The organism is Staphylococcus sp. GDY8P126P (assembly GCF_017891965.1).
Taxonomy (GTDB): domain Bacteria; phylum Bacillota; class Bacilli; order Staphylococcales; family Staphylococcaceae; genus Staphylococcus; species Staphylococcus saprophyticus.
In genome coordinates this window covers 57,672-238,793 of the sequence record NZ_JAESKG010000005.1, presented here as the reverse complement: position 1 = coordinate 238,793, position 181,122 = coordinate 57,672, and the positions used below count along the sequence as shown (strand labels likewise).

The following is a 181,122-nucleotide window of genomic DNA, read 5'->3' as shown; positions in this document are numbered from 1 at the left end:
CAATTATACGGACTTTATCCATTTTCTTTTAGTTTTACGCCAATTAATATATTATTTTTCATTAATCATCTTTATTTATTCATTTTATAATCGTATAATATAATTACACATATAATACACGACTTAAAATAGGAGCATTTCATTGAAAAAGACAATAGTCATTATATTAATTCTTCTAATCGGTTTAGCTGGTTACAGTTATACCAAAAGTTCAAAAAAGCAAATGACAGATCCACTGATATTTGCTAAAGCTGAGATAGGTAGCACATTTTATTCTAAAAATAATGATACTACTTATAAATCAGTTCAAAAATATACAAATAACCATTCATCTAAAACAGGTATAACATCAACAAATAACAAAACTTTTAGAACAGCATTTTCCTATTTACTAATTGAAAATACAAAGACACATGACCTTTATTTAGGATATTTTGGTGACGTTATAAATGAAACACCAGTACCTATAAAATATACTGGTGATGTAAAAATCATATTAGATAAAAAAACAAAATTAAATATGCCAAAATCAACCACTCTAGTAGATGAGTTAGACTCAGGTACTAAGAAACGTGGCTATGCATTCACTAAATTAGATTCACAAAAACAACCAAAACAAATAGAAATTGTACTAAATAAACCTATAAATACATATGACCAACAATATTATGGCAAAAACATTCATATCAATCTTCACGCCAGCGCTAACTAATAAATAATTAAATTGTTATATCCTATGACGCCTATCATTTATAGATATGATTCACAAATACAAAAAACAAACCAGATGGCAAATATAGCATCTGGTTTGTTTTTATTATACATTCAATTATCAATCCACTTTATATATGACTTTCTGTTTAACTACTATCTTGTTAAGATTTATGGTTTTCCATAAAGTGGTAGACATGTAGCGTTAAATAGATAACCTCTGCCTCATACACTTTTATTTTCAATTCTTGTTGTAAAAGTCGCATGATTTTCAATGCAATATTAAAACATAATGGATATTGTTCTTTGAGTAGTGCTTCAAAAGCATTGGTTTTCTTTAATGATTCACCATTTCGTAATCGTTTAATTAAGAATTGAATATGTCTTATAAAACGTTGATATTGAATAGTATCCTTATCTATCGTTTGTTTCAAATCATTTTCTAAAATAAAAACACTCTTATTAATCAGTTCGTTGATTAAATCCATCTCACGCATGGACAATGATTCAGTATTCGAAGCAATATGTAATGCAATAAAACCAATTTCATCTTCAGGAAAGTGAACCTCCAATACGTGATTTAAACGTTCAATTACTTTTTCAGCTATTTTGTATTCTTTGCTATACAACTGTTTAGTTTCTACAATAAAAGGGTTATTAATCAACTGATTTTGCTTCAACCGCTTATAAGCAAAAATAATATGATCGGTTAATGAAATGACTAATTTTTGGTTATCTACCTTCATTTCCGAATTCGTAATAATATCAACTGCTTCTATCACTGCTTGAATTAAAGTATCATTTGCTAGCTCCATTAATGTTTTATAATGGTCTTGCTGTGATTTTTGATCCAATATGTATATTTTTTCTATCGTTTGATTCTCTTGTAAAATCATGCCACTTTTTTTATTAAACCCAATGCCTTTTGCAATTAATACATATTCCGCTTGTGCTTTTGTACAAATAATCACATTATTATTGAGAACCTTAGTTATTAAGAAATCATTCACATCAATCATCCTTATCTTTATCTTACTCAATATTATATAGTGACTAATTATAAAATGAAAGAATTATTCTATTCTAATTAATAAATATGCCTTACGAGTTGATTAAAAAAACAAAAAACGCCTCTAAGATGTCACTTTATCGTGACAATCTTAAAAGACGCTTTAAGCTTTGATATTTATGAACTAATTATCAATTTGATTATTTTTTCATGCCCCAACTTTCAATACCAAATAAATTGATTTCTAATTCTTCTGGTTTGAAAACTGGTTTTTTGCCAGCTTTACGTTGATGTTGGTAATCGTTCATAACAGCAAATGCAATGTTTGAAAGACCTATGATTGCTACTAAGTTGACAATCGCCATCAATCCCATAAATACATCTGCAGTACTCCAAACAGTTTCTGTCTTAATTACTGCACCAACAAACACTAATACGACAACTAAACATCTAAAGATAAATAATATTGTTCTATTTTTTGATAAGAACTCGATATTAGATTGGCCGTAGTAATAATTACCAACTACTGAAGAAAATGCAAAGAGTGTAATGGCAATCGTTAAGAATATACCACCAGCACTACCAAGATGCTCATTTAAAGCTGATTGCGTTACGGCAACACCTTGTGATGCATTTTCACCAAACTCTAAACCGCTATAAAGCAATATCATAATAGCCGTTGCTGTACAAACTAGCATCGTGTCAAAGAATACACCGAGTGCTTGAATTAAACCTTGTTTAACAGGGTGTGGTGGTGCTGCTGTCGCTGCTGCGTTAGGCGCAGAACCCATACCAGCTTCATTAGAAAATAGACCACGTTTTACACCTTGTAGTATGGCAGCACCAACTGCACCACCTGTTACTTGTTCAAATCCAAATGCACTTTTAATAATTGTAGAAATCATTGGAATAATTTGATCATAGTTCATGATAAGAATCACTAGAACTAAACCGATATAAATAATAGCCATAACAGGTACAATAACTGAAGATAAATTGGCGATACTACGTACACCACCAAATATAATGATAGCAGTAAGTACCGCTAAAATAATGCCTGTTATTATAGGATCTACATTATATTGTGTTTTCAATGATTCAGCAATTGTATTAGATTGAACTGTATTAAATACAAAAGCAAAAGTAACCGTAATTAATACAGCAAACACGATACCTAACCATTTTTGATTTAAACCTTTAGTTATGTAATAAGCTGGTCCACCACGGTAACCGCCTTCTTCATCAGGCACTTTGTATACTTGTGCTAAAGTTGCTTCAATAAAGGCACTCGCTGCACCTATAAATGCAATAACCCACATCCAAAAGACTGCACCAGGACCACCAAGTACTATAGCTGTAGCAACACCCGCTATATTACCAGTACCAACCCTAGAACCAGCACTTATCGCAAATGCTTGGAATGGAGAAATACCTTTTTTACCGTTATCTAATGTTTCAGGTTTTTCACCAATAGCACGAAACATTTCTGGAATCCATCTTAATTGCACAAATTTAGAGCCGATAGTAAAGAATATACCCGCTGTTATTAAAAGTCCAATTAGATATTGTGACCAGATTAAATCATTCCCGACTTGAACAAAAGCTTTGAACCAATCTGGAATTAAACTATCAAAATCTTTCAATTTAATCCCTCTCATCTATGTAATATTTAATTTCAAATTAGAGCAAGAGATTTATAGACAGTCTTATAAGGAATTGTAACATTTCATTACATGCCACTTATAAAATGATGAAAAAGTACGCCCTAGTCATACGCCTAATACGATACTTTTCACACTGCTATAAACCTCTTTTTTAATAATTTATTGCACCTAACTGGTATTTTATCACCATATAGCTGTATTTACTAATAATTTTTAAAAAATTACCCCTAATTAACTTCTAAGTCAATAATTTCACCAAATTCACTTGTATCTACAATAAAGCTGCCATTTGTATATTGTTCAGACAAATGAATATCTTTAATGGCGCCAGATTCTTGTTGTTTATCAGAATAAATCGTGTAAGTCGTGTGCTCAGGTTGAATTACGTCAGCCGCTACAATACGATGCGGTGATTTTTTCAATTCTTTCAGTAATGTAATTCCACGTTGTGCACGTTTGGCTGTTTGTAGTACTTTGAAACCAATACGTTTTAGTGATCCTCGTTGTGTTGCCATTAAAATTGAGTTGTTTGCACTAATGACCTGTGTTAACACGGCAAAGTCTTCATCTTTTAGATTAATTGATTTAACGCCAGCTGCTCTCAATCCTGTATCAGAGAGTTCATCACTACTATAGGTTAATGACATACCTTTGTTTGTAATAACAGTAATTAATTGAGTAGAGTCTATGCGCATGACATTAATAATTTCGTCATCATCTTTCACTTTCATTGCAACGAGAGGTTTATTGAATCGTGATGTTTTAAACATAGAAACATTACTGCGTTTAATCATTCCATGACGCGTAGCTAAAATATAAAATGCGTCTGGTTTAAAATCACTTTCACAATACGCATCGATGATAAATTCACCTTCATCAAGTGGCACAATTTGAGAAACATGTTGACCTAATTCTTTCCATTTAATTTCAGCTAATTTATGTACTGGAATAAATAGATAACGCCCTTTATTAGTAAAGACCAATGCAGTATCAAGTGTATTGACTTCTTGATGTTTCATAAGTACATCACCGTCTTTTACACCAATTTCATTTACGCCACTGGCATTATAACTACGTAATGAAGTGCGTTTTATATAACCGTGTTTTGTAACACTCATAATAACCGTTTCACTAGGAATCATAACTTCTTTATCAATTTTAATTTCAGAAATCTCTGCTTCTATTGAAGACAAACGCCCTTGTTTAAAACGATTGCGAATTTCTGTTAATTCTTCTTTTATTACATTTAAAAGTGCACTATGATCATCTAAAATATTTTTTAAACGTCCAATTAGTGATTTTAATTCATCGTGCTCTTCTTGTAGTTGCACAATATCTGTGTTCGTTAAACGATATAATTGTAGTGTTACGATCGCTTCGGCCTGTGCCTCTGTAAAATCAAATTCAGCGACTAAGTTGTCTTTAGCATCTTTTTTATTCTTAGAAGCTCTAATTAACTTGATAACTTCATCTAAAATAGATAATGCTTTCATAAGACCTTCAACAATATGCATTCTGCTTTCAGCATGATCTAATTCATAACGTGTACGTTTAGTCACAACATCAATTTGATGATTTAAATAACTATCAATAAATTGACGAATCCCCATTAATACTGGTCTACCTTCACTAATAGCAACCATATTAAAGTTATAAGCAACTTGTAAATCTGTATTTTTGTATAAGTAATTTAATACAGCTTCACTATTTACGTCCTTTTTCAATTCAATGGCAATACGTAATCCAGTACGGTCTGTCTCATCTCTTACCTCAACAATACCATCCACTTTTTTATCAGCACGTAATTCATCCATCTTTTTAACAAGTGAACTCTTATTCACTTCATATGGGACTTCAGTAACAATTAATTGCTTTCTGCCATTTCTTAATTCTTCATCTTCGACTTTTGAACGAACAATAATTTTACCTTTACCAGTTTCATAAGCTTTTTTTATACCATCTATACCTTGTATAATGCCACCTGTTGGGAAATCTGGTCCTTTAACATACTTCATCAACTGAGCTACTGTGATATCAGGATTATCGATAAATTTAAGTGTAGCCTGAATCACCTCACCCAAATTATGTGGTGGAATATCTGTTGCATAACCAGCAGAAATACCCGTACTTCCGTTAATTAATAAATTAGGTAACCTTGCTGGTAATACCATCGGTTCCAAAGTAGTATCATCATAGTTTGGCATGAATGGTACTGTTTCTTTATTAATATCTCTTAAAAGTTCTTCAGAAATACGACTTAACTTAGCTTCTGTATAACGCATTGCTGCAGCCGGGTCATTGTCGATACTACCGTTATTCCCTTGCATTTCTATGAGCACATGACGCAGCTTCCATCCCTGACTGAGTCTTACCATAGCACCATACACAGATGAGTCGCCATGAGGGTGATACTGTCCAATTACGTCACCGACTGTTTTAGCACTTTTACGGAAATTTTTATCATATGTGTTACCACTAGAATACATAGCATACAAAATACGTCTTTGAACAGGTTTGAGCCCATCACGAACGTCTGGCAATGCACGCTCTTGAATGATGTATTTACTATATCTACCAAAACGATCGCCAATAACATCTTCTAGCGATAAATCTTGAATTATTTCACTCAATTGATTTCCTCCTCATTAGGATGTTCCTGTTCTAAAATTTGGATTTCATTATTGTCTAATATACTTTGTTCTTCTTGTAATCCAAATTCAACATGGTTTTCTATCCATTCACGTCTAGGCGCAACTTTGTCACCCATTAATGTTGTTACACGTTTAGAAGAACGTAATTCATCTTCAACTTGAACTCTGATGAGTGTTCTTGTATCTGGGTTCATTGTCGTTTCCCATAATTGATCAGCGTTCATTTCACCTAAACCTTTATAACGTTGTAATGAGAAACCTTTGCCTAATTTTTTTTGTAATTTTTCTAATTCTTCATCAGTCCATGCGTATTCGATTTTTCTTGAGGGGCCTTTCCCTTTTTCTAATTTATAGAGGGGGGGTAAGGCAATAAATACCCTTCCAGCTTCTACAAGTGGTTTCATATATTTAAAGAAAAATGTTAATAACAGTACTTGTATATGTGCACCATCCGTATCCGCATCAGTCATAATAATTATTCTGTTATAATTACTATCTTCAATTTTAAATTCATTTCCAACACCAGCACCAATAGTATGAATAATCGTATTAATTTCTTCATTTTTAAATATGTCATCTAGACGTGCTTTTTCTGTGTTAATGACTTTACCTCTTAAAGGCAGAATAGCCTGGTATTTACGATCTCTACCTAATTTTGCTGAACCACCTGCTGAGTCACCCTCAACAAGATAAAGTTCTTTCTTCTCAGTATTTTTACTTTGAGCTGGCGTTAATTTACCTGAAAGTAAAGTATCTTTACGTTTATTTTTCTTACCGGAACGTGCATCTTCACGAGCTTTACGCGCAGCTTCTCTAGCTTGTTGTGCTTTCAGCGCTTTTTTAACAAGTGATTTTGATAACTGACCTTTTTCTTCTAAATAATATGGAAGTTTGTCTGCTACTACAGAATCCACTGCACTTCTAGCTTCTGGTGTACCCAATTTAGACTTTGTTTGTCCTTCAAATTGAAGTAACTCTTCCGGAATACGGATGGAAATAATAGCTGTTAACCCTTCTCTAATATCATTTCCATCTAAATTTTTATCTTTTTCTTTTAGTTCATTAATACGGCGTGCATAATCATTAAATACACGTGTCATTGCAGATTTGAAGCCAACTTCATGTGTACCCCCGTCTTTTGTACGCACATTATTAACGAAGCTCAAAATACCTTCTGAATATTGATCATTGTATTGGAATGCAACTTCAACTTCGATATTATTAGCTTCCCCAGAAAAGTCGGCTACATCATGTAAAACTTCTTTTCCTTCATTAACATAAGCAACGAATTCTTTAATACCATCTTCATAGTGAAAAACATCTTCACGTTCTTTTCCAGCTCTTAAGTCTTTCAATGTTATTTTAAGACGCTTAAGTAAAAAAGCTGACTCCTGAAGTCGCTCACTTAAAACATCATAATTAAAAGATGTTGCTGATTTAAATATCTCTGGATCTGGTTTAAATGTCACCTTAGTTCCAGTCTTTTTAGTCTTCCCGTGTTTAACCAAACCAGTTGTTGGTTTACCACCTTGTGCAAAACTTTGAGTATAGATATTGCTATCTCTGTATATTTCTACTTCTAACCATTCACTTAATGCATTAACAACGGATGCACCAACACCATGTAATCCACCTGATGTTTTATATCCGCCTTGTCCAAATTTTCCACCAGCATGAAGTATTGTGAAAATGACTTGTACTGTAGGTTTTCCAGATGTATGTATACCTGTTGGCATCCCACGACCATTATCTTCAATTGTAATGCTTTCATCTTTATTAATTGTAACTTGGATTTCGCTACCAAAACCATTTAATACTTCATCGACGGAATTATCGACAACTTCATATACTAGATGATGTAATCCACGTTTATCGGTAGAACCAATATACATCCCAGGTCTTTTTCTTACGGCCTCTAATCCCTCAAGTACCTGAATGGAATCATCCGAATAATTATTTTTCTTATTCATTGCCAATCGTTTCGCCCTCCTACAAACGTACGTTCGTTTTTAAAACTATACATTAGTTATTCTTATATAAATCTTGATAAAATGCAAGTATCAAATGAATTTTCAATTGAGAAATAATACCCATTTTAAATTTTCATTCGTATTATCCTATGCTTATATGGTAAAATAATTTTAATGTCATTAAAGGATGTGGATTATATATGATGATTGTAATCATGTTAATACTAAGTTACCTTATCGGTGCTTTCCCAAGTGGCTATGTAATAGGTAAACTATTTTTCAAAAAAGATATCCGTCAATTCGGAAGTGGTAACACTGGGGCAACAAACAGCTTTAGAGTATTAGGAAAACCTGCTGGATTTCTTGTAACTTTCCTAGACATATTTAAAGGGTTCATTGTAGTGTTCTTTCCACTATGGTTACCTGTCCAAGCTGAAGGCCCAATAACTACATTTTTCACAAATGGACTTATTGTTGGTGCTTTTGCAATTTTAGGCCATGTATATCCAGTTTATCTTGGATTCAAAGGCGGAAAAGCCGTTGCAACAAGTGCTGGTGTCATACTAGGTGTCAATCCTGTCTTATTATTAATATTAGCAGCAATTTTCTTTGGAATATTATATTTAACAAAATATGTATCGTTATCAAGTATCATTGCATCTATTTGTTGCGTCATTGGTGCATTATTAATTCGAGACTATATCCTATTTATTGTTAGTATTGGTGTCGGTGTATTGCTCATTATTAGACATCGAACTAATATTGTAAGGATATTTAAGGGTGAAGAACCTAAAATTAAATGGATGTAACTATTACAATAGTCTTTCTACAAAATAATATGTTGTAAACAAAATTTGAGCTGGGGCGTTAATGCCTCCAGCTTTTTTATATCACATATTGAATCGTAAGATTTAAACACAGCTTTATGATCATTAATTCTATTATACTACTTATATGTATCATTATCATGCGTTATATATATTTCTCCGCATTGTAGAATGATTTGACATAACTAATTGAAAAATTATGTTATACTACTTTTAATATTACTGAAAGTGGGTAGTATATAAAAATACTAATTCAATTTGGTTGCCAATAGTCATAAGTTAAGTACTTGTGAACCGAAAGGAGACTTTTATTATGGAAATAGAACTTTCAAATAATGCCGTGTCTTGGTTTAAAGAAGAACTTGAATTACCTGAAGGTGACAAAGTCTTACAATTCTTTGTACGTTATGGTGGCGAATTCCAATTAAAACAAGGATTCAGTCCTGCATTTAGCGTTGACAAAAAAGAGGATGTTGAAATTGGTTATGAAAATCATTACGACGGTTTAGATGTCGTAATTGCTGAAAAAGATTTATGGTATTTTGAAGACCATAATTTATTTATTGACGTAAATGATGGCATTGATGAAATTTCATATGCTACAAAATAACCTATATAATAAAAAGCGCCTGGCTCAAGTGTCAGACGCTTTTTATTATATATAGATATAGATATTAACCACTTCGTTTTATAAGCCGTTTATGACCTCTAAGCACTCTCCAGCCTTGTTTCTTTTATCAACTTCACTATAAGTTGCATGCCACTCAGGGAAATATTTATCTAATCTAATTGGTTTGAAATCTTCTTTTTTTATACAAGTCAATGCCGTTGAACCTGTTGTTGCAAGTTCCCCTGCTTCATTATAGATTTCATATTTATATATGGATCGCAAACGTGAATATCTTTCAACCCATGTTTTTATTGTTACTTTTTCCGGATAAAAGATCGATTTAATATACTTGATATCTAAATCGATTACTGGCGAAATAATACCACTATCTTCCATATCCTTATAACTAAAACCTAGTTTAGAAATATAATCTGTTCTTGCTACTTCAAACCACGTAGGATAATTACCATGATAGATTACACCCATTTGATCAGTTTCTGAATAACGTGCTTCAATTTGTGTCATACTGTAAATCATTTTTGCATCCTCTTTTCAATATTTCTACTGATACATATCATACCTTAAATATTAACATAAAAAAGATGGACTAGCATATGGCCAGTCCATCAGTAAACTTATTATACAGGTTTGTTTTTTTATTGTTGTCCAGCTAGTTTATTTCTTAATACAAGTTGTAAGATACCACCATGACGATAGTAATCCATTTCTACATTTGAGTCGAAACGAGCAATAGCTTTAAATTCAATTACCTCACCATTGTCTTTTTTAGCTTGGACTTTAACTAAGTCGTGTGGCTTAACATTTTCATCAATGTCTACAGAGATAACTTCAGTACCATCGATACCTAAACTATCAGCTGATTCGCCCTCTTGGAATTGTAGCGGCAATACGCCCATCATTACTAAGTTTGAACGGTGAATACGTTCGTAACTCTGCGCAATAACTGTTTTAACGCCTAATAAGTTTGTACCTTTGGCTGCCCAGTCACGTGAAGAACCCATACCGTAGTCGTTACCTGCTAATACAACTAATCCAGTACCGTTTTCCTTATATTTCATAGCTGCATCAAATATAGACATTTGTTCACCTGTAGGCCAGTAAGTAGTATAGCCACCTTCAGTACCAGGTGCAAGTTGGTTTTTAATACGAATATTCGCAAATGTACCCCGCACCATAACTTCATGGTTACCACGACGAGAACCATATGAGTTAAATTGACGAATTGGCACGCCATGTTCAATTAAATATTTACCTGCTGGTGTATCTTTACCAATCGCACCTGCTGGAGAAATATGGTCTGTCGTTACAGAATCACCAAATTTACCCATTACTCGTAAATTATTTAATGAATCAATTGTTCCTGGTTCTTTAGATAAACCTTGGAAAAATGAAGGATTTTGGATATAAGTTGATTCTGGATCAAAATCATATAAAGGTTGATCTGTTACATCAATTTCATTCCACATTTCGTTATTGTTATATACAGTTTCGTACTCTTCTTTAAATAAATCTGGTGTAACAACAGTATCAACTGTGTCTGAAACTTCTTTGATTGATGGCCAAATATCTTTTAGATATACATCTTCGCCATCTTTACCTTTACCAAGTGGTTCATTTTGTAAGTCAATATCTACTGTACCAGCTAAAGCATAAGCAACCACTAATTGTGGTGATGCTAAATAGTTAGCTTTAACTAATGGATGAATACGACCTTCAAAGTTACGGTTACCTGATAAAACAGAAGTAACAAGTAAATCTTCTTCAGCAATCGCTTTTTCAATTTCTTCTAATAATGGACCAGAGTTACCGATACATGTTGTACAACCATAACCAACAAGGTTGAATCCTAAGTCATCAAGATATTCATTTAAACCAGAATCTCTTAAATAACCAGTAACAACTTTTGAACCTGGAGCTAATGATGTTTTAACATATTCAGGTACTTTAAGACCTTTTTCAACTGCTTTTTTAGCAACAAGCCCAGCACCTAACATAACATATGGGTTAGATGTATTCGTACATGAAGTAATCGCAGCGATCGCTAAATCACCCGTCTTCATAGTTGTTGAAGTGCCATCTTTAAATTCAATTGTTGCAGTTTTATCAAATTCACTCTTATCAAAACCATGACCTTGGTTACCCGCTGGTGCAGTTACTGATTTTTCGAATTCTTTTTTCATGTCACTCAAGAAGATTAAATCTTGTGGACGTTTAGGACCTGATAATGAAGCTTCAACAGTAGCTAAATCAAGTTCTACAACATCTGTGTACTCAGGATCTTCTTTTTCTACAGTAAAGAACATGCTATTTTCTTCTAAATATGTTTTAACTAAGTCAATTTGTTCTTCAGAACGACCTGTTAAACGCATATATTTTAATGCTTCTTCATCTACTGGGAAGAAACCACAAGTAGCACCGTATTCAGGAGCCATATTAGCAATTGTTGCACGGTCAGCTAATGGTAAATGTTGTACACCTGGACCGAAGAACTCAACAAATTTGCCTACAACGCCTTTTTTACGTAACTCTTGTGTTACACGTAATGCTAAGTCCGTTGCAGTAGCACCTTGTGGTAAAGCATTTGATAGTCTAACACCAATAACTTCAGGAATTGGGAAGTATGAAGGTTGACCTAACATACCAGCTTCGGCTTCAATACCACCGACACCCCAACCTAATACGCCAAGACCGTTAATCATTGTCGTATGTGAATCGGTACCAACTAATGTGTCTGGGAATGCAACAGTTTCACCATCAACTTCACGTGCATGCACAACGTTAGCTAGGTATTCTAAGTTAACTTGGTGTACGATACCCGTTGCTGGTGGAACAGCACTATAATTATTAAATGCTTTAGTTGCCCAATTTAAGAACTGGTAACGTTCATAGTTTCTTTCAAACTCTAATTTCATATTTCGTTCTAGTGCTTCTGGATTAGCATAGCTATCTACTTGTACTGAGTGGTCGATAACTAAATCAACAGGCACTTCTGGATTGATCTTATTTAAGTCGCCACCTACATCATTCATGGCTTTACGTAATGAAGCTAAGTCTACGACAGCAGGTACACCTGTGAAATCTTGTAGAATTACACGTGAAGGTTTGAAAGGCACTTCTCCTTTTGCACCTTCAGTAAAATCAGATAACGCTTTGATGTGTTCATCTGTAATTACAAAACCATCTTCTTGTCTTAAAACAGATTCTAGTAATACTCTAATTGAATATGGCAGTTTCGCTACTTTAGTTAAACCTTGTTCTTCTAAAGTGTTTAAATCATAATACGTGTATGATTTCCCATTTAAGTCAAACGATTTTTTCGCTTGCTGTTTAATATTAGAAGCCATATAAATCCCCCTTGAATTTTTTTAATATATGCCGTTAGTTAAATTGTATAATTATATGTAGTTTAAAACAACTAGATAGAGCCAGAAACATGGCTAAATTAGATTTGATTTTTCAATCAGTATACATAAGCAAAACTTATTGCTAAATGCAGGTGTAATAAGTTATTATTATCAATTGAGAATCATTATCAGCTAATTTCATTATCCTACAAAAAAACTGAGAACCCAATTGGATTCTCAGTTTTTGACTATTAATCAATATTATTTTTCTGCTTTTTCTGCATCTCTTAATGGTGTACGTTTTTCAATAATATCATCTTCATAATCTTCTTGTTGATGTTGTACATAATCTTGCAATCTATGTTTATTTGGTGTCAAAGTAAGTCCTAAGAACTTACGCTCTTGGTTCGCATCTTTGTAGAATGAAATCATCATCATGATCACTACAAAGGAGAACGGTAAGGCACTTATAATGGCGGCACTTTGAATCGCATTCAATGCTTCAGCACCATTACCTCCACCAGCAAATAATAATACGAATGCAATTAATGATTGTGCGATACCCCATGTAACTTTAATCATAATAGAAGGCTCTAATGAACCATTTGTCGTTTGCATACCTAATACAAATGTTGCTGAGTCAGCAGAGGTAATAAAGAATGATGCGATTAATACTAATGCAATAATAGATAGTATAATACCTAGTGGAATTTCATTGAACACACCAAAGAGTTGTGTTTCAGCAGTCATATCGAATAATTCTGGATTTTTCTTACCAGTTTCAATTCCAAGTACACCGAATACACTGAACCAAACGAAACTTACTAACGCTGGTACTAAAAGTACCCCAGCAATAAATTCACGAATAGAACGTCCTTTAGATACACGTGCAATGAAAATACCTACGAATGGGCTCCAACTTAACCACCAACCCCAATAGTAAAGTGTCCAACTAGACATCCATTCACGTTTTTGAGGGTTTAAAGCTGCAGTGTCAAACGTATTTAATAAGAATGAGTTCAACAAACTACCTGTAGAACTTGTCATCATATTTAAAATCAATACTGTCGGTCCAATGATTAAAACAGCAATCATTAAAATTGCACCTAAACTAATATTTAAATTACTTAAATATTGGATGCCTTTACTTAAACCAGACCAAGCACTCATAATAAATAGAATAGTTACAACTACAATAATAATTGCTTGTACCCAAACATTATTTGGTATGCCAAATAAATAGTGAAGCCCACCATTGATTTGCAATGCGCCCATACCTAGTGATACGGCAACACCTACTACTGTAGCGAATACAGCAAGCACATCAATGATTGTCCCAATTGGGCCTTCAACTTTATTTCCTAAGATAGGACGTAATGTTCTAGAAATTAATCCAGGTTCGCCTTTTCTAAATTGGGCATAAGCGAGCGCTAATGCAACTACGCCATAAATTGCCCATGCATGGAATCCCCAATGGAAAAATGTTGAACGTAAGGCCTCGGTATAAGCTGCTGCAGTTTTCGGATCCGCATTTGGCGGCGCTGCAAAGTCAGCCATTGGTTCTGCTGCACCATAGAATACAAGCCCAATACCCATACCAGCACTGAACAACATAGCAAACCATGAAATTGTATTAAATTCAGGTTTGTCGTTCGGTTTACCTAACTTCAATTTACCAATCGGGCTAAAGATTAGGAAAATACAGAAGAATACAATAAACGTTGTAAGAATTAAGTAATACCATCCTAGTTTATCTGTAATCCATAGTTTAATTGTATTCGTAACATGATCAAATTGTTCCGGTAACACTGCGCCGATAATAACAACAATCGCTACGATAATCGCACTATAGATAAAAACTGGAGATATCTTCTTACCATTAGGTTGGTTACTAGAAGAATTCATAATTAATTACTCCCTTTCTTATCATATTAAATTTTCGAATCTAAAATAGAATGATTAGAATTTCTAAACACTACTATTTTATGTAATAGCCACGTATTACAATAACAAAACAATGAGTTAATATCAAATTTCATTAAATAAACTATTTTCTAAACTTTACATATAATGTATAATAAACTTTAAATTTAATTAAGAGGAGTTAATTATATGTTAAAGGAATTCAAAGAGTTTGCACTTAAAGGTAATGTTTTAGATTTAGCAGTTGCTGTAGTTATGGGCGCAGCATTTAATAAAATTGTTACTGCTTTAGTTTCATACATTATCATGCCATTAATTGGTTTAATTTTCGGTACTGTTGACTTTGCTGAAAGCTGGTCATTTATGGGTATTAAATATGGTATGTTCGTTCAATCAATTATTGATTTCATCATCATTGCATTCGCTTTATTCCTTTTCGTTAAAATTGCTAATACGTTAATGAAGAAAGAAGAGGAAGAAGAAATCGAAGAAAACACTGTATTATTAACGGAAATCCGCGACTTATTACGTGAAAAAAATTAATTCGATTTAATTAGTATAAAGCGAAAAAAATTAAGCTTTTTTAAAATTTTCATAGTTCGCTCTAGTTTAAATCAAAAAAGCCAAGACATTTCAAAATGTCTTGGCTTTTTTCTTATTTAAATATATTTTTTTATACTCTATTGTTTTTTAAAATGCGTTGTACTTTGATATTGTTCTGTGGTTACTTCCAATATAAGCGGTATTCTTTGCTTGAGTTCACTTACGTGAGAAATAATCCCAACCATGCGACCCGTTGATTTTAAACTTAGCAATGTATCTAGTGCAGTTTCTAGTGTTTCCTGATCTAAAGTACCAAATCCTTCATCTACAAACATTGAATCAAGTGAAATCCCACCTGATTCTTGTTGCACAATTTCACTTAATCCCAATGCTAATGCTAATGATGCCTGAAATGTTTCTCCACCAGATAACGATGTAATGTGGCGTGATTGATTTGAATGTGCATCGAACACATCTATTTCTAGTCCACTATAGCCTTGAGATATTTGAGCTCGTCTCGTTAATTGGTATCTCTGTCCCGTCATAATTGCTAAGCGCTGATTAGCTTGAGTAAGAATACGCTCCAAGTAATATATTAATACATAATTTTCCAACGTTAATTTTTGTTCATTTTTCCCTGCTAAAATTTCTGCTAATTGAAATACTTCTTGTTGAGATTGCAATTCACTATTTAACTCATCTATAATTTTATTTATTTCAGTTGTTTTTTTAGAATTAAACTCCATTTTATAGTCATGTTGACTTAATTCAGTTGAAGCTGTTTCATATGTTTGTTGCATTTCTTCAAATCGTTCTTTTAGTTGTTGTGTATCATCTAGCTTCTTATTATTTGTTTCAGCTTTTAGTTGCGCTATATATAATTCGTAAGATTGTTTCTCTTTTTTGAAAGTTTCAATTTCTTTTTCTAAATTTTGCTTTTCTGATGCTTGTGCTGTTACTTTTTCAACTTGTTCTAATGATGTAAAACCAATACGTTGCATTTCCTCATTGATTTTCATATCAGTCTCATTGATTTCAGTTTCTATTTCAGCAAGGTTATTTTTTAAATAAGTTACACTATTTTTTTCTATTGCTAAAGTACTCTTATAATTTTGTATTTTTTGTTCAATTTCATTTAGCGTTTGATCAAATTGGCGTATTTGATTATAAGCATCTTCAAATTTTGTTAAAAATTCATCAACCCGTTTATAACCTGTTGTATTTTCAAAATCGTTTATCGCAGTTTCATTTTCTTTTAATATGTGTTCTTTTTTTTGAATATTCATCTGTAAATCGTGTGAACTTTTTTCATATTGTTGTAATTGGTCTTTTAATTTTTCTATTTCATTATTTTCTTCATCTATTTTTTTCTTTTCTTGATATTTCTTCTCAACTTCATCTTCTATAGCTTCATAATTTATATTTTCCAATGAAGCTATAGTATATTTTGATAATTGCTCCTCAATGTGTGACAATTCACTTTCACATTTAATAATATCTCCTTTTACAGTAGCTATTTTTTCTTCTAATAGCGTGAGCTGTTGATGTCTTTCCATTATTTCATCAAAATCCACGTGACTCGATAATGTATGAATTTCATTACCACAGATTGGGCAAGTTTCACCAGTATGTAGAGCTGCTTGTACTGTTGCAATTACATCTTGTTTGTTGTTTAAATCTAATTTAGATTTATCAATATTATTATATTCCTCATTGAGTTGCACACGCTTTTGACTTAAATCTTTAAGATTACGTTGCTTTTGCATTTTTCTTTTCTGTAATGCATCATACTCAATTTTATCTTTTTCATTTTGCTTCAATTGTTTAATATCATTATTAAGGTTGTATATTGCTTCCGTAATTTGTTCTATCTTTCGATAATCAGGCTGACGTTGATTTAATTTAGCTGTAGTATCTTTGATTTCCTCATTTTTTTGAGTTAAATACGCTTCTAAATCTGTAAATGCTGTTTTCGTGAACTGATAATTGTTGTAGGCATCTTTATATTTATTTGCTTTTTCAAAAAACAATTGCGTCTGTTCAATAAAACGCCTTAGTTCCTCAATATCATCTTGCTTCTCTTTAAGGTTATCCGCTTCAAGGTTACTTTGTTTTATCTTATCCTCCAAATCAAAGATACTTTTAGATTTTTCTTCAATACTTTGCGCTACTTTACCTTTTTTGGAAATTGTATTTTCTTTTACTTCTAATAAATTCGTAATGGGTCTTACTTCGTTGATTTCTGTTACACGCTTAACTTTTTCTTGGATTTCGTGTTCATTAACTAATAATGCTTCATATTTTTGTTGATTTTCATTGAGCTTATTTAAAGCATCCTCTAATTTAATATTATTATTTAAAGCATTTTCTGTACTGTTGACTTTATTTTTTAATATTTCTTTTTTCTGTTCAAAGTCATCTCGTATTATTTGTGCTTTCATTTTAAAATCTGGTAATACCTTAATGATATTGTTCGTTTGTCTAGCACTTATTACTTTATGCTCGCATAATGTTTCATCATCAAAAGTTTCCAATTCTTTCCAATGATTTTCTAAATCGTTGTACCTTTTTTCTATTTGCTCTCTTACTTCTTTTACATCATCAGATAATTTTTTTTGAATTTCTTCAAATCTCTGACTGTTAAACAGTGTTCTTAATATATCTTGTTTTTCCACACTTTTCGAGAGTAAAAATCGTTTAAATTCACCCTGTGGTAATATAAACAGTTGTCGAAATTGTTCAGCATTCACACCTAGTAGCGCTTTGATAAATTGATTACCACTATTAATTTTACTTTCTCTAAGTGCATAATCATCTTGTTCATATTGATAAACTGCTAGTTGCCCTAGTGTTTTATTTTTATTACCTTCCTTTATAAATGCACCTTGTCTTTGAATTTTAAAATATTGATTTCTTAATTTAAATTCAAATTCGACAACCATTGGTTTTTTACTTTCAGCAAAATGACTCCTTAAATCGCTTTCTTTTCTATCTTTTGTGGAAGCTTCACCAAATAATGCAAACACAATAGCATCAAATATCATCGTCTTGCCTGAACCAGTTTTTCCACTGATTAAAAAGAGTTGGTTATTTTCTACATTATTAAAATCAATTGTTTCATTTAAAAAGGGACCGAAATTAGTTAAATTCAGTTTAATGGGTCTCATTTATTTAGAACCCTCCTCAAGTAATGCTGTCATAATTTTTTCTATTTTTTTACTTTGATTCGTAGTTAAATGTTCATCCGTTATACTATTATAAAAATTATCAATTATTGTTTCATCATCTAATTTTTGAATTTCAATATTTTCATGGTGTATAGATGTATTAAAATCAAACGTCTGATTGGTTAACGCTAAAGTATTAGGATAAATTTGCTTCAAATGCATCATAGGATCACTCACATGTGACATATGCTTTAATTTAAAATGTAAATAATTTTCTTTATGTTTTACTTCTAACTTTTCTTGTATTGCATCTTCATAATTACCTTCAATCACTTCTAATTGTCTTAGAGGCTTTAATGGTATAAATTTGTCTGTTATTTTTTGATTTTTAATTTCTACTATTTTATAACCTTTTGGTTGTTTCGTTTCTGAAAATGAATATTGTAACAATGAACCACTGTAATTTATAAAATTAGATTCAATACTGAAAGGATGATGTAAATGTCCAAGCATAACTCTATCAAACTGATTAAATAGATTCTCATCAACTGACTCAACTGTACCTATAGTCAACGGCCTTTCAGATTCAGAGCGAATTCCACCTTGTACTGTTAAATGACCAACAAAAATATTCACTTTATTCTCATCTATGACTTCATGCATATATACCAACACTCTGTTTAAAGCCTGTTGGTGTGTTTCTATAGCTTTGTCATCAAAGAAATATTGCATTTCATTTATAGTGGCAAAAGGCATTGTGTAAAAATCAACGTTCCCAATCGTTACTGGTTTATTCATATCATTAAGGTCAGTACGTATGTACATATGTGATTTTTCAAACCATTTTGAGCCATAATTTAATCTTTCCTTACTATCATGGTTACCATTAATCATAATTAAAGGAATACTCATTTCTAAATTTAATATATCAATTGTCTGTTCAAGTAATTGAATCGCATCTTTATTTGGATAACTTGTGTCATATAGATCACCCGCAATGACAATAACGTCGGGTTGTTCTAATTTCATTGCCTCAATAAATTTATCTAGTATATACGCTTGGTCTTCTAGTAACGACTTCCCATTTAATATTCGCCCTAAATGCCAATCCGCAGTATGTATGATTTTCATTATATCGCCCTCTCTTAGAACGTTTGTTCGTATTAATAGTTTATTATATTTTTCATAACGCTTCAAGTATATTAAAAGAGCCGTTTACCTTTATAGATAAACGGCAATAATTTATTGAATTAAATTACTTTTAACTTTTTTGAATTTATATAACATTGCTATTCTCCAAGGTACAATCATGCAAAATGCTAATAAGAAAAACATACCTGCAATTTCCCCTGGATCAATTTGGTTACTTATAAATATTTTGATTACTGTACGAATTAACAACAATGATATAAGAATAATTGGAAACGCTTTTGAACGTTTCATGTAAATTTCACTACCCTGTGTTTCGAATCTAGATGTCCAAATTAATATGGTAGAAAATAATAACCCCATAATGATACATTCTAAAATCTCAGTTCCAGTTAATCTAAAATAAGGTACCACGTACATCAATGCACCTGTTGCCATAAAAAATGGAGGTAGTATAATTTTCTTTTCATTTACGGGAAATTGTTGTGCTTTCATTCTGACTATAATGACACCAATACCCATTAAAAATGCGAAAACTATTGAAAATACTAAATACAACATGCTTACACCTTCTTTGCGTTTCTACAAGATGATATTTACCTTGGATAGTATATCACTTAATAAATTAATAATCAGTATTTATAGCCTAATTTATTATTTAATCTTCAAAATTTAAGGCTTAATGTTCATATCATGTCTTTTAGTTATGTAGAAAACGACATAGTCAAATGCTTATTCACAATATACACAAAATAAAACCAGCTTATATTTAAGCTGATTTTACTACATGTTTATTTATATTGCATTTGTTTGTGTACATGCGGACAATGCATCGTTTAAAGTGTATCTAAGATAATTCATATCATGTAATTGCATCGCGTTATGATATTTCTTAAATGCTTCGTCGGTCTGAAAGTTAATATGCATATTTGCTAGTCGATCAAGTACTTCTTTATCTTCCATGGCATAAGCATCCTTCACTTATTACTACCTCCCTTATATTCATATTATAACAAATTACAATCTATAATCAATTATTTTTCTGAATATTCCAATTTTTATTGTTATACTCTCCTACACTAATTACGTATTCATTCTATAAATTACCTATAAGAATATATTGTAAATTGATTATTGTATTCTTATTTTTCAAAAAGAATGTTATATAACTTATTTTTAAAATTCTCAATATCCTCATTCATATATTAATCTTATAACTTTTGACTTACACTATCTGTTAGGTAGTGAATTTTATCTTTTTCATCAGTTACAGCTGTGAAGGTAACCTTTGCAACTTGAATCGAATTTGGGAATTGAGTGTTACCATCGATCAACCACTTCCTTTGATTTTTTGATGCACTTTCATACCCTTTATTATCTACATTTGTAGTATTAAGAAAAGGTATATTTTCATCATCTGAAATTATTATTTTCAAAAACATTCCAAATGCTTTTAATTCATAATTTTGTACCCGAATAATGAAAAAGAAGTTATGAAATACTAAACAATGTATTTATAAATGCGATTTAAAAATTCATAGTCATTTTGCCACTGTGTTGCCAGAGCAAAAAATAAAGGGCTGAAAGTTACTTTTTACAAGTAGCTCCCAGCCCTTTAATGATGTTCTATTTAGACTTCTTCAATTGTTCCTGTTGGTTCTTGTTCATCATTGTCATCATTTGATTTATTTTCTTTTGAGAAGGTTTTTGACCCATTTGCATCATCATCATTCGTAGCATTTCTTCATTGATTGGTGGGTTCTTTTTAAGATAATCCATCATATATTTTCTTGCAAGGAAAAATCCACCTACTAAACCTAAAATTAATGCTAACACGATTAATACGATTGCTAACCAAGTTGCCATTGTTTCACCCACTTTCCTATCCTAATGAATTTTACTAAAATTAGTGCTCATTTTCAAGAGCAACTCTATTTATATAAATTATCGACTCATGTATTATATCAATTTCAAAATCAATTTGTAAATATAAGCTTATTTTAATTATAAAATAAAAAATGGTATGAGAACTTAAGTTCTCATACCAACAAAATCAATTTTCACTACACTAATTAAAATGTTTGAATTTGATTTAATACATTTTCTTTAGTAAAGCCATATTTTTCAACAACTAAGTCTCCAGGAGCACTAGCACCAAATCCGTCGATACCAATTACTTTACCTTCTGTACCTACATATTTGTGCCAACCAAGTGGTGATGCCATTTCAATAGCAACACGTTTAGTAATTGATGATGGTAATACAGATTCTTTATATTCATCAGCTTGTTGGTCAAAAGCGTTCCAGTTTGGCATAGAAACAACACGTACACCTTTACCTTGAGCTTCTAAATCTTTAGCAGCTTCTATAGCTAAGTTAACTTCAGAACCAGTAGCTAATAGTAAGAATTCTGGTGCATTATCTGATTCAAATACTACATAAGCACCTTTACGAACACCTTCTTCTACAGTTTCTTTAGAAAGATCCATAGTTGTAAGATTTTGACGTGTTAATACTAATGAAGTTGGTGTGCCTTCTGATTCTAAAGCAACTTCCCAAGCAACACGTGTTTCGTTACCATCTGCTGGACGAATAACGTTCATATTTGGAATTGCACGTAAACCAGCTAATTGTTCGATTGGTTCATGAGTTGGACCATCTTCACCAACAGCGATTGAGTCATGTGTAAAGATAAATGTTGAATTTAGACCCATAATTGATGATAAGCGTAATGCTGGTTTTAAGTAGTCGCTAAATACAAAGAATGTTGCGCCATATGGATGTAATCCGCCGTGAGCAGCCATACCATTTACAGCGGCACCCATTGCAAATTCACGTACACCAAACCAAATATTTTTACCTTCTGGCGTTTCTTTATCGAAATCAGGTGCATCTTTAACATTTGATTTATTTGAACCAGCTAAATCTGCTGATCCACCAAAGAATGAAGGCACTGTTTTACTTAATGCTTGAATCACTTCACCTGAGTCTGCACGTGACGCGCCACTGTGTCCAGCTTCAAAATGAGGTAATGCTTCACTATAATTGACAGGCAATTTACCACTGATTGCTAATTTAAATTCTTCTGCAAGCTCAGGATAATCTTTACTGTAAGTTTCTACAAGTTTATTCCATGCTTCTTCTTTTTCATTTGCACGTTTTAACATGCTTTGTTGGAAGATTTCATAAACTTCTTCTGGTACATTAAAGCGTTTTTCTGGATCTAAACCATAGTTTTCTAACGCTAATTTTCTTTCATCTTCTCCAAGTGGCGCACCGTGCACACCGTGAGAACCTTCTTTATTAGGCGCACCGAAACCGATTACAGTTTTAATTTCTATAATTGTTGGAACATCTTGTGATTTAGCTTCTTCAATAGCTTTATCAATTGCATCTAAATCATTGCCATCTTTAACTAAAATGTGTTTCCAACCGTAAGCTTCGAAACGACCTTTTACATCTTCAGAGAATGCTTTATCTAAATCTCCATCTAACGAGATATCATTTGAATCATATAAAACGATTAATTTATCTAATTGATTATGACCTGCTAAAGAAGCTGCTTCATGAGAAATACCTTCCATTAAGTCACCGTCAGAAGCAAGAACATATGTGTAATGATCAACAACGTTAGCATTTTCTTTATTAAATTTACCAGCTAAATGTTTTTCAGCCATCGCCATACCTACAGACATAGCAAAACCTTGTCCAAGTGGACCAGTTGTTACTTCAATTCCATCTGTATGTTTAAATTCTGGGTGTCCTGGTGTTTTAGAATCCCATTGTCTAAATTGTTTTAACTCTTCTAATTCTAAACTACCTGAAACATGTAATAAACTATATAATAAAGCAGAACCATGTCCAGCAGATAATACAAAGCGATCTCTATCAAAGAAATCTTTTGATTGGGGGTTAAAATTTAAATGGCGTGTCCATAGTGTATATGCCATTGGAGCAGCACCCATTGGTAATCCAGGGTGTCCTGAATTGGCTTGTTCAACAGCATCGATACTCAATGCTCTAATCGTATCAACCGCTAATTGATCTTTTTCTTTATTCATCTAAATGACTTCCTTTCTTCTAACAAGATTCTATATCATTATACCTTATTTAATATCTATTTAACAAAATATTGATTTTCTATTTATCTTCTTTCTCTTTCTCATCTAAAATTTTCTTCACTTTATCTGGAGTGACATCATTACCTTCAGGATCAATGACTCTTGTACTTTCAATTTGTTGTTTAAAGTTTTTTCTAAAAGATTCTAAATAAGCTTTTCGCAATTTCGATTGCTCTTTAGCTTCATTTTCTGTAAGTCCTTGTTCCTTTTTCTTTTTTGCTAATTTATTAATTCTTTTTATATCTACACCATCTTTTTGAGACATTATAAACCTCCGTTATTATTAATATAAAAAATATAACAAAAAAGTGAACGAAACTAAATTGTTTCGCTCACCTTAACCCAACCTTATTATCATCATTAATCATTATCTTTTATATATATTTTAATACATTGATGCCATTACGGGTTGTGAATCTTGTTCGCTTTTCTGCTCCAATTTAGTATTGTTTTGTTCGCTATTGTTAGATTGTTGCGTCATTTGGTGATCTGTCATTTCGTACGTCTGTTCTGAATTAGCATTATTATAAGCACTTAATATAAAAATTGCGCAAAGAACCATAGTTGCAATTAACACCGTTGTATAAGCTTTTATTTGAGATTTATATATTTTTATCATTTATAGTCACTCCTAGAACGTTTGTTTGTATAGTTACTTTATCAGAACATTTGTTCTATGTCAACACCGGAACGAACAAACGTTTGTAAAACAGATATACACATGCTATAATTAGGTTAAATTAGATTAGGGAGTGCCTATTATGAGAGAGTTAACTAAACGACAAAATGAGATTTTTGAATATATAAAACAAACTGTTCACGCTAAAGGATACCCACCAAGTGTTAGAGAAATCGGTGAAGCTGTTGGTCTCGCATCTAGCTCAACAGTTCATGGTCATTTATCTAGATTAGAAGAAAAAGGTTATATTAGAAGAGATCCTACTAAACCACGTGCCATTGAAATAGTAACTGAACAATTAGGTGAACCTATTAATATGGAAGAAACAATTCATGTTCCTGTAATTGGTAAAGTAACAGCAGGTATACCAATAACTGCTGTTGAAAATGTTGAAGAGTACTTCCCATTACCAGAACATTTCACATCTACACACAATAGTGATATTTTTATTTTAAATGTAGTTGGAGATAGTATGATTGAAGCAGGTATTCTTGATGGAGACAAAGTCATTGTTAGAAGCCAAACAATTGCCGAAAATGGTGATATTATTGTCGCTATGACTGAAGAAAATGAAGCTACAGTCAAACGCTTCTTTAAGGAAAAAGCACATTACCGTCTACAACCAGAAAATAATTCAATGGACCCTATTTATTTAGATCAAGTTACTGTCTTAGGAAAAGTGGTCGGATTATTTAGAGAAATGTAATTGGTAATTTAGAGCAATTTAAGACACTCTCAAAAAAATAGGCGAATGCGCAATTGCGCATTCGCCTATTTTTTTCTATTCTTTTCTAAAACTTCTTTAACTTTTTCAAGTATATCTTCTGTTTTATCTTTTTTATTTGTTGTCATAACTTATCCATCCTCACAAATCATGGATACCCGTATACAACTATAATAAAACATTAGCCTGTATAATTTTCTGTCCAGTAAGGTTGCCTATTTTTATTAAAATCGACACCCACACCAAGAGTATTAAATTCTTTTTTAAGTATATTTTTTCTATGACCTAATGAATTCATTAAACCTTGGTGTGCATAAATACTATTTGCTTGACCATATGCTAAATTTTCTCCTGCTACATTGAAATCATGTCCATCTGCCTCCAATCTATCAAAAGGAGATTCTCCTGATAAATTGTTATGATCAAAATAGTTATTATCAGCCATATCTTTACTGTGTTTTCTGGCAGTATCTGAAATACTAGATGAATAGCTTAATGTATTTAAATTATGTTGAACCCTTTCAGCATTTACTAAATCAAAGTTTTGTAGTTCGAAACTTTGGGCTAAATTATCAGAAGGTGCACCATATTGTTGTTGTAAACGATTTTCCATTTTGTCACTAACCTGTAAAAGCGCAGTTAAGTTATTGTTCTCATGTTTATCATAAAATGCCGTTGTATAAATACTGTCTTTATGAAAATTATCATATTCATCGTCTTGAACATCAAATTTTACGTTACCTTTTTGTTTATCTTTAATTGGTTCGCCAAGTCTATCTCGCACAATTTGTTTAGGTGTACCGTATTTAATTTTCGATTTAGAAGAAATTAGATTTTGATTACTATAAAGTGCATTCACTCTATCATCAATATAACTTACCATTACAAATGCTCTATAATCATCAGAATAATACGTATGCCACTGTGTGCCATATTCATTTGATGTCACTCGTTTAGCTTTGCCAAGTTTGTTATCGACGTCCTGTTTTGACATATTCATTTGAATATTATTCACAGCAAAATCTTGTTTATTAGGTACTTTCAGTTCATCGTTCGTTGCTGTTTCGCTTGAAGTCCAACTATCAACACTCGATTTGAGTTGCTGCTGTAACAATGTCATAGGTGCCGTTTCTTTGATAGGGACGACTAATACAATGATCAAAAAAATGACTATATATAATAAAAGTCTTCTGATTTTAAACACCTACTATAATTTTTGGTCTCTATCACCATTAAAAATTGAGTTTCTTACGATAACGTAATCTACTTTTCTTAATGAATTTAAGTCTTTGCCACCTGCATATGAAATTGAACTTTGTAAATCTTGTTGCATTTCAGTTAAAGTATTAAAAAGTGAGCCTTTATGTTCAACAAACATTTTTTTACCTTCAACGTTTTTATGTTCACCTTTTTGGAATTCAGATGCGCTACCAAAATATTCTTTATACATTTTGCCATCTAATTCCACTGTTTCACCTGGTGATTCTTCATGTGCAGCAAATAATGATCCTACCATAACCATTGATGCACCAAAACGAATTGATTTTGCAATATCACCATGTGTTCTAATACCACCATCAGCTATTATTGGTTTACGCGCTGCTTTACTACAATGATTTAAAGCAGATAATTGCCAACCACCTGTACCAAATCCAGTTTTAATTTTAGTAATACATACTCTACCTGGTCCAATACCTACTTTTGTTGCATCAGCGCCTGCATTTTCTAATTCACGTACGCCTTCTGGTGTACCTACATTTCCAGCAATTACAAATACTTCTGGAATATGTTTTTTAATATGTTTAATCATATTGATAACTGAATCAGAATGTCCATGAGCGATATCAATCGTAATATACTCAGGAATCACGTTTTCAGCAGCTAATGATTCAACAAAACCAAATTCGCGTTCTTTAACACCAACTGAAATTGAAGCAAATAAACCTTTTTCTTGCATCTTTTTAATAAAAGGAATACGACCTTCTTCATCAAATCTATGCATAATATAGAAATAATCATTCTCAGCGAACCATTCCGCTAATGTTTCATTCATTACTGTTTGCATATTTGCCGGTACTACAGGTAGTTTAAAACTTCTAGGTCCAAATTGAATTGTTGTATCACATTCCGAACGACTGTTTACAATACATTTATTTGGTACAAGTTGTATATCTTCATAATCAAAAATTTTCATTTTAACAAACCCCTAACATTTTTAATAAAACTTTTATATAATGGTAAGATTTTCATGATGTTAATGAGCATTATTATTGAAATAATTGATAATTTTATCATTTTTCCGAACAATAACTTTTTTATTTATCTTTTCCAATAGATAATATACATTGTTTTATATCAAATGTAAACTGACTTTAGTCGTAAATTACCAACTAGATTTTTTCACTCCTGGAATTTGCCCTTTATGTGCATAATCTCTTAATGCAATGCGTGACATACCAAATTTACGATAAACACCTCTAGGTCTGCCAGTTACTTTACATCTTCTTGTTAATCTCGTAGGAGAACTATCTCTTGGCAATTTTCTTAAAGCTTCATAATCGCCCTTATCTTTTAGTTCTTTTCTCAATTCGTAAAACTGTGCAACCAACTTTTCTCTTTTCTGCTCTTTTGCTATTTTAGATTTTTTTGCCATCTATTTTCCTCTCCTTTTTACAAATCGCAATTATTACGTTTTATATCATAACATATTTTTCTATCTATTCAATCTTTAATCTTTAATTAATTTTTAGTGGATATGTATTTTAATGTAATCCTTCAAATTGCACATTATTAAAATGTTGAAAGATTAAATTTTATGTGGTAATATTATAAAACGTAATCATTACTATTAATAAAGAGGTGTTAACTTTGCGCGTAAATATTACATTAGCATGTACTGAATGTGGCGATCGTAATTATATTTCTACAAAAAACAAACGTAATCATCCTGAACGTATTGAACTTAAAAAGTTTTGTCCAAGATTAAATAAATATACGTTACATCGTGAAACTAAGTAGTACATTTCATTACTTATCTTTTAAATACGACATTTAAAAATTGGAATTTGTAATATATGTTGTTTTTTTAATTTAAAAAGCAGCATATTAGTCTAATGTTCTGAGTTTTGAACAATAGAGTCTGGGACAAAAATAGATGTCTCAGACTCTTTTTCGTTTAGGCAGTAGATGACTGAATAGAAAATGTAAAGTCCCACTGCTTTAAAGAATTACTACTTCTATTTATGAAAATTAGTAGTTCTTATGTATAAAAATGCTAGTAGACTTATACATGCGCTTCAGCTCTCAAAACTTTTCAATCCTAGTCATCCTACTTTTGTTAATAAAATTAAGCCTTACCTCAAAAAAGCCAGCGAAATAAATTTCGTTGGCTTTAAATATGATGTTTATTCAACTTGTGCTTATTTTATTCTTAAATTGTGTTAAATTAGTCTTTAACTTCAAGATCAACATCATTAATGTCAATGCCTAATGCTTTAGCTACACCTTTACCATATTCACTATCCGCTTTATAACAATGACGAATATGACGGTGTTGTACTTCTAATGTTGTACCTTGCATTTCATTCGCTGTATTTTCAAAAATACGCTCTTGTTGTTCTTTAGATTGTAATCTGAATAAACGTCCTGGCTGTTCGAAGTAGTTATCGTCATCTTCACGGAAATCATATTCGTAAGCTTCGCCTTCTACTTTTAATCCAGGTTTTTTAAATTCAGGTTGATCTTCAAATGCACCTTCACTGTTTGGATAATAGTGTGTACTACCACCTTGATTGTTATCCAGAATTCTCATTTGACCATCTCTACTAAATGGACAGATATTTTCAATCCCTACACCTTTAGGTTGGTTTACTGGAATTTGCCAATGGTTCACACCTAATCTATAACGTTGTGCATCACCATATGAGAATAAACGTCCTTGTAACATTCTATCTGGAGAGAAGTCAATACCAGGTACAATGTTAGTTGGTGCAAATGCTGCTTGTTCTACATCTTGGAAATAGTTATCTGGATTGCGATTAAGTTCCCATTCTCCAACTTCGATTAGTGGATAGTCGCCTTTATACCATACTTTAGTTAAGTCAAAAGGATTATCTTTATGATTTCTTGCTTGTTCTTCAGTCATTACTTGGATATACGTTTTCCATTTTGGATAATCTTTATTTTCAATTGCTTCGAATAAATCTCTTTGTGAAGATTCTCTATCTTCTGCAATTGTTCGTGCCGCTTCCTCCGGTTGTAAGTTTTCAATACCTTGTTGTGTTCTATGATGGAATTTAACCCAAACACGTTCACCTTTATCATTGTACATTGAGTACGTATGTGAACCAAAGCCATGCATATTTCTAAAGCCTTTTGGAATACCACGATCTGTCATCAAGATTGTTACTTGATGTAAAGCTTCTGGTAATGATGTCCAAAAGTCCCAATTGTTTTGAGCACTACGCATATTTGTTCTAGGATCACGTTTAACTGCGTGGTTTAAACTTGCGAATAATTTCGGATCTCTAAAGAAGAATACTGGTGTGTTATTACCAACTAAGTCCCAGTTACCTTCATCCGTATAGAATTTCAATGCAAAACCACGAATATCACGTTCTGCATCAGCTGCACCACGTTCACCAGCTACTGTTGAAAAACGTGCGAACATTTCTGTTTGTTTACCTACTTCAGAGAAAATACTTGCTGAAGTATATTGTGTAATATCATTTGTTACCGTAAAAGTACCAAAAGCACCTGAACCCTTAGCGTGCATACGGCGCTCCGGAATCACTTCTCTATCGAAGTGTGCCATTTGTTCTAAAAAGTACCAATCTTGCATTAATAACGGTCCTCTTGGACCCGCTGTCATACTGTTCTCTCTATCTGAGACTGGCGCACCGAAAAGGCTTGTCAATTTTTTATTATTGCTCATTTTACTTCCCCCTTACTTCATCTAGATAATAATAATTATTATCTAGTATTTATTTTAATGTATCCTCCACGTAAAAGCAAACATTGGCTCACTAATTTTATTGACAATTTTCGCAATATTTAAACATTTTGTAATTATTACTCACAAAAAGCATTGCTTGTATTCAGTAAAAGCATTAAAATGGATTGTATATATAAAATTTCAATCGAATATAGGAGACTTTTTATGGCACAAAACAATATGAATCGCGGTCTAAATTCTCGTCATATTTCAATGATTGCAATTGGTGGTGCCATTGGTACTGGACTTTTTGTTGCAACTGGGAATGTCATTTCTCAAGCAGGACCTGGTGGCGCTATATTAGCTTATTTAATTATTGGAATTATGTTGTATTTCTTAATGTCATCAATCGGGGAGCTAGCAACTTTCTATCCTGTTTCTGGATCGTTTAGTTCTTATTCTACAAGGTTTGTAGATAAATCATTAGGGTTTACCATGGGTTGGCTATATTGGGCAATATGGCTACTTGTAACGAGCGTTGATATTATTATTTCTTCAAGTGTACTTTATTACTGGGATGCTTTTCAATTTTTCAGTCCTGTCACATGGAGCATTATATTCTTATGCTTACTGTTCTTATTAAATATATTTTCTGTTAAAGCATTCGGTGAAACAGAATTTTGGTTATCTCTCATCAAAGTTGTAACCATCATCGTGTTTATTCTCATTGGTGTATTAACGATTGTAGGAATATTAGGTGGGAAAACTTATGGATTATCGAATTACACAACTGGTGAGGCACCATTTGTTGGTGGTATTTCAGGTTTTCTAGGCGTCCTCTTGGTAGCAGGCTTTTCAGTTGGAGGTACAGAAGTCGTTGCTGTTACTGCAGGCGAATCTTCTAACCCTGATCGCTCAATGCCAAAAGCTATCAGACAAGTTTTCTGGAGAATTTTACTCTTTTATGTATTATCAATCGCAGTTATATCAGCAATTATTCCTTATACAGACCCAATGTTATTGAATAAAAACGAATCGGTTTCTCAAAGCCCTTTTACTATTGTGTTTGATCGTGTTGGCATTGCATTTGCAGCTTCAGTAATAAATGCAGTTATTTTAACTTCTTTATTATCAGCAGCTAATTCTGGGATTTATACTACAAGTAGAATGTTATTCTCTATGGCAGAAGATAGACAAGCACCTAAGTTCTTATCTAAATTAAACAAGACTACAAAATTACCAATGACTGCATTAATTGCTACATTTGTAATTGTATTGTTCATCATAATACTAGCGCAATTCAAATCAGATATAGTGTTCTCGTTATTAAATATTATAGGATCACTCGTTATTGTGATTTGGGCGTCTAGTATCTTATCACAAATTAGGTTACGCTCTGCTATTAAGAAACAAAATAAAGATCCAAATGAAGTGTTGCCTTACAAAGCACCGTTTTATCCATTTGGACCAATTATTGTCATTATAGCGTTATTATTCTTATTTGTTGGTAACTCGTTAGATGCTGCTTTATCTGGAGATTTTGCCGCACTATTTAGAAATTTAGCACCTATGATTATTTTATTTGTAATTTATATCGTTCACAAATTTATTAAGAAAACTAAAATCGTCAAACTCAGTGAGATGGATTTGAAGAGACACGATTATAATTAAAATTAAAACATCGGAATAAACTGTTATGTGTTTATTCCGATGTTTTTTAATTTGCTAACAATTTAATTATAGAAGTAAGGATATTTTCACTGGTCAAGAAGTGTAGTATAATAACATATAATAATGACTTAACCTAGAGGTGGAAACTATGGTTGGACAAACGAATTTATTTGATGACATATTAGAGACTGAAGAACGTTTCGTTATAGTTGTGCAATCACTTGAGGAAAAGCATCAACGCTTAATTAAACGCACACTAAGAGAATACAGTAGTTTAGAGCATTCACAAATGGAAAGCCTCTTTGAACATTTAAAAGACCTATTTTTAGAAGAAACATTTGAGGAGGATCAGTCCGCATTTTCAATCACTGTTTATACAAACCTAGATTATGCTGCAGACCATGTCTATGCACATGTAAAACGACATCGAGGTAAAAATGAATGGACACATACTGCAAAATAAATACATCTATTAAAAAAGAGGTTAGGACTTTTATTTGAAGTTCTAACCTCTTTTTTATTAAATACTACAAATCGTAATTTCAGTGCGCATACAAACAAATAATTACAAAAACGATATTAATACATTAAACGCTTTAACTTTTATAAAATCTGTCTCAATGTATGTGGAATGCCATTGTCACTATTGCTCAATGTAATTTCATCAGCAACTGCTTTCACCTGGTCATTGGCATTGCCCATAGCAACAGCATGACCGACCACTTGCAGCATAGAAATATCGTTTGAACTATCTCCGAATGCAACTACTTCAGATAATGCAATATCTAATTTTTTAGATAAATCTGTTACTGCATTACCTTTAGAAACACCCTGTGCCATAAATTCTAAGAAATACGGCTTACTTGTTGTCACATCTATATCTTCATTAAAGTGACCAGCTAAGTCAGTGTTAAGTTTTGAGATAGTTGATACATAATCTACACCCATTACTTTAGGCACGTCATCCTGGATGAAATCCTTTAAATCATTTACATGTTCCATAGGTAACCCAGTTAATTCCGATTCTATATTCATATATTCATGTTCACCTTCGTAAACAATATGACCATCTTCATATGTTAAAATGAATAAATTATTTTTGCGACAATAATCCACAATTAAATCGAAATTTTCCTTAGTTACCGTTCGACTTTTTTCTACAGTTTCAGTATTCACATTGACAGTTTTACCACCATTATAGCTAATTACATAACTTTGATATGTATCAAGTTTTAATTTTTTAGCAGTTGGTAACATGCCTTCAGTAGGTCTACCAGATGCTAATACGACTTTATATCCTTGTTTTTGTATATCTAATAAATAAGATTCTGTTTCTGGACTCATTTGATTTTCATTATTCATCAATGTGTCATCCATGTCCATGACTACCATTTTATACTTACCCATGTTGCTAATCTCCCTTCAACGTCTATATTCTATATTACAACAGATTATTAACGTTGGTACAATACTTTAGTCGTTGCACCTGTTTCATTGATTGTAACAAGTTCTGATCTACAATCTTTAAATTCACGCTTTAGTGCACGTACTAATTCGCCGCTTCGTTCAGGTGCTATTAATGTGAGTACTGTTGGGCCGGCACCACTAATTACTGTTGCGTATGCTAGATGTTGTTTCGCAATACCTTTAATTGTTTGAAATTCTGGAATCAAATGTTGTCTATAAGGTTCATGGAAACCGTCTTGTTCCATCATTTTTCCAGCTAATTCATAATTATGTTGAATTAATGCACTAATCATCGTATTACTAATTGCACTATTTTGAACTGCCTTTTCATGAGAAAATGTATCAGGTAATGCGTTTCTTGCATCAATTGTTTTTAATTTATAACTTGGTATCGTTATAATAATATCAATTTTAGGTGTATCAATGTAGGAGACATCTGTAACTTTTGTATCACCGTTATAATAACCAAGCACAAGACCACCATAAATTGTTGGCGCTACATTATCTGGATGCCCTTCAAAATCCGTCGCAAGTTGTAATAGTTCATATTTAGATAGTTCAATATCTCCAAAGTAGTTAGCGATATACAATGCACCCACTAAAGCCGAAGCAGATGAACCTAATCCTCTTGCTAAAGGAATTTCACTTCTCATTTCTACATTTAAATTTGGCAATTCAACTTCATATGTTTCAGCAACTTTTTGTGCGATTTGGTAAATGTAGTGGCTCTCATCATTAGGCAGTTCATCTACATTAGGTCCAATATGATTAAAAGACCATTGATCTTCATCGTTCACAGTAACGTCTAAATATAAGAATTTATTTAAAGCCATTCCTATAGAATCAAATCCGACACCTAAGTTAGCTGTAGATGCCGGAATTTTTAAATGTAACGCTTCTTTCATGCTATAGTGCCCCTTTGATGTAATCTAAAATACTCTGTCTATCATTTGGTAATGGTTTAATTGGATTATCTAATAGTGAAATGGCTGTATCAGGGTCTTTCAGTCCATTACCTGTTAGAACTGCAACAACTTTTTTGCCTTGAGGCAATTTACCAGCGCGATGTAACTTTATCAATCCTGCAATTGATGCATTACTTGCTGGTTCACTAAATACACCTTCATTGCGAGCCATTAATTGGTATGCTTCTAAAATTTCTTCATCTGTCACACTATCAATATAACCATTTGATTCTTCTAGTGCATTCGTCGCTTTATCCCAACTTGCTGGATTACCAATTCTAATTGCTGTTGCCACTGTATCAGGATTTTTAACAACTTTATTTTGAACGATAGGAGAGGCACCTTCTGCTTGAAAACCATACATGTTAGGCAATTGAGTGCCATTTTTATCCCTATATTCTTTAAAACCTTTCCAATATGCAGAAATATTTCCTGCATTACCAACCGGTATAGAGAGTATATCAGGCGCCGAACCACCCAATTGTTGAATAACTTCAAATGCGCCAGTTTTTTGACCTTCAAGTCGATAAGGATTGACTGAATTAACTAATGCGATTTCTCCATTTTTTGCAACTTCTTGCACGATTTCTAATGCTTCATCAAAATTACCTTCGATTGAAACAATTTCTGCGCCATACATAACAGCTTGTGATAATTTACCTAGTGCAATCTTACCTTCAGGAATTACTACGATTGCTTTTAAGCCAGCTCGAGCAGCGTATGCAGCTGCAGATGCTGACGTATTACCTGTCGATGCACAGATTACGATTTTTTTCCCTTCTTCTTTGGCTTTGGCCATCGCCATAACCATACCTCTGTCTTTAAAAGAGCCTGTAGGATTCGAACCTTCATATTTCACATGGAGTTCAATGCCTAATTTTTCAGACATCCGTTCACAATATATGAGTGGCGTATGTCCTTCATTTAATGTTAGTGATGGTGTTGCTTCATTTACAGGTAAATATGTTTTAAATTCTTCAACTAAACCTTGCCAGTTTTTCATAGTTATTAAACTCCTTCTACTGGATAAATTTTCTTAACGATATATCCAGATTCTGTGATGGATGCTTCAGGATTTTCATCTATACCAACAATTACAACACCAGCCGTATGAGCATCTCGCTCAGTTACGGCCAATGATTTATGAAACGGTAATTGACCTTTAAGTAACGTTTCAACTTTATTTACTTCTTCACCATCAGTTTGAACTACAACATAATAACTTTCTTTCTCTTTAAGTGAAACAGTTTCTGATTCATCCATCAGTTCTTTGGTTTTTTCAGTTTTTAATTCAAAGTGAGGCGGTAATGTATGCAAGTTAGTTTCAAAATTCAATGTGACATTTAATAAATCACTGACTACAGCACTACCAGTTGCTAAACTGCCTGCACCTTTTCCGTAAAACATTGTTTCTCCAACAGCATCGCCAATAACATAAATTGCATTAAATTCATCTTCTACCGCTGCAAGTTGGTGCGCTTTATTAATGAACGTCGGTGCAACTGAAGCTTGTACCTGTCCATTTTCATATGTACCTTTACCGATTAATTTAATTTTGTAACCTAATTGATCTGCAACTTGAATGTCTTCAGATTCAACATCACTGATACCACGTCTATCGACATCATTTAAATTAATAACCTGGTTAAATGATAAATAAGAAGTAATGACCACTTTTCTTGCCGCATCAATACCTTCTACATCATCTGTAGGATCTGCTTCTGCAAAACCTAATGCTTTAGCCTCGTCTAAGGCAGCTTCAAAACTTGTTTGCTCTTTAGTCATTTTACTTAAAATAAAATTAGACGTACCATTCAGTATGCCCATAAATTTGCTAATGTTGTTTGCATTCAACCCATTATTTATAGCATTTACAATAGGAATACCACCTGCAACACTTGCTTCATATTTCAACGCAACATCATTTTCTTGCGCTAAATCTTCTAATACATTTAAATGGACTGCTAATAAGTCTTTATTTGCTGTTACGACGTGTTTCTTCTGACTTAATGCACGTTTTAGCCAATCCACAGTTGGTTCAATACCACCCATAACTTCTACAATGATATCAATTGAATCATCATTTAATATTTCATCAATATCTTCTGTTAAATGATAACTCGACACATTTATTGGTCTTTGTCTTGATTTATCTCTAACTAAAATGTGTCGAATATTGATATCTTTATTCATTGTTTCTTTAATTTGTTCTCTATTCTCTTCTATAATTTTAACTACACCAGAACCTACAGTTCCTAAACCAAGTAAGGCTACGTTTAATTCTCTCATAACTTCATTCCTCCGTTGTTCTTCTTAAAAATACAATTGTACAGTTGAAAAATACTTGAATATGGTATAGTATAAATTCATTCATTATTTTTGTAAAGGTTCAATATTTAATCGTATATCTATCCTATCACTCCCGTGATAAAAACTAAACAAAATTTTCTGATTTTTTAGAAAGGTTGGTATTTACAATGAAAGTAGCTAAATTTGGAGGAAGTTCTGTTTCTAATGCAGAACAGATAAAAAAAGTATTAAATATCGTAAATTCAGATGTTGATCGGAAAATTATCATCGTATCAGCACCGGGTAAACGTCACAGCGAAGATGTAAAAACAACGGACTTACTAATTCGTTTGTATGAAAAAGTGATTGATAGATTAGATTACACGTCTAAAAAGAAAGAAATCATTCAAAGATACGCAGATATCATAGATGAATTAAACATGGATTATCATTTACTAACTTCAATTGATGAAACATTAGAGTCATACATTGCTACATTAAAAGATAAACCTTCTCGTTTATTAGACGCATTACTATCCTGTGGAGAAGATTTTAATGCGCAACTCATTGCAGAATATAACAATAGCCAAGGTATTCCTACAAGATATGTATCTCCTGGTGAGGCAGGCATTCAAGTTACTGATTTACCACAAAATGCACAAATCTTAGAGCAATCTTATAATACGCTATATAAATTACGTGAATATAATGAAAAACTCATAATTCCTGGATTCTTTGGGGTTTCACGACAAAATTATATTGTTACATTTCCAAGAGGTGGCTCTGACATCACAGGTGCTATAGTAGCTAGAGGTGTACGGGCAGACTTATATGAAAATTTCACTGATGTCTCTGGTATTTTTAGAGCAAATCCTACGATTGTTAAAAATCCTGAAGTCATCGATGAAATTACCTATCGAGAAATGCGTGAACTTTCTTATGCTGGATTTGGAGTGTTTCACGATGAAGCTTTACAACCTTTACACAAAGATAGAATTCCAGTTGTCATAAAAAATACAAATAGACCTGATGATATTGGTACATATATTCGCCATGATAGAGAAATAAATTCTAATAACATTGTCAGTGGTATTAGTTGTGATAAAGGGTTTACAGTTTTAAACATTAAAAAATATTTAATGAATAGACAAGTTGGTTTTACAAGAAAAATATTAGCTGTCTTAGAGGATTATGATATTTCATTTGATCATATGCCATCAGGTATAGATAATATTAGTATTATTATGCGCTCCAAAGAAATCCAAAATAGAGAAGAACAAGTCTTAAATGACATTCGAAAAAATTGCGATGTTGATGAGTTAAGTGTGGAACATGATTTAGCTATCTTAATGATTGTTGGTGAAGGTATGCATAGAATTGTCGGTACTGCAAATACAATTACGCACGCGTTAGCTGAATCGAATATCAATTTAAAAATGATGAATCAAGGGGCATCAGAGATATCAATCATGTTTGGTATACATGTCTCTGATGCCGATAAAGCAGTCAAATCCACTTATGAATATTGTTATAATGGCATATGTTTAAAATCTTAAGTAGCTTTTATTATCGTTATATAAATCAAAAGATACTTAAAGTAGTTTTAATGATATGATTGAAGTCATACAAATTCAAACTCGCTTTAAATAATATTTCATAAATCAAGCCAAACAAAAATCCTTCAAATTCATTGTATCTGTTGGTTAAACTTTCCAATGATTTGAAGGATTTTATATGGCTTTTTTCTCTGATATAAGCACTTGATTAATTCTTTCATCGCCCACTACTAAACGTAGTATTACAAATTGATAATAACTCAATGAATCTATAACACTTCTATAATTTGGTAATTGATGATAATCAATAGGATCTAATAATTCATACATTAAAACGATTTCTGGCTTAATATAGTCTACATCCCATTTAATAGAGTGAAAATAAATATTTTTTTCTGGCAATCGAATATTATGATTCCATCTAAACATCCATTCTTCATCTTCAACATCATAGACAATGATAGTCATAATTAATTTTTCACCATCAAATATTTCTGCATGTGTAATATTTTCGAAATTTAATTCGTCATAATTAGATGATGCGTGATTGGTATCGTGGAGCACCTTACGATTGTCATTAGGAATATATTTTAAGACCTCACCTAAAAATTTTCTTTCAACGCTGATATCAACTTTACCATTGAGGTTAAATTCGTCACGTAAAAATAGTTGTTTGGCAACTTCACCATTAAATTTAAATAAGTTAGGTACATTTTCATTTAAAGATTTTACAATGTCTTTAACTTTTTCATTATTTTCATTATCCAAAAGTGCACCTCCTATAAAAGTAAGCGTTTTCAATAATACATATTATATAATTTGTATGCGCATTTTTCAATGCATTAAGCGCAAAAATGTGAAATAAAGCACAAATAATTTTAAAAATCACCAATTTCTATGTATTGACCATTTGAATCTCCAATAATAGGATCTGGTCTATTCATTAGGAGCACACTATGAGTACAGTTCTTTATCGTATTTTGTATTTCTGCTATTGCAGGTACGGTTTGATATAACTTATCTTCATTCATAAAAGGTGCTGAAACAAAATAAAAGCGAATTTGGTATTTTGAAAAGGTTTCTAATACACCTTTGCCTATTATCACATGACTAGCGCTATCAACTATACCATTTGGAATGATTATATTAAAATCTGTATATTTTGATACATACCTTATAATATCTGTAGAATAACTTATTACTGATATTTTTATATTTGCTTTATATAGTTCATCTATCATTTTATAAGCAAACGGATGATTATCAAATGCAATAATATCGTCCCACTGGATCGTTTCTATGATATGTTCAAAATATTGTTTTATATTGCTCAACTTGCTATTCACCTTCTTCATTGAAAGATATTGTGCGTAATTCATTATAACTGTTTAATGACTTGAATTATACAAATTCCACAACAGTTTTAAAGAACCAATAAAATTTATTTAGTAATATTACATCAAAATATTGCTTTTGTAAGTAATGGTCTTTCTATTGTCATAGCACTAATATACTAATTTAAAATTATAGAATTTGTGCTAAACTAAATAAAAGCGTAAAATAAGATATAATAAAAAATTAAATAAGATTAGGATGATACATATGTTTTTCCCGTTAATATTAATTGTAATTATAATACTATTAATTGTTATTGTAATAATTGACCATCGAGTAATGCAAAATAAACTTGAAACTGAAACGTATTCAAAAGATCAATTAGTTACAAAAATAAGTACAGTAACTCGAGAAAATACACAATTAAAAAATCAAATGCTGAATATAGATGGAAACAATGATACGCACCATCATGGTTTAAGAAAAGCGAAGCAAGATTTAAATAGTATCTTAAATCAATATAAAAACGAAGGTGTCATTCAACATTTTGATATTATAGCTACTGGTAACTTAGCTGTAAAACATCCCCTTTTTGAGTACGCTAGAACTTTCGATTATGTTGTAATTACAGAAAAAGGCATTTTTAATATCAATGTTAAAAATTGGAAGCAAAAAACATTTTATCATTTCACTGCAGATACAACAAACAGCAATGAATCTAAAGTGAATGATAATATAGACCAAACTGTAGGACGTTATATTGCTAATCAATTTCATAGTCAGTTTCAATCAACACGTTCGACAACGTATACATTCATTGAACGTATTAAAAATAATTCTGTAACCTATGATTTTTATAATTATGATCCTTTTGAACAATCATCTATCAATACACAGGCTTTAGAGGCTAAGATATATGAGAAACTCAATCAACAAATCAAGAATATTGGACTTGTTTATTTCACTGATGGTAGCGTAAATATTATTGACGGCCCGTCTACAAGAGGTGATTACGTTGAAACAGTCTCATCTAAATCTTCCTTACAACAAATTATTGGAGATACTGTTCAATCAACAGATCAGGCATTGACTAAAGAGCAATATGATAAATTAGTAGCACGTTTTTATTAAATTAATATACTATATAGGAAAGAAGAGTCTGGGACAAAAATAGATGTCTCAGACTCTTCAAACTTTAGCTAAAGCCTCCGTCTTTGTGGGCAGTTTTTTGTGCACGCTTTCCGTGGACACAACCTTAGCCTGTAGTCTTCGGCCAGTGCTTTTCCACAGGAGTCGGCCCAAATTACTGCCAATACGTTATGAAAAATATAATATTATAAAGCCGAGACATTAATATACGTCTCGGCTTTTTTTCACATTATAAATTCAAAGTTTAACTCCAAATATTTAATTTTTTCTCTTTAGCAATGTCTTCAGACTTTTCAAAGGCTTCTCTATATTTTCCATTTGGAGAATAATATTTTTCTCTAGCTAAGCCTTGTTTGACTAATTGCTCATTATACATTGTCTTATTATCAAGCCAAACATAAGCTAATGTTCTACCGTATCGGTCTTCTTTTTCTTTATCGTACTCTAAATACACGTCTTTATTTGTTAAATGCTTTTTAGTATAATCAGAAGCCTCTTTCCCATAAGGTTGTACCGGTGTATTGGGTTTAACTGTTTCGGGCGTATCAACGCCAATCAGTCTAACTTTCAATTGCTCATTATTGTCATTTTCAGCAACGAATGTATCTCCATCTACAACACGTGACACATGAACTTTTTCAGAATCTTGTGGTCCTGTTGACGTATCTGCACCATTATTTTGAAATGGTCCTGTTTGATTAATATATTGAAAAGCTAATACACCTAACACTACTACGATAACGACTAAACTAGTCATTTTTTTCTTAGATTTCATTGTTGCACCCACTTCTTTTAAATATTCCAAATTATCATATAGAAAAAGCAAACTATCGTCAAGACCACATTATACACTAACTCATAAATTAGCTGATGTTTTAAATAACATGATATTGTTTATCTATGTAAATAACTCGTGCTATAATAATCTTGAATAGGAGTGAACAAATTGAGCATTTTCAAAGAAAACATGATAACGATTATTGCAGTTGTCATTGCCGTCATCGTAGGTCTAATCTTACAAAACCAATTTCAACTACCGCTAATGGTTTCTGCCGTTGTAGCAGTTTTATTAGGCATATTAATCGGATTTATCATTTTCATTATCCAATCTATCGCATCCAAAAATAAACGTAAATAATAAAAACTGCCGTTATAGACTTATCGGCAGTTTTTATTATTTAATTTGAACCATACAACATATTTAGCAAGTGCTAAATCATTTAAATCCATCCTTTATTTCTAGCAATATTCCATGCTTCAAATCGATTTTCGGCATCAAGTTTATCAATAATCGTAGATGTATAATTTCTAATTGTTCCATAAGATAAAAAGAGATGCTTGGAAATCTCTTTACTCGTATGGCCCTCACCTATCTCTCTTAAAACCAATTGTTCTTTAGGCGTTAATGGATTTTTTTCTTTAAATAGCGACGTCATCAGTGCTTCACTATATTCTTTTTCGTTATTCAATACTTTATAAATCGTTGTGACTAATTCATCTATAGAGCGTTCTTTCAATACATAAGCATCTACATCGTTCGCTACCGCTGATTCAAAATAACCGGGTCTCTTGAATGTTGTAACTATAATTACTTTCACATCAAGTTGTTGTTCTTTAATATTTCTCAATATTTCTAAACCTGTCATGCCAGGCATTTCAATATCTAAGATAGCAACCTGTGGTTGTCTTACTTTAATTAATTCATACGCTTCTTTTCCGTTACCTGAACTTCCAACTACTTCTAACTGTTCATTTAAATTAATAAGCTGAACCATTGCTTCTCTTAACATCGTTTGATCTTCTGCTAGTATGATATTTATCATCATGCGTCACCTCGAGATATTTTAATGGATATACATAAGCCATGATTCGATTGTATTTCAATCGATCCATTCATAAGGGCTACACGTTCTTTAATACTCTTCAAATCATGCTCTTTTAAATCATCCATGCCAATCCCATTGTCAATAATAGTCAATGTAATATCATTTTGTGTCTCTGTTAATGAACCAGTTACCGATGTTGCATGAGCATGTTTCAACACATTATTAATTGCCTCTCTCAAAATCATCGCCAAAATAGCTTGTTTAGCTGGACTAATACCTTTTGCTAGTTCGGCATTAAAAAATTCAAAATTTAAATTTGCATTTTTTAACAACGTTTCCATCGAAGCTACTTCTTCTTCAAATGACTGTATTTTCAAATCATTCACGATACTGCGAACTTTATTTAATGATTCCTTAGATATATTGTTAACTTCAATCATTTGTAATTTTGCTTTTTCTGAATCGCTATCAATCAGTTTGATTGCTAGTTCTGATTTTATGCTTAAACTTGCAAAAACATGACCTAACGTATCATGTAAGTCTTGTCCAATGCGATTTCGTTCTTGTTCGGCAATGAGTACATTGATATGCTTATTCTTTTCTTCCAGTGCATTTTTCATTTTTATTGTTTCACTCTGTTTGAAATTTCCAACAGTTATAAGTAATATAGCGATATGCATGACTGCTATAAAGCCTAAACTTAGCGGATCTGTGACATAAATTAAAATAAAATTAATAAGCATGACAACAATGAAAATTAAAAAGGCTATAGATTTCATTTTCACTTTCAATACATATGGTAAAATAAATGAACTAAAGAAAAAGAATAAACTCGTCGCTGGCCCGACACTATAAACAAAATAAGTGATACCAATATAATGTAAAATTAGAAAAGTATATATCATTTTTGTTGATAACACTTCCGTAAATATGGCCAAAGCAGTATATGAAATTGTAAAAATAATAAATATAATAACATACATCCAATATGACCCTTTTAAGTCAAATGTAAACAATGGTATCACTGCAAATATGAGATATACTAAACTCGATAAATCAATTACATTGACTTTCAATCTTTTAATCATATATCCACGTCTCTTCTCTTTTGAATAATAAGTGCAACTACTAAAAAGAGCATACTATAACCAACTAAAACAAAAAGTGATAAATAGTCTAGCGTCCCTCCTTTACCAATTTCATAAGCGACTTGCTTCAAATGGTAAGTCGGTGTGACATAAGCAATCTTGCGCATCCATTCAGGAAATTGACTTACAGGAAACCATAGACCGCCAAGAATAGCTAAACTTAAATACAAAATATTACCAATACTACTTGCTTTTTGAATTTCATTGATTTGTGATATCAATACCCCAACAGATAAAAAAGTACTCGCCCCAATCCATAATATTAAACCGGAAAGTAACCAATCTGAAGTTGACATTTCAACACCTTTCATAAAGTGTGCGACAATAAAAATAAGTAAGATGGCTAAAATAAACTGGAACATCATTTTAAAGACTTTAGCCATATAATATTGATGTGACTGTAGTGGTGTACGCATTAAATTTTTATACCAGCCTGTCGTCTTTTCATTAATTAAATCTATCGGGAATTGCATTAAACAAAAACTCGATAAACTAAATGCCATCATACTATACATATATTCTTTATAAAATGGTTTTTTCGCTTCTTCAGGCAAATCCAGTATAGATGTAAATAATAAATATAAAGCAAGTGGTACCAGTATAGATAGCACCAAATACACTTTCTTTCTAAATAATAATTGAATTTCTGTCTTTAAGTAATAAGTTAACATACTACTTCACCTCTTCTTTATTAAATACGGTTTCTAACAGACTTGCTTTATTGATCTCTATTTCATTCAAATCGACATGTATCGAAATGAGATATTCAATGATCATTTGTACATCTGTCGTAGTTATCCGTATTTTATGATTCTCTAATGTATATTCGAAGTGCTTACTAGATAAATTCGTTTCAACTTTGTCTTGGTATTTGCTTGGTAAACTAATGATTGATGTATGTTGACGTGTTCTTATCGTTTCCGGATTGTCATTTAAAATCACACGTCCTTTTTCCAAAACAATTACTCGGTCAGCCATACGCTCTACTTCTTCTATATAATGGGAGGTGTAAAATATCGTTACCCCGTCGTCCTTCAGCTTCGTTACAACTTCCCAAAAATGGCCACGCATTTGTACATCCATGGCACTCGTCGGTTCATCTAAAAATATACATTGGGGTTTACCTATAAGTGCGAGTGCAAAATCAAGAATCCGCTTTTGCCCACCCGATAATTTATTAGCATATTGATTTAATTGACTTTCATTAAAAAGTGTAATTTCACTAAACTCTTTTAAAGTAATGGCATCCGTATATAAATGAGCAAACAGTTGGTAAAGTTCCTTTACTTTTATTAAATCTGGAAAATTTGTTTTTTGAAACATAATCCCTAAATTTTTAGAATCCAATAATTGTGCCGTATCTAGTATTTCGCCTTTATTTGCATGTCGATCACCTATAATCATGTCTATAAGCGTAGATTTACCAGCGCCATTCGGTCCTATTAATGCAGTACAATGACCTTCATTTATATCAAACGTCACATCATCAACGACTTTTACTCGTTTATAAGTTTTAGTTAAATGTTTTATTTTAATCATTTTATACACTCCTTTCATTTCCTACTTTAAGTATGACGAATCTAATAGAAAGGCAGTAGTGAATATTGTCATAAATTACATATGACAAATGTCATTAAGTAAAATGAATATCATGAAATTATAAAGTTTACATAATATTATTATAGTTGTTTATATATTAGCTTTGGCACAAAAAAATACTGCGCAGAAAGAAATTAATCTTTCTACGCAGTATTTTCAATTAATGATATGCCATTTAAATATCTTTTGTAAATGTTAAAAATGCATGAAATTCTTGCTCGTTAGCTGAAAATGTACGTTCTTCAACTTCACGTACAGTAGAATTTAATAATTTATAACCAGATATTTCGTCTGTTTTTAAATAGTTATTAATTTCTTTTTCTAAATCATCTAGTGAAAGTGCTTTTAATGTTACTAATTTTACTTCTTGCATGATTCCATCCCCTTATGATAAGTAAATTTTATTAAGTATATTATACTATGGGGTTATATTGCACACAAATTTTAAAGGTAATTAGTCAATCTTCTTCCCATTAATAAGTCAAAGTTGACTGATAAATTCGCTTCTTCTACAATTAAAGTTCACTAAACATGAGTGAGGTGATTATCTTCTTTAAGTCAAAAGAAGTGCGTGCGTTTATTATATACTTTTTAGTAAGTCTTACATTAATCGTCTTATATTTAATACCATTTTCGCACGCAATATTTGGTTAAGCATTAGTTTCATCACTAATGTTTAAAGATAGAATGGCTCGTTAACTTTTACGAGTGCATTCTATCTTTTTTATTAAATCTGATAAATCTAATATAGCTTGAATAACTCAAATATTTGATCATTTTTTATTATTCTTATTGATACATACAAATTGGTAACACACTGTGTGTATCGGTTAATTACATGCTTTAAAAAGCGATACAGTTTTATGATTATTTTATTTTATGACCATCTATAACTCGCTAAAGGTATAGTTGGTTATTTTTAATGAGTGGGCGCAAAAAAGCAACCCAATCTATTCATAAAGAATAAATGGATTGCTTATATTCCTAGTGTTTAACCCCTTTGTTTAGCACCTAGTAAAGCTTGATGTATTGTTCTCTTTCCCATTCAGAAACTTGAGTTCTGTAGTAATCCCACTCAATTGATTTAGAGTTAATAAATTGGTGATAGATGTGATTACCAAGTGCTTGTTTGATTGGTTCGTTGTCTCTCATTGCTTTAATTGCAGTATATAAAGTTGAAGGTAAATCTTGTATACCAACCGCTTCACGTTCTTCACGGTTCATTTCATAGATATTTTGATTCACTGGTTCTGGTACTTCAAGTTTATTTTTAATACCATCTAAGCCAGCTTGTAATATTGCTGCTAATGCTAAGTAAGGATTGGCAGCCGGGTCTACTGAACGCACCTCAACACGTGTTGATAGTCCACGAGATGATGGCACACGAATTAATGGTGAACGGTTCTTACCACTCCATGCAATATAACACGGTGCTTCATAGCCAGGAACAAGACGTTTATATGAGTTAACTAATGGATTACATACGCCTGTAAATCCACGTGCATTTTTTAAGATACCTGCTACGAAATGGAAAGCATCTTTAGTCATTTGCATATCACCATTTGGATCAAAGAACGCATTCTCTTTACCTTTGAATAATGACATATTAAAATGCATACCGCTTCCGTTAACGCCAAATAATGGTTTTGGCATAAATGTTGCATGTAAGTTATGTTGACGCGCAATTGTTTTAACTACAAGCTTAAATGTTTGAATATTATCACATGCTGTAATTGCATCTGCATATTTGAAATCAATTTCATGTTGTCCAGGTGCAACTTCATGGTGACTCGCTTCAATATCAAAGCCCATATCTTCTAATTCTAATACAATATCACGACGACAATTTTCACCTAAATCCGTTGGTGCAAGGTCAAAGTAACCACCATCATCATTTAATTCTAATGTTGGCTCTCCTTTTTCATCTAATTTGAATAAGAAGAATTCTGGTTCAGGTCCTAAGTTCAATTCAGAAAAACCTAATTCTCTCATATCATTTAAGACACGTTTTAAGTTTGCACGTGGATCCCCTTCAAATGGTGTACCATCTGTTTTGTAAATATCACAAATAAGTCGTGCAACTTTTCCTTGACCAGCAGTCCATGGGAAAATAACCCAAGTATCTAAATCTGGATATAAGTACATATCAGATTCTTCAATACGTACGAACCCTTCAATTGAAGATCCGTCAAACATCATTTCGTTATCTAATACTTTCTCTAATTGACTTACTGGTACTTCAACGTTTTTAATAACGCCTAATATATCTGTAAATTGTAGTCGTAAGTATCTTACATTTTCCTCTTTAGCAAACTTATGAATATCTTCTTTTGTAAATGAACGTTTTGGCATAATATATGTCCCCCGTATTTTTATTTAATAAAACGTGATAAGTCACCACGATTTATTGGAATTGCTTCTCGCTGTGGTTTCTGTGTAGCTTCAACTATCATTTGTTTTCTTGTCTCTTGTTCATCATCAGTAAGGTGATCTTGTTCATCATTAATAATTTGTTTAATACCTTTAATATTGAACCCTTTTTCAATTAACTTCTTAATTTCAAGTAAGCGTTCTAAATCATTTAATGAAAAAAGTCTTTTGTTTCCTTCTGATCGTTGTGGCTTAACGAGTTCATGTGTTTCATAATAACGAATTTGCCTAGCAGACAATTCACTTAACTTTGTTACAACACTCATAGGGAAAACGGGCATACTTCGTCGTAATGTATCATTTGACTTCAATCCGATCACCTCTACTTTTGAACTTGTAATAAATTTAGCATAATAATCAGATTAATTCAAAGATATGTAAGGTTTTCTAACATGAAGTTCTCATCCCTTGATATGACTACTTTCATCTGTTAATTCGTCGTCTTAAATCTATAATTTTTAGAAAATTCCTTAAATTTATTCAAAAAAAATCCATATATATGGGATTATAAATTAAAATAGCATGTATATACTATCTCTTTTTACAAAACATATATGGAAGTTCATTCAAAAATCAAATCAATTGTTGTGATTTTAGATTTCTCGCTGCTCTTGAGACAGCTAATTTTACGTGTTCATATGTTAATCCGCCTTGAACATAGGCTTCAAATGGCGGTCTAATTGGCCCATCAGCAGAAAGTTCAATAGAAGATCCTTGTACAAATGTCCCTGCCGCCATGATTACATCGTCTTCATATCCTGGCATATAAGCTGGCTCAGGACTGAAATGTGCATTAATGGGAGAGGCTTGTTGTATACTTTGACAAAACTGAATCATTTGTTCTTTATTCTCAAAAGAAACCGTTTGAATTAAATCTGTTCGCGCTTCATCGTATCTTGGACTTGTTCGCATATCCATCTTCTCTAGAAGAAGACTTGTAAATAAAGCCCCTTTCAAACTTTGACTAACAACATGTGGTGCCAAAAAGAACCCTTGATACATTTCTTGTAACGAATTGAGTGATGCACCTGCTTCTTTACCTATACCAGGCGCAGTTAGACGATAACCACAACGTGCAATTAAATCTTTTTTTCCTGCAATATAACCGCCGATTTTTGCTAAACCGCCACCTGGATTTTTAATTAATGAGCCTGCAATTAAATCCGCTCCACATTCAATAGGTTCACGTTCTTCTACAAATTCACCATAGCAATTATCGACAAAAATAATGATTTCTGGATATTGCACCTTAATTTGTTGTATGGCCTTTTCGATTAAATTTAAATTGATAGAAGGACGTTGGTCATAGCCTTTGGAACGTTGGATAGCGATGACTTTTGTTCGACTATGAATTTGTTGCATTACCGTTTCTATATCTATATCACCATGTTTCAAATCCACTTTATTATATTGGACGCCATGTTCTTTAAGACTTTCAATACCATTGCCATTGATACCAATGACCTCTAATAAAGTATCATAAGGATTGCCAGTGATATATAATAACTCATCACCATGTTTCAAAGTACTTTGCAGCGCAATCGTGATTGCATGTGTACCAGAGATGATTTGAGGTCTAACTAAAGCATCTTCTGCTTTAAACGTGTGTGCATAAATTTCTTCAAGATGATCTCTACCAAAATCATCATACCCGTAACCTGTCGTCCCTTGTAAATCACTTTCAGTAGCTTTCACTTCATGAAACGCATTAAGTACTTTTTCCTGATTAACAAAGGCGGTTTCTTCTATTGCTTTAAAATATGGCGCTAATGTAGCCTCTGTGTCCGCAATCAGTTGTTTCATCTCTTCCATTTTCATAACTTCCTTCTATTCTTTTTTGTATCCTTTAACTTGATAATTAGCATTTATCTCGTCAAATACTAATTCTGATATCAGCGTATGTTGTTTTAAAAAGTATAAGCGATCTGCATTTGCACTCGGTACACTTTCTTCATAATAAGTAAGCACTTGTTTAATTTGATTAAATAACAATGATTTTACTTTCTCTATATCTTTTTCATCTTTACTAGAAACAAATACATGAGGTTTGTTTGTAGCTGGTAATGAGCCATCATGCAAATCTTTCTTGTTAAAAATGATGGCCTGAGGTATTTGTCCCATATCTAAATCATTTACAATTTGATTAACGGTATCATATTGCGCGCGATATTCAGGATGACTACTATCGACAACATGTAATAATAAATCTGCATTTTTTGCTTCTTCTAAAGTTGATTTAAAAGCCGCTATAAGCGTTGTTGGTAGTTTTTGAATAAATCCTACTGTATCTGAAATGATGAGATTAAAGCCGTCGTTTATCTGTATCTGTCTCGTTTTGGGATCAAGTGTGGCGAAAAGCAGTTTTTTTTCATAAGTAGATTCCTTTGCTAATGCATTAAACCAAGACGATTTCCCAGCATTAGTATAACCTACCAATGCTACTTGAAATACATGATTTTGTTCTCTTTTATTACGATAGCGTTCACGGTGTTCTACTACCGTTTCTAATTGGTGTTTAATCTCATTCATTCTCGTTCTGATGTGTCTACGGTCCATTTCTAATTTCGTTTCACCAGGACCTCTTGTTCCGATGCCGCCACCTAGTCGAGACAAACTTCGGCCATGACCCTGCAATCTGGGCATAAGATAATCTAATTGCGCTAATTCTACTTGTAGTTTACCTTCTTTACTACGTGCGCGTAGAGCAAATATTTCTAATATAAGCTGCGTTCTATCAATTATTTTGACGTTTAAATTACCATTTAAAGTTTTGGATTGTGCAGTTGTAAGCTCATCATTGGCTACAACAACGTCTATGTCATGAAATTCAACATATGCTTTAATTTCATCCAATTTACCTTTACCAACATAAAATTTATTGTCTACGTTAGTTCTATTTTGGCTAAACTGTGCTTTTACGTTTAATTGGCATGTCTGAGATAAAGACGCTAATTCTTCCATTGTTGACTCAAAGTTAAAGTCTTCATCCGTTTGAGCATGTACTCCAACTAATATTGCTGTTTCTAAACTCTGTTCCGTTGTATATGTTTGTTGTTGGGTCATAACATGCACCTCTTTTCAAAGTATTCTTTGCCATTCTATCATAGTGCCAAAATAAAGACTATAAACTTAAATTATGTTAAATTAATAAAAAGAGGTGAAGTATTATGACTATTTACGACATAGAAGTGCAAAAACCAAATGGAGATGCTTATAAATTAGATGCTTATAAAAACAAAGTGATGTTAATTGTAAACACGGCTAGTGAATGTGGATTTACACCACAATTTGAAGGGCTACAAGCATTATATGATAAGTATAAAGAGCAAGATTTCATCATTTTAGGATTCCCTTGTAATCAATTTGGTGGCCAAGAACCTGGTACAGGTGAGGAAGCTACTCAAAACTGTAAAATCAATTACGGTGTTTCTTTCCCAATGCATGAAAAAATTGATGTTAAAGGTGAACAACAACATCCTCTATTTAAATTTTTAACTGAAGCTCAAAATGGATTTTTCAATGAAAAAATAAAATGGAATTTCACTAAATTTTTAGTGGATAAAAATGGCGATGTGGTTCAACGTTTTTCACCACAGAAAAAACCAAGTCAATTGGAATCAGAAATTGAAGCATTACTATAACTGAAAATACAATTTTATATATGATATTAAAAAGCATTGTCGTATCCTTACTTAAACACGGCAATGCTTTTTTATACAAAAAACCGAGGTTGAAACATTTATTTGTTCCAACCTCGGTTTTACTTAAGTATTTTTTAAATGTAAATTAACTTTCTTCAGTTGTGGCTGCTTCGTCAATAGTGAAGGTACTTATGGCGTGCTTATAAATAAGGTGTTGTTTTCCTTGAGATAATAAACATACGATGTATTTATCGTAATCTTCAATCGTACCTTTCATTTGAAAACCATTCACTAAAAATACAATTATTTTTGTTTGATCAGCCTTAAATTGTCCTAGGAATTTGTCTTGGATGTTTTCTGTTGTATTCATTTTATGTTCTCCTTTTCTGTATTTGGACTGAAACTTCATCTAACATTAGTGAAAGTGACATTTTCTCTCTATCTAACCACAAAACGTCTAATTTGTTCTTAAACCAAGTCATTTGTCGTTTAGCATAATTTCTAGAATGTTGCTTTAATTTATTAGTTGCCTCATCTAGACTAATTTGTCCGTTAATAACGGGTACAATCTCTTTATAGCCAATTGCTTGCATACTTTGACTTGTTTCATAACCATTTTCAACGAGTTGTTTCACTTCACTTAATAATCCACGTTCCAACATTATATCAACACGTGTATTAATTCTTTGATATAATATGTCACGCGACATTTCTATCCCTAATAATAATGTATCATAATTTTCTGTAAATTGTTGTACTTTCTTACGTGAACTCAAAAGTTTTTTTGTTTTTAAATAATATTGTATAGCACGTCTAACTCTTTTTCGATTATTGGGATGAATATCTTGCGCAGAAATTTCATCAAACGATGCCAAATACTGATGTAATTCATCATTTGATAGTTGATCAAGTTCCGCTAGCTGCGTTTCTACACTTTCGCTATGCGCTTCTGAAATAGTTTCATCTTCGAAGGCATAATCATAAATAAGTGATTGTATGTATAAACCTGTGCCACCTGCAATGATTGGCACACGGCCTCTATGAGTAATTTCTTTGATTAATTTTTGTGCTCTGTTTTTGAATTCATAAGCCGAAAAAGGTTCATCGGGTTCTAATATGTCTATCATATGATGTGGTATGCCAGACATCTCATCAAGTGTTATTTTTGCTGTGCCGATGTCCATATTTTTATAAACTTGCATTGAATCTCCACTGATAATTTCACCGTTATATTTTTTGGCTAATTCAATACTAAATTCAGTCTTACCTACTGCAGTTGGTCCAACAAGAACAACTATAAAGGGCTTGTCGTTTTCCACGTGTATCATCTCTCTTTATTTATTTGCTATTTACTTTTTCTTTTTTAAAATTTGTTTTTCTATCCATTCATACATATGATGCCATGTTTCAACATAGCCTTTTTCAAAAAGTACTTCATGTCTTTTATTTTTATACAGTTGTACTGTGATATGTTTAATACCTGCTTTTTTATATAATCTACCCAGTTTCCTAATCCCTTTACCATAGTCTCCTAGAGGATCATCTTTACCTGAAATTAACAATACAGGAAGATTGGCGTTCATTTGTTTTATATTTTTCATTCGACTTGTTGATACCATTTGTTTCATAACTTGATAAATCAACTGATTTGAGACTAAAAATCCTGTATATGGATCTTTTATAAATTGTTCTACTTCATTCGCATCACTAGAGAGCCAGTCACTTGCCGTTTTTTGGTTATTAATATTTTTATTAAACGATTTATACATTATTTTGTTTAACCAATCTAATCTACGATGTTTTCCTAACACCAATGTAATTATTTTTAGTAATGTACAAATGGAAATGCTCAAAAAGGTTGGATATTGCGTTGTTCCGGTTAATATCATACCTTGAGCTGCATCTGGATATCTTTGAGCGAATATACGTCCCACAATTGATCCCATTGAATGTCCTATAATAATATATGGGATATGTTGATAATGTGAACACACCGTTTCAGCAATTTCATATGCATCTTCCGCAACTTGAGACAGGTCATCAATTTGTCCACGTTCATCTTCATTTATATCTTTGCCATGGCCCCGATGATTATGTCGTAACACATCATAACCTTGTTGGTTTAATGATTTCACAAGCTGATCATATCGATCCATATGCTCTGCCATTCCATGAAGTATATGCACGACACCGATAGTTGTTTTTTTAGCTTTATTCAATTTAACTTCTATCATTGTGCCATCTGCAACTGTAATTTTAAATTCATTTTTACTCATGTTATAGGCCTCCCATACTTTACGACTTATATTTTTGTATATTATACAATATACCTTCAAATGAGCATGTTATCAAATAGTACGCAATCAGCTCAGTATGTACAAACATTGTTTTAATAAAAGTATTTTCAAATTTTAATCATGCTTTAAATTACCATTTTGGGTTAAAAAAACAGCTGCCAACCTCGCAAAGTTAGCAGCTATTTCTATTTAAATTATATTATTGAAAAAGTACTTTAAATTATTCTTTTACTGCTGGTTGATGATTACCAGTTTGTGCTTCATCAATTGCAATTTGTAATTCTTTTGTATAAGCTTCTTTTTCAATATTTGTGTATCCTAATAAGCCAGCCATGACATCAATAACTTGTTCTTTATAATTTAAGACGTCATCAATTTTGAAGTATAGTTTACCTGTACGACGAATAAAGAAGTCTGTTGGACGATATACCATTTCGTTTTGGATTGAATAAACTAATTCAGTATAAATGTCTAAAGGTAAACCAGTTTCTTGATATTGTGCTGTTTGTGCAATCTTGAATAGTTCTTCAGCATTTGAACCGTATTTTGAAGCAAAGTGACGTGCAGTTGACTCATCAATTTGATAAGATTTTGCTTCTTCAACTTTTTGTTCAATAAACTTATCGAAGTTCGCACTACCACCAACATCTCCTCCTGAGATAGTTAAGTGTTTCGTCGCACATTTATCAAATTTAAGACCGAATTCTGATTTCAAGCGTTTAGATAGTAAATCCACAATTTCAAGTGCCATATGACGATAACCAGTTAATTTACCACCAGCAATTGTTAATAAACCAGATTTACCTTCCCATACTTCATCTTTACGTGAAATTTCAGATGGATCTTTACCTTCTTCTAAGATTAACGGTCTGACACCTGCCCATGAAGATTCAATATCTTCATCAGCTACATTTACATCTGGGAACATGTAATTAATAGCATCGATGAGATAGTCTCTATCTTCTTGGTTAGCTAATGGTGAAGTTTTATTGTTGTCATAGAACGTATCAGTCGTACCAACATATGCTTTACCTTCACGAGGAATAGCGAAAATCATACGTCCATCTTTTTCAGTATCGAAATAAACTGCTTGACCTAATGGGAATTTAGATTGATCAATAACAATGTGAACACCTTTTGTTAAACGTAATTGTTTATTGTTACGTGCATAGTCTCCACTGCGAACTTCATCTACCCATGGGCCACTTGCATTAATGACTTTTTTAGCTTTGATTGGATACGTTTCATTATTGATTTGATCTTCAACTTGAATACCGTTGACTTTTTCATTTGAATCATAAGTGAAATGTACTGATTTTGTATGATTAATAACTTTCGCACCTTTTTCTTCTGCACGTTTCATAACTTCAATAGTTAGACGCGCATCATCTGTACGATATTCAACATAAGAACCGCCACCTTTTAGACCAGCTTTTTTAACTAATGGTTCTTTTTCTAATGTTTCTTTAGCATTTAACATTGTTTTACGTTCAGCTTTCTTAACACCTGCTAATCTATCATACATTGCTAATCCAATAGAAGTAGTGAATTTGCCCATTGAACCGCCTTTATGCATTGGTAAAAGCATACGTTCTGGTGTAGTAACATGCGGTCCATTTTCATAAACAATCGCACGTTCACGACCAGTTTCAGCTACCACTCCAACTTGAAGTTGTTTTAAGTAACGTAACCCACCATGTACCAATTTCGTAGAACGTGAGCTTGTTCCTTGTGCAAAGTCTTGCATTTCAACAAGTGCAACTTTCATACCTCTTTCACTTGCATCTAAAGCAATACCAGCACCAGTGATACCTCCGCCAATGATAACGACATCAAATTCTTGATCTTTTAAATCTTTTTTTATTTGTTCTCTTTTCAACGTTGATAAACTCATAATAAACAAGCGCCTCCTAAAGTATTAAAAAAAGAGAGATTAATCCCATACATATATAATTGTACGAATTGAATCTCTCATTTCTCATCTCGATATTATTAACTTACCCGTATTGTAGCATATATAACAATATTAAGTCTAATTTTTTACTCATCTTCTAATTTAAATACTTGTGTTGCTTCTACAGCTTTCTTCCAACCTTTATAAAATCTTTCTCTATCTTTTTCAATCATATCTGGTTGGAATTCTTTTTCTAAGTTCCAACGATTAGCAATTTCATCTTTACTATCCCAGAAACCTACAGCTAAACCTGCTAAGTACGCTGCACCTAATGCTGTTGTTTCATTAATTTCTGGACGCTCAACACCTACGTCTAATAAATCAGCTTGGAATTGCATAATAAAATTATTTTTTACCGCGCCACCATCAACACGTAAATTATTTACTTTGATGCCAGAATCTTTTTCCATTGCTTCTAATACATCACGTGTTTGGTAACAAAGTGATTCCAATGTTGCACGGATGAAATGCTCTTTTTCTGTACCGCGTGTTAATCCAAAGATTGCACCACGTGCATCTGCGTCCCAGTATGGTGTACCAAGACCTACAAATGCAGGCACGACATATACACCCTCTGTTGATTCAATACGTTCAGCATAATTTTCAGATTGTGGCGCTGAATTAATCATTCTTAATCCATCTCTTAGCCATTGAATTGCAGAACCTGAAACAAATATTGAACCTTCTAAAGCATAATTCACTTTACCGTCCAAACCATAAGCAATCGTAGTTAATAAACCACTCTTAGATGAAACAGCTTCTTCACCTGTATTCATCAACATGAATCCACCCGTACCGTAAGTATTTTTTACATCTCCACGGTCGAAACAAGCTTGTCCGAATAATGCTGCTTGTTGGTCGCCAGCAATACCTGAAATAGGTACTTCTTCACCAAAGAAATGATAATCAATTGTGTGTGCATAAACTTCACTTGATGCTTTGACTTCAGGTAACATTGTATTAGGAATTTCTAAAATATCTAATAATTCTTGATCCCATTCTAAATCATAAATATTATAAATTAATGTACGACTTGCATTTGTATAATCTGTAATATGCGCTTGTCCACCTGATAATTTCCAAACAAGCCATGAATCAATCGTACCAAATAATAAATCACCGTTATCTGCTTTTTCTCTTGCACCTTCCACATTATCTAAAATCCATTTCACTTTTGTACCTGCAAAATAAGGATCTAAAAGCAAACCAGTTTTATTGCGGAATTTATCTTCAAGGCCTTGTTCTTTTAAGTCTTGACAAATACCTTGTGTTTGACGAGATTGCCATACAATTGCATGATATATAGGACGTGACGTATGTTTATCCCACACAACTGTTGTTTCACGTTGGTTTGTGATACCAATACTAGCAATTTGTTCTGCTCCTACATTGCTTTCATTTAATACTTCTGCCATAACAGCTAAAACAGATGTCCAAATTTCATTAGCATCATGTTCTACCCAACCAGATTTTGGAAAGAATTGTTTGAATTCACGTTGTGCGACACCTTTAATTTTACCTTCTTTATCAAAAAGAATTGCTCTTGAACTTGTTGTTCCTTGGTCAATTGATAAAATATATTTTTCCATAATTAAAATCTCCCTCTTATCTCGTTTATCGCGGCTATATATATGTAACTCGTTTTTACACGTTATTATACACATTGCCATATATTCATTTTTACAGACATTAATCTAAATCATAAATTGTTATAATATAAAGCCTACTTATAGTTTAACTTATAAACAGGACTGTTTAAAACTTAATCAATATACAGATTCGATACCTTTTGCACTTTTAGCTTTATTTAACACTACACCAAGCGCAATAGTAACAATTAGTAATACAATCGCTACAACTGACATTGTATCAAACGCGCCTTTATAGAATAATCTATAAATGACTGCACCAATCATTCCTCCAGTAATTGGGCCTAAAACTGGCACAATCGCATAGCTCCAATTAGATTTCCCTTTCCCAGCAATTGGTAATATCGCATGTGCAATACGAGGTCCTAAATCACGCGCGGGATTAATGGCATAGCCAGTTGGTCCACCTAAACTTAAACCAATCGCTACAATTAAACCGCCAACGATTAATGGATTTAATCCATCAGCAATTTTATTCATCCCAATAAATAGTAATCCTAAAGTAAGTGTAGCAGTACCAATGATTTCACTTAAAAAGTTGGCAAAATAATTTTTAATTGCTGGTGCTGTAGAGAATACACCTAATTTTGCGCCTTGATCTTCTGTTTGTTTCCAATGTGCTAAATACATTAACCAAACTAAAACACCACCGAAAATACCGCCGAGCATTTGACAAACGATATAGCCTGGTACCATACTCCAACTTAACGCGCCGTCCATAGCAAACGCTAATGTAACTGCGGGATTTAAATGCGCTCCGGAAATATTTCCAACCGCATATACACCCATTGAAACTGCAAGCCCCCAACCTAATGCAATAACAATCCAATCTGCACCGTTACCGGCACTTTTTTTCAAATTGACGTTGGCACAAACGCCACCCCCAAATAATACTAGTATTGCTGTTCCCAAAAATTCAGCAAAATACACACTCATAGAGACTCCTCCTAAAAAAAGATAGAGAGATTCCTACAATTATAGCCAGTTGCGAACCACCGGTTTAATTACTGTAGAAATCTCCCATCTCTGTTCTATTTATTAACTTGTGTTCATCTTACACCGATTTTGTAAGCGTTGTCAATCTTTTTGTAAAAATCTTGTCACATTTCAAGTGATATTGACAGCATTTTCCTTGATTTTAAATTGTTTTTTATTACAATCTATTTTTGCTTGTAAACCATACGGTAGCATGTGCTTAGGCTCATTATGACCAAAAGACATGTTGTATAATACTGGTATATTCGTGTAATTGTATTGTTTCAATACATCTAATATTTTTTCTTTATAAGCTGTGTAATACACATTATCAAATGGTTTACCTATAATCATTCCATTGCACTGTTTTAATGCATCTTGTTGAATTAATTGGACCAACATCGCTTCAAATGCTTGAGGATCTGGTGTATCTTCAGATGTTTCTAAAAATATAATAGCATCTTCAAAATCTGTCTTATTTGGAAATAAGTCCGTGTTTATTAAACTAGTCAATGTTTCCAAATTCCCACCAATTAAGTGTTCTTGTTGAATACCATATCCTTGAATCAACTCATAACCTTGTTGTTGTATCGTTTGTCTAGCAATCATTTTATTTTCTATATGCCACGCTAATCCAAATGGTCTAATATACTTTGCTGAAAGAATCTCACCTATTATATTAGTATTAAACCAAAATTTCTCTATATCTCGAACCGTATAATCGTCCATAGCAATATTTTCTGCAAAATCTGTCAGTAATGCAGGCCCATAAAAACTGACAACACCCATTTTATAAAACATCATATGAACTGTGGTTGAATCAGAATAGCCCGAAAAAATTTTTGGGTGCTCCCGTAGTGCTTCTAGATTCACAAATGGCAATATTTTAATAGCATAATCACCACCAATACAGCTGATAATACCCTTTATTGTGGGATCTTTAACGGCATTATTAAAATCTTCAGCCCGCGCTTCGGGATGTTGGCTAATATAAGTTCTTCCTTTTAAAGCATTTGGCATTACCTTCACATTTAAACCAAATACATATTTCAATCGATTAATACCTTGATACGTACGCCATAACATGTCAGTTTCACCAGCTAGTCCTGATGATAAAGAAACAATTGCTACCGTATCGCCACGCTTTAATTGTTTTGGTTTAATCATCAAATCACCCCTTAACACAATCTAATAAAATTTCACTAATCATAACATATATATTGAATCCTTTAACAATATCAGAAAAAAAGGCTAGCGCTAACAGAGTATCGCTAATATCTTTGTCAAATAGCAATATTATCTCTGTGTTTGGCTAGCCTAGCTTTTATCTTAAATTTTGTTTAAATAGAATTGATGTTTTCTTCATGATGGTTACCATAAATGGCGATCACTTGTCGTTATATATTTAGCACCATTTTTAACTGCGATATCAACTTCTTCTACCGTATTGATTAATCCACCTGCAATTACAGACGTGTTCGTTTCCTCGTTGATAATTTGTATTGCTTTAGTTGCAACTCCCGGTAATACTTCAACATAGTCTGGTTCTACACGTTTGATTAATTCAATACTTCTACGTAATGCATGACTATCTAATACAAAAACACGGAACACAGTCGTCGTATTCAATGCTTTGGCTTTGTTGATCACTTTAGTCTTAGTAGAGACAATACCTTTAGGATGATAATTTTGAATAATATATTCACAGGCAAATTCATCGTGACTCATGCCCTTAATTAAATCAATATGCATATATGTTTCAATGTGATGCTTATTTAATAAATCCATTATACTTTTAATATGACCAATATGTGTATCGAGCAATACGCATTCTTTATAATCTGTTTGCGTCATTTTTTCTAAATCTTTCATTGATCTAATTGCTGGTAAAATATATGGTTTCATCCACTTACCTCCTAGATAGTTCTTTTGAACAATCTTTCTAATTCGTAGTTTGAGAAATTAATAATAATTGGTCTACCATGTGGACAAGTAAAAGGATCTTCAGTTTCTCTCAATTGGTTGACTAGATCTGCCATTTCATTATTTTTTAAATAGTGATTTGCTTTAATTGATTTTTTGCAACTCATCATTATGGCAGCGTCTTCTCTAATTTTTTTTACATTTACTTTCTTATGCTCTAAAACATATTCAATCATATCTTTTATAATTTCTTCTGCTTCAGCTGTGGGAAACCAAACCGGATAACTATCTACAATATAGTCATTACCCCCAAATGGTTCAAGATGAACGCCTACTTTATCTAACTCTTCTTTGTGCTGATTAATAATCATTAATTCATCAGTTGAAAAGTGGAAAGTTAACGGAATTAACAAATTTTGAATTTCATTCGTCACTTCACCAATTTTCTCTCTAAAATATTCATATTTAATACGTTCTTGTGCCGCATGTTGATCAATCATATACATACCATTTTCATTTTGAGCGATAATGTATGTGCCATGAACTTGTCCGACCACTTCCATATAAGGCACACGACATGAAGGGTCTTTACTGACACTTCCTTTAATATCAGAATCTGAGTGATTGCTTATATCTGAATCAAAATCAGCTTCATTTATAAATTCAGATTGATTTTCATTTTCTAAATCATATAAAACAGATTTTTGCGTTTGGGTATAGTCATCATCACTATTAGGCGATGTAGAAACTGATGTGGTGTTTTCCTCTTTCAGTATATAATCTGTAGGTTCGTAATGAGTTTGACTGGAATGATATGCTTTGTCGTCATTCTTTTCATCTTCATCATGGCTATTTACAGGTTGTGAATGATTCTCTTGTTGTTGTTTCTTTTCAAAATCTAATTTCTGTTGCTCAAATTGATCCAACACTTTATTCTTTTTGGTAATTTTATCCATATCATTTTGCGGAATTAAAATACGATCTTTAAAAGCTTCACGTATTTTTTCAACTATTAAATTAAATAATTGATCCTCTTTGGACAGTCTTACTTCTAATTTAGTCGGATGAACGTTGACATCAACTAGAATTGGATCCATCTCAATATTGATATAGCATATTGGGTAACGACCTATCATGAGCAAGGTGTGATAACCTTCTAAAATGGCTTTATTTAACAAGAAATTTTTAATATATCTCCCATTGATAAAAATCGATATATAATGTTTGTTACTACGTGAATGTTCTGGTTTTGCAACAAAACCTTCTAAATGGTAATCGCTCGTGTCACCAGAAATATGCACTAAATCTTTTGCCACTTTCATACCATAAATTTCTGACATTACTTCATTTGTACGGCCCGAACCATTTGTTTTCATAATCGTTTTGCCATCTGATATTAATGAAATACGAATATCTGGATGACTCATTGCCATACGATTAACAATATCTGTAATTTTGCCTAATTCCGTATACAAACTCTTAATATATTTCAAACGCGCTGGCGTATTATAGAATAACGATTCTACTAAGATATCTGTACCACGTTTCGCTTTAGCAGGTTTTTGATCTAATATTTCACCATTTTCCACATAAATCTGTTGTCCTTCTTCATTATCTGTACATGTACTTAATGTAACCTTTGCTACTGAAGAGATACTTGCTAAAGCTTCACCTCGGAAACCGAGTGTACGTATATGGAATAAGTCATCATCTGCATCCAATTTACTCGTAGCATGTCTGTGGAAGACGAGGCCTAAATCGTCTATGTGGATACCTGTGCCATTATCCACAACTCGTATAGATGCTACGCCGGATTGTTCAACTTCTATATTGATTTCAGTCGCTTGGGCATCAATCGCATTTTCTAACAATTCCTTCACTACTGATCCAGGTCGTTCTACAACTTCGCCAGCAGCAATTTTATTCGCTAAGGATGTCTGTAGTTCTTTAATTTTACCCATATGACTTCACCTCTATTTCAATTGTTTTTGTAATTCACTTAGTTTTACTAATGCTTCAATTGGCGTCATATTTGATAAATTTAATGTTTTAATTTCATTTTCTATTTCACTTTGTTTTGCAGGTGAATCAAATAAATCAAAGGCAGCTTGCTCAAATTGTCCATCACTTTTTGCATGTTGTGTTGCAGCTGACTGTTCATTATCAACATAATACGTAGCTTTTGTTTCTGTCACTTCATCACTTGAAGCATTTAGATTTTTATCAGTAGGGATATCAACATGATTCATGGTATTCTTATTGTTTGTTTGATTATTCGATTGTTCAAATGCATCCAATATCACTTGCGCTCGGTTAATCACTTCCTCTGGTAAATGCGCTAATTTAGCTACTTGTATACCGTAACTATCATCTACGGCGCCATCTTTAACTTTGTGTAAGAAAATCAATTCACCATTGTATTCATTTGCAGCAACATGCACATTTTTCAAACATGCCAATGATTGATCTAGCGTAGTTAATTCATGATAATGTGTTGAGAATAAAGTCTTAGCATGCGACGTATGTGCGACATATTCAATCATTGCTTGAGCTAAAGCCAAACCATCGTATGTCGATGTACCCCTACCGATTTCATCAAATATGATTAAACTGTGTTCTGTAGCATGTGCAAGTGCTTTTTGAGCTTCTAACATTTCTACCATGAAAGTACTTTTCCCAGAAACTAAATCATCCGCTGCACCTATTCTAGTGAAAATCTGGTCAAACACAGGTAATATTGCCGATTCACACGGTACATAAGCACCCATTTGAGCCATGATACTAATAATTGCGACTTGTCTCATATATGTTGATTTACCCGACATATTAGGGCCAGTAATTAAATATATAAACGTTTCCTTATCTAATTCACAATCGTTAGGCACATAATCATTATGATCCATAACCCGTTCTACAACTGGGTGTCGTGAATTAACAAGTTCTAATGTCTTATCTTCACTAAAAGTCGGGCGAGCATAATTATATTTTTGAGCTATTTCAGCAAAACTCTGCAGGCAATCCAGTTCAGAGATTACTTTTGCTTGTTTTTGTAATCTTTCCGTATATGCTTTAATTTGTTCTCTAAGTTGCACAAACAATTGATATTCTAATTCAATAGCTTTATCTTCTGCACCTAAAATGATATCTTCTTTCTCTTTTAATTCATCGGTAATGAAACGTTCTGCATTTGAAAGTGTTTGCTTTCTATGATATCCAAATTCAGTGGGATCAAACCCTTGTAAATTAGCTCTAGTAATTTCTATGAAATAACCAAAAACCTTATTAAAACTAATTTTTAATGACTTAATTCCAGTTCGTTGTCTTTCTTTTGTTTGTAATTCTGCTAACCAATTTTTTCCATTTTTTGAAGCTTCTAAATAGCTATCAAGCGTTTCATTAAATCCAGTTTTAAATAAACCGCCTTCTTTAACTGAAATGGGTGGTTCTTCTTTTAAACTTTCTTCTAATAAATTAAGCAAATCATCTAGTGGTTCTAACGCCTCAAACTGTGCTGTCATTTGTTCATCAAAAGCTTGTAAGAGATTTTTTATATTGGGTATTTCTGAAATAGAATGTTTTAGCTGAATTAAATCACGTGCGTTAACATTGCCGTAACTCACACGACCAACTAGACGTTCAATATCATACACTTGATTTAAATAGCCTCTCAATGTATCTCTCTCAATAAAATGATTGATAAATTGATCTACTGTATCAAGACGTGATTCAATTTGCTTTTTTTGAATAAGCGGTCTATCGATCCATTGTTTTAAACGTCTGGCACCCATAGGTGTTTTCGTTTCATCCATTAGCCAAAGTAACGTTCCTTTTTTTGATTTTAAACGTATACTTTCTGTTAATTCAAGATTACGTTTTGCGTAAAAGTCCATTTTCATAAAGTCTACTGCTTCATATGTAATCACAGATTCAATATGAGAAAGATCTCTTTTTTGCGTATGATAAATATAATCTAATAATAATTGTGTTACGTGATATAAATGGCTATCATTCGTTGTATTAACATCATATTTTACATCAGAAATATCTGGAAGCACCGTGATAGTCTCTGTCGTTAGACTAATTTGTCGTTTTAGCGATTCACCAATGGCTTCTTTAACAACAATCTCATTTGGATTTATTGTCGTAATTTCATTAATTAAAGTTGCTTCATCTTCAAAATGAGTTACTTTTAATTCACCTGTTGAAACATCACAATAACTCAATGCATACATTGATGCACTTTGAATAAAACTCAGAATATAATTGTTTTGTTTTTCATCTACACCGCCTTGATCCATTACTGTACCAGGGGTGACAATACGAACAACTTCACGTCGAACCATGCCTTTAGTTTGTCTAGGGTCTTCCATTTGTTCACAAATGGCTACTTTATAACCGTTACTTATTAATGTCTCAATGTAGCCATCAGCTGAATGATATGGCACACCACACATTGGAATCGGGTCTTCTTTTTTTGCATCACGTTTTGTCAAAGTAATTTCTAGTACTCTCGATGCTACTTTAGCATCTTCAAAAAACATTTCATAGAAGTCACCCAATCTAAAAAACAATAGGCAATCTTGATATTGTGATTTTATTTTTAAATATTGCTGCATCATTGGGGTTTGGTTTGTCATAAATATATTTCACAATCCTTTTATTTTTCTTATTTTCACTTAGTTCATTGATTTAGTCATAGAAAGTAAGTTTTGTCTTTTTGCATCTCATCCTACATTGATTATAAGAGATGTACTTACATCTAATATCATTTTACTATCTCGTTATATTGTTTGAAATTTGTTTTAATAACCACACGATTTTCAGCTTTTCTAGCTAATTTAACTCTTAAATTTTAACATAAGTTTTCAATTTACGCCTGTTTATTAAATTTAAACATTTCTCATCATATTAAAAATTCAATGGGAGCGGGACAGAAATCAAATTTTCTAATAGAGATTTCATAATCCAACTCCCATATATAACAAAAGAGATTAAGACACTTTATTTTATCTTTAAGTAATAAATGACCTTAACGATTACAAGTTAACTTCATAAATTTACTTATTGATTAAAATAATATGTCTCAATCTCATAATAATAGTGTTTTATAAGTAGCGTTTTAAAATGCCTTTTCGCTTCAATATCATTAAAATGATATAACTAATAATTGCCCCAATTACACTTGAAACAATAAAAGCGAGCATTAATGGTTTAATTGCAAGATTTGAAAAACCAAGGACCCAAGCAAGTGGTATACACATGATGCTACCGATAATTCCAGTGCCAATCACTTCTCCCACAGCTGCCATAAATAGGTGCTTTCTATAATAATAAAAACCACTAGCGAGTAATACACCAATCATACTACCTGGAAAGGCAAAGAAACTACCGGTACCAAAAATCATGCGCAAGATTGATGAAATGAAAGCTTGAGCAAGTCCAAACCAAGGACCTACAAATACAGCGCAAAGTACGTTAATTAAATGCTGCATAGGTGCTGCTTTTATAGGGCCTAGTGGAATCACAATTATACTGCTTAACACAACATTTATAGCAATAAAAATTGCTGTTAATGTTAACTTTTTAGTCTTCATAGTGTTCAAACCCTTTCCATAAGTGCAATAAAAAATTGCTTATTCTTGGTGTTTATTTAATCTATCGGACATTGTGTGAATCATCATTTGTAATAAATCATTGGCTTCTGCTTGTGATTCTCTAAATTCTTCTACAATTGGCAGTATATTGATATCTTCTTCGATGTCTTGAATCTTTTCTTCCGAGGCCTGTAACGCATGTGTTTTACCGTAATTTTGCAAATTGACCGATTGCTTTTGATTTTTCTTTAATTCTTTCATTCGTTGTTCTAAATTTTCATTATGATGAATTTGTGATTCTACTTTATGATATTCTTTGACAGTATCTAGAGATTTAATACGTTCACTCAAACGTTCTGCTTCAGCTAAAATATCATCTTTTTCATACATTATTGTGTCACCACCGTTTTATCATTCACACTGATAAACGTGCCATTAAGTGAAAATTGTTTAGCTTCGTCAATATATACATTAACTATTTTTCCAATCATTGATTTAGGAGCTTTAAAATTCACTAATTTATTTTTTGAGGTATAACCAGATAAGACCGTATCATCTTTTTTACTTACACCTTCACATAATACTTGAACTGTTTGTCCTTCATATTGTTGCATTGCACGTTCAGAATAATACGCAACTTTTTTATTTAATTGCTGTAATCTATCTTTTTTTACATCCAATGGCACATTATCATTCATCTTAGCTGCAGGGGTGCCATCTCTTTGTGAGTATATATACGTATATGCGTGTTCAAACTCAACTTCGTCGTATAATGTTAAAGTTTCCTCAAACTGTTCATCTGTTTCATTTGGATAACCAACTATAATATCAGTTGTAAGTGCAACATTAGGAATATGTGTCTTAATTCTGTTAACGAGATCTAAATAACTTTCACGTGTATATTTACGTCCCATAATCTTAAGCACTGCATTATTACCAGATTGTACAGGAAGATGGACATGTGGCACAATATTTCCACCATTTGCAATGACTTCAATCATTCTGTCTGTGAAATCCCATGGATGACTCGTCGTAAATCTTACTCTCGGAATATCAATTTTTGAAATGTCTTCTAATAAATCTCCTAAACCATATGCTAAGCCATCAATATCTTTACCATAAGCATTAACATTTTGACCTAATAATGTGATTTCCTTATAGCCTTGGCGCGCTAAATCACGGACTTCATCTATGATATCTTCTGGTCGTCTGCTTCGCTCTTTACCTCTAGTAAAAGGCACTATACAGTATGTACAGAATTTGTCACAACCGTACATAATATTAACCCACGCTTTGATATTACCTTCTCTTACTTTAGGAAGATTTTCAATGACGTCTCCTTCTTTAGACCATACTTCAACAACCATTGCTTTTGAAAGATAAGCTTCTTCCAAAATTTCAGGTAAACGATGAATATTATGTGTTCCAAATATCATATCAACATTTTGATAAGATTTTAATATTTTATTGACCACAGACTCTTCCTGTGACATACAACCACATACACCAATGACCGTTTCAGGTTTTTCTTTTTTCAAATGTTTTAAATTACCTATTTCACTAAATACTTTATTCTCAGCGTTTTCTCGAATCGCACATGTATTAATTAATATAACATCTGCATGATTAATATCTTCCGTTGGTGTATAACCCAATGCTCCAAGTATGCCTGCCATGACTTCTGTATCATGCGCATTCATTTGACAACCATATGTTTTAATCAAAAATGTTTTGCCTTGTCCCATGTTTCGGTACTTTTCATCTATTTGAAAATCGTCATTATAATTAACTTCCTCCTTACCACGTTTTCGTGCTTCTTTTAAACTCGGGGGCTGATACACGTGTTCAAAATACTTGCTATAATCTTTAGTCTTTTTTTCACGTTCTGCTAAGATATCAATAGAAGTACTTTTTCTTTGTTCTTCATTCACTCTACAAAATCCTTTCTATATCATAAAAACTAAGAACAAGTAATTCAAAAGATTTCGCATCATTTTGTTTAACAACCTCGTAGTTCTAAGTTCTATAACTTTATCCATAATCATTATTACATTATATTAAATTTGAACACAAAGTGCAAAAAGACTTGTAAATAATTAAAGTCAACTTTTTTTGCAGTTAACCTTTATAAACAACTTTCATCATTCAATAAATGTGGCCGCGCTCAAAAATATAATCAAAAGTAGCCATGTCAGTATGAAATCAATGACTTTCAGCAATTAAAGTTTATAGATTAAGCAATACGAAGAAAATAAATTGAGCAGCTCTAGCTTGGGCTTACAAGTGCCAGAGCACTTGCATAAGTACCACTATCTCAATAAATTGAGAAGTATCAGCTTGGGTTTACAAGTGCCTTTGCACTTGCATAAGTACCACTATCTCAATAAATTGAGAAGTGGTTCTAAAAAAAAGTTTATTTATAAAATAAATCTGGCGCATACATAAATCTATATTTGAACTTTTTAAAGTTCATCATACTTCCCAGTCAGTGTCTCAATCGTTATCCCCTCAGGTACATGATAAAATTTAACCTGACTTATAATACTAGGAATTTCTAGTTCAACCATGCGATCATTTAATTTTTGAATTAATATTAAACATTCATTCATTTCACCTTGTACTGTTGTTTCTAATGGACCTACTCGGTACGTTAAACCTGCGTCATCTATTACTTTAATCGCTTCATCAACATATGGAATTACGTCTTCTCCGTTAGCAGTTTTAGGAATAATCTGAATACTCATTAATGTATCATTCATACTACGTCAACCCCTTAATTACTTTATATACTTTATATTTTAGCAAATTAAACATAATACGCACAGTTATTCGCGTGTTACTTTATTCAAAAACAAAATGAAAACTAATGTACAACAATGCAATTATCATTTCATCATGTGTACTCATGATGTACAGCTTTATAATCATCCAATATCTAAATTACTCGTACAAAAAAACTAAAGAACCTCAATTATTTATATGAGATCCTTTAGCTTTTTTTGTTTCAAACTGCCTATGAGCGCTTGCTCCGCTTCAATCATTAACTTATTAATTGGACAACTATCACCATGATTAAAACTATCTTCAAACAAGCTTTGTTTACCATCAATTGTTGTAATCACTTCATAGATTGTTACATCTTGCCACTTTAAACTTAATTGGTATCCACCTTTAGCACCGCTACTCGCTGAAATAACACCAACTTTAACTAATCTTGTTAAAATTTTTGACAAGTAAGTTGTAGAAATACCTAATGCTTTAGCAAGATCTTGTACCGGAATTCGTTGAACATCACCATTATTTTTAATCATAAATAATAACGCGTGTAACGCATAATTGGTCGCTCTAGAATATTTCATTTATCATCATCTTCCTATTATAGACATCTTGAATCTATAATAGCTTAAGTGTCCATTATTTACAAGCGTTACTACACCTTTTGTATCGCTTGAACGATTGCACTTGTAAAGTTATCCATAAACTGACTCCAATTACTTTGGTCTTCTCGGCTATGTTTATTATATTTTTGATTTTTAAAGCACAATTTTCTTAATCCCGAAGTTAATTCTAGCTGTACACCTTCACCTGTGCTACAACAATTGATAATATTATCATCGTGTGCACCAGACATATGTTTAGGCGCTTGATCTACTTTAATATCTAATTGCTCAAATTGTTCTTTTAATGCACGAATCAAACTTTCATCTTTGCCGCCCATATATACAATGCTATCATCACCCACGCAGCCATGAATTGCTACTGCGTGTGTCTTATTTTTGACCATTTCCATCATATCCGGTTGGTCATAATGACGAGAGGTTACGTGTAACGCTTCATTTCCTTTTGATTTTGTTCCTTTAAAAGTAAAATAATCAAAATCACCCTTTTGTGCTGTTAAATCAGCAATTTCCGTTGTACCAGGTTCAATCGCTCCACCATGAATCGCCGAAATAATAACTTGGCTATCTAAGTCGCGACGAACCACTGACCAATCACTATTTTCAGTCGTATATTCAGCCAATTCAGTCATTGATTTATATTTATCTGCCATAAATAAACACCCTTCATAGTTTCTATTCAACCTATTCCCTAACTTAAGCACTATTATCTTAAGATTTTGTAAAGTCGTACCTAATCATTTAATATTTTTAAAGCATTGGCAATTGCAGTGGAAAATGAAAACATTAACTGCGACCAATTCTCTCGATTCTCTCTATCATGTAAATTATATTTATTATTTTTAAAACATTGTTTCCTTAATGCCACAGTTAGTTCTAATTGTACACCTGCGTCACGTTTACCCTTATTTACAAAATTCTCTGTTTGCATTCCAGCTATATGTGCTGGAGCCGGTTTGACCTTTATGCCTATTTTTTGTAATTGTTGTGTAATTTCATAGGATAATTCTAAATCTTTACCTCCAATATAAACTGCTACATCATCACCCATACAACCATGTAATGATACTACAACTTCATGTGTCGGTACTAATTCATTAAGTATGGGCTCATCAAAATGCTTTGATGTAACATGAAGTTCATGATTTTTATTTTTCCTGATTCCTTTAAATGTATAAAAACTATAACCACCAATTTCACTAATTAATTGTGCAATTTCTGATGTGCCACGTTCAATAGCACCACCATGAACAGCTGTTATTAAACTTTTTGCAACACGCTCGTTATATAAAATTTGCCAATCTTTATGTTCTTCAGTGTGATCAATCAGTTCTGACATTGACATAAATTGATCTATCATAATGAATGTCCTCTCTATCGTGTAATGAAAATATGTACTACAAATCATGCTTAATCAAACATATAAAAAAACTGTCACATGCTCAATACGACAATCAATGCGTGCATGATTATTTCGTTAATAATGTGACAGTTCATTAGCTTATTTAGTTAAAAATATTTTATATAAATTGTTTCGTTAATGCCTCAAATTGTTCTTCATCGATATGAATGTCTTGTTTAGCTAAAGGTGTACCGTTCATTTCTTCAATTTGTGATTCATATGAAGGTGTTTCAGTATCTTGATAAACAATACCTTTTATTAATGAATTATATTCTAACACTTTTTGAGTGGCTTTTTGCTTATCTTTAATATCAAAATCTTCAATATCATCGATATTTGTTAAATTTTCTTTAAACCAATCATACGTATTCACTTTGTTATATGTTACACATGGAGAAAATACATTCACAAATGAGAAGCCATCATGATTAATTGCGTCCTCAATCATTTTTGTTAGTCCTTTAATGTCACTTGAAAAACCTTGCGCTACAAATGTTGCACCTGATGAAAGTGCTAACTCTAAAGGTGCTACATTTTGTTCAATATTTCCTTTTGGTGTAGATTTAGTAATAAATCCTTGAGCTGAAGAAGGTGACGTTTGACCTTTAGTTAAGCCATAAATTTGATTATCCATAACAATGTAAGTCATATTCATATTTCTACGTAATGCATGAATCGTATGACCCATACCAATGGCATAACCATCTCCATCACCACCAGAAGCAATAACCGTTAAATCTTTATTAGCCATTTTTACACCTTGTGCCAATGGTAATGAACGGCCATGTATACCATGAACGCCATATGAATTTACGTATCCTGATAAACGTCCAGAACAACCAATCCCCGTAATAATCGCTACTTCTTCCGGTTCTAAACCAACATTGGCTGCTGCCTTTTGAATGGCTGCTTGTACTGAAAAATCTCCGCAACCAGGACACCAGTTAGGTTTTACATTATTTCTAAAATCTTTAAATGTCGCCATTTATACCAACTCCTTTATTTCTTTAGCTATCTCAAGTCCATTAGCTTCAATTTCATGTGGTAAAAATGGTGTGCCATCGTATTTCGTTTGATTTACTAATTTATCACCTAAATTTACGTTCATTTTTAATATATTGGCAAGTTGACCTTGATAATTATGTTCAACTACAACGACTTTTGAAGCTTTGTCGACTTCTTTTTGAATCGTTTCACTAGGGAATGGATGCAATTGTCTAATTTGTATGTGGTTAACCTTAATATTTTGTGATTCTAATCTTGATTTACCCTCTTGAATTGCACCTTTAGTTGAAATAAATCCTAAATATAGTATGTCTGCTGTTTCATGTTGTACATCAGCTTCTACTGGATTTTGTATTAATAGGTTTTCTGTTTTACGCATACGTTTATCCATTTGCTGTTGTCTATTATCTGCAGCTTCACTCGTTTTTCCTTCTTCATTATGTTCAACACCTGTAACATGATGAATGCCGCCTTTTACCCCAGGAATAGGTCTTGGGGAAACACCACTTTCTGTTAATGCATAACGTTTAAAGTAAGTTTTGTCATTTTCTTCACGTTCTATATCGGATTGGATCACGTCACCACGATTGATTTCTATTTTATTATAGTCTAATTGTTCAACCGTTTGTTTACCTAATGAAAGTTGTAAATCACTTAATACTATGACTGGACATTGATATTGTTCAGCCAAATTAAAAGCTTCCATAGTTAAATAAAATGCATCTTCTGCATCAGTAGGCGCGACTACAATTTTAGGAATATCACCATGTGTACCGTAAATCATTTGCATTAAGTCTGATTGCTCTTGTTTCGTTGGCAATCCTGTTGAAGGGCCACCACGCTGTGTATTTATAACTACAAAAGGCGTTTCTGTCATACCTGATAAACCAATCGCTTCCATCATTAGCGATAGTCCTGGTCCCGCACTAGCAGTAAATGCACGTACACCTGCATAGTTTGAACCGATTGCCATGTTTGCTGCAGCAATCTCATCTTCAGTTTGTACAACTGTTCCGCCCACTTTTGGAAGATTTTCAATCATATATTCCATAATTTCTGAAGCTGGTGTTATTGGATAAGCCGCCATAAATCTTGATCCTGCTGATAACGCACCTAAACCAATGGCATCGTTACCAATCATATATAGATGTGGCTTTCCATCCGTTTTATCTAAGATAAAATCAGCATCAACGTTATTTAACTGTTCATTCATTAAACGATAACCTTCATTTAACGCCTCTATATTCAATTCTACAACCTTGTCACCTTTTTTAGTAAACATGTTTGTAATTAATGTTTCAAAATCTGAAATATCGAGGTCCATAACAGCACAAGTGGCACCAATCGCTACCATATTTTTCATCAATGCAGTACCTAATTCTTTAGCAGTTGCAGTAAATGGTAGGTCTATCAATTGAGCACGACAGTTGTCTGGTTTCTCTGGCTTTGCTTTACTATCTGCAATAATTACGCTGTCTTCACGCATTTCATGATGGTTTAATTCGATTGTTTCTTGATCAAATGCAATTAAGATATCTAAATCATCACTAATTGCATGCACTGGTGTCGTGGATACGCGTATTTTATTATTCGTGTGTCCGCCCATGATTCTACTTGAAAAATGACGATATCCATATAAGTAGTATCCTTTACGGTTCATAGCAGTAGCAAAGATTTCCCCAGTAGATTCAATACCTTCGCCTTGTTGACCGCCCACTTTCCATGATACTTGTGATTTCATATCATCTTGCCTCCTAGTGGTTATAATAATTCATTGTTCATCATACCAAAATAAACCACCCTATTACTATGTACAGAGTGGTACTTTTTTTAAATTCATACTAATGGACGATATTTTAAAAAGGATGATCGTCATTGATTAATACACGTTCAATGTGTGTTGTTCTTCCTTCTTTATTGATATCTATAATCACGCCCGATAATACACTGCGACCTTCATCTGGCACAACATGTCTTTGTGGCAAACTTGTAATAAAACGCGTAATCACCTCATGTCTATTTATACCTAATATACCATCATAAAAACCTGTCATACCAACATCCGTAATATAACCTGTCCCTCCTGGTAATATACGTTCATCCGAAGTTTGTATATGTGTGTGCGTGCCCACAACAGCACTTGCTCTACCATCAAGATACCAACCCATAGCATTTTTTTCAGATGTCGTTTCAGCGTGAAAATCTACGAATATATAATCCGTTTCTTTTTTTGCTTCGTTTATAAGCTCATCTGCCTTTTTAAAAGGATCATCAATATCTTGCATAAAAGCACGACCTTGCAAGTTGATGATAGCTAGCTTAATTTCATTTATTTGAATAAATCGCATACCTACGCCTGGTGCTTCTTCTGGAAAGTTAGCCGGTCTTACCATACGATTTGCTGAATCTATAAAATCATAAATTTGACGCTGACCATATGTGTGGTTACCCATCGTCATAAAATCTACGCCTTCTCTTAATAAATCTTTGTATATTTTTTCTGTCAGGCCTTTACCATGTGCCGCATTTTCAGCATTCACAATTGTAACTGTAGGACGATATGTCTGCTTCAGTCTTGATAAATATGTTGTAATGGCCTCGCGCCCTACTTTTCCTACAATATCCCCAATAAATAATAATCTCATTTACGTGTTCATCCTCTCTTAGTGTTAGTTTAATTCAATTTATTTACAATGAAAAGGTGCTGATGAAAATTTATTAAATTAGCTAAGTTTTAATTATAAAAATAGTGGTATAGATTATAGTAGTTAAGAGCTAATCCAAAATATAGGAGTTGGAAGTAATACATGTCAATTAATATCGATCCACAACATTTTGCTGACTTAGTTGTTACAGCAAATCCATCAAAAAGTGAAGATGCAGAAGACATAGCTAAAGAAAGTTTGGAGCTATATATCAATGCATACCGTTTAGCTGAAAGGTATGCCAATATCTCTACAAACTGTTATGATACTGCAGAAATAATTAAAGAAGTACAACAGGCAGATTTAGAGCTCACTTAAATTTTAATATGTTAATTACAATGAACTTGGATTATTAAATCCATATACATCATTGAGCGTATCGATAAACTGTATAAAAGTATGACATATACTACATTATCTTAATGAGTTGTTACCAATACTTTTCATTGCAGTTATTTTTAACCTCAATGTGAAACATCCGCGACATAAATAAATTGTCGCGGATGTTCTTTTATTCTAAAATATTAAAAAAAACAAACTAAACGAAATATCGTTTAGTTTGTTTAAATTTCAAAAATTAATCGTTTAATAATTAACTTTTATTTTGCATATTCAATTGCTCTAGTCTCACGAACAACTGTCACTTTTATATGACCTGGATATTGAAGTTCATCTTCAATTTGGCTCTTAATATCTCTTGCTAAGCGATGTGATTTTAAGTCGTCGATAGTATCTGGTGATACAATAACTCGAATTTCTCTACCTGCTTGGATTGCGAATGCTTTCTCAACACCTTCATAACTTTCAGATAGTGTTTCTAATCTTTCCAATCTTCTAATATAATTTTCTAAAGTCTCTTTACGAGCACCCGGTCTCGCAGCTGAAAGTGCATCTGCTGCAGCAACCAAGATAGAAATAATTGAAGTTGGTTCAACATCACCATGATGGGAATGTATTGCATTAATGACTGTTTCATTTTCAGCGTATTTTTTCGCTAATTCTACACCGATTTCAACATGGCTACCTTCTACTTCGTGATCAATAGCTTTACCAACATCATGAAGTAAGCCAGCACGTTTAGCTAATGTAATATCCTCACCTAATTCTGCTGCTAAGATACCACTTAAGTGAGCAACTTCGATAGAATGTTTCAATACATTTTGTCCATAGCTAGTACGATACTGTAAACGACCTAAGATCTTAACAAGATCTGGATGCATGTTATGTACATTTATTTCAAATGTAGCTTGTTCCCCTGCATCTCTAATAATGTCGTCTACTTCTTTTCGAGCTTTGTCTACCATATCTTCAATTCGTCCAGGATGGATTCGACCATCCGAAACAAGATTTACTAATGCAGTTCTTGCAATTTCACGTCTAATTGGGTCAAAACCAGAAAGAATTACGGCTTCTGGTGTATCATCTATAATTAAGTCAATACCAGTTAACGTTTCTAACGTTCTGATATTTCTACCTTCTCTACCAATGATTCGACCTTTCATTTCGTCATTCGGTAAATTAACAACAGAAACTGTAGATTCAGAAGTATGCTCTGCAGCTAACCTTTGAACAGTAGTTGCTAATAGTTCTTTTGCATTTTTATCGACTGCTTCTTTTGCTTCTCTCTCTTTTTCCTTAACAAGTATTGCAATATCTTGTGACAATTCATCTTCAACTCTTTGAAGTTGCTCTTGTGCAGCTTCTGCTTGAGTGAGACCAGAGATGCGTTCTAATTCTTGTTCATGCTTATTTATTAATGTTTGAACACTACTCTCTTTTGCATCTACTTGTTGTTGTCGTTCTTCAAGTTTAGACTCTTTTTGCTCTAAAATCTCATCTTTTTTATCTAATAGATCAGATTTTCGCTCTAAGTTTTCTTCTTTTTGTAGAAGTCTTGCTTCCTGCTTTTGAAGATCACCACGTCTTTCACGAAGTTCAATTTCACTTTGCTCTTTTATGATTTGATTTTCTTCTTTAGCTTCTAGGAGCTTTTCCTTCTTAATATTCTCTGCTTCTTTATTTCCTTGTTCGATAATATCTTCGGCAGTTTGTCTTGCTTGTAATTGCTTTTGATGCAACAAATTTCGGGCAACAATATACCCTACAACAACTCCGAGAATAATACCTAGCAAAATGAGTAGGAGGCCTAATAAATTCACACAAACACCCCCTTTTTATCTAGGATTTTGCTCTGTATATCAAATTTCAATATGATTAAATATGATTATATGAAGTTCTAAAAGAATCATACAATGTAATTGTACGGTTTACAGCTAAGAAGTGTCAAGGTTTCCATACACATTAATATAATATTTGAAGCGTTCCTTTTACACAATATTTACTTTACCGATTGCGCTTACTTAACTCACAGCACATTTGAAATGAAAAATATTTTCATATAATATTTTTATATTCTTATTCATATACAAAAAATAAGCTTAGACACGCTTGAATGTCTAAGCTTATTATTATGTTATTAGTAATAAATAACTCAAATTATATTTTATAACGCTCTACTGATAACCAGAACTTTAGTTATTCTTCCTCATCAAAAAGTGTAGCAGGACTTTCAGCTTCTTTTTCTTCAACGTCACCGTCAAAGATACCTAATTTTTCCCGTAATTTTTGATCAATTTCTTCTCGAATAGCAGGGTTTTCTTTGAGGTATAATTTCACATTTTCTTTACCTTGTCCCATACGTTCACCATTGTATGAATACCAAGCCCCTGATTTATTTACAATTTCATGTTCAGCACCTAGGTCAATTAATTCTCCTTCTTTAGAGATACCTTTACCATACATAATATCAACTTCTGCAACTCTAAATGGTGGTGCTACTTTATTCTTAACGACTTTAATTTTTGTTCTATTACCAACAATTTCTTGACCTTGTTTCAATTGTTCCGCACGGCGCACTTCTAAACGAACAGAGCTATAGAATTTCAAAGCACGTCCACCTGGTGTAACTTCAGGATTACCGAACATCACACCAACTTTTTCACGGATTTGGTTGATAAATACTGCTGTTGTATTTGATTTTGAAATTGCACCGGAAAGCTTTCTCAAAGCTTGGGACATAAGACGTGCTTGCAAACCAACGTGCGTATCTCCCATTTCACCTTCAATTTCAGCTTTAGGTGTAAGCGCAGCAACTGAATCGACCACAACGATATCAACAGCGCCACTTCTAACAAATGCTTCGGCAATTTCTAAACCTTGTTCCCCATGATCAGGTTGAGATAAATATAAATTTTGTATGTCTACGCCTAAAGCTTCTGCGTAAACAGGATCTAATGCATGCTCAGCATCTATGAACGCTGCAACACCGCCATTTTTTTGTACTTCAGCGATAGCATGTAACGCTACAGTTGTTTTACCAGAACTTTCTGGACCATAAATTTCTACGATTCTTCCTTTAGGGTAACCACCTACACCTAAAGCATTATCTAATGTTACAGAACCACTTGATACACTCGAAACTTTGCGCGCTTTGTTGTCGCCTAATTTCATAACAGCACCTTTACCAAATGATTTCTCCATATTTTTAATTACCGTATCTAAAGCTTTTTGACGATCGTTATCCAATGCTGGACCTCCTAAATGAGATTTATCTCTCGAAAAAATATCTTATATTCACTATACCTTGATTCAGATAATTTCGCAAGTATTTTGCGAATATTTGTTCGCTAATATTTGAATTCAATAATACTAAAATAGAACACACGTGCTATTTTTCGCATTTTCTGTATACTGTTCGTATTTATTTAAACCAATTTAGTAATCTAATCAACACATAATTTTGAGTTCTGCTTTTAATTAAATGTCTTCTTTGTGTCATTTTAAATGATTGTACAGCTAATTCATCATTTTCTAAAATACCTAAATATACCGTATCATGTTGATGTATCACTGAAATACCTATTTCCGTGTTAAACATGTCTTTGACAATCTGAGCAGATACTGAAAATTGAGATGTTATTATATCACGTTCATCTATAAATTGCGTGTGGTGAGATAACATACCTTGAAGTAACTGATTATTATCAAAATTTTTCATCCGAGAAAATAATATACCATCTGTCACCCCATCATAAATGGCAAATGTTTTTGTCATATTATTCATAAATGCTTGTTCTATAACAATATCATCAGAACCATAATAATATTTACCGATACGTTCTAAAATTTCTTCTTTAAGCGGCGCTATTAACGTTTCACATACTTGTTGTGTCTCACCACTTGCTGTCAATCTTACATTGACTTCGTGAGACCCAGCTAATGGTGCTATCGTAGGGTTCGTTTGTTGATCGATTAAATCCATTAATTCTGTTTCGACCTTTGATTCTCCTATACCCGCAAAGCGAAGTAATTCTGAAAATATTGTATTTTCACCATTTATAAAATAAGGTAATAACGCCTCTTTAGCCATCGGTTTCATTTCTTTTGGTGGACCTGGTAACAAAGCAATTTGCTTTCCATGTTGTTGGACAAGCATTCCTGGGGCCATACCGACCTTATTATCCAAGACATGCGCACCTTCAATGACTAACGCTTGTTGACGGTTATTTGGCGTCATTTCGACGTTTTGTTCATTAAAATATTGTTCGATGTAGTCGAGTGCATTTTGATCGATAACTAAATCTCGATCTAATACTTTCGCAACTGTATGCTTAGTTAAATCATCTTTTGTAGGGCCCAAGCCTCCAGTTAATATAACGGTATCATAATTTTCTAATGCTTTATTAATTACTCTCTCTAATCTTTGTGGGTTATCACCAATCACTGTATGTTCAACCACATTATGGCCAGCACTATTAAATAATTTTGATAAGTATTGACCATTAGTATTAGCGATTTGTCCTAATAATAATTCTGATCCTACCGCAATAATAGATATATTCAAAACGTTTCCTCCTGAGATATTTACATTTTTGTAAATAATTTATTCCTTATAGCTTCTAATTAACAATATATTTCTACTTCCCTATATTATAAAATGAAAAACCATAAATAACGAAAGATTCGTTCATGTGAAAGCGCTTCTATACGACTTGTTTATAAAAATTAAAAAAATCGAAGCATGTCCAAATTATCTACATGCCCCGATTTATAGCGTTATGATGTTAATGTGTTTATGATTTTGCCTTAAACACATCTCTACCTTTATAAAAATATTCAATTCCTGATAGGATAGTGAAAAATACACCGATATATAGTAATACCTGTCCTAATTCAAAACCAATCCAGCTAGACAATGGATCGCCTAAAAGAATCCAAACAAGGGCAACCATAGTAACAGCAGTTTTTATTTTACCTAACTGACCTGCAGCACTAACAAAACCTTGTTCTATTTGTAATAAGCGTAATCCCGTAACAGCAAATTCTCGAGCAATAATAATAATTGCAACTACAGAATTGGTTAAATCTACTTGTACGAGCGCAATCAAAGCACTTGATACTAGTAATTTATCTGCTAATGGATCTAAAAATTTACCCATGTTTGTTACAAGTTCCCATTTACGCGCTAAGTAACCATCTACAAAGTCACTTAATGATGCGACGATAAAAATAATGCCACTAATTAATAATTCTATTCTAATTTCATTACCACCGATAAATGAAATTTTACCAAATCCAAAATCCGCTAGAGCAAACAATAGGAAGATTGGAATGAGTATAACTCTAAATACAGTTATCCAATTCGGTATATTCATACAAAGTCCTCTTTTCTATTTATAACTTATGACGTACTTGGACTTACAGATTAAAAAATTAATACTGAAAAAATCCATAAAAGTGCTGTAATAATAACAAATATACTTATTACAACGGCCACTTGCAATGGTTCTTTATTTTTAGTTCGATAAGTCGGTTTATCTTCTTTTGAAAAAGCAGTTATTGTATTTTGAAGCGATTCATCATTACTAGGAATTTCTTCTCTATGCGCCTCAATTAACTGTACTGAGTCGATATTCACTGCTTTTGCATATTTCCTAATAAAACCTTCTGCATAATTTACATTTTTCAACGATTCAAAATCATTATTCTCAATCAGTGTAAGTGTTTCTCTTTTTATTTGGGTACGCGTTTCAAGTTCGTTTAGTGTCATACCTAAACGTTCTCGACGTCCTTTTAAAGTTTGACCAACTAAATTCAAAATGTTAGTCCTCCTTAATAACTATTCATATTTTATTCAAAAAATCCAAATCCGCCACCAAACGTATCATCACCAAAATCTAAGTTATTTTTACTTTTAACTGTTTTCTTTTTCATTTCTTCATATTGAATTTCTTGATTTTTATTTTCTCGTAATTCGATGATATAGTCAAAATCACTCATTTCATAATCACTCGTTTCAACGAACAAGTCAGGATGTTCGACTACTTTTATTGCTGGTAAACTCATAACTTCTTTAACTAATTCTTGATGTTTTTGACTAGACTCTCTCGCTGTGACTGCACCGTCGATAATATAAACATGATCAGAATCATATTCTCCTTTAATTAAAGAGCTACGAACAGTCTGTTTAATTAACGTTGAACTGATAAATAACCATCTCTTGTGCGCACACACACTACCTGCAACGATTGATTCAGTTTTACCTACTCTCGGCATACCTCTAATACCAATTAATTTATGGCCTTTCTCTTTAAATAATTCTGCCATAAAATCAACAAGTAAACCTAAATCATCTCTTTCAAAACGAAACGTTTTTTTATCATCTGCATCTTGTTCTATGTATCTTCCATGTCTCACAGCTAAACGATCACGTAACTCTGGTTTACGCAATTTTGTTATAGATATATCATCTATTTCTGTTACGATATTTTCAAATCTATGCACTTTATCTAGACTATCTGACTTTATTAATAGCCCTCTACGACCTTCATCAATACCATTGATAGTCACAATACTAATTCCCATCAAACCTAATAAACTAGAAACATCTCCTAAAAGGCCAGCTCGGTTCATTGTTATCTCATATTCTAAATACCATTCTTTTTTAGTTGCTACTGTCATGAAATAAACACCCCTTTGTTTATAAACCATATGTTGTCTTTTATGATAAACAGCAAATGATACACTTTAAATAAACATTATTTTATAAATTATATCATTGACGTTTTGTTTTATTAGCTGAGCATAAATATAAGAATCATCCTATTAGATCATATGAACAACTAACGACTAGAATGAACTACAAACGTGCTACTTCACTTTAGCTATAGTAATCCTTTCATCAGTCATCTAAGTTAAATAGTAATACAAAACTTTTTAGAAAATTACTTCCTCATACTTACTGACATTATATCATTGAATGTTTCAAAGTTGTTTTATTTTCTATAGTTTACTTAAATTATTTACAAGTACCAAGCGCCATTCACTTTTTGAATTGTTCCGGTGATACTTTTCGCAAAAGGATGACATAGATAACTACATGTGTGAGCAATTTCAGTCGGATCTATCAATCTTTGTTGTGGCAAGTCTTCAGTAATTACTGCCAATTCCGCTTCACTCCAAACTCGAGCCATATTACCACTTACCAAACCGGGTGCAATAGCGTTCACCGTTACTGAAGTCATTGCAAGTTCTTGACTCAATGCTTTTACAAAAGCAATTTGGGCACCTTTCATTGCAGAATAAACTGATTCCATACTTGCACCTGTTTCACCCCAAATAGATGAAATAACAACAATCCTACCACTCTGACTTTGTCTTAGTTGATCAACAAAATACCTACAAACACGTATGAATTGTTTTACGTGAATTTGATAAGCTAAATCAATCATTTCGTCATTCATATCTTGTATTTGTCCATATAATGCAGTGCCACTCGCATAAATAAGGCAATCCAAATTAGTAATAAAATCAAAGTAATCCGCAAAATCGATGTCCTGCATTAAATCTATTTGTATGAATTGTACAGGCTGACTTTTATATTGCGACTGCAGTGTATCAACATTAGCCTGATTATACTGAATGATAACTTCATAACCGTCAGACAATAGACGATCAACGATAGCTGTACCTATACTACCAGAACCACCCATCACTAATGCCTTCATTTTTATTTCATCTCCAAACGACTATCAACAACTTGCTCTAGGTTCAAGCACATTTTTGAAGTTTCGTTTACACTCTCTAAAGTGATGCTTTCAACAATTTCCAATAAATCGAATAAACTTACGCCTTCAAAATATAATTTCGTATATTGGTTCGCTATGTATTCCGGAGAATTTAACCCTGAAATAAATTCACCTATGAATTGTTTTTTTAGTAAACTAAATGCTTCTTCATCATTCAGTTGTCCTTGGTTGTTTTCAATTTCTGTTAAAAGTAACGCTTTTAATTTATCAGGATACTGTGTTGCGCTCGTAATTACTGAGAAACTATATGTCGGTTCTAATACAAATTGATATCCAAATGTCTCATCAATTAGATCTTCGTTAAGTAAAGATTGATAAAAATCTGTTTCTTCACCAAATAACATTTCATAGAAAAGTGTCATCTCTAAATCTCTCTTTACAAAAGATGCGTCGGGTTCATCAACTAACGGATTGTTTTTAAAGCCTAACATCAATCGAGGTGATTGCAATTTCATAGTTTCAGTCACTTTGGATTCATTTACAGTTGCTTTTTCTATCAATGGATCTCTAACTATTTGCGGTTGTGCTTCTTTATCGCGTTGATTTTCATGCGTTGCCACGACATCATAAATATTTGCTACATCTACATCGCCGACAACAAAGAGTACCATATTCGATGGATGATAAAATGTCTCATAACATAAATAAAGATCATCTTTAGTAATCTCATAAATACTCTCTACACTGCCTGCAATATCCACACGAATAGGATGTGTATCATACATAGCTTTCAATGTATTAAACATTAATTTGTAACCAGGCTGTTCTTGGTACATTTTAATTTCTTCAGCTATGATGCCTTTTTCTTTATCTACTGTTTCTTTAGTGAAATAAGGTGACTCAACCATTGTTAATAAGCGTTTAATATTACGCTCCACATGATCTGTTGCACTAAATAGATAACTTGTACGATCAAAACTAGTGAATGCATTGACTTGTGCATTATCTTCAGCAAATGCCGTAAATAAATCTTCACTCTCATCATCGTTTTCAAACAATTTATGTTCTAAGAAATGCGCTACACCATCTGGAACAGTGACAAAAGTATCACTACCATGTGGCTTAAATTTATTATCTAACGAGCCGAACTTTGTAGTATACGTCACAAATGTTTTTTGGAACCCTTTTTTGGGGATAATAAATAATTTCAATCCATTATTTAATTCTGCTTCAAATACACGTTCATCTATTTGTTCATAATAATTTTCTCGCATTAGTCATTACCTCCTTTTGTCAGAATATAAATGGTATCAAGCACAACCGCTTGCGCTAATTGTTGCACATCTGATTTTGTAACACTTTGGATACCTTCAAAATAACTTTCTTCTGACATAGGCTCATCTAATAAGATATTGTTGTTTAAAATTTCTATCATACTTTTTGGTCTGTCATGTGATTCTTGTCTCTGCGAAAGAATTACTTTTTTAGCTAATGCTAGCTTATCTTCTTCAAATTGACCGTTTTGGAACTTTTCAAATTCTTTGATAATTGTATCTTTTGCAACTTCATATTTATCTATGGATACACCACTCAGTACAAACATGAAGCCATTTTTTGCATCAATTTGTGAATGAATTGAATATGCCAAACTTTGTTTTTCACGGACTTCATTAAATAATACAGATGAAGGGTCACCACCGAACATTACATTAAATACAACCATTGTAAAATACGCTGCGTCGCCATATTTTGCCGGCATTCTAAAGCCCATATTCAACTTAGCTTGATCTACATCGTCCACTTCAACAATTTCTTGTGGTAATGTATGTGCTTGTTTCATAGGTGCGTCTTGCGTTAATTCAAAGTGGAAAGGTTTGATATCGAAATAAGTTTTCAATTGCGTTTTAACTTGTGCTTCATCTACGTTACCAACGACGTAAACTGCACAATAATCATTTTGTAGCATAGATTGATATATATCGTATAAAGTTTCTGGCGTTACACTTTTTATGTATTCTATTTGACCTGTAGCCAAATGTCTATAAGGATGTTCTCCAAACATATGTTTTAATAAATTTAAAAATGAAATCTGCGATTTGTTATCAACCATCGCTTCTAGTTTTTTACCTAATAAAGATTTTTCTTGTGACACAAAAACCTCATCAAATTGTTGATCAGTCACTAACGGGTTCCAAATAATTTCTTTTAACAATGCCACACCTTTTTCAAATAATGGTGTTTGGTCTTTCAAATAACGTTCATTAATTAACTCTAATGAAATGCTTATAACATGCTTATCTTTAAATTTTGAAACAAAACTATTCACATAGGCGCCATATAAATGTGATAAATGTCTATTGAATGCTTTATCTGTAGGCCATTGTTTGGTTGCTCGAACTAATACTTTGCTTAGAATCGAACGCGCAGTCATGGTGTCACTTTCTAAGGGAGCCATAAATTTCAACGTTATTGTGGTCGTTTTAAATTTTGTAGTTGGCATTACTTTAATATGTATGTCATTCTGAGTATTTTTGTTCTTCAAATTGTCATGCCTCACTTTCATAAATTTCTTATTATAAACTATTTTTAACCGTTTTAAATTTTACTAAACTACTTTTGAAATAATTAAAAGAATAAAGTATTGGTTGGTCATCTTTATCATAATGGACTAATTTCAATAACATAAGCCCTTCATGTGGTGATGCACCTAAGATGTCTGAAATGTGCGGCTCATAACTGATGGCCTCCATTTCAGTATCAGCATATGCCACTTTTTTTCCCGCATGTGCTTCGATAGCACCTAGTAACGATTCATCGCTATTTTGATATTGTGCGCATGTTAAGTCACTCGCAGGCACTTTATCTAAACAATATACTACGGGTTTCTTATTTGCCGTTCTGACACGTTCTATAATTGTAACGTTTGCCTTATCTGCAATATTTAATCGTTTTGAATCTAATGAGGTCGCTGGTTTTTCATCAAAACTAATATATTCTGTCCCAGCACTATAACCCTGATCTTCAATCATTCTACTTATACTTACAACTTCTCCTAAAGGATAATAGAATGGGTGCAGTGATTTAACACGTGCACCTTCTTCTAAATTATTTGATAAAACTTGTTCAGTGATTAATTCATCTACTGCATCATAGACATCATCTGTCTTTACATTTAATGTTCTAGCTATTGCTAAATTACTTGGTAATGGTTCACCATGTTGTAATTTGCCATCTTTGATTTGTTGTATCATCCACTCTTTAACTTTATAAACAGAAGTCAGTTCCATTTTTACACCTCATCACTATCTAAATCCACTAATATTTGTCTAGGTTTACTTCCTTTTTGTGGTCCAATAACTTGATTTCGTTCTAAATCGTCCATTAATCTGGAAGCGCGATTATAACCAATTCTAAATTGTCTTTGTAATAAAGAAGTACTCGCTTTTTGTTGTTCAATGACAAATAAATATGCTTCATCATAAAGCGCATCTTCACTCTTCATTTCTGATTTTTCTACTGGTGCGTCTGGTTCCATTTCTTTAACATAATTCGCTTTTTGCTGTTCTACTACATAATTAACAATGTCTTGCACTTCTTGATCGCTTAAAAATGCACCCTGCACACGCGTTCTTGTAGAACCACCATTTGCAACATATAGCATGTCACCTTTTCCTAATAGCTTGTCTGCGCCACCGCTATCAATAATCGTTCTAGAATCCGTTTGTGAACTAACAGCAAAAGCAATTCTACTTGGAATGTTATTTTTGATTAAACCAGTAATCACATCCACAGAAGGGCGTTGTGTTGCAATGATTAAATGAATGCCTGCTGCACGAGCCATTTGAGTAATTCTTTGAATTGCATTTTCTACTTCTTTACCAGCAACCATCATTAAATCAGCTAATTCATCCACAATAACCACGATATAAGGTAGTTCAGCTTGTTTTTCATCTAGCTCAAGATTTTGTCTTCTAATCGCTTCGTTGTAACCTTCTATATTTCTTGTAGATGAATGTTGGAATAAATCATAACGACGCTCCATTTCGGCCACAACTTTTTCTAAAGCTTGAGATGCCTTATGAGGATTTGTAACTACCGGTATCAATAAATGGGGAATCCCATTATATACATTCAATTCTACCATTTTCGGATCAATTAACATAAGTTTTACTTCATGCGGCTTTGCATTAAGTAAAATACTAGTGATAATACCATTGATACATACGGATTTACCACTACCTGTAGATCCAGCAACAAGTAAATGGGGCATTTTATTTAATTCAACTGTTATAGGATCACCTGAGATATCTCTTCCTAATCCTACTTCTAATTTATTTTTTGCAGGGAACTTCTCATCTAATACTTCTTTAAGTGATACAAGTGAAATTTTGTCATTTGGTACTTCAATACCCACTGCAGAACGTCCTGGAATAGGTGCTTCAATACGAATATCCTTAGCTGCAAGTGCAAGTGCGATATCATTGTGCAAGTTTACAATTTTACTTACTTTAACACCTTGTGCAGGTTGAATTTCATATTGTGTTACCGCAGGACCGATTTTTATTTGTGTCACTCTAGCATCTACACCAAAATTTTTAAGTGTTGTTTCTAGCAGTTGCCCCTTTTTCTGAACTTCTGCTTTTGAAGTTGCTTTTTGTTTCGCTGGTTGCTTAAGTAATGAGAGTGGTGGAATCGTGTATGCCTCGTTTTCCACTTCTCCAGCTTCTGAAATCGAGTTAACCGCATCGCTTTGACTATCTTCAGTTTCTTCAGTAGCATCCATAGATTGATCTAATGAAGCCAAATCCGCATCATTTGTATCATGCTCTGTATGTTGAACATTATCCGCTTCATGATCGTACATGCGTTTAGTACGTTGTTTTTTAGTATTTGGACTTTGATTTGTAGATTCTTCATCATTTTCACTATGTCCGTATATAGGGATAGATAATTGTTGGTTACTTGTTTCGTTTGGTACTTCTTCTAGCTCGCTAACATCTTTAATGTCTTGTTGCTCAGTCGCTTCTAGTTGTTGTTTCTCACGCTCAGCTTTCTTCTCAGCTTTTACGCGTGCATTCGCTTCTTTTTTGATTTTATTTTGTTTGCGCTTTTCTTTATAATTTTCTGAAGCATCCTGACTTTTAACTTTTAACTTTTCAAATAATATTTTAGATACATCTCGGTGCTTTTGTTTTAAAAGTAAAATAATACTTGAAGCTATAAGTAAAATTGTGACAATAATAATACCTACAATTGAAATAAGCGGTATAGATATCGATAATAAATAATGACCTAAGAGTCCTCCGCCAAAATTCGGAAAATTCGTATGTTTATATGAACTATATACAAATGACAATACTGGTTCACGTTGCGCTTGTACCTTGTTTGTAAAATAAAAAACAATATGTGTAACTAGCAATAAAGCTAATTGTAATACGAAGGCACCCACTGTACGTCTCGTTTTAGGTAATGCTTTATAATATGTAATGAATATAGTTCCAATCAAAATAAGTATATAAGTTAAAAATCTACTGTTACCAAATAAATAATTAAAGAAACTATCAATCATTGTTCCCACTATACCAAGTTGAAAAGCACCTAAGACGATGATGACAAAAATTGCAATTGCCAATATATATCTTAAGGGATGATCACCTTGTTGTTTCTTCTTATTGGATGTCTTTCTTCTTGTATTTGCAGGTTTTCGCTTAGCTGTTGATCTTTTTTTCGTTTGTGCCAAATTTAACACCTTCTTTTCGACTCAGTTTTCAAATATGCGTCATCATATGTTCAATTCCTACATATGTGATATAACATTTTCGTTTAAAATATATGCATGTTTCTCATAGTTATTAATATTTATGTATAAATAAAGTTTCGCATTCTTACATAATAACATAAAAGAGGTAAGACATTTTTTCGCTCTTAGTGCATTTAAAGGTTGGATTTATGGCAAAATTGCTTAACATGTCACCTTAATCTACTTTTAAATATATTTACCTAAGCGTATGTCTTAACCTCTTTGTTTAGTATTAAAATTATTAAATTTCAGAAATAACTGGAATAATCATCGGACGACGTTTCGTATTTTCAAATAATAATTTACTAATTTGATCACGCATACTCTGTTTAATTTCAGACCATTCAATGCGTTTCTCTTGTAAACCTAATTCGACAATTTCACGGACTTTTTCTTCAGCTTCATTTAAAAGTGCTTCACTTTCTCTTACATAAACGAAACCTCTTGATTGAATTTCTGGACCTGCCGCTATTCTTCTATTTTTTGGATCAAGCGTAACCACAGCAATAAATATACCGTCTTCCGCTAATAAATGACGATCCCTTAATACGATATTACCGACATCTCCTACACCGATACCATCAATAAGTACATTTCCAGAATTTACTTTTTCATTTAAAATCATTTCTTCACCATCGTAGTTAACAACATCGCCTTTTTCTACAAGGAAGATTTTTTCAGGTTGTACACCTGCTTCATTAGCTAATTTAGCATGAGAAATTTGCATTTTAAATTCTCCATTTACTGGTATAAAGTATTCTGGTTTCATTATGTTAATCATCATCTTCAACTCTTCCATGCAACCATGACTAGAAGCATGAATCTTTTTACTATCTGGTATAATTTCAGCACCTGCACGTACTAATTCATTTAAAGTATTACCTACTATCACTTCCATATTGGCAGAAGCTGTAATAGCTAGAAAGACAGAGTCCCCTGGTTCGATATTCATTATCTTATGCTTTTTCTGAGCCATTTGACTAAGCGCTTCAACAGGTTCACCTTGCATACCAGTGGCTATGATAATCACTTCATTCTTAGGATAATTTTCAACATCATTGATTGGAATTAATAAATCTTTTGAAATATCAAAATATCCCATTTTTCTAGCAATGTTAAATGAGCTTTCAAGTGAACGTCCTAAGAATGACACTTTTCTATTTAATCTTTGCGCAAGATTTAATACTTGTTGAATTCTTATAAAATTAGAAGCATAACAAGATACAATTAATCTGCCCTTCACTTTTGTAAATGCATCGTACATATGTGATTCAATCACATTTTCTGGTGTATTATAACCTGGCTTTTCAGCTTCAGTCGAATCACTAATTAAAGCAAACACACCCGCTTCGCCTATCTCAGTCATTTTCTTCAAATCTGGTGCATAATGTCCATGTAAACTTTGGTCGAATTTAAATTCACCCGTATAAACAATTGCGCCATAAGAAGTATGGATACAAATACCTAAACTATCTGGAATACTATGCGTCGTATTAAAGAAAGTGACATTTACCCCTTTAAAACGCATCACTGATTCATTATTCACTGTGTAGTATCTAACTTTTTTATTTACATTGCGTGCTTTCATATTCTCTTTAATTAAAGCAATCGTCAATTTCGAACCGTATACCGGAGCATCAACTTGTTCTAACACATACGTTACAGCACCAATAGCATGTTCGTGTCCATGCGTTAGAAAGATCCCTTTTAATTTTTCTTTATTTTCTATTACGTATTGAATATCTGGAATAACAATATCTACGCCCAGCATTTCGTCTTCTGGGAACATTAAACCAGCATCAAGCATAAACATTTCATCGTCCACTTCGACGATATACATATTTTTCGCAATTTCTCCAACTCCGCCGAGTGGAATGATACGAATGTTTTTATTTTTTTTCTTTATTAAACTCAAAATGTTACCTCCTATTTAATTTCCCCGTCCATATATAAACTCATAATTTATTATAAGTTAAAATGCGCTTTATGTACACTATTAAAGTAATTACAACAAATAGTTTATATCTATTTTAATTCTATAATCACTCAATTTATATTGACTTAATATACAATGCGACTTGAAAATTTTCCACAAACTGAAATTCCGTTTATATACTATTTATAATTACAAACTTCCTTATTAGCATTTTTTATGTATAAAAAAAGAAACTAGCAAATACTGCAATGTGATACTTCCAACAATAGAATCGATGACATGCTATTGTAGGAAGTTACATTCAGTTAACTAGTCTCTCGTTATAGTTACAATACCAATTTTATGATAAAACTCTAATTTATAGTAATGCTTTATGTGATGCATTGACACGACCTTGTTTGTCAATTTCAGTTACTTTGATTTTGAAAATATCGCCGACTTTTAAAACATCTTCGACTTTATCAATACGTTCATTCGCAATTTGCGAAATGTGAACAAGTGCATCTTTACCTGGGAATAATTCAACAAACGCACCATATTTCTCAATACGTTTGACTTTACCTTCATAAACTTGTCCAACTTCTGCTTCACGTGTAATATCTTCAATGATTGAACGTGCACGTGCTATGGCATCTTTATCAACTGCACCAATAAAGATCGTACCATCTTGTTCGATATCAAGTTTCACGCCAGTTTCATCAATGATTTCATTAATTTTTTTACCACCAGGTCCAATGACATCTCTAATTTTCTCTGGTTTAATTGTCATCGTAACTACTTTAGGTGCAAAAGCACTTAATTCGCTACGAGACGTATCGATAGTTTGTAGCATGTGATCTAATATAGCTAGACGACCTTCACGTGCTTGATCTAACGCTTCTTTAATAATTTCTTTTGTTAAACCATCAATTTTAATATCCATTTGAATTGCAGTGATACCTTCAGCTGTACCTGCAACTTTAAAGTCCATATCGCCAAGTGCATCTTCCATACCTTGAATGTCTGTTAAGATTGTATAACTATCATCACGTGTCACTAAGCCCATAGCAATACCTGCAACAGGTGCTTTAATCGGCACACCAGCATCCATTAATGCTAATGTAGACCCACAAATTGATGCCTGTGAAGACGAACCATTGGATTCTAATACTTCACTTACAATTCTTACAGTATATGGGAAGTCTTTCAAATCCGGTATAATATGGCTCAATGCACGTTCACCTAATGCACCATGACCAATTTCACGACGACCTGGAGAACGAACAGGACCCGTTTCACCTACTGAGTAGTTTGGGAAGTTATAATGATGCATGAAACGTTTCTGTTCTTCTTCCCCTAAACCGTCTAGGATTTGATATTCACTCATTGAACCTAAAGTTAGGACAGATAGTGCTTGTGTTTGACCACGTGTAAACAAACCAGAACCATGCGCTCTAGGTAAGACACCTACTTCTGATTCTAATGGACGAATTTCATCTGTTTTACGGCCATCAGGTCTGATTTTTTCTTCAGCAATTAAACGTCTAACTTCCTCTTTCACTAAGTCATTTAATATACTATTCACTTCTTTAATTAACGCTTCGTTATCTGCGTCTTCTTCATCAATAAATTCAGCTGCTACTTTTTCTTTGAGCGCATCTAAATTGATATCACGTTGTTGTTTATCAAATGTTAAAACAGCATCTTTTAAACCGTTCTCTTGTGTTAGTTGTTTAACTTTTTCAACTAATGCTTCATCTTTTTCTACAGGAACGAATGCTTTTTTCTCTGGTTGGATATGATCAACAATTTCTTGTTGGAAATTAACCAATCGTTGAATTTCGCTATGTCCAAAGAAAATAGCTTCTAGCATTTCACTCTCAGTAATTTCACTAGCGCCCGCTTCAACCATGTTCACTGCATCTTTATGACCAGCAACTTCTAGGTCTAAACGCGACACTTCTTTTTGTGCTACCGTTGGATTGATTACGTATTCACCATCAATATATCCCACATTCACACCGGCAATAGGCCCTTGGAATGGAATGTCAGAAACACTCAATGCCATAGATGAACCTATCATAGCTGCCATTTCTGGTGAACAATCTGGATCAGCACTAAGTACAGTATTCATTATTTGAACATCATACTTATAACCTTTAGGGAACAATGGGCGGATTGGTCTATCAATTAATCGTGCAGTTAACGTTGCTTCATCGCTTGGACGACCTTCACGTTTCTTAAATCCACCTGGAATTTTACCAGCTGCATACATTTTTTCTTCATAGTTAACCATTAATGGGAAAAAGTCACCATCACGTGGTTCTTTTGAAGCTACTGCAGTAGATAAAACTACTGTATCACCATAACGAACGAGTACGGCACCATTAGCTTGTTTAGCAAGTTGACCTGTTTCAATCGTTAATGATCTGTTTGCCCATTCGGTTTTAAAAACTTTTTTCTCTTGAGACATTACGAATCTCCTCTCATATATCTATTAGTTCTATCATATCATTTCTTAGAATAATTTTATATTAGTATATTCCTTTTTAAAAAATAGCTGTTCTAAATTATAAAAAAGGGAAAGGACCCTAAAGGTTCTTTCCCTATCAATAAACGTCTTAAAATTAACGACGGATACCTAATGATTTAATTAATTCACGGTAACGTTGAACATCTTTGTCACGTAAATAGTTAAGTAAGTGTCTACGACGACCTACCATTTTTAATAATCCGCGACGTGAATGATGATCTTTTTTGTGTTCACGTAAATGTTCGTTTAATGCAGTGATTTCTGCAGTTAATACAGCGATTTGGACTTCTGGAGAACCAGTGTCTGCTTCGTGTGTACGATATTCTTTAATTAGTTCATTTTTGCGTTCTTGTGAAATTGCCATTGTCAATTTCCTCCTTTTAATTTTTATTCGCCTTTATCCGAGCAAAACGTCGGAGTCTCGAGCTGCCAAGGTAAAGGTGCATAAATGTGGATTACACATTCGACTTAAATATTATATGATAATTCATCACCAAAATCAACCGATAATAGATATTTTGCTTTTTCTTTATCTTTGTTCATCTGTTCAACTAAAGGATCTATTCCATCAAATTTAATTTCTGGTCTTAAATAGTGATGCCAATATACGGTTACACGTTCACCATAAATATTTTCACTAAAGTCGAATAAATTCACTTCAATAACTACTTGTGCTTTGGAAGGATCATGAAACGTCGGTTTAACCCCAACATTGGCTACGCCTCGATATGTTTCTTTGTTTACACCAATTTCCATGCTGACAGCATAAACGCCATTTTTCGGCAATACATAATCACCACTCGGTTGCACATTAGCCGTAGGGAAACCAATTGTTCTCCCTCGTTTTTCACCCTGAACAACTGTACCTTTAATACGATATCGGTAACCTAATTCTTCATTGGCCTTCTGCAAATCGCCTGTTTTAAGCGATTTTCTAATATCTGTTGTAGATATTTTTTCTGACTCAATCTCTTGTTTACTCACAACTGTTGTATTAAACTCAGACATTTCGTCAAGAATCATCATGTTCCCTTTACCGAATTTACCAAATGTAAAGTCAAAGCCAGCAATCACTTCTTTTACATTATTTTTGATAATATAATCCTGAATAAATTCTTCAGCCGTAACTTCAGCAAACTTAGATGAAAAATTAATAACGATACAATAATCTATACCATATGACTCTAAAATTTCCACCTTATCCTGAATTGGTGTTAAATAATCTGTTCTCTTTAATTTAGGATTTAATACAACTGAAGGGTGCGGATCAAATGTCATGACTGCTTTTTTTAAATTTTGGGATTTTGCTTTGGCATCTAATGTTTCAAATACTTTTGCATGACCTTTATGCATACCGTCAAAAAATCCAAAAGCCATCGCAACCGCTTCTGTTATATATTGATTATCTTGAATTGGATGAGCTACTTCTATCACTTTCATGTGTATGACTCCTTTAGTTAAACACTTTTTTAGGTTTAATTTCATCAAGTTTTTCTGGGTGTGGTTCATAAATTGCTAACACTTTATGTGTTTCATTATCGACCATTATAACGATGTCGTCTATATTTTGCTTGAACTCAGCTTTGTAAAACTTTTGTCCATTTAATATTTTTCCTTTAATGGCGTTATCAGTAATTAAAATTTGTTCAATACCTTTCAAACCATATTCTATAGGAAATAATTTCTCAAGTAACGTGTCATGCTCATGCAATGACTTTATATCTTCAAGTGTTAGACTATCATTGATATCAAATCCACCACTTTGCGTACGTGTTAATTTTGACATATGTGCAGGTAGCCCAAGTGCTTTACCAATATCTGTGGCAAGTGTTCTAATATATGTACCTTTACCACATTCAACTATCATATCAAATTGACAAGTATCGTCTACAAAACGCAAATCTGAAATTCGATTAATTTGATAAATGTTGACCTTTCGCTCTGGTCTTTCAACTACTTGATTGTTTCTTGCATATTCATATAGTTTCTTACCATTTACTTTTACGGAAGAATACATTGGTGGAATTTGTATCAGCTCACCTTTAAATTGTTGTAAAACATCATCTATCGACTTAGCAGAAACATCTTGCTCATTAACAGCTGTTTGTTCTAATATTTCTCCAGTCTGATCTTCAGTCGTCGTTGTTATGCCCAAACTAACTGTAGCTTTATAAGTTTTACCCATTTCCATAATGTAGTCACTCACTTTCGTAGCACTGCCAATACAAATTGGTAGAACACCTGAAACTTCTGGGTCTAGCGTACCCGTGTGACCAACCTTTTTCGTTTTTAAAATTTTCCTCAACTTGAATACAACATCATGACTTGTTAATCCACGATCTTTAAACACCGGTAAAATCCCATTATACATTTTCAATTCACCTTCAGAGTCTCATTTTTATTATATATACTATACTAACATGTATTGATTTACGCGTTTATGTAAAAAAGAGCGAGACTGAAATCTATTCGATTTCAAGTTCTCGCTCCTACACTAAGAATCTACAATCTAAATTCAAATATTGAGCTAAATAGAATGTAATCATCCTGTGAAAATATATTAATCAATTGTCCACTTCATATTGAATCAAAGACACGTTAATTAATATTTAGTCTTTTTTATGCAAATCCTGAATCATTCTTTCGATTTTATTACCATAATCAATCGATTCATCATATTCAAAATTCAATTCTGGAATGATACGGAGTCTCATTCTAGAGCCTAATTCAGATTTTATAAAGCCTTTAGCTTTTTCTAAGCCTTTGAAGGTATCTGCTTTTTGTTTTTCATTACCTAAAACAGTTAAATAAACCGTTGCAATAGATAAATCATTGGTTAATTGTACGTCAGTAATTGTTAAAAAACCAATTCTTGGATCCTTAACTTTATTATTAGCGATATCCATGATTTCTTGTTTCATTTGTTCACCTACACGTTCTGCTCTCATATTCATATTTTTCACCTCACATATATCTTACTTCGTCAATTGTTTCCTTACTAACAAATTATATGACAGTTTATTTCATGACGTCAAACAAATATTATTACTTTGTATTCCCTTTTATCGAATCAGTAGAGTTATGTTTGTCATTACAATATATTGCATGTCATATATAAATACAACATATTATATGACAGTTGAGCATAATTTTAATTCCTAACTGTTAATTTTTGAAACATTATTTCATAAGAACGCTATAATTTTATATTTAAATTGCCTAAGCGATGAATTTTTATGCTTAAGTGTAAATGGCATGTGTTTTTCATCAAAGCCATCAACTTTAGTACGTCAATTCATAATGATTTTACACATTTATAAAAATATAGTGCTATACTATAAAACTAATCGATATTATAATTGATTTGATTTTAAAACTTTAGGAGTTGCATCTTTTTTGGAAAAACCAGAACGTCTGCTCTATATTTACACCCGATTACTAAATGGTAAAACGATAAGCAAAGAAGCCTTGTCACAAAAACTACAAGTTAATATACGTACGATTCAAAGAGACATTAGTGATATAAATAATTTTATTTATGAAGATCATGAATGGCATGGTCTTGAAGGCAAAGTAATATACGATACTACAATTGAAAAACATCGCTTAAAGATTGATAGATATAAATTTAAAAATAATAGATTGCTAAATCTTATTTTTCGAATGAAAGATTTCACCCCGGTTATTCATGAAGATACATATAATCTCATTCGTGGTTTGAATGCTAATTCAAATCTAGCAGAAAAATTATTATCTAATAAATTATTAAGCCAATTCAAAATACATCGTGAACTCAATGAGTCTACTTTAATCTATAAAATTCAACTTGCAATCGAGAATAATCATAAACTCACTATACAACTTGATAATGTCGAGCTCCCTAACATCATTCCAATTTATACGCGCTATTTTGATAACGTGTATTGGATTACGTACTTATATGAGGGAGAAATATATACGCGTGATTTAACAACAATTACAGATATTAAACTAACAAATCAAGTATTTGAACGCGATATCTTTAATCATATTAAACAAGTGAAACTGCTAGTGAAAGATGATATTTGGCCAGAAATAAAGAGACAATTCATTATCTTAGATACTACTCCTTCAACAGATGGGACTATCGTTAACCTAATTATTTCAAAAGAAGAAAGTATGCATTTAGCGTATCTATATCCTCAGGCTATCATACTTCTACAACCACAATCCTATGTCGATGAATTTAAAAGAAAAATACAAGTTTTATTCAATAATTACGACATTTAAAAAAAGCTTACAGTTAGTGATACACACATACTATAAGCTTTTTTATTTATTAGTTAGAATTAGAAAATTCATATCTCATAGAATCCATTTTCTTGTGAAAATCAGAATCACCATTTTCGCGTGCAGCCTTTTGTTCTTGATTCCATTTGTAATACTCAATTTTTGATAACGCTTGTTTTTTTCTCAGACGTTCCCTATGCTCTTTATAACTCAATACGTTACATAACGTAAGATGTCTATTTTGTTTAGAAGATAATACAAATAGGTTTTCAATTAAATATTCACAAATATCACTATCCGCAAAATTTTTGAAAATGGATATATATAATTCTTCCTCACTTACGATATAAATTCGTTTTTTATCATCTTTTAGCATTTTAATTAACAAGTTAAAATTTTGCCTCTGGGAAGGAAGTATATATTTAAATGATAAGAAATCTTTCGGTATACCTGCTGCATGACCTGTTTGATAAGGGAAAAATTTAATAACCATTAAACGATTAGGGTCAATATTAAAGTATTTTAAAGTTGACGCATTACTATATAAATATTTTACAAACCATCTATGGCGATCAATATAAGGTAAAAATAATTTTTGACCCTCAAATGTTAATTTACCTTGAATATCTAACAAGATCCTCTTTCTATACTCTATTGCTTCAGCTTCAGGCAAACTGAGTTCGTATGTTTTAAAATCATTTTCGGGTTGTTTTTTTAATATAACGATATCTGCAATTTCAGGATTTCCAAAATAAGGTCGCGCAGTCGCAGGATTAAGTTCAGCATTTTCGAATGTCACTTTTTGTCTATTTTTATTAACTGTCACTTTACCATTAGCGAAATCAATCATTTTCTTAAATCTTGGAATTTCCATAAAATTTTCACCGAAATGTTTTTTTATATATTCTAAATCTCTAGGATGTAAAAATGCTGTAGTATCATTATTTTTAATGATTGCTTTTAATGTCGATTCATCATAAATAGAGTTATATTGATCTAAATATTGTTGCCAGAATTCGTTTATTTCTTTTAAATATTCACTCATCATTTATAACCTCCTATTTATTCTAAGTTTAATCATGCACATAGACAGCCAGTGTCCGCCAATATAAATAAAGGTAATTTCACAATATTTTTTATATCTAATTTACAACTATAAAAACATCTATTAATTATATAAAATAGTGCGATAACATTTGTATGTTTCAATTATTTAATTTTAATATCTTTTGATATTAATTGTTTAATAAACTATAAACGACGTATACTTAAAATTCGAATCACTGATAAGCCATCGAATTTTGGAATATATATTATATAACAACATAATACGTAAAATCAACATCCCTGATATTTTTCACATCTACTATCAACACTCTCTTTTATACGATGCTTCAGAGTACGAAAGCTTTACATCATTATCAAATATAATCTATTTAGTTGTTAACAGATATACTCTCATCGATTCATAAAATTATCTTAATTAAATCTAAAAGTCCCTAATGATGACTGATGGTGACTCAATTTACGCCCTTATACAGAAACTTCATTGATAATAAAAAAGCACGCCAAAAATGAGATTTTAATCTCACTTTTGGCGTGCTTATGATGATTTCAATAAAGAAAATGATTATCGTTAGTCTGAGGTGATTATATGCCTGAATCTTTATTTTAATTTAAATTTTATCTTTTAATTTCTACCATTTCGAACGCTTCAATGATGTCACCTTCTTTAAGGTCATTATACTTTTCAATTGTGATACCACATTCGTAACCTTGAGCTACTTCTTTTGCGTCATCTTTAAAACGCTTCAATGTGTCTAGTTCACCTTCGAATTGTACAATGCCGTCTCTAATGACACGTACACCTGCATTACGAGTGATTTTACCATCAATAACATAACTACCTGCAATTGTACCGACTTTAGAAACTTTGAAAGTTTGACGAACTTCTGCTTGCCCAATAACTTGTTCTTCAAATTCTGGATCTAGCATGCCTTTCATTGCTGATTCTATTTCTTCTATAACGTTGTAAATGACACGGTGTAAACGCATATCTACGCCTTCATTATCTGCCGCACGTTTTGCACCAGTATCTGGTCGAACATTGAAACCGATAATAATACCGTTAGAGGCATTAGCTAAAGTAACGTCTGATTCATTTATAGCACCTACAGCTGTGTGTATAATACGCACATTAACGCCTTCAACATCTATTTTCATCAATGACGCAGCAAGTGCTTCAACTGAACCTTGAACGTCACCTTTGATGATGACATTAAGATCTTTCATTTCACCTTGTTTCATTTGTTCAAATAAATTATCTAATGAAACACTCTTACTTTCTTGACGTTGTTGCATCACATTAGCTTCATGGCGTGCTTCACCAATACGTCTTGCTTGTTTTTCATCTTTAAATACAACAAATCTGTCACCAGCTTGTGGCACATCATTAATACCAGTAATTTCAACTGGTGTAGAAGGACCAGCCGTTTTAATACGTTGGCCTAAATCATTAACCATTGCACGAATTCTACCATACGTGTTACCAACTACGAGTGAATCACCCACATTGAGTGTACCATTTTGAACTAATAATGAAGCAGACGGACCGCGTGACTTATCTAATTCAGCTTCAATCACTGTACCTACAGCATTTTTTTCTGGATTAGCTTTTAATTCTTGTACTTCTGAAGTCAATACAATCATTTCTAATAAATCTTCAATACCGTCGCCACTTAATGCTGAAAGTGGAACGAAGATTGTATCGCCACCCCAGTCTTCTGGAATTAAACCGTATTCAGTTAATTCTTGCATCACACGGTCTGGATTTGAAGTAGGTTTATCAATTTTGTTTACAGCTACAATTGTTGGCACTTCAGCCTCTTTGGCATGATTTATTGCTTCAATTGTTTGAGGCATTACCCCATCATCAGCTGCCACTACTAAAATAGTAATATCGGTAACTTGAGCACCACGTGCACGCATTGTTGTAAAAGCGGCGTGACCAGGTGTATCAAGGAAAGTGATTTTTTTGCCATCATTTTCAATTTGGTAAGCACCGATATGTTGTGTAATACCACCAGCTTCTCCAGCTGTCACTTTCGTATGACGAATAGAATCTAATAACGTCGTTTTACCATGGTCAACATGTCCCATGATTGTAACTACTGCTGGACGTTCTATTGCATTTTCATCTTCTGTTTCATCATCAAAATAAATCGCCAAGTCTTCTTCATCAACTACGATTTCTTTTTCAATTTCAACACCATAATCGTCTACAATAAGTTCTAATGTTTCGTCATCTAATGATTGATTGATATTAGCCATGATACCTAATAAGAATAATTTTTTGATAATACCTGAAGAATCAACATTTAATTTTTCAGCAAGTTCACCAACTGTTATGCCATCTTGGTAGGTAATTTTTGATGGCATTTCTTTTGGTTCTTCTTGTTTAGGTTGTTTGTTATTTTTATTATTTTTGTTGTTCTTGTTATTTTTATTATTTTTCTTATTATTCGGCTTATTATTTTGGTTACCTTTATTCGATTGGTTACCTTTATTCGATTGGTTACCTTTATTGTGTGTTGTTTGTTGTTTATTTTGAGTATTCTTTTGTTGTGATTTCTCACTTTGTTCTGCTTTTTCTGGTTTGTAAATTTTATCTAAAGCTTTAATTTGGTCGTCTTCTAACGTTTGCATATGACTCGTTACCTCAACGTCCATTTTTTTCAATTCATCAATAATTTCTTTACTTTTAATTTTTAAATCTTTTGCGTATTCGTAAATTCTTTTTTTACTCATATAGTCACTCCTTACGATATTCATCAATCATTGACAATAACTTTTTAGCAAAGCCTTGATCAGTGATTCCAATGTTTACACGTTCTGCTTTACCCAAAGCTTGTCCTAATTCAGCTCTCGTTCCAAATATACGTAATGATATATGGTAACTTTCACATTTGTTCTGTATCACTTTAATTGTGTTATCAGAAGCATCCGTTGCAATGATTACGAGCTTTAGTTTGTTCTTTTTCAAATCATTTAAAATAACTGATTCACCTGTTTTTACTTTTCCAGCACGCATTGCTAAACCTAAAAAATTTACGATTTGTTCTTTGGTCATTTAGGTATCTCTTCACGGTATATAAGACGTATAATTTCTTTATACACAGGCTCTAATGTATCAGCATCAGCTTTAAAATACTTTTCTAAAACACTTTTTTGTTGAGCTTCTTCTACTAGCTTAACATCCTTTGATACGTAGGCACCACGACCTTGTTGTTTACCTGTCGCATCAGCAAAAATTTGCTCATCTTTATTGATTACAACTCGAATCATGTCATTTTTAGGATGCAATTCATTTGATAGTATACATTTACGCATTGGAATTTTTTTCTTTTTCATAAAGTATCCACTCCAATTTATTTTTCTGCGTCTTCGTCTTCTATTTCAACTGTCTCTGTTGGTTGCGATTCAGTAGTATCTTCTTCTACTTCAATATTTTCAGACGACACAACATCACCTAATTGCATTTCATCTTCTTCATTTAATGCTTCTTCTGCAGGATAAACGCCTGCTGCTCTCGCATCAGTTTCTGATTTAATATCGATCTTCCAACCAGTTAATTTTGCTGCTAATCTCGCGTTTTGACCGCGTTTACCAATTGCTAGTGATAATTGATAGTCAGGGACAACAACGACTGTTGATTGATTTGGCTCATCCACGATAACCTGTAGCACTTGTGAAGGGCTTAATGCATTCTTAACAAATACCTTAGGATCTTCATTCCATTGAACAATATCAATTTTTTCGCCACCAAGTTCTTCTACAACCGCTTCTACACGTGCACCTTTAGCACCAACACATGCGCCAACTGCATCAATATCAGGGTTATCAGAATGCACACTGATTTTAGAGCGATCTCCTGCTTCACGTGCAACAGATTTAACAATAACTGTACCATCAAATATTTCAGGCACTTCTTGTTCAAATAAACGTTTTAATAAGCCTGGATGACTTCTAGAAACATAAATTTGTGGACCTTTTGTAGTTTGTTCAACCTTATTTACGTACACTCTAATTCTTTCATTCGGAATATAGCTTTCATTTGGGCTTCTTTCAGCTTCAGATAGTACAGCTTCAGTACGCCCTAAATTCACATATACATAACGGTGGTCTACTCTATCAATTAAACCTGTTACAATATCATCTTCTTTATCGATGAATTCATCGTAAAGGATTTCGCGTTCTGCATCACGTAAACGTTGCATAACAGCTTGTTTCGCTGCTTGCGCACCTACACGACCAAAGTCACTTGGCGTTACATCTTCTTCGTAAATATCACCAATTTCATAGGCTGGATTTTTTACTAATGCAGTATCTAAACTAATTTCTTCTCTATCATCCATTGATTCTTCAACCACTTCTTTACGAGCGATTACTTTGAAACTACCTTGATCCATATTTAATTCTACGCGTACAGTTCTCGCGCTATCGTAGTTCTTTTTATAAGCAGTGATTAAAGCTGCTTCAATGGCATCGATCAATACTTCTCTAGGAATCTTTTTTTCTTTTTCTAAGTACTCAGTAGCTAATAATAATTCATTACTTGACACGACTTATCATCCTCCTCATCACGTTATATCATTACAGCATGGCGTGCTTTTGCGATTTTATTTCTTGGAATTTCAATTTGCTTTGTTTTAGCCTTTTCTTTAACTTCCATAACAATGTTTGTTTCATCAACAGATTGTAAAATACCTAACCATTCTTTAGAACCTTCAATTGGTGCATATAAAGAAACAAATACTGGTTTTGTTATTGCATTTTGGAAATCTTTTTCTTTTTTAATTGGTCTTTCAGCACCAGGTGACGCGACATCTAAATAATACATTTCTTGTATAGGATCTTCCGCGTCCATGACTTCGCTGATTTTTTCAGAAGCTAGCGCACAATCGTTTAAATCAACGCCGCCTTCTTTATCTATAGATACTCTTAAAAAATGGTCTTTTCCTTCTTTGGTAAACTCAACTTCTACTAATTCAAAATTTAAGTCGTTAAGGACAGGTTGAATGATAGTCTCAACTTGCTCAGTTATTTTACTCATGCTGACCTCCTTTTTTGGCAAATAGAAAAGAGCGGGTATTATGCCCACTCTTTCTGCCTGAGTCTAATTTTTTAAGCACTATTATTATACCATATGTTCATTTTCTATACAAATAACTATATTTGTTAAATGGCACAATGACAACTTACTTAAGTTATTCTCAAATTTACTTATATTTAATTAATGTCAAATTCAAGTAAAATATATCAACCTCTTATACTTTTACTAAATCTATAAAATAATACACTTAATTGAAATCTAAATAGTTTCTAGTAAATCATATTTAAGGATTACATATCAAAAATGGAAAGCTGTGCTTTATCTGGCAAATTAGGTAATGAACCTAATTCATCTAGATACTCAATAACTTTTTGAGATAAACCAGCTTTTTTATTTAAATCTTCTTTAGATAAGAAAGGCCCTTCATCGCGCGCTTCTACAATTCTTTGTGCAACATTTTCACCTAAACCTGGTACAGCAATAAATGGAGGAATTAAAGTATCCCCTTCGATTATGAATTCAAATGCTTTGCTCTTCTCTAAACTGATTGGTTGCATTCGGTAGCCACGTTGTGCCATCTCGTTCATAATCTCAAGCACCGTTAACGTATCTTTTTCTTTTTTTGCTAAATCCATATAACGTGAATACATATCATTTACCGTGTTACGTATACTTTCTTTATCTTTAATCATTGAGATTAAATCAAAGTCTGAAGCACGTACAGTAAAGTAACTAGCATAGTAATATAATGGATAGTGCACTTTGAAATAAGCAATACGTACAGCCATTAGTACATAAGCTGCTGCGTGGGCTTTAGGGAACATGTATTTAATCTTTCTACATGAGTCTAAGTACCAATCTGGCACTTCATTATCAACCATCGCTTCTACCATATCATCAGTTAAACCTTTACCCTTACGAACAAATTCCATTGTTTTAAAGGCTAATGAAGGTTCCAAACCGTTATACATCAAGTAGACCATGATATCATCACGACAACAAATTACACTTGCTAAATCGCATTTACCAGAGCGTATTAAATCCTGTGCATTACCTAACCATACATCCGTACCATGAGATAGCCCTGAAATTCTAACTAATTCAGAAAATGTTGTTGGTTTCGTATCTTCTAACATTTGTCTAACAAATCCAGTTCCGAATTCTGGTACACCAAATGTACCTGTTTTACATAAAATTTCATCGGAAGTGACACCTAAAGGCTCTGGCGAACTAAAAATGCCCATCGTCTCCTTATCATCTACTGGAATCGTTTTTGGATCAATACCTGACAAATCTTGCAACATACGTATCATAGTAGGATCATCGTGACCCAGTATATCCAATTTCAACACATTATCATGAATGGAATGGAAATCAAAGTGCGTTGTCATCCAAGAAGAACCTTGATCATCTGCTGGGAATTGAACAGGTGTAAAATCGTAAATATCCATATAATCGGGAACAACAATAATACCACCTGGATGTTGTCCAGTCGTACGTTTAACACCAGTACAACCTTTTACAAGTCTGTCTATTTCTGCTCCTCGTTTATGAATACCTTGATCGTTTAAATATCCCTTCACAAAACCAAAAGCAGTTTTTTCTGCAACCGTACCGATCGTTCCCGCACGAAATACTTTATCTTCACCAAATAGCTCTTTAGTATAGTTATGCGCTTCAGGTTGATATTCACCACTAAAGTTCAAGTCAATATCAGGTACTTTATCCCCTTTAAATCCTAAGAAAGTTTCGAATGGAATATCCTGGCCTTCTTTAATCAAATCACAACCGCACGATTCACATTTCTTGTCTGGTAAATCGAATCCAGAACCAACAGAACCATCATCAAAGAACTCACTTTGCTTACACTCTGGACAAATATAATGTGGTGGTAGGGGATTCACTTCTGTAATTTCAGTCATTGTTGCCACAAAGCTCGAACCAACAGAACCACGTGAACCTACTAAGTAACCATCATTCAGTGATTTTTTAACTAATCTTTGAGAAATTAAATATATTACTGAGAAACCATTACCTATAATACTTTCCAATTCTTTCTCTAAACGATCAATGACAATCTGTGGTAAATCATCGCCGTAAAGTGCTTTTGCATTATCGTAACTCATTTCACGTATTTCTTCATTCGCACCTTCCATTCTCGGTGTGAATAGTTCATCTTTAATTGGTACGACACGTTCTATTTTATCTGCTAAATCATTCGTATTCTGAACTACAAGTTCATATGCTTTTTCCTCACCTAAAAAGTGTAATTCATCTAACATTTCATTCGTTGTTCTAAAATGCGCTTTTGGTAAAGTAGAGCGATTTAATGGATTACCCGGTTGAGCGGCAATTAATATTTTACGAGCAATCGCATCATGTTCATTTAAATAATGTGCATTACCTGTTGCAATCACTGGAATATTATTTACATCCCCCGCTCGAATTAAACGATTATAAATTTCATGTAAAGTTTCATTATCTCTTACTAGCTCTCTATCAATTAGATCTTGATAAAGTGCTGGCGGTTGAACCTCAATAAAATCGTAATATTTGGCAATTCGCTCTACTTGAGACTGGTCTTTTTGCATAACTGCTGTAAATACTTCGCCCTCATCACACGCAGAGCCTACAAGTATTCCTTCTCTATACTCATCCAACAAGGAACGTGGAATTCTTGGTGTACGGTAATAATATTGAACAAGAGAAGCACTCACAATTTTAAATAGATTTTTCAAACCATCTTGGTTCTGCACAATGAGTGTTACATGATTTGGTCGTGCACGCTTATACGCATCTTCATTTGACAATGACGTATTGATATCTTGATGGTTGTGAACACCAAGCGCTTCTAGTTGCTTAAGCATTTTTATGAACATATAGGCCGTTGCTTCTGTATCATATATCGCTCTATGGTGTTGCGTTAATTCAACTCCGTATTTTTTAGCTAAGAAATTTAAGCCATGCTTACCATATTCTGTATTAATTGTTCTAGATAATTCTAATGTATCAATGACACCGTTCGTGGAAGCACCAATGCCAACGTGTTCATAGCCTGTATCGATGAAACCCATATCAAATGATGCATTATGCGCTACAAAAATGGCGTCGCCTACCCATGATTTAAACTCAGTGAGCACTTCTTCTATTTCAGGGGCATCTACTAACATGTCATCTGAAATATGCGTTAAGTTTTTAATTGTTTCTGACAATCGTTCATGAGGATTACTGAATCGTTCAAATTTATCAATAATTTCGCCATCTTTTACTTTAACAGCTGCAAGTTCAATAATTTTATCGTATTGATTTGAAAGTCCCGTTGTCTCAACGTCAAATACTACATAAGTAGCTGTTTTCAGGTCACAATCTTTTGGTTTATATGCGATTGGTACACCATCATCTACCAGCATACCTTCCATGCCATAAATCATTTTAATTCCTTTTTTTTCGGCAGCACTATGTGCATCTGGGAATGCTTGCACAACATTATGGTCTGTTACCGCAATGGCTTTATGTCCCCATTTCGCAGCTTGATCTACATAATCTGATATGTTTGGAATACCATCCATTTGACTCATTGACGTATGTAAATGGAATTCAACACGTTTGTCTTCAGCTTTATCTTGTTTTGTAGCTTTTTTTATTTCTTCGATATCTAACATCATCATAACTAGGTCACGTACAAATGTATCTTCCTCAATACGCCCTTGTGCACGAACCCATTTACCTACACTTAAAGCTTTAAAATGCGCTAAATCATCTTTATTTTTACGTGTGAACATTTTCAAGACAAGAGAATCTGTATAATCTGTTACTTTTAATTCTACAATATGACGCCCACTCTTCAATTCTTTTAAATTGATATCGAAAATAACACCTTCTACAGCAGCTTTAAATTCTTCTTCGATAATTGAGTCAATTTGACGTACATTTTCAACTTGGATTGGTTTACCAATTTGACATTTTGAAACATCACTTTCGTTATTGTCCTGTTGTTTTGCTTTTTCAGCCTTCATTTTCTCTAATTTTTCTGTTGCTTCACGCGCACTTTTCTCATCTTCTTCTTGAATATGTGCTTCTAATGACGCTAAATCCCCATCGTTAACTGCACTATCTGTTTCGAAAACGACTTTACTTATATTAAACCCACACTGTTGGTATGCTGCAATCAAACTACCATTACACGCTTTATCAAAGTGATCTCGTTCAACATCGTTTTGGCACATGACTTTTAATACATCACCTGACATAATTAAGCGTTTTTGTTTTAATTGTCCTTTTACTTTGGGTGATAATTTTGTTTGATCAATACAGTGGCTAAAATATTTTATTGCAAATTCATCTTGATTTGTTTTATCTTTTACCGTGAAATTACATTTTACATCTGCAATCGTTTTAAATTCTTCAATGATTGCACCTTTAAAAAGCAAATAATTTTCAATTGTTAAAAAATGTGGGAATGTAATTTGAAATACCCAAGTTCGATCTGATGTTTTGACATCAACACGTGTTAATTCACTATTTTCCAATATTTCTGAATCTAAATGCTCAGCAATTTTGATTTGGTCAGCTAGTATTTTAAATTTTTCCTCATTTGTCATTGCCATGACGATAACCACCTTACTATTAATTACACTACTTTTCTTATATATAGATACTTATATTTTATGACGGTGTATGTATGAATTTACATGTTCTATACTATAACGGAATATCTAAAAATTTCTATTAGTTCAACTTGTCGCACTATGATATTACTTTACATGAATAACAAAAGAGTCTGAGACACAAATAGATGTCTCAGACTTTTTAGTCAATTGGCAGTAGATGTAAAGTCTCACTCTTATACATGAGCTTCAATTCAAGTAATCATCTACCCTAGTCATAATTGTCAAGCTGGGACAATGAAACCTTTTGAAAAATTCGGTTTCTACCTATCTCCCATATTTATACTTTTTAACGCACAGTTTACTTTGTAAATTATAACAAATTATCCTAGTTCCTGCTCTAAAATTAGATATTAGAATACAATGTGTTTACATAATTAATTAAATTATCCACATAGACCTCTTCACTTTCACCTGTATCACGACGTTTCACTTCTACTATACCCTCTGCTGCATTTTTACCAACAACCACACGCACTGGCAATCCAATTAAATCAGCATCATTAAATTTAACACCTGCACGTTCTTTACGATCGTCATATAAAACATCGTAGTTTTCTTTTAACTGGGTATATAATTGATCTGCTAATTCACGTTGATCATCTTTTTTAGGATTAATCGTAATTAAGTGTAAATCAAATGGTGTTACAGATTTTGGCCAAATGATGCCATTTTCATCATTGTTTTGTTCAACAATCGCACTTAATGTTCTTGATACGCCAATTCCATAACAACCCATTAATAGTGGCTGTGCTTTACCTTGATTATCTAAAAATGTTGCATTCATTGATTCAGAGTATTTCGTTCCTAATTTAAATACCTGTCCAACTTCAATGCCCTCTGCAAAGTGAGCTGGTCCGGAGCCATCTGATAATGGTTCACCTTCTAATATAAATCTAAAGTCTCCGAAAGCATCAACTTCGAAATCACGACCAATATTAGCATTTAATAAATGATAGCCATCTTCGTTTGCACCAACGACAATATTATTTAAATCTTGAATGAAATTATCGGCATAGACTTTAATCTCTTTATCAAAAACTGGACCTAGCGAGCCAGGTTTCGCACCTAAAAGATTAACAATTTCGTCTTCAGAAGCTAATTCAATATTATCCGTACCAAAGTATGCTTTTAACTTAATATCATTCAATTCATGGTGACCACGAACTAAGACCATAATAAATTCTCCATCTATTTTAAATACCATAGATTTAGTAATTTCGTCTAAGGGTTTGTCTAAGAATGTAGCCAGTTCTTGCGCAGTATGAATATTTGGTGTTTCTATTTTTGTTAATGGTTGTAAATCTTCATGTTTTTCATTGGCTTGATAGACTACTTCCGCTTTTTCAATATTTGCAGCATAGTCACTCTGTTCACTATACACAATCGTATCTTCGCCGATTTCACTTAGTGCCATAAATTCATGTGTGTGACTGCCACCAATTGCTCCTGAATCTGCAACAACTGGTCGCGCATTAATACCAACACGTTTAAATATGCGACCGTATGCGTTATACATGTCTTGATAAGATGCATCTAGAGAGTCCTCATCCGCATGGAACGAATAAGCATCTTTCATGATAAATTCTCTACCACGTAACAAACCGAAGCGTGGACGCTTTTCATCTCTGTATTTAGATTGTATTTGGAATAACGTAAGTGGTAATTGTTTGTATGACTTCAATTCATCTCTAACGATGGACGTTACAACTTCCTCATGTGTTGGTCCTAATGCAAATTCACGTCCGTTACGATCTTGTAAACGCATCAGTTCTGGACCGTAAGCACTCCAGCGACCTGACTCTTCCCATAATTCTGCTTGTTGTAATGCAGGCATTAAGATTTCAACCGCATCTATGCGTTCCATTTCTTCACGCACAATTGCTTCAATATTATTCAGTACGCGTGCAGCTAAAGGTAAATAACTATAGATCCCACTTGTACTTTGTTTAATTAAACCAGCTTTCAGTAATAAACGATGGCTCAGTGCTTCTGCTCCTGCTGGTACTTCTTTCATTGTTGGAATAAATACCTTTGATTGTTTCATTTAACTACCTCTCTCCCTTTTATAAGAAATAACGTTGAATATCGTTCCATGTCACTAAGACCATTATAATAAGTACAAAAACAGCACCAATCGCAATAATTGTTGTTTCGGCTTTCTTATTAACCGGTTTTCTAAATATCGCTTCATATATGACGAATAAAATACGGCCACCGTCTAGTGCAGGTATTGGTAACAAGTTCATTAAGCCTAGATTAACACTTAATAGTGCCGTCCAAGAAATTAAATTAATGATACCTGTTTTAACTACTGAATCCACAGTGTGATATATACCAACTGGTCCGTTTAGCATATCGAAAGAAAAATGACCAGTAAATATGCTGGCAATCATACTTACAATAGCTGTAAATATTAATTTACCCGCCTCTAGTGATCGTTCAACACCAGCTGCAATTGGTTTAAATATTGTATGTTCGGTACTTGCACTATAGCCTAATAAATATCTAGTTTGTGTATTAGTTTTCGTTACTTTTTGTTCTACTTTTTTAGGCTTGATATCCATCGTATGTGTTTTTCCATCACGTTCAACCGTAACTTCTGTCTTATTATCTTTAATATTTTTTACAACACTATCTATATCACCTTTATTTTCAATTTTTTTATCATCTAATTTAACAATTTTATCACCAGATTTAAGACCAGCTTGTTGTGCCGGTGAATCTTTCATGACTTCATCAATGCCATTTGTCGGTGTCCCTTGATAATACGCAAGACCGATAAATAATACCAATGTAAGTAAGAAGTTAAATAGTGGTCCAGCAAATAATGTTAAAAACTTTTGATAAGGCTTTTTATACGTGAATTGTCTATCTTTTGGTGCAATTTGAATTAAGCTACCATTTTCAACAAAATATGATTTTTTAGCAATATTATACCTATGACGTTCTTGATCATAAGGCGTTACACCTTCGATATACAAGCCATCTTTAAAATCACATTGTTTCACTTCTATCGCTTCAATTTGTTGGAATTTATGTTGGTCATCCAAAATGATATGTGTAATTTCATCTTTATCATTCAATTTTATTTTAACATGCATACCTGGTTGTACCGGCGGTTCTTCCAAACCATCACCAGCCATACGCACATAACCACCAACTGGTAATAGTCGTATCGTATATAATGTTTCATTTTTTCTAAAACTAAATATTTTAGGTCCCATACCAATAGCAAATTCTGGACACATAATTCCTGCGCGTTTAGCAAAAAACATATGCCCATATTCATGTACGGTTACGAGGACACCAAAAACAATGATAAAAGAAATAATTGTTACTAGAAAACTCAATTTGATACACCTCATATTTTCTTAATAAATTAACTGCATGTTGGATAACATGCAATGTGTCAGTAATGTATACTACCAACTTTAAGTTATAAAAGTATACCACAACTATACTTTGTCATACACGTAACTCTAATCATTTTTATTCAACAGTTATCAACATGCTAACTTATAAATATTGAAAATTTAATTTAGCATTGTGAAATCTTTCGACCTTGTCAAAAGGAGTTAAGAATATCATTAACTGTTATTAAATAACCAGTTATTTCAATCCATTAACTCCTTTCGCATTTTTATAAAATTATAAAAGTCATATCGTAAATGTATTATATTTGAATTAATAAAATATTTAATAATGGTAAGACAAACATAAAACTATCAAAACGATCTAAAATGCCACCGTGACCTGGTAAAATTCTTCCAGAATCTTTTACGCCAAAGTGACGCTTGAATCCTGACTCTACTAAGTCACCCAATTGACCAAACATGCTTAAAATAATCGTAATGATTAGCAATAACCATAGTACGATATTGAAATCTACAAAGATCATCATTACTAGCGGTACGATTAAACTACAAATCAAACCACCTACAAAGCCTTCAACAGTTTTGTTAGGGCTAATGACTGGCCATAATTTGTGTTTACCCATCAATCTACCAAAAATATACGCACCTGTATCAGTTAACCAAACCACTAAAAACGCAAATAATATGTAATGTAAACCCTCTGAGCGTGTTTCATATAAATACATAAATCCGATACCTACATATGCGATGGACATTAGACAAAATGCCGCATCCATAAAGCTGAATCTATTTTTAGAAAGTACTGTATAACTTAATAAAATAAAACTCATTGCTATTAACGATTTTAATTGAAGGTCGTTAACCCAGCTCCCCGCGTCTTGAGGTAACATAATGATTAAAATACCTAATGCACTAATTATCCCTGGTATTGATAAGAACTTAATCATATTCATATTAAGCAATTCTTTTAAAGCGATGAATGCCAATAAATATGAAAATAGCATTAGAATAAGGCCACCCTTAAGTAAAACTGGGAGGAAAACGATAAGTGCTATAATTGCCGTTAAAGTTCTAACTTTCATACTATTCTCCTAACTATTTATAATCCACCAAATCGGCGCTGCCTTGATTGATAAATTTTAATACAATTTATTAATTCTTCTTTATCGAAATCTGGCCATAGCTTTTCATTGAAAATAAATTCACTGTAAGATACTTGCCAAATAAGGAAATTGCTTATTCTTTGTTCACCTGATGTTCTTATCAAAAGATCTGGGTCAGGATATGCATGTGTCATCAAATGATCATCAATCATCTGTTCTGTAATGTCATCACTAGTTAATCCTTTAGCAGTTAGTTCATCATAGATTGTTTTCACACTGTTTAATATTTCAGCACGACCACCATAATTAATCGCGAAGATTAATTTTAAACCTGTATTATCTTTAGTATCTTCTTTGGCTTTAGCGATTGCTTTGAGTGTAGATGATGGCAAATATTCCATAAAACCAATTGTCTCGACTTTTACATTATTTTCTATCAACTCTGGTAGAAATGTTTTTAAAAAGTTAACTGGCAAGTTCATGATATAATTGACTTCATTTTCAGGTCTAGTCCAATTTTCTGTAGAAAATGCATACAATGTTAAATATTTAATTCCAATATCACTAGCAACTTTTGTGATTTTTTTAACTGTTTGCATACCTTGATAGTGACCTTTAATTCTAGGCAATTTTCTTTGTTTTGCCCAGCGACCATTACCGTCCATGATTATAGCAACATGTTCAGGTATGTTATGTAAGTCCAAGCCAAACTCTGATTGGATTGGCTGATTTTTATTTTTTTTAATTAACTTTTTAAACATGGTATTTCCTCCGAGCGTGATCATCTATGTTTATTATAATAGGTTCTAGATGCAATTATCTACCATTTTATCATACTAGATTGTTGCATTGAATAAACAAATAAAAAAACTGTACCAAAGTCTGATTTGATACAGTTCAGATAAGAATATGATTAGCCTCTTAATCAGCAACAATATAAGTTCAATTATATCGCCTTAATGATTGAAGCCATTATCATCATTACCATGTTTATACTGACATAATATCTTGTTCTTTTTCTTCTAACAATTTTTCAACTTCTTTTATTGAATCGTCAGTTAATTTTTGTACATCATCTGTTTGTGTTCTTAAATCATCTTCAGTGATGTCAGAATTTTTTTGTTGTTTTTTAAGCTCATCGTTTGAGTCACGACGCACATTTCTTACTGCAACTTTAGCGTCTTCGCCAATTTTTTTAACATCTTTAACAAGCTCTTTACGACGTTCTTCAGTTAATGCTGGTACACTGATACGGATAACTTCTCCATCACTTGAAGGATTAACACCTAAGTTAGCTGCATTGATTGCTTTTTCAATATTGCCAACTGATGATTTATCATATGGAGAAATGACTAATAAACGTGCTTCTGGCACACTAATACTAGCAAGTTGTTGAACTGGTGTTGGCGCACCGTAATAATCAACATTTACACCATTTAATAAGTTTGAATTCGCTCTACCAGCACTGATATTAGCTAATTCTCTTGAAAGATTGTCTATTGATTTTTGCATTTTTGATTTCGTTTCATTAATAATGTCACTCATAGTCATACACCTCTAATTATTTTGTAATCAATGTTCCTATTTTTTCACCCATGACAGCGCGTTTAATATTACCTTCTTCAGTTATTGAAAATACATTTAATGGAATATTATTATCCATGCAGAATGATGAAGCTGTTGAATCCATAACTTGTAAACCTTCTTGTAACATTTGGATATGCGTTAGGTGCTCATATTTGATTGCATTTGGATCTACTTTCGGATCAGCAGAATAAACACCGTCGACATTATTTTTGCCCATTAAGATAACATCAGCTTCAACTTCAGCTGCACGCAATGCTGCAGTTGTGTCAGTAGAGAAGTAAGGGTTACCTATACCGGCTGCAAAGATGACCACACGATTTTTTTCTAAATGTCTGATTGCACGACGACGAATATAAGGTTCTGCAACTTGTTTCATTTCTATTGAAGTTAAAACACGTGTATCACATTCTAATTGTTCGAGGCTATCTTGTAATGCTAATGCATTCATTACTGTAGCTAACATACCCATGTAGTCTGCTGTACCACGATCCATGCCTAAATCGCTACCAGTTTTACCTCTCCAAATATTACCGCCACCAACGATAACTGCAATTTCACAGTCCAATTTAGCTACTTCAGCTACTTGTTCTGCAATACTTTTGATTATAATTGGGTTAATTCCAAATCCATCGTCACCTGCGAGTGCTTCGCCACTTAATTTTAATACAACACGTTCGTATTTAGAAGTTTGAGCCATTGTCTTATCCTCTCTATTGTAAAAATATGTAAATTATACAAGTAAAGAAGACACAATAGGTCTTCCAATACAAAAGTGAATCTTTCATACGGAGCACAAAAGGTGTCTTCTTCCTTGTTTTAACTTATGAAAAATTATTTCATTTGTCCTTTAACTTCGTCAGCAAAGTTTTCTTCACGTTTTTCCATGCCTTCGCCTACTTCATAACGTACGAAGTCAACTAGTTTACCACCTTTAGATTTTAAGAAAGCTTCAACTGTTTGATCAGGATCTTTTACAAAGTTTTGGTCAACTGCACAAATTTCTTGTAGATATTTACGTAAACGACCTTCAACCATTTTTTCAACGATATTTTCTGGTTTACCTTCATTTAGAGCTTGTTGTTTTAAAACATCTCTTTCATGAGCGATTTCATCTTCGCTTACTTGTTCAGATGAAACATATTTAGGGTTGATTGCAGCAATGTGCATTGCAACATCTTTAGCTGCTTCAGCATCAGTAGAACCTTCAACTACAGTTAATACACCAATACGTCCACCCATGTGTAAATAAGCACCGAATGAATCGTTGTCTGTTTTAGTTCTAACAGCAAAACGACGGATACTTAATTTTTCACCGATAGTTGAGATAGCTTCTTTAACACGTTGGTCAACTGATTTACCATCTGGTAAGTTAGTTTCTAAAAGTGCTTCAACTGTTTCTGCTTTAGTATCTAATACTTGGATAGCAATTTCTTTCACTAATTGTTGGAAACCTTCATTACGAGCAACGAAGTCAGTTTCAGAATTGATTTCAACAATTGCTGCTTCGTTTCCTCTTTCTTCAACGTGTACTAAACCTTCTGCCGCAATACGGTCAGATTTTTTAGCAGCTTTAGCGATACCTTTTTCACGTAGGAAGTCTACCGCTTTATCGATGTCACCATCAGTTTCTGTTAACGCTTTTTTACAGTCCATCATACCAGCGCCAGTTTTTTCACGTAATTCTTTTACAAGTTTAGCTGAAATTGCCATTTCAAATTCCTCCATTATTTAATGAATTTTATTTTATTTATTTTAAAAAAAGGTGATAAGCTTCAATATCTTATCACCCATTTTACATTATTCTTAGTTTGATTCAACAGAAGTGTTTTCTTCAGTTGTTTCTGTTTCAGTAGCTTCTTTTGATTCATCTAAATCAATATTTTGTTCAGCTGCTACTTCTTCATTTGATACACCTTGTTGACCTTCTAAGATTGCATCTGCCATTTTACCAGTTAATAATTTAACGGCACGGATAGCATCATCGTTTGCAGGGATAACGTAATCAATTTCATCTGGATCACAGTTAGTATCTACAATACCAACGATTGGGATGTGTAATTTACGTGCTTCAGCAATTGCGTTGCGCTCTTTACGAGGGTCAACAACGAACAATGCTTGAGGCATAGATTTCATATCACGAATTCCGCCTAAGAATTTAATTAAACGGTCATATTCTTTTTTAAGTTCTACAACTTCTTTTTTAGGTAATACTTCGAATAAGCCATCTTCTTCCATTTTTTCAATTTCAGAGATACGTTTAATACGTTTAGAAATTGTTTTATAGTTAGTTAAGATTCCACCTAACCATCTTTGGTTTACATAGAATTGACCAGCACGTTCTGCTTCAGCTTTAACTGAATCTTGTGCTTGTTTTTTCGTACCAACGAATAAAACTTTTCCGCCATCTTCTGATACTTGTTTAATGAAGTTATAAGCTTCTTCTACTTTTTTCACTGTTTTTTGTAAATCGATAATGTAAATACCGTTTCTCTCAGTGAAAATGTATCTTTTCATTTTTGGGTTCCAACGGCGTGTTTGGTGACCGAAGTGAACACCTGCTTCTAGCAATTGTTTCATTGAAATTACTGCCATAATAAAATTCCTCCTATTGGTTTATTACCTCCACAAAAAGCTCATATAAACACGACAATTAAATATCGCACCCTTTATACTTTAACTTTCTGTGTGTGTATTGGCTTCATAGCCGTCAATAAATATATCATATTTACCTATGCAAATCAATAGTTTTTGTCCATTAATTTACACATTATAAAGAACGACTAAGCCCATCTATTAGTCGTTCTCAATTAAGTCGTTACGCAATAAAATTTTATTTGATTCTTTCTAGTTCATCTAAGAACTTGTCTTTTTTAACTTTAATAAATGTACCCTTCATACCTAATGAACGAGATTCGATTACACCCGCACTTTCTAGTTTACGCAAGGCATTTACAATAACTGAACGTGTAATGCCGACTCTATCTGCAACTTTTGAAGCGATTAGTAAGCCTTCTTTACCACCTAGTTCTTCAAATATATGTTCAATCGCTTCACTTTCAGAATATGATAATGAGTTGATCGCCATACTAATAGCTGCTTTATCTCTTGCCTCTTGTTCTACTTCATTATGTTTTTCACGTAATATTTCCATACCGATAACTGTAGCTGCGTATTCACCTAATACCAAGTCGTTTTCAGAAAAATCTTCTGTCACACGTCCTAGAACTAATGTACCAAGTCTTTCCCCACCACCTAAAATTGGGAAAATTGTTGTTCTGCTATCACCGAATAAATCATTATTTTCAGGTGGGAAAACAGTTAGTACATTATCAATACCAATATTGGATTGTGTTTCTTTCACATCCATCAATTGATCTGTATATTCTACAGGGATATGTCTATTTTCTAACATTTCGATGATACGTTCATTTTTTAATAATTCATTTAAATTCGAACCTAAAATTTTACCTTTTCTTGAAACTATAAAAACATTTGTTACTGTCACACTACTTATCGTTTGTGCTACATCTTTAAAATCTACCGCAATACCTTTATGCTTTTGCAAAAGTGTATTTAATTCTCTCGTTTTTGATAATAAGCTCATATTCCTACTCCTTTATATTTATATTATAAAATAAATGCACTTAAATCTTTGTTTGTTGAAATTGATTTCAACTTATCATCAACATATTGTGGTGTAATATCTACAACCGCATCGGGCATACTTGGTGCTTCGAATGATAAATCTTCTAGCATTTTTTCAAGTATAGTATGCAATCGACGTGCACCAATGTTATCAGTATCTTGGTTTACTTGGAATGCAATTTCTGCTAATCGTTTAATTGCTTCATCTGTAAATTTAACCGTTACTTGTTCTGTTTGTAGTAACGCTTCATACTGTTTGATAAGTGATAATTTAGGTTCCGTCAAGATTCGAACAAAATCTTCAACTGAAAGACTTTCTAGTTCAACGCGAATTGGAAAACGGCCTTGCAACTCTGGAATTAAATCACTTGGTTTAGACACGTGGAATGCTCCAGCACCAATAAATAGCATATGTTCAGTGTTAACAGTACCATACTTTGTTTGAACCATGCTACCTTCAAGAATTGGTAATATATCTCTTTGAACACCTTGGCGAGATACATCTTGCCCTGAATTTTGATTATTTGTTGCAACCTTATCTATTTCATCAATAAATATAATGCCCATTTGTTCAGCTAATTCAATAGCTTCTTGGTTAGCTGTTTCTTGATCAATCAATTCATCAGCAAATTCATCAGTTAATATCTTACGTGCAGTTTTAACTGGAACTTCTCTTTCAACTTTTTTCTTAGGCATTAATTGGTTCATCATGTCTTGCATTTGTTGGTTTTGGTTCGTACCTAACATGCCCATAGCAGCTGGATCTTGTTCAACTTTTAAGCGTACCTTCTCATCTTCTAATTGACCATTTAATAATTGTTGCTTAATTTCTGAACGTTTCGTTTTCACTTCATCAGTAGGTGTTTCTTCTTCGTCATCATTATTTTGACCAAAATTAGGGATTGAACCACCAAATAAAGATTCAAATGGGTTATTACTGTTCGTATTGTTATTAGCTTTTTTCTTCATACTAGGTACTAACAATTTCACTAACTTTTCATTCGCTTTATCTTGGGCTTCATCTTGTACCAATGCCTTTTTTTGATCTTTTACAAGTCTAACAGCAACATCTACAAGGTCTCTAACCATGCTTTCTACATCACGTCCAACATAACCTACTTCTGTAAATTTAGTTGCTTCAACTTTAATAAATGGAGCGCCAACTACCCTAGCCATACGTCTTGCAATTTCCGTTTTACCTACACCCGTAGGTCCAATCATCAAAATATTTTTAGGTGCGACCTCTTGTTTTTCTTCTTCAGTTAATAGACTTCTTCTATATCTATTTCTTAATGCAATTGCAACCTTACGTTTAGCATCGTCTTGACCAACAATATATTCATTAAGTTTTGATACAATATCTCTAGGTGTTAATTTTATTCCATTTGTCTCCATATGATACGTTACCTCCATTAATTTTGTGCTTTAAAACAACTTATAATTTATACATGTTTACTATTGCCAATTAATTCTAAATTTAGACATTTTCATTAATTTATTTACTCAGCTATAAATTCTCAACTATAATTTGGTCATTTGTAAATACACAAATATCTGAAGCAACTTTCAAACTTTCATAAGCCATTTCGCTCGCAGACAAATGTGTTGCATTACGTTTTAGCGCTCTACCTGCACTTAACGCATAGTTACCACCTGATCCAATTGCAATCAAATTATCATCTGGTGCGATTACTTCTCCTGTACCGCTAACTACTAAGATTGATGTTTCATCCATTACAATCAACATAGCTTCTAGCTGACGTAATTGTTTATCGCCTCTCCACTCTTGTGCTAATTCCACTGCAGCTCTTTCTAAATTCCCACTAAATTGTTGTAATTTTGTTTCGAATTTTTCAAATAGAGTGAACGCATCTGCTACACTTCCAGCAAAACCAGCTAATACTTTATCATTATATAAACGTCTCACTTTTCTCGCTGTTTGTTTCATGATGACTTGTTCACCTAGAGTAACTTGACCATCTCCAGCCATTGCTGCATGTCCATTATGTTGTACTGCAAATATTGTTGTTGCATGTATAGATGTACTCATTATTTAATTCTCCTTTTTTGCACGAGGATGTGCATTTAAATATACTTTTCTTAATTGTTCATTTGTCACATGTGTATATCGACCAGTTGTTGACAGATTAACGTGACCGAGCAAAGATTGCACTGTTCTTAAATCTGCACCTTGGTTTAACATGTGTGTCGCAAATGTATGTCTAAGTTTATGAGGATGTATCTCTGTAACACCGGCCGTTCGTTTCACTACGTCGTTCAATACATAACGAACGCCACGTTCAGTGATAGGATCGCCTTTCATATTAACTAATAAATAATCGTGATCACTATTTAATTTAGGTTTGAATGACGCTAAATATCGTTCCATACTTTGTTTACAAAACTCGCCAAAGGGGATAAAACGTTCTTTGCCACCCTTACCTAATACCTTTACACCTGGCGACGTCATATCTATGTCTTGTTCTTTTATATGCACTAACTCTGAAACTCTAATACCAGTAGAATAAAGTAGTTCTAAGATTACCCTATCTCGCAAGCCTTTTTTTGCATCATTTTCAACCGTGTCAAATAATGCTTCCATTTCCTCTTCATAGAAAAAATGTGGTAAATAATGTTCTTTTTTCGGATGTACCAATTGTATGAACGGATTTACCACCGCTTCATCTTGTGTCATCCAATATTCATAAAAACTTCTCAGCGTAGAAATTTTACGTGAAACTGAGGTTCTTTTCAAGTTTTTTGAATATAAGTAACTGAGATAGTTCCTAGCATCTTTGTATTCAAACGCATTCAAATCTAAATGTTCTTGAGCTAAGAAAACATTAAATTGTTCTAAATCATCATGATAGGATTTTAAAGTGTGCTCTGAAAATTGTTTTTCTACTTTTAGCATATATAAATACGCTTGTTGGATTTTTTCCAATAAAAACCCCTCCATCAACATAAATTGTAGCATATTGATAGAGGGGTCTGCGAAAAATAACTATTAAATTGAGTAAAACTTTCAAAATTTTCGGAAAGAATTATAAAAATACAATATTTTATAGCGTTTGTTTATAATTATCTAAATATGTTAAAGCACGATCTGCTAATTTTTCATAACGTAATTTTTTATCTTTTAATTTCTTTTCCAATGTTGGTAGTAAACCAAAGTTAGCATTCATTGGTTGGAAGTTTTTTTCATTTTTGGCATGTGAAATATAATATGCCATGCTACCTATCATTGTTTCTCTAGGGAAAATGACTTCTCCCTTGTTAAGCATTTTATGTGCTACATTGATACCTGCAACGAGTCCACTAGCGGCGCTCTCTACGTATCCTTCAACACCAGTCATTTGACCTGCGAAATAAAGTTCTTCTCTTCCTTTTAATTCATAAGTTTCAGTTAAAACATCAGGCGAATTGATGAATGTGTTACGGTGCATGACACCATATCTAACTATTTCAACATTTTCTAATCCTGGAATTAATCTGATGACATCTTTTTGAGCTCCCCATTTTAAATGTGTTTGGAAACCTACAATGTTGTATAGTGTTCCTGCAGCATCATCCTGGCGTAGTTGTACGACAGCGTATGGTCTTTCGCCTGTTTTAGGATCTTCGAGACCCACGGGTTTCATTGGACCGAACAATAATGTTTTTCTACCACGTTCAGCCATTACTTCAAATGGCATACAACCTTCAAAGTATTTTTCTTTTTCAAATTCATTTACAGGTGCAACTTCAGCTTCCATGAGCGCATCGTAAAATGTATTAAACTCATCTTCTGTCATAGGACAATTCAAATATGCGGCTTCACCTTTATCATAGCGGGATTTCAAATACACTTTATTCATATCAATACTGTCTTTTTCAATAATTGGTGCCGCAGCGTCATAGAAATACAACTGATCTTTTCCAGTTGCCTCCACAATTTCGTTTGCTAACTTGTCTGTCGTTAGAGGACCTGTTGCAATAATCGTATATCCTTCAGGTATGCTATTAATTTCTTCATTTAAAACTGTGATATTTGGATGATTTTTTAATGTTTCAGTCACATAGCCAGCAAAATCATGTCGATCGACTGCTAGAGCGCCACCGGCAGGCACACGCGCTTTATCCGCTGCACTGATAATTAAAGAATCTAACTGTCTCATTTCTTCTTTAAGTACACCGACAGCATTTGTTAAAGCATTGCCTCGTAGTGAATTCGAACATACGAGTTCTGCAAATTTATCGGTATGATGTGCAGGTGTCTGTTTCACCGGCCTCATTTCTATAAGATTTACTTTTACGCCTCGTTGCGCTAATTGATATGCTGCTTCTGAACCAGCCAAACCAGCACCTACTACATTTACAACTTGAGTCATTCGATTTCCTCCCATAATTAAAAAGCAACTTAGACATCGTATCATAAATATAAATACATGCATCTACATTATATATATATGTGTCATAAGTTGCTGTTATTGTTTAAACTATTTCTTTCATAAATACGATTGCAAGCGTAAATTCGCTATACTATATTACTTTTGCTCTTCTTCTTTGTAATCACAATTTGAACATACTACTTGGCTCTTACGTCCTTGTTTTTTCTCAACTAAGTAATGCTCACATTTAGGACAATCTCTTCCTATCGGTTTATCCCAAGTTACAAAATCACACTCTGGATATTTAGAACAACCATAAAAAATACGATTCTTTTTAGATTTACGTTCTACAACGTCGCCTTCTTTACACTTAGGACAAGTCACACCAATTGTCTTAACAATAGCTTTTGTATTTCGACAATCTGGGAAATTTGAACAAGCCATGAATTTACCATAACGACCCATTTTAATAACCATAGGTGAACCACAGACTTCACAGTCTTCACCAGCAGGTTCATCTTTTATTTCTATTTTTTCCATTTCTTCTTCTGCGCGTTCTACATCCTGTTTGAAACTACTGTAAAAATCTGAAATCACTTTTTTCCAGCCAATCTCACCATCGGCAACTTTATCCAATAATGTTTCCATGTTTACTGTAAAGTCAACATCGATAATTTCTGGGAAGTAATCTTTAACTTGTTCATGAACAATTTCGCCCAATTCAGTTGGCACAAAACGTTTACTTTCATTTTTCACATAATTTCTTTTCTGGATTGTATCGATTGTTGGTGCATATGTGGAAGGACGTCCAATTTTCAATTCTTCCATTGTTTTCACTAAACGCGCTTCAGTATAGCGTGGTGGTGGTTGAGTAAAATGTTGTGATGGTTCAATGTTCGTAGCTGTAACCATTTCACCTTCACCAATATTTGGTAATTTGTTATCTTTACCATCTTCACTGTCATCTTTGGTTTCAACATATAAAGTCATAAAACCTTTAAATTTGATTGTCTGTCCATTTGCTCGGAATTTGATGTCATTTTGCGTCAAATCCATTGCAACTGTATCTAAAATTGCAGGTGCCATTTGACTGGCAACAAAACGTTCCCAAATTAATTTATATAATCTATGTTGATCTCTAGTTAAGAAATTTTTCATTTCATTTGGTGTACGTAAAGTACTAGACGGTCTGATAGCTTCATGGGCATCTTGATCGCCTTGACCTTTTGATTTTCGATTAGATGTATAGTCATTACCATATGTTTCTTGAATGTAATTTTTCGCTTCTGATTTCGCTTGGTCTGAGATTCTTGTTGAATCTGTACGCATATAAGTGATTAAACCAACTGTACCTTGCTTTTTCAAATCTATACCTTCATATAGTTGTTGGGCTAACATCATTGTTTTACGTGCTTTGAAATTCAATTTACGAGCTGCTTCTTGTTGAAGTGTTGACGTTGTAAAAGGATTAGCTGGATAACGCGTTTTTTCCTTTTTAGTCACTTTAGTCACTTCAAACTGATCGCCATCTAACTGCGTAGTAATTTTTTCAACATCTGCTTTTTCAGTTAATTTAAATGGTTTATTTTTAAAATGAAGAAATTTAGCTGTGAATTTTGTTTTCTTATATCTAAATTCGCCTTCAATTTTCCAATATTCTTCTGGTTTGAAATTTCTAATTTCATTTTCACGATCTATAACTAGTCTTAATGCCACAGATTGTACACGACCAGCAGATAACCCTTTTTTAACTTTTTTCCATAATACAGGTGAGATATTATAACCGACTAAACGATCTAGAATACGTCGTGCTTGTTGCGCATCAACGAGTTCCATTTCGATGCCTCTTGGATGTTTAAAACTATCTTTTACTGCATCTTTTGTTATTTCATTAAACACTACTCTATTTTCTGTTGAATCTTCCAAGTTTAATATATTCGCTAAATGCCAAGCAATAGCTTCACCTTCACGGTCGGGGTCACTCGCTAAGAATACTTTTTTCGCTTTCTTAGCATGTTTTTTCAATTCTTTTACAACTGGACCTTTACCACGTATCGTAATATATTTGGGTTCATAATCATTTTCAGCATCTACACCCATTTGACTACGAGGCAAGTCTCTAACGTGCCCCATTGATGCGATTACTTTATATTTTTTACCTAAATATTTTTCAATGGTTTTAGCTTTTGCAGGCGATTCAACTATGACTAAATTTTCTGCCAAAGTAGTTACCCCCTTGCATTTTCTAATTACAAAGATAAATGATAAACGGTGTATTTTGTTTTTGTCAATGTTTTTAATTTTGACTTGATTAAATTTATACCGTTATTTCATCCCAAACTTTATCAATCAGCAGTATTTTTTCATATATTATTAAAAAACAAAGCGTTAAATAAAATCTGTTTTAAAGTTGTGTGTTATTTACTTTTCATATAATAAAATCTTCTAATATATCATCCGCATTCAATACAATTTTCGCACCTTCTTGAGCACTACGCAAATTGCCTAATGTCATTTTATTAAATATTGTACCAGGTAAGACATACACATCTCTATTTTGTTCTAATGCAAATCGCGTCGTGATACTTGTGCCACTATTTTCTGCAGATTCTGTGATAAAGATACCTTTAGAAAGTCCACTAATCAATCTATTCCTTTCTGGGAAATGGTATCTTTTGGGCTTTTCGAGAGGGAGATATTCACTTATAACTATTCCATCTTTTTCAATTTGCTGTCTTATCTCTTTAGTTTCTTTCGGATAATGATGCATATGTCCAAATCCTAATACCGCAATTGTAGGTAACTTAAATAACAAAGCATGTTGATGCGCCATCATATCTGCACCTTTTGCAAGCCCTGATATTATCGTCAAATGATGTTTTTTAAATGAAGGAAAAAATGTTTGAAGTGATTGCCATGTATATTGTGTCGCTTGTCTAGATCCAATAATAGCTAGGGTACGAGGAGATTGCATTAAAGTGAGCTTACCGCGATAAAATAGGATTAGGGGTGGATCATAAATTTCTCGCAATAACTGTGGATATAAACGGTGATTAATTGTTATGAAATGAACTTTCCATGCTTTTAATTGTTTGAATAGTACTTCAAAATTAGTTGTCACATATAATCGGTATACATTTTCATTTTTTGCAGTTATTTTTACTGTTCCCAAAAATTGTTTGAGTATGTATTGTTTATCTACCTTACTATATTTCATAAAAGAGGGAGAAAATCTTAATAATCGATGTATTTGTTGTGTAGATAGTCCAGCAAATCGAAGCTTTAAAAGGTCTAAATCGTTCATTTATCATACTCCTTTATATCTCATATTATACGATAAAATATATATGCTGCGTATTACAAAATTTTGTCAAATGATCGTAATAAGTCATATGATTTTAAAGAGTAATTTTAAATTTCTAAATTGACAACATCTGATGTTTCAATTGGAGATATTAATTTTATTTATCTTTAATTTAGCGGTCGCATTTCTACTATATAAAGTACTTTATCAAATGCATTTTTTTAATTTTAATATCAGCTCATACAACCTAAAAAAGCACAAACTCCGACATACTATCGGAATTTGCGCTGACTTTTAATAAATAAAATTATTTTACAGTCAATAATTGTTCATAGATGCCAGCTTCTTTAGCTGCATCAATTAAAGTTGTACCAATTTCAGAAGGTGTGTCTGCTGTTTTTACACCACAACTGTTAAGTGTTTTAATTTTCTCTTCTGCAGTTCCTTTACCACCTGAGATAATCGCACCAGCATGGCCCATACGTTTACCAGGAGGAGCTGTTTGACCGCCTACGAAGCCTACAACAGGTTTCGTCATATTAGCTTTAATCCATTCAGCAGCTTCTTCTTCTGCAGTACCCCCGATTTCACCAATCATAACGACAGCCTTAGTTTCATCATCTTCATTAAATGCTTTTAATACATCTATAAAGTTTGTACCATTAACTGGGTCGCCACCAATACCAACCGCAGTCGTTTGACCGATACCTTCTTCAGTTAATTGATGTACCGCTTCATATGTTAATGTACCAGAGCGTGATACAACGCCTACATGACCTTTTTTATGGATGTATCCTGGCATAATACCAATTTTACATTCATCAGCAGTAATGACACCTGGACAGTTAGGTCCTACTACACGTGTTTTCTTACCTTCTGAATAACGTTTTACTTTAACCATATCAATTACAGGAATATGTTCTGTGATACAAATAGCTAAATCTAGTTCAGCTTCGATACATTCTAAAATTGCATCAGCAGCAAATGGTGCTGGTACATAAATAACTGATACTGTTGCACCTGTTTCTTTTTGTGCTTCTTCAACTGTATTGAATACTGGAACGCCTTCAACAACTTGTCCGCCTTTACCTGGAGTTACCCCAGCAACAATTTGTGTACCATATTCAAGCATTTGTTTTGTATGGAAAAGGGCAGTTGACCCTGTGATACCTTGTACAATTACTTTTGTATTTTTATCAATAAATACGCTCATCTTCGTGCTCCCATCCTTTCCTTATGCTTCTTTAACAAGTTTTACGATTTTTTGTGCGCCTTCAGCCATTGTAGCTGCTGGTTCAATTGCTAATCCAGATTCTTTAAGAATTTCTTTACCTCTTTCAACATTTGTACCTTCTAAACGTACGACAAGTGGTAAAGTAAGCTCGACTTCTTTAACTGCAGCAACAATACCTTCAGCGATAATGTCACATTTCATAATGCCACCAAAGATATTTACAAAGATACCTTTTACATTTTCATCACCTAAGATAATTTTAAATGCTTCAGTAACTTTTTCTTTAGTTGCGCCGCCCCCTACGTCAAGGAAGTTAGCCGGATTACCGCCAAAGTGATTGATTGTATCCATAGTTGCCATTGCTAAACCAGCGCCGTTAACCATACAACCAATATCACCATCTAAAGCGATATATGATAAATCGTATTTAGAAGCTTCGGTTTCTTTTGGATCTTCTTCTTCTAAATCACGTAATTCTTGAATATCTTTATGTTTAAATAATGCGTTATCATCAAAATTAACTTTAGCATCTAATGCTAAAACTTCACCCTCACCCGTAGTAACAAGTGGGTTGATTTCAACGATTGAGCAATCTTTTTCGATGAAAACATTATAAAGTGATACTAAAAATTTAGCTGCTTTATTTATAGATTCTTTAGGAATATTAATGTTAAAAGCAATTCTTCTAGCTTGATATGGTGCCAATCCTACAACAGGATCAATTGTTTCTTTGAATATTTTTTCAGGTGTTTTAGCAGCAACCTCTTCAATTTCAGTACCGCCTTCTTCTGAAGCCATCAAAGTAACTCTATCTGTCGCACGATCGATGACAAAACCAACATAATATTCTTTTTGAATATCGCAGCCCTCTTCTATGTAAAGGCGTTTAATTTCTTTACCTTCTGGACCAGTTTGATGTGTAACAAGTGTTTTACCTAACAATTCTTTAGCATAAGTTTCAACTTCAGAAAGAGATTTAGCGATTTTAACACCGCCTGCTTTCCCTCTGCCCCCTGCGTGAATCTGTGCTTTAACCACGTAAACTTTTGAATCTAATTCTTTTGCTTTTTCTACTGCTTCTTCAGCAGTATATGCTACGCGTCCTTCTGGGACAGCAACGCCCATAGAACGAAATATTGCTTTACCTTGATACTCGTGGATATTCATTCTCCATCCTCCTGTTTCTTAGGTTAAGTTCATATTCAATTATAAGAAATGAAAGCGCTATTGTAAACTCATTTATCCTACTTAATCCAATTATTTTATTTTAACTATTAATTTACCAAAGATTTAATTGGTTCAAATGTTTTTCGATGTTCATTTAAAATGCCATATTTTTTAATTCCATCTAAATGTTGTTGCGTACCATATCCAACATTGTTTTCAAAACCATAACCTGGATATTTTCTACCTAAATCTCGCATATATTGATCTCTGTGTTCTTTAGCTAAGACACTAGCAGCAGCTATCGAAACACTTCTAGCGTCACCTTTAATTAAAGATGTTTGCGGTATATCAATATCCAATGTCATAGCATCTACAAGTAGATGTGTTGGTTTAATTCTCAATCCTTCAATCGCTCTGTGCATTGCTAATTTCGTTGCCTCATAAATATTTATTTCATCTATTTCTTCCACCGAAGCATATCCATATGCATAAGCATACACATCATTCAGTAATTGACCTTCGATTGAATGCCTTTGTTTTGCTGAAAGTTTTTTAGAATCATTTAACCCTGTGAAATGATGATTTTTATTTAAAATAACTGCACATGTAACAACTGGACCTACTAATGGACCACGCCCCACCTCATCTATACCACAAATAAGCGCGTCTGGATTTTCTGCTAAGATGCTATTTTCAAATTCTGTCATTTTCACATAATTATCTAATAACACTTGTTCTTTTTCTAATTGTTTACGTCTTTGTATCATTGCATTTTGCACACCTTTGCGTGCATCATTATTATATTCACTTCGCTCTAATTCACTTATTGACAGCATATGCTGTAACTTACTTTTAATGTCCTTTATCGTTTCGCTCATAATCCATTACACGTCCATTTCGGAAATAATATCAAATGTATACGTACCGATTTTAGCGTTTCTCACTTCGTGTATAATTAAATCTATGACCGCTTCGTAATCAATTTCATTACCTCGTCTTAACAATCCTCTTCTACGGCCTATCGCATCAAACCACTCTATATTTTCTGCTTCTTTTGAAACATCTATTTTATAGTGCTGTATTAAACCGTCATAATCATGTGCTTTCATAAAGTCTAACGCATAGATTGCCACTTCATCTAAGTGAACAATACTATCTTTGATTGCACCCGTAACACTTAGTTTTTTTCCAACCAATTGATCCTCAAATTTTGGCCATAATATACCTGGTGTGTCTAATAATTGTAGCGATTGACCTACTTTAATCCACTGTTGTTGCTTTGTAACACCAGGCGTGTTACCCGTTTTTGCAATTGATTTATTAGCTAATTTATTAATCAATGTTGATTTACCTACATTGGGTATCCCTACTATCATTGCTCTAATCGCACGTGGTTTTAATCCTTTTTGTTTTTCTTTTTCAAATTTTTCTTTGGTTGCTTTGATAGCAGTTTGTTCAACTTGTTTTAGACCTTTACCATGCTTCGCATCAATTGCAACTGGATAAAAGCCTTTTTCTTTAAAATATGATTCCCATTTCTCTAATTCTTTTAAATTTGCCATATCTTTTTTATTTAAAATAACGACTCTAGGCTTTTGTTGTATAACCTCATCAATCATTGGATTTCTAGAACTATAAGGTATGCGCGCATCTACAAGTTCAAATACAACATCTACTTTTTTTAATTGCTCTGAAACTTCTCTTTTTGCTTTGGCCATATGACCTGGATACCACTGAATTACCATATATCTCACCCTTCTATTACTTATGACTTTTATCAATTTTGTTTATTATTTTATTCGTTCATACCGTTTAGTTTGCTTTAGCATCATAACACGTTGGTGCATGTGTTATAAACAAATTAATTAGATAATCACTGTTCATTCTTAATTTTATAACAAAAAAAACAGCAAGTGCATGATATTTTCATTTTTATTTACAATACCAATGATTCATTAAACAATAACTTGAATTTCTAACCTTTCTTTGTAAAAATTAAAAACCTAACATTCAAAATTAAAATTTTTCTAAATAATAATAGTTATTTTTATCTAAATACTAAAAATGTAGATACAATAGAATTATATTAAACAAATAAATAGGAGATTGCCTATGAAACAAAAATTATTATATCTTTGTTTATTCGTAACATTGGCAGTCGTTGGCCATAGTTACATCATATATAGATTTATTCATGATGGTGTTTTATTCACGGGTCCTAATGATGGTATGGAACAAATGGTGCCGATACAAATGTATCTATTTGATAACTGGCATCATGGTAATTTCTTTTATGCTTCAGATTTTGGACTCGGTGGTGATTTTTTTAGTGACTTAAGCTATTACTTCTCCACAAATATTATTTTTATCATAAATGTGATTGTAATTGTTTTATTAAAGACGTTTATAACACTGGATACTACTCATATTATGTTTTGGATGACCAATGCACTCATTGTTTCTATTTTTAAATCTGCGCTTGCAATGCTTGCGACTTATCTATATGTCCGTTATATAGCTTTAAATAAAAAAATTGCCGTTCTAGCTGCGTTCATTTTTGTAATTTCACCAATCTATTTCAGGTTCACAGTATATTGGCCATTTTTCAGTGATGTTTTTATTTGGTTACCGTTGTTATTGTGGTCAATCGAACGTTTTTTAAAAAGTGGGAAGATTGGTTTCTTTATCATTATAGTAGCCATTACATTAATCAATAATTTTTATTTTGCATATTATCAATTATTAACTGGATTAATTTATTTAACTATCAGACTAGTGTTTAGACATCAAGCTGATATCATTCCTAGGTTCAAGTCTTTCATGTCTTTATTTATTGCATCAGTTATTGGATTAGGATGTAGTCTTCCATTCTTTTTCCCAGCAATTCAAAGTTTCTTTAATAATAGACGCACACCTTTTGACGGTAATGTAGATTTATTTGAGCCATTCAATCAAAATACCAATGTTTTTTATGATAATTATTTAATCGTAATATTATTTATCACTGGTCAGGCGTTATTATCATTCAAATTATACAAACATTATTATTTCAAATTATTTGCAATTTCTACGCTTATATTAATTTGTGCTAGTTTTGTTCCTTTTATCGATCAGATATTTAATGGCTTTTCAGCGCCACAAAAACGTTGGCATTATTTAATAGCATTTAATTCTGCAGTTTTAATTGGCTTATATGTAAAATATTTTCGGACAATTTCTATACCAAACTATATTTTTTCATCCGTTATCTCATTAAGTATTATTGGCTTAAGTGCATGGTATTATGATGATGTTGTAGCATGGGTTTGGTTCGCACCCATAGTGAGTTTAATTGGCTTTTTAATTCTATTAATCAATGAATCTCATATCAAACTTAAACTTACACATTTATTTGTTTTATCAATAATGATTTTAACAGTCTTAGTTTCTACTGTATTTATACGAAATCAAATTTATTTTGAAGACCATGTCAAACGTGCTAATGCTTATTTTGTGAATGCAAGCCTTTTTAACACACCATTACAACAGCAATTAGTTAAAGATATGAATACACATAAACTTGAAGATGAGCGCATAGATTGGCGTGTCAATGAACAAGACAATACGCCCATGTATCAACAATTTAAAGGACTAAGTATCTATTCTAGTATATTTGATCATCACATATTAGATTTTTACTATGATGAGCTAAAAATCAATATGCAAGAAGAATCAGTGAGTAGATATCAATCAACCAATGGGCGTCAAAATATGAGCAGTTTATTTTCTATTAAATATCTAATGGTCAAGCGCTATCAACATAATATTCCTGCATACTTCAAAAAGATTAAAAACGATGGTCAATATGAAATTTATGAAAACACTTTAAATTTACCATCTGTACGTGTTTCTAATAAAAAGTATAATTCAAATGATTTACATAACCCTATTGATAAAGAACATGCAATGATGGATGGCGTTATTTTAAATAATAAAGGTGCATCTTATACGGCAAAGGCACCAAATTTATTAAATCAAACTCGTATCACGTACAAAGATATAGATAACAAACGCAATCATCAAATACATGCTTCTAAAAACGATAGCCATGTACAAATTCATATACCTAAACATTTAAGACAACGTTATCATGACTTTTATTTAACGATTAAAGTCAAACGTGGTCTACCAGATAGTAATTTTTCAGTCCAAATAAATAACTATACAAATAACCGCTTGTACAACAATTCGACTTATCGAACAGGTGTGGATACACAACTTTATAGAACACAACCTGATAAAAATGGTAATATAAATGTTGGGCTAAGCCCAACAGGTAATTACTATCTAGATATTCAAAGTTTGCATGGTGAAAACTACAATCATTTAAAATCAGCATATGCAAAGCAAAATAACGATGGACATTATACAGATATTAAAAATGGCGTGAAGGTTAAGTTAGGTCCTCACGAAAAAGGAATCGCTACGATTAATATACCGTATCGTGAAGGCATGACTGCATATGTCGACAACAAAAAAATTAAACCATTAAATGTGAATTATATGATGACTGGCGTGCCAGTTTCAAAAGATAGCAAAGAAATCATAATCAAATATCGTCCAAAATATTGGTATACGGTTACTGCTATTTCAATTATTTTCATTATAGGATCGCTATCATGGTTTATGAGAAAGAGATATAAAAACAAATAAATTCATAATTTAAAAGGAGTTTGTCGGAGATGAGGTATAACCATGTTTCGTAAACTTTGGTCTCACAAAGTTTCAAGATTATTTTGTATTATAGCAATGGGCATTTTAGTTGCACTATTAACATTTACACCGTACATCTATCGATATATAACGCAAGGTAATGTATTTAGTGGATCAGGTGACGGTTTTAGGCAAATGATGCCCTTTCAAATGTACCTTTATGAACACTTTAGCCAATTCAAACAACTTTATGATCACTCATTTGGGCTAGGTGGCGATTATGTTAAAGACTTATCATATTATTATTCGACCTCACCTTTAACATGGATTAACTTCATTTTTGTTTGGTTTTCAGAGATTTTATTTAATAGTCATCCTAACCAAATAAGTTATTGGGCAAGCAATCAAATTATTGTTGCTTTTGTCAAAGGTGTTGTCACGTTTGTCATTTCATTTTACTTTTTTAGATATTTAAAATTTAAAAATTATGCTACGTTGCTTGCTGCAATGCTTTATGCTTCATCAACGACTGTGATTTATTTTAATTTCACTTGGTCGTATTACGGTGATTTACTTATTTTCCTTCCTTTATCATTACTAGGTGTTGAACGATTTTATAAAGAAAAGAAAATTGGTTTATTCATATTCGCCATTGCACTAACCTTATTTTCAAATTTTTATTTTAGTTATTACGAAGCGATTGTCCTCCTAGCATACGTCGCTTATAGGTTTATCTTTCTACATCCAACTGATTTGGTTTCTCGGAAACAACAACTTATTTTGATTCCTATTGCAGTTATTTTAAGTACTTTAATAGGCATCTGGGGCTTTTATACGGGCGTTACTTCATTTTTCAATAACGATCGAGTTAGTAACCCGTATTTTAAAATTCCACTGTTCACTGATTTCGCACGTCAAAAGCATTTTTTCACAAATGGTTTTTATATTACAGTGTCTATAATAACTGTGGTCGCTTTATTATCTTTTAAACTATACAAACATTATTATTATAGATTATTTGCAATTGCTACGTGGATCATGTTGATTGGGTCACTTACACCACATTTCGATAGCATGTTCAATGGATTTTCAACTCCAGAACGTAGATGGGTATACATATTTGCAATCATGTCTGCTGGCTTAATCGCCCTATTTATCCAGCACCTATCGGAATTAACTCTGAAACCCTATATCTTAACCTGCATTCCAGTATGTATCATCATGCTAGTCATGAATATTATCGTTACAGATCAAAAAATGTCATGGATGATTATTTGTTTCATACTTATGGTATTTATCGCTTTATTATTATTTAAGAAAAACTTATTACAAAATCATTGGTTTAAGGTATCCATAATAGTTTTATTTGTAATTCAACAAGCATTCATATTATCTAATGATTACTATAATAATGTGAAAAGATATGAATCTACAAAACAAGCCATACAGGACTCTGATTATCATAGCCCAGCTTTAGCCAAAAAAATAAATGCAATCAACCACCAGCAAGATGATCCATTACATCGTATCGATTATATGTCTCAATATGGATTAAATTCACCAATGATTTACCATTTTAATGGCATTGCTTTATATTCAAGTATTTTCGATGGCGATATTTTAAAATATTATGATAAAACACTACAAATCAATATGCATACAGATAAAAACAGCACGTATCGTTTATTATCTAATCGCGCCAACTTAATGGCTTTATGGCATGTAGAAGACCGTATTCGTCGGCCTGATGATTTAAATATGCCCTATGGATTTACACAGAAAGATATAGTTCATCATTCTAAAAAAGAATCATTTATACATTCAGTTAATCAAATCCATTATCCAAGTGCACACATTACAGATAAGGTTTATAATGCGAATGATTTAAAATCACCCTTAGATAAAGAACAAGCCATGCTACAAGGTGTCGTTTTTGACAATAATACAGAAGCCAATCAATCGTTCAAGCCGAATAAAAACTTATTATCCGATGCTTCTGCAACACTAAAAGATGCACATAGATTAGATAATCATCAACTGATTATAGAAAAAGACAATGGTGGTATAAGTTACCAATTGCCTTCGTCTATTGCTAATAAATATAAAGATATGTACGTTGAAATGGATGTTGAATTACTTTCTCCAGATAAGGAACATGACGTTGGTATTAACGAATACAATCAACATCGTAATGAGTTATCTTATAAATATAGACGTTTTGTAACACCAGTCACAATGAGGGTTAAAGCAAACGAAAAACTTAATCTTAAATTGTCTAAAGGTAAGTATCGAGTGAATGTTAAAGGCATATATGGCGAAGATTATCATACCTTGCGCCATGCATCTAGTTCATTAGACGCTGTTAAAGTCACACAACAACGTAATGGCTATACGATTCATAAGCATAAAAATGATGCAGGCTACTTAGTCTTGCCAATGGCGTATAGAGATGGGATGCAAGCCTATGAAGGAGATAAAAAAGTCACTGTAAAGCAAGGTAATGGTATAATGACTGTCATTCCTGTTGATAAAGGACAAGAAATAATCAAACTCAAATATGCACCACCTTACCATAAAACATTAATTATTTTGACGGTGATAGGTATCATCTCAAATATTATTTTTACAAAGCGCATTTCAAAATCTTCAAAAAGAGAAATTTAAGGACATATTTTTTAGTCCCTATTTGGTCATATTAAAAGCCCACGACTTTGCCATTTACTAATCGTCGTGGGCTATATATTTAAATAAAAAAGCGATTCTCATAATGAGAACCGCTTTTTATATGCTTAATATGCTGATTAACGAATTTCTTTAATTCTAGCAGCTTTACCACGTAATTCACGTAGGTAGTATAATTTAGCACGACGAACTTTACCACGACGTGGAACTTCGATTTTTTCGATTTTTGGTGTGTGTAATGGGAAAGTACGTTCCACACCTACACCTGAAGAAATCTTACGAACAGTGAAAGTTTCTGAAATACCTCCACCACGGCGTTTGATTACTACACCTTCGAATACTTGGATACGTTCACGTGTACCTTCAATAATACGTACGTGCACTTTTAAAGTGTCACCTGGACGGAATGAAGGTAAATCTGTGCGTAATTGCGATTGAGTTACTGCTTCGATTAATTTGTGATTACTCATTATTTTTTCTCTCCTTCAACCTATGTTCTTGCCTCGACAAAATATAGCAGCGGATCATAGTGATTTTTCGTGTGTCGCACACTTAAAATATGTTAGCACATTGCTAGTCTTTTTTCAATTGCTTTTTGTATCTTTCTACAATATCTTTTTCTTCAACTGTCATTGGATACCGTTCTAATAAATCTGGTCGTTTTACAAATGTACGTAGAATTTTTTGTTCATGTCGCCATCGATCAATATGAGCATGATTACCTGAAAGTAATACATCCGGTACACTCATCCCTTTATATTCTCGTGGTCTTGTATATTGTGGGAATTCTAATAAGCCATCTTGGAATGAATCATCTTCATGAGATTGTTGGTTACCTAAAACACCTGGTAATAATCTCACTATGGCGTCTGTCATCACCATTGCAGGTAATTCGCCTCCCGTTAATACATAGTCTCCCATAGAAATCTCGTCTGTAACTAAGTGTTCACGTATTCTTTCGTCATAGCCTTCGTAATGACCACAAATAAACACTACATGTTCTGATTGGCTTAGTTCATTTGCTATCGCTTGTGTAAATGGTTTGCCTTGCGGACACATTAAAATCACTCTTGTGTCATCTGTTTTTTCAATACTTTTCATTGCATTAAAAATGGGTTCAGGCTTTAATACCATGCCTTGACCACCACCAAAAGGATAATCATCCACTTGATTATGTTTATTTTCTGCAAAATGTCTAAAATCAACTGTATTGACTGTTAACATATTTTTATCTTGTGCACGCTTTAAAATGGATTGGTTTAAAACACCATTAAACATTTCTGGAAATAAAGTTAGAAAATCAATCTTCATTAATCCAACAATCCTTCCATTGGTGTAATTTGAATACGTCTACCCTCTACATCAATATCCTTAACAACATCAGCGATATATGGAATCAAGTACTCTTTGTCACCTTTAACTACCCACACGTCATTTGCGCCTGTTTCGAAAATTTCTGTAACGCGTCCAATTGGTGTATCATCGTCATCAAATACAGTGCAACCAATGATATCTGAATAATAAAATTCATGTTCACCGAGTTCTATTTCTTCATGATCTCGTTCTTGCATAATGGTTTCACCTTTTAAATATTCAATATCATTAATATTATTAATGCCTTCAAATGTCAACATATGAAGACCTTTATGCATACGATAAGAAGCAATTGTGAATTCTAATGGCTCTTTATTTTTACGTTCAATAATTACAAGCTCCCCAGGCTGAAAGCGTGTTTCTGTAAAATCTGAATTTGATTTTACTTTTATTTCTCCTTTAATACCATGTGTATTAACAATTTTACCTATCTCTACCTTCATATACGTGCCTCCACTATTATTTATCTATTAAAATTGATTATGTATGCTATGATTTGTCTTATTATTATAACATGTGAAGTTATAAGCAGTGACACAAATACAATATTCATGTAATGACATTTTTAAAATATCAACTTGCTTATATTATTATCGATAATGTCTATAAAAAAAGAGTACCCTTCAAGGTACCCTTACAAATCATATATTTGTTTATTTGTCGAAATCCTATTTTTGATCGTCAAATTTCTTCAAGATGCCTTCTCTTGATAAGATATTATGAACTGTATCAGTTGGTTTCGCACCATTTTTTAACCATTTAAGTGCTAATTCTTCGTCGATTTTAACTTCAGCTGCATTCACATTGTTTGGGTTGTAAGTACCGATTTGTTCGATATTACGACCGTCACGTGGTGCACGAGCATCAGCTGCTACGATACGATAGAATGGATTTCTTTTTGAACCTAAACGTGTTAAACGTAATTTAACTGCCATTTATATTCGCTCCTTTTGTTTTCATAGTTTTTATTTTCTACAAGAAATAATAATAACAGTAATTCAATAATTTGTAAAGAGTTTCTTCTTTACCAATTTCATTATTACGCAAAATTCTTTTTCTACTTTAATTCTTGGGAAGCCACATCTCCTTAATCACCCTTAACTTGACATAATTCACTAAAAAATATACATTTAACTTAAATTACATAACAAATGCACTAGGGGTGTTTCTAACTGAGATGAGTCTGACTCAAACCCTTTGAACCTGATCTAGTTTAAACTAGCGGAGGAAAGTGTGAAGTCTAGCATATTTCAATATTTTGAAGTACTTTGATACATATGTCGATATTCATTATACACAACCTTCTTTCAGGAGCGTTGTGTATTTTTTTATAGAAAATAAGGAGTGTATAAAATGAAAAAAATTGTAATTGTAACTGGTAGCAGTCGAGGATTAGGTGCGACAATCGTGAACACATTGGCGCAACAAGGACATAACGTTGTCATAAACTATCACAACAGCAGACAAGCTGCACAACAACTTGTAGATGAAATTGGAACTCATCAATCAATCGCTATCCAAGCAGATGTTACAAAACGCAATGAAATAGACGCGTTAGTTGAGAAAGCTACGCAATATTTTGGTCACATAGATGCTATAGTCAATAATGCACTTGTTGGCTTTAAATTTGACCCTGTTCAACAACAAGCATTTGTTGACCTTACATGGGAGGATTATCAACAACAAATTGATGGTACATTGAAAGCTGCTTTTAATTTGTGTCAAAGTGTTATACCTCAATTCATCGAAAGACAAAATGGCCATATCATTTCAATTGGTACAAATTTATTTCAAAATCCTGTCGTCCCTTATCATGAATATACAACAGCTAAAGCTGGTTTGATTGGTTTTTCACGCAATTTAGCTGCAGAATTAGGTCAATATGGTATCACATCTAATGTCGTTTCTGGCGGCTTATTAAAGACAACGGATGCAAGTGCAAGTACCACTACTGAAGTATTCGATTTAATTGCTCAAACCACTCCAATAAAAAAGGTAACCGCACCACAAGATGTTGCTAATATGGTTGCATATCTCTTATCAGATGAAGCAAATGGCATCACAGGTCAAAATTTTACAGTCGACGGTGGCTTAACAATGAACTAATAAGGAGGACTGAGTCATTCAATGACACAAGCACAACATTTAAACATCGGTGTACTTATCTATGCTTGTGGCCATCATCAGGCTGCATGGCGTATGCCACATTCAAGCATTGAGCGTATTGGTGATATTACTTATTATCAATCATTAGCAAGAACTGCAGAACAAGGCTTATTTGATGCCATATTTTTTGCTGACAATCAATCTTTTCCAGCTAGTTCGAAAAGTGATATGCCTGCATTTTGGTTTGATCCCCTCGTTAATTTAGCAGCAATATCACAAGTTACACAACATGTGGGCCTAGTTGCTACGATATCTAGTACATTCTCCAATCCATTCACAGCTGCTAGACAACTACTCAGTCTAGACCATATGAGTCAAGGTCGTGCTGGTTGGAATTTAGTAACGTCAATGACTGATATGGAAGCTGCTAATCATAGTATGGACCATTTACCTGAACACGAGGAACGCTATAAAAAAGCAGATGAATTTGCACAAGTGATGAATCGTTTACTCGAATCATGGTCAGTGGATGACTTTTTACACGATAAAGAAGATAATAAGTTAATCAATCCATCAGCAATCAACGCTATTAATCATGAAGGAGAACATTTCAATGTCCGTGGACCTTTAACAACCCCAAGTAGCCCTCAAGAGAAACCCATTGCAATGCAAGCGGGCGCCTCCGATCCTGGTATCGCATTAGCAACTAAATATGCTGATGCAGTTTATGCTGTTGCTTGGAATTTCAATCAAGCTAGCGCTTTCAAGAACAAATTAAATCAAAAATTGATACAAGAAGGTAAGCCCATAGATAGTTTGAAAGTATTTCCTGGATTAGTTACATATGTCGGACAAACTTATGAAGAAGCTTATGCAAAAAAACAAAAACTCGATGAATCTTTAGAAGTTGATACCGCTTTAAATCAATTAGCCTTTTTTATTCGTCAAAATTGCCATAGCTGGGATTTGGATGAACCGGTACCACCATTATCACCTGTCGAATCTTTTAAAGGACCTAAAGGACGCTATCAAACTGTGCTAGAAATCATTAAAGATAAAAATCCAACATTACGTGAGTTATTAGGTTATTTAAGTGCTGGAGGTGGGCATTTAACACTCATCGGAACACCAAAGGATATTGTAGATGAAATGGAACGCTGGTTTGACGCGGGTGTTGCGGATGGTTTTAACTTAATGCCTCCAGAATTTCCAAATAGTTTAGAAGATTTTGTCGATGATGTTGTGCCTGAATTACAAAAACGTGGATTGTATCGTACTGAATACGAAGGTACAACATTTAGAGAAAATATTGGAATTTAATAGTGATTCAACATCGTACGCTTTCTATTAGTTTATAGATTGGATATAGCACAAAAAAAGTAGTAATCCACGACTCTGCTGTGGATTACTACTTTTTAATTATTACTCAATTTAAGAAACACATTTTAAAACGGTAAATTCATACCATTCATCATATTTTCCATCTGTTTACGTTTTCCTTTTTTACCTTTGCCGCCACCGGAAAATTGTTTCATCATTTTCTTCATATCATTGAATTGTTTCATCAATCTGTTAACTTCTTGAACTGAACGTCCTGAGCCTTTAGCGATACGTTTTTTTCGAGATACATTTAAAGTATCTGGATCGTTACGTTCACTTGGTGTCATGGATTGTATAATTGCTTTAATATGATCGATTTGCTTTTCATTCATATTAAGTTTATCGATACCTTTCATCTTGTTCATACCCGGTATCATTTTCATAATATCATCTAAAGGACCAAGATTTTTCACTTGATCAAGTTGTTCTAAAAAGTCATCTAAAGTGAAGGAAGACGTGCGCATTTTCTTTTCTAAATCTTTTGCTTTGTCTTCATCTACATCTTGTTGTGCTTTTTCTATTAGACTTAGTACGTCACCCATACCGAGAATGCGAGATGCCATACGTTCAGGGTGGAATGGTTCTAAACCGTCTAATTTTTCACTCATACCAACAAATTTAATTGGTTTTTGAGTTACGGATCTAATGGATAACGCAGCACCACCGCGCGTATCACCATCGAGTTTAGTTAGCGTTACACCAGATACCTCTAATTGTTCATCAAAGGATTGTGCAACATTAACTGCATCTTGACCTGTCATTGCATCCACGACAAGCATGATTTCATGAGGTTTTGTGATTTCTTTAACATCACTTAACTCTTGCATTAATGCTTCATCAACGTGTAAACGACCTGCTGTATCAATAATAACAAAGTCTAAATGTTCTTCTTTAGCATGCTTAATTGCATTTTCTACAATTTGCTGCGGTTTGACTTGGTCACCTTCGCTATAAACTGGTATATCAATCTGTTTACCAACTGTTTGCAATTGATCTATTGCAGCCGGACGATAAATATCAGCAGCTACCAGCATAGGTTTTTTATTGTATTTTTTACGCATTAATAATGCGAGTTTACCTGCAGTTGTTGTTTTTCCGGCACCTTGTAAACCAACCATCATCACAACAGTAGGTGGTTTATTTGCCATCGTAATTGTTGAATTTTCCCCACCCATTAATTGGGTGAGTTCTTCTTGAACAATTTTAATCACTTGTTGTCCAGGTGTTAATGATTTCATAACATCTGAACCTAAAGCTCTATCTGATACAGTTTTGACAAAATCCTTTACAACTTTAAAGTTAACATCGGCTTCTAATAATGCGAGTCTAACTTCACGCATCATTAGCTTAATGTCTGCTTCTGTCACTTTACCTTTACCACGGATTTTTTGCATCGTTCCTTGTAAACGATCGGATAATCCTTCAAATGCCATATCAAATACCCTCCTTTTTGTTCTCTAATTAATCTAAATCTTCAAGTGCTTGAATATATTTTTTTATTTGTTCTGGATCATTAATATGTTGTTTTATTTGTTCATATAAGTTCTGTCTTTGTTCAAAATTTCGATATAATCCCAATTTTTCCTCATAATCTTCCACTAAATCGCCAGTTCTTCTTATGTTATCATACACTGCTTGGCGACTCACATCAAATGTATTAGCTATCTCACTCAATGAATAGTCTTGCAGGTAAAATAATTCTAAATAATTTCTTTGCTTCTTAGTGAGCAAGGCTTGATAAAAATCAAACAAGTAATTCATACGAATTGTTTTTATTAAATCATTTTGACTCATCAGATTGACCTTCAATTTCGTTCGATTGTTCATCAGTTACATCATCGACTTCTTCTACATTTTGCTCTATCATATCAGCAAACAGACCATATACATAACTTTCAGGATTGAATGGTTGCAAGTCATCTAATTTTTCACCTAAGCCAACATATTTAACTGGTATGTGCAATTCATTACGTATCGCTAATACAATACCACCTTTAGCAGTTCCATCTAGTTTAGTTAACACAATCCCTGTTACATTAGTCACTTCTTTAAACGATTTAGCTTGTGATAAGGCATTTTGTCCAGTTGTTGCGTCTAAACATAACAGTACTTCATGTGGTGCTTCAGGTACTGCACGGCTGATAACACGTTTTACTTTTTCTAATTCATTCATCAGATTAGATTTGTTTTGTAGACGACCCGCTGTATCACAAATTAAAATATCAATGCCTTTACTTTTCGCTGCATTAATTGCATCGTACATCACAGCAGCAGGATCTGAACCTTCATTTTGACTCATAACATCAACGCCAACGCGTTCTCCCCATACTTTTAACTGTTGGATTGCGCCTGCTCTGAAAGTGTCACCTGCAGCAAGCATAACTTTTTTACCTTCAGCTTGGTAACGATGAGCCAACTTACCAATTGTAGTTGTTTTACCTACGCCATTTACACCAACCATTAAAATAACATTCAGACCTTCGTTTTCTATATTCATGACTTCTGAGTGTTCATCATCTTGATGGTATATTTCAACAATTTTTTCTACGATAACCTCACGTAAATCTTCTGTTTCGGATATATTACGTTTTTGTGCTTCTTCTCTTAATTCTTCAACTAACTGCATAACTGTATTAAAACCAACATCTGCAGTAATTAACATTTCTTCTAATGCTTCAAAGAATTCTTCATCTACTTTACGGTAACGTGCGATTAAGTTGTTTAGTTGTGCTTGGAAATTTTCTCTTGATTTTTCTAAACCTGCTCTAAATTTCGCACCTAATTGTTGTGCCTCTATCTCTTCAAAATCCTCTATAGAAATTAGACCATCATCATCAAAATCGGCTTCTTTTAATTTTTTAGGTTTTTTCTTTGGTTCGTCTTCTTTCGTTTGATCCGTATCTTGTTGTTCTAATTCAGGTAATTGCTCTAAATCTTCTTGCTTATTTTCCGCTTCTGATGAAGAAGCAAATTTATCTTTTAACCGTTTGAAAAAGCTCATACTTGTTCCTCCTTAATGACTTCATCAATTGTATTTAAATTAACACTCACTAATTTAGATACGCCAGATTCTTGCATCGTCACACCATATAATCTATCTGAAAATTCCATTGTGCCTTTACGATGTGTAATAACTATAAATTGAGTCTGATCTGATAATTCTTTTAAGTATTGCGCGTAACGTATTACATTAGCTTCATCTAAAGCGGCTTCAACTTCATCTAAAATTACAAATGGTGCTGAGCGTACTTTAAGTATGGCAAATAATAATGCGATAGCACTTAGTGCTCTTTCCCCACCACTTAATAATGATAAGTGCTGTAGTTTTTTACCAGGTGGTTGCACAATAATATCCACACCCGCTGATAAATAATCATCATCAGTAAGGCGTAGTTCTGCTTGTCCGCCACCAAAAAGAGATTTAAACACATCAGCAAAGTGGCCTTGTACTGCATGGAACGTTTCTTTAAAACGATCTTTTACTTCTTGATCCATTTCATCAATCAATTGTTCTAAAGTTAATTTAGCTGCTCTTAAATCAGCACGTTGTTCATCTAAAAACGTATAGCGCGTATTAATTTCTTCAAATTGCTCAATTGCATTCAAATTAACAGGCCCTAGTTCTTCTATTGACATTTTTGTTAATTTTACTTTTTTACGTAATACATCAATCGCTTCATCTAATTCATATAATTCACTTGCACGTTCATAAGTTAAATGATAATCATCGCTCAAATGGTCAATCGCATGATTGATTAACACATCCAAACGTGACTGTTCTGCCTTGATATCTTGATAGCGATTTTCAATAGATAATATATCTTGGTTAGCCTCTTGAAGTTTTTGATCTGTCTCTTCAATTGTATCATTCAATTCTAGTCTGCGCGATTTAACGTCTTCTATATCAACAGTAAGTTTTTCTTTAGTAACCTTACTTTGTTCAATATGACTTTGAATCGTTTCAAATGCTTTTTCCCCAGTCATTTCATCTGAGTTAAATAATTTAATTTGCTCATCCAATTTTTCTTGTTGCTTCTCTACACTTTCCAATTGTTTAGTGATTTTTGTAAGAGATTGTTTTTGGGCATTTAAACGTTCTTTTACGACAGCTAAATCTGACTGTTTTTGATGTAATTGTTGTTGGGTTTGAGTGGTGCTTGCTTTACCTTCTTTTGATAATTTAGTGTAAAGATTGATGTCTTCTTCAAGTTTAAGTAATTGCGCTTTAATTTGGTCAAGTCTTTGTTTCTTTTCTGTTAACGTCTGCTTACTTGTTTCACTTTGATAACCATCATTTTTTTCGAATTCAAATTCTTCATGTTCATCTTTCAAATGTGCTTCACTTTTTCTCAAACGGTCTAATTCTAATTCAAAATCATGTAATCTTTGTTTTGCAGAATTATATTGTTGACTTGTTTCAAAATAATTTTCACTAATTTGATCTGACGCTTCTTTAATTGCTTGAAATTGCTTTTCGAATTCAATGGTTTGTTGTTGATAGTCTTCTAGTTGTGCTCGCATTTTAGCTAGATCATCTTTTTGTGCCAATATGCTTTTAGTTTTACGATCACCACCACCAGTCATCGATCCACCTGGGTTAACGATATCGCCCTCGAGCGTAACAATTCTAGTGCGATAACGAATTTTTCTTGCTAACTCATTTGCATTTTTTAATTCATCGACAATAATGGTGTTTCCTAATAAATTTTGTAATACATTCTGATAATCTGAATCGACTTGGATAGCCTCTGATGCAATATTAATGAATCCTTGGGACGTTTTTGCAGAATTTAAAATATCATTCGCAATATGTCTTGGTTGTATCACATTTAAAGGTAAAAAGGTCGCTCTACCCAATCCATTTTGTTTAAGATATTGAATCGCTTGTCTGCCATCTTTTTCAGAATCTACTATTACATGTTGTAAAGAGGCGCCTAAAGCTATTTCAATCGCTTTTGTTAAATCAGAAGGTACTTGAATAACTTCAGCAACTGCCCCTCGTATACCTGTAAGTTGTTTGTTTTTAGCTTTCAGAATATGCTTTACACCATTAAAAAAGTAACTATATTCTTCTTGTTGTGTTGCCGCACTATCAATACGAGACTTTAACTTTTCATTAAAACGATATGCTTGATGTAATTTTTCTTCATATTCACTACGTTGTTGTTTTAATTGTGTTAATTTACGTTCGTATTCATTCAATTGTTGTTCTGAGTTTTTCAGTTCTTTTTTCGTTGTTGTGCTTTGCTTTTCTGCCTCATTAATATCAGATTGAATATGCTTTAATTGTTCATACGCCTCTACTAACCTTGAATCTAAACGTGATTGTTTTGATTCATTTTCCTGTATCGTATGTTCTAAAAAGCGAATATCATTATTTACATCTGATTGTTCAGACATAAGTTGATAATATTCATCTTTAATGGTTTCAAGTTTTTCATCATGTTGTTCATCAGTAACATACAATTGTGATTCTAAATATTGTACTTTTTCATTTAATTCTTTTTGTTGGGCTTTTAATCTATCGATTTCTAACTGAACTTCTGTCTTCTCTTTATTTAAATTCTCAGCTTGATTTAATAGACTTTCTTGTTCTTCTTCAAAGCGTGCATTCGTTTCCGATTGATTTCTTTTTCGTTCTTCCAATACATTGAGCTGTCCTGTGAATTTTTCTACTTCTTCAGTTGCTTTGACCAACTCGAAATTTAATGACTCGATGCGTGTATCTAATTGTTGTCTTTCAGCTTTATATTTATTTAAAGATTGTGTATGTTGTACTTTTTCAGCATCCTTTGTTGCCTGCTGACTTTTTAAATGGTTTAAATTATCATCTAATTCATTAATATTGTCACTATATTGTTTTATATCATGGACCGTTACTAAGACGTCACTTTTTTCCATTTCTTTGGATAAGTGTTTGTATTCTTTTGCAATCGCGGCTTCTTCACGTAATGGTTCTACACGACCTTCTAAGTCATAAAGTATATCTTCTACGCGTGACAAATTATCTTCTGTTTGATCCAATTTTTGAACAGAAGTTGCTTTTCTTTTTTTATATTTTAAAACTCCAGCAGATTCTTCTAATATTTGCCTTCTATCTATAGGCTTAGCATTTAATATTTCGTCTACACGTCCTTGCGAAATAATACTGAACGCTTCTTTTCCTAACCCTGAATCTAAAAATAAATCAATGATATCTTTCAATCTTGCTCTATCATTATTCAAATAATATTCACTTTCGCCACTTCGATACAAACGACGTGTAACTGTTACTTCAGTTGAATCAACTTGTAACTTTCCAGAACTATTCTCTAATTTCAATTTTACTTCTGCATAATTTTGAGCTTTTCTATGCTCGGCGCCTGAAAATATAATATCTTCCATTTTGGCGCCACGTAATGATTTAGCTGACTGTTCACCTAACACCCATTTTATCGCATCAGTAATATTACTTTTACCGCTACCATTAGGTCCAACAATTGCTGTTACACCTTCATCAAATTGGACATTTGTATGTTCAGCAAATGACTTAAAACCAAAGGCATCTATAGATTTTAAATAAACCATACTATTCTCCTTTAAAATATTCCTGACTGTTCTACAGCACGGGAATGAAATGGCTAATTCATTTTAACTTCATTCGCCATTCATAACACTTATTCCATCTTATTATGATTAACTTAATTATTTAATCTTAGCTGTATATTTAAAAACGCAATTTTTCATTATATAAATGCTATGTCATCATTAATCATACTTATAACTATGATATTTCCATCTAGTGAATCATGATGTTTAAACGCATCCAATGTTAAGCGTTTTTATTTTTCAATATTTTATATGCACGTTCTGCAGCTTTTTGTTCAGATTCTTTTTTTGTTTTACCTTTGCCTTTTGCTACGGCATCTTCTTCTAGAATCACTTCAGAAGTAAAAAGACGATGGTGCGCCGGTCCTTCTTCATTTATCAGACGATATGTGACATCTCCCTTATTTTGTCTATGCACATATTCTTGAAATTGCGTCTTAAAGTCTACAACACCGTCCAATTCATCATCTTCCACATATGGGAAAATGATTTGTTCAGAAAATTGCCAGACTGCCTCTAATCCTTGGTCTAAATACAACGCTCCGACAAATGCTTCAAACGCATCGGATACAAGTGAAGGTCGTGTTCTACCACCTGTCTTTTCTTCGCCTTTACCTAATAAAATTAAATCGTTGAGCTGAATTTTATTCGCAAATATTACAAGTGAGGGCTCACAAACAATTGTTGCACGCATTTTAGTCAAATTACCTTCAGGCAATTCTGGGTATTTATCAAATAAATAGCGTGAAACCGTCAATTCTAATACCGCATCTCCTAAAAATTCTAATCGCTCATTGTGGTCAAGCCTGTTCATATTAAAGTCATTGATAAAGCTTGAATGAGAAAAAGCTTGTTGATATAAATCTACTCGGTTAAAATCTAAATTTAATTCTTGCATCTTTTTTTCAAACTTATTTTGGAATGTTTGTACCATTTCTTTCTTTTTTTGATTGGTCAATCTAGTTCCTCCTCAGAAATAGCGCTAGGATTCTGTATACCTTTATATTTTACGTGAAATCACATCAAAACTAAAGAAAAAACTGTTGTTTTTCGCATGTAAAACAGCGACAAGTCATGGATGTAATTAATATCGAAGGTACAAAAAATCATGCGTTAAGATTCATTGATTCTATCAAAAAAACAAAAAATCTGAGCCGTAATGACAACGACTCAGATATTTGTTTATTATTTTTCAATACTGTTGATAAATTTAACTGCGTCACCAACTGTGTTGATTTTTTCAGCTTCTTCATCAGGAATTTCAGTACCAAATTCATCTTCTAATTCCATAACTAATTCAGCGATATCAAGTGAGTCAGCGCCTAAATCATCTTTGAAAGATGCATCTTCAGTTACTTTTTCAGCGTCAACACCTAAACGGTCAACGATGATATCTTTTACTTTGTCGAAGTTTTCCACGTCGATTCACCTCCTTTAAAAGTCTATTGATAGACTTTTATATTTTCCCATTTTATCAATTGAAATACAAGTAGTATTTCAATTGATACACTAGAAATACACATAATCTACTAAATTTGACAATTATACCGTATCATGACGCATGTGTCAGACATCCAAAATGACATTTTACTTAAAAAATATAATCAGTCATACCACTATTGTTTAAAAGCTTGTAGCGATGATTATTTTTTCTAAATCAACTTACATGTACATGCCGCCATTGACATGAATCGTTTGTCCAGTAATATATTTTGCTTTCTCTGAAGCTAAAAACGCTACAGTATTGGCTATATCAGAATCTTCACCAAATTTAGCTAATGGAATTTGTTCTAACATTTGTGCTTTGAGTTCCTCACTTAAAGCATCTGTCATATCAGAAACAATAAAACCAGGTGCTACAGCATTCACTGTAATATTTCTAGAAGCTAACTCTCTAGCTGCTGATTTAGTCAATCCAATTACACCCGCTTTTGTAGCAACATAGTTAGCTTGTCCAGGATTACCTACTGCACCCACGACACTTGATAAGTTAATAATTGAGCCACTCTTTTGTCTTAACATTTGTGGTGTTACTTTTTGAATACAATTAAATACACCTTTTAAATTTGTATCAATGACATCGTCCCATTCTTGTTCTTTCATTCTCATTAATAAATTATCGCGTGTGATACCTGCATTATTAACAAGCACATCTACTGAACCAAATTGGCTAACGACTTCTTTAATCATCGCTTTAACTTCGTCACCATTTGCAACGTTTGCTTGAATTGCAAAAGCTTCAACGCCTTTAGCTTTGATTTCTTCCACAACAGCGTCTGCTTTTTCTTTATTTCCAGCATAGTTCACTGCAACTTTATAGCCTTCTTCCGCTAATTGTATAGCAATACTGCGTCCTATTCCTCTTGAAGCACCTGTAACCAATGCACTTTTAGTCATTTTCATTCCAACCTTTCACATCTTCTAATGTTTGAATTGAGGTAACTTTTACATTTTCATTAATTTTTCTAATTAATCCTGAAAGTACTTTACCAGGACCAATTTCGATGAAATGATCAACACCTTGTTCAATTAACCACTCTGTAGAATCAATAAATTGCACTGGTGAATATAATTGTTCAATCATATGCGCTTTAATTACATTTGCATCTGTTTCACCTTGTGCATGCACATTTTGTACAACCGGGAATTGAGCATCAGACCACTCAAACTGGTCAATAAAATCTGCAAAATCATCTTTGATAACTTGCATCATTGATGAATGGAATGGACCTGAAACTGCTAATGGCATTACACGTTTAGCACCTAGCGATTTCCCTTCTTCAACTAACTGATCAATCAATGATTTATGGCCAGATACAACAATTTGACCCGGTGAATTGATATTAGCTGGTTCAATAATTTCACTCTCTGTAGAAAGCTGTTTACAAATTGCGTCAACCGCTTCATAATCCAGTCCAAGTACGGCTGCCATACTACCCACACCATCTGGAAAGGCTTCTGCCATAAGTTGACCACGTTTTCTTACAATTTTTACTGCATCTTCAAATTTCAATACACCACTTGCAACTAAACTCACATATTCCCCCAGACTATGTCCCATAGTATAATCTGCATTTAAATCATTAAGGGCGTTTAATAAAGCTGAACTATGCGTTAATAAAGCTGGTTGCGTATTTTCTGTTTGGCCTAACTTTGCTTCTTTATCTGTAAACATCGTTTCTAAAATATCAAAATCCACAGCATTTTGGGCTTGATTTAAAATTGTAGTCGCTGCTTCATTATGTTCGTATAAATCATTCGCCATACCAACTTTTTGAGAACCTTGACCTGGAAAGATAATTGCCGTTTTACTCATTTTCTGTACCCACCGTTTCTTTCATTGTTTTCACAATTTCTTGTTCACCAGCAATTTTTGCCTGACGAATTGCAGAATAGAATGCTTTTGCACTTGAACTGCCATGTGCTTTTACTACCGTACCATTTAATCCTAACAATACTGAACCACCATATTCTGCATAATCCATTTTTGTCATTAAACCGTTCAAGTCTTTGCGTAAAATCAGTGCTGCCATTTTATTTTTAAAACTACTTAACAGTGTAGATTTAAACATTTTACCCATTGCTTTTGCAACACCTTCTAGATTTTTAAGAATCATATTACCTGTATAGCCATCAGTGACTACAACATCAGCAACATCATTCATTAAACCTTTCGCTTCGACATTACCTGTAAAGTTAAAATCATGTTGATCTTCCATTAAACGGTATGCTTTCTTAGTTAAACTATTACCTTTCGCTGCTTCTGTACCAATATTTAACAAGCTTACAGATGGTTCAGCAATACCTCTAATTTTTTGAGCGTAAATATTACCCAACTGGGCATATTGCAATAAATGTTCTGCTTTTGCATCAGCATTAGCACCTACATCCATAAATACAAAACCTTTACCTGATACAGTCGGTAGCGTAACAACCAATGCAGGTCGTTCTACACCTTTAATACGACCAACGATGAATAGTCCAGCAGACATCAGTGCGCCAGTATTACCAGCAGAAACACATCCATCGGCTTCACCCGACTTAACTGCTTCAGCCATACGCGCCATAGAGCTGTCTTTTTTACGTTTAATTGCTCTTACTGGTTCATCATCCATCGTGATAGATTCCGTACAGTGACGCACTTCTACACGATCATGTTCTAATGTACATTGCGATGATTCTCCAAATAAAATTATTTCTAAATCTTTAAAATCATTAACCGCTTTTTCAACAGCTTCCAAAACGATTCCAGGTGCATCATCTCCACCCATCATATCAATCGCTAATTTAACCATTTTGTTCATCCTCACTTGTATAATACATTTTGAAAGTTCCCTTAAAAACGAGCGTATCTTTTACATATGATCGCACTTTTATCGTATAAAATTTATCTGTAATTTCAATAGTTTGTGCATCAGCACGTACCGTTTCATTTAATTTTACTGTTTTTATAAATGTTACATTACTATCTCTTGTTAAAACAACTGGTTTATGTATCAGTGCCACACACAGGGAGTTTGCTTGTGCGAACAATACATGTCCTCTAGCAATTTTATTTCTAGTAAACACAGATTCTTCGTCTATTCTTATAATTGAAGTGGCAGTTTGATCAGGTTGTACATTGATTACATCCCCAATAATTTCACTACCTTCTATAGAGCGAATACTTTCGTAATTTTCTTTTGCAACAGTTTTAATGCGTGTTCTTAGCTCAGGAATATTTAAATGTGTACGATCAAGTCTAATCGTTTGAATACTCACCGAGAATAACACACTTAAATCTAAGTCAGTAATAAAAGGATTTTTCTCTATTTCTTTTTTTATTTCATTACGTCGTTCTTGTTTTTTTAATTTCATCGCATTCAAACTCCCATGTTTTTAGTACCAAGTCTTAAACATTCCTAACATATCATAACACTTTCTATTTCATTTGCTCAACAAAAAACATATGCTGTCGCTAAATTAAATTTGCTTTAGCATTAGCTCAGTTTAATAATAAGTTTTTTATATAGTATCAAAAAAACTCTTTTAACATTACTATTTTATTACAAATGTAACAATTAAAAGATTATTTGTAGTGCACTATTGAAATAAAAATATTTGGAACGTATAATTCAAAATAATTTAAAAGGGTGTGATATTTTATGTAAATAAATATTTATATGAAAAGCAATTGTTTCTAAAGCCAAAAGATTAATAATTAGGAGGATTACATGATGAAGAAATTGATTACCACAACACTCGTAACATGTTCACTGATATCTGTCACATCATTACAAGCACATGCGCAAGAAAACAATAGCATCAAACCAGAAAGTCTCAAGAAACCCATAAATACAAAAGTTCATAATAATCAAGATGTAAAAGCATATTTACAAAATAATGTATCAAAGATTATCAAGGAATCTAAAGAATCTGGAAATGCTAATGTTCAAGATAATGCATTTGAGCAATATGAAATTACAGATAAACAACAAGACGCTACTGGAATCACTCATTATACCTTGAAACCCAAAGTCAATGGTATAACTGCTGAAGATAGCGCATTAAAAGTTCATGTAAACAAACAAGGTGATGTCACTTTAATAAACGGTAGCATTGATAAACCAACTGTCAAGGTTGACAACGAAGTGAAAATTTCTGCAGTTGATGCTGAAAATAACGCATTTAAAGCTATAGGAAAAAACAAGGCAGATGTTAACAATATCAAAGGCTATGATATCGTAAATAAAAACAAATTAGATATTAACAGCGACAGTCAAAAACTTGTATACGATGTTGAATTAAACTATATTTCACCTAAGGCCGCTCATTGGAAAATTCAAGTCGATGCTAGCACTGGAGAAATATTGAATAAAGAAAATGTCATCAAAAATGCCTCAGCAACAGGAAAAGGTACAGGCGTGAACGATGATGAAAAGTCACCATTGAATTTAACAGAGAATAATGGTGAATACACATTAAAAGATACAACGCAAAATGCAGAAATGCATACACAAACTGCTAATAATATTACAGATGATTTTTCAGAAATCACAAACGATAGTAATAATTTCGACAAGGAAGAACACAAGGCTGGCGTAGATGCACATTATTATGCTAATGAAGTGTATAACTATTATTTAGATAAACATCATCGTGATAGTTATGATAACGCCGGAGGAAAGATTGACTCTGTCGTACACTATGATAAAGATTACAATAATGCTGCGTGGACAGGGCAATATATGATATACGGTGATGGTGATGGACAAACCTTCAAAGCATTATCAGGAGCCAATGATATCATCGCTCATGAAATAACACATGCCGTAACTGAGCGTACGTCTAACTTAAAATATCAAGATCAATCAGGCGCTTTGAATGAATCATTTTCAGATGTATTTGGGTATTTTGTAGATCCAGATGACTGGTTAATGGGTGAAGATGTATATACACCTGGAACTGAAGGAGATGGTCTTAGAAGCTTAAAAGACCCTGAAAGATATAATCAACCGGCACACATGGATCAATATCAATCAGGTAGTCAGGATAATGGTGGTGTACACACAAATAGTGGTATTCCTAACAAGGCTGCATATCTGACAATTAATGAAATTGGAAAAGATAAAGCTGAACAAATTTACTACCTTGCATTAACTCAATATCTGACGCAAAATTCAGAATTTTCAGATGCTAAAACAGCTTTAAAAGAAGCCGCAAATAAACTTTATGGTGATAATAGCGCTGAAGCTGACGCTATTGATAAGGCTTGGACAGAAGTTGGCGTAAATTAAAAAGCCTGTTAAATAATTAATTATCTAACAGACTCCCACAATAAATCATATTCTAACTTCGGATGGCATTCGTAAATAATTAAATTATTTACGAGTGTCATTTTTATTTAGAATATAATAGAAAGTATACAATGGATTTGCATGAAATACAAACCAACAATTTTTAATCAAAACTCATATACAATAAATTTTCTTCAATAAAAGATTTTAATATATTATATTGTGGTTCAAAGAAGACACCCGACTGTATTAATTCGGCGGCTTCATCTCTAGCAACTTCTAGCATTTTATAATCTTCCACTACATTTGCAACCAAGAAATCAGGTAAACCGCTCTGCTTTACACCAAAGAAATCGCCTGGCCCCCTCATTTCTAAATCACGTTCACTAAGTTCAAAGCCATCTGTAGTCTGGGTCATGATATTCATACGTTCAATACCTGTTTCTGTTTTCGGTGATGCGATTAATACACAGTAACTTTGTTGTTCACTTCTCCCCACTCGTCCACGCAATTGATGTAACGTAGACAAACCAAAACGATCAGCATCATATATCATCATAAACGTCGCATTTGGCACGTTCACACCTACTTCAACTACCGTTGTTGACACTAATATATCAATTTCATGATTGCTAAATCGTTGCATCACTTCATCTTTCTCATCTGAATATAATTTACCATGAAGCAGACCAACCTTTTCAACTCCATAATATGATTGCAATGATTCATATAATTCAACAACATTTTGTACATCTTCAAGATGCTCTGAACTTTCAATCAGTGGGCAAATGACATAAGCTTGTCTACCCTTCTTCAGTTCTGAAGTCATTTGATTTAATACACTTTCATAAGCCTCATGCTTAGACCAAGAAGTGATGATTGGTTTTCTACCTTTAGGCAATTGTTTAATTGAAGAAACATCCATTTCACCGAATACTGAAATGGCTAATGTTCTTGGTATCGGCGTTGCTGTCATAAATAAGACATTGGTCATAGCACCTTTTTCTCTTAACAACTGTCGCTGATTAACACCAAAACGATGTTGTTCATCTGTAATAACAAGACCCACATTATTAAACTTAACATCATCCTGAATTAATGCATGTGTTCCAATGATACAATCAATTTCATTATTATTCAGTTGTTCTAATAACAGCTTCCGTTTTTTTCCTTTAACAGAGCCAGTCAATAAAGCCACGTTCATTCTATCACCAAATAGGTCAACTAAACTTTCTGCATGTTGCTCCGCTAATATTTCTGTCGGAACCATTAAAGCTGACTGATAGCCTGCTGTTTTCAAGGCATACATACAAATAGCAGCGACAACTGTTTTACCAGAACCTACATCGCCTTGTAATAAACGATGCATGCGAATGGGTGCTTTCAAATCTCTGAATATTTCATTCACGCTATGTTTCTGAGCGTCTGTTAATTCAAACGGTAGACTATCTATAAAATGTTTAACTAAATTAATATCATAGTCTACGTCAATTGCTTCATCTGATGTTTTTTCAAGACGATTCAACCACTGCATTCTTAATTCAAACATAAATAATTCTGTGAAAGCATATGTTCTACGTGCTTTCAGTAAAGATGCTTTATCAGTTGCAAAATGCAAAGCTTTAATTGTATCTTCTAAAGTTTCTAATTTGTATTTTTTTCTTAAGTCTTCAGAGAGCCATTCTTGAATCGTCACCTGATCTAGTACCTGTCTAATCATATCTCTTAAAGGCTTTTGTTTAATACCTTCTTTAATGCGATATACAGGTTCATATTGTCCGCTCTCATCCATTTGTTGGCTAAAAAACATTCTGTTACCGTTGATTTCTTGCTTTGCTCTATTCCATTTTCCTTTGACTGTTACGGTTCCATGTAATTCTATTTTCTTTTTTAAATAAGGCTGATTGAAAAATGTGCATTTCACAGCAATTTGGTCGACCATGATATGTACTGTTAATTTAGATTTATTACGACCAAAAAAAGCGACAGTTGGTGTTGAATAAACTTCACCCACCACTGTCACTATCGCTTGATCTTCAGCTTCATTTAAGTCAATTACAGTATTATCTTCGTAACGTGTTGGTAAATATAGAATTAAATCTTCAACAGTATGAATATTTAATTCATTCAATACTGCTAAGCGTTTCGGACCTAATCCTTTTATTTGAGATAATGGAAATGGACTTTCAATTAAATTGACTTTTGACATAATTAATCACCAAATATTTCTTGTTTTAGGCGCTGACCCGTAGGTGTACCTGCTAAACCTCCACGACCTGTTTCACGTAGAGCGGATGGCATCGTTTGACCGATTTTATACATTGCTTCAATCACTTCATCTGTAGGAATTCTTGAAGTCACACCTGCCAAAGCCATGTCCGCAGATACGATTGCGTTTGATGCACCTGCAGCATTTCTCTTAACACAAGGTACTTCTACTAAACCAGCTACTGGATCACATACTAAACCTAGCATATTTTTCAAACAAATTGCAAAAGCTTCAGCTGACTGTTGCGGCGTTCCACCTGCAAGTTCTACAGTTGCTCCAGCTGCCATCGCCGCAGCTGAACCGACTTCTGCTTGACAACCACCAGCAGCACCTGAAATAGATGCATTATTAGCAACAACAAAACCAAATGCACCTGAAGTTAATAAGAAATTTAACATATCTTTTCTTGATGGTTCTAAACGCGGTTTAAGACCAAATAACACGCCTGGTACAACACCTGCAGAACCTGCTGTAGGTGTTGCACAAATTTTCCCCATAGCTGCATTGACTTCATTTGTCGCAACAGCTTTACTAACTGCGTCTAACAAAGTTGGTCCTGCGAGTGATTTCCCCGTTTTCAAATATTCTTTAATTAGTACAGCATCTCCACCAGTGAGCCCTGTTGTAGATGTAACCCCTGCTAAACCTTCGTCTAAAGCATTCTCCATCGTTTGTAAGTTTTTGTCCATATGTGCATAAACATCTGCCTCAGATAGTCCTGTAACTTCCATTTCTTGTTCAAGCATAATTTCATGGATTTTTTTATTTTGCTCTTCACATATTTCTACTAATTCTTTCACACTTTTAAACATGCAATACCTCCATTAGGCGTCTCCCATGAGTGAAACCGTCACTACACCATCGACGTTTTTAATTTTCTCTATTATTTCATCATTCACTGCATCATCTAATTCACAAGTCATTAATGCTTGATCGCCTTTTTCCTTCCTAGATACTTGCATACTACCTACATTAATACTTGAGTCTCCCAGTATATTGGCTACACGACCAATAGTACCAAACGTATCTTTATGGAATACAAGTAATGCCGGGTAATTACCACTAATCGCGATATTGAATCCATTGATTGCTACTACTTCAATTTTTCCGCCACCAATTGAAACACCCTCAACGGATATTTCTTTGTCTCCATCACGCATATTAATAATAGCCGTGTTCGGATGTGATCTTTCTTCTGCCATTTCAATAAAGTTGACTTTCATCCCAGCTTCCTCAGCAGTTTCCAAACTTGTTTGTATACGATCATCATCAGTATCGTAGCCTAACAAGCCACCGACTAAAGCAACATCAGTGCCATGTCCTTTATATGTTTCCATAAATGAACCATAAAGATATATATCAGCTTGTTTCGGTAATTGATTAAATAAGTCTCTAGCTACTAAACCAATTCTCACTGCGCCTGCAGTATGAGAAGACGAAGGGCCTACCATTGTAGGACCAATTATATCGAAGACTGTTTTATATTTCATAATTATACCCCACTCTTATTTTTAATGTTTCTAAAGTGTTGCGCTTTCATTCTTAAACATCTTGTTTATTATAACAAGTTCAATAAACATTATAAACCAAAACTGGTTGTATTGTTCTTATTAAATGCAAAATTAAATTGCTGACAACCTTAAAATCATTTAAAAAATGTCATTATTTCAAAAAAATATGGAAGTAAGAATTAATCAAATTTTAAAATCTGATTTTCTCACTCCCATCTGTAACATGACTGATATAGTCGATGTTTTTCCTTTTGAAGTCATATACTATTGTATAAATGATACTCTTTTAAGATTCTAATGCTGTGATTTATATTATTCTACAGAAAACAAATATTGATAAACAGGTTGTTGACCATCATGTTGTTCTAATTCAACGTCTGGATATGTTGCTTCCATCCAATCTTCAATGTCTGAAGTAACTGTTTTATCAGCAACCATACCAACGATCATCGTAATGATTTCACTATCTTCATTAATCATTTCTGCCATTAATCCCTTAACCGTTTCAAATTGATCAGCATGACTTGTTACAATTTTATCCTCAATCAAGCCCATAAATGCGTCTTTTTTAATTTCAACACCATCAATTTTAGTATCTCTCACAGCGTATGTCACTGAACCAGAACGTACTGCTTCTAAAGATTCCACCATTCTTGATTTATTAGATTCGAGTGAATCAGTTTCATCATAATTAAATAACGCAGTAATGCCTTGTGGTATTGATTTGGTCGGAATGACTATAGTATCAGCTTCTACAATTTCAGCAGCTTGTTCACTAGCCATTAGAATGTTTTTATTATTAGGTAAAATGATTGCACGTTTACATTGTGATTGTTCAATAATCTTGACAATATCTTCTGTTGATGGATTCATTGTTTGTCCACCACTAATCATGTGTGTCGCACCCATTGACTTGAAAATCTCTGAAATACCTTCACCCATGGAGATTGCAATGACTGCAGTGTCGACTGCCTGCGTTTCTTCTGTAGATGTTGCTTTGCCACCGTCATGTTCTTTTTTCACAACTTCACGATGTTGTTCACGCATATTTTCGACTTTTAACTTAATTAATTCACCATACTGTTGACCATAGTTAAATACGTCACCTGGTTTTTCTGTATGCACATGTACTTTAACAATTTCCTCATCGTTGATAACTAATAAAGAATCCCCAAACTGGCTCATGTCTTCTCTAAAACTCTGCTCATCAAAGGTTTTTTTATTTTTTCCAAAACGAACCATCATTTCAGTACAATAGCCATAAACGATATCTTCCGTATTAATTACGCCATGAAAATCATGTTCTTCATTAACTAAAGACTCTTTATTTAATTTTGGTGACTGTGCAGATACCGTTTCACCTTTTAATGCTTTTAAAAATCCAGCGTAAACAATAGCTAAGCCTTTACCTCCACTATCTACAACACCGACTTCTTTTAATACTGGTAATAAATTCGGTGTGTTTTCAAGTGAGACTTCTGCTTCTTCGAGAATGTAAGCCATTAATTCAATACAATCGTCGGTTTCTTCTGCCTTTTGTATAGCTGCATCAGCTGCATCTCTTGCTACTGTTAAAATCGTTCCCTCAACTGGTTTCATGATTGCTTTATACGCTGTATCTACACCTGCTTTAAAACTTTCAGCAAATTGTTTAGCATTAATTGTTTCATATGTTTCTAAACTTTTACTAAACCCTCTAAATAATTGTGACAAAATCACACCAGAGTTCCCTCTAGCACCCATCAATAAACCTTTAGAAAATGTCTTACCTAGTTCACCAATTTGTTGAGATAAATTGTTTTCGACTGCTTCTCTCCCTGATGTCATCGTCAAATTCATATTCGTCCCAGTATCTCCATCTGGTACTGGATAAACGTTCAATGAATCAACTAAGTCTGCATGATTTGATAAATTTTGCGCCCCTTGTATAATCATCTCGGCAAATAATTTACCATCTATTTTGCTTACCATTGCGTAATGTCCTCCTAGTTTTTCGTGCCATTATTAATGCGCACACCTTGTACAAATATATTGATTGAATTTACTTTTATTTTTAATGTTTGTTCTAATGTATATTTTACAGTTGATTGTACATTGCTAGCTACTTCAGATATTTTTGTTCCAAAGCTTACAATAATGTACATATCTACATCAACAACGCCATTATCTTCTCGTACAATGATACCTTTAGCATAATTTTCATGTCCGAGTATTTCTGCAATGCCATCTCTAACTTGTTGTCTAGAAGCCATGCCTACAATTCCATAACATTCTACTGCTTTACTACCCACAACTGAAGATATTACTTCGTTTGAAATGTCTATACTACCGTAATCATTTGTGATTTCTAATGTCATAAAATGGGCCTCCTAAGTTTATGGTTATATCATAATCGTCAATAATAAACAATGCGTCTTGATTATCTTATTAAAAAAATACTATATTTATCCACAGTTTACAATTATACCATAATTTAATATTAACAAAAGTATTATTCATGTAAACGAAAAATTTTTCTCGTTTTATTGCTATCTATACTTATTTGTGGTACATTATTCAAGTATGTAGTAGATACGTGTATTTATATTTATTAAAGGAGGTACTTTCATGGGCAAACAATGTTTCGTAACAGGTCGTAAAGCTTCAACTGGAAACAATCGTTCTCACGCTTTAAATTCTTCTAAAAGAAGATGGAATGCTAACCTTCAAAAAGTTAGAATTCTTGTAGACGGAAAACCTAAAAAAGTTTGGGTTTCTGCACGTGCTTTAAAATCTGGTAAAGTAACTAGAGTTTAATAAATATAATGCACGAAAAGACCAATCCTTATGTGGAGGATTGGTCTTTTTTTATTTCATTTTCTTTTAGGTATCAGCGTATATTTAAAAATCCTCATTTAATCTTTACTTCGAATCATCAATACACTGCCTTCAATTATTTCTATATTCCCACAAGATTGACTTAATTCATTTGAAATAGTAAGCGTTGAACCAAGTTTCAGTGTTTCATTTTGTAAGTTATATTTAAAGCCTTTCAATGAAATTACAGTTGGATAGATGACTGGTATAAATGAAATATATGGAAATTGTTCACTATATGTCACATTAAACTGACCTTTTTGTATAAATTGAATTTCATTTGTGTCATCTATTAATTTAATGTTGATATTCATTTTTGTATATTCCGGTTTTTCCAGTATTTGTAAGGCGCCCATGAAATGATCTAGTCTACCGCCCGTCGCACCATAAACATCAATATTTCGATAGCCACGCTTTACTGCTTGATCAATGCCTAAAGCTAAATCTGTGTCATCTTTTTCAGAATTATAAGGATTTATCTCTATCTGTTGTTGTATAAAGTTCCTCTCTGAATCAGAAATAGAATCGAAATCACCGACTGCAAATTGAGGTGTAATCCCAGATTCTAGCAAGATCAAGGTGCCTCTATCTATACCAATCCAATGTTCATGTTTATGTTCCACTAAAATATGCTTGGGCAAATTTCTATTGCCACATAATAAATTGGCTTTCATCTATGTCAACCTTTCAATGTGTTAGTTACCGTTTGATATTCATCGTGTTTAAAAAAGTATGACCCTGCAACTAACATTGTCGCACCATGGTTAACTACAGTTTCAACAGTGTTATTGTTAATACCACCATCTACTTCAATATCAAAGTTTAAGCCTTGCGCTTTTTTGATTTCAGATAATTGATCCAGTTTTTCTACGCAATCATTTATAAATGTTTGACCACCAAAACCAGGGTTTACTGTCATAACCAATACATAATCTACCATTTTTAATACCGGACGAATTGAATCAACTGGCGTCCCAGGATTAATCACCACACCAGCTTTTACATTTTTATTCTTAATTTGTTCAATCACTCTGTGAATATGGGGTGTTGCTTCAATATGTACTGAAATCATATCAGCGCCATGCTCAGCAAATAATTCAACATATTTTTCAGGTTCTTCTATCATAAGATGCACATCAATAGGTAAATCTGTACCTTTACGTACTGAATCCAATATAGGTAGTCCGATTGAAATGTTAGGTACAAATTGTCCATCCATGACGTCAAAATGTACCCCATCAACGCCTGCCTTTTCTAAAGCAGTTAACTCTTGTTGTAAATTCAAAAAATCTGCTGATAATAATGATGGATATAATTTTGCCACTTAATATCTTTCCTTTCTATTTGAAATTTCTTTAAATAGCTGTAAATAATGATCGTATCTAAACTGGGCAATATTGCCATTTTCCAATTCAGCTTTAACATTACATTTCGGTTCATTAATATGGTTACAATCTCTGAACTTACATGTCGCACTATATTCATGTATTTCCATGAAATAATTTTTGATTTCATCTTTTTGTATATGATCATAATCCAAAGCACTAAAGCCTGGGGTATCTGCTATAAAGCCTTTAGCTCTCTCAAACAATTCAACATGACGTGTTGTATGACGACCACGATTTAACGCTTTAGAAATGTGTTGTGTTTCAATCTCTATATTAGGAAAATATTTATTCAATAACGTTGATTTACCAACACCTGATTGACCACTCAACACAGCTAAACCATCACCCCAACTTGAAAAGACTTGTTCAATATCTTCATTAATACTTATGAATTGTGTTTTATAGCTCATATTCTCATAAACTTCTAGCAATTTTTCAATATCGTGTTGTTTTTCCAAAGATGTCAAATCTTTTTTAGTTACAAGAATACGCGGACGCATATGATAAGAATGCGCAATTACTAAAAACCTATCTAGTAACTGTGTAGAAAAATCTGGTTCTACAGCACTCATTACAAGAATGAGATGGTCGACATTACTAACAGGCGGTCGCTTTATTTCATTTTTTCGTTCATGTACATGATGTATATAACCTTCCGTTACATTTTCTACTTCAAAATCAACGACATCACCTACAATAGGTGAAAATTTATTTTTTCTAAAAAGGCCACGTGGTTTTGTATCATACATTTCACCGTCTACATCAACTCGGTAAACACCACTGATTGATTTTATGATGCGTCCTGTTTTCACTTAGGCACCCCTCTTTTAAATACTTTTACCATTTATATTATAGCAAAGCATTTTTGATTTAAATATGATTTGAAACGATTTCGGCTAAATTTTCAGTTGTAAATATCGATAACGATACTTTTCCACTTAATTATTCTATGAATGACATTGAGATAATAAATTAAAAGCACCAATTTAATCCAAATTCGACTAAATTGGTGCTCATTTTATATCTTCTATTTGTGGTTCGCTAGAGCTTTCGCTCTTGCATAAGCGACACTATGCTCTCTTCGCTCGCTAAGTGTCGCTAAAAATCATAAGGTATATCTTTATCAGCAACAACTTTACCATCTACACGAACGGTATAACCAGCCGTTTTACCTTTTTCTATTGTCATCGGTATTTTAATGGTTTTATTGTCTTTTATTTTAAATGTTTGTGAAGGTGATGTCCCTTCGCCATTTTTGTCTCTTACAAACACTTTTACTTCTTGGCTGTCGTCATCTTTACCAGTATATTGAACTTCATACGTTTCTGTATAATCTTTAGTCGCTGGTTCATCATCTTTAGACTCTTTGTCATCTTTATCTTTATCGTCAGCGTCTTTTTCCTCATCTTCTTTATCATCATCAGATTTTGGAGCGCCTTTTGAAACGGTGAATTCAATTGTTGAACCTTCGTCTATTTCTTCATCTTTTGGTGATTGGCTGATAACATTATCTTTTTTAACTTTCTTGTCCTCAGTTTCCTGAGTGACAACTACCTTGAATCCTTTTGCCTCTAACTCTGATTTTGCCGTTTTAAAAGCTTTATTCTCATAGTCATCAACGTAAACTTGTTTTGTCCCTAAAGATTCAGTAAGCTCTATATTACTATCATTCACTTTCACTTTATCTCCAGGATTCACATTTTGTGATTCAATTAAACCTTTAGCGATATTTTGTTTCGTGTACGCTTGTTTCACTTTTGAATCTTTGATGCCTAAATCTTTTAATTTATCTAAAGCTTCGGATTTTGTCATACCAAATAAATTTGGCATTTCCGTCAATTCAGGTCCTTTAGATAAAACAATGTCAACTTTACTTTGTTGTTCTAAACGATCCCCTTTCTCAGGCGTCGTTTTTATAATTTTATTCTCTGGATATTTATCACTATATTCACGCGATATATTACCCATTTGTAATTTATTTTCTTTTAAAATATGTTCTGCTTCTTTTTCTGTCTTACCTGATAAATCTGGTGTTTCTAAATATTTATTTCCAAACATACCCATTGCCATGAATCCAAATAAACCAAACAGCAATAAGACGATTATAAGTGTATAGAAAAACTTCTTTTTCTTTGTACGCTTTTTTTGTGGTACCTCATAAATATGTTCTTCACTTGATTGAAATTGTTGTTGATTGACGATAGGAATCTGCATTGTTTCTTTTATGTTTTTTCCTTTATCTTCATCTCTCGTCTGGTTGACAATATCTGATTTATTTATAGGAATTGTCTTGGTATTCTCCTCAACGGATTGATACCTCGCTTCATTCTCACGATTTTCAGACAATACATTTTCTAAATCACTTTGCATATCTCTTACTGATTGGTAACGCACCGTCTTATCTTTTTCCGTTGCTTTCAGTACAACATTACTTAGTGCTTGAGGTACATCCGAGCGTTCATCAGTAATATTAGGCATAGGATCTTGGATATGCTTAATTGCAATACTTACTGCTGTTTCTCCAGAAAACGGTGGTTTACCAATAAGCATTTCATACAATACAACACCAATTGAATAAATATCGGTACCATTATCTGTCGATTCACCACGTGCTTGTTCGGGTGATAAATATTGAACTGTACCTAATACATGGTTCGTTTGTGTCATTGTTGTTTCGCTTAGAGCTTTCGCAATACCAAAATCTAAAATCTTCAAAGTCTGGTGCTTATCTATTAAAATATTTTGTGGTTTAATATCACGGTGTACGATTTTAGTATCATGAGCATGTTTAATTCCATTAATAATTTGATTGGTAAAGTTGAGTGCTGTTGTGGTCTCCAAAGGTTGGTTTTTTTGAATGTATTCAGATAATGTCGGTCCTTCTATATATTCCATTACTAAATAGAAATTATCATCATCTTCCGTAACATCAAACACGTTCACTATATTTTTATGTGATAGTTGTGTTAAATTATGTACTTCTCTTTCGAAACGTTTAATAGTTTCTTCTTTCTCACCAGCAGGAATCCTAATTGCTTTGATCGCTACTTTACGATTGAGAATTGTGTCTTCGGCAAGATAGACAGTACTCATTCCGCCACCACCGAGTTTTTTAATGACCTCGTAGCGCTCACTTATTATTTTGCCTATCATACTTTATCACCTTCAATCTCAGCCAATACAATACTTACATTGTCATTCGTATCTTCAGATAGTGCAAGTTCTATTAAGTCTTGACCGTGTGTCTCTAATTCTTTCGCTTGTACCAATGTTTCTTGAATTTGATGGTTACGTACAAAATCGGTTAAACCATCAGAATTTAACATTAAATAATCATAGAAATTCGTTTTTTTCACAAATATATCTGGCGTCACTAACTTATCAGTCCCCATCACTTTGGTAATGATATTTCGTTGAGGATGATTAAATGCTTGTTCAGCAGTAATTTGCCCAATCATCATGAGATGATTAACAAACGAATGATCATTCGTAATTTGTTCAATCTCTCTACTATTCACTAAATAAGCTCGTGAATCACCAATATTTGCGACTACAATATAGTTATCAAATACTAAAGCACAGACACAAGTTGTACCCATACCCTTATATTCTGGGTTTTCTACTGACATTTCATATAACTCACGATTAATAGCTTTTAAAGTTGTTCTCAACCAATTTTCAGCTTGATCAGCTTCGATAAGATTTTCCACTTCAAAACGACGTTGAAGCTCATCAGTGACAAATTGGCTCGCAACTTCTCCTGCTAGGTGACCACCCATACCATCACAAAGCACTAATAGCTGTTGCTCTGTACGATTATAAAATACGCCACCTGCATCTTCATTTTTATCACGGTATCGACCCGTGTCAGTAAAAAATTGTGCTTTTAGCATGTCCCTACCTCGTTTCTACTTTTCGTTCCTTAGCTCTTAATTGACCACAAGCAGCGTCAATATCAGCACCTTGTTCACGTCTAATTGTTGCATTTATCCCTAAACGCTTCAATTCTTTTTCAAATTTAAAGATATCTTCTTTAGGTGTCTTCACATAATTTCTTTCTGGTACGTGATTCACTGGTATTAAGTTAACATGGCAATTCAATTTTTGAATTAAATGCGCTAATTCCCTAGCATGTTCAATTTGGTCGTTGACGCCACCAAATAAACCATACTCAAAAGTAATACGTCTATTTGTTTTTTCTTGATAATAATGAATAGCTTCCATTAATTTTTCTACATTATATGCTCTATTTATCGGCATCAAACGTGATCGAATTTCATCATTTGCACCGTGTAAGCTAACCGCAAAATTAATTTGAATATCTTCATCAGCGAAATCGTATATTCTTGGAATAATTCCTGAAGTTGACACTGTAATATGACGCGCTCCAATATTTAGTCCATTATCATCATTAACAATTTTTAAGAAATCCATCATTTCATCATAGTTTTCAAATGGTTCTCCAATACCCATGATAACGATTTGTGATACACGCTCTTCTGTTTCATCTAAAGCTTTTTGAACTGTTAATACTTGAGAAACAATTTCTCCAGCTTCTAAGTTACGTTTTAAACCGCCTAATGTAGAAGCGCAAAACGTACAACCAATACGGCAACCAACCTGTGTGGTTACACAAACAGAATTCCCGTATTCATGTCTCATAAGGACCGTTTCAATTGTATAACCATCTTGTAATTCAAATAAAAACTTAATTGTACCGTCTTTACTTTCTTGTTTTACAACTGTTGTCATGGTTGTCATTGTAAAATTATCTTTAAGTACTTCTCTTAATTCTTTAGATAAATTTGTCATATCATCAATGTCATCGACGCGTTTTTCGTAAAGCCACTCAAAAATTTGTTTCGCTCTGAATTTTTGCTGACCATTTTGTACCAACCAATCTTGCATCTCATCGTATCTTAATGAATAAATTGATTGCTTTTCAAAATTGGGAAGAAACTTATTTTTTTTCTTCTTTTCTGCAGTTATCATATTTTAATTTTCCTTTCTTCTTATCCTAGTTATGAAAAAGCCATCAGAGTTAAAATCTTGAGGTAAAATTTGCATCGTTTTTACTTTTTCTCCAGTTATTGGATGTTCAAATTGATCGAATTCAAAATCTTTATTTTCTTTTAAAAATGTATATACAACATTTTCATTTTCCATTTGCTCAATCGTACAAGTTGAATAAATCATTGTACCACCAGGTTTCACATTATATTTCACATTATTTAAGATTTCCAATTGAATTTCAACCAAAGATTCAATTGCATGTTGCGATTGTTCATATTTTATTTCTGGTTTATGTCTTAAAACACCTAAACCACTACATGGCGCATCTACTAAAATCTTATCATACACTTTATCATATTTTTCAGTTGCATCGTGTTCAAATGCAGAAATGTTAGATAAACGTAATTTTCTTATATTAAAATCTATTAAATCTATTTTATGTTCATGAATGTCCGTCGCATCAACATGTCCAGTACCATTTAATATTTCAGCAATATGACAAGCTTTTCCACCAGGTGCACTACAAGCATCTAAAACTTGGTCACCTTCTTTTAATGCCATTAATTCACCAATAAACATTGAACTCTTATCTTGAATAGATATCAGTCCATCTTTAAACATACGAGATTCAATAATTGGCTTACCACTAATATGTAGACAAGTTTCGATTTCTCTATCTTGTTCTACAATATAATCATCATCAGTGAGTCTTCTAATAGCATCGTCTACTGAAATACGAGTTAAGTTAACACGTACGGTTGTAGTTACTTTATCTAAAAATGATTGCGCAATTGTTTCTGTTTTTTCAATACCAAAATGCGTTGTCCAGTGATCAACCAACCATTTGGGTAAACTGTATTCAATCGCGATACGTTTTTTGTCATCTGTAATTTCAGTAAAATCTGGTAAGTCACTGCGCATAATATTTCTTAGTATACCGTTCACAACATTACCATTATGCGGACCGCCTTTATATTTAGCTATTTCAACGGCTTCATTAATAATCGCGTGTTCAGGTATTTTATCTAAATAGACATATTGATAAATACTCATCCAAAGTAACTGTCTGACCCAACCTTTTAACTTTGTTTGAACAAAAGGTTTCAGCAAATAATCTAAAGTATATTTTCTTTTTAACGTGCCATATACTAATTCTGTATATAAACCTTTATCTGCTCTATTTAATTCATTATTTGATAACACATCATTAATGATGATGTTACTATAGGCTTTATCATTTATAATATCTTGAATGGTTTCAAATGCTAACGCTCGCACATTTGTTTCTATTGTCATGTTAGTACCTTCCCAACAAGTGAAGTTTGCACGCCACTTAAGTAGTTTGCAGTTAACATACGTTTTTTCCCTGCAACTTGAATATCTGTTAATGCAATTGCATCGTCGGAACCTGTCGCAACGATGATTGCTTTTTTCGTTGTTTCAATAATTGTACCTGGTTCACCTGTTTTACTTTTTTCAATTCGGGATGCATATACTTTCATGTTACCATCATCCATAACTGTATAAGCTACTGGCCATGGTGACAGACCTCTTATATGGTTGTAAATAACTTCAGCCGATTGGTACCAATCAATCTTTTCCTGTTCTCTACTTATATTAGTAGCAAAACTAGCTTCACTTTCATTCTGTGTAATGCGGTTATTTGTACCATTAATAATAGAAGGTAAAGTCTCTTTTAATAATTCTGCACCTAAAAAGCTCAATTTATCATGCATGGTACCGACATCATCTTGGTGCTCAATTTCTATTGCTTGTTGAGAAATGATATCTCCTGCATCTAATTTCTTAACCATATACATTATAGAAATACCTGTTTCTGTTTGACCATCCATGATAGCTTGATGAATCGGCGCTCCACCTCTATATTTAGGTAATAACGACGCGTGGACATTGATTGCCCCTAACTTTGGCGCATTTAATAATGATTCAGGCAATATTTGCCCAAAGGCTGCAGTTACGATTAAATCTGCTTCTAAGTCAATAAGTTGTTCTAACTCTGATGATTGGGCTAATTTTTCTGGTTGATATACTGGTAAACCGTGCTTAATTGCAACTTCTTTCACTGGTGGAGGTGTTAAAACACGTTTTCTACCCACTGGTCTGTCTGGTTGCGTGACTACTGCAATCACATCATGTTCAGCAATTAACATTTCTAGCACTTTTGTTGAAAAATCTGGTGTTCCCATAAAAATGACTTTACTCATTATCAAAATACGCCTCCATTTCACTTTCACTTAAAAATTTCTCTACACGTTCAGTAAACAATCTTCCTTCAAAATGATCTATCATATGTAAAATCATTCTCGCGATATCATCATATGCAGTCATCTCAACTTCATTACCTTTTTTATCATTACTCTTAACGACAATCATTTTACTTCTTTCCACTTCACCATAAACATTAGGTATACTGATAGACCCTTCTAAATCAGTCACTTTTGTATCCGATTCACTTATAATTTGAGGATTAATCAGTTGTAACAATCCATCCATTTCCATATCTATCATCGCTACTTTTTGTGCAACACCTATCTGCGGCGCACATATCGCAGATGCTTCAACATCATACATTGTATCTTCTAAATCTAACAATAATTGTTCTAAATTTTCATCATATTTTGTCACATCCGGTATAGGCTTATTAAGAATAGGGTGTTTGCTTGTTACAAGTTGTTTGATTGTCATATCGATTTCTCCTCATAAAAATTCATCATATTATTATAACTTATTTTAGTGGAAATTGCACCATTCATTGAAAGAATACTTTACTGAACATATTGAGTAAGTAGTAGGATAAGTCTTCATTCAATCTATATTCATAAAATATAAAAAGTGCAGAAATAGATATCTGCTCATATTTAAATGGGCTTTTTATCTATACTGCACTTTAAAACGATGTTCATAGTATACAAGACATATTTCAAACCTTTACATTTTTCATTATATATTGAGCATTGATCGTTCTTTAAGCTTATTGTTTTTCATCAATCTAGAATCGTTAACCGATTCACTTGATTACCAAGTTCATCGAAATTTTGTGCTGCTAACCAACTTTCAAATTTAAGTTTATTTTGCTGCCACTCTTTATCAATCATTGCTAACCAATATGTGTCACGATTACGATTTTTATACACTTTATGATTTCTAAAAATACCTTCAAATTTAAACCCTAGCCGTTGGGCTGCTTTAATAGACGGTTCATTTAAAGCATCACATTTCCATTCATATCTTCTATAACCTAATGTTTGAAATACATAATTGGCTAATAAAAATTGCACTTCCGTAGCAATACGTGTTTGTTTCATGACATTAGCGTAATGTATATGACCAACTTCAATTGAACCATTATGGCGATCAATTCTGAGTAAAGATAAAATGCCCACTGCTTCAGATGTTTCTTTATCAATAATGGCGAAAAAATACGGATCAGTAGAATTGATTTTCTTATCTATATAATTTTCAAATGCTTGAAAGTCGTGAGGTTGCTCATCAGGTAAATATGTCCAATTCGGCGCATCCGCTTCATCAGAAAAATAATTAAATAAATCTTGAATATGACATTGCGCTAACTTTTCTAATCTGCAATATTGCCCTTCTAAAACTTTCACATTGGGTAAATGAGCTTGTTTAAACTCATTTTGTTCTTCACCAATGGGTTGCTTAAACTCATTATATCGCACATGAACACTCCTTTTTTCCCTAAAGCATAAACTAACGTTACTATACTAAAGTAAATCTTCCGCAGTCGTAATAAAAAAACAGCTAATATTTTAGCGTCATTTTGATTGAGTGTTAATTGTTGTTGTTCAATTTGCTTAATCATCTCTGGATTTAATACGATATCGTAAAGGGACGTAATTCTGTTTGACAACTCATTGATACTTAATCCAATTGCTTTTCTATTTCGAATTAAACTCATAGGCGTACTACTTAGATTAGACATAAAAAGATATTGATCTCATTTCTCACTTAGTCGGTTGCTTTTCTTAATCGTTATTGTCGTTCTCAATACGTACTCTAATCATTTATGCGTGACTCGTTACTCTTTAATATAACTTTAATTAATATTAAATGCAAAAAATGTAGCAAATTATTTTTTATAAATTTTAATAAATATTAGTTAATTGTTAAGATTATATCCATAGCGCCATCACTATACTTCATATTTATATCTAACTTTTATGTTTTTTTGTCCAAAAAAAAAGAACAAACTATTTTAATGGCTAATCATTTACCTAGCAAAACAATTTGTTCTTTTTTCTAATATTTTTATACAAAAGTCAGTATACATTAGCTTCGTTATATAACGTGCTTAATATTACATCATCATCTGCGGTGCGATATCTATTTTCAAAGATAATTTTTCTTTTAAATATTGATCATGATAATAATCGTCTAAATATTTTAATGCTTCGTGTAATGCAGGTTCTCGTTTATATTTCACTAATATTTGAAAGCGATATTCGTTATTGATTCTTGATAATGCAGCCGGAGATGGGCCAAGTACAAGTGCTTTGTCTGTTAAATGTTGCAGTAATATTTTATGAATATGCTTGGATGCTTCCATAACTTTTTTCATTTCTTTATGCGCAATAGTAAAATTAATTAAAAAGAAATACGGTGGGTACTTTCCAATTTTCCTATAATTCATTTCTTTTTGGAAAAAGGCTGTGTAATCATTTTCTTGGACATCTTTAATAGCATAATGATCTGGATTGTATGTTTGAATAAGCACCTGTCCTTCTTTTTCATGACGACCAGCTCGACCAGCAACTTGCGTTAACAATTGGTATGTTCGCTCACTTGCTCTAAAGTCTGGCAAATTCAACATTGTGTCAGCATTCAAAACACCTACTAACGTAATATTAGGAAAATCCAATCCTTTAGCAATCATTTGTGTCCCTAACAAGATATCCCCTTTTCCTGAACCAAAATCATTTAATAACTTTTCATGAGCACCTTTTCTAGAAGTAGTATCCACGTCCATCCGTATAATACGAGCCTCTTGAAACGCTTCTTGTAAAAGTTCTTCAACTCTCTGTGTGCCAGTACCCATTTGTCTAATATGCTCACTTTCACAATTAGGACATTGATTAGGTGGTACTTCTTGATGACCACAATAATGACATTTCAATTGATCTGTTGATTTGTGATAAGTCAATGAAATATCACAGTTCGGACACTGTGGAACATGCCCACAATCTCTACACAACATAAATGAAGCATAACCGCGTCGATTTAAAAAGAGTACAATTTGTTCCTGATTATCTAAGCGTTGTTGTATTGCATCTCGTAATTGATTAGAGAACATAGAGCGATTTCCAGAGTTCAATTCTTCTCTCATATCTACAATTTCTACCTCAGGTAAAGCTTGTTGATTAACTCTGTTAGGTAACGATAGTAACTCATATACACCCTTTTCAGCTCGTGCAAATGATTCTAAACTTGGTGTCGCGCTGCCTAATATTAAAGGACATTGATGATACTCACTACGCCATTGCGCGATATCTCTTGCATGATATCTAGGATAATCTTCTTGCTTATACGAAGATTCATGTTCTTCATCTATAATAATCATCCCTAAATTTTTAAATGGTGCAAAGACGCTTGAACGTGCACCTACGCTCACACGTGCTTTACCGTCTCTAATCTTTTGCCATTCATCATAGCGTTCACCTTTGGATAATCCAGAATGTAGTACAGCAACTTCGTCTCCAAATCTACGTTTAAATCTTAATACCATTTGTGGTGTTAAGGCAATTTCTGGAACTAACATCATTGCTTGTCTATTAAGATTTAGTACTTCTTCAATTGTTTGTAAATACACTTCTGTTTTGCCTGATCCTGTCACACCATGCAATAAATAGGTACATTGTTCATGAGCATGTATCTTTTCTGATATGGCTTCAAATGCACGTTGTTGGTCTGAAGTCAGATGTTGTTTCACATCTTGTTCAAAGACCCTAGTCTCAAATGGATCACGTTCAACGACAGCATCATATTTTTCAACAAAGCCCTTGCGAATTAATGTATCTACACTAGATTTTGAATAACCCATTGCTTCTATCTCTTTAAGTAAAACGATGCGATGTTGTTCATCTAATAAAAAGGCATATAATTCATATTGCTTCTTAGATTTTTCTAATGAATTTAGCACACTATCATAGTTAAATCCTTCAACAACACATATGGCACGTTGTTTTTTCTTATTTACATTTTGTGATAGTAAGGTTACTTCAGATACAATACCTTGTTTTAATAATGGCGCAATTTGTGTTAAATCATCATTTTGCTGTGCTGCTTTAAATGCATAGTGTCCTGATGAGTCAAATTTCCCTGCTAAAGTTTCAGGCAGTGCATTCGTATCTTCAATAGAAAAGACCTTGGTATATTTTGCTTTAATTGCACTTGGCAGCATAACTTCAAGCATTGAAATACGTTTTGTAACGAAGTAATTGTTATACCACTCAGTAAATTGAATTAATTCTTCAGTCAATTCGGGTTTTATATCTTGAATTTCTTTAATTTCTTTTAATTTTTTTATATCTATATTGCTATCAGGCTGGTCTGTTATCTTCATAACATAACCTTGAATTGTTCTTGGTCCAAATGGAACAATGACACGCATACCTATTTGAATCATTGATTGTAACCTTATAGGAATTATATAATCAAATGTAAAATCAACACTCTTAGAAGGTATATCAACAATTACTTTTGCTATCATTTTATTTCCACCTTGTTTCTAAACTATTCAATATATGCTCAGCTAATTCGACTTTTTTGTGTTTGCCTAAAGGTATAGCGTCTCCATTTTTATAATACATCGTATAATCATTGTCATCGGAACTAAAGCCAATCGTACGGTCTCCAACATTATTCGCAATAATCACATCTGCATTTTTATTATGCAATTTTTTTTGTGCATAAGCTTCAATATTTTGTGTTTCTGCTGCAAATCCAACTAAGTATTGTGATTCTTTATGTTCTCCTAAATATTTCAAAATATCTGGTGTACGTTTAAATTCTACAGATAAAGTACCATCTTGTTTTTTTAATTTATGATCCAACATTTCTACTGGCGCATAATCTGACACGGCAGCAGCTTTAAAAACGATATCTTGTTTAGCAAAACGACTTCGAACCGCTTCGAACATTTCTTCTGCACTTTGTACGTGTACTACATCAACATGCTTCGGTGGTGTTAAATGTGTCGGTCCTGAAACTAAAGTAACTTCTGCACCTCGTTTAGCTAAAGATTCAGCAAGCGCGTATCCAATCTTACCTGAAGATCGATTTGATAAAAAACGAACTGGATCTAATTCTTCTACAGTGGGTCCAGCAGTAATTAATACATGTTTACCAATAAAGCTACTTGATGCTGGCACAGCTTTTTGTTTTATGTCATTAAAGTATTGCTTTATGCGCTCTACAATTTGTAAAGGTTCTTCCATACGCCCCTTCGCTACATATCCACATGCTAAAAAACCTTCTCCAGGTTCTAAAAAATAGTAACCATCTGAACTTAAAGTCGCTAAATTATGTTGTGTCCTCTTATTTTCATACATATGCACGTTCATTGCAGGTGCAATAAATTTAGGCGTTTCAGTTGCTAACAACGTTGACGTAACCATATCATCTGCAATGCCATTTGCTAATTTAGCAATTGTATTTGCAGTTGCTGGCGCTACGATAATTGCGTCTGCCCAATCACCCAGCGCAACATGTTGAATTTCTTGAGGATTTTGCTCTATAAATGTACTCGTATAAACGGGATTTCTCCCAATAGCTTGGAATGCTAGTGGGGTAACAAATTCCTGAGCATGATCAGTAAGCATGACCCTGACATCAAATCCAGCCTGCGTCAGTTTACTCGTTAAATCAATTGCTTTATATGCAGCTATACCACCTGTAACAGCAAGTAATATTCGTTTCATTATATAGTCATTCTCCTTCGATTGAATTAGATCAGACGTGGGTGACGTCTCTTATAATTGAAAATCAAAATGTATGTCCCTCATAATTAAATTAACTTTTCGATTACTGTTCATTATACACAATTTATCAGTTAAATAAAAAAAGCACACCTTGCGACTGCATGGTGTGCACTTGAAAGATATTCATTTAATAACACATAGATGGCTATATAAAATTCAATATCTAGGCTTTTTAATTAATACGTTTTTAAGAATAGTTCGTCTGGGAAAACTTCACCGTCAGCAATTTCTTCTAAAGCTTTACCAACAGGTTTTTCTGAAATGTATTTTGTTAATAATGCACTTTCAGGTTTCTCGTCTATTTCACGCGCACGTTTTGCAGCTGTAGTTGCAATTAAATATTTTGAATTAATTTTTGATGTTAATTGGTTTAATGGTGGTTGTAACATTATTTTTTTGCCTCCAGTATCATTTTTCTATATTTTGCTTCTATACGTTCTCTCTTCAAATGTTCAGCTTCAACAATAGATTGAATACGTTGCTTAGCTAACTCAACTTCGTCATTAACTACAACATAATCATATAAATTCATCATTTCCACTTCTTTACGAGCTTCATGCACTCGGCTTTGAATTTTTTCACTGGATTCTGTACCACGACCTACTAAGCGCTCACGTAAATGATCTAAACTTGGTGGCGCAAGAAAAATAAACAATGCATCTGGGAACTTTTTACGTACCTGTTTTGCACCTTCTACTTCAATTTCTAAAAATACATCGTGCCCACGATCCATAGTGTCTTTAACGTATTGCACAGGCGTCCCATAATAATTTCCTACGTACTCTGCATATTCTATAAATTGATCTTGTTTTATTAACTCTTCAAACTCTGATTTTGCTTTGAAGAAATAATCAACACCATCGACTTCACCCTGACGCTTATCACGTGTCGTCATCGAAATAGAATATTTATAAGATGTGGACGGGTCATCAAATATTTTCTTTCTAACTGTACCTTTCCCAACGCCAGAAGGTCCAGATAGTACAATCAACAAACCTTTCTCATTATCCATGACTTACTACCTCTCTAAACTATTCTTCTATTATTAAACTATGATACCACAATTTTCATTTAGTTGTATAGCGTCCAACAGCACAAACTTTGGTCATGACCATTTCTTTATGCCATGTTACAATATGATGAATGACTAAAAATAAGGTGGCTGATAGTAATGGCATATGATGGTTTATTTACAAGAAAAATGGTGGAATCGTTACAATTTCTTGTAGACGGAAGAATCCATAAAATAAATCAACCAGAAAACGACACGCTTCTTGTCGTTATTCGACAAAACCGAAAAAATCATCAGCTTCTACTTTCTATTCATCCTAGCTTTGCTAGAATGCATTTAACAAATAAAAAATATGATAATCCATTTGATCCACCCATGTTTGCACGCGTTTTCCGTAAACATATAGAAGGTGGTATCGTTAAAGCAGTAAGACAAATTGGGAATGATAGACGTGTAGAAATTGATGTTCAAAGCAAAGATGAAATTGGAGATACAATATATAGAACTATAATTTTAGAAATTATGGGTAAACACAGTAACTTAATATTAGTTGATGATCAGCGTAAAATCATTGAAGGCTTTAAGCATTTAACACCGAATACCAATCAATATCGCACAGTAATGCCTGGCTTTCAATATGAAACACCACCAACTCAAAATAAAATTAATCCTTTTGAAATAACTGGTAATAAAGTCATACAATATATCGATTTCAATAAGGGCAAAATTGCACGTCAACTTCTTGATCATTTCGAAGGCTTTAGTCCATTAATTACAAATGAAATTGTGAATCGCAAACGATTTATGACAAATGATACGTTACCAGAAGCATTTGATGAAGTCATCAATGAAATTAACCATACACCTACACCCGTTTTTCATAAAAATCACGAGACGGGTAAAGAAGATTTTTACTTTATGAAATTAAATCAATTTTATGATGATGTAACAGAATATGACTCATTACATGATTTATTAGACCGTTATTATGATGCACGTGGAGAGCGAGAGCGTGTAAAACAACGTGCAAATGATTTAGTGAAATTTGTACAACAACAATTGCATAAATTTCAAAATAAATTAAATAAATTGATTGATGAACAAGAAGGTACAAAAGAAAAAGAATTACAACAATTGTATGGGGAACTTATCACTGCTAACATTTATCGTATTAAACAAGGTGACAAATCGGTCACAGCCTTAAATTATTACACTGGTGAAGAAGTCACTATACCGCTTAACCCTACAAAGGCACCAGCAGTGAATGCACAAAATTATTACAAACAGTATAATAAATTAAAGACAAGAGAACATGAATTGCACCATCAAATCGATTTAACCAAAGAAAACATTAATTATTTTGAAAGTATAGAACAACAACTTGCTCATATTTCAGTCAATGATATTGATGACATTCGCGATGAATTAGCCGAGCAAGGGTATATGAAACAACGTAAACAGAGTAAGAAGAAAAAGAAACAAACTATGCAGTTACAAGAATACGTATCTACAGATGGAGATACAATCATGGTTGGTAAAAACAATAAACAAAATGATTATTTAACGAATAAATTAGCTAAGAAACATCAACTTTGGTTCCATACGAAAGATATTCCCGGATCACATGTCGTCATATTAAGTGATGATCCGAGTGAAGAAACAATTAAAGAAGCGGCCATGTTATCTGGTTACTTCTCAAAAGCAGGTAGTTCAGCTCAAATTCCAGTTGACTTTACTGAAATTAAACACGTGCATAAGCCTTCAGGTGCAAAACCAGGTTTTGTAACTTATGATAACCAAAAAACACTTTATGCAACACCCGATTATGATCACATTCAAAAAATGAAAGTAAAGTAAATACGATATAATATTACGGTTGTATCCTATAACAAACAAAAGCGGGACGATGAGATCAATTTTAGAAATGTTGATTTCATCGTCCCGCTTCTATATTAGTATTTAATTTTTCTCAGGTAAGGCTAATTGGAAATTAACACCAAACTTATCTTGAATCCATGCAAATTCTCTAAAAGGTGGCATTTCTGTTTTTGGCATTAAAATGGCGCCACCACTTTTCAGTTTACTAAATAATCTCTCCATTTCAATTGCGCTATCAACTGTCACGTATAATGACATTGCAGGGTTCATCTCAATATCTACCCCATTCATATTATCAATTGCCATAAATACTTGATCTTTTAATCTAAAAATGGCATGTTGAACAGCGCCTGTTGGTTCTTCATCACTTTCACTATATCTTACCAACGCTAATATTTCAGCGTCCTCAAATGTATTAACATATAAATTAATAGCTTCTTCTGCATTGCCGTTAAACATCAGAAAAGTTGTTATCTTAGGTATTGCCATTATTCTACCTCCTAAACCTTTATACACTTTAGAATAAAAGATATACTATCAAAAATCGAATTTATGCATTTTATGTTCGTAAATTTCTAAATTTAAGATAAGTTAATAAATCCATTACCAAGTACGTCACGTACATCATGAATCACTAAAAATGCATTTTCGTCTTCTTCATTTACTAACTTTTTAACTCTTGTTACTTGTGATTGTGGCACAACAACGTATAACATGCTTGTCTCATGTTTACCATAACCACCTTTACCGTTTAGTATCGTAGAGCCTCTACCTGTGAAACTGTTGATTTTATCACTAATCGTTTCGTTTTTACTAGAAATGACTGTAACTGCCTTTTTGGGATTAAAACCTTCAATTATAAATGAGGTTGCACGCTCAGTAATGAAAATCATTATAATTGTAAATAGCACGTTCGTGAGTGGCAATACAAATAAAAATGATAGTACGACTAAACCATCTAATACAAAAATACCCTGTGCTGTTTTAATATCAAAATACTTATTGAGCATTTTTGCAATAACTGATGTACCACCTATAACACCACCGGATGCAATAACTAACCCAATGCCCACACCGACTAGTACACCACCAAACGTTGCATTAATTACAAAATTATCTACCCCTGTCTTCCAATGTTCAGTTAAATCTAAAAATATAGAAATGGAAGTATTAGCGACCACAGTATAAATAGCCGTTCTTGTGCTTAAAAATTTCCAGCCAACAATAATGACGAGGGTATTAATAATTAAAGATGTAAGTGCTGGTGACCAACCGAAAGCGTACTTAAGCGCTAATGACATGCCGACGGTGCCACCATCACCTAAATTTGACCCTAGAATAAAGCAATTGACTGCAATAGCACTAATAAAAGAACCAATAAGACAAATGATCATATCTTTTGTATTGTTTTTAAGTAACTGTCGAATTTTTTGCATACAAGTCCCCTCTTACCAAAATATCAAAGCTTTAATATCTTATTTTTACAATTTATTTTAAAATAAGTATATAGATCTTAAATACATAGTTTATAAATCATTTGATACTTTAATAATTTTTTTTAGTAAACTAAGCATATCATATGAATATACTTATTAACTGTTATACTTAAACTAATAGCTTTTTCTTTTACCATTTTAACTTCTATAGTTAAAATGAAATTAAATTACATTGGAGGTAATGTTCATGTCTTTTTATATTATTCCTTTACTTATTGCAGCACTTGTATTACTTGTAGGCTATATCATCATTAAAATAATGATCCGCTAATACGCTATTAAAAAATTTATAACGTACGGGGCACCTATAATTGAAATCAACAATTCATGATAATCAATATAAATGTTGTTCCCATTCTTATTTCAAATAGGGCTAATCAAACTTATTTAATAAAATAAATTTGGTTAGCCCCTACTTATTTGACATGTTGTTAACTTAAATCGTCTATTCGCTTGGCTTATTATTTAATATGCCCTTTTTGCTTTATAGTTGATTTAGATTTTTTATATATATTTTCTTCTGATTTTTGCTTTAACATTTCGTAATCAATATCTGATGTGTTTTGGTCTCTATAATCTTCATTTTTATTCAAAAATTTATTCAAATGTGCGAAATGATTATAAGCTTCTTTCGGGTCTTTTGTCATAACATCCCCTCCACTTAGTATATTATGACAAGTTGTCTCTCCAATCAACTAAAGACCTAATATCATTATCAGAAATTTCTCCATTTTCTTTTGCAACATCAATTAATTCATTGTAATTGCTTAATGTATAAAATGGCATTTGCGCTTGTTTGAATTGTTCATCTGCTTTTTTTAAACCGTAAGTAAAGATAGCTACGACACCAATAACATCTGCCCCCGCTTCTCTTAAAGCTTCGACTGCGGTAATTGATGAACCACCCGTTGAAATTAAATCTTCAATAACAACTACTTTTTTTCCTTTACTTAAAGCACCTTCAATTTGATTTTGTTTGCCATGACTCTTACTTTTAGAACGAACATAATTCATCGGTAAAGCTAATTTTTCAGAAACATACGCAGCATGGGGTATACCAGCTGTGGCAGTACCTGAAACTATTTCCACGTCTCCAAAATATGTTTCGATTAAGTCACACAGTCCATCTCTAATATGTTGACGTACTTCTGGATATCCAAGTGTTACACGATTATCACAATAAATTGGTGATTTTATACCAGAACTCCAAGTAAATGGATCATTCGGGGATAGTGATACTGCTTCAATTTCTAATAATGCTTTTGCAATTGCTTTAGCCATATTAACCTAACCAACTTTCTTTGATTTTATGATAACTTGCTACTGGGTTTTCACTTTTGGTGATTGGTCTTCCAACAACAATATGTGTTGAACCTAATTCTTTAGCATCTTCTGGTGTTGTAATACGTTTTTGGTCGTCTGAACTAGCATCTTTTGGTCTGATACCAGGTGTTACCTTTAAAAAGTCATTACCTAATTCATTTTTCACTAATTCTGCTTCTAGTGGTGAACATACGATGCCATCCAAACCTGATGATTGTGCTAAAGTTGCATAGTTCAAAACAGCCTCCTCAATTGAAGTTTGAATGTTTTGTTCCTTGTGCAACATCGTTTCAGTTGTTGACGTCAATTGAGTAACTGCAATTAATTTAATATCGGGGTTGTGTTTTTGCAAACCGTTCAAGGCTTGTTTCATCATTTCTGTACCACCTGCCGCATGCACATTCACAAGATCGATATTTAATTTGCTTAAGCCTTCCATTGCTTTGCCAACCGTATTAGGAATATCATGCAATTTTAAATCAAGAAAAATGTCATGTCCTCTATCCTTTATTGAAGCAATCAGTTGAGGTCCAGTTTGATAAAAGAGTTCCATTCCAATTTTCACGAATAGTGGTTCATTAAATTGGTCTAAAAACTGATCTACAGCTTCTGTTGAATCAAAATCTAAAGCAATAATTGGCAAGTTTTTCATCTAGCTCTACATCCTAACCTTTTTTATTTCATCTTATCTAATCCATCACAAAGTCAATGATTGTTCATTGTTGTGACATTTCTCTCCTTATTCATTACTACATATTTTTCATTGTAAATGTCATGCTTTCAATTACACGTGTTAATGCAACAACCGTATCTAATGATGTTAGACAAGGCACGCCATTTTCTACGGAGGCGCGTCTAATTTGGAAACCATCTCGTTCGAATTCTTTACCTTTGGTCATCGTATTCACAACGATTTGTACTTCTCCATTTTGTATACGCGTCAGTAAATCATCTTCGCCACCAATTTTTCCTACTACTTCTGAAGGTATATTATTCTCGGCTAATTTTCGTGCAGTACCTTGTGTTGCTAAGATTCTATATCCTACTTCATTTAATCGTTGTGCAATAGAGACAATTTCATCTTTATCTTTATCGCTGACTGTCATCAAGACCGTACCATGATCTTTAACTTCCATCCCACTAGCTGTTAAACCTTTAAACAGTGCTTTTTCCATAGTTGCATCTTTACCCATCACTTCACCTGTTGACTTCATTTCAGGTCCTAACGTGATGTCGACGTTTTTCAATTTGTTAAAGCTAAATACGGGTGCTTTCACAAAGACACCTTCTGTATACGGTTGGATGCCTGGTTGATATCCTAAGTCCACTAGCTTGTCACCTATGATTGCACGCATAGCTAACTGTGCCATTTGAATATTCGTAATCTTGCTTAAAAATGGTACTGTACGACTCGAACGTGGATTCACTTCTAATACATATACACCATCATGCGCAATTACAAATTGAATGTTAATTAAACCAACAATGTTTAAGCCTTTTGCTAAACGAATCGTAAAGTCTTCTAATGTTGTCATTTCTTCTTGCGTTAACGTTTGTGGTGGATAA

The 181,122-nt window shown here is 33.0% G+C and carries 158 protein-coding genes, 3 pseudogenes and 1 riboswitch (1 of these 162 cut by a window edge); of the genes and pseudogenes, 21 read left to right on the top strand and 140 right to left on the bottom strand.

Annotated features, from left to right (window positions below):
* Positions 1-142: 142 nt before the first annotated feature.
* Complete coding sequence (locus KA893_RS10440) at positions 143-712, top strand: hypothetical protein (RefSeq protein ID WP_194375955.1); 570 nt, start codon at positions 143-145, stop codon at positions 710-712.
* A 163-nt stretch (positions 713-875) separates the two neighbouring features.
* Here the strand turns inward: KA893_RS10440 and glcT are convergent, their stop codons facing one another.
* The 4 genes from glcT to parE form a co-directional block, all read right to left on the bottom strand.
* The gene (gene glcT / locus KA893_RS10435; RefSeq protein WP_194375957.1) at positions 876-1,721 is read right to left on the bottom strand and encodes a glucose PTS transporter transcription antiterminator GlcT; all 846 of its coding nucleotides are present in this window, start codon (positions 1,719-1,721) and stop codon (positions 876-878) included.
* A 199-nt stretch (positions 1,722-1,920) separates the two neighbouring features.
* On the bottom strand, positions 1,921-3,363 hold the full coding sequence (gene alsT / locus KA893_RS10430) for a glutamine transporter AlsT (RefSeq protein WP_037538464.1): 1,443 nt from the start codon (positions 3,361-3,363) through the stop codon (positions 1,921-1,923).
* A 248-nt stretch (positions 3,364-3,611) separates the two neighbouring features.
* Positions 3,612-6,014, bottom strand: a complete 2,403-nt coding sequence (parC, locus tag KA893_RS10425) for a DNA topoisomerase IV subunit A (protein ID WP_210125768.1) — start codon at positions 6,012-6,014, stop codon at positions 3,612-3,614.
* Complete coding sequence (gene parE, locus KA893_RS10420) at positions 6,011-8,005, bottom strand: DNA topoisomerase IV subunit B (RefSeq protein ID WP_194375956.1); 1,995 nt, start codon at positions 8,003-8,005, stop codon at positions 6,011-6,013. The genes parC and parE overlap by 4 nt, the downstream gene beginning before the upstream one ends.
* Before the next feature lie 200 nt (positions 8,006-8,205).
* Here parE and plsY point away from each other — a divergent pair, with 200 nt between their 5' ends.
* Positions 8,206-8,814, top strand: a complete 609-nt coding sequence (gene plsY / locus KA893_RS10415; protein ID WP_002483371.1) for a glycerol-3-phosphate 1-O-acyltransferase PlsY — start codon at positions 8,206-8,208, stop codon at positions 8,812-8,814.
* A gap of 331 nt (positions 8,815-9,145) precedes the next feature.
* Complete coding sequence (locus KA893_RS10410; RefSeq protein WP_002483372.1) at positions 9,146-9,442, top strand: HesB/YadR/YfhF family protein; 297 nt, start codon at positions 9,146-9,148, stop codon at positions 9,440-9,442.
* 78 nt (positions 9,443-9,520) lie between these two features.
* Here KA893_RS10410 and menI read toward each other — a convergent pair whose 3' ends face one another.
* The 3 genes from menI to KA893_RS10395 all read right to left on the bottom strand — a co-directional run bounded on the left by menI (position 9,521) and on the right by KA893_RS10395 (position 14,712).
* Positions 9,521-9,979: a 1,4-dihydroxy-2-naphthoyl-CoA hydrolase MenI gene (menI, locus tag KA893_RS10405; protein ID WP_011303179.1), complete on the bottom strand. Its 459-nt coding sequence runs from the start codon at positions 9,977-9,979 to the stop codon at positions 9,521-9,523.
* A gap of 119 nt (positions 9,980-10,098) precedes the next feature.
* On the bottom strand, positions 10,099-12,807 hold the full coding sequence (gene acnA, locus KA893_RS10400) for an aconitate hydratase AcnA (protein WP_002483374.1): 2,709 nt from the start codon (positions 12,805-12,807) through the stop codon (positions 10,099-10,101).
* 261 nt (positions 12,808-13,068) lie between these two features.
* The gene (locus KA893_RS10395) at positions 13,069-14,712 is read right to left on the bottom strand and encodes a BCCT family transporter (protein ID WP_002483375.1); all 1,644 of its coding nucleotides are present in this window, start codon (positions 14,710-14,712) and stop codon (positions 13,069-13,071) included.
* A gap of 207 nt (positions 14,713-14,919) precedes the next feature.
* Between KA893_RS10395 and mscL the strand changes: the two genes are divergently transcribed.
* The gene (mscL, locus tag KA893_RS10390; RefSeq protein ID WP_002483376.1) at positions 14,920-15,273 is read left to right on the top strand and encodes a large conductance mechanosensitive channel protein MscL; all 354 of its coding nucleotides are present in this window, start codon (positions 14,920-14,922) and stop codon (positions 15,271-15,273) included.
* A 137-nt stretch (positions 15,274-15,410) separates the two neighbouring features.
* Here mscL and sbcC read toward each other — a convergent pair whose 3' ends face one another.
* From sbcC to sosA, 9 genes are all read right to left on the bottom strand, one after another.
* Positions 15,411-18,440, bottom strand: coding sequence for an exonuclease subunit SbcC (gene sbcC, locus KA893_RS10385; RefSeq protein WP_210125766.1), 3,030 nt, complete (start codon positions 18,438-18,440; stop codon positions 15,411-15,413).
* Entirely contained in the window at positions 18,441-19,571 is a 1,131-nt protein-coding gene (gene sbcD / locus KA893_RS10380) for an exonuclease subunit SbcD (RefSeq protein ID WP_037538469.1), read from the bottom strand.
* 111 nt (positions 19,572-19,682) lie between these two features.
* A complete protein-coding gene (locus KA893_RS10375; protein ID WP_002483379.1) occupies positions 19,683-20,150 on the bottom strand; it encodes a CcdC family protein in 468 nt (155 codons plus the stop codon).
* A 234-nt stretch (positions 20,151-20,384) separates the two neighbouring features.
* A complete protein-coding gene (locus KA893_RS10370) occupies positions 20,385-20,570 on the bottom strand; it encodes a hypothetical protein (protein ID WP_002483380.1) in 186 nt (61 codons plus the stop codon).
* Between the two features lie 230 nt (positions 20,571-20,800).
* Entirely contained in the window at positions 20,801-21,025 is a 225-nt protein-coding gene (locus KA893_RS10365) for a hypothetical protein (RefSeq protein ID WP_142758801.1), read from the bottom strand.
* Between the two features lie 190 nt (positions 21,026-21,215).
* On the bottom strand, positions 21,216-21,455 hold the full coding sequence (locus KA893_RS10360) for a YneF family protein (RefSeq protein ID WP_041080499.1): 240 nt from the start codon (positions 21,453-21,455) through the stop codon (positions 21,216-21,218).
* Between the two features lie 206 nt (positions 21,456-21,661).
* Positions 21,662-23,650 (bottom strand): transketolase, encoded by a 1,989-nt coding sequence (tkt, locus tag KA893_RS10355; RefSeq protein WP_002483383.1) that lies wholly within the window; start codon positions 23,648-23,650, stop codon positions 21,662-21,664.
* 79 nt (positions 23,651-23,729) lie between these two features.
* Positions 23,730-23,975: a DUF896 domain-containing protein gene (locus tag KA893_RS10350; protein WP_002483384.1), complete on the bottom strand. Its 246-nt coding sequence runs from the start codon at positions 23,973-23,975 to the stop codon at positions 23,730-23,732.
* A gap of 120 nt (positions 23,976-24,095) precedes the next feature.
* Positions 24,096-24,329 carry a DNA damage-induced cell division inhibitor SosA gene (gene sosA / locus KA893_RS10345; protein ID WP_037538473.1) on the bottom strand — a complete coding sequence of 78 codons (234 nt, stop codon included), beginning with the start codon at positions 24,327-24,329 and terminating at the stop codon, positions 24,096-24,098.
* 142 nt (positions 24,330-24,471) lie between these two features.
* On the opposite strand from sosA, the gene lexA reads away from it, so the two are divergent.
* Positions 24,472-25,095, top strand: a complete 624-nt coding sequence (lexA, locus tag KA893_RS10340; protein WP_002483386.1) for a transcriptional repressor LexA — start codon at positions 24,472-24,474, stop codon at positions 25,093-25,095.
* 199 nt (positions 25,096-25,294) lie between these two features.
* Here lexA and KA893_RS10335 read toward each other — a convergent pair whose 3' ends face one another.
* The 3 genes from KA893_RS10335 to rpsN all read right to left on the bottom strand — a co-directional run bounded on the left by KA893_RS10335 (position 25,295) and on the right by rpsN (position 27,766).
* Positions 25,295-26,317 carry a CAP domain-containing protein gene (locus KA893_RS10335; RefSeq protein WP_210125764.1) on the bottom strand — a complete coding sequence of 341 codons (1,023 nt, stop codon included), beginning with the start codon at positions 26,315-26,317 and terminating at the stop codon, positions 25,295-25,297.
* A gap of 3 nt (positions 26,318-26,320) precedes the next feature.
* Positions 26,321-27,307, bottom strand: coding sequence for a GMP reductase (gene guaC, locus KA893_RS10330; protein WP_041080496.1), 987 nt, complete (start codon positions 27,305-27,307; stop codon positions 26,321-26,323).
* A gap of 189 nt (positions 27,308-27,496) precedes the next feature.
* The gene (gene rpsN, locus KA893_RS10325; RefSeq protein ID WP_002483389.1) at positions 27,497-27,766 is read right to left on the bottom strand and encodes a 30S ribosomal protein S14; all 270 of its coding nucleotides are present in this window, start codon (positions 27,764-27,766) and stop codon (positions 27,497-27,499) included.
* A 215-nt stretch (positions 27,767-27,981) separates the two neighbouring features.
* Here rpsN and rpmG point away from each other — a divergent pair, with 215 nt between their 5' ends.
* Positions 27,982-28,131 (top strand): 50S ribosomal protein L33, encoded by a 150-nt coding sequence (gene rpmG, locus KA893_RS10320; RefSeq protein WP_011303194.1) that lies wholly within the window; start codon positions 27,982-27,984, stop codon positions 28,129-28,131.
* A 427-nt stretch (positions 28,132-28,558) separates the two neighbouring features.
* Here the strand turns inward: rpmG and KA893_RS10315 are convergent, their stop codons facing one another.
* Entirely contained in the window at positions 28,559-30,046 is a 1,488-nt protein-coding gene (locus KA893_RS10315; RefSeq protein ID WP_002483391.1) for a catalase, read from the bottom strand.
* A gap of 225 nt (positions 30,047-30,271) precedes the next feature.
* Between KA893_RS10315 and KA893_RS10310 the strand changes: the two genes are divergently transcribed.
* On the top strand, positions 30,272-31,717 hold the full coding sequence (locus KA893_RS10310; RefSeq protein ID WP_037538480.1) for an amino acid permease: 1,446 nt from the start codon (positions 30,272-30,274) through the stop codon (positions 31,715-31,717).
* 148 nt (positions 31,718-31,865) lie between these two features.
* On the top strand, positions 31,866-32,180 hold the full coding sequence (locus tag KA893_RS10305; protein WP_011303205.1) for a hypothetical protein: 315 nt from the start codon (positions 31,866-31,868) through the stop codon (positions 32,178-32,180).
* 140 nt (positions 32,181-32,320) lie between these two features.
* Here KA893_RS10305 and KA893_RS10300 read toward each other — a convergent pair whose 3' ends face one another.
* The 4 genes from KA893_RS10300 to KA893_RS10285 are packed head-to-tail and all read right to left on the bottom strand — an operon-like array spanning position 32,321 to position 36,438.
* Positions 32,321-33,124: a Cof-type HAD-IIB family hydrolase gene (locus tag KA893_RS10300; protein WP_041080494.1), complete on the bottom strand. Its 804-nt coding sequence runs from the start codon at positions 33,122-33,124 to the stop codon at positions 32,321-32,323.
* A 47-nt stretch (positions 33,125-33,171) separates the two neighbouring features.
* A complete protein-coding gene (gene thrB, locus KA893_RS10295; protein WP_069821954.1) occupies positions 33,172-34,089 on the bottom strand; it encodes a homoserine kinase in 918 nt (305 codons plus the stop codon).
* A 1-nt stretch (position 34,090) separates the two neighbouring features.
* Entirely contained in the window at positions 34,091-35,152 is a 1,062-nt protein-coding gene (thrC, locus tag KA893_RS10290; RefSeq protein ID WP_041080492.1) for a threonine synthase, read from the bottom strand.
* 5 nt (positions 35,153-35,157) lie between these two features.
* On the bottom strand, positions 35,158-36,438 hold the full coding sequence (locus KA893_RS10285) for a homoserine dehydrogenase (protein ID WP_041080491.1): 1,281 nt from the start codon (positions 36,436-36,438) through the stop codon (positions 35,158-35,160).
* Between the two features lie 188 nt (positions 36,439-36,626).
* Here KA893_RS10285 and KA893_RS10280 point away from each other — a divergent pair, with 188 nt between their 5' ends.
* Positions 36,627-37,994 carry an aspartate kinase gene (locus KA893_RS10280; protein WP_069821953.1) on the top strand — a complete coding sequence of 456 codons (1,368 nt, stop codon included), beginning with the start codon at positions 36,627-36,629 and terminating at the stop codon, positions 37,992-37,994.
* 174 nt (positions 37,995-38,168) lie between these two features.
* Here KA893_RS10280 and KA893_RS10275 read toward each other — a convergent pair whose 3' ends face one another.
* Together KA893_RS10275 and KA893_RS10270 are read right to left on the bottom strand one after the other, a co-directional pair.
* Positions 38,169-38,762, bottom strand: coding sequence for a hypothetical protein (locus KA893_RS10275; protein ID WP_041080489.1), 594 nt, complete (start codon positions 38,760-38,762; stop codon positions 38,169-38,171).
* Positions 38,763-38,872: 110 nt separating this feature from the next.
* Positions 38,873-39,373, bottom strand: coding sequence for a sugar phosphate isomerase family (locus tag KA893_RS10270; protein ID WP_180373858.1), 501 nt, complete (start codon positions 39,371-39,373; stop codon positions 38,873-38,875).
* A gap of 223 nt (positions 39,374-39,596) precedes the next feature.
* Between KA893_RS10270 and KA893_RS10265 the strand changes: the two genes are divergently transcribed.
* Entirely contained in the window at positions 39,597-40,460 is an 864-nt protein-coding gene (locus tag KA893_RS10265; protein ID WP_037538486.1) for an NERD domain-containing protein, read from the top strand.
* Between the two features lie 262 nt (positions 40,461-40,722).
* Here KA893_RS10265 and nucI read toward each other — a convergent pair whose 3' ends face one another.
* Positions 40,723-41,253 carry a thermonuclease NucI gene (gene nucI, locus KA893_RS10260; protein WP_041080486.1) on the bottom strand — a complete coding sequence of 177 codons (531 nt, stop codon included), beginning with the start codon at positions 41,251-41,253 and terminating at the stop codon, positions 40,723-40,725.
* Between the two features lie 171 nt (positions 41,254-41,424).
* Here nucI and KA893_RS10255 point away from each other — a divergent pair, with 171 nt between their 5' ends.
* Positions 41,425-41,616: a hypothetical protein gene (locus KA893_RS10255; protein WP_011303215.1), complete on the top strand. Its 192-nt coding sequence runs from the start codon at positions 41,425-41,427 to the stop codon at positions 41,614-41,616.
* An 82-nt stretch (positions 41,617-41,698) separates the two neighbouring features.
* Here KA893_RS10255 and KA893_RS10250 read toward each other — a convergent pair whose 3' ends face one another.
* The 9 genes from KA893_RS10250 to hflX form a co-directional block, all read right to left on the bottom strand.
* A complete protein-coding gene (locus KA893_RS10250; protein WP_037538489.1) occupies positions 41,699-42,301 on the bottom strand; it encodes a response regulator transcription factor in 603 nt (200 codons plus the stop codon).
* Entirely contained in the window at positions 42,301-43,392 is a 1,092-nt protein-coding gene (locus tag KA893_RS10245) for a sensor histidine kinase (RefSeq protein WP_002483405.1), read from the bottom strand. Before KA893_RS10245 ends, KA893_RS10250 begins: the two co-directional genes overlap by 1 nt.
* A complete protein-coding gene (locus KA893_RS10240) occupies positions 43,389-44,123 on the bottom strand; it encodes an ABC transporter permease (RefSeq protein WP_194440732.1) in 735 nt (244 codons plus the stop codon). Before KA893_RS10240 ends, KA893_RS10245 begins: the two co-directional genes overlap by 4 nt.
* 1 nt (position 44,124) lies before the next feature.
* The gene (locus KA893_RS10235; RefSeq protein ID WP_048787413.1) at positions 44,125-44,991 is read right to left on the bottom strand and encodes an ABC transporter ATP-binding protein; all 867 of its coding nucleotides are present in this window, start codon (positions 44,989-44,991) and stop codon (positions 44,125-44,127) included.
* A 235-nt stretch (positions 44,992-45,226) separates the two neighbouring features.
* Positions 45,227-45,424 carry a hypothetical protein gene (locus tag KA893_RS10230; RefSeq protein WP_002483408.1) on the bottom strand — a complete coding sequence of 66 codons (198 nt, stop codon included), beginning with the start codon at positions 45,422-45,424 and terminating at the stop codon, positions 45,227-45,229.
* Positions 45,425-46,062: 638 nt separating this feature from the next.
* On the bottom strand, positions 46,063-47,403 hold the full coding sequence (gene glnA / locus KA893_RS10225; protein WP_002483409.1) for a type I glutamate--ammonia ligase: 1,341 nt from the start codon (positions 47,401-47,403) through the stop codon (positions 46,063-46,065).
* A 20-nt stretch (positions 47,404-47,423) separates the two neighbouring features.
* A complete protein-coding gene (locus tag KA893_RS10220) occupies positions 47,424-47,792 on the bottom strand; it encodes a MerR family transcriptional regulator (protein ID WP_041080483.1) in 369 nt (122 codons plus the stop codon).
* Between the two features lie 262 nt (positions 47,793-48,054).
* Positions 48,055-49,293 (bottom strand): methionine gamma-lyase family protein, encoded by a 1,239-nt coding sequence (locus KA893_RS10215; RefSeq protein ID WP_069844449.1) that lies wholly within the window; start codon positions 49,291-49,293, stop codon positions 48,055-48,057.
* A 15-nt stretch (positions 49,294-49,308) separates the two neighbouring features.
* Positions 49,309-50,544 carry a GTPase HflX gene (hflX, locus tag KA893_RS10210; protein ID WP_047503666.1) on the bottom strand — a complete coding sequence of 412 codons (1,236 nt, stop codon included), beginning with the start codon at positions 50,542-50,544 and terminating at the stop codon, positions 49,309-49,311.
* 101 nt (positions 50,545-50,645) lie between these two features.
* Between hflX and KA893_RS10205 the strand changes: the two genes are divergently transcribed.
* Positions 50,646-51,122 (top strand): glutathione peroxidase, encoded by a 477-nt coding sequence (locus tag KA893_RS10205; protein ID WP_370874426.1) that lies wholly within the window; start codon positions 50,646-50,648, stop codon positions 51,120-51,122.
* Positions 51,123-51,267: 145 nt separating this feature from the next.
* On the opposite strand, the gene hfq is transcribed toward KA893_RS10205, so the two are convergent.
* From hfq to KA893_RS10105, 20 genes and pseudogenes are all read right to left on the bottom strand, one after another.
* Entirely contained in the window at positions 51,268-51,492 is a 225-nt protein-coding gene (gene hfq, locus KA893_RS10200) for an RNA chaperone Hfq (RefSeq protein WP_002483414.1), read from the bottom strand.
* 1 nt (position 51,493) lies between these two features.
* Entirely contained in the window at positions 51,494-52,450 is a 957-nt protein-coding gene (gene miaA / locus KA893_RS10195) for a tRNA (adenosine(37)-N6)-dimethylallyltransferase MiaA (RefSeq protein WP_041080479.1), read from the bottom strand.
* 21 nt (positions 52,451-52,471) lie between these two features.
* Complete coding sequence (locus KA893_RS10190) at positions 52,472-53,398, bottom strand: alpha/beta hydrolase (RefSeq protein WP_037538506.1); 927 nt, start codon at positions 53,396-53,398, stop codon at positions 52,472-52,474.
* Positions 53,399-53,639: 241 nt separating this feature from the next.
* Positions 53,640-55,313, bottom strand: a complete 1,674-nt coding sequence (locus tag KA893_RS10185) for a glycerol-3-phosphate dehydrogenase/oxidase (protein WP_002483417.1) — start codon at positions 55,311-55,313, stop codon at positions 53,640-53,642.
* Between the two features lie 146 nt (positions 55,314-55,459).
* Positions 55,460-56,962 (bottom strand): glycerol kinase GlpK, encoded by a 1,503-nt coding sequence (glpK, locus tag KA893_RS10180; RefSeq protein WP_002483418.1) that lies wholly within the window; start codon positions 56,960-56,962, stop codon positions 55,460-55,462.
* Positions 56,963-57,139: 177 nt separating this feature from the next.
* Positions 57,140-57,958 (bottom strand): MIP/aquaporin family protein, encoded by an 819-nt coding sequence (locus KA893_RS10175; protein WP_002483419.1) that lies wholly within the window; start codon positions 57,956-57,958, stop codon positions 57,140-57,142.
* A 171-nt stretch (positions 57,959-58,129) separates the two neighbouring features.
* Entirely contained in the window at positions 58,130-59,164 is a 1,035-nt protein-coding gene (locus KA893_RS10170) for a S66 family peptidase (RefSeq protein WP_194375949.1), read from the bottom strand.
* Between the two features lie 204 nt (positions 59,165-59,368).
* On the bottom strand, positions 59,369-59,902 hold the full coding sequence (locus KA893_RS10165) for a glycerol-3-phosphate responsive antiterminator (protein ID WP_002483421.1): 534 nt from the start codon (positions 59,900-59,902) through the stop codon (positions 59,369-59,371).
* Between the two features lie 11 nt (positions 59,903-59,913).
* On the bottom strand, positions 59,914-61,881 hold the full coding sequence (mutL, locus tag KA893_RS10160) for a DNA mismatch repair endonuclease MutL (protein WP_129334868.1): 1,968 nt from the start codon (positions 61,879-61,881) through the stop codon (positions 59,914-59,916).
* Positions 61,882-62,186: 305 nt separating this feature from the next.
* Positions 62,187-64,557, bottom strand: a pseudogene (gene mutS, locus KA893_RS10155) (DNA mismatch repair protein MutS); the annotation flags it as partial.
* 468 nt (positions 64,558-65,025) lie between these two features.
* Entirely contained in the window at positions 65,026-65,514 is a 489-nt protein-coding gene (gene thiW, locus KA893_RS10150) for an energy coupling factor transporter S component ThiW (RefSeq protein ID WP_002483424.1), read from the bottom strand.
* A 39-nt stretch (positions 65,515-65,553) separates the two neighbouring features.
* The gene (locus KA893_RS10145) at positions 65,554-65,904 is read right to left on the bottom strand and encodes a YlbF/YmcA family competence regulator (protein ID WP_041080475.1); all 351 of its coding nucleotides are present in this window, start codon (positions 65,902-65,904) and stop codon (positions 65,554-65,556) included.
* Positions 65,904-67,445 (bottom strand): tRNA (N6-isopentenyl adenosine(37)-C2)-methylthiotransferase MiaB, encoded by a 1,542-nt coding sequence (miaB, locus tag KA893_RS10140; protein ID WP_002483426.1) that lies wholly within the window; start codon positions 67,443-67,445, stop codon positions 65,904-65,906. The genes KA893_RS10145 and miaB overlap by 1 nt, the downstream gene beginning before the upstream one ends.
* A gap of 531 nt (positions 67,446-67,976) precedes the next feature.
* On the bottom strand, positions 67,977-68,273 hold the full coding sequence (locus KA893_RS10135; RefSeq protein WP_002483427.1) for a thiamine-binding protein: 297 nt from the start codon (positions 68,271-68,273) through the stop codon (positions 67,977-67,979).
* 216 nt (positions 68,274-68,489) lie between these two features.
* Positions 68,490-68,873: an RrF2 family transcriptional regulator gene (locus KA893_RS10130; protein ID WP_129334867.1), complete on the bottom strand. Its 384-nt coding sequence runs from the start codon at positions 68,871-68,873 to the stop codon at positions 68,490-68,492.
* Between the two features lie 71 nt (positions 68,874-68,944).
* Positions 68,945-69,565, bottom strand: coding sequence for a poly-gamma-glutamate hydrolase family protein (locus tag KA893_RS10125; protein ID WP_041080473.1), 621 nt, complete (start codon positions 69,563-69,565; stop codon positions 68,945-68,947).
* A gap of 80 nt (positions 69,566-69,645) precedes the next feature.
* The gene (locus KA893_RS10120; RefSeq protein WP_115347407.1) at positions 69,646-70,272 is read right to left on the bottom strand and encodes a poly-gamma-glutamate hydrolase family protein; all 627 of its coding nucleotides are present in this window, start codon (positions 70,270-70,272) and stop codon (positions 69,646-69,648) included.
* Positions 70,273-70,432: 160 nt separating this feature from the next.
* Positions 70,433-71,299, bottom strand: coding sequence for a 2-oxoacid:ferredoxin oxidoreductase subunit beta (locus tag KA893_RS10115; RefSeq protein WP_129334866.1), 867 nt, complete (start codon positions 71,297-71,299; stop codon positions 70,433-70,435).
* Positions 71,300-73,060, bottom strand: a complete 1,761-nt coding sequence (locus KA893_RS10110) for a 2-oxoacid:acceptor oxidoreductase subunit alpha (RefSeq protein ID WP_069825861.1) — start codon at positions 73,058-73,060, stop codon at positions 71,300-71,302.
* A gap of 115 nt (positions 73,061-73,175) precedes the next feature.
* Positions 73,176-73,964, bottom strand: coding sequence for a TIGR00282 family metallophosphoesterase (locus KA893_RS10105; protein ID WP_002483433.1), 789 nt, complete (start codon positions 73,962-73,964; stop codon positions 73,176-73,178).
* Between the two features lie 162 nt (positions 73,965-74,126).
* Between KA893_RS10105 and KA893_RS10100 the strand changes: the two genes are divergently transcribed.
* Positions 74,127-74,342: a hypothetical protein gene (locus KA893_RS10100; protein WP_002483434.1), complete on the top strand. Its 216-nt coding sequence runs from the start codon at positions 74,127-74,129 to the stop codon at positions 74,340-74,342.
* Positions 74,343-74,623: 281 nt separating this feature from the next.
* On the opposite strand, the gene rny is transcribed toward KA893_RS10100, so the two are convergent.
* From rny to rbfA, 18 genes and pseudogenes are all read right to left on the bottom strand, one after another.
* Positions 74,624-76,183, bottom strand: coding sequence for a ribonuclease Y (rny, locus tag KA893_RS10095; RefSeq protein WP_037538515.1), 1,560 nt, complete (start codon positions 76,181-76,183; stop codon positions 74,624-74,626).
* Between the two features lie 376 nt (positions 76,184-76,559).
* Positions 76,560-77,609: a recombinase RecA gene (recA, locus tag KA893_RS10090; RefSeq protein WP_002483436.1), complete on the bottom strand. Its 1,050-nt coding sequence runs from the start codon at positions 77,607-77,609 to the stop codon at positions 76,560-76,562.
* A 175-nt stretch (positions 77,610-77,784) separates the two neighbouring features.
* Positions 77,785-78,927, bottom strand: coding sequence for a CinA family nicotinamide mononucleotide deamidase-related protein (locus KA893_RS10085; protein WP_194375948.1), 1,143 nt, complete (start codon positions 78,925-78,927; stop codon positions 77,785-77,787).
* A 229-nt stretch (positions 78,928-79,156) separates the two neighbouring features.
* Positions 79,157-79,738 (bottom strand): CDP-diacylglycerol--glycerol-3-phosphate 3-phosphatidyltransferase, encoded by a 582-nt coding sequence (pgsA, locus tag KA893_RS10080; protein WP_037538519.1) that lies wholly within the window; start codon positions 79,736-79,738, stop codon positions 79,157-79,159.
* 50 nt (positions 79,739-79,788) lie between these two features.
* Positions 79,789-80,181 carry a helix-turn-helix domain-containing protein gene (locus tag KA893_RS10075; protein ID WP_002483439.1) on the bottom strand — a complete coding sequence of 131 codons (393 nt, stop codon included), beginning with the start codon at positions 80,179-80,181 and terminating at the stop codon, positions 79,789-79,791.
* Between the two features lie 32 nt (positions 80,182-80,213).
* On the bottom strand, positions 80,214-81,044 hold the full coding sequence (locus KA893_RS10070) for a DUF3388 domain-containing protein (RefSeq protein ID WP_002483440.1): 831 nt from the start codon (positions 81,042-81,044) through the stop codon (positions 80,214-80,216).
* 341 nt (positions 81,045-81,385) lie between these two features.
* Positions 81,386-82,090, bottom strand: coding sequence for an elongation factor P 5-aminopentanone reductase (gene ymfI, locus KA893_RS10065; protein WP_069825860.1), 705 nt, complete (start codon positions 82,088-82,090; stop codon positions 81,386-81,388).
* Between the two features lie 2 nt (positions 82,091-82,092).
* Complete coding sequence (gene yfmH, locus KA893_RS10060) at positions 82,093-83,385, bottom strand: EF-P 5-aminopentanol modification-associated protein YfmH (protein ID WP_002483442.1); 1,293 nt, start codon at positions 83,383-83,385, stop codon at positions 82,093-82,095.
* On the bottom strand, positions 83,385-84,674 hold the full coding sequence (gene yfmF, locus KA893_RS10055) for an EF-P 5-aminopentanol modification-associated protein YfmF (RefSeq protein WP_037538523.1): 1,290 nt from the start codon (positions 84,672-84,674) through the stop codon (positions 83,385-83,387). Before yfmF ends, yfmH begins: the two co-directional genes overlap by 1 nt.
* A gap of 10 nt (positions 84,675-84,684) precedes the next feature.
* Positions 84,685-85,398 (bottom strand): GntR family transcriptional regulator, encoded by a 714-nt coding sequence (locus tag KA893_RS10050; protein WP_002483444.1) that lies wholly within the window; start codon positions 85,396-85,398, stop codon positions 84,685-84,687.
* A 2-nt stretch (positions 85,399-85,400) separates the two neighbouring features.
* A pseudogene (locus tag KA893_RS14255) lies at positions 85,401-86,864 on the bottom strand (DNA translocase FtsK); the annotation flags it as partial.
* Between the two features lie 101 nt (positions 86,865-86,965).
* A pseudogene (locus tag KA893_RS14250) lies at positions 86,966-87,851 on the bottom strand (cell division protein FtsK); the annotation flags it as partial.
* Between the two features lie 301 nt (positions 87,852-88,152).
* On the bottom strand, positions 88,153-89,826 hold the full coding sequence (gene rnjB / locus KA893_RS10040; RefSeq protein WP_041080459.1) for a ribonuclease J2: 1,674 nt from the start codon (positions 89,824-89,826) through the stop codon (positions 88,153-88,155).
* A 379-nt stretch (positions 89,827-90,205) separates the two neighbouring features.
* Entirely contained in the window at positions 90,206-92,299 is a 2,094-nt protein-coding gene (gene pnp, locus KA893_RS10035) for a polyribonucleotide nucleotidyltransferase (RefSeq protein WP_041080458.1), read from the bottom strand.
* 154 nt (positions 92,300-92,453) lie between these two features.
* The gene (rpsO, locus tag KA893_RS10030) at positions 92,454-92,723 is read right to left on the bottom strand and encodes a 30S ribosomal protein S15 (RefSeq protein ID WP_002483448.1); all 270 of its coding nucleotides are present in this window, start codon (positions 92,721-92,723) and stop codon (positions 92,454-92,456) included.
* Positions 92,724-92,827: 104 nt separating this feature from the next.
* A complete protein-coding gene (locus tag KA893_RS10025; RefSeq protein ID WP_069821935.1) occupies positions 92,828-93,799 on the bottom strand; it encodes a bifunctional riboflavin kinase/FAD synthetase in 972 nt (323 codons plus the stop codon).
* Between the two features lie 13 nt (positions 93,800-93,812).
* A complete protein-coding gene (gene truB / locus KA893_RS10020; RefSeq protein WP_037538533.1) occupies positions 93,813-94,730 on the bottom strand; it encodes a tRNA pseudouridine(55) synthase TruB in 918 nt (305 codons plus the stop codon).
* Between the two features lie 238 nt (positions 94,731-94,968).
* Positions 94,969-95,313: a 30S ribosome-binding factor RbfA gene (rbfA, locus tag KA893_RS10015; protein ID WP_002483451.1), complete on the bottom strand. Its 345-nt coding sequence runs from the start codon at positions 95,311-95,313 to the stop codon at positions 94,969-94,971.
* A gap of 442 nt (positions 95,314-95,755) precedes the next feature.
* On the opposite strand from rbfA, the gene KA893_RS10010 reads away from it, so the two are divergent.
* Positions 95,756-96,628, top strand: coding sequence for an HTH domain-containing protein (locus KA893_RS10010; RefSeq protein WP_041080456.1), 873 nt, complete (start codon positions 95,756-95,758; stop codon positions 96,626-96,628).
* Positions 96,629-96,677: 49 nt separating this feature from the next.
* On the opposite strand, the gene KA893_RS10005 is transcribed toward KA893_RS10010, so the two are convergent.
* The 26 genes from KA893_RS10005 to ylqF all read right to left on the bottom strand — a co-directional run bounded on the left by KA893_RS10005 (position 96,678) and on the right by ylqF (position 128,939).
* Positions 96,678-97,673 (bottom strand): hypothetical protein, encoded by a 996-nt coding sequence (locus KA893_RS10005; RefSeq protein WP_228481172.1) that lies wholly within the window; start codon positions 97,671-97,673, stop codon positions 96,678-96,680.
* A 638-nt stretch (positions 97,674-98,311) separates the two neighbouring features.
* Positions 98,312-100,435 (bottom strand): translation initiation factor IF-2, encoded by a 2,124-nt coding sequence (gene infB, locus KA893_RS10000; RefSeq protein WP_069821933.1) that lies wholly within the window; start codon positions 100,433-100,435, stop codon positions 98,312-98,314.
* Between the two features lie 4 nt (positions 100,436-100,439).
* Positions 100,440-100,757: a L7Ae/L30e/S12e/Gadd45 family ribosomal protein gene (locus KA893_RS09995; protein WP_002483455.1), complete on the bottom strand. Its 318-nt coding sequence runs from the start codon at positions 100,755-100,757 to the stop codon at positions 100,440-100,442.
* Positions 100,754-101,038 carry an RNase P modulator RnpM gene (gene rnpM, locus KA893_RS09990; protein WP_210125762.1) on the bottom strand — a complete coding sequence of 95 codons (285 nt, stop codon included), beginning with the start codon at positions 101,036-101,038 and terminating at the stop codon, positions 100,754-100,756. The genes KA893_RS09995 and rnpM overlap by 4 nt, the downstream gene beginning before the upstream one ends.
* A gap of 17 nt (positions 101,039-101,055) precedes the next feature.
* The gene (gene nusA / locus KA893_RS09985; RefSeq protein ID WP_194375944.1) at positions 101,056-102,249 is read right to left on the bottom strand and encodes a transcription termination factor NusA; all 1,194 of its coding nucleotides are present in this window, start codon (positions 102,247-102,249) and stop codon (positions 101,056-101,058) included.
* A 23-nt stretch (positions 102,250-102,272) separates the two neighbouring features.
* On the bottom strand, positions 102,273-102,740 hold the full coding sequence (gene rimP, locus KA893_RS09980; RefSeq protein WP_002483458.1) for a ribosome maturation factor RimP: 468 nt from the start codon (positions 102,738-102,740) through the stop codon (positions 102,273-102,275).
* A gap of 290 nt (positions 102,741-103,030) precedes the next feature.
* Entirely contained in the window at positions 103,031-107,347 is a 4,317-nt protein-coding gene (locus tag KA893_RS09975; protein ID WP_194375942.1) for a PolC-type DNA polymerase III, read from the bottom strand.
* A 406-nt stretch (positions 107,348-107,753) separates the two neighbouring features.
* Positions 107,754-109,454 (bottom strand): proline--tRNA ligase, encoded by a 1,701-nt coding sequence (locus KA893_RS09970; protein ID WP_194375941.1) that lies wholly within the window; start codon positions 109,452-109,454, stop codon positions 107,754-107,756.
* Positions 109,455-109,473: 19 nt separating this feature from the next.
* A complete protein-coding gene (rseP, locus tag KA893_RS09965) occupies positions 109,474-110,760 on the bottom strand; it encodes an RIP metalloprotease RseP (protein WP_037538541.1) in 1,287 nt (428 codons plus the stop codon).
* A 323-nt stretch (positions 110,761-111,083) separates the two neighbouring features.
* On the bottom strand, positions 111,084-111,866 hold the full coding sequence (locus KA893_RS09960; protein WP_115338563.1) for a phosphatidate cytidylyltransferase: 783 nt from the start codon (positions 111,864-111,866) through the stop codon (positions 111,084-111,086).
* A 17-nt stretch (positions 111,867-111,883) separates the two neighbouring features.
* Positions 111,884-112,648: an isoprenyl transferase gene (locus KA893_RS09955; protein WP_011303261.1), complete on the bottom strand. Its 765-nt coding sequence runs from the start codon at positions 112,646-112,648 to the stop codon at positions 111,884-111,886.
* 229 nt (positions 112,649-112,877) lie between these two features.
* Entirely contained in the window at positions 112,878-113,432 is a 555-nt protein-coding gene (gene frr, locus KA893_RS09950) for a ribosome recycling factor (protein ID WP_002483464.1), read from the bottom strand.
* 16 nt (positions 113,433-113,448) lie between these two features.
* The gene (gene pyrH, locus KA893_RS09945; RefSeq protein WP_002483465.1) at positions 113,449-114,171 is read right to left on the bottom strand and encodes a UMP kinase; all 723 of its coding nucleotides are present in this window, start codon (positions 114,169-114,171) and stop codon (positions 113,449-113,451) included.
* 134 nt (positions 114,172-114,305) lie between these two features.
* Positions 114,306-115,184: a translation elongation factor Ts gene (tsf, locus tag KA893_RS09940; protein WP_037538543.1), complete on the bottom strand. Its 879-nt coding sequence runs from the start codon at positions 115,182-115,184 to the stop codon at positions 114,306-114,308.
* A 93-nt stretch (positions 115,185-115,277) separates the two neighbouring features.
* Complete coding sequence (rpsB, locus tag KA893_RS09935) at positions 115,278-116,066, bottom strand: 30S ribosomal protein S2 (RefSeq protein WP_194375940.1); 789 nt, start codon at positions 116,064-116,066, stop codon at positions 115,278-115,280.
* A gap of 238 nt (positions 116,067-116,304) precedes the next feature.
* Entirely contained in the window at positions 116,305-117,078 is a 774-nt protein-coding gene (codY, locus tag KA893_RS09930) for a GTP-sensing pleiotropic transcriptional regulator CodY (protein WP_115338565.1), read from the bottom strand.
* 23 nt (positions 117,079-117,101) lie between these two features.
* The gene (gene hslU / locus KA893_RS09925) at positions 117,102-118,514 is read right to left on the bottom strand and encodes an ATP-dependent protease ATPase subunit HslU (RefSeq protein ID WP_115338566.1); all 1,413 of its coding nucleotides are present in this window, start codon (positions 118,512-118,514) and stop codon (positions 117,102-117,104) included.
* A 112-nt stretch (positions 118,515-118,626) separates the two neighbouring features.
* Entirely contained in the window at positions 118,627-119,169 is a 543-nt protein-coding gene (gene hslV, locus KA893_RS09920) for an ATP-dependent protease subunit HslV (protein ID WP_041080451.1), read from the bottom strand.
* Between the two features lie 3 nt (positions 119,170-119,172).
* The gene (xerC, locus tag KA893_RS09915; protein ID WP_037538546.1) at positions 119,173-120,063 is read right to left on the bottom strand and encodes a tyrosine recombinase XerC; all 891 of its coding nucleotides are present in this window, start codon (positions 120,061-120,063) and stop codon (positions 119,173-119,175) included.
* Between the two features lie 118 nt (positions 120,064-120,181).
* Positions 120,182-121,489: an FADH(2)-oxidizing methylenetetrahydrofolate--tRNA-(uracil(54)-C(5))-methyltransferase TrmFO gene (gene trmFO, locus KA893_RS09910; RefSeq protein WP_041080450.1), complete on the bottom strand. Its 1,308-nt coding sequence runs from the start codon at positions 121,487-121,489 to the stop codon at positions 120,182-120,184.
* Between the two features lie 156 nt (positions 121,490-121,645).
* Positions 121,646-123,712: a type I DNA topoisomerase gene (gene topA, locus KA893_RS09905; RefSeq protein ID WP_002483473.1), complete on the bottom strand. Its 2,067-nt coding sequence runs from the start codon at positions 123,710-123,712 to the stop codon at positions 121,646-121,648.
* A gap of 205 nt (positions 123,713-123,917) precedes the next feature.
* Positions 123,918-124,793 (bottom strand): DNA-processing protein DprA, encoded by an 876-nt coding sequence (gene dprA, locus KA893_RS09900; RefSeq protein ID WP_069821932.1) that lies wholly within the window; start codon positions 124,791-124,793, stop codon positions 123,918-123,920.
* A 307-nt stretch (positions 124,794-125,100) separates the two neighbouring features.
* On the bottom strand, positions 125,101-126,006 hold the full coding sequence (gene sucD, locus KA893_RS09895; protein ID WP_002483475.1) for a succinate--CoA ligase subunit alpha: 906 nt from the start codon (positions 126,004-126,006) through the stop codon (positions 125,101-125,103).
* A gap of 21 nt (positions 126,007-126,027) precedes the next feature.
* Positions 126,028-127,194 (bottom strand): ADP-forming succinate--CoA ligase subunit beta, encoded by a 1,167-nt coding sequence (gene sucC, locus KA893_RS09890; RefSeq protein WP_002483476.1) that lies wholly within the window; start codon positions 127,192-127,194, stop codon positions 126,028-126,030.
* A gap of 107 nt (positions 127,195-127,301) precedes the next feature.
* Positions 127,302-128,072, bottom strand: coding sequence for a ribonuclease HII (locus tag KA893_RS09885; RefSeq protein ID WP_037538550.1), 771 nt, complete (start codon positions 128,070-128,072; stop codon positions 127,302-127,304).
* A 6-nt stretch (positions 128,073-128,078) separates the two neighbouring features.
* Positions 128,079-128,939, bottom strand: coding sequence for a ribosome biogenesis GTPase YlqF (ylqF, locus tag KA893_RS09880; RefSeq protein ID WP_069795372.1), 861 nt, complete (start codon positions 128,937-128,939; stop codon positions 128,079-128,081).
* Between the two features lie 367 nt (positions 128,940-129,306).
* Here ylqF and KA893_RS09875 point away from each other — a divergent pair, with 367 nt between their 5' ends.
* The gene (locus KA893_RS09875) at positions 129,307-131,886 is read left to right on the top strand and encodes a YfhO family protein (protein WP_129303516.1); all 2,580 of its coding nucleotides are present in this window, start codon (positions 129,307-129,309) and stop codon (positions 131,884-131,886) included.
* A gap of 42 nt (positions 131,887-131,928) precedes the next feature.
* Positions 131,929-134,550, top strand: a complete 2,622-nt coding sequence (locus tag KA893_RS09870) for a YfhO family protein (protein ID WP_194375939.1) — start codon at positions 131,929-131,931, stop codon at positions 134,548-134,550.
* Between the two features lie 137 nt (positions 134,551-134,687).
* On the opposite strand, the gene rplS is transcribed toward KA893_RS09870, so the two are convergent.
* The 4 genes from rplS to rpsP form a co-directional block, all read right to left on the bottom strand.
* Positions 134,688-135,038 (bottom strand): 50S ribosomal protein L19, encoded by a 351-nt coding sequence (gene rplS / locus KA893_RS09865; RefSeq protein WP_002483481.1) that lies wholly within the window; start codon positions 135,036-135,038, stop codon positions 134,688-134,690.
* A 103-nt stretch (positions 135,039-135,141) separates the two neighbouring features.
* Positions 135,142-135,879: a tRNA (guanosine(37)-N1)-methyltransferase TrmD gene (trmD, locus tag KA893_RS09860; RefSeq protein WP_115347418.1), complete on the bottom strand. Its 738-nt coding sequence runs from the start codon at positions 135,877-135,879 to the stop codon at positions 135,142-135,144.
* A complete protein-coding gene (rimM, locus tag KA893_RS09855) occupies positions 135,879-136,385 on the bottom strand; it encodes a ribosome maturation factor RimM (protein ID WP_002483483.1) in 507 nt (168 codons plus the stop codon). The genes trmD and rimM overlap by 1 nt, the downstream gene beginning before the upstream one ends.
* A gap of 225 nt (positions 136,386-136,610) precedes the next feature.
* Positions 136,611-136,877, bottom strand: a complete 267-nt coding sequence (gene rpsP, locus KA893_RS09850; protein ID WP_002483484.1) for a 30S ribosomal protein S16 — start codon at positions 136,875-136,877, stop codon at positions 136,611-136,613.
* A gap of 213 nt (positions 136,878-137,090) precedes the next feature.
* Positions 137,091-137,189, top strand: a riboswitch (TPP riboswitch).
* 106 nt (positions 137,190-137,295) lie between these two features.
* Here rpsP and KA893_RS09845 point away from each other — a divergent pair.
* On the top strand, positions 137,296-138,048 hold the full coding sequence (locus tag KA893_RS09845; protein WP_194375937.1) for a 3-oxoacyl-ACP reductase: 753 nt from the start codon (positions 137,296-137,298) through the stop codon (positions 138,046-138,048).
* Between the two features lie 21 nt (positions 138,049-138,069).
* On the top strand, positions 138,070-139,368 hold the full coding sequence (locus KA893_RS09840; protein ID WP_041080442.1) for an LLM class flavin-dependent oxidoreductase: 1,299 nt from the start codon (positions 138,070-138,072) through the stop codon (positions 139,366-139,368).
* Positions 139,369-139,493: 125 nt separating this feature from the next.
* On the opposite strand, the gene ffh is transcribed toward KA893_RS09840, so the two are convergent.
* The 10 genes from ffh to fapR all read right to left on the bottom strand — a co-directional run bounded on the left by ffh (position 139,494) and on the right by fapR (position 150,873).
* Positions 139,494-140,861: a signal recognition particle protein gene (gene ffh, locus KA893_RS09835; RefSeq protein WP_041080441.1), complete on the bottom strand. Its 1,368-nt coding sequence runs from the start codon at positions 140,859-140,861 to the stop codon at positions 139,494-139,496.
* 28 nt (positions 140,862-140,889) lie between these two features.
* Positions 140,890-141,222 (bottom strand): putative DNA-binding protein, encoded by a 333-nt coding sequence (locus tag KA893_RS09830; RefSeq protein ID WP_011303280.1) that lies wholly within the window; start codon positions 141,220-141,222, stop codon positions 140,890-140,892.
* A complete protein-coding gene (gene ftsY, locus KA893_RS09825; RefSeq protein WP_002483489.1) occupies positions 141,209-142,429 on the bottom strand; it encodes a signal recognition particle-docking protein FtsY in 1,221 nt (406 codons plus the stop codon). Before ftsY ends, KA893_RS09830 begins: the two co-directional genes overlap by 14 nt.
* Complete coding sequence (smc, locus tag KA893_RS09820) at positions 142,426-145,995, bottom strand: chromosome segregation protein SMC (RefSeq protein WP_194375936.1); 3,570 nt, start codon at positions 145,993-145,995, stop codon at positions 142,426-142,428. Before smc ends, ftsY begins: the two co-directional genes overlap by 4 nt.
* 244 nt (positions 145,996-146,239) lie before the next feature.
* Positions 146,240-146,974 carry a ribonuclease III gene (gene rnc, locus KA893_RS09815; protein ID WP_069825848.1) on the bottom strand — a complete coding sequence of 245 codons (735 nt, stop codon included), beginning with the start codon at positions 146,972-146,974 and terminating at the stop codon, positions 146,240-146,242.
* Between the two features lie 227 nt (positions 146,975-147,201).
* Positions 147,202-147,435, bottom strand: coding sequence for an acyl carrier protein (locus tag KA893_RS09810; RefSeq protein ID WP_002483492.1), 234 nt, complete (start codon positions 147,433-147,435; stop codon positions 147,202-147,204).
* 243 nt (positions 147,436-147,678) lie between these two features.
* Complete coding sequence (gene fabG / locus KA893_RS09805; protein WP_002483493.1) at positions 147,679-148,413, bottom strand: 3-oxoacyl-[acyl-carrier-protein] reductase; 735 nt, start codon at positions 148,411-148,413, stop codon at positions 147,679-147,681.
* Complete coding sequence (fabD, locus tag KA893_RS09800) at positions 148,406-149,332, bottom strand: ACP S-malonyltransferase (RefSeq protein WP_069825847.1); 927 nt, start codon at positions 149,330-149,332, stop codon at positions 148,406-148,408. Before fabD ends, fabG begins: the two co-directional genes overlap by 8 nt.
* A complete protein-coding gene (gene plsX / locus KA893_RS09795) occupies positions 149,325-150,311 on the bottom strand; it encodes a phosphate acyltransferase PlsX (RefSeq protein WP_069825846.1) in 987 nt (328 codons plus the stop codon). The genes fabD and plsX overlap by 8 nt, the downstream gene beginning before the upstream one ends.
* A complete protein-coding gene (gene fapR / locus KA893_RS09790; RefSeq protein ID WP_002483496.1) occupies positions 150,304-150,873 on the bottom strand; it encodes a transcription factor FapR in 570 nt (189 codons plus the stop codon). Before fapR ends, plsX begins: the two co-directional genes overlap by 8 nt.
* A gap of 356 nt (positions 150,874-151,229) precedes the next feature.
* Between fapR and KA893_RS09785 the strand changes: the two genes are divergently transcribed.
* Positions 151,230-152,792 carry a M4 family metallopeptidase gene (locus KA893_RS09785; protein ID WP_041080434.1) on the top strand — a complete coding sequence of 521 codons (1,563 nt, stop codon included), beginning with the start codon at positions 151,230-151,232 and terminating at the stop codon, positions 152,790-152,792.
* Positions 152,793-152,955: 163 nt separating this feature from the next.
* On the opposite strand, the gene recG is transcribed toward KA893_RS09785, so the two are convergent.
* The 5 genes from recG to KA893_RS09760 form a co-directional block, all read right to left on the bottom strand.
* On the bottom strand, positions 152,956-155,001 hold the full coding sequence (recG, locus tag KA893_RS09780) for an ATP-dependent DNA helicase RecG (protein WP_194375935.1): 2,046 nt from the start codon (positions 154,999-155,001) through the stop codon (positions 152,956-152,958).
* Between the two features lie 2 nt (positions 155,002-155,003).
* Positions 155,004-155,873, bottom strand: coding sequence for an L-serine ammonia-lyase, iron-sulfur-dependent, subunit alpha (sdaAA, locus tag KA893_RS09775; protein ID WP_041080433.1), 870 nt, complete (start codon positions 155,871-155,873; stop codon positions 155,004-155,006).
* Between the two features lie 12 nt (positions 155,874-155,885).
* Positions 155,886-156,551, bottom strand: coding sequence for an L-serine ammonia-lyase, iron-sulfur-dependent subunit beta (sdaAB, locus tag KA893_RS09770; protein ID WP_002483500.1), 666 nt, complete (start codon positions 156,549-156,551; stop codon positions 155,886-155,888).
* A 333-nt stretch (positions 156,552-156,884) separates the two neighbouring features.
* On the bottom strand, positions 156,885-158,543 hold the full coding sequence (gene fakA, locus KA893_RS09765; protein WP_210125760.1) for a fatty acid kinase catalytic subunit FakA: 1,659 nt from the start codon (positions 158,541-158,543) through the stop codon (positions 156,885-156,887).
* Between the two features lie 14 nt (positions 158,544-158,557).
* Positions 158,558-158,929: an Asp23/Gls24 family envelope stress response protein gene (locus KA893_RS09760; RefSeq protein ID WP_002483502.1), complete on the bottom strand. Its 372-nt coding sequence runs from the start codon at positions 158,927-158,929 to the stop codon at positions 158,558-158,560.
* Positions 158,930-159,179: 250 nt separating this feature from the next.
* Here KA893_RS09760 and rpmB point away from each other — a divergent pair, with 250 nt between their 5' ends.
* Entirely contained in the window at positions 159,180-159,368 is a 189-nt protein-coding gene (rpmB, locus tag KA893_RS09755; RefSeq protein ID WP_002483503.1) for a 50S ribosomal protein L28, read from the top strand.
* A 98-nt stretch (positions 159,369-159,466) separates the two neighbouring features.
* On the opposite strand, the gene KA893_RS09750 is transcribed toward rpmB, so the two are convergent.
* The 15 genes from KA893_RS09750 to gmk form a co-directional block, all read right to left on the bottom strand.
* Positions 159,467-160,102 carry a thiamine diphosphokinase gene (locus KA893_RS09750; protein ID WP_037538558.1) on the bottom strand — a complete coding sequence of 212 codons (636 nt, stop codon included), beginning with the start codon at positions 160,100-160,102 and terminating at the stop codon, positions 159,467-159,469.
* A 5-nt stretch (positions 160,103-160,107) separates the two neighbouring features.
* Positions 160,108-160,752: a ribulose-phosphate 3-epimerase gene (gene rpe / locus KA893_RS09745; RefSeq protein ID WP_041080432.1), complete on the bottom strand. Its 645-nt coding sequence runs from the start codon at positions 160,750-160,752 to the stop codon at positions 160,108-160,110.
* Positions 160,753-161,628, bottom strand: coding sequence for a ribosome small subunit-dependent GTPase A (gene rsgA / locus KA893_RS09740; RefSeq protein WP_002483506.1), 876 nt, complete (start codon positions 161,626-161,628; stop codon positions 160,753-160,755). It abuts the gene before it with no gap.
* 286 nt (positions 161,629-161,914) lie between these two features.
* Positions 161,915-163,969: a Stk1 family PASTA domain-containing Ser/Thr kinase gene (gene pknB / locus KA893_RS09735; RefSeq protein ID WP_002483507.1), complete on the bottom strand. Its 2,055-nt coding sequence runs from the start codon at positions 163,967-163,969 to the stop codon at positions 161,915-161,917.
* Positions 163,966-164,709 carry a Stp1/IreP family PP2C-type Ser/Thr phosphatase gene (locus KA893_RS09730; RefSeq protein WP_002483508.1) on the bottom strand — a complete coding sequence of 248 codons (744 nt, stop codon included), beginning with the start codon at positions 164,707-164,709 and terminating at the stop codon, positions 163,966-163,968. The genes pknB and KA893_RS09730 overlap by 4 nt, the downstream gene beginning before the upstream one ends.
* Before the next feature lie 4 nt (positions 164,710-164,713).
* Positions 164,714-165,808, bottom strand: coding sequence for a dual-specificity RNA methyltransferase RlmN (gene rlmN, locus KA893_RS09725; RefSeq protein WP_037538561.1), 1,095 nt, complete (start codon positions 165,806-165,808; stop codon positions 164,714-164,716).
* Positions 165,809-165,811: 3 nt separating this feature from the next.
* Positions 165,812-167,119 (bottom strand): 16S rRNA (cytosine(967)-C(5))-methyltransferase RsmB, encoded by a 1,308-nt coding sequence (rsmB, locus tag KA893_RS09720; RefSeq protein WP_232335005.1) that lies wholly within the window; start codon positions 167,117-167,119, stop codon positions 165,812-165,814.
* A gap of 2 nt (positions 167,120-167,121) precedes the next feature.
* Complete coding sequence (fmt, locus tag KA893_RS09715; protein ID WP_075339742.1) at positions 167,122-168,054, bottom strand: methionyl-tRNA formyltransferase; 933 nt, start codon at positions 168,052-168,054, stop codon at positions 167,122-167,124.
* Positions 168,047-168,535 (bottom strand): peptide deformylase, encoded by a 489-nt coding sequence (locus tag KA893_RS09710; protein WP_041080430.1) that lies wholly within the window; start codon positions 168,533-168,535, stop codon positions 168,047-168,049. The genes fmt and KA893_RS09710 overlap by 8 nt, the downstream gene beginning before the upstream one ends.
* 299 nt (positions 168,536-168,834) lie before the next feature.
* Positions 168,835-169,530: a GNAT family N-acetyltransferase gene (locus KA893_RS09705; RefSeq protein ID WP_002483513.1), complete on the bottom strand. Its 696-nt coding sequence runs from the start codon at positions 169,528-169,530 to the stop codon at positions 168,835-168,837.
* Positions 169,455-169,793, bottom strand: a complete 339-nt coding sequence (locus KA893_RS14055) for a hypothetical protein (RefSeq protein ID WP_228481169.1) — start codon at positions 169,791-169,793, stop codon at positions 169,455-169,457. Before KA893_RS14055 ends, KA893_RS09705 begins: the two co-directional genes overlap by 76 nt.
* 375 nt (positions 169,794-170,168) lie before the next feature.
* On the bottom strand, positions 170,169-172,577 hold the full coding sequence (gene priA / locus KA893_RS09695) for a primosomal protein N' (protein ID WP_037538565.1): 2,409 nt from the start codon (positions 172,575-172,577) through the stop codon (positions 170,169-170,171).
* 1 nt (position 172,578) lies between these two features.
* Complete coding sequence (gene coaBC / locus KA893_RS09690) at positions 172,579-173,787, bottom strand: bifunctional phosphopantothenoylcysteine decarboxylase/phosphopantothenate--cysteine ligase CoaBC (protein WP_041080427.1); 1,209 nt, start codon at positions 173,785-173,787, stop codon at positions 172,579-172,581.
* Between the two features lie 236 nt (positions 173,788-174,023).
* Entirely contained in the window at positions 174,024-174,236 is a 213-nt protein-coding gene (gene rpoZ / locus KA893_RS09685) for a DNA-directed RNA polymerase subunit omega (RefSeq protein WP_002483517.1), read from the bottom strand.
* Positions 174,236-174,859: a guanylate kinase gene (gene gmk / locus KA893_RS09680; RefSeq protein ID WP_002483518.1), complete on the bottom strand. Its 624-nt coding sequence runs from the start codon at positions 174,857-174,859 to the stop codon at positions 174,236-174,238. Before gmk ends, rpoZ begins: the two co-directional genes overlap by 1 nt.
* A 159-nt stretch (positions 174,860-175,018) precedes the next feature.
* On the opposite strand from gmk, the gene KA893_RS09675 reads away from it, so the two are divergent.
* Complete coding sequence (locus KA893_RS09675) at positions 175,019-176,716, top strand: Rqc2 family fibronectin-binding protein (protein WP_011303305.1); 1,698 nt, start codon at positions 175,019-175,021, stop codon at positions 176,714-176,716.
* A 102-nt stretch (positions 176,717-176,818) separates the two neighbouring features.
* On the opposite strand, the gene KA893_RS09670 is transcribed toward KA893_RS09675, so the two are convergent.
* The 6 genes from KA893_RS09670 to carB all read right to left on the bottom strand — a co-directional run.
* Positions 176,819-177,226: a VOC family protein gene (locus tag KA893_RS09670; protein ID WP_011303306.1), complete on the bottom strand. Its 408-nt coding sequence runs from the start codon at positions 177,224-177,226 to the stop codon at positions 176,819-176,821.
* Positions 177,227-177,318: 92 nt separating this feature from the next.
* Positions 177,319-178,173 carry a YitT family protein gene (locus KA893_RS09665; RefSeq protein WP_002483521.1) on the bottom strand — a complete coding sequence of 285 codons (855 nt, stop codon included), beginning with the start codon at positions 178,171-178,173 and terminating at the stop codon, positions 177,319-177,321.
* A 521-nt stretch (positions 178,174-178,694) separates the two neighbouring features.
* Complete coding sequence (locus KA893_RS09660; RefSeq protein ID WP_002483522.1) at positions 178,695-178,880, bottom strand: hypothetical protein; 186 nt, start codon at positions 178,878-178,880, stop codon at positions 178,695-178,697.
* A gap of 22 nt (positions 178,881-178,902) precedes the next feature.
* On the bottom strand, positions 178,903-179,514 hold the full coding sequence (gene pyrE, locus KA893_RS09655; RefSeq protein ID WP_002483523.1) for an orotate phosphoribosyltransferase: 612 nt from the start codon (positions 179,512-179,514) through the stop codon (positions 178,903-178,905).
* 1 nt (position 179,515) lies between these two features.
* Entirely contained in the window at positions 179,516-180,208 is a 693-nt protein-coding gene (gene pyrF / locus KA893_RS09650; RefSeq protein ID WP_002483524.1) for an orotidine-5'-phosphate decarboxylase, read from the bottom strand.
* 97 nt (positions 180,209-180,305) lie between these two features.
* On the bottom strand, positions 180,306-181,122 hold the end of the coding sequence (gene carB / locus KA893_RS09645; protein WP_041080425.1) for a carbamoyl-phosphate synthase large subunit. The gene runs 2,357 nt beyond the window's last position; the window shows 817 of its 3,174 coding nt (coding positions 2,358-3,174); its start codon lies off the right edge, out of view — the gene reads right to left on this strand; its stop codon occupies positions 180,306-180,308.

Excerpts from the sequence above, each read along its gene's own strand:
- parE (WP_194375956.1), bottom strand. The coding sequence starts at position 8,005 with ATGAATAAGAAAAATAATTATTCGGATGATTCCATTCAGGTACTTGAG.
- plsY (WP_002483371.1), top strand. The coding sequence starts at position 8,206 with ATGATGATTGTAATCATGTTAATACTAAGTTACCTTATCGGTGCTTTC.
- KA893_RS10410 (WP_002483372.1), top strand. The coding sequence starts at position 9,146 with ATGGAAATAGAACTTTCAAATAATGCCGTGTCTTGGTTTAAAGAAGAA.
- menI (WP_011303179.1), bottom strand. The coding sequence starts at position 9,979 with ATGATTTACAGTATGACACAAATTGAAGCACGTTATTCAGAAACTGAT.
- acnA (WP_002483374.1), bottom strand. The coding sequence starts at position 12,807 with ATGGCTTCTAATATTAAACAGCAAGCGAAAAAATCGTTTGACTTAAAT.
- KA893_RS10395 (WP_002483375.1), bottom strand. The coding sequence starts at position 14,712 with ATGAATTCTTCTAGTAACCAACCTAATGGTAAGAAGATATCTCCAGTT.
- mscL (WP_002483376.1), top strand. The coding sequence starts at position 14,920 with ATGTTAAAGGAATTCAAAGAGTTTGCACTTAAAGGTAATGTTTTAGAT.
- sbcC (WP_210125766.1), bottom strand. The coding sequence starts at position 18,440 with ATGAGACCCATTAAACTGAATTTAACTAATTTCGGTCCCTTTTTAAAT.
- sbcD (WP_037538469.1), bottom strand. The coding sequence starts at position 19,571 with ATGAAAATCATACATACTGCGGATTGGCATTTAGGGCGAATATTAAAT.
- KA893_RS10375 (WP_002483379.1), bottom strand. The coding sequence starts at position 20,150 with ATGTTGTATTTAGTATTTTCAATAGTTTTCGCATTTTTAATGGGTATT.
- KA893_RS10360 (WP_041080499.1), bottom strand. The coding sequence starts at position 21,455 with ATGGCAACTTGGTTAGCAATCGTATTAATCGTGTTAGCATTAATTTTA.
- tkt (WP_002483383.1), bottom strand. The coding sequence starts at position 23,650 with ATGAATAAAGAAAAAGATCAATTAGCGGTTGATACGATTAGAGCATTG.
- KA893_RS10350 (WP_002483384.1), bottom strand. The coding sequence starts at position 23,975 with ATGTCTCAAAAAGATGGTGTAGATATAAAAAGAATTAATAAATTAGCA.
- sosA (WP_037538473.1), bottom strand. The coding sequence starts at position 24,329 with ATGATAAAAATATATAAATCTCAAATAAAAGCTTATACAACGGTGTTA.
- lexA (WP_002483386.1), top strand. The coding sequence starts at position 24,472 with ATGAGAGAGTTAACTAAACGACAAAATGAGATTTTTGAATATATAAAA.
- guaC (WP_041080496.1), bottom strand. The coding sequence starts at position 27,307 with ATGAAAATTTTTGATTATGAAGATATACAACTTGTACCAAATAAATGT.
- rpsN (WP_002483389.1), bottom strand. The coding sequence starts at position 27,766 with ATGGCAAAAAAATCTAAAATAGCAAAAGAGCAGAAAAGAGAAAAGTTG.
- KA893_RS10315 (WP_002483391.1), bottom strand. The coding sequence starts at position 30,046 with ATGAGCAATAATAAAAAATTGACAAGCCTTTTCGGTGCGCCAGTCTCA.
- KA893_RS10310 (WP_037538480.1), top strand. The coding sequence starts at position 30,272 with ATGGCACAAAACAATATGAATCGCGGTCTAAATTCTCGTCATATTTCA.
- KA893_RS10305 (WP_011303205.1), top strand. The coding sequence starts at position 31,866 with ATGGTTGGACAAACGAATTTATTTGATGACATATTAGAGACTGAAGAA.
- KA893_RS10300 (WP_041080494.1), bottom strand. The coding sequence starts at position 33,124 with ATGGGTAAGTATAAAATGGTAGTCATGGACATGGATGACACATTGATG.
- thrB (WP_069821954.1), bottom strand. The coding sequence starts at position 34,089 with ATGAAAGAAGCGTTACATTTAAAAATTCCGGCATCTACAGCTAACTTA.
- thrC (WP_041080492.1), bottom strand. The coding sequence starts at position 35,152 with ATGAAAAACTGGCAAGGTTTAGTTGAAGAATTTAAAACATATTTACCT.
- KA893_RS10285 (WP_041080491.1), bottom strand. The coding sequence starts at position 36,438 with ATGAGAGAATTAAACGTAGCCTTACTTGGTTTAGGAACTGTAGGTTCT.
- KA893_RS10280 (WP_069821953.1), top strand. The coding sequence starts at position 36,627 with ATGAAAGTAGCTAAATTTGGAGGAAGTTCTGTTTCTAATGCAGAACAG.
- KA893_RS10270 (WP_180373858.1), bottom strand. The coding sequence starts at position 39,373 with ATGAATTACGCACAATATCTTTCAATGAAGAAGGTGAATAGCAAGTTG.
- KA893_RS10265 (WP_037538486.1), top strand. The coding sequence starts at position 39,597 with ATGTTTTTCCCGTTAATATTAATTGTAATTATAATACTATTAATTGTT.
- nucI (WP_041080486.1), bottom strand. The coding sequence starts at position 41,253 with ATGAAATCTAAGAAAAAAATGACTAGTTTAGTCGTTATCGTAGTAGTG.
- KA893_RS10250 (WP_037538489.1), bottom strand. The coding sequence starts at position 42,301 with ATGATAAATATCATACTAGCAGAAGATCAAACGATGTTAAGAGAAGCA.
- KA893_RS10245 (WP_002483405.1), bottom strand. The coding sequence starts at position 43,392 with ATGATTAAAAGATTGAAAGTCAATGTAATTGATTTATCGAGTTTAGTA.
- KA893_RS10240 (WP_194440732.1), bottom strand. The coding sequence starts at position 44,123 with ATGTTAACTTATTACTTAAAGACAGAAATTCAATTATTATTTAGAAAG.
- KA893_RS10235 (WP_048787413.1), bottom strand. The coding sequence starts at position 44,991 with ATGATTAAAATAAAACATTTAACTAAAACTTATAAACGAGTAAAAGTC.
- KA893_RS10230 (WP_002483408.1), bottom strand. The coding sequence starts at position 45,424 with ATGCAAGAAGTAAAATTAGTAACATTAAAAGCACTTTCACTAGATGAT.
- glnA (WP_002483409.1), bottom strand. The coding sequence starts at position 47,403 with ATGCCAAAACGTTCATTTACAAAAGAAGATATTCATAAGTTTGCTAAA.
- KA893_RS10215 (WP_069844449.1), bottom strand. The coding sequence starts at position 49,293 with ATGGAAGAGATGAAACAACTGATTGCGGACACAGAGGCTACATTAGCG.
- hflX (WP_047503666.1), bottom strand. The coding sequence starts at position 50,544 with ATGACCCAACAACAAACATATACAACGGAACAGAGTTTAGAAACAGCA.
- hfq (WP_002483414.1), bottom strand. The coding sequence starts at position 51,492 with ATGAATACAACAGAAAACATCCAAGACAAATTCCTAGGACAATTTAAG.
- miaA (WP_041080479.1), bottom strand. The coding sequence starts at position 52,450 with ATGATACACGTGGAAAACGACAAGCCCTTTATAGTTGTTCTTGTTGGA.
- KA893_RS10190 (WP_037538506.1), bottom strand. The coding sequence starts at position 53,398 with ATGAGTAAAAATGAATTTAAAATTACAGTTGCAGATGGCACAATGATA.
- KA893_RS10185 (WP_002483417.1), bottom strand. The coding sequence starts at position 55,313 with ATGAGTTTATCAACGTTGAAAAGAGAACAAATAAAAAAAGATTTAAAA.
- glpK (WP_002483418.1), bottom strand. The coding sequence starts at position 56,962 with ATGGAAAAATATATTTTATCAATTGACCAAGGAACAACAAGTTCAAGA.
- KA893_RS10175 (WP_002483419.1), bottom strand. The coding sequence starts at position 57,958 with ATGAGTGTGTATTTTGCTGAATTTTTGGGAACAGCAATACTAGTATTA.
- KA893_RS10170 (WP_194375949.1), bottom strand. The coding sequence starts at position 59,164 with ATGATTAAACCAAAACAATTAAAGCGTGGCGATACGGTAGCAATTGTT.
- KA893_RS10165 (WP_002483421.1), bottom strand. The coding sequence starts at position 59,902 with ATGAAACCATATATTTTACCAGCAATTAGATCAATGAAAGATTTAGAA.
- mutL (WP_129334868.1), bottom strand. The coding sequence starts at position 61,881 with ATGGGTAAAATTAAAGAACTACAGACATCCTTAGCGAATAAAATTGCT.
- thiW (WP_002483424.1), bottom strand. The coding sequence starts at position 65,514 with ATGAAGACTAAAAAGTTAACATTAACAGCAATTTTTATTGCTATAAAT.
- KA893_RS10145 (WP_041080475.1), bottom strand. The coding sequence starts at position 65,904 with ATGTATGAAAAAGATGATATTTTAGCTGAAGCAGAACGTTTGAGTGAA.
- KA893_RS10135 (WP_002483427.1), bottom strand. The coding sequence starts at position 68,273 with ATGAATGATACATTAATGAGTATTCAGATTATTCCTAAAACTGCTAAC.
- KA893_RS10130 (WP_129334867.1), bottom strand. The coding sequence starts at position 68,873 with ATGAAATATTCTAGAGCGACCAATTATGCGTTACACGCGTTATTATTT.
- KA893_RS10125 (WP_041080473.1), bottom strand. The coding sequence starts at position 69,565 with ATGGCAGATAAATATAAATCAATGACTGAATTGGCTGAATATACGACT.
- KA893_RS10120 (WP_115347407.1), bottom strand. The coding sequence starts at position 70,272 with ATGATAGATCAATTTATGTCAATGTCAGAACTGATTGATCACACTGAA.
- KA893_RS10115 (WP_129334866.1), bottom strand. The coding sequence starts at position 71,299 with ATGGCGACATTTAAAGATTTTAGAAATAATGTAAAACCTAACTGGTGT.
- KA893_RS10110 (WP_069825861.1), bottom strand. The coding sequence starts at position 73,060 with ATGAAATCACAAGTATCATGGAAAGTGGGCGGTCAACAAGGCGAAGGT.
- KA893_RS10105 (WP_002483433.1), bottom strand. The coding sequence starts at position 73,964 with ATGAGATTATTATTTATTGGGGATATTGTAGGAAAAGTAGGGCGCGAG.
- KA893_RS10100 (WP_002483434.1), top strand. The coding sequence starts at position 74,127 with ATGTCAATTAATATCGATCCACAACATTTTGCTGACTTAGTTGTTACA.
- pgsA (WP_037538519.1), bottom strand. The coding sequence starts at position 79,738 with ATGAATATACCGAATTGGATAACTGTATTTAGAGTTATACTCATTCCA.
- KA893_RS10070 (WP_002483440.1), bottom strand. The coding sequence starts at position 81,044 with ATGACAGTAGCAACTAAAAAAGAATGGTATTTAGAATATGAGATAACA.
- ymfI (WP_069825860.1), bottom strand. The coding sequence starts at position 82,090 with ATGAAGGCATTAGTGATGGGTGGTTCTGGTAGTATAGGTACAGCTATC.
- yfmH (WP_002483442.1), bottom strand. The coding sequence starts at position 83,385 with ATGCGAGAAAATTATTATGAACAAATAGATGAACGTGTATTTGAAGCA.
- yfmF (WP_037538523.1), bottom strand. The coding sequence starts at position 84,674 with ATGAAAGTGAGGCATGACAATTTGAAGAACAAAAATACTCAGAATGAC.
- KA893_RS10050 (WP_002483444.1), bottom strand. The coding sequence starts at position 85,398 with ATGGAACTGACTTCTGTTTATAAAGTTAAAGAGTGGATGATACAACAA.
- pnp (WP_041080458.1), bottom strand. The coding sequence starts at position 92,299 with ATGTCTCAAGAGAAAAAAGTTTTTAAAACCGAATGGGCAAACAGATCA.
- rpsO (WP_002483448.1), bottom strand. The coding sequence starts at position 92,723 with ATGGCAATTTCACAAGAACGCAAAAATGAACTAATTAAAGAATATCGT.
- KA893_RS10025 (WP_069821935.1), bottom strand. The coding sequence starts at position 93,799 with ATGAAAGTGATAGAAGTAGCTCATCCAATTCAAGATAATCAATATATA.
- truB (WP_037538533.1), bottom strand. The coding sequence starts at position 94,730 with ATGTATAATGGGATTTTACCGGTGTTTAAAGATCGTGGATTAACAAGT.
- rbfA (WP_002483451.1), bottom strand. The coding sequence starts at position 95,313 with ATGAATATGAGAGCAGAACGTGTAGGTGAACAAATGAAACAAGAAATC.
- KA893_RS10005 (WP_228481172.1), bottom strand. The coding sequence starts at position 97,673 with ATGAGTGAATATTTAAAAGAAATAAACGAATTCTGGCAACAATATTTA.
- infB (WP_069821933.1), bottom strand. The coding sequence starts at position 100,435 with ATGAGTAAAAAAAGAATTTACGAATACGCAAAAGATTTAAAAATTAAA.
- KA893_RS09995 (WP_002483455.1), bottom strand. The coding sequence starts at position 100,757 with ATGACCAAAGAACAAATCGTAAATTTTTTAGGTTTAGCAATGCGTGCT.
- rnpM (WP_210125762.1), bottom strand. The coding sequence starts at position 101,038 with ATGAAAAAGAAAAAAATTCCAATGCGTAAATGTATACTATCAAATGAA.
- rimP (WP_002483458.1), bottom strand. The coding sequence starts at position 102,740 with ATGAGTAAAATAACTGAGCAAGTTGAGACTATCATTCAACCTGTCCTT.
- KA893_RS09975 (WP_194375942.1), bottom strand. The coding sequence starts at position 107,347 with ATGGCAATGACAAATGAGGAAAAATTTAAAATACTAGCTGACCAAATC.
- KA893_RS09970 (WP_194375941.1), bottom strand. The coding sequence starts at position 109,454 with ATGAAACAATCAAAGGTATTTATTCCAACAATGAAAGAAGTACCAGCA.
- KA893_RS09960 (WP_115338563.1), bottom strand. The coding sequence starts at position 111,866 with ATGAAAGTTAGAACTTTAACGGCAATTATAGCACTTATCGTTTTCCTC.
- KA893_RS09955 (WP_011303261.1), bottom strand. The coding sequence starts at position 112,648 with ATGTTTAAAAAGTTAATTAAAAAAAATAAAAATCAGCCAATCCAATCA.
- frr (WP_002483464.1), bottom strand. The coding sequence starts at position 113,432 with ATGAGTGACATTATTAATGAAACGAAATCAAAAATGCAAAAATCAATA.
- pyrH (WP_002483465.1), bottom strand. The coding sequence starts at position 114,171 with ATGGCTCAAACTTCTAAATACGAACGTGTTGTATTAAAATTAAGTGGC.
- tsf (WP_037538543.1), bottom strand. The coding sequence starts at position 115,184 with ATGGCAATTTCAGCTAAACTTGTAAAAGAATTACGTGAAAAAACTGGC.
- rpsB (WP_194375940.1), bottom strand. The coding sequence starts at position 116,066 with ATGGCAGTAATTTCAATGAAACAATTGCTAGAAGCAGGTGTTCACTTC.
- codY (WP_115338565.1), bottom strand. The coding sequence starts at position 117,078 with ATGAGCTTATTATCAAAAACGAGAGAATTAAATACACTTTTGCAAAAG.
- hslU (WP_115338566.1), bottom strand. The coding sequence starts at position 118,514 with ATGGAGACAAATGGAATAAAATTAACACCTAGAGATATTGTATCAAAA.
- hslV (WP_041080451.1), bottom strand. The coding sequence starts at position 119,169 with ATGAGTACATCTATACATGCAACAACAATATTTGCAGTACAACATAAT.
- trmFO (WP_041080450.1), bottom strand. The coding sequence starts at position 121,489 with ATGACTCAAGTTGTAAATGTAGTAGGTGCTGGTTTGGCTGGTTCAGAA.
- dprA (WP_069821932.1), bottom strand. The coding sequence starts at position 124,793 with ATGAACGATTTAGACCTTTTAAAGCTTCGATTTGCTGGACTATCTACA.
- sucD (WP_002483475.1), bottom strand. The coding sequence starts at position 126,006 with ATGAGCGTATTTATTGATAAAAATACAAAAGTAATTGTACAAGGTATC.
- sucC (WP_002483476.1), bottom strand. The coding sequence starts at position 127,194 with ATGAATATCCACGAGTATCAAGGTAAAGCAATATTTCGTTCTATGGGC.
- KA893_RS09885 (WP_037538550.1), bottom strand. The coding sequence starts at position 128,072 with ATGAGCGAAACGATAAAGGACATTAAAAGTAAGTTACAGCATATGCTG.
- ylqF (WP_069795372.1), bottom strand. The coding sequence starts at position 128,939 with ATGGTAATTCAGTGGTATCCAGGTCATATGGCCAAAGCAAAAAGAGAA.
- KA893_RS09875 (WP_129303516.1), top strand. The coding sequence starts at position 129,307 with ATGAAACAAAAATTATTATATCTTTGTTTATTCGTAACATTGGCAGTC.
- KA893_RS09870 (WP_194375939.1), top strand. The coding sequence starts at position 131,929 with ATGTTTCGTAAACTTTGGTCTCACAAAGTTTCAAGATTATTTTGTATT.
- rplS (WP_002483481.1), bottom strand. The coding sequence starts at position 135,038 with ATGAGTAATCACAAATTAATCGAAGCAGTAACTCAATCGCAATTACGC.
- trmD (WP_115347418.1), bottom strand. The coding sequence starts at position 135,879 with ATGAAGATTGATTTTCTAACTTTATTTCCAGAAATGTTTAATGGTGTT.
- rimM (WP_002483483.1), bottom strand. The coding sequence starts at position 136,385 with ATGAAGGTAGAGATAGGTAAAATTGTTAATACACATGGTATTAAAGGA.
- rpsP (WP_002483484.1), bottom strand. The coding sequence starts at position 136,877 with ATGGCAGTTAAATTACGTTTAACACGTTTAGGTTCAAAAAGAAATCCA.
- KA893_RS09845 (WP_194375937.1), top strand. The coding sequence starts at position 137,296 with ATGAAAAAAATTGTAATTGTAACTGGTAGCAGTCGAGGATTAGGTGCG.
- KA893_RS09840 (WP_041080442.1), top strand. The coding sequence starts at position 138,070 with ATGACACAAGCACAACATTTAAACATCGGTGTACTTATCTATGCTTGT.
- ffh (WP_041080441.1), bottom strand. The coding sequence starts at position 140,861 with ATGGCATTTGAAGGATTATCCGATCGTTTACAAGGAACGATGCAAAAA.
- KA893_RS09830 (WP_011303280.1), bottom strand. The coding sequence starts at position 141,222 with ATGAGTCAAAATGATTTAATAAAAACAATTCGTATGAATTACTTGTTT.
- ftsY (WP_002483489.1), bottom strand. The coding sequence starts at position 142,429 with ATGAGCTTTTTCAAACGGTTAAAAGATAAATTTGCTTCTTCATCAGAA.
- smc (WP_194375936.1), bottom strand. The coding sequence starts at position 145,995 with ATGGTTTATTTAAAATCTATAGATGCCTTTGGTTTTAAGTCATTTGCT.
- fabG (WP_002483493.1), bottom strand. The coding sequence starts at position 148,413 with ATGACTAAAAGTGCATTGGTTACAGGTGCTTCAAGAGGAATAGGACGC.
- fabD (WP_069825847.1), bottom strand. The coding sequence starts at position 149,332 with ATGAGTAAAACGGCAATTATCTTTCCAGGTCAAGGTTCTCAAAAAGTT.
- plsX (WP_069825846.1), bottom strand. The coding sequence starts at position 150,311 with ATGGTTAAATTAGCGATTGATATGATGGGTGGAGATGATGCACCTGGA.
- fapR (WP_002483496.1), bottom strand. The coding sequence starts at position 150,873 with ATGAAATTAAAAAAACAAGAACGACGTAATGAAATAAAAAAAGAAATA.
- KA893_RS09785 (WP_041080434.1), top strand. The coding sequence starts at position 151,230 with ATGATGAAGAAATTGATTACCACAACACTCGTAACATGTTCACTGATA.
- recG (WP_194375935.1), bottom strand. The coding sequence starts at position 155,001 with ATGTCAAAAGTCAATTTAATTGAAAGTCCATTTCCATTATCTCAAATA.
- sdaAA (WP_041080433.1), bottom strand. The coding sequence starts at position 155,873 with ATGTTTAAAAGTGTGAAAGAATTAGTAGAAATATGTGAAGAGCAAAAT.
- sdaAB (WP_002483500.1), bottom strand. The coding sequence starts at position 156,551 with ATGAAATATAAAACAGTCTTCGATATAATTGGTCCTACAATGGTAGGC.
- fakA (WP_210125760.1), bottom strand. The coding sequence starts at position 158,543 with ATGGTAAGCAAAATAGATGGTAAATTATTTGCCGAGATGATTATACAA.
- KA893_RS09760 (WP_002483502.1), bottom strand. The coding sequence starts at position 158,929 with ATGACATTAGAAATCACAAATGATTACGGTAGTATAGACATTTCAAAC.
- rpmB (WP_002483503.1), top strand. The coding sequence starts at position 159,180 with ATGGGCAAACAATGTTTCGTAACAGGTCGTAAAGCTTCAACTGGAAAC.
- KA893_RS09750 (WP_037538558.1), bottom strand. The coding sequence starts at position 160,102 with ATGAAAGCCAATTTATTATGTGGCAATAGAAATTTGCCCAAGCATATT.
- pknB (WP_002483507.1), bottom strand. The coding sequence starts at position 163,969 with ATGATAGGCAAAATAATAAGTGAGCGCTACGAGGTCATTAAAAAACTC.
- KA893_RS09730 (WP_002483508.1), bottom strand. The coding sequence starts at position 164,709 with ATGCTAAAAGCACAATTTTTTACTGACACGGGTCGATACCGTGATAAA.
- rlmN (WP_037538561.1), bottom strand. The coding sequence starts at position 165,808 with ATGATAACTGCAGAAAAGAAGAAAAAAAATAAGTTTCTTCCCAATTTT.
- fmt (WP_075339742.1), bottom strand. The coding sequence starts at position 168,054 with ATGAGTAAAGTCATTTTTATGGGAACACCAGATTTTTCAACAAAAGTG.
- KA893_RS09710 (WP_041080430.1), bottom strand. The coding sequence starts at position 168,535 with ATGACAATCAAACAACTTGTAACAAGCAAACACCCTATTCTTAATAAG.
- KA893_RS14055 (WP_228481169.1), bottom strand. The coding sequence starts at position 169,793 with ATGTCTAATCTAAGTAGTACGCCTATGAGTTTAATTCGAAATAGAAAA.
- priA (WP_037538565.1), bottom strand. The coding sequence starts at position 172,577 with ATGATAGCAAAAGTAATTGTTGATATACCTTCTAAGAGTGTTGATTTT.
- coaBC (WP_041080427.1), bottom strand. The coding sequence starts at position 173,787 with ATGAAACGAATATTACTTGCTGTTACAGGTGGTATAGCTGCATATAAA.
- rpoZ (WP_002483517.1), bottom strand. The coding sequence starts at position 174,236 with ATGTTACAACCACCATTAAACCAATTAACATCAAAAATTAATTCAAAA.
- gmk (WP_002483518.1), bottom strand. The coding sequence starts at position 174,859 with ATGGATAATGAGAAAGGTTTGTTGATTGTACTATCTGGACCTTCTGGC.
- KA893_RS09675 (WP_011303305.1), top strand. The coding sequence starts at position 175,019 with ATGGCATATGATGGTTTATTTACAAGAAAAATGGTGGAATCGTTACAA.
- KA893_RS09670 (WP_011303306.1), bottom strand. The coding sequence starts at position 177,226 with ATGGCAATACCTAAGATAACAACTTTTCTGATGTTTAACGGCAATGCA.
- KA893_RS09665 (WP_002483521.1), bottom strand. The coding sequence starts at position 178,173 with ATGCAAAAAATTCGACAGTTACTTAAAAACAATACAAAAGATATGATC.
- KA893_RS09660 (WP_002483522.1), bottom strand. The coding sequence starts at position 178,880 with ATGACAAAAGACCCGAAAGAAGCTTATAATCATTTCGCACATTTGAAT.
- pyrE (WP_002483523.1), bottom strand. The coding sequence starts at position 179,514 with ATGGCTAAAGCAATTGCAAAAGCATTATTAGAAATTGAAGCAGTATCA.
- pyrF (WP_002483524.1), bottom strand. The coding sequence starts at position 180,208 with ATGAAAAACTTGCCAATTATTGCTTTAGATTTTGATTCAACAGAAGCT.